General features: G+C 71.8%; 164 protein-coding genes, 1 tRNA gene, 3 rRNA genes, 1 other RNA gene and 14 pseudogenes (2 of these 183 only partly in view). 111 read left to right on the top strand and 72 right to left on the bottom strand.

Going from position 1 to position 230,686, the window contains the following annotated elements; translation table 11 throughout:
- From Q3Y56_RS13200 to Q3Y56_RS13180, 5 genes are all read left to right on the top strand, one after another.
- Positions 1-926 carry the 3' portion of an acyl-CoA synthetase gene (locus tag Q3Y56_RS13200; protein WP_304462126.1) on the top strand. Its footprint begins 541 nt before the window's first position, so 926 of the gene's 1,467 nt are visible here — the last part of the coding sequence; the start codon falls outside the window, past its left edge; the stop codon is at positions 924-926.
- Positions 927-1,104: 178 nt separating this feature from the next.
- Complete coding sequence (locus Q3Y56_RS13195; RefSeq protein WP_304462125.1) at positions 1,105-1,449, top strand: hypothetical protein; 345 nt, start codon at positions 1,105-1,107, stop codon at positions 1,447-1,449.
- Between the two features lie 298 nt (positions 1,450-1,747).
- On the top strand, positions 1,748-2,605 hold the full coding sequence (locus tag Q3Y56_RS13190; RefSeq protein ID WP_304462124.1) for a MurR/RpiR family transcriptional regulator: 858 nt from the start codon (positions 1,748-1,750) through the stop codon (positions 2,603-2,605).
- Positions 2,606-2,683: 78 nt separating this feature from the next.
- Complete coding sequence (locus Q3Y56_RS13185; protein WP_304462123.1) at positions 2,684-2,935, top strand: hypothetical protein; 252 nt, start codon at positions 2,684-2,686, stop codon at positions 2,933-2,935.
- Complete coding sequence (locus Q3Y56_RS13180) at positions 2,932-3,348, top strand: type II toxin-antitoxin system VapC family toxin (protein WP_304462122.1); 417 nt, start codon at positions 2,932-2,934, stop codon at positions 3,346-3,348. Before Q3Y56_RS13185 ends, Q3Y56_RS13180 begins: the two co-directional genes overlap by 4 nt.
- A gap of 6 nt (positions 3,349-3,354) precedes the next feature.
- Here the strand turns inward: Q3Y56_RS13180 and Q3Y56_RS13175 are convergent, their stop codons facing one another.
- On the bottom strand, positions 3,355-4,788 hold the full coding sequence (locus tag Q3Y56_RS13175; RefSeq protein ID WP_304462121.1) for a diaminopimelate decarboxylase: 1,434 nt from the start codon (positions 4,786-4,788) through the stop codon (positions 3,355-3,357).
- 133 nt (positions 4,789-4,921) lie between these two features.
- Here Q3Y56_RS13175 and hutU point away from each other — a divergent pair, with 133 nt between their 5' ends.
- The 4 genes from hutU to hutI all read left to right on the top strand — a co-directional run bounded on the left by hutU (position 4,922) and on the right by hutI (position 10,660).
- A complete protein-coding gene (hutU, locus tag Q3Y56_RS13170) occupies positions 4,922-6,586 on the top strand; it encodes a urocanate hydratase (RefSeq protein ID WP_304462120.1) in 1,665 nt (554 codons plus the stop codon).
- A 32-nt stretch (positions 6,587-6,618) separates the two neighbouring features.
- Positions 6,619-7,806, top strand: a complete 1,188-nt coding sequence (locus Q3Y56_RS13165) for an allantoate amidohydrolase (RefSeq protein WP_304465586.1) — start codon at positions 6,619-6,621, stop codon at positions 7,804-7,806.
- A gap of 149 nt (positions 7,807-7,955) precedes the next feature.
- Entirely contained in the window at positions 7,956-9,374 is a 1,419-nt protein-coding gene (locus tag Q3Y56_RS13160) for a formimidoylglutamate deiminase (protein ID WP_304465585.1), read from the top strand.
- Between the two features lie 44 nt (positions 9,375-9,418).
- Complete coding sequence (hutI, locus tag Q3Y56_RS13155) at positions 9,419-10,660, top strand: imidazolonepropionase (protein ID WP_304462119.1); 1,242 nt, start codon at positions 9,419-9,421, stop codon at positions 10,658-10,660.
- Between the two features lie 94 nt (positions 10,661-10,754).
- Here the strand turns inward: hutI and Q3Y56_RS13150 are convergent, their stop codons facing one another.
- The gene (locus Q3Y56_RS13150; protein WP_304462118.1) at positions 10,755-11,657 is read right to left on the bottom strand and encodes an RNA polymerase sigma factor SigF; all 903 of its coding nucleotides are present in this window, start codon (positions 11,655-11,657) and stop codon (positions 10,755-10,757) included.
- Positions 11,658-11,912: 255 nt separating this feature from the next.
- Here Q3Y56_RS13150 and Q3Y56_RS13145 point away from each other — a divergent pair, with 255 nt between their 5' ends.
- From Q3Y56_RS13145 to Q3Y56_RS13120, 6 genes are all read left to right on the top strand, one after another.
- Positions 11,913-12,284: an STAS domain-containing protein gene (locus Q3Y56_RS13145; RefSeq protein WP_304462117.1), complete on the top strand. Its 372-nt coding sequence runs from the start codon at positions 11,913-11,915 to the stop codon at positions 12,282-12,284.
- 165 nt (positions 12,285-12,449) lie between these two features.
- A complete protein-coding gene (locus Q3Y56_RS13140; protein ID WP_304462116.1) occupies positions 12,450-12,941 on the top strand; it encodes an ATP-binding protein in 492 nt (163 codons plus the stop codon).
- 223 nt (positions 12,942-13,164) lie between these two features.
- The gene (locus tag Q3Y56_RS13135; protein WP_304462115.1) at positions 13,165-13,869 is read left to right on the top strand and encodes an LPXTG cell wall anchor domain-containing protein; all 705 of its coding nucleotides are present in this window, start codon (positions 13,165-13,167) and stop codon (positions 13,867-13,869) included.
- A 13-nt stretch (positions 13,870-13,882) separates the two neighbouring features.
- Positions 13,883-14,791 (top strand): hypothetical protein, encoded by a 909-nt coding sequence (locus tag Q3Y56_RS13130; RefSeq protein WP_304462114.1) that lies wholly within the window; start codon positions 13,883-13,885, stop codon positions 14,789-14,791.
- 377 nt (positions 14,792-15,168) lie between these two features.
- On the top strand, positions 15,169-16,086 hold the full coding sequence (locus Q3Y56_RS13125) for a neocarzinostatin apoprotein domain-containing protein (protein ID WP_304465584.1): 918 nt from the start codon (positions 15,169-15,171) through the stop codon (positions 16,084-16,086).
- A 71-nt stretch (positions 16,087-16,157) separates the two neighbouring features.
- Positions 16,158-17,501, top strand: coding sequence for a hypothetical protein (locus Q3Y56_RS13120; protein ID WP_304465583.1), 1,344 nt, complete (start codon positions 16,158-16,160; stop codon positions 17,499-17,501).
- A 79-nt stretch (positions 17,502-17,580) separates the two neighbouring features.
- On the opposite strand, the gene Q3Y56_RS13115 is transcribed toward Q3Y56_RS13120, so the two are convergent.
- Both Q3Y56_RS13115 and Q3Y56_RS13110 read right to left on the bottom strand, forming a co-directional pair.
- Positions 17,581-18,489, bottom strand: coding sequence for an alpha/beta hydrolase (locus Q3Y56_RS13115; protein ID WP_304462113.1), 909 nt, complete (start codon positions 18,487-18,489; stop codon positions 17,581-17,583).
- Between the two features lie 194 nt (positions 18,490-18,683).
- Positions 18,684-20,207, bottom strand: coding sequence for a peptide MFS transporter (locus Q3Y56_RS13110; RefSeq protein ID WP_304462112.1), 1,524 nt, complete (start codon positions 20,205-20,207; stop codon positions 18,684-18,686).
- Between the two features lie 324 nt (positions 20,208-20,531).
- Between Q3Y56_RS13110 and Q3Y56_RS13105 the strand changes: the two genes are divergently transcribed.
- Both Q3Y56_RS13105 and Q3Y56_RS13100 read left to right on the top strand, forming a co-directional pair.
- The gene (locus tag Q3Y56_RS13105) at positions 20,532-21,212 is read left to right on the top strand and encodes a response regulator transcription factor (RefSeq protein WP_304462111.1); all 681 of its coding nucleotides are present in this window, start codon (positions 20,532-20,534) and stop codon (positions 21,210-21,212) included.
- A gap of 22 nt (positions 21,213-21,234) precedes the next feature.
- On the top strand, positions 21,235-22,491 hold the full coding sequence (locus tag Q3Y56_RS13100) for an ATP-binding protein (RefSeq protein WP_304462110.1): 1,257 nt from the start codon (positions 21,235-21,237) through the stop codon (positions 22,489-22,491).
- Between the two features lie 40 nt (positions 22,492-22,531).
- Here the strand turns inward: Q3Y56_RS13100 and Q3Y56_RS13095 are convergent, their stop codons facing one another.
- Positions 22,532-23,032 (bottom strand): GtrA family protein, encoded by a 501-nt coding sequence (locus Q3Y56_RS13095; protein WP_304462109.1) that lies wholly within the window; start codon positions 23,030-23,032, stop codon positions 22,532-22,534.
- Positions 23,033-23,212: 180 nt separating this feature from the next.
- On the opposite strand from Q3Y56_RS13095, the gene Q3Y56_RS13090 reads away from it, so the two are divergent.
- The 3 genes from Q3Y56_RS13090 (at position 23,213) to Q3Y56_RS13080 (ending at position 26,181) form a co-directional block, all read left to right on the top strand.
- Positions 23,213-24,352, top strand: coding sequence for a 5-(carboxyamino)imidazole ribonucleotide synthase (locus Q3Y56_RS13090; RefSeq protein ID WP_304462108.1), 1,140 nt, complete (start codon positions 23,213-23,215; stop codon positions 24,350-24,352).
- Positions 24,349-24,885: a 5-(carboxyamino)imidazole ribonucleotide mutase gene (purE, locus tag Q3Y56_RS13085; RefSeq protein WP_304462107.1), complete on the top strand. Its 537-nt coding sequence runs from the start codon at positions 24,349-24,351 to the stop codon at positions 24,883-24,885. The genes Q3Y56_RS13090 and purE overlap by 4 nt, the downstream gene beginning before the upstream one ends.
- A 108-nt stretch (positions 24,886-24,993) precedes the next feature.
- Positions 24,994-26,181, top strand: coding sequence for a dipeptidase (locus Q3Y56_RS13080; protein ID WP_304462106.1), 1,188 nt, complete (start codon positions 24,994-24,996; stop codon positions 26,179-26,181).
- Between the two features lie 97 nt (positions 26,182-26,278).
- Here Q3Y56_RS13080 and Q3Y56_RS13075 read toward each other — a convergent pair whose 3' ends face one another.
- Complete coding sequence (locus tag Q3Y56_RS13075; RefSeq protein WP_304462105.1) at positions 26,279-27,619, bottom strand: UDP-glucose/GDP-mannose dehydrogenase family protein; 1,341 nt, start codon at positions 27,617-27,619, stop codon at positions 26,279-26,281.
- Between the two features lie 178 nt (positions 27,620-27,797).
- Here Q3Y56_RS13075 and Q3Y56_RS13070 point away from each other — a divergent pair, with 178 nt between their 5' ends.
- The gene (locus Q3Y56_RS13070; protein ID WP_304462104.1) at positions 27,798-28,955 is read left to right on the top strand and encodes an acyl-CoA dehydrogenase; all 1,158 of its coding nucleotides are present in this window, start codon (positions 27,798-27,800) and stop codon (positions 28,953-28,955) included.
- Between the two features lie 63 nt (positions 28,956-29,018).
- Here the strand turns inward: Q3Y56_RS13070 and Q3Y56_RS13065 are convergent, their stop codons facing one another.
- Positions 29,019-30,380, bottom strand: coding sequence for an LCP family protein (locus Q3Y56_RS13065; protein WP_304462103.1), 1,362 nt, complete (start codon positions 30,378-30,380; stop codon positions 29,019-29,021).
- 159 nt (positions 30,381-30,539) lie between these two features.
- Between Q3Y56_RS13065 and Q3Y56_RS13060 the strand changes: the two genes are divergently transcribed.
- From Q3Y56_RS13060 to Q3Y56_RS13045, 4 genes are all read left to right on the top strand, one after another.
- Positions 30,540-30,893, top strand: coding sequence for a zinc ribbon domain-containing protein YjdM (locus Q3Y56_RS13060; RefSeq protein ID WP_304462102.1), 354 nt, complete (start codon positions 30,540-30,542; stop codon positions 30,891-30,893).
- 71 nt (positions 30,894-30,964) lie between these two features.
- Positions 30,965-31,507, top strand: a complete 543-nt coding sequence (locus Q3Y56_RS13055) for an acyl-CoA thioesterase (protein ID WP_304462101.1) — start codon at positions 30,965-30,967, stop codon at positions 31,505-31,507.
- 325 nt (positions 31,508-31,832) lie between these two features.
- Complete coding sequence (locus tag Q3Y56_RS13050; protein ID WP_304462100.1) at positions 31,833-33,389, top strand: serine/threonine-protein kinase; 1,557 nt, start codon at positions 31,833-31,835, stop codon at positions 33,387-33,389.
- Positions 33,386-33,676, top strand: coding sequence for a fibronectin type III domain-containing protein (locus Q3Y56_RS13045; protein WP_304462099.1), 291 nt, complete (start codon positions 33,386-33,388; stop codon positions 33,674-33,676). The genes Q3Y56_RS13050 and Q3Y56_RS13045 overlap by 4 nt, the downstream gene beginning before the upstream one ends.
- 181 nt (positions 33,677-33,857) lie before the next feature.
- On the opposite strand, the gene Q3Y56_RS13040 is transcribed toward Q3Y56_RS13045, so the two are convergent.
- The gene (locus Q3Y56_RS13040) at positions 33,858-34,964 is read right to left on the bottom strand and encodes a sulfotransferase (RefSeq protein ID WP_304462098.1); all 1,107 of its coding nucleotides are present in this window, start codon (positions 34,962-34,964) and stop codon (positions 33,858-33,860) included.
- Between the two features lie 563 nt (positions 34,965-35,527).
- Entirely contained in the window at positions 35,528-36,958 is a 1,431-nt protein-coding gene (locus Q3Y56_RS13035; protein ID WP_304462097.1) for an LCP family protein, read from the bottom strand.
- Between the two features lie 287 nt (positions 36,959-37,245).
- On the opposite strand from Q3Y56_RS13035, the gene Q3Y56_RS13030 reads away from it, so the two are divergent.
- Positions 37,246-38,262: a glycosyltransferase family 2 protein gene (locus Q3Y56_RS13030; protein WP_304462096.1), complete on the top strand. Its 1,017-nt coding sequence runs from the start codon at positions 37,246-37,248 to the stop codon at positions 38,260-38,262.
- 99 nt (positions 38,263-38,361) lie between these two features.
- Here the strand turns inward: Q3Y56_RS13030 and Q3Y56_RS13025 are convergent, their stop codons facing one another.
- The 4 genes from Q3Y56_RS13025 to Q3Y56_RS13010 all read right to left on the bottom strand — a co-directional run bounded on the left by Q3Y56_RS13025 (position 38,362) and on the right by Q3Y56_RS13010 (position 44,367).
- The gene (locus tag Q3Y56_RS13025) at positions 38,362-40,104 is read right to left on the bottom strand and encodes an LCP family protein (RefSeq protein ID WP_304462095.1); all 1,743 of its coding nucleotides are present in this window, start codon (positions 40,102-40,104) and stop codon (positions 38,362-38,364) included.
- A 101-nt stretch (positions 40,105-40,205) separates the two neighbouring features.
- Positions 40,206-41,963 (bottom strand): LCP family protein, encoded by a 1,758-nt coding sequence (locus tag Q3Y56_RS13020; protein ID WP_304462094.1) that lies wholly within the window; start codon positions 41,961-41,963, stop codon positions 40,206-40,208.
- 240 nt (positions 41,964-42,203) lie between these two features.
- Positions 42,204-43,334, bottom strand: a complete 1,131-nt coding sequence (locus tag Q3Y56_RS13015) for an LCP family protein (RefSeq protein WP_304465582.1) — start codon at positions 43,332-43,334, stop codon at positions 42,204-42,206.
- A 280-nt stretch (positions 43,335-43,614) separates the two neighbouring features.
- Complete coding sequence (locus Q3Y56_RS13010; RefSeq protein ID WP_304462093.1) at positions 43,615-44,367, bottom strand: TIGR03089 family protein; 753 nt, start codon at positions 44,365-44,367, stop codon at positions 43,615-43,617.
- A gap of 128 nt (positions 44,368-44,495) precedes the next feature.
- Between Q3Y56_RS13010 and Q3Y56_RS13005 the strand changes: the two genes are divergently transcribed.
- Positions 44,496-46,067, top strand: coding sequence for an N-acetylmuramoyl-L-alanine amidase (locus tag Q3Y56_RS13005; RefSeq protein WP_304462092.1), 1,572 nt, complete (start codon positions 44,496-44,498; stop codon positions 46,065-46,067).
- Positions 46,068-46,140: 73 nt separating this feature from the next.
- Positions 46,141-47,241, top strand: a complete 1,101-nt coding sequence (locus Q3Y56_RS13000; protein ID WP_304462091.1) for an NDP-sugar synthase — start codon at positions 46,141-46,143, stop codon at positions 47,239-47,241.
- Positions 47,242-47,369: 128 nt separating this feature from the next.
- Here Q3Y56_RS13000 and Q3Y56_RS12995 read toward each other — a convergent pair whose 3' ends face one another.
- The gene (locus Q3Y56_RS12995; protein ID WP_304465581.1) at positions 47,370-48,326 is read right to left on the bottom strand and encodes a DNA-3-methyladenine glycosylase; all 957 of its coding nucleotides are present in this window, start codon (positions 48,324-48,326) and stop codon (positions 47,370-47,372) included.
- Positions 48,327-48,554: 228 nt separating this feature from the next.
- Between Q3Y56_RS12995 and Q3Y56_RS12990 the strand changes: the two genes are divergently transcribed.
- From Q3Y56_RS12990 to Q3Y56_RS12965, 6 genes are all read left to right on the top strand, one after another.
- The gene (locus tag Q3Y56_RS12990; protein WP_304462090.1) at positions 48,555-49,286 is read left to right on the top strand and encodes a GntR family transcriptional regulator; all 732 of its coding nucleotides are present in this window, start codon (positions 48,555-48,557) and stop codon (positions 49,284-49,286) included.
- Positions 49,287-49,622: 336 nt separating this feature from the next.
- On the top strand, positions 49,623-49,871 hold the full coding sequence (locus Q3Y56_RS12985) for a hypothetical protein (protein WP_304462089.1): 249 nt from the start codon (positions 49,623-49,625) through the stop codon (positions 49,869-49,871).
- Positions 49,868-50,185, top strand: coding sequence for a hypothetical protein (locus Q3Y56_RS12980; RefSeq protein WP_304462088.1), 318 nt, complete (start codon positions 49,868-49,870; stop codon positions 50,183-50,185). Before Q3Y56_RS12985 ends, Q3Y56_RS12980 begins: the two co-directional genes overlap by 4 nt.
- Complete coding sequence (locus tag Q3Y56_RS12975) at positions 50,182-50,436, top strand: hypothetical protein (protein WP_304462087.1); 255 nt, start codon at positions 50,182-50,184, stop codon at positions 50,434-50,436. The genes Q3Y56_RS12980 and Q3Y56_RS12975 overlap by 4 nt, the downstream gene beginning before the upstream one ends.
- Positions 50,437-50,525: 89 nt before the next feature.
- Positions 50,526-51,455, top strand: coding sequence for a radical SAM protein (locus Q3Y56_RS12970; RefSeq protein WP_304462086.1), 930 nt, complete (start codon positions 50,526-50,528; stop codon positions 51,453-51,455).
- A gap of 23 nt (positions 51,456-51,478) precedes the next feature.
- On the top strand, positions 51,479-51,823 hold the full coding sequence (locus Q3Y56_RS12965) for a hypothetical protein (RefSeq protein ID WP_304462085.1): 345 nt from the start codon (positions 51,479-51,481) through the stop codon (positions 51,821-51,823).
- Positions 51,824-51,973: 150 nt separating this feature from the next.
- Here Q3Y56_RS12965 and Q3Y56_RS12960 read toward each other — a convergent pair whose 3' ends face one another.
- From Q3Y56_RS12960 to Q3Y56_RS12950, 3 genes are read right to left on the bottom strand one after another with little or no spacing between them, the layout of a single operon-like run.
- A complete protein-coding gene (locus tag Q3Y56_RS12960; protein WP_304462084.1) occupies positions 51,974-53,359 on the bottom strand; it encodes a coenzyme F420-0:L-glutamate ligase in 1,386 nt (461 codons plus the stop codon).
- Positions 53,356-54,321 (bottom strand): 2-phospho-L-lactate transferase, encoded by a 966-nt coding sequence (gene cofD, locus Q3Y56_RS12955; RefSeq protein ID WP_304462083.1) that lies wholly within the window; start codon positions 54,319-54,321, stop codon positions 53,356-53,358. Before cofD ends, Q3Y56_RS12960 begins: the two co-directional genes overlap by 4 nt.
- A 13-nt stretch (positions 54,322-54,334) precedes the next feature.
- Positions 54,335-54,916: a cysteine dioxygenase family protein gene (locus tag Q3Y56_RS12950; protein WP_304462082.1), complete on the bottom strand. Its 582-nt coding sequence runs from the start codon at positions 54,914-54,916 to the stop codon at positions 54,335-54,337.
- 626 nt (positions 54,917-55,542) lie between these two features.
- On the opposite strand from Q3Y56_RS12950, the pseudogene Q3Y56_RS12945 reads away from it, so the two are divergent.
- From Q3Y56_RS12945 to Q3Y56_RS12935, 3 genes and pseudogenes are all read left to right on the top strand, one after another.
- A pseudogene (locus Q3Y56_RS12945) lies at positions 55,543-55,807 on the top strand (WhiB family transcriptional regulator).
- Positions 55,808-56,103: 296 nt separating this feature from the next.
- Positions 56,104-59,454: pseudogene (locus Q3Y56_RS12940) on the top strand (glycosyltransferase); the annotation flags it as partial.
- 55 nt (positions 59,455-59,509) lie between these two features.
- A complete protein-coding gene (locus Q3Y56_RS12935; RefSeq protein WP_369696856.1) occupies positions 59,510-61,708 on the top strand; it encodes a DUF5719 family protein in 2,199 nt (732 codons plus the stop codon).
- A 114-nt stretch (positions 61,709-61,822) separates the two neighbouring features.
- On the opposite strand, the gene Q3Y56_RS12930 is transcribed toward Q3Y56_RS12935, so the two are convergent.
- On the bottom strand, positions 61,823-62,293 hold the full coding sequence (locus Q3Y56_RS12930) for a metallopeptidase family protein (protein WP_304462081.1): 471 nt from the start codon (positions 62,291-62,293) through the stop codon (positions 61,823-61,825).
- 284 nt (positions 62,294-62,577) lie between these two features.
- On the opposite strand from Q3Y56_RS12930, the gene Q3Y56_RS12925 reads away from it, so the two are divergent.
- The 6 genes from Q3Y56_RS12925 (at position 62,578) to Q3Y56_RS12900 (ending at position 69,454) form a co-directional block, all read left to right on the top strand.
- Positions 62,578-63,015, top strand: a complete 438-nt coding sequence (locus Q3Y56_RS12925; protein WP_304462080.1) for a DUF3499 domain-containing protein — start codon at positions 62,578-62,580, stop codon at positions 63,013-63,015.
- Between the two features lie 187 nt (positions 63,016-63,202).
- Positions 63,203-64,561, top strand: coding sequence for a phosphomannomutase/phosphoglucomutase (locus tag Q3Y56_RS12920; protein WP_304462079.1), 1,359 nt, complete (start codon positions 63,203-63,205; stop codon positions 64,559-64,561).
- Between the two features lie 390 nt (positions 64,562-64,951).
- A complete protein-coding gene (locus tag Q3Y56_RS12915; protein WP_304462078.1) occupies positions 64,952-65,143 on the top strand; it encodes a Trm112 family protein in 192 nt (63 codons plus the stop codon).
- 330 nt (positions 65,144-65,473) lie between these two features.
- Positions 65,474-66,907, top strand: a complete 1,434-nt coding sequence (locus Q3Y56_RS12910; protein WP_304462077.1) for an SIS domain-containing protein — start codon at positions 65,474-65,476, stop codon at positions 66,905-66,907.
- A gap of 262 nt (positions 66,908-67,169) precedes the next feature.
- Complete coding sequence (gene manA, locus Q3Y56_RS12905) at positions 67,170-68,372, top strand: mannose-6-phosphate isomerase, class I (RefSeq protein WP_304462076.1); 1,203 nt, start codon at positions 67,170-67,172, stop codon at positions 68,370-68,372.
- A 134-nt stretch (positions 68,373-68,506) separates the two neighbouring features.
- Positions 68,507-69,454, top strand: a complete 948-nt coding sequence (locus Q3Y56_RS12900; RefSeq protein ID WP_304462075.1) for a cation diffusion facilitator family transporter — start codon at positions 68,507-68,509, stop codon at positions 69,452-69,454.
- A 163-nt stretch (positions 69,455-69,617) separates the two neighbouring features.
- On the opposite strand, the gene Q3Y56_RS12895 is transcribed toward Q3Y56_RS12900, so the two are convergent.
- The gene (locus Q3Y56_RS12895) at positions 69,618-71,717 is read right to left on the bottom strand and encodes a fructose-specific PTS transporter subunit EIIC (protein ID WP_304462074.1); all 2,100 of its coding nucleotides are present in this window, start codon (positions 71,715-71,717) and stop codon (positions 69,618-69,620) included.
- A 404-nt stretch (positions 71,718-72,121) separates the two neighbouring features.
- On the opposite strand from Q3Y56_RS12895, the gene ahcY reads away from it, so the two are divergent.
- From ahcY to rrf, 5 genes are all read left to right on the top strand, one after another.
- Positions 72,122-73,579 (top strand): adenosylhomocysteinase, encoded by a 1,458-nt coding sequence (ahcY, locus tag Q3Y56_RS12890; protein ID WP_304462073.1) that lies wholly within the window; start codon positions 72,122-72,124, stop codon positions 73,577-73,579.
- Between the two features lie 120 nt (positions 73,580-73,699).
- Positions 73,700-74,359 (top strand): hypothetical protein, encoded by a 660-nt coding sequence (locus tag Q3Y56_RS12885; protein ID WP_304462072.1) that lies wholly within the window; start codon positions 73,700-73,702, stop codon positions 74,357-74,359.
- 580 nt (positions 74,360-74,939) lie between these two features.
- Positions 74,940-76,468: ribosomal RNA gene (locus Q3Y56_RS12880) — 16S ribosomal RNA — on the top strand.
- Between the two features lie 282 nt (positions 76,469-76,750).
- Positions 76,751-79,874, top strand: a 23S ribosomal RNA gene (locus Q3Y56_RS12875).
- 87 nt (positions 79,875-79,961) lie between these two features.
- Positions 79,962-80,078, top strand: a 5S ribosomal RNA gene (gene rrf / locus Q3Y56_RS12870).
- Together the 16S, 23S and 5S rRNA genes form the textbook arrangement of a ribosomal RNA operon.
- 311 nt (positions 80,079-80,389) lie before the next feature.
- Here the strand turns inward: rrf and Q3Y56_RS12865 are convergent.
- Positions 80,390-81,658 carry a glycerophosphoryl diester phosphodiesterase membrane domain-containing protein gene (locus Q3Y56_RS12865; protein ID WP_304462071.1) on the bottom strand — a complete coding sequence of 423 codons (1,269 nt, stop codon included), beginning with the start codon at positions 81,656-81,658 and terminating at the stop codon, positions 80,390-80,392.
- A gap of 421 nt (positions 81,659-82,079) precedes the next feature.
- Between Q3Y56_RS12865 and mtrA the strand changes: the two genes are divergently transcribed.
- The 6 genes from mtrA (at position 82,080) to Q3Y56_RS12835 (ending at position 89,645) form a co-directional block, all read left to right on the top strand.
- Positions 82,080-82,757: a two-component system response regulator MtrA gene (gene mtrA, locus Q3Y56_RS12860; RefSeq protein ID WP_030250475.1), complete on the top strand. Its 678-nt coding sequence runs from the start codon at positions 82,080-82,082 to the stop codon at positions 82,755-82,757.
- A gap of 1 nt (position 82,758) precedes the next feature.
- A complete protein-coding gene (gene mtrB, locus Q3Y56_RS12855; RefSeq protein ID WP_304462070.1) occupies positions 82,759-84,873 on the top strand; it encodes an MtrAB system histidine kinase MtrB in 2,115 nt (704 codons plus the stop codon).
- Positions 84,863-86,707: an LpqB family beta-propeller domain-containing protein gene (locus Q3Y56_RS12850; RefSeq protein WP_304462069.1), complete on the top strand. Its 1,845-nt coding sequence runs from the start codon at positions 84,863-84,865 to the stop codon at positions 86,705-86,707. The genes mtrB and Q3Y56_RS12850 overlap by 11 nt, the downstream gene beginning before the upstream one ends.
- Before the next feature lie 237 nt (positions 86,708-86,944).
- Positions 86,945-87,682: a ComF family protein gene (locus Q3Y56_RS12845; protein WP_304465579.1), complete on the top strand. Its 738-nt coding sequence runs from the start codon at positions 86,945-86,947 to the stop codon at positions 87,680-87,682.
- Positions 87,683-87,988: 306 nt separating this feature from the next.
- Positions 87,989-88,678: a ribosome hibernation-promoting factor, HPF/YfiA family gene (gene raiA / locus Q3Y56_RS12840; RefSeq protein ID WP_304462068.1), complete on the top strand. Its 690-nt coding sequence runs from the start codon at positions 87,989-87,991 to the stop codon at positions 88,676-88,678.
- A gap of 223 nt (positions 88,679-88,901) precedes the next feature.
- Positions 88,902-89,645 carry a response regulator transcription factor gene (locus tag Q3Y56_RS12835; protein WP_304462067.1) on the top strand — a complete coding sequence of 248 codons (744 nt, stop codon included), beginning with the start codon at positions 88,902-88,904 and terminating at the stop codon, positions 89,643-89,645.
- A gap of 99 nt (positions 89,646-89,744) precedes the next feature.
- Here Q3Y56_RS12835 and Q3Y56_RS12830 read toward each other — a convergent pair.
- Together Q3Y56_RS12830 and Q3Y56_RS12825 are read right to left on the bottom strand one after the other, a co-directional pair.
- Positions 89,745-90,964: pseudogene (locus Q3Y56_RS12830) on the bottom strand (winged helix-turn-helix domain-containing protein).
- A gap of 128 nt (positions 90,965-91,092) precedes the next feature.
- Complete coding sequence (locus Q3Y56_RS12825) at positions 91,093-91,683, bottom strand: GNAT family N-acetyltransferase (protein ID WP_304462066.1); 591 nt, start codon at positions 91,681-91,683, stop codon at positions 91,093-91,095.
- A 253-nt stretch (positions 91,684-91,936) separates the two neighbouring features.
- Between Q3Y56_RS12825 and secA the strand changes: the two genes are divergently transcribed.
- Positions 91,937-94,774 (top strand): preprotein translocase subunit SecA, encoded by a 2,838-nt coding sequence (gene secA, locus Q3Y56_RS12820; protein ID WP_304462065.1) that lies wholly within the window; start codon positions 91,937-91,939, stop codon positions 94,772-94,774.
- Positions 94,775-94,885: 111 nt separating this feature from the next.
- Here secA and Q3Y56_RS12815 read toward each other — a convergent pair whose 3' ends face one another.
- Positions 94,886-95,800, bottom strand: a complete 915-nt coding sequence (locus Q3Y56_RS12815; protein ID WP_304462064.1) for an Rv3235 family protein — start codon at positions 95,798-95,800, stop codon at positions 94,886-94,888.
- A 272-nt stretch (positions 95,801-96,072) separates the two neighbouring features.
- Between Q3Y56_RS12815 and Q3Y56_RS12810 the strand changes: the two genes are divergently transcribed.
- Both Q3Y56_RS12810 and Q3Y56_RS12805 read left to right on the top strand, forming a co-directional pair.
- Positions 96,073-96,579: a hypothetical protein gene (locus tag Q3Y56_RS12810; protein ID WP_304462063.1), complete on the top strand. Its 507-nt coding sequence runs from the start codon at positions 96,073-96,075 to the stop codon at positions 96,577-96,579.
- A gap of 82 nt (positions 96,580-96,661) precedes the next feature.
- A complete protein-coding gene (locus Q3Y56_RS12805) occupies positions 96,662-97,351 on the top strand; it encodes an HAD family hydrolase (protein WP_304462062.1) in 690 nt (229 codons plus the stop codon).
- A gap of 113 nt (positions 97,352-97,464) precedes the next feature.
- Here Q3Y56_RS12805 and Q3Y56_RS12800 read toward each other — a convergent pair.
- Positions 97,465-98,033 (bottom strand): annotated as a pseudogene (locus tag Q3Y56_RS12800) (DJ-1/PfpI family protein).
- 434 nt (positions 98,034-98,467) lie between these two features.
- On the opposite strand from Q3Y56_RS12800, the gene Q3Y56_RS12795 reads away from it, so the two are divergent.
- A complete protein-coding gene (locus Q3Y56_RS12795) occupies positions 98,468-103,459 on the top strand; it encodes an NAD-glutamate dehydrogenase (RefSeq protein ID WP_304462061.1) in 4,992 nt (1,663 codons plus the stop codon).
- A 74-nt stretch (positions 103,460-103,533) separates the two neighbouring features.
- Here Q3Y56_RS12795 and Q3Y56_RS12790 read toward each other — a convergent pair whose 3' ends face one another.
- From Q3Y56_RS12790 to Q3Y56_RS12780, 3 genes and pseudogenes are all read right to left on the bottom strand, one after another.
- Complete coding sequence (locus Q3Y56_RS12790) at positions 103,534-105,228, bottom strand: serine/threonine-protein kinase (protein ID WP_304462060.1); 1,695 nt, start codon at positions 105,226-105,228, stop codon at positions 103,534-103,536.
- A 162-nt stretch (positions 105,229-105,390) separates the two neighbouring features.
- Positions 105,391-107,493, bottom strand: a pseudogene (locus Q3Y56_RS12785) (glycosyltransferase family 2 protein); the annotation flags it as partial.
- A 206-nt stretch (positions 107,494-107,699) separates the two neighbouring features.
- Positions 107,700-109,949, bottom strand: a complete 2,250-nt coding sequence (locus Q3Y56_RS12780; protein ID WP_304462059.1) for a bifunctional glycosyltransferase family 2 protein/CDP-glycerol:glycerophosphate glycerophosphotransferase — start codon at positions 109,947-109,949, stop codon at positions 107,700-107,702.
- Positions 109,950-110,237: 288 nt separating this feature from the next.
- Between Q3Y56_RS12780 and Q3Y56_RS12775 the strand changes: the two genes are divergently transcribed.
- Together Q3Y56_RS12775 and Q3Y56_RS12770 are read left to right on the top strand one after the other, a co-directional pair.
- Entirely contained in the window at positions 110,238-111,812 is a 1,575-nt protein-coding gene (locus Q3Y56_RS12775; protein ID WP_304462058.1) for a glycosyltransferase family 39 protein, read from the top strand.
- A gap of 89 nt (positions 111,813-111,901) precedes the next feature.
- Positions 111,902-112,414, top strand: coding sequence for a GNAT family N-acetyltransferase (locus tag Q3Y56_RS12770; protein WP_304462057.1), 513 nt, complete (start codon positions 111,902-111,904; stop codon positions 112,412-112,414).
- Here the strand turns inward: Q3Y56_RS12770 and Q3Y56_RS12765 are convergent, their stop codons facing one another.
- From Q3Y56_RS12765 to Q3Y56_RS12730, 8 genes and pseudogenes are all read right to left on the bottom strand, one after another.
- Positions 112,415-113,491, bottom strand: coding sequence for a hypothetical protein (locus Q3Y56_RS12765; RefSeq protein ID WP_304462056.1), 1,077 nt, complete (start codon positions 113,489-113,491; stop codon positions 112,415-112,417).
- Positions 113,492-113,782: 291 nt separating this feature from the next.
- Positions 113,783-116,104, bottom strand: a complete 2,322-nt coding sequence (locus Q3Y56_RS12760; protein WP_304462055.1) for a bifunctional glycosyltransferase/CDP-glycerol:glycerophosphate glycerophosphotransferase — start codon at positions 116,102-116,104, stop codon at positions 113,783-113,785.
- A 107-nt stretch (positions 116,105-116,211) separates the two neighbouring features.
- Positions 116,212-118,484, bottom strand: a pseudogene (locus tag Q3Y56_RS12755) (CDP-glycerol glycerophosphotransferase family protein).
- A gap of 122 nt (positions 118,485-118,606) precedes the next feature.
- Positions 118,607-119,515: a carbohydrate ABC transporter permease gene (locus tag Q3Y56_RS12750; protein ID WP_304462054.1), complete on the bottom strand. Its 909-nt coding sequence runs from the start codon at positions 119,513-119,515 to the stop codon at positions 118,607-118,609.
- Positions 119,512-120,789 (bottom strand): carbohydrate ABC transporter permease, encoded by a 1,278-nt coding sequence (locus Q3Y56_RS12745; protein ID WP_304462053.1) that lies wholly within the window; start codon positions 120,787-120,789, stop codon positions 119,512-119,514. Before Q3Y56_RS12745 ends, Q3Y56_RS12750 begins: the two co-directional genes overlap by 4 nt.
- Positions 120,790-120,950: 161 nt before the next feature.
- Positions 120,951-122,309 (bottom strand): ABC transporter substrate-binding protein, encoded by a 1,359-nt coding sequence (locus Q3Y56_RS12740; protein ID WP_304462052.1) that lies wholly within the window; start codon positions 122,307-122,309, stop codon positions 120,951-120,953.
- A 247-nt stretch (positions 122,310-122,556) separates the two neighbouring features.
- A pseudogene (locus Q3Y56_RS12735) lies at positions 122,557-124,086 on the bottom strand (FtsK/SpoIIIE domain-containing protein); the annotation flags it as partial.
- Between the two features lie 3,492 nt (positions 124,087-127,578).
- Positions 127,579-128,340, bottom strand: a pseudogene (locus Q3Y56_RS12730) (FHA domain-containing protein); the annotation flags it as partial.
- 588 nt (positions 128,341-128,928) lie between these two features.
- On the opposite strand from Q3Y56_RS12730, the gene Q3Y56_RS12725 reads away from it, so the two are divergent.
- The 4 genes from Q3Y56_RS12725 (at position 128,929) to Q3Y56_RS12710 (ending at position 134,413) form a co-directional block, all read left to right on the top strand.
- Complete coding sequence (locus tag Q3Y56_RS12725) at positions 128,929-130,644, top strand: serine/threonine-protein kinase (RefSeq protein ID WP_304462051.1); 1,716 nt, start codon at positions 128,929-128,931, stop codon at positions 130,642-130,644.
- Between the two features lie 198 nt (positions 130,645-130,842).
- Positions 130,843-132,198 carry a serine/threonine-protein kinase gene (locus Q3Y56_RS12720; RefSeq protein WP_304462050.1) on the top strand — a complete coding sequence of 452 codons (1,356 nt, stop codon included), beginning with the start codon at positions 130,843-130,845 and terminating at the stop codon, positions 132,196-132,198.
- Between the two features lie 67 nt (positions 132,199-132,265).
- Positions 132,266-133,372 (top strand): peptide chain release factor 2, encoded by a 1,107-nt coding sequence (prfB, locus tag Q3Y56_RS12715; RefSeq protein ID WP_304462049.1) that lies wholly within the window; start codon positions 132,266-132,268, stop codon positions 133,370-133,372.
- A gap of 309 nt (positions 133,373-133,681) precedes the next feature.
- Positions 133,682-134,413, top strand: coding sequence for a hypothetical protein (locus tag Q3Y56_RS12710; protein WP_304462048.1), 732 nt, complete (start codon positions 133,682-133,684; stop codon positions 134,411-134,413).
- A gap of 192 nt (positions 134,414-134,605) precedes the next feature.
- Here the strand turns inward: Q3Y56_RS12710 and Q3Y56_RS12705 are convergent, their stop codons facing one another.
- A complete protein-coding gene (locus Q3Y56_RS12705; RefSeq protein WP_304462047.1) occupies positions 134,606-134,794 on the bottom strand; it encodes a hypothetical protein in 189 nt (62 codons plus the stop codon).
- A 362-nt stretch (positions 134,795-135,156) separates the two neighbouring features.
- On the opposite strand from Q3Y56_RS12705, the gene ftsE reads away from it, so the two are divergent.
- The 7 genes from ftsE to dacB all read left to right on the top strand — a co-directional run bounded on the left by ftsE (position 135,157) and on the right by dacB (position 142,315).
- A complete protein-coding gene (ftsE, locus tag Q3Y56_RS12700; RefSeq protein ID WP_304462046.1) occupies positions 135,157-135,846 on the top strand; it encodes a cell division ATP-binding protein FtsE in 690 nt (229 codons plus the stop codon).
- Between the two features lie 9 nt (positions 135,847-135,855).
- Entirely contained in the window at positions 135,856-136,767 is a 912-nt protein-coding gene (ftsX, locus tag Q3Y56_RS12695) for a permease-like cell division protein FtsX (protein ID WP_304462045.1), read from the top strand.
- Positions 136,768-136,834: 67 nt separating this feature from the next.
- The gene (locus tag Q3Y56_RS12690) at positions 136,835-138,061 is read left to right on the top strand and encodes a S41 family peptidase (protein ID WP_304462044.1); all 1,227 of its coding nucleotides are present in this window, start codon (positions 136,835-136,837) and stop codon (positions 138,059-138,061) included.
- 18 nt (positions 138,062-138,079) lie between these two features.
- Positions 138,080-138,559 (top strand): SsrA-binding protein SmpB, encoded by a 480-nt coding sequence (gene smpB / locus Q3Y56_RS12685; protein WP_304462043.1) that lies wholly within the window; start codon positions 138,080-138,082, stop codon positions 138,557-138,559.
- A gap of 147 nt (positions 138,560-138,706) precedes the next feature.
- Positions 138,707-139,076, top strand: a transfer-messenger RNA (tmRNA) gene (gene ssrA / locus Q3Y56_RS12680).
- Between the two features lie 112 nt (positions 139,077-139,188).
- Positions 139,189-140,415, top strand: a complete 1,227-nt coding sequence (locus Q3Y56_RS12675; protein ID WP_304462042.1) for a hypothetical protein — start codon at positions 139,189-139,191, stop codon at positions 140,413-140,415.
- A 223-nt stretch (positions 140,416-140,638) separates the two neighbouring features.
- Positions 140,639-142,315, top strand: coding sequence for a D-alanyl-D-alanine carboxypeptidase/D-alanyl-D-alanine-endopeptidase (gene dacB / locus Q3Y56_RS12670; RefSeq protein ID WP_304462041.1), 1,677 nt, complete (start codon positions 140,639-140,641; stop codon positions 142,313-142,315).
- A 58-nt stretch (positions 142,316-142,373) separates the two neighbouring features.
- On the opposite strand, the gene Q3Y56_RS12665 is transcribed toward dacB, so the two are convergent.
- The gene (locus Q3Y56_RS12665; RefSeq protein WP_304462040.1) at positions 142,374-143,645 is read right to left on the bottom strand and encodes an MFS transporter; all 1,272 of its coding nucleotides are present in this window, start codon (positions 143,643-143,645) and stop codon (positions 142,374-142,376) included.
- A 99-nt stretch (positions 143,646-143,744) separates the two neighbouring features.
- Between Q3Y56_RS12665 and Q3Y56_RS12660 the strand changes: the two genes are divergently transcribed.
- On the top strand, positions 143,745-144,713 hold the full coding sequence (locus Q3Y56_RS12660; RefSeq protein ID WP_304462039.1) for a LysR family transcriptional regulator: 969 nt from the start codon (positions 143,745-143,747) through the stop codon (positions 144,711-144,713).
- Here the strand turns inward: Q3Y56_RS12660 and Q3Y56_RS12655 are convergent.
- The 9 genes from Q3Y56_RS12655 to Q3Y56_RS12625 form a co-directional block, all read right to left on the bottom strand.
- The gene (locus Q3Y56_RS12655; RefSeq protein WP_304465578.1) at positions 144,710-145,303 is read right to left on the bottom strand and encodes a DUF4291 domain-containing protein; all 594 of its coding nucleotides are present in this window, start codon (positions 145,301-145,303) and stop codon (positions 144,710-144,712) included. The genes Q3Y56_RS12660 and Q3Y56_RS12655 overlap by 4 nt on opposite strands.
- Positions 145,304-145,311: 8 nt before the next feature.
- Entirely contained in the window at positions 145,312-145,869 is a 558-nt protein-coding gene (locus tag Q3Y56_RS12650) for a hypothetical protein (protein WP_304462038.1), read from the bottom strand.
- A gap of 16 nt (positions 145,870-145,885) precedes the next feature.
- Entirely contained in the window at positions 145,886-148,831 is a 2,946-nt protein-coding gene (locus Q3Y56_RS12645) for an RHS repeat-associated core domain-containing protein (protein ID WP_369696741.1), read from the bottom strand.
- 163 nt (positions 148,832-148,994) lie between these two features.
- On the bottom strand, positions 148,995-149,699 hold the full coding sequence (locus Q3Y56_RS33500; protein WP_369696740.1) for a DUF6531 domain-containing protein: 705 nt from the start codon (positions 149,697-149,699) through the stop codon (positions 148,995-148,997).
- On the bottom strand, positions 149,696-150,571 hold the full coding sequence (locus Q3Y56_RS12640) for a hypothetical protein (RefSeq protein WP_304462037.1): 876 nt from the start codon (positions 150,569-150,571) through the stop codon (positions 149,696-149,698). Before Q3Y56_RS12640 ends, Q3Y56_RS33500 begins: the two co-directional genes overlap by 4 nt.
- Positions 150,572-150,973: 402 nt before the next feature.
- The gene (locus Q3Y56_RS12635; protein ID WP_304465577.1) at positions 150,974-151,207 is read right to left on the bottom strand and encodes a hypothetical protein; all 234 of its coding nucleotides are present in this window, start codon (positions 151,205-151,207) and stop codon (positions 150,974-150,976) included.
- A 247-nt stretch (positions 151,208-151,454) separates the two neighbouring features.
- Entirely contained in the window at positions 151,455-152,690 is a 1,236-nt protein-coding gene (locus Q3Y56_RS12630) for an IS110 family transposase (protein ID WP_304462036.1), read from the bottom strand.
- A gap of 472 nt (positions 152,691-153,162) precedes the next feature.
- Positions 153,163-153,390, bottom strand: coding sequence for an RHS repeat domain-containing protein (locus tag Q3Y56_RS33495; RefSeq protein WP_369696855.1), 228 nt, complete (start codon positions 153,388-153,390; stop codon positions 153,163-153,165).
- 122 nt (positions 153,391-153,512) lie between these two features.
- Positions 153,513-154,025 (bottom strand): hypothetical protein, encoded by a 513-nt coding sequence (locus Q3Y56_RS12625; RefSeq protein WP_304462035.1) that lies wholly within the window; start codon positions 154,023-154,025, stop codon positions 153,513-153,515.
- A 197-nt stretch (positions 154,026-154,222) separates the two neighbouring features.
- Between Q3Y56_RS12625 and Q3Y56_RS12620 the strand changes: the two genes are divergently transcribed.
- The gene (locus Q3Y56_RS12620) at positions 154,223-155,002 is read left to right on the top strand and encodes a transposase (protein WP_304461596.1); all 780 of its coding nucleotides are present in this window, start codon (positions 154,223-154,225) and stop codon (positions 155,000-155,002) included.
- Between the two features lie 26 nt (positions 155,003-155,028).
- Here the strand turns inward: Q3Y56_RS12620 and Q3Y56_RS12615 are convergent.
- From Q3Y56_RS12615 to Q3Y56_RS12575, 10 genes and pseudogenes are all read right to left on the bottom strand, one after another.
- A pseudogene (locus tag Q3Y56_RS12615) lies at positions 155,029-155,556 on the bottom strand (RHS repeat-associated core domain-containing protein); the annotation flags it as partial.
- Between the two features lie 842 nt (positions 155,557-156,398).
- Complete coding sequence (locus Q3Y56_RS33490) at positions 156,399-156,593, bottom strand: hypothetical protein (protein ID WP_369696739.1); 195 nt, start codon at positions 156,591-156,593, stop codon at positions 156,399-156,401.
- Between the two features lie 8 nt (positions 156,594-156,601).
- A complete protein-coding gene (locus Q3Y56_RS12610; RefSeq protein ID WP_304462034.1) occupies positions 156,602-156,913 on the bottom strand; it encodes a hypothetical protein in 312 nt (103 codons plus the stop codon).
- Between the two features lie 349 nt (positions 156,914-157,262).
- Positions 157,263-157,757 (bottom strand): annotated as a pseudogene (locus Q3Y56_RS12605) (RHS repeat-associated core domain-containing protein); the annotation flags it as partial.
- Positions 157,758-158,303: 546 nt separating this feature from the next.
- On the bottom strand, positions 158,304-163,103 hold the full coding sequence (locus tag Q3Y56_RS12600; protein ID WP_304462033.1) for a putative T7SS-secreted protein: 4,800 nt from the start codon (positions 163,101-163,103) through the stop codon (positions 158,304-158,306).
- Entirely contained in the window at positions 163,103-163,666 is a 564-nt protein-coding gene (locus Q3Y56_RS12595) for a hypothetical protein (RefSeq protein WP_304462032.1), read from the bottom strand. Before Q3Y56_RS12595 ends, Q3Y56_RS12600 begins: the two co-directional genes overlap by 1 nt.
- A complete protein-coding gene (locus tag Q3Y56_RS12590) occupies positions 163,663-164,109 on the bottom strand; it encodes a hypothetical protein (RefSeq protein ID WP_304462031.1) in 447 nt (148 codons plus the stop codon). Before Q3Y56_RS12590 ends, Q3Y56_RS12595 begins: the two co-directional genes overlap by 4 nt.
- Positions 164,110-164,250: 141 nt before the next feature.
- The gene (locus Q3Y56_RS12585; RefSeq protein WP_304462030.1) at positions 164,251-164,622 is read right to left on the bottom strand and encodes a DUF6193 family natural product biosynthesis protein; all 372 of its coding nucleotides are present in this window, start codon (positions 164,620-164,622) and stop codon (positions 164,251-164,253) included.
- 19 nt (positions 164,623-164,641) lie between these two features.
- Complete coding sequence (locus Q3Y56_RS12580) at positions 164,642-169,093, bottom strand: RHS repeat-associated core domain-containing protein (protein ID WP_304462029.1); 4,452 nt, start codon at positions 169,091-169,093, stop codon at positions 164,642-164,644.
- 260 nt (positions 169,094-169,353) lie between these two features.
- Positions 169,354-169,512 (bottom strand): hypothetical protein, encoded by a 159-nt coding sequence (locus Q3Y56_RS12575; RefSeq protein WP_304462028.1) that lies wholly within the window; start codon positions 169,510-169,512, stop codon positions 169,354-169,356.
- Between the two features lie 261 nt (positions 169,513-169,773).
- On the opposite strand from Q3Y56_RS12575, the gene Q3Y56_RS12570 reads away from it, so the two are divergent.
- The 8 genes from Q3Y56_RS12570 to Q3Y56_RS12535 all read left to right on the top strand — a co-directional run bounded on the left by Q3Y56_RS12570 (position 169,774) and on the right by Q3Y56_RS12535 (position 180,164).
- Positions 169,774-171,174, top strand: a complete 1,401-nt coding sequence (locus tag Q3Y56_RS12570) for a NarK/NasA family nitrate transporter (protein ID WP_304462027.1) — start codon at positions 169,774-169,776, stop codon at positions 171,172-171,174.
- Positions 171,175-171,402: 228 nt separating this feature from the next.
- A complete protein-coding gene (locus Q3Y56_RS12565; protein ID WP_304462026.1) occupies positions 171,403-172,671 on the top strand; it encodes a uroporphyrinogen-III synthase in 1,269 nt (422 codons plus the stop codon).
- A 387-nt stretch (positions 172,672-173,058) separates the two neighbouring features.
- Positions 173,059-173,658, top strand: a complete 600-nt coding sequence (locus Q3Y56_RS12560) for an ABATE domain-containing protein (protein WP_304462025.1) — start codon at positions 173,059-173,061, stop codon at positions 173,656-173,658.
- Positions 173,659-173,841: 183 nt separating this feature from the next.
- On the top strand, positions 173,842-174,363 hold the full coding sequence (locus Q3Y56_RS12555; protein WP_304462024.1) for a sigma-70 family RNA polymerase sigma factor: 522 nt from the start codon (positions 173,842-173,844) through the stop codon (positions 174,361-174,363).
- Positions 174,360-175,181, top strand: coding sequence for an anti-sigma factor (locus Q3Y56_RS12550; protein WP_304462023.1), 822 nt, complete (start codon positions 174,360-174,362; stop codon positions 175,179-175,181). Before Q3Y56_RS12555 ends, Q3Y56_RS12550 begins: the two co-directional genes overlap by 4 nt.
- Before the next feature lie 150 nt (positions 175,182-175,331).
- A complete protein-coding gene (locus Q3Y56_RS12545) occupies positions 175,332-177,746 on the top strand; it encodes a UvrD-helicase domain-containing protein (protein ID WP_304462022.1) in 2,415 nt (804 codons plus the stop codon).
- A 346-nt stretch (positions 177,747-178,092) separates the two neighbouring features.
- Positions 178,093-179,517 carry an NAD-dependent malic enzyme gene (locus Q3Y56_RS12540; RefSeq protein ID WP_304462021.1) on the top strand — a complete coding sequence of 475 codons (1,425 nt, stop codon included), beginning with the start codon at positions 178,093-178,095 and terminating at the stop codon, positions 179,515-179,517.
- Between the two features lie 365 nt (positions 179,518-179,882).
- The gene (locus Q3Y56_RS12535; RefSeq protein WP_016645140.1) at positions 179,883-180,164 is read left to right on the top strand and encodes an HU family DNA-binding protein; all 282 of its coding nucleotides are present in this window, start codon (positions 179,883-179,885) and stop codon (positions 180,162-180,164) included.
- Between the two features lie 164 nt (positions 180,165-180,328).
- Here Q3Y56_RS12535 and murA read toward each other — a convergent pair whose 3' ends face one another.
- A complete protein-coding gene (gene murA, locus Q3Y56_RS12530; protein ID WP_304462020.1) occupies positions 180,329-181,663 on the bottom strand; it encodes a UDP-N-acetylglucosamine 1-carboxyvinyltransferase in 1,335 nt (444 codons plus the stop codon).
- 250 nt (positions 181,664-181,913) lie between these two features.
- On the opposite strand from murA, the gene Q3Y56_RS12525 reads away from it, so the two are divergent.
- The 10 genes from Q3Y56_RS12525 (at position 181,914) to Q3Y56_RS12480 (ending at position 191,140) form a co-directional block, all read left to right on the top strand.
- The gene (locus Q3Y56_RS12525) at positions 181,914-182,519 is read left to right on the top strand and encodes a YqgE/AlgH family protein (protein ID WP_304462019.1); all 606 of its coding nucleotides are present in this window, start codon (positions 181,914-181,916) and stop codon (positions 182,517-182,519) included.
- 57 nt (positions 182,520-182,576) lie between these two features.
- Positions 182,577-182,870: a DUF3039 domain-containing protein gene (locus Q3Y56_RS12520; RefSeq protein WP_304462018.1), complete on the top strand. Its 294-nt coding sequence runs from the start codon at positions 182,577-182,579 to the stop codon at positions 182,868-182,870.
- 154 nt (positions 182,871-183,024) lie between these two features.
- Positions 183,025-183,423, top strand: coding sequence for a hypothetical protein (locus Q3Y56_RS12515; protein WP_304462017.1), 399 nt, complete (start codon positions 183,025-183,027; stop codon positions 183,421-183,423).
- A 114-nt stretch (positions 183,424-183,537) separates the two neighbouring features.
- On the top strand, positions 183,538-184,092 hold the full coding sequence (locus Q3Y56_RS12510; protein ID WP_304462016.1) for a hypothetical protein: 555 nt from the start codon (positions 183,538-183,540) through the stop codon (positions 184,090-184,092).
- A 21-nt stretch (positions 184,093-184,113) separates the two neighbouring features.
- Positions 184,114-184,770, top strand: a complete 657-nt coding sequence (locus Q3Y56_RS12505) for a hypothetical protein (protein ID WP_304462015.1) — start codon at positions 184,114-184,116, stop codon at positions 184,768-184,770.
- 96 nt (positions 184,771-184,866) lie between these two features.
- Entirely contained in the window at positions 184,867-185,328 is a 462-nt protein-coding gene (locus Q3Y56_RS12500; protein ID WP_304462014.1) for a MarR family transcriptional regulator, read from the top strand.
- 73 nt (positions 185,329-185,401) lie between these two features.
- Positions 185,402-186,139: a response regulator transcription factor gene (locus Q3Y56_RS12495; protein ID WP_304462013.1), complete on the top strand. Its 738-nt coding sequence runs from the start codon at positions 185,402-185,404 to the stop codon at positions 186,137-186,139.
- Positions 186,140-186,245: 106 nt separating this feature from the next.
- Entirely contained in the window at positions 186,246-187,757 is a 1,512-nt protein-coding gene (locus Q3Y56_RS12490; protein WP_304465576.1) for a cell wall metabolism sensor histidine kinase WalK, read from the top strand.
- 25 nt (positions 187,758-187,782) lie between these two features.
- The gene (locus Q3Y56_RS12485) at positions 187,783-189,093 is read left to right on the top strand and encodes a glycosyltransferase (RefSeq protein ID WP_304462012.1); all 1,311 of its coding nucleotides are present in this window, start codon (positions 187,783-187,785) and stop codon (positions 189,091-189,093) included.
- Positions 189,094-189,103: 10 nt separating this feature from the next.
- A complete protein-coding gene (locus Q3Y56_RS12480) occupies positions 189,104-191,140 on the top strand; it encodes a glycosyltransferase family 39 protein (RefSeq protein ID WP_304462011.1) in 2,037 nt (678 codons plus the stop codon).
- A gap of 52 nt (positions 191,141-191,192) precedes the next feature.
- Here Q3Y56_RS12480 and Q3Y56_RS12475 read toward each other — a convergent pair whose 3' ends face one another.
- The 4 genes from Q3Y56_RS12475 to Q3Y56_RS12460 all read right to left on the bottom strand — a co-directional run bounded on the left by Q3Y56_RS12475 (position 191,193) and on the right by Q3Y56_RS12460 (position 194,871).
- On the bottom strand, positions 191,193-191,993 hold the full coding sequence (locus Q3Y56_RS12475) for a sterol desaturase family protein (RefSeq protein WP_304465575.1): 801 nt from the start codon (positions 191,991-191,993) through the stop codon (positions 191,193-191,195).
- Between the two features lie 521 nt (positions 191,994-192,514).
- Positions 192,515-192,871, bottom strand: a complete 357-nt coding sequence (locus Q3Y56_RS12470) for a GntR family transcriptional regulator (protein WP_304462010.1) — start codon at positions 192,869-192,871, stop codon at positions 192,515-192,517.
- A 1-nt stretch (position 192,872) separates the two neighbouring features.
- A complete protein-coding gene (locus Q3Y56_RS12465; RefSeq protein WP_304462009.1) occupies positions 192,873-193,949 on the bottom strand; it encodes a DUF1648 domain-containing protein in 1,077 nt (358 codons plus the stop codon).
- A gap of 4 nt (positions 193,950-193,953) precedes the next feature.
- Complete coding sequence (locus Q3Y56_RS12460) at positions 193,954-194,871, bottom strand: LysR family transcriptional regulator (RefSeq protein WP_304462008.1); 918 nt, start codon at positions 194,869-194,871, stop codon at positions 193,954-193,956.
- 58 nt (positions 194,872-194,929) lie between these two features.
- Here Q3Y56_RS12460 and Q3Y56_RS12455 point away from each other — a divergent pair, with 58 nt between their 5' ends.
- The gene (locus Q3Y56_RS12455; RefSeq protein ID WP_304462007.1) at positions 194,930-195,745 is read left to right on the top strand and encodes an NAD(P)-dependent oxidoreductase; all 816 of its coding nucleotides are present in this window, start codon (positions 194,930-194,932) and stop codon (positions 195,743-195,745) included.
- A 20-nt stretch (positions 195,746-195,765) separates the two neighbouring features.
- On the opposite strand, the gene Q3Y56_RS12450 is transcribed toward Q3Y56_RS12455, so the two are convergent.
- A complete protein-coding gene (locus tag Q3Y56_RS12450) occupies positions 195,766-196,770 on the bottom strand; it encodes a helix-turn-helix transcriptional regulator (protein WP_304462006.1) in 1,005 nt (334 codons plus the stop codon).
- A gap of 55 nt (positions 196,771-196,825) precedes the next feature.
- Here Q3Y56_RS12450 and Q3Y56_RS12445 point away from each other — a divergent pair, with 55 nt between their 5' ends.
- The 4 genes from Q3Y56_RS12445 (at position 196,826) to Q3Y56_RS12430 (ending at position 201,793) form a co-directional block, all read left to right on the top strand.
- A complete protein-coding gene (locus tag Q3Y56_RS12445; RefSeq protein WP_304462005.1) occupies positions 196,826-198,142 on the top strand; it encodes an MFS transporter in 1,317 nt (438 codons plus the stop codon).
- 17 nt (positions 198,143-198,159) lie between these two features.
- Positions 198,160-198,606, top strand: coding sequence for a hypothetical protein (locus tag Q3Y56_RS12440; protein ID WP_304462004.1), 447 nt, complete (start codon positions 198,160-198,162; stop codon positions 198,604-198,606).
- Positions 198,607-198,766: 160 nt separating this feature from the next.
- Positions 198,767-200,431: a beta-N-acetylhexosaminidase gene (locus Q3Y56_RS12435; RefSeq protein ID WP_304462003.1), complete on the top strand. Its 1,665-nt coding sequence runs from the start codon at positions 198,767-198,769 to the stop codon at positions 200,429-200,431.
- A 315-nt stretch (positions 200,432-200,746) separates the two neighbouring features.
- Entirely contained in the window at positions 200,747-201,793 is a 1,047-nt protein-coding gene (locus Q3Y56_RS12430) for a xanthine dehydrogenase family protein subunit M (RefSeq protein WP_304462002.1), read from the top strand.
- 230 nt (positions 201,794-202,023) lie between these two features.
- On the opposite strand, the gene Q3Y56_RS12425 is transcribed toward Q3Y56_RS12430, so the two are convergent.
- Positions 202,024-203,064: a hypothetical protein gene (locus tag Q3Y56_RS12425; RefSeq protein WP_304462001.1), complete on the bottom strand. Its 1,041-nt coding sequence runs from the start codon at positions 203,062-203,064 to the stop codon at positions 202,024-202,026.
- A 1,679-nt stretch (positions 203,065-204,743) separates the two neighbouring features.
- Between Q3Y56_RS12425 and Q3Y56_RS12420 the strand changes: the two are divergent.
- Positions 204,744-205,637 (top strand): annotated as a pseudogene (locus Q3Y56_RS12420) ((2Fe-2S)-binding protein); the annotation flags it as partial.
- The gene (locus Q3Y56_RS12415) at positions 205,634-207,970 is read left to right on the top strand and encodes a xanthine dehydrogenase family protein molybdopterin-binding subunit (RefSeq protein ID WP_304462000.1); all 2,337 of its coding nucleotides are present in this window, start codon (positions 205,634-205,636) and stop codon (positions 207,968-207,970) included. The pseudogene Q3Y56_RS12420 and the gene Q3Y56_RS12415, both read left to right, overlap by 4 nt.
- A gap of 31 nt (positions 207,971-208,001) precedes the next feature.
- Here the strand turns inward: Q3Y56_RS12415 and Q3Y56_RS12410 are convergent, their stop codons facing one another.
- The 3 genes and pseudogenes from Q3Y56_RS12410 to Q3Y56_RS12400 form a co-directional block, all read right to left on the bottom strand.
- Positions 208,002-208,997 (bottom strand): thioesterase domain-containing protein, encoded by a 996-nt coding sequence (locus Q3Y56_RS12410; RefSeq protein ID WP_304461999.1) that lies wholly within the window; start codon positions 208,995-208,997, stop codon positions 208,002-208,004.
- A 170-nt stretch (positions 208,998-209,167) separates the two neighbouring features.
- Positions 209,168-212,068 (bottom strand): annotated as a pseudogene (locus tag Q3Y56_RS12405) (amino acid adenylation domain-containing protein); the annotation flags it as partial.
- Positions 212,069-212,302: 234 nt separating this feature from the next.
- Positions 212,303-212,377, bottom strand: a tRNA-Cys gene (locus Q3Y56_RS12400).
- A 181-nt stretch (positions 212,378-212,558) separates the two neighbouring features.
- On the opposite strand from Q3Y56_RS12400, the gene Q3Y56_RS12395 reads away from it, so the two are divergent.
- The 3 genes from Q3Y56_RS12395 to Q3Y56_RS12385 all read left to right on the top strand — a co-directional run bounded on the left by Q3Y56_RS12395 (position 212,559) and on the right by Q3Y56_RS12385 (position 215,537).
- Entirely contained in the window at positions 212,559-213,464 is a 906-nt protein-coding gene (locus Q3Y56_RS12395) for a LysR family transcriptional regulator (protein WP_304465574.1), read from the top strand.
- Between the two features lie 124 nt (positions 213,465-213,588).
- A complete protein-coding gene (locus Q3Y56_RS12390) occupies positions 213,589-214,161 on the top strand; it encodes a cysteine dioxygenase family protein (protein WP_304461998.1) in 573 nt (190 codons plus the stop codon).
- A gap of 344 nt (positions 214,162-214,505) precedes the next feature.
- Positions 214,506-215,537, top strand: a complete 1,032-nt coding sequence (locus Q3Y56_RS12385) for a YeiH family protein (RefSeq protein ID WP_304465573.1) — start codon at positions 214,506-214,508, stop codon at positions 215,535-215,537.
- A 155-nt stretch (positions 215,538-215,692) separates the two neighbouring features.
- Here Q3Y56_RS12385 and Q3Y56_RS12380 read toward each other — a convergent pair whose 3' ends face one another.
- The gene (locus Q3Y56_RS12380; RefSeq protein ID WP_304461997.1) at positions 215,693-216,592 is read right to left on the bottom strand and encodes an alpha/beta hydrolase; all 900 of its coding nucleotides are present in this window, start codon (positions 216,590-216,592) and stop codon (positions 215,693-215,695) included.
- 117 nt (positions 216,593-216,709) lie between these two features.
- Between Q3Y56_RS12380 and Q3Y56_RS12375 the strand changes: the two genes are divergently transcribed.
- The 5 genes and pseudogenes from Q3Y56_RS12375 to Q3Y56_RS12355 all read left to right on the top strand — a co-directional run bounded on the left by Q3Y56_RS12375 (position 216,710) and on the right by Q3Y56_RS12355 (position 222,006).
- A complete protein-coding gene (locus tag Q3Y56_RS12375; protein ID WP_304461996.1) occupies positions 216,710-217,744 on the top strand; it encodes a CdaR family transcriptional regulator in 1,035 nt (344 codons plus the stop codon).
- 125 nt (positions 217,745-217,869) lie between these two features.
- The gene (locus tag Q3Y56_RS12370) at positions 217,870-218,070 is read left to right on the top strand and encodes a hypothetical protein (RefSeq protein WP_304461995.1); all 201 of its coding nucleotides are present in this window, start codon (positions 217,870-217,872) and stop codon (positions 218,068-218,070) included.
- Between the two features lie 144 nt (positions 218,071-218,214).
- A pseudogene (locus Q3Y56_RS12365) lies at positions 218,215-220,010 on the top strand (DEAD/DEAH box helicase).
- Positions 220,011-220,451: 441 nt separating this feature from the next.
- Positions 220,452-221,093 carry an IclR family transcriptional regulator gene (locus tag Q3Y56_RS12360; protein WP_304461994.1) on the top strand — a complete coding sequence of 214 codons (642 nt, stop codon included), beginning with the start codon at positions 220,452-220,454 and terminating at the stop codon, positions 221,091-221,093.
- 124 nt (positions 221,094-221,217) lie between these two features.
- Positions 221,218-222,006 carry a PDZ domain-containing protein gene (locus tag Q3Y56_RS12355; protein ID WP_304461993.1) on the top strand — a complete coding sequence of 263 codons (789 nt, stop codon included), beginning with the start codon at positions 221,218-221,220 and terminating at the stop codon, positions 222,004-222,006.
- A 19-nt stretch (positions 222,007-222,025) separates the two neighbouring features.
- Here the strand turns inward: Q3Y56_RS12355 and Q3Y56_RS12350 are convergent, their stop codons facing one another.
- The 3 genes and pseudogenes from Q3Y56_RS12350 to Q3Y56_RS12340 form a co-directional block, all read right to left on the bottom strand.
- Positions 222,026-222,253 carry a hypothetical protein gene (locus Q3Y56_RS12350; RefSeq protein ID WP_304461992.1) on the bottom strand — a complete coding sequence of 76 codons (228 nt, stop codon included), beginning with the start codon at positions 222,251-222,253 and terminating at the stop codon, positions 222,026-222,028.
- 1 nt (position 222,254) lies between these two features.
- Positions 222,255-222,874, bottom strand: a pseudogene (locus tag Q3Y56_RS12345) (winged helix-turn-helix domain-containing protein).
- Between the two features lie 68 nt (positions 222,875-222,942).
- On the bottom strand, positions 222,943-223,410 hold the full coding sequence (locus Q3Y56_RS12340; protein WP_304461991.1) for an Lrp/AsnC family transcriptional regulator: 468 nt from the start codon (positions 223,408-223,410) through the stop codon (positions 222,943-222,945).
- A gap of 135 nt (positions 223,411-223,545) precedes the next feature.
- On the opposite strand from Q3Y56_RS12340, the gene hppD reads away from it, so the two are divergent.
- Positions 223,546-224,688, top strand: coding sequence for a 4-hydroxyphenylpyruvate dioxygenase (gene hppD / locus Q3Y56_RS12335; protein WP_304461990.1), 1,143 nt, complete (start codon positions 223,546-223,548; stop codon positions 224,686-224,688).
- A gap of 118 nt (positions 224,689-224,806) precedes the next feature.
- Complete coding sequence (locus Q3Y56_RS12330) at positions 224,807-226,174, top strand: FAD-binding oxidoreductase (RefSeq protein WP_304461989.1); 1,368 nt, start codon at positions 224,807-224,809, stop codon at positions 226,172-226,174.
- A gap of 120 nt (positions 226,175-226,294) precedes the next feature.
- Here the strand turns inward: Q3Y56_RS12330 and Q3Y56_RS12325 are convergent, their stop codons facing one another.
- Positions 226,295-226,777 carry an SsgA family sporulation/cell division regulator gene (locus tag Q3Y56_RS12325; RefSeq protein ID WP_304461988.1) on the bottom strand — a complete coding sequence of 161 codons (483 nt, stop codon included), beginning with the start codon at positions 226,775-226,777 and terminating at the stop codon, positions 226,295-226,297.
- Between the two features lie 318 nt (positions 226,778-227,095).
- Between Q3Y56_RS12325 and Q3Y56_RS12320 the strand changes: the two genes are divergently transcribed.
- The 3 genes from Q3Y56_RS12320 to Q3Y56_RS12310 all read left to right on the top strand — a co-directional run bounded on the left by Q3Y56_RS12320 (position 227,096) and on the right by Q3Y56_RS12310 (position 230,396).
- Positions 227,096-228,988, top strand: a complete 1,893-nt coding sequence (locus Q3Y56_RS12320; RefSeq protein WP_304461987.1) for an RDD family protein — start codon at positions 227,096-227,098, stop codon at positions 228,986-228,988.
- 380 nt (positions 228,989-229,368) lie between these two features.
- Entirely contained in the window at positions 229,369-229,806 is a 438-nt protein-coding gene (locus Q3Y56_RS33485; protein ID WP_369696738.1) for an RDD family protein, read from the top strand.
- A gap of 38 nt (positions 229,807-229,844) precedes the next feature.
- Positions 229,845-230,396 (top strand): RDD family protein, encoded by a 552-nt coding sequence (locus tag Q3Y56_RS12310; protein WP_304461986.1) that lies wholly within the window; start codon positions 229,845-229,847, stop codon positions 230,394-230,396.
- Between the two features lie 3 nt (positions 230,397-230,399).
- Here Q3Y56_RS12310 and Q3Y56_RS12305 read toward each other — a convergent pair whose 3' ends face one another.
- On the bottom strand, positions 230,400-230,686 hold the 3' portion of the coding sequence (locus tag Q3Y56_RS12305) for a hypothetical protein (RefSeq protein WP_304461985.1). The gene runs 25 nt beyond the window's last position; only the last 287 of its 312 coding nucleotides appear in the window; its start codon lies off the right edge, out of view; its stop codon occupies positions 230,400-230,402.

Below are 230,686 nucleotides of genomic sequence, written 5' to 3'. Positions count from 1 at the left end.
CGGTCGCCGCCGGCCTGGACGCGCTCGCCGACGCGTGGGCGTGGACGGCGGAGGACACCCTCGTCCACGGGCTGCCGCTGTTCCATGTGCACGGCCTGGTGCTCGGCGTCCTGGGCGCGCTGCGCACCGGCAGCCGCCTGGTGCACACCGGCCGGCCGACGCCGGAGGCGTACGCGGCGGCGGGCGGCAGCCTGTACTTCGGCGTACCGACGGTGTGGGGCCGGGTGGTACGGGACCAGACCGCCGCGCGGGAGCTCAGCGGGGCCCGGCTGCTGGTCTCGGGCAGCGCCCCGCTGCCCGCGCCGGTCTTCCGCGACCTCGCGCGGCTGACCGGGCAGCGCCCGGTGGAGCGGTACGGCATGACGGAGACCCTGATCACCGTCTCCGCGCGCGCGGACGGCGAGCGGCGGCCCGGCTACGTGGGCACCCCGCTCTCCGGGGTGCGGACGCGGGTGGTGGCCGAGGATGGCGCCGACATCGGCGAGTTGGAGGTGTCCGGGCCGACGCTCTTCGACGGGTATCTGAACCGGCCGGAAGCGACCGCCGGGGCGTACACCGCCGACGGCTGGTTCCGCACCGGCGACATCGCCGCGATCGAGGACGACGGTTCGCACCGGATCGTCGGCCGCGCCTCGATCGACATGATCAAGTCCGGTGGCTACCGGATCGGCGCGGGCGAGGTGGAGAACGCGCTGCTGGACCACCCGGCGGTGCGCGAGGCGGCGGTCGTCGGCGCCCCGCACGAGGACCTGGGCCAGGAGATCGTGGCGTACGTGGTCGCCGACGGGGTGACGGAGCGGGAGCTGACCGACTTCGTGGCCGGGCAGCTTTCCGTACACAAGCGGCCGCGCAAGGTCCGCTTCCTTGCGGAGCTGCCGCGCAACGCGATGGGCAAGCCGCAGAAGAAGCTGCTGCCGCCGCTCTGACGTGCGGGGTCCACGCTTCCTCCCCGCTCCCGCCCCCGCCCATAGGACGCCCCCACCCATGGGAGGGGTGCGGAAACGGTCTGGCGGCTGATGCCCGGGAGGTGCGGACGGGCATACGGTGCGCGAGACCGGATCTCCGGATGGTGGGGATCCCCATGTGCGGGCGACAAGGAGTGGCATGCTCGGCTTCGGTAACCAGGGCCTCAATGTGCTGGTGCTGCGTGACGCGGAGGAGCTGGGCCATGTCCTGAGGCGGGCGCTGGCCACCGCCGACGAGGTCGAGCGCCCGGGCCTGGAGCGCGCGGTCGCCCTCGTCAACGAGCAGGCCGCGCTGACGGAGGCCGAACTGCGGGTGCGCTGGGTGCGGCGCGCGCTGGCCGGGTCGGGCGTCGACGAGCAGACCGACCAGGTCTCGGTGGTCCGGGCGCTGCGCAAGGCGGAACCGGAACTGGGGCTGGCCGCGGCGGTGCGGCTCGCGAACGAGGCGTACGGCCGGGCGGAGGAGAGCGTCTGCGGGCACTGAGCCGCGTCGGCGTCTGCGCGCGGCCGCCCGGCCTCAGCGCCCGCCAGCGGACAGCCGCCCCCGGCGCCCGCCAGCGGACCGCCGTCTCCGGCGCCCCGCAGACCGTCGACTCCGGCACCCGCCCGCGGACCGTCGGCCCCAGCGTCCCCCGGCGGACCGCCGGTCTATAGCCGGGCGCCCACGCGCGTGCCCCGCCGTTCCCGCACCGCGCCCTCGTGGCTTCCGCATATAGTCATGCACGGCCCCGGGTGCGTGAATATCCGCGCCGGGGCGGGGCACGCTGGGGCAGGAGGACGCCATGGGTACGGAGTACGAGCCGACTGCCGCCGCGGACAGCGCCGCACGCCTCCAGAAGCTGTTCGAGGGGCACCGGCTCACCCCGACGCAGCGGCGCATCGCGCACTGCATGGTGCGGCGCGCGGCGGACGCGCCGTTCCTGTCCAGCGTCGAACTCGCGGAGCTGGCGGGTGTCAGCCAGCCCTCCGTGACCCGGTTCGCGGTCGCCCTCGGCTTCGACGGCTACCCCGCGCTGCGCAAGCACCTGCGGGACGTCACGCCCGCCTCGCCCGCCCCAGGTGGTGCGTACAACGAGTACCAGCAGGCGGTGCACGCGGAGATCGACAACCTGCGCCATCTGGCCGCGTTGCTGGCCGACCCCGCTCCCGTGGTCCGGGCCGGACGGCTCCTCGCCGCGTCCCGGCCGCTGCCCGTCCTGGGCCTGCGCGCGGCGACGGCCCAGGCGAGCGGGTTCACGTACTTCGCGCGCAAGGTGCACCCCGACGTCCGGTTGCTGGACGAGGGTGGCACCCTGCTGGCCGACCGCGTCGACGCGGCACTCCACGCGGGTGCCACGGCCCTGCTCTGCTTCGCGCTCCCGCGCCACCCGCGCGAGGTGGTCGAGGCGCTGGAGTACGCCAAGGGCGCGGGCCTGACCGTGGTGACGGTCGCCGACAGCGCCTTCGCCCCGGTGGCCCGGCACAGCGACCTGCTGCTGCCCGCCGCGGTCGGCACGGGCCTGGCCTTCGACACGGCGTGCGCGCCGATGCTGCTGGGGCGGGTCCTGCTGGAGGCGATGTGCGACGCGCTGCCGGACGCGCAGGCGCGCCTGGAGGAGTTCGACGCGAAGGCGGCGGCGCGGGGGCTGTTCGCGGAGTGACCACGGAGCGTCACCCGTATGGGGCAACCTTCCTAGAGGGAAGGCTCCTGTCTGGCCCCGCGGGCTACGCTCGGACGCATGACCGCTGCCGAGGACTACGACCACCTTCGCCACCTGCTGGACAAGCTTTCGCCGGCGAAGCTCCGGCACCTGCGTGCGATCGCGGACGCGGATCCGGAGCTCGCCGACTTCACGGAGGAGGACGAGCTGCCACCGGTGATGGAGCGTCCGGGCTTCGCAGCCTTCGTTGGCATGGGCAGATCCGGCCACTCCGACACCGCGCGCAGGCACCGTGAACTGATCCAGGAGTGGAGCGACGAGGGTCGATGAGGAGCCTCTTACTGGACACGGGCGTCCTCTACGCGATCGCTGACGACGGCGATGACGATCACCGGCGGTGTTGGGACTTCGTTGCAGCCTGGCGGGGGCGACTACTCGTGCCCGCTCCCGTCGTGGCCGAGACCGCGTGGTTGATCGAGCGCCGTTTGGGCCCGGAGCACGAAGGCATCTTCGTTGATCTCATCGCTGGCGGCCAGCTAGGGGCGGTCGATCTCGAAGTGCAGGACTACGTCCGCATCGCCGAACTCATCCGCAAGTACGCCGACTTTCCCCTCGGCACGGTGGACGCCTCCGTTGTCGCCGTCGCGGAGCGGCTTCGCCTGACCGAGATCGCCACCATCGATCACCGGCACTTCTCGGCCGTCCAGCCGAACCACGTCGGGTCCTTCACCCTCCTGCCCTGAGGGCCCTCAGGTCCCTCCGCCCAGCCCCGTCAGCGCGCCCGCGTGCGCGCCCGCGCTCTCCGCCACGATCTCCTCCACCGTCTGCGGGCTGCGCACCGTCGCGAAGCGCACGCTCCCGTCATCCGCCGTGGCGAAGCCGTAGACCCCCGGGCGCGGCAGGCTGTTGTACGAGAAGTGGTGCGAGAAGTAGTACGCGCCCGTGTCCAGCAGGGCTGCCAGGTCGCCCGCCGCCAGCCGGGGGAGTCGGCGGCCGACCGCGATCAGGTCGCCCGCGAAGCAGCACGGGCCCGCGATGTCCTGCACGGTCTCCGTGGCCGGCGGCTTCGGGCGGCCCTCGGCGTCGTACGCCGCCACCCGCAGCGGCCAGGACTCCGGGGCGAACACCGTCCGTACGGCCAGTTGGGCGCCCGCGTGTGTGATCGCGATCGCGCGGCCGCCCGCCGACTTGGCGTACTCCACGCGGGCCAGCACCGTGCCGGACTTGGCGACCAGGGAGCGGCCGAACTCCGTCACCAGGGCGTAGCGGCCGTCGAAGAGCCCGGGGACGGCGGCGCGCAGGGCGCGGGCGTAGTCGCGGTAGGCCGGGGTCACCTCGTCCGAGGCGAAGTTGACGGGGAGTCCGCCGCCGATGTCGAGGGTGTCGACCTGGCGGCGGCCGACCGCCCGGTTGATCTCCTCCGCCAGCTCGTACGTGGCCCGTACCCCCGCGGCCATCAGCTCCAGCGAACACCCCTGGGAGCCGACGTGGGCGTGCAGCCGGGTCAGCCACGGCCGGTCGGCGAAGGCGCGCACGACCCAGTCCCGCGCTCCTTCGTCGCGTACCCCGACCCCGAACTTCGAGGTCGCGGTGGCGGTGCTCATGGCGTCGATGGCCCCGCCGCCGAGCTGCGGATTGACACGGAGGCCGATCGGGGAGCGGGGCACGTGGCCCGGGGCGGTGGCGACCAGCGCGTCGAGCCGGGCCAGCTCCTGGGGGTTGTCGGCGTTGACGGCGATGCCGAGCGCGAGGGCCTCGGCGAGTTCGCCGGGGGTCTTGGCGGGTGAGTCCAGCACGATGCGGTCCGCGCCCACCCCCGCCGCGCGGGCCAGCGCCAGCTCCCCCGGGCTCGCGACCTCGCAGCCCAGCCCCTCGTCCGCGAGGAGTCGGAGGACCGGGACGAGGGCGGCGGCCTTGACGGCGAACGCGTGCAGTACGGCGCTGCCGGGCGCGGTGACCTCGGCGAACGCGGTGCGCAGGGCGCCCGCGGCGGCCCGGATGCCCGTGACGTCCAGCAGGCCGATGACCGGCCGGTCGGGCCCGATCAGCCCGTGCGCCACGGCGGCGCGGATGGCGCGCTCGCGCCGCGCGGCCGCGGCGAGGCTCCCCGCCGCGTCGGCTGCCCCGGCCGCCTCCGGCCGTACAACTGCCCCCGCCGGTTCCCACTGCGGATCGGTGGTCATGACCCCAGACAACCACCCGAACCCGTTCCGGCGCGCCCGTTCCGGCCCTGTTGACTAGAGGTATTCACGAGCGACAAGATGTGAATAACTTGATCCAGGTCGAATCAGTCGAATCAGCAGGGAGGCACGTCCCATGTCAGGACCGCGACCCGTGCGGGCGCCGCGCGGTACGGAGCTGAGCACTCAGGGGTGGCAGCAGGAAGCCGCCCTGCGGATGCTGCAGAACAACCTCGACCCGGAGGTCGCCGAGCACCCCGACAAGCTCGTCGTCTACGGCGGCACCGGCAAGGCGGCCCGGGACTGGCGCTCCTTCGACGCGATGGTGCGCACCCTGAAGACCCTCAAGCAGGACGAGACGATGCTCGTCCAGTCGGGTCGTCCGGTCGGCGTGATGCAGACCCACGAGTGGGCGCCGCGCGTGCTCATCGCCAACTCCAACCTCGTCGGCGACTGGGCCAACTGGGAGGAGTTCCGCCGTCTGGAGCAGCTGGGCCTGACCATGTACGGCCAGATGACCGCGGGCTCGTGGATCTACATCGGCACCCAGGGCATCCTCCAGGGCACGTACGAGACCTTCGCCGCCGTCGCCGCGAAGAAGTTCAACGGCACCCTGGCCGGGACCATCACCCTGACCGCCGGCCTCGGCGGCATGGGCGGCGCCCAGCCGCTCGCGGTCACCATGAACGACGGCGTGGCGATCTGCATCGACTGCGACCCGCGCGCCATCGAGCGCCGTATCGAGCACCGCTACCTGGACGTGCGGGCGGACTCGCTGGACCACGCCCTGCGGCTGGCCGTCGAGGCGCGCGACGCCCGCCGCCCGCTGTCCATCGGCGTCCTCGGCAACGCCGCCGACCTCGTCCCGCAGCTGCTCGCGATGGGCGCGCCGATCGACATCGTGACGGACCAGACCAGCGCCCACGACCCGCTGTCCTACCTGCCGCTCGGCATGGCCTTCGAGGACATGGCCTCGTACGCGGCCGAGAAGCCGGCCGATTTCACCCAGCGGGCCCGCGAGTCCATGGCCCGCCATGTGGCGGCGATGGTCGGGTTCATGGACGCCGGTGCCGAGGTCTTCGACTACGGCAACTCCATCCGCGGCGAGGCCAAGCTCGCGGGCTACGAGCGCGCCTTCGCCTTCCCCGGTTTCGTCCCCGCCTACATCCGGCCGCTGTTCTGCGAGGGCAAGGGCCCGTTCCGCTGGGCGGCCCTCTCCGGCGACCCGCAGGACATCGCGAAGACCGACCGCGCGATCCTCGACCTCTTCCCGGAGAACGAGTCCCTGGCCCGCTGGATCAAGCTGGCGGGGGAGCGGGTGCACTTCCAGGGCCTGCCCGCCCGCATCTGCTGGCTCGGCTACGGGGAGCGGGACCGCGCGGGCGAGCGCTTCAACGACATGGTGGCGAGCGGCGAGCTGGCCGCCCCGCTGGCCATCGGCCGCGACCACCTCGACTGCGGCTCCGTGGCGTCCCCGTACCGGGAGACCGAGGCGATGCTCGACGGCTCCGACGCGATCGCCGACTGGCCGCTGCTCAACGCCATGGTCAACGTCGCCTCCGGCGCGTCGTGGGTCTCCCTCCACCACGGCGGCGGTGTGGGCATGGGCCGCTCCATCCACGCGGGGCAGGTCACGGTCGCGGACGGGACGAAGCTGGGGGGCGAGAAGATCCGCCGCGTGCTGACGAACGACCCGGGGATGGGCGTGATCCGGCATGTCGATGCCGGGTACGACATCGCGGAGTCCGTCGCGGACGAGCGAGGCGTCCGCATCCCCATGCGCGAGGGTGACGATTCGTGACCGAGGAGTCTGTCCCACCGTCCTTCCACGAGATGTGGGCCGACCTGCTGCCCATCGGGCGGAGCCCGGAAAGCGGGGGGTACCGCCGGTACGCGTGGACGGCGGCCGACGCCGACTGCCGCGAGTGGTTCAAGGCGCACGCCGAAGCCCGCGGGCTCGCCTACGAGGTCGACCGCAACGGCAACCAGTGGGCCTGGCTCGGTGACCCCGCCGCCGGGGACGCCGTCGTCACCGGCTCGCACCTGGACTCCGTCCCGGACGGCGGTGCCTTCGACGGCCCCCTCGGCGTCGTGTCGTCCTTCGCCGCGCTCGACGAACTCCGCGCCCGCCAGGCCCGGCCGACCCGGCCGCTGGCCGTCGTCAACTTCGGCGACGAGGAAGGCGCCCGCTTCGGCCTGGCCTGCGTCGGCTCCCGGCTCGCCGCCGGGCAGCTGACCGTCGAGGCCGCCCACCGGCTGCGGGACGCCGACGGGACCAGCCTTCCCCAGGCGATGGAGCGCGCCGGGTACGACCCCGAGGCCATCGGCCCCGACCCCGAACGGCTCGCCCGCATCGGCGCGTTCGTCGAGCTCCACGTGGAGCAGGGCCGGGCCCTCGACCTGTCCGGCGACCCGGTCGGTATCGCCTCCGCCATCTGGCCGCACGGCCGCTGGCGGTTCGATTTCCACGGTGAGGCCAACCACGCGGGCACCACCCGCCTGGAGGACCGCCGCGACCCGATGCTGACCTACGCCAACACCGTGCTCGCCGCGCGCAAGAAGGCCCGGCTCGCCGGCGCCCTGGCGACCTTCGGCAAGGTCAGCGTCGAACCGAACGGCGTCAACGCCATCCCCTCCCTGGTCCGCGGCTGGCTGGATTCCCGCGCCGCCGACCAGGAGACCCTGGACGCCGTCGTCGCCGAGATCGAACGGGCGGCGGCCGAGCGCGGCGAGCGCGACGGCGTGGACGTGACCGTCACCCGGGAGTCGTTCACTCCCGTGGTCGAGTTCGGGCACGCCCTGCGCGACCGGCTCTCCGGCCTGCTGGGCGACGTCCCCGTGCTGCCCACCGGCGCGGGACACGACGCCGGAATCCTGTCCGGTTCCGTGCCCACTGCCATGCTGTTCGTACGGAACCCCACGGGCGTCTCGCACTCGCCCGCCGAGACGGCGGCCGAGGACGACTGCCTCGCCGGGGTGACCGCACTCGCCGACGTACTGGAGGGCCTCGCGTGTCGCTGACACCGCAGACCTACTGGTTGGAGCACGCCCTCCTCGGCCCCTCCCGGGCGGGCGGGGCCGGGGCCGCGGTCGCCCCGCCCGGCCCGGGCGGCGCCGACCGCGGCCCCGGCCACGCCGAGCCCGGCGGCCTGAGCCGTGTCGAGGCCGGCGTGGTCGTCGAGACCGGCGCCGACGGCCGCATCGCGGCCGTGCAGACCGGGGTGGCCGCCCCGCCCACCGGCGCCGTCAGCCTCCCCGGCCTCACCGTCCCCGGCCTGGCCAACGCCCACTCGCACGCCTTCCACCGGGCCCTGCGCGGCACCGTCCAGGCCGATGCCGCCCAGGCCCTCACCGGCGTCGGCGCCCCCTCGCGGGCAGGGGGCGGGACGGCTACAGGCGGGGCGACGACAGGCGTGGCGACCGCAGACGCGGCGGCCACCGGCGGGACGGCACCCGACGGCGGCGGGCGGGCGCCGGACTCGTTCTGGACCTGGCGCGAGGTGATGTACGCGGTCGCCGACCGGCTCACCCCCGAGAACTACTTCTTCCTGGCCCGCGCGGTGTACGCCGAGATGGCCCTGGCGGGCATCACCTGCGTCGGCGAGTTCCACTACGTCCACCACGCCCCCGGTGGCATCCGCTACGACGACCCCAACGCCATGGGCGAGGCCCTGATCGAGGCCGCCGCCGAGGCCGGCATCCGCATCACCCTCCTCGACACCGCCTACCTCTCCGCCGGCTTCGGCCGACCGCCCACCGTCCCCCAGCTCCGCTTCAGCGACGGCACCGCGGACCGCTGGGCGGAGCGCGCCGCCGCGCTCGCCGACCGCCCGCACGCCCGGATCGGCGCGGCCATCCACTCCGTGCGCGCCGTGCCCGCGGCCCAGCTGTCCACCGTCGCCCGGTGGGCCGCCGACCGGGGCGCCCCGCTGCACGTCCACCTCTCCGAGCAGACCGCGGAGAACGAGGCGTGCCTCGCCGCGCACGGCCGCACCCCGACGCGCCTCCTGGCCGACCACGGGGTGCTCGGCCCCCGTACCACCGCCGTCCACGCCACCCACCTCACCGCGGAGGACATCGAGCTCCTGGGCGGCAGCGGCACCGGTGTGTGCATGTGCCCGACCACCGAGCGCGACCTGGCCGACGGCATAGGCCCGGCCGTCCGGGTGCAGGCCGCCGGCAGCCCGCTGAGCCTGGGCAGCGACAGCCACGCGGTCATCGACCTGTTTGAAGAGGCCCGCGCCATGGAACTCGACGAGCGTCTGCGGACCCGCACGCGCGGCCACTGGACGGCGACCCAGCTGCTGCGCGCCGCCACCGCCGACGGGCACGCCGCGCTCGGCTGGGACGCCGCCGGGCGGCTGGAGACCGGCGCCCTCGCCGACTTCACCACCATCACGCTGAGCTCGGTACGCACCGCGGGCCCGCCGCCCCGGCTGGGCGCCGAGACGGCCGTATTCGCGGCGACCGGCGCCGATGTGCGGCACACGGTGGTCGGTGGCCGCCACATCGTGCGCGACGGCCGCCATCAGCTTGTGCCGGATGTCCCGAAAGCCCTGTCCGAGACCATCGACGCGCTGCGCGGTTGACCGGCGCGCGGCAGGCCCGGCCGAACAAGGAGAGCACCCCCGCGATGACCCCCCAGCCCCATCCGCACACGCACACCCCCCTGGCCGCGCCCGCCGCGCCCACCGGCCCCGCGCCCACGCAGACGACCGCCATCACCCACATCGCCGGACTCGTCACCAACGACCCCTCCCTCGGTGAAGGCCCCCTCGGTCTGATCCAGGACGCCGCGGTCGTCATCGACGGCGGCCGCATCGCCTGGGTCGGTCCGTCAAGCAAAGCACCCAGTACTGACAACCGGGTCGACGCGGCGGGCCGGACCGTGCTCCCCGGCTTCGTCGACTCCCACTCCCACCTGGTCTTCGCGGGCGACCGCACCGAGGAGTTCAACGCCCGCATGTCGGGCCTCCCGTACAGCGCGGGCGGCATCCGCACGACCGTCGCCGCCACCCGCGCCGCCTCCCGCAACACCCTGCACGCGGGCGTCGGCCGGTACGTCGCCGAGGCGCGCCGCCAGGGCACCACCACCATCGAGATCAAGTCCGGCTACGGCCTCACCGTCGAGGACGAGGCCCGCGCCCTGGAGATCGCCGCCGCCCACACCGACGAGGTCACCTTCCTCGGCGCGCACATCGTCGCGCCCGAGTTCGCCGACCGCCCGGACGCCTACGTCGAGCTGGTCACCGGCCCGATGCTCGATGCCTGCGCCCCGTACGCCCGTTGGATCGACGTCTTCTGCGAACAGGGCGCCTTCGACGGCGACCAGGCCCGCACGGTCCTCACGGCGGGCGCGGCCCGCGGCCTGACCCCGCGGGTCCACGCCAACCAGCTCTCCCAGGGCCCCGGCGTCCAGCTCGCCGTCGAACTCGGCGCCGCCTCCGCCGACCACTGCACGCATCTCTCCGACGCCGACGTCGACGCCCTGGCGAACGGCGACACGGTCGCCACGCTGCTGCCCGGCGCCGAGTTCTCCACCCGCTCCCCGTACCCCGACGCGCGCCGCCTGCTGGACGCGGGCGCCACCGTCGCGCTCTCGCCCGACTGCAACCCCGGCTCGTCCTTCACCAGTTCCATGCCGTTCTGCATCGCCCTGGCCGTCCGCGACATGGGGATGACCCCGGACGAGGCGGTGTGGGCGGCCACGGCGGGCGGTGCCGCGGCCCTGCGCCGCACCGACGTCGGCCGGATCACCCCGGGCGCCCGCGCCGACCTCACCCTCCTCGACGCCCCCTCCCACGTCCACCTCGCCTACCGCCCCGGCGTCCCGCTGGCCTCCGCCGTCTGGAAGGACGGCGAACTGGCCGAATAGCGGCGGCACATACGGATAAGGGCCCGTCCCAGAACACCCGGGGCGGGCCCTTACACGTCTGCCACGGCAGCGAACAGCAGCGACCGAGCAGCGACTACTCCTCGACCATCAGCCCCTTGCGGAGCCGTCCGAGCGTGCGGGAGAGCAGCCGGGAGACATGCATCTGCGAAATGCCCAGCTCCTCACCGATCTCCGACTGGGTCATGTTCGCCACGAACCGAAGCGAGAGGATCCTGCGGTCGCGTGACGGTAGCTCAGCGATCAGCGGCTTGAGGGACTCGACGTACTCGATGCCCTCCAGGCCGTGGTCCTCGTAACCGATACGGTCCGCCAGCGCGCCCTCGGTCTCGTCCTCCTCGGGCTGGGCGTCCAGCGAGCTCGCGGTGTACGCGTTGCTCGCGGCCATGCCCTCCACCACCTCGTCGCGGGTGATGCCGAGGCGCTCGGACAGTTCGCCGACGGTCGGCGCGCGGTCCAGCCGCTGGGCCAGCTCGTCACCGGCCTTGGCCAGGTCCAGCCGCAGCTCCTGCAGCCGCCTGGGTACCCGCACGGACCAACTGGTGTCGCGGAAGAACCGCTTGATCTCGCCGACGATGGTCGGCATCGCGAAGGTGGGGAACTCGACGCCTCGGCTCAGTTCGAAGCGGTCGATGGCCTTGATCAGGCCGATGGTGCCGACCTGGACGATGTCCTCCATCGGCTCGCTGCGGGAGCGGAACCGGGACGCGGCGAACTTCACCAGCGCCAGATTGAGTTCGACCAGGGTGTTGCGGACGTACGCGTATTCGTGCGTCCCCTCCTCCAGCGACTCCAGCCGCTCGAAGAGTGTTTTGGACAGGGCCCTCGCATCCACCGGGCCCACCTCTTCGAAGGGCGGGATCTCGGGCAGGTCCTCGAACAGCTCGGGGCGCCCGGACAGGGTGGGTTCCTCGTGCGAGGGGGTCGACGATCCGGTGTCCTGGGGATAGGAGCGGGCTTCGTCGAGCTGGGGTGACATGGGTGTCTCCTCCATCATTCTCGGCATATGGCTGCCGAAGCCATGACGTCTTTCCTGCGGTGAGCGGCGCCTCCAAAGCCGGCCGTGGTCGGATGTGTCTCTACTACGCCTACCGGGTTCGCGTGCGACGTGGCAAGTGCCAGATGTCCGTATTTGGTGATGGATGTGAATTGTTCGGCTACCGCACGGCGTACGGAAGGCGTAATGTTCGAAGCGCGCGATCGAAAGCCACGAGACGCCAGAAGAGGTGCGCACATGGACCGCGGGATGGTCGGCAGCACAAGCAAAGGCCGGCTCCAGGTCGAGGTTCGGCACCACGGAGCGAGCGCGGTCGTGACCCCGGTGGGTGAGCTCGATCACCACACCGCCGAGCTGCTGCGCGAACCGCTGGAGAAGAGCGTCGAGGACGGGCTGGTGCGCCTGGTCGTCGACTGCTCACGGCTCGATTTCTGCGATTCCACCGGCCTCAATGTCCTGCTCGGGGCCCGCCTGAAGGCGGAGGCCGAGGGTGGCGGCGTGCATCTGGCCGGGATGCGGCCCGTAGTGGCCCGGGTGTTCGAGATCACGGGAGCCGAAGCCGTTTTCACCGTGCATGACACTCTCGACGCGGCGCTGTCCGCCGACTGAGATGTGACTGGGCGCACGCGTTGCCTCCGTCACATGACCCAGACCGAAGAAGTGGGTGTTCTCACGCTTTGGCCGGGCAGGAGACAGCTGAATCTGTTGATACGCGTCAGATGTTCCTTGTCCCTGAATGTCTTTGAATCGGTGAATCGGTGAGGTGAAGCGCTGATGAGCACCACCCGGCCGTACCCACCGGGCGAGCGTGGCCCGGAGTCGGATGGCGCTGCCGCCAGGCCGGTCGCGCCGCAGGCCGGCCAGGTCCGCAGGCTCCAGCTGACCGACGCCAGCGGCGCGGTGCCGCGCGCCCGCGACTTCGCCCGCCAGGCGCTGCGGGACTGGGGCTGGCTGCCCGCCGCGACCGCCGATCAGCGCGCCGCCGCCGAGGACGTCCTGCTGGTCGTCTCCGAGCTGGTCACCAACGCGTGCCTGCACGCGGACGGCCCGGAGGAGCTCCGGGTCGGCTGCCACGGCAAGGTGCTGCGCCTGGAGGTCGTCGACCACGGCTCCGGTACGCCCGCGCCCCGCAACCCGCACCGCGCCGGCCGCCCCGGCGGGCACGGCATGTTCATCGTGCAGCGGCTCTGCCTCGACTGGGGCGTCGTACGGAGCGCCGACGGCAGGGGCAAGACGGTCTGGGCGGAGCTGGCCGGCCCGTCCTGACGCCGGGCCCGTCCTGACGCCGGGCCGCTCTGAGCCGGCCCATCCGGCGCCGGCCCGTCCTGACGCCGGGGTGTTCTGACTCCGTACCGCCCCCCTTTCCGTTCCGTTCCCCTCCGCCATTCCCGCGCCGATCCGGCGTGTTGTGTGTCTTCCCCTGTCAAGGTCCCCGGCGTACGGTCACCGTCAAATCTGATGTGTCGTCAGTAACGGGAGGGGATCCGAGGTGTCCCACTCTGCACGCCGCGCACTCGCCGCCGCCGCGACCGGGGCGGTGGTGCTCCTCGCCGCCGCCCCGGCCGCGCACGCCGACACGGTTGACGTGGACTACCAGTGCAAGACCCCCATCGGTGAGAAGGGCGCCGTCTCGCCCATCGACATCTCGAGCGTGCCGAGCGGCGGGTCGTACAAGCTCACCATGTCCTTTAAGAAGGGCGTCTCTTCGAGCCCGGTGGAGCTCGGCAAGGGCGCGATGAAGCCGAGCGCGCTGATCAGTCTGGGCGGTGCGGAGAGAGGCACGGTCGCGGTGTCGGGCCCCGCCAACGCCGAGGCCATCCCCGCCAACACGCCCATCAAGATCAGCGACTTGTCGGGTACGTACACCCCCAAGAAGAGCGGCAAGGTGACGTTCACCGCCTCGACTCTGACGATCAAGGCGCTGGGTACGACGACGACCTGTACGCCGAAGAAGCCCCCCGGTCCGTCGCTGACGCTGGAGGTGAAGGGGGCGGGCGGCTCGGGCCCGGGCGCCTCCGGTGGCTCGGCTGATTCCGGCGCCTCCGGTGGCTCGGGTGCCACGGGCGGCGGTGGGCTGCCGCAGACGGGACCGGCTGACTCGGCGGTCGCGCTGGGCACGCTCGGTGGCACGGTGCTGCTCGTCGGGGCGGCCGGGACGCTGTGGCTCAGCCGCCGCCACCGGCCCGCGCGCTGACGGGACGTACCGCGTGGCACTCGTCATCCGCGCGGCCGGCACCGTGGCCACGGTGCTGCTCGCGTCCCCGAGCCTGGCCCCAAGCCTGGCCCCAAGCCCGTCCCCAAGCCCGTCCCCGAACCTGTCACCGGTGCCGTCGGCCGCTCCGCAACCGGCCGCGGCCGCGCCCCGGGACTGGTCCTTGGCGCCCTCGGGCGACGGCCGGGGTTACGTGCATCTGGAGGGGCGCCCCGGAGCCGTGCTCAAGGACAGGCTGTCGGTCAGCAACCCCGGCGGCCGGGCTCGTACGGTCCTGCTGCGCGGCACCGGCGCACCGGCGCGATGGCTGGCGTTCGCCGAGCGCGAGGTGACGGTGCCGCCGCGCACCCGCGCGGAGGTCCCCTTCACCGTGACCGTTCCCCTGGACACCCCGCCCGGCGACCAGTCCGGTGCGATCGCCGCGCAGGGCGGCGGCCGGACGGCGACGGTCCGGGTGCGGCTGCGGGTGGCCGGTACGCCCCTGGCGGCGCTCTCCGTCGAGGACCTGAAGGTCGTGGCCCGCGCGGGCGGCGGCGCGTCCATCCACTACACGCTGGTCAACCGCGGCAACACCGTCCTGCGGCCCCGGCTCGCGGTCCGCGCGGACGGGCTGTTCGGGGAGGTGCTGCGCCGCCGCGCCCGGCTGCTCCCCGTCGCCCTGCCGCCGGGACGGCGTACCGGCCTCACCGAGGACTGGGCGGGCGCGCCGAACCTCGACGCGGTGGAGGTGCGGCTCACGGTGACGGCGGCGGGCGGTGCCCGCGACAGCGCGACCGCCTCGTACCGGGCCGCTCCCGGTTGGGCGGTCGCGTCCGCCGCGGGCGCGCTCGTCCTTGCGGTGGTGGGCGCGGGCGCCGCGTACGGACGACTACGACGACGGGGAAGGTCAGGAGCGCGGACGTGAGCAGCCGGGGCAGCGGGCGTGGCGGGCGTGGCGGGCGGGGCGGGTACGGCGGACACGAAGGGTGCGGCGGGCGCGGCCGAGGGTGGGCGACCTGGGCGACCTGGGGGTGGGGCGGGGCGCGCGGCGGCGGGCGCGGGCCTGGTTGTCCGGCCGGGCCGCGGGCCGGCCGGAGAGCCGGACCGTGGCGGGCGGTGTCGGCGGCGGTGGCCCTGGCCCTCGCGCTGCCTGCGCTGCTGGCGGTGCCCGCGTCCCCTGCGCGTGCCGACGAGTCGACGGCGGCGTCCTCTGCGCGTGCCGACGAGTCGACGGCGGCGTCCTCTGCGCGTGCCGACGAGTCGGTGGCCGGGTCCTCCGCGCATGCCGACGAGTCGACGACCGTGTCCTCCGCGCGTGCCGACGAAGGGCCGACCGCCGAGGTCTCCGTACCCGAGGCGGGCGCGGGCGGGACGGTTACCGTACGGGGCAGCGGATGGCGGCCCGGCGCCCTGCTCACCCTGCTGATCTGCGGCCAGAACATGATCGGCGGCACCAACTCCTGTGCCAACGCCCACGGCCGCGCCGTCACCACCGACGCCGACGGCTCCTTCTCCCGGAGGCTGCCGGTCGCCGATCCCCCCAAGCCCTGTCCGTGCGTCGTCCACGTGGCCACCGCCACCGGCGAGCCGACGAGCGCCGACGCCCCGTTCAAGGTCGCCGGGCACCCGGTGGCGCCGCTGCCGGAGGACAGCGGCGGGGAGCGGCTGAGCGTGCTGTCCGCGCGGCTCGACGGGTCGAGCGGGCCGCTCACCTGGTTCGGGGCGCCGCCGCGCCGGAAGCTCGTCGTCACGGTCGGCAACCTCGGCTCGTCCCCCGCGCGGAACCCGCTCTTCCAGATCGGTGTCTCGCACGGCGTCCTGGCTCCCGAATGGGCGGACCAGCGATGGCGGGGGACCATCCCGGCGGGCAGGAAGGTGCAGGTCAAGCTCGACGTCGAGCTGTCGGCCGGGGCGCACGGCGACTACCGGATCTCGCTGCGCTACGGCAAGAAGACGCTGGTCGAGCAGCCCTGGTCGGTCGGTCGGCCCTGGGGCGTGACGCTCTTCTGGGTGCTGCTGTGCGTGGTGGTCCCGGCGGCGGTCTTCCGGATCGGGATGGCGGTGGTGGACCGCGTGCGGCCGCGTACGGCGGCCGGGTCAGCGCGTACGACGCCCGACGCACCACCGGCACCCCTGGCACCACCGGCACCACCGGCACCACCAGAAACCAGGCAGTCCGCACCGTCCGATGACCGAACGACCCGGAAGGGGACGACGTGAGTCACGTGAGTACGGAACGGAGAGCGGGTGCGGCGGCCGTCGCGCTGCTGCTCGGTGGCGCGGGTGTGCTGATGGGCGCGGGTGCCGCGCGGGCCGCCGAGGTCGCGTACGAGACCGAGTGCCTGCCGCCCCCCATTTCCGGCCTGCCACCGATCCAGGGCACCACCAAGGTGGACATCCAGGCCCCGGCCACGGCCAAGGTGGGGGACGAGGTCGAGGTGGTGTGGAAGACGGTCGCGGCGGCGTCCAAGAACCCGGACATCCTGGATCTGGAGAAGGACACGGTCAAACCGACCGGCACGATCACGCTGGGCGGCGCCCAGACCGGCGAGCTGCGGCTCGAAGGCCCGCGGCAGAACCCGCCGGTCCCCAAGAACAGCCCGATGCCGCTGTCGGACATGAAGGCCAAGGTGAAGCTGACGGCGGCCGGGGAGGTCACGCTGACGCCCGGCTTCTACAACATCAACGTCAGCAAGCCGGTCTCCACCGACACCAAGTGTTCGCCCAAGGAGACGGTGAAGCCCGCCGCCACCATCAAGGTGACGGCCGACGGCGGTACGACGGGCGGCAGCACCGGCGGGACGAGCGGCGGGACCACGGGCGGAACCACCGGCGGTACGACGGGTGGCACCACCGGAGGGACGACGGGCGGGACCACCGGTGGCACCACCGGCGGGACCACGGGCGGCAGTACGACCGGCGGTGGCGATCCCGGCGGCGGTACCCACACCGGAAAGGAGATCGACGTCGACTACCTGTGCAAGACGCCCATCGGCGACAAGCGCGCGGTCTCCCCGGTCCGGATCGACGCCAAGGAGAAGAGCGGGGCGTTCGACCTGACCGTGAAGTTCGGCAAGTCCGTCATGGACAGCCCGGCCGACATCCCCGCGGGCTCGGTCAAGCCGTCGATGGCCGTGGCGGTCGGCGGCGCGGACAAGGGCTCCGTCGCGGTCGAGGGCCCGGTCAACAAGGACCCGATCAAGTCCGGCGACCCGATCGCGATCCCGGACCTCACGGGGACGTACAAGCCGGGCGCCAGCGGCAAGTCGACCCTCAGCCCCGGCGTCCTGACCGTCAAGGCGCTCGGTACGACCACCACCTGCACCCCCGTCAAGGACCCCGGTGCCTCGCTGGAGCTGGACACCACGGGCCAGCCGGGCGGCGTCGCGGGCGGAGCCAGCACGGGTGGCACCGGCGGGACGAGCGGCGGGAGCACGGGCGGGACGAGCGGCGGGACCGGCGGTACGTCCGGCTCCGGCGCCACGTCCGGCACCAGCGGCGGGGGCCTCGCCGAGACCGGCGCGGGCGACCACGGCGGGCTCCTGGCGTTCGGCCTGATCGGCGGCACGGTCGCCCTCATCGGCGGGGGCCTGCTGACGGCCACGCCGTGGCGGCGTGCCTCGCGCGGCCGCTGAGCCCGGCACCGGGTGGTCGTCTCCTCTGGCCTCCCCCTACGCCCTGCGTGCGTAGAGGGAGGCCAGAAGGCAATGCGACCTAACCCATCCGCGCCCGCGCCCAATCCGCCACCCGCGCCGGAATCCCCGGCACCTTCAGCAGGCCCGCCCCGTGCGCACCGCCCGGGACCACCGCGACCGTGACGTCCGCCGCCGCCATCCCCGCCGACCGCTCCGCCGCAGCGAGGTCCCACGCGTGCCCGGCGGGCACGAAGTCGGCCGCCGAGTGCAGCAGGTACATCGGCGCGTCGTCGGCTCCCGAGGCGTGGCCGCGCGCCGCCATGTCCCGCCACACCCTCCGGCAGGCCCCCTCGGCCCGTACCGGCTCGCAGCCGGCCAGCCGCGCGGCCTCGTGGCGCAGCCTCCGCTGCTCGGGGGCCGCTTCCGCCCTGCCGCCGTCCAGCCACGCCTGGTACGGGGATGCCACCGGGGACAGCGCGATCACCCCGGCGACCCGCGTTCCACCCGCCCCGTAAGCGCCGATGTTCGTGGCGATCTGCCCGCCTGCCGAGGAGCCGAGCAGCACCAGCCGGTCCCCGGTCAGCGCGAGCCGTGCCGCGTTGCGCCGGACCCAGCCCAGCGCCGCCAGCACGTCGTCCCGCTGGGCGGGCCAGCGCGCGTCGGAGTTCAGGCGGTAGTCGACGTCGAAGACGGTGAAGCCCCGGGCGGCGAACGTACGGGCCCAGCCGCTCCAGTCCGTGTCGTACGCCCAGTAGCCGCCGTGCACGATCATCAGGCCCGGCCCCGGCGTCCCGCCCGGCGGCCGGTGGACGGTGAGCGCCTGCCGGGCGTGGGCCCCGTAGGCGTAGGTCTCCACGGCCGCACCCGCGGGGCGGCCGGCCGTCGCCGCGGGCGGCAGGGCCGCGCAGCAGCCCAGCAGCAGCGCCCCGCACAGGGCGAGGCGGGCCACTCCACGGCCGAGCCGTACGCGACGACGTAGGGGCGTCACGGCCACAGCGTGCGGGCCGGTCGCCCGCCCCGCATCCTGTACGGGGCCGTACGGGTGAAGGCGCGGCGGCCCACGCCCCGCGAAGGCCCCACGCACACGAAGGCCCCACGCACACGAAGGGCCCGGCGCGTACCCCGCGCCGGGCCCTTCCCGTAAGTCAGCCGGTCAGCCGGTCACCCGGCCCCCGCCGTCCGTCAGCTCGCGTCCGCCAGCTCGGCGATCCGCTTGCGGTACAACCACACCGCGATGCCGGCCAGCACCGCCAGCCCGGCCTGCAGCGCGATGATGCCCCGACCGCTCAGGTCGACCTCCGCGATGGACAGCAGGCCCGTGGTGCAGTCACCGGCGGTGACGGCCAGGAACCACACGCCCATCATCTGGCTGGCGTACTTCGCCGGGGCCATCTTGGTCGTCACCGAGAGGCCGACCGGGGAGAGGCACAGCTCACCGATGGTCTGGACCATGTAGATCGAGATCAGCCAGGCCGGGGTGACCGGGCCCTTCTCGGCGATGCCCATCGGGATCACGAAGATGAAGAACGAGGCGCCGATGAGGACCAGCGCCATGGCGAACTTCACCGTGGTGTTGGGCTCGCGGTTGCGCCGGGCCAGGGACAGCCACATCCAGGAGAAGACCGGAGCGAGCGCCATCACCCACAGCGGGTTCACCGACTGGAACCAGGTGGTGGAGAAGTGGATGCCGAAGACGTCGTCCGTGGTCTTGTTCTCGGCGAAGGTGGACATCGTCGAGCCGCCCTGGTCGAAGATCATCCAGAAGACGGCCGCGGCGACGAAGAACCAGATGTAGCCGTTCATCTTGCGCTGCTCGACCGCCGAGAGCTCCTTGTCCCGCTTGATGCGGAAGAGCACGCCGGCCGGGATGATCAGACCCGCGACGGTGATCGGGATCAGCGCCCAGTTCAGCGTCCAGTGGCCGGACGCCACGACGATCGTGTAGAAGACCGCGGCGATGGCGAGCCAGGTCAGGCCCTTGCGCAGCCAGGAGTTGCGCTCCTCGACCGTCAGCGGGGTCGGCACGACGCTGGAGCGCGGCGACAGGTGGCGGGTGCCGATCAGGAACGAGATCAGACCGATCGCCATGCCCACCGCGGCGAGCGCGAAGCCCAGGTGCCAGTTGTATTCCTCACCGACGGTGCCGATGACCAGCGGGGCGGCGAAGGCACCGATGTTGATGCCCATGTAGAAGACGGTGAACCCGCCGTCGCGACGCGGGTCGTCCGGGCCGTCGTAGAGGTGGCCGACCATCGTGGAGATGTTGGCCTTCAGCAGACCGGAGCCGAGCGCCACCAGCGCCAGGCCGACGAAGAACATCGCCTCGCCGGGCACGGCCAGGCACAGGTGGCCGGCCATGATGATGCTCGCCGCGACGGTGACCGTCTTGCGCGGCCCCCAGACCCGGTCGCCGATCCAGCCGCCGGGCATGGCGAGCAGGTACACCAGGGCGACATAGACCGAGTAGATGGCCGTGGCGCCTGCCTCGTCCATCCCCAGGCCGCCGCCCTGGCTGTCCTTGCCTGCGTCGGGCCCACCAGAGAGCAGGTACAGGACGAGCAGGGCGCGCATGCCGTAGTAGCTGAAGCGCTCCCACATCTCGGTCATGAAGAGAGTGGCCAGTCCGCGGGGGTGGCCGAAGAAGGTCTTGCCGCCGACCGTGGGGTTTCCCGGGTCCGCGGCGTCCTTCGTCAGGCTGGACGCCATGGTGATTCCTTCGGTGAGGGGGGTTCGCTGTGTCGGCGACTGGGGGTTCCAGCCGGGCACAAAGAAGACCCTCGGCCGCGTCGTGCGGCCAAAGGTCCTCAAGGTCGTGCTACAGACGTCCCGTCACGATAAGCCACGTCCTGGCGGAGATTGGGCTGGATGAGAGAAAAGTCACGAGTGTGAGGCGCAACTTCTCACCAGCCTAAGATCATGCGTTCGCCGGCCGTTCGCCGACCCGTGGTTCGACCGTGTCAGGGCTGGTCACGGCGGGCGGTGCCGCCGTCCCGCCCCGATCGCATACCCCGTCGGACTACCATCACTCCCATGACCCGTGTACTGCTCGCCGAGGATGACGCGTCCATCTCGGAGCCGCTCGCACGCGCGCTGCGCCGCGAGGGATACGAGGTAGAGGTGCGGGAGGACGGCCCCAGCGCGCTGGACGCCGGGTTGCAAGGGGGCGTCGATCTGCTCGTCCTCGATCTGGGTCTGCCGGGTATGGACGGGCTGGAAGTGTGCCGTCGGCTGCGCACCGAGGGGCACGGCTTCCCGGTCCTGGTGCTGACCGCCCGGGCCGACGAGGTCGACACCGTCGTCGGACTGGACGCCGGCGCCGACGACTACGTCACCAAGCCCTTCCGCCTCGCCGAACTCCTCGCCCGCGTACGGGCCCTGCTGCGGCGCGGCGCCGGCGAGCAGCAGGCGCAGGCCCCCGCCACCCACGGGGTGCGGATCGACGTCGAGTCGCACCGGGCCTGGATGGGGGAGGAGGAGCTCCAGCTCACCGCCAAGGAGTTCGACCTGCTGCGGGTGCTGGTGCGGGACGCGGGCCGGGTCGTCACCCGCGACCAGCTGATGCGCGAGGTCTGGGACACCACCTGGTGGTCCTCCACCAAGACCCTCGACATGCACATCTCCTGGCTGCGCAAGAAGCTCGGCGACGACGCCGCCAACCCCCGCTACATCGCCACGGTGCGTGGCGTCGGTTTCCGGTTCGAGAAAAGCTGATCCGAGCTGACACGGTAGGGACATGCGCCGTCGTCTGATCAACTCCACGCTCGCCGTGGTGCTCGTCGTCATCGCCGTCTTCGGCGTCTCCCTGGTGATCGTGGAGACCCGCACCATCGAGAACAGCGCCCAGGAGAGCGTGGACTCCGACGCGGTGCGGCTGGTGAGCATCGTCGACAGCCGGCTCATCGGCGGCGAGCGCATCACCCCTGAAGTGCTGCGCGAGCAGGTCGGCAGCGGACGCTACGCGCGGATCAAGATCCCCGGCCGGGACCCGGTCGAGGTCGGCAAGCGCCCCAGCGGCAGCGTCATCTCCGCCGCGAAGGTGGGCGACCACCACGAGACCGTGCTGGTCGAGGCGGACCGCTCGACGGTCAGCAAGGAGGTCGGCCGCACCCTGACGATCATCCTCGGGGTGGCGCTGCTGGCCGTGATCGCCGCCGTCCTGCTGGCCGTACGGCAGGCGCATCGGCTCTCCGCCCCGCTCACCGACCTGGCCGAGACCGCCGAGCGGCTGGGCTCCGGCGACCCGCGGCCGCGCCACCGCCGCTACGGGGTGCCCGAGCTGGACCGGGTCGCCGACGTACTGGACAGCAGCGCGGAGCGGATCGCGCGGATGCTGACGGCCGAACGGCGGCTGGCGGCCGACGCCTCCCATCAGCTGCGGACGCCCCTGACCGCGCTGTCCATGCGGTTGGAGGAGATCACGGTCACCGACGACCTGGCGACGGTCAAGGAGGAGGCGACGATCGCGCTGGGCCAGGTCGAGCGGCTCACGGACGTGGTGCAGCGGCTGCTGACCAACTCCCGCGACCCGCGCACCGGCTCCGCCATCGCGTTCGACGTGGACGAGGTCGTCAAGCAGCAGATCGAGGAGTGGCGGCCGGCGGTGCGCAGCGAGGGCCGGGCCATCGTGCGCTCCGGCAAGCAGGGGCTGCGGGCGGTCGGCACACCGGGGGCGGTCGCCCAGGTGCTCGCCACGCTGATCGAGAACTCGCTGATGCACGGTGACGGTACGGTCGCCATCCGTACCCGGGTCACCGGGAACCAGGCGGTGGTCGAGGTCACCGACGAGGGGCCGGGGGTGCCGCCGGACCTGGGCGCCCGGGTCTTCGAGCGGACGGTCAGCGGCCAGAACTCCACCGGCCTGGGGCTCGCGGTCGCCCGCGACCTGGCGGAGGCGGACGGCGGCCGACTGGAGCTGCTCCAGCAACGGCCGCCGATCTTCGCGCTCTTCTTGAGCCGCGAGGCCGAGCATCAGGCGACGGAGGGCGTCTGAAGCGTCTGAAGGCGTCTGAGTCGCGGAGGCCCGGGGGCGGCTACTTCTTGACGCGCTGCGCCTGGTCCTCGGCGAGGATGGACTCCGCGGCCTCCACGGCCTCCCGCGCGGGCAGCGCACGGAACACCCACGTCCGGTACGACCAGAAGCGGAAGAGCGTGGCGATGCCGATGCCGACGAACTTGAACACGTTGCTCTGCAACGACGTGTCCATGTCGAAGCCGTACGTCGCCGTGTAGAGCACGCCGTTCTCGATCACCAGGCCGACCGCGCTGAACAGCAGGAAGAGCGTGAGCTCCCTGGTGCGGCGGCTCTTGTCGCGGTCCCGGTAGGCGAAGTAGCGGAAGCCCACGTAGTTGAAGGCGATCGCGACCACCGTCGCGATGATGCTGGCCCTGACGACGGGCAGGTCGGTGTGGTGCCGTACCAGGTTGAAGACGCCGAGGTTGACGAAGACGCCGACGCCGCCGACCGCACCGAATTTCGCGATCTCGCGGGCGAGTTGCTCCACCTGCGTGCGCAGTGTGCGCCGTTCACTCATGGTGATCGTTCAGCCCCGTCCGATCGGCGTTGACAACGATTCATGCTAACCAGCCCGCTCAGGCCGCCGCCCACAGGTGTCGGCAATTGGGTGCCGGGCCGGGCCCGGCGCGCTCCTTCCCCTATTCGGGTGATCCTCCAAGTCGTCGGGGTCAGCCCTGCGGGCGTTTACCCTGGGTGCGTGACATTTCCGGTAGTCGGCATGGTCGGCGGTGGCCAGCTCGCCCGTATGACCCACGAGGCAGGCATCCCGCTCGGCATCAGGTTCAAACTGCTCAGCGACACCCCGCAGGACTCTGCGGCCCAGGTGGTGAACGACGTCGTCATCGGCGACTACCGCGACCTGGAAACCCTTCGTGCTTTCGCACAAGGCTGTGACGTGGTCACCTTCGATCACGAACATGTCCCGGCCGAGCATCTGCGGACGCTCGAAGCGGAAGGCGTCGTCATCCGCCCCGGCATCGAGGCCCTGCGTCATGCCCAGGACAAGGGCGTCATGCGCGCCAGGCTCGACGAGATCGGCGTCCCGTGCCCACGGCACCGGATCGTGGCCGACCCGGCCGACGTCACCCGCTTCGCCGAGGAGGGCGAGGGCTACCCGGTCGTCCTCAAGACCGTTCGCGGCGGCTACGACGGCAAGGGCGTCTGGGTGGTCCGGGACGAGGCGGCGGCCGCCGAGCCGTTCCGCGCCGGGGTGCCCGTCCTCGCCGAGGAGAAGGTCGACTTCGCGCGCGAGCTGGCGGCCAACGTCGTACGGTCCCCGCACGGCCAGGCCGTCGCCTACCCCGTCGTGGAGTCCATCCAGACCGACGGCGTCTGCGACACCGTGATCGCCCCCGCCCCCGAGCTCTCCGCCGAGCTGTCCGCCCAGGCCCAGCGGCTGGCGCTGCGGGTCGCCGAGGAACTGGACGTCGTGGGCCACCTCGCCGTCGAGCTGTTCGAGACCCGCGACGGCCGGATCCTGGTCAACGAGCTGGCGATGCGCCCGCACAACTCCGGCCACTGGACCCAGGACGGCGCGATCACCTCGCAGTTCGCCAACCATGTGCGCGCCGTCCTCGACCTGCCGCTGGGCGACCCGCGCCCGCGCGCGAAGTGGACCGTCATGGTGAACGTGCTGGGCGGCGACTACCCGGACATGTACCCGGCGTACCTGCACTGCATGGCCCGCGACCCGGGGTTGAAGATCCACATGTATGGCAAGGACGTGAAGCCGGGCCGTAAGGTCGGCCATGTCAACACCTACGGCGACGAGCTGGCCGACGTCATCGCTCGCGCCCGGCACGCCGCCGACTACCTCCGAGGGACCATCACCGAATGACCAGCACTGCCACCGGCCCCGTCGTCGGCATCGTCATGGGCTCCGACTCCGACTGGCCCGTCATGGAGGCCGCGGCCAAGGCCCTCGACGAGTTCGAGATCCCGTACGAGGTCGATGTGGTCTCGGCGCACCGGATGCCGCACGAGATGGTCGCCTACGGCGAGAACGCCGCCTCCCGCGGCCTGAAGGCGATCATCGCGGGCGCGGGCGGCGCCGCCCACCTGCCGGGCATGCTCGCCTCCGTCACCCCGCTGCCGGTCATCGGCGTCCCGGTCCCGCTCAAGTACCTCGACGGCATGGACTCGCTGCTGTCGATCGTGCAGATGCCCGCGGGCGTGCCCGTCGCCACGGTCTCCGTCGGCGGCGCCCGCAACGCCGGGCTGCTGGCCGCCCGGATGCTCGCCGCGCACGACCCCGAACTGCTGGAGCGCATGCGGCACTTCCAGGTCGAGCTGAACGAACAGGCCACCGAGAAGGGCAAGCGGCTGCGCGCGAAGGTGGAGGGCGCGGCGCGCTTCGGCTTCAACAAGTGACCCCCGCCGCGCCCTGTGGCCTCGCCGACGCCGTGACACGGGCCGGCCGGGGCGTGACCGGGGCGACCGAGGCGTGACTTCGGGCGCGGGCCGTACGAGGATGGGATCATGACCGACCTCCTCGCACAGGCGCGCGAACTGCTGGCCGTCCACCCGGTCGTCGACGGCCACAACGACCTCCCCTGGGCACTGCGCGCGCAGGTCCGATACGACCTCGGCCGCCGCGACCTCGCCACCGACCAGCGCGCGCACCTGCACACCGACATCCCCCGGCTGCGGGCGGGCGGCGTCGGCGCGCAGTTCTGGTCGGTCTTCGTCCGCTCGGACTTCAGTGGCGACACCGCCGTCAGCGCCACCCTCGAACAGATCGACGTGGTACGGCGGTTGGCCGACCGCTACCCCGAAGACCTGCGGCTCGCGTTCACCGCCGACGACATGGAGGCGGCGCGGGCGGAGGGCCGGATCGCGTCCCTCATGGGCGCCGAGGGCGGCCACAGCATCAACTGCTCGCTGGCCACCCTCCGCGCCCTGTACGACCTGGGCGTCCGCTATATGACGCTCACCCACAACGACAACGTCCCCTGGGCGGACTCGGCCACCGACGAGCCCGAGGCGAACGGCCTGACCCGCTTCGGCGAGGAGGTCGTACGGGAGATGAACCGGCTCGGCATGCTGGTCGACCTCTCGCACGTCTCGGCCGACACCATGCGGGACGCCCTGCGGGTGTCCGCCGCGCCCGTGGTCTTCTCGCACTCCTCGGCCCGCGCCGTCTGCGACCACCCGCGCAACGTCCCGGACGACGTCCTGGCGGCGCTGCCCGCCAACGGCGGCATCGCGATGGCGACTTTCGTACCGAAGTTCATCCTGCCCGAGGCCATCGCCTGGACGAAGGCCGCCGACGAGAACATGCGCGCCCACGGGTTCCACCCGCTCGACACCACCGCCGAGGCCATGGCCGTGCACCGGGCCTTCGAGGAGACCGCCCCGCGCCCCCTCGCGACCGCCGCCACCGTCGCCGACCACCTCGACCACATGCGCGAGGTCGCGGGCGTCGACCACATCGGCATCGGCGGCGACTTCGACGGCACCGCCTTCACCCCGGCCGACCTGGCCGACGTGGCGGGCTACCCGAACCTCGTCGCCGAGCTCCTGGCCCGCAAGTGGTCCACCGCCGACCTGGCGAAGCTCACCTGGCAGAACGCGGTCCGCACGCTGCGCGCCGCCGAGGACACCGCCCGCGAGCTGCGCGCCACCAGGAGCCCGTCGATCGCCACGATCGACGAGCTCGACGGCTGACGCGGCGGCCCCGGCGCCAGGTACCGGCGGCACGGAACAGGCAGTTCCGGATCATCGGGATCGGCGGTCCCGGATCACAGGGATCGGCGGTTCCGGATCAGGCGTGCGGGCGACCCATCGCCCGGAAGTCCCAGCCCGCGTCGCGCCACCGCGCCGGGTCCAGGGCGTTGCGCCCGTCCAGGATGCGCCGTTCCGCGACGACCTCGCCCAGCTGGGCCGGGTCCAGCTCGCGGAACTCCGCCCACTCGGTCAGGTGCAGCACCGCGTGGGCGCCGCGCACCGCCTCCGGCGCGTTCGGCGCGTAGGCGAGGGTCGGGAAGACGGCGCGCGCGTTGTCCATGCCCTTGGGGTCGAAGACGGTCACCTGGCCGCCCTGGAGGTGGATCTGCCCGGCGACGTTGAGCGCGGGGGAGTCCCGTACGTCGTCGGAGTCCGGCTTGAACGTCGCGCCGAGCACCGCGACCCGCTTGCCGAGGAAGCTGCCGCCCACGGCGTCGCGGGCCAGCTCCACCATGTGGCCGCGGCGCCGCATGTTGATCGAGTCGATCTCGCGGAGGAAGGTCAGCGCCTGGCTCGCGCCCAGCTCGCCGGCGCGCGCCATGAAGGCCCTCAGGTCCTTGGGCAGGCAGCCGCCGCCGAAGCCGATCCCGGCGCGCAGGAACTTCCGCCCGATCCGGTCGTCGTGCCCGATGGCCTCGGCGAGCTTCACGACATCGCCGTCGGACGCCTCGCAGATCTCCGCCATCGCGTTGATGAACGAGATCTTGGTGGCCAGGAAGGAGTTGGCGGCGGTCTTGACCAGCTCGGCGGTCGGGAAGTCGGTGACGACGAACGGCGAGCCCTCCCCGACCGGTGTGGCGTACACCTCACGCAGCAGCTTCTCCGCGCGGTCGCTGGTGACGCCCACGACGATCCGGTCCGGGTGCAGGGTGTCCTGCACGGCGAACCCCTCGCGCAGGAACTCCGGGTTCCAGGCCAGCTCGGCGTCCCCGCCCACCGGCGCCAGCTCCGCCAGCCGGGCGGCGAGCCGGGCCGCGCTGCCCACCGGCACGGTCGACTTGCCCACCACCAGCGCCGGGCGGCGCAGATGCGGGGCGAGCGACTCGAAGGCGCTGTCCACGAAGCTCATGTCGCACGCGTACTCGCCGTGCTTCTGCGGAGTGTTCACGCAGACGAAGTGGACGTCGCCGAACTCGCCCACCTCCTCGTAGGAGGTGGTGAAGCGCAGCCTGCCGGTCGAGCCCTCGATGCCCGCCACGTGCCGGTGCAGCAGCTCCTCCAGCCCCGGCTCGTACATCGGCACCCGGCCCGCCGCGAGCATCGCGATCTTCTCCGGGACGACGTCCATCCCCAGCACCTCGAAGCCGAGCTCGGCCATGGCCGCGGCGTGCGTGGCGCCGAGGTATCCGGTGCCGATCACGGTGATCTTGAGGGCCATGCGGGGCTCCAACAGCAGGTATGGGCGGACGGGGCGGCGGGCAGATGCGCACCTGAGCATAGTCGGGGCCGTCGGCGGGCTCGGTGGGCGCTGTCGGCAAGCTCACCTGTACCCGGCCGAATCACGCCCATAGAATTCTGTTACTTAACGGTAGTTAGCACTCAGAGGAGTGAGGACCTTGGCGGGATCCGCGGACTTCGACCTGTACCGGCCGTTGGAGGAGCACGAGATGCTCCGGGAGTCGGTGCGTGGGCTCGCCGAGGCGAAGATCGCGCCGTTCGCGGCGGCGGTGGATGAGGAGGCGCGGTTCCCGCAGGAGGCGTTGGACGCGTTGGTGGCCAATGATCTGCATGCGGTGCATGTGCCGGAGTCGTACGGGGGTGCGGGGGCGGACGCGCTGGCGACGGTGATCGTGATCGAGGAGGTCGCGCGGGTGTGCGCGTCCTCGTCGCTGATCCCGGCGGTGAACAAGCTGGGGTCGCTTCCGGTGATCCTGTCGGGTTCGGAGGAGCTGAAGGCGAAGTACCTGGGGCCGCTGGCCAAGGGTGATGCGATGTTCTCGTACTGCCTGTCGGAGCCGGACGCGGGTTCGGACGCGGCGGGGATGAAGACCCGCGCGGTACGCGACGGCGACCACTACGTCCTCAACGGTGTGAAGCGGTGGATCACCAACGCGGGTGTGAGCGAGTTCTACACGGTGATGGCGGTCACCGACCCGGAGAAGCGCAGCAAGGGCATCAGCGCGTTCGTGGTGGAGAAGGGCGACGAGGGGGTGTCCTTCGGGGCGCCGGAGAAGAAGCTGGGCATCAAGGGCTCCCCGACCCGCGAGGTCTACCTCGACAACGTCCGTATCCCCGCCGACCGCATGATCGGCGCGGAGGGCACCGGCTTCGCCACGGCGATGAAGACCCTCGACCACACCCGGATCACGATCGCGGCGCAGGCGCTGGGGATCGCGCAGGGTGCGCTGGACTACGCGAAGGGCTATGTGCGGGAGCGGAAGCAGTTCGGGAAGGCGATCGCGGACTTCCAGGGGATCCAGTTCATGCTCGCCGACATGGCGATGAAGATCGAGGCGGCTCGTCAGCTGACGTATGCGGCGGCGGCGAAGTCGGAGCGTGGGGATGCGGATCTGACGTTCCAGGGCGCGGCGGCGAAGTGCTTCGCGTCGGATGTGGCGATGGAGGTCACCACGGACGCGGTCCAGCTCCTCGGTGGCTACGGCTACACCCGTGACTATCCGGTGGAGCGGATGATGCGGGACGCGAAGATCACGCAGATCTACGAGGGCACCAACCAGGTCCAGCGCATCGTCATGGCCCGCAACCTCCCGTAACCGAGGTTCCGAGAACGCGAAAGGCGCCGGACGGGCTCAGCCCGTCCGGCGCCTCGCGTTCGGTCAGCTGCCGGTGACCGTGACCTTCTCGTCGTTCTTGAGCTGCTCGACCAGCTGCTTGACCTTGGCCTTGTCCCACAGCACGGCGCTGCCCTTGGGTGTGGAGTAGCCCGGGTTCGCGACCGGCATGTTCATCTGCTTGCCGTCGCCGCCGGAGACGCCCTTCATCGCGAAGAACATCTCCTTCAGGTCCCACAGGCTCATGTCCTTGTCGACGATCAGGTTGTCCAGACCGGCGCCCATGGTCGGGTAGAGCTTGAACGGGTTGATGATCGTGCTCGGCGTCGCGGCCTTGTTGGCCAGCGCGGACAGGAACTTCTGCTGGTTCTTCGCGCGGTCCAGGTCGCCGCCCGCCAGGCCGTAGCGCTGCCGGACGAAGGCGAGCGCCTCGCGGCCGTCCAGCGTCTGCTTGCCCTTCTTGAAGTTCGTCCCGGCGTGCTTCTCCTTCATGTCCTGCGGGATGTCGATCTCCACGCCGCCGACCGCGTCCACGATCTTCGCGAAGCCGTCGAAGCCGATCTCCGCGTAGTGGTCGATCCGCAGGCCCGTGTTGTACTCGACCGTACGGACCAGCAGCCCGGGGCCGTCGGAGGAGAAGGACGCGTTCAGCTTGTTCGGGCCGCCGCTGAACCGCTTGCCGGACTCCGAGCCGGTGAACGGCGGGATCGTCACCCACGAGTCGCGCGGCAGGCTGATCATGGTGTTCCCGTTGTCACCGACGTGCAGCAGGATCATCGAGTCCGTGCGGCGGCCGGTGGCGGAGCCCGTGTGCAGCTTCTTCTTGTCCTCGTCGGACAGGCCCTCGCGGCTGTCCGAACCCACGATCAGGTAATTGGTGCCCGAGCCGCCGGACGGGCGGTCCTCGACCTTGCTCAGGTCGACCTCGCGGCGCAGCTTGGAGTCGGCCCAGAAGTACGTGACGATGCCGTCCACCAGCAGCAGCGCCAGGACGGACGCCACGCCGATGGTGATGCGCTTCTTCCAGTTCTTCGGACGGCCGGGCGCCTGCCGGGGCGGGCGCGGGCCGCCGGGGCCGCCGCCCCGGCCCTGGTCCGGACCGGCGCCGCCGGGACCGTTCGGGCTGCCGTGCCCGTAGACCTGGCCGGTGTTGTAGCCGTCGTCGTACGGGTCGTAGCCGTCGGCACCGGCCGCGCCCTCGGGCGACTGGTAGCGCTGCTGCGGTACCGGGCCGCGCGGCGACAGCTCGGGCGGCAGCGGCGGCTCCGCGGGCTGCCGCTGCGGGCCCGGCATGCCGCCGCGCCGCACCTGCGGCATGGCGCGGGCGCCCTCCGGCTGCGCGCCGTGGCTGCCGCGCCCGTAGCTCTCCCTGCCGTCGCTGGTCCGCCCCTCGGGCCAATCGTTCATGGGAGGAGTGTGCCCGGTCCCTCCAAGGGCCTTACAGGCCGGGTGCCGGATCGGATCGGGGCTGTTGCAGAGCTGATGCAATGGTGTCGGTTGTGCGGCATTTGCGCGGCGGCGGTACGAGCCGCCCGGGGCCCCGTACCGCTCACATACACTCCCTGGGTGACCGAGAACCTGCCGTCGTGCCCCGAATGCTCCAGTGCGTACACCTACGAGATGGGTGCGCTCCTGATCTGCCCGGAATGCGGCCATGAGTGGACGCCGGCGTCCGCCGAACCCGCGGGCGACACCGAGGGCGGCGTGATCAGGGACTCGGTCGGCAACGTACTCGCCGACGGCGACACCGTGACGGTGGTCAAGAGCCTGAAGGTCAAGGGCAGCCCGACCGGAATCAAGGCCGGCACCAAGGTGCGCAACATCCGCCTCGTCGACGGCGTGGACGGCCACGACATCGACTGCAAGATCGACGGGTTCGGCTCCATGCAGCTCAAGTCGAGCGTGGTCAAGAAGGTCTGACCCGGGACTCGCGTGGACACCCGCCCCGGCGCGGTGCTCGCCGCGGATCCCGGCACGCATACAGTGGACGCATGATCGAGCAGCCCGCCCCTGAGCCCCTGCCGGGGAAGCCCACGTCGGCGTCCCGCACCACGCTCAGCCACATCATGACCGCGAGTGACACCAACCTCCTCGGCACGGTCCACGGCGGCGTGATCATGAAACTCGTGGACGACGCGGCGGGCGCGGTCGCCGGACGGCACTCGGGCGGACCGGCGGTCACCGCCTCCATGGACGAGATGGCCTTCCTGGAGCCCGTCCACGTCGGCGACCTCGTTCATGTGAAAGCGCAGGTCAACTGGGTCGGACGGTCCTCCATGGAGGTTGGCGTCCGGGTGCTCGCCGAGCGCTGGAACGAGTCCACGCCCCCCACCCAGGTCGGCAGCGCCTACCTGGTCTTCGCCGCCGTCGACGCCGAGGGCAAGCCCCGGCCGGTGCCGCCGGTGATCCCGGAGACCGAGCGGGACAAGCGGCGCTTCCAGGAGGCCCAGATCCGCCGCACGCACCGGCTCGCCCGCCGTCGCGCGATCATGGAGCTCCGCGCCAAGCGCGCCGCCGAGGGCATCGAGGACTGACAGACCCGTCATCCACAGGCGCGCCCGATGCCGCGATACGCGGTCCGTGCCGCGGTACCCGGTTACGGGGCAGCCGTCGCGGGGGTCGGGGTGGTACCGGTCGCCCTCCCGCACCAGGGGTCCAGCCCGGGGTGCCCGAGGAGGCCGTGGGACCGGCCTGGGGCTCGTCGCCGCCGTCCTGCGCCGCGCGGAAAACAGGACCCGAGTCCACACACCCCACGGCGTCCCGCTCGCGTGACGCGCTCACCACGTGCGTCAACAACGTCTATTCTCATCCGAGTTACGCCGTTGATCAGGCGCAGAGGGCCGGGGGAGTCACACCATCATGAGCGGCACGAACGGGGACGGACCCGATGAGCGGGATAACTATGTCGATGGGGGTATCAAGCCGCTCGCGGTGAGCGACCCGGCGCGCATTGGCCCGTATCTGCTGCTTGGGCGGCTTGGCGCCGGCGGCATGGGGCGGGTGTTCCTCGCGCGGTCGGACAGCGGTCGGACCGTAGCCGTGAAGGTGGTGCACGAAGAGCACGTGTCCGACGAGCAGTTCAGGGCGCGGTTCCGGCGGGAGATCAAGGCGGCGCGGAGGGTCGGGGAGCGGCACACGGCGCCGGTGCTCGACGCGGGTCCGGACGATGAACCGCCGTGGGTCGCCACGGGGTACGTTCCCGGTCTCTCGCTTGATCAAGTCGTGCGACAGTACGGGCCGTTGCCGGCCGCGTCCCTGCACGCCCTCGCCGACGGGCTGCTGAAGGCGCTCAAGGACATTCACGGCGCCGGGATCGTGCACCGCGATCTGAAGCCGTCCAACGTGATGCTCACCGTGGACGGCACGAAGGTCATCGACTTCGGGATCGCGCGGGCGCTGGAAACGTCCGTCGAGTCCCTGTTGACCAGTACGGGGATGGTCGTCGGGTCTCCCGGGTTCATGTCGCCGGAGCAGGTGCTCGGGCAGCGCGCGGGGGTCAAGAGCGACGTGTTCACCCTCGGGTGCGTGCTGACGTATGCGGCGACCGCGCGACTGCCGTTCGGGCAGGCGGCAAGCAATCAGCACGCGGTGATGTTCCAGATCGTGGAGGGCGAGCCCGATCTGACAGGTGTCGAGGACGCGTCGCTGCGGGCGCTCATCGCCCGCTGTCTGGCGAAGGACGTCGATCAACGGCCGGACGTCGACGCGCTGTTGGAGGACCCCGAGCGGGTGCGTCCCCGCACCGCGCGCGGCGCCTGGCTGCCTGCCGGTGTCGTCGCGCACCTCGCGCGGCAGTCCGCACGGCTGCTCGACGCCGAGGCGGCGCCGCTGCGGGAGGAGCCCGTGGACCTGGCGACCGTCGGGCTGCGGCCGAAGGACGGGCCTCCCGAAGTCGTCCCGGCCGTCCAGGGCGTCGCAGCCACGAAGCGGGAGCGCGAGCCTCGCCGGCGCCGCACGCTCATCGTGCTGCCCATCGTCGTCGTCATCACGGTCGGCGGCGGCACGGTCGCCCTGCTTCAGCCCTTCGGGGTGGCGGCGGGGACGGAACACGTGCCCAGTCACCAGGCACCAGCGCGAGTGCCGCTCCTGGTGGCAGCACCTCGCCGAGCGCGCCCAGCAGTTCACCTTCCAAGGGAGGAAAGGGAGGCAAGGGCGGGGACGACGACAAGGGCGATGACCGCAAGAAGGGGAAGGGCGAGGCGGACGCGACGGATGAGCCGAACGTCCGGGAGAGCAGCAGCCGTGGTTCCGGGTCGTCGGGTGTTGACGGCGGCGGCAGTTCATCCGGTGACGACACCGGTTCCGACAGCGGCAGGTCCGGCTCTTCGGGCTCGGACAGCGGAGATTCGTCCACGGACGACGGAGGTTCATCCGACTCCGGAGGCTCGTCCTCCGGCTCGCCGCCGCCCGCCATGAAGGGCTACAAGCTTGAGTACACCAACTCCTGTGTCGGCGCGTGCGACATGCCCATCAAGGTGAGCTGGTCGGCAATCTCCCGAGCGACCAGATACGACATCCACTACACCAACAAGGGCAGCAACTTCACCGAGAAGAACGTCGACACGGTCTACTCCACCGGGAGCACCAGCTACACGATCAAGGGTCCGTTCTCCGGTGACGAGATCTGCGTCACGGTGCGCGCGGCCAACACATACGGCGCCTCCGCCTGGGCGGAGACCTGGTGCGACACAGTGCCCTACTAACGGTGACCCGGCAGGACTGCGGCGGCGCCGCGCCGAAGCCCACCAGCGCGTCGGACGCTGCCCCGCGTGCCGCGCACGACCAGCCGCCCGGACCGCGGTCCCGCGCCCGACCGCGCCACGCCCGGCGCATCGTGGACGTCGTCCGGCGGACCATGGCCCGCCTGGGCAGACGCGCGAGCGGTCAGGACTTCTCCGGCGTCAGGTCGAAGAAGTCGTAGTAGAACGCGAAGCGCTCGCGCAGCTCCGGCACGCTCAGCGCGAAGTCCTCGGCCGCGTAGCGGTGGCGGCCCGCCCGGCGCCCCTGCGCCTCGGCGAAGCCGCGCATCGCCCGTTCGGTGCCGGCGTCCAGCTCGCGGTCCGCCACCTCGTACACCCGGCGCAGCTCGCGGACCGGGTCGGAGATCAGCTCGCGGAAGAAGACGTCCACCAGGCGGTCGCCGGCGACCTTGCGGTCGCGGATCGCGGCACGCAGCAGGCGCTCGGTGAAGTCCGCGGCGCACCGGCCGATCAGGTGCGGGTCCGGGTGGTCGAAGTAGGTGCGCGCGTCGTAGCTGAGCATGTTGCTGAGGGAGACCACGGAGGTCACCGGGTCGCGGTGGGTGTGCACCACGGTGGCGTCCTCGAAGGTGTCCAGGAGCGGGACGAGCATCTCCAGGTGGCCTGGGGTCTTCAGCGCCCACCGCTCGCCCTGCGGGCGGCTCCACTGCATGAACTGCAGATAGCGGCGGAAGAGCCGGTAGCCGCCGCGGTGGTCGGCGCCGGTGAACCACCGGGTGTACGCCGGGACGAGCACCGCGTTCTCGTACATCGACGAGCAGTGCCCGCCGGCCAGGAGCGGATACTCCTCCTCGGGCTCGTCGTGCACCAGCTCGTGCATCGCGGCCTGCTCGGGCAGCAGCCGGTGGACCATGCGCAGCTCCCTGCGGCTGCGGTCGATCCGCGGGTCCGGGTCGGGCGGCGGCGCGGTCAGGTCGCCGTCCGGGAGCGGATGGCGGGTCTCCCACAGCGGCAGCGTCCGCCAGTGCGGGTCCTGGCTCAGCAGCTTCTGGACGAAGGTGGTGCCGGTGCGCGGTATCCCGGCGACGAACAGCGGCCGGGCGACCGGGGCCCGGAAGACCTCCGGGCGGCGGGCCATGAGGTCCACCAGTCGCAGCCGGTTGGCCAGGCTTCCGGCCAGCTGGCTCTGGAGGACGAAGCGGCCGTTGGGGCTCAGGCGCAGCTCGTGGTTCAGCGACTCGCACAGGACGGCCAGCGGCTCGTCCAGCGGGGCCTCGTCCCCGAAGTCCACTAGCCCCGTCCCGGCCCGGGCCCCGCTCTTGAGTCGCTCCGCGTCGAGCGGCCACAGGCGGGGCGCGAAGGGGCGGAACGCCGTGTTGAAGGATCTCTGGAGCCAGGGCAGTCGAGGGTGGGCCAGTTGCGCCCCGCGCGAAGTGAACGCTCGGCGGGGCGGGGGACACGCCTGATGCAGCATCGGACCTTCCAGCGCAGACGAGGAGGTGCGAGGGAGCCGCGCCCTCGGTGCTTGGTGACCCGGCCAAGCTAGCGAGCCCGCCCGCCACCGTCCAGCAATCCCGTCGGCCTGTGGATAACCCGGCCGAGCCGCCAAGAGGGTGACAAAGTGCCTGGTCAGAGCGTTGTGGCGGAGCTACTCCGGGTGGTCGGTCGACCGCCGGACGGGGGTGCCGACAGGGGGTACGGCAGGGGTGCGCAGGGGGTACGGAGAGGGGACGCGGCAGGGTATGGAACGGGTGTTCGGAAGTGCGTGACGGGCGAACACGGCGGCGCGTGCCGAACGGCGGCAGGGGCCTGTGGACGCCGTCCTGCCGGCGCCCCGGCTCGGCAGGGACGGCTTCAGCCGCAGTCGACCTTGTCGCCGGTGACCGCCCCGTAGCCGCTGCCGCCGCGGCCCGGCCGCTGGGCCCGCACCGGGTGCACGCCCCGGTGGTCCGTGCCGAGCGTCACCCGCAGCACCGGTCCCTGCCCGGGCGCCGCCCGCAGCTTCGCCCCGGGCAGCGCGGCCAGCAGCGAGCGCGCCGAGCGGTCCCAGCCCGGGTCGTACGAGATCACCGTGCGCCGCACGGGCGTGGGCGCCGCCACGGCCGAGCCGGTGGTGGCGAACCCGTATCGGCGCAGCTGCCGCTCGACCTCGGTGCCCAGATCCCGGTCCGGGGTCCCGTCGACCACCTCGACCCGGATCCGGGACGGGGCCACCTCCACCGCGGCGGGTGAGCCGTCCTTGCGGGCCGGGCGCCGCACGGCCAGCGGCCGGTCCTGGCGGATGGCCTTGAACAGCCGGGCGGCCCCGGCCTTGTCCCAGCGCACCGTGGAGCCGACCCCCGGCACGTGGTGGGCGGCGTCCCGGATCGGCACCGAGGCGAACTCCGAGGAGGAGGGGGTGAAGCCCCGCATGGCGCGGCCGAGGGCCACCAGCTCAAGCGTCCCGAAGCCGCGGTCGGCGCGGACGGAGCCCAGCATGGTGGTGGCGACCTTGTTGAACTTCACCGGGTTCAGCAGCACCCCGCTGTCCGTGGCCTTGCGCAGCAGCGCGGCCAGGAACCGCTGCTGGCGGCCCATCCGGCTCAGGTCGGCGTTGCCGTCGAGATGCCGGGACCGTACGTACTGGAGTGCCTGGCCGCCGTCCAGGGTGTGCTTGCCCGCCGCCAGGTCGAGACCGGTGTACGAGTCCCGCAGCGGCCGCCGGGTGCAGACGTCCACGCCGCCCACCACGTCGACCGTCCTGATGAAGCTGGTGAAGTCCAGCTCCACGTAGTGGTCGACGTGCACCCCGGTCATGTGCTCGACGGTACGCACGGTCAGGCTGGGGCCGCCCTCGGCGTACGCGGCGTTGATCTTCTGCGGGTGCGCGGGGTGCCGTTCGCCGGTCCTGCGGTCGGTGTACGCCGGGATCCGGGCGTAGGAGTCGCGCGGCAGGCTCACCACGCTGGCCCGCTCCCGGTCCCCGGACAGATGCACCAGCATCATCGTGTCGGTGCAGTGGCAGGGGGCGCCGCCCAGCTGGTAGCGCCTCCGGTCCGCCGGGCTGATCTTGTCGCGGCCGTCGGTGCCCACGAGCAGGACGTTCATCCCGTCACTGCCCTTGGGGCGGTCGTTGAGCCCTTCGAAGGCGTCGACGCGCTGGATGTTCGACTCCAGCCCGGTGACCAGGGCGTGCCCGATGCCGCCGGCGGCCAGGACCAGGACGGCGGCCCCGATGCCCAGCCGCCGGCCCCAGCGGGGGCGGCGGGCCGGGTCGGGGCGCGGGGAACGGGCGGGACCGGTCACGTGACAAGACCTCCGCGACGAGGAGAGGGACGAGGCAAGGGGGGAGGGGCGAGACGAGGGGAGGGGCGAAACGGGGTGAGTGGGTGCGAATGGGACGGCGGCGCCCAGCGACCGTAGGCCCATACGATGAGCACCCGAGGCGCTCCACGCCGCCCGTACCGCCGCTGCCACTCGCCCGGGGCGATGCGGTGTCCCCCATTAGCGGTAACGTGGCCTCGATACTTGCAGTCACCCGGGGGCGCTGCCGCGACGCGGCTGCCGCCACGGGGCCGTACCCCCGAGGAACGATGTCTGAGCAGCAGCCTCCGGCCGTCTCCGTGATCATGCCGGTGCTCAATGAGGAACGCCACCTGCGCAATTCCGTGCGGCACATCCTGGCGCAGGAGTACGCCGGCGAGATGGAAGTGGTGATCGCGCTCGGCCCGTCCACGGACCGGACCGACGAGATCGCCGCCGAGCTGGTGCGGGAGGACCCACGGGTGCACACCGTGCCCAACCCCACCGGCCGCACCCCCGCCGCGCTGAACGCCGCGATCAAGGCGTCCCGGCACCCGATCGTGGTCCGCGTCGACGGCCACGGCATGCTCTCGCCGAACTACATCGCCACCGCCGTGCGGCTGCTGGAGGAGACCGGCGCCCAGAACGTCGGCGGGATCATGCACGCCGAGGGCGAGAACGACTGGGAGCACGCGGTCGCCGCCGCCATGACCTCCAAGATCGGCGTCGGCAACGCCGCCTTCCACACCGGTGGCGAGGCGGCCCCGGCGGAGACCGTGTACCTGGGCGTCTTCCGGCGCGAGGCGCTGGAGCAGCAGGGCGGCTACAACGAGGAGTTCATCCGCGCCCAGGACTGGGAGCTGAACTTCCGGATCCGCGAGGCGGGCGGCCTGATCTGGTTCTCGCCGGAGCTGAAGGTCTCCTACCGGCCGCGGCCCAGCGTGAAGGCGCTGGCCAAGCAGTACAAGGACTACGGCCGCTGGCGGCATGTCGTCGCCCGCTACCACCAGGGCTCGATCAACCTGCGCTACCTGGCGCCGCCGACCGCGGTCTGCGCCATCGCCGCCGGAGTGGTGGTCGGTGCCGCGCTCACGCCCTGGGGCTTCGCCGTCCCGGCGGGCTACCTGGCGGCGATCGCAGCGGGCTCGGTTCCGGCGGGCAAGGGGCTGCCGTTGAAGGCCCGGCTCCGGATCCCGGTGGCCCTGGCGACGATGCACATGTCGTGGGGCTGGGGCTTCCTGACCAGCCCGCGCTCACTGGCGAAGAAGGTCATCGCGAGCCGCCGGGAGGCGGTCGTGACGCGCTGACCCACGCGCACGACGGCGAACGCCGGACCAGCCCCAGGGGGCCGGTCCGGCGTTCGCCGTCGTACAGCCTGACCGTCAGAACCGCCTACGGCCTGACCGTCAGAACCGGTTGAGCGGGTTGACCTTCATGCAGGCGTCCTTGTCGTCGCCGTTGAGCGCCTCCGACATGCTCGGCGCCTTGCCGTCGTCCTTCGACGCGTCGCCGCCGCCGTCCGCGGGCTTCGGATAGGCCGTGCCCTCGCGCCAGTCCGCGCCCACGACCAGGGTCACCTGCGTGACCGAGGTGGACATGCGCACCGCGCTCGCGGGCAGCCCCAGCGCCTTGGCCACCGCCAGCGCGTCACCCTGGAGTTCCGCCTTCGGATACGTGACCGTCGTGTCCGCCTGCGACGTGGGCGTGGTGTCGGCGGTGGCCTTCGCGAAGCCGTTCTGCACCAGCGTGTCGGCGATGGTCCGCGCGCGCTGGGGCACCGGGCCCAGCGCGGTGGTGCCGGTGCCGTTCTGCACCGTCACCGCGATCTCGTCCTTGGGCGCCGACGGCTTGGGCGTGGCCGCCTTGGTGCTCTTCGGCTTCTTCTTGTCCTTGCCGTCCAGCGCGATGTCGTCGCGCACCAGCGAGAAGACCTTGTCGGCGTCGCCCGGCTTGGGGATCACGTGGTCGTCGTCCTGCGGGTCGGGAATCCACGGCATGGTGGTCATGGTGATCCGCTTGGTTGGCACCCGCTTGAGGTCGTTGCCCAGGTCGTAGAGCTTCTTGACGGTGCCGAGGCCGGGGTCGACGGTGAGCGCCTTGGTCGCCGCCTCCGCCAGGTCCATCAGCTTGCCCGGGTCGGTCAGCTTGGTGCCCGACTTCAACTGGCGGACCATCGCGCTCATGTACATGTGCTGGGCCTTGGCCCGGCCGATGTCGCTGCCGTCCTCGAAGCCGTGCCGGGTGCGCAGCCACTGCAGGGCCTGCTCGCCCTTCACCTCGTGGTCGCCCTTCTCCATGCGCAGACCGGAGTCCTTGTCGTAGACGTTGTCCTTGACGCAGACCGGGACGCCGCCGACGGCGTCGGCCATGTCCACCACGCCGGAGAACTCGATCTTCATGAAGTGGTCGATGTAGATGCCGGTCAGCTCCTGCCAGGCGGCGACCGTGCAGCCCGGACCGCCGTTCTGCATGCTGTTGTTGATGGTCTGGGACGTGGTCTCCGGGTAGACCGTGCCGTCCTTCGCCGTGCACTTGGGGATCTTCACGCGGGTGTCGCGCGGAATGCTGATCACCGACATGTTGCTGCGGTCGGCCGAGACGTGCAGCAGCATCTGGACGTCGGCGCGCGGGGCGTCGCCCTGCATGTGGCGGGCGCCGCCGAGCTTCACGTTGTCCTTGGAGTTACGGCTGTCGGAACCCAGCAGCAGGATGTTCAGCGGCCGCTGGCCGTCCGCGTTCGGCGCGCTCCTCTCCAGGTCGCTGTCGCCGAGGTTGCGGTCCTCTTTCCTGATGTTGCCGTTCAGGTGCTGGTAGTAGAGATAGCCCGCACCGGCCGCGGCCAGGATCAGGACCGCCAGGCTCAGCGCGGTCCACTTGAGTATTCGTACGCCCTTGCTGCGCTGCTTGCGCGGGCCGCGGCGCCGGCGGCGGCCACCGGGGCCCGAGCCACCGGTGCGCGGTCCGGGCACGGCCGTGCGGTCCGGGCCGGGACCGCCGTCGACCGGGCGGCGGACGGGCTCGCCGGAGCCGCCGCCGGGCGGCTCCTCGTACCCGTCCGAGCCCGCCCCGGCGCCGGACGGGCCCGCCTCCTGGGCCACGGGCGTCCGCCGACGACGGCCCTGCCCGTGCAGCCTGCTCTCCTGCCCCATCGGGCCTCCCCCGTTATCGAGTGCGGTGCGCCCTGTCCGGCCCGATGGGCTGTCGTGCTCCGGCCGGTGCTCGTCGCGTCGTCGTCGCGTTGGTCGCCTTGTCAGCCGGCGCAGAGCTTGTCGTCGCCGTTGACCCGCTGGATGTCCTTCGGCGCCTTGCGCGGCGCGGTGATGGGCGTGCCCGCGCCCTTGAAGTCCCCGCCGAGCGTCAGCGTCATCTCGGCCATGGGGTCGGCGTCCTTGGTGCCTTCCTTCAGTGCGGAGCCCGGCAGGCCCATGCTGGCGGCCAACCGGCGAGCCTGGTCGGCCTGGTTGGGCGCGTACTCCAGCGTCGTCTTCTTCAACTCCGACGGTGCGTTACCGCCGTTGCTGGAGCGGATCATGCCTTCGTCGTTCTGCATCCATTCGACCGTGTCCTGGGCGGCGCCGAACTGACCGCTACCGTTCAGTACCCTCACTCGGACGTCGGCCGGATCGGCCTTGGTTCCCTTGAGGCGGGCGGCCTCCTTGGCCTTCTGCGCCTTCTGCTGCTTCTTCACCTCGGTCAGCGACACGTCGTCCCTGACCATGGAGAACAGCGGCTCGGCCTTCTCCTTGTTCAGCAGCACGGTGGCGCCGTCGGTGTTGTCCACCACCGGGACGGTGGTGAACGTGACGTGCTTGAGGTCGACCTGGCTCAGGTCCTGCGCCAGGTCCTTGAGCTTACCGATACTGCCTATGCCGGGGTCCACGGTGAGCGCCTTGGTCGCGGCGTTGGACAGCTTCCACAGCTTCTTCGGACTGGTGAGCGTGCCGCCGGACTTCACCTTGCGCATCATCGCGCTGAGGAACTGCTGCTGCATCTGGATCCGGTCGAGGTCGCTGCCGTAGCCGACGGCGTGCCGGGTCCGGACGAACGCCAGCGCCTCCTCGCCCTCGATCGTGTGCTTCCCCTTGCTGAGCTTCAGGTGCGACTTGGGGTCGTCGATGTCGCGCTTCACGCACACGTCGACGCCGCCGACCGCCGAGGAGATCGTCTTGACCGCGTTGAAGTCGGCCATCATAAAGTGACTGATGTTCAGGCCGGTGATCTTCTCCACCGTCCGCCAGGTGCAGCCGGGGTCGCGACCGGACTGGCCCAGGCTGGTGTTGAAGCGGACGCCCGTGCTGCCGGGGATGACCTTCTTCGTCCCGTCCGGCTGCTTGGTCTCGCACTCCGGGATATCGGTGATCATGTCGCGCGGGATGGACAGCGCGGTGGCGTTGGAGCGGTCCTCGGAGACATGGAAGAGGATCGTGGTGTCGGCGTGGCCCACGCTGCCCTCGTCGCCGTAGCCCTTGTTGCCCTTGCCGTCGCGCTTGTCGGTGCCGATGACCAGGATGTTGACGGGGCCGTCGATGACCGCGGGGTTCTTCTCGCCGACATCGACCGTGGTGATGTTGCCGTTGAGGTGCAGGTAGATCAGGTATGCCGCGACGGAGGTGCCGACCAGCAGGAAGGCCAGGACACCGCCGGTCCAGTAAAGGATCTTCCGCTTCTTGGACCTCTTCGGCTTGGGCTTGCGGCGCCCGGCCCGGCCGGGCGGCCCACCGGGCCCGCCGGGTCCACCCGGTCCGCTCGGCCCGCCGGCGTCCTCGGAGGGGCTTTTTCCGGCCGCCCGGCGGCGACCGCCGCGCGGCTCGGGCACCCGGGTGTGCTCGGGTGCGCGGGCACGCCGCCGGCCGGTGCCGGCCGGTCTCCCGGCGTCCTGATTCCCGGAGGCGGGCGCCGGGTCCCCAGCGGGGTCCAGCCGCAGCTCATAGCTGCCGGTGTTCGGGTCGAACACCCACTGATCGGCGGGATCGATGTCACCCGCTCGCCCATGGCCTTGCGCGTCCACGGTCGCCTGTGTCCTCCGTCGGTGCCACGCGGCGCCTCCCCCTCAAGGCGCCAGGTCAGTCGTTCATTGGTGCGCGATCGGCCAGGTCTTGCGCACCGGAGCGCTCACACTATCCGCCCAGTTCAGCGTCAAGCGACGTCGGTGACAAATTCCACTCCCCTACAACTGGGCAATCTGCCCAATCCTTTCGAGATCTTTTCGAGATCCGCACGGTAGACCGATGCTCGCTTTTGCCCCGCTTTACCCGCACTTGGTGTCCATCGCGCGGGTGCCGACATGACTCGGTGTCCGGTTGCCCGCGGTGTCGTCGACCCGCGTGGCCGCCGTTTCGGGCGCCGGTACGGGTTCATCCAGTCGCAGCTGCCGGAAGAGCCGGTCCGCGTCCGGCCGCACCAGCTCGTCGCGGTTGGCGTCCTGCGTGTACGGCCGGCGCGGCACGGTCAGGAAGCGGAACCGGTCCTCCGGGATCTCCCGCACCTCGCTGACCAGACCGTACAGCTTGCGCAGCGATCCGAGGCCGGGGTCGGTGGTCAGCGAGGACGTCGCCGCGTCGAGCACCGGGTACAGCCGCCGCGGGTTGAGCAGCACGCCGTTGCCGCTCACCTTCTTCACCAGCGCGCCCAGGAACTCCTGCTGGCGGCCGATCCGCGCGGTGTCGCTGCCGTCGCCGATGCTGTACCGGGCCCGTACGTAGCCGAGGGCGTCCTCGCCGTCCAGGGTCTGCCGGCCCGCGGGCAGCCGCAGATGGGCCTCGGCGTCGTCGACGGGCTCCTTCAGGCACAGCTCGACGCCGCCCACCGCGTCCACCATCCTCGTGAAGCCGCGGAAGTCGACGATCATGTGGTGGTCGACGCGGATGCCGGTCAGCTTCTCGACCGTACGGATCGTGCAGGCCGCGCCGCCGGTCTCGAAGGCCCAGTTGAACTGGGCGAACCGGGCGGCGTGCGAGGCTCCGTCCGCCGACTCGCAGGCGGGGATGTCCACCATCAGATCGCGCGGGACGCTGACGGCGGTCGCGCTGCGCCGGTCGGCGGCCAGGTGCAGCAGGATGGTGGTGTCCGAGCGCTGGGTGCCGGAGTCCCGGCCGTACTTGCCGTTGCCCGCGCCGCCGCGGGTGTCGGAGCCGATCAGCAGGATGTTCCGCGCGTCGCGCACCACGGCCACCGGGCGCTCGGCCGCGTGCCGCTCCAGTTGCCGCGCGGTGCGGGTGTCGGTGGTGATGTTGCGGTCGAGCCGCTCGTACAGCCACCAGCCGACTCCGGCGGCGGACAGCACCAGCACCGCGGTGCCCAGCGCCACCCAGCGCGGCCAGCGGCGGCGGCGCCGCGGTGCCGGCGGTGCCGAGGGGCCCGAGGGGGCCGGGGGCGCCACCGGGTCAGGGCTGTCAGTCGTCACGTCCGCGTCCGTCCTCCCGCCCGTCGGCCCCGCAGCCCTCGGTCGAGGGCCGGGAGCCGTGCAGGGCTCGCCGGTTTAAGGAGCAGACGGACGAACGCGGTACAAGGTTGTACGTGGCGGCGTTGTACGGGAGGCGATCGGCATGCGGTGACGATCGGTGCGCAATTCGGTGCGCAATGACGATCAGTGCGCGGTGGCGATCAGCGTGCGGCGGCGGTCGGCGCCGGGGCCTCACGGGGCGCCCGGCGCCCGGACGTCACAGGGCGACGGCGGTGACCCGCTCGTCCTCCCGCCGCTTGGCCAGCCCGTCCTCGCCCAGCCGGTCGAGGTTGCGGCACAGCACCACCGAGCCACCCGCGGCCAGAGGCGCGAACAGCCCGGCGGACAGCCCGTCCCAGCCGTCGTACGGCAGGCCGGACAGCAGCCGCGAACCGGCGCCGAGCCCCCGCGCGTCCGCGTCGGCCCGTGCCCGCTCCACGACCTGCGCCCCGGTCAGCTCCAGGCCGTCCAGCGCGAGTGCGGTCGCGTCCGGGTCCACCGGGGCGTACGGGGTGAACCGGTCGCCCTGCCCCGGCACCTCCACCGCGTAGTCGACGAAGCCCTCCGGCGGCTGCGGGAACCGCCCGCCCAGCGGGCGCAGCGCCAGGGCCACCCGCTCCCCGGAGCAGGCGCGCGCCGCGTCCAGCGTCTCCGGCCCGCTCACCACGAGATCGGCCGCCGCCGGGTCGCCGCCCGGCTCCGCGACGACGCCGGTGGCGGAACAGGCCAGCAGCCAGACCGCGGTCTGCCAGTGCGCGGGCAGCAGCAGCGCCAGCCGGTCGCCGGGCTCGGCGGCCAGGTCGCCCTGGAGCAGGTTGGCGGTCTTCGCCACCCAATTGGCGAAGGTGGCCACGGACAGTTCCACGCGTTCGCCGGTGGCGTCGTCGTAGAAGGTGACAAGCGGACGGCCGGGATCCGCGGCGAGGGCGGATCGCAGCAGGTCGGCGGGGGTGCGGTCGGTGGCGTTCATCGCCGTCAGGGTACGCGGCGGCGGTCCTCGCGGTGCGGCATGGGGACGACCGGGCCACCTGATCGGCGGGACCGGCGACAATCGTTATAAATAGACAGAGTTGTGACGTGATGTCCACGATGCACTACATGCGTGCATTCCTGGCATCCTCGATCGGCGTCGCCTGTACGACCGCCCTCGTCATCCCGCTCACGGCGCTCGCCGGGGCGGCCCCCGCGAGCGCCCCGGCGGCCGCCCCCGCGGGGGCCGAACTGCCCGGCAGCACCCAGTCGCTGCCGCTGACCGCGCTTGGCGGCAACTCCGACCGCGCGGCCCCCGAGGCCGCGGCGGGCACCGCGCCCCAGGGGCTCGCGGCCCGTGACGTACGGCCGTTCTCCCTCGTCGGGGTCGTCTGGCGCGACGCGGGTAGGGAGCTGCACGGCCAGGTACAGGTCCGTACCCGCTCCTCCGCCACCGGCCGGTGGTCCGCGTGGCAGCAGCTCCAGGCGCACTCCGACGACGCCCCCGACCTCGGCTCGCCCGAGCGGGGCGGGGGTCGGACCCGCGGCGCCACCGCGCCCCTGTGGGTCGGCGCCTCGGACGGGGTGCAGGTGCGGGTCAGCCCCCAGCGCGCCGCCGGACCGCTCCCGGCCGGGCTGCGGCTGGAACTCGTCGACCCGGGCGGGGAACCGGCCACGGACCGGGTGGGCGCCACGGACCGGGTGGGCGCCACGGACCGGGCGGGCACCGGGACTCAGGCGGGCGCCGACACCCAGGCGGGATCTGGCACCCAGGCGCGCGCCGCCGGACGTGCGGCCGTCACCGGCCCGGCGGCCGCGACCAGCCCGGCGGGCGCCACGAGCCCCGAGGCCGCCACCGACCCGCGGGCCGTCGACCCGGAGGCGGACGCCGACGACTCGCGGGTTCGCGACCCGGAGCCGGACGCCATCTTCGGCGACGTACCGGCCCTCCCGCCCGACGACAGCTCCGGCTCCGGCTCCGGCCAGGACCCGACGCCCGACAAGGACCAGAGCACCGAAGGCGCGGCCGAACCGGAGATCGACCCCTCCCACATCCTTCCGGAGGAGCCCGCGGAACGGACCTCCGCCCGCCCCTTCGCGGCCCCGCGGCCGCGCATCATCACCCGCGCGGGCTGGCGCGCCGACGAGAGCCTGCGGGAGCGCGGCTACGTCTACACCAAGAAGGTCAAGGCCGCGTTCATCCACCACAGCGCCACCGGCAACGGCTACGCCTGCTCCCAGGCCCCCGCCATGCTGCGCGGCATCTACCGCTACCACGTCAAGAGCAGCGGCTGGCGCGACTTCGGCTACAACTTCGCCGTCGACAAGTGCGGAAACATCTACGAGGGCCGGGCCGGGGGAGTGACCAAGGCCGTCATGGGCGCGCACACCATGGGCTTCAACAGCAACACCATGGGCATCGCCGTGCTGGGCAGCTACACCTCCACCGCCCCGTCCAAGGCCGCCATCTCGGCCATCGCCCGACTGACGGCCTGGAAGCTCGGCCTGTTCGGGGCCGACCCGCAGGGCACCACCACCCTGGTCTCCGGCGGCAGCAACAAGTACCGCAAGGGCGCCCGGGTCCAGCTCAAGGTGATCTCCGGGCACCGGGACGGCTTCGTCACCGAATGCCCCGGCGCCGCGCTGTACAGCAGGCTCGGCAGCGCCCGCAACAACGCCGCCGACCTCCAGGGGCGCTGACCCGACCCCGGTGGACGGCTGCATACACTGGCCGCCGACCCGGCGAGCCCCAGCAGGAAGCAGAGACCAAGACGTGGCAAGTGCGTCGAACGCGCCAGAAGCGATCCTCCTGGTCGGCGGCAAAGGCACCCGGCTGCGCCCGATGACGGTGCACACCCCCAAACCGATGGTCCCGGCGGCGGGCGTCCCGTTCCTCACCCACCAGCTGGCGCGGATCCGCGCCGCCGGCGTGGAGCACGTCGTCCTCGCCACGTCCTACCTCGCGGAGGTCTTCGAACCCCACTTCGGCGACGGCTCCGCCCTCGGGCTGCACCTGGAGTACGTCACCGAGACCGCGCCGCTGGGCACCGGCGGCGCGATCCGCAACGTCGCCTCCCGGCTGCGCTCCGGACCCGACGACCCGGTCCTGATCTTCAACGGCGACATCCTCACCGGCCTCGACATCCCCGCCCTGGTCGACACCCACCGCACCAGCGGCGCCGACGTCTCCCTCCACCTGACGCGGGTCACCGACCCGCGCGCGTACGGGCTGGTCCCCACCGACCCGACGGGCCGCGTGACCGCCTTCCTGGAGAAGCCCCAGACGCCCGAGGAGATCGTCACCGACCAGATCAACGCGGGCGCCTACGTCTTCACCCGGTCCGTCATCGACACCATCCCGGCCGACCGCCCGGTCTCCGTCGAACGCGAGACCTTCCCCGGCCTCCTCGCCGCAGGCAGACACCTCCAGGGCCTGGTCGACTCCACGTACTGGCTGGACCTGGGCACCCCGCAGGCGTTCGTCCGCGGCTCCGCCGACCTGGTCCTGGGCCGCGCCCCGTCCCCGGCGGTGCCCGGCCGCTGCGGCGACCGGCTGGTCCTGTCCAGCGCCACGGTCGCGCGCGACGCGAAGCTGACCGGCGGCACCGTCATCGGCCCGCACGCGAAGGTCGGCTCGGGCGCCCGGATCGAGGGCAGCACGGTGCTGGCCGGCGCGGTCGTGGAGGAGGGCGCGCAGGTACGCGACTCCCTGGTCGGCGCGGGCGCCCGGATCGGTGCCCGTACGGTGCTGGACGGCGCGGTGGTCGGCGACGGCGCGCTGGTGGGCCCGGACAACGAACTGCGCGACGGCGTACGGGTGTGGTGCGACGCGTCGATCCCGGCGGGCGCGGTGCGCTTCTCGTCGGACCAGTAGCCGCTCTTCGGGCCTCCGCCCCGGGCCCGGCTACGGGGCGCTCTCTGAGCCCGCGGGCCCTGGCTACCGGGCGCTGATTCGGCCCCGCGGCGGGCTTGCGTCGGCTCTCCCCGGTCGCCCGGACGGCACTACATCGCGCGGAAGTCGCGTACGGAGAACCGGGGCGCGCGGCGCGGCGGGACGCGGCCGGACAGCAGGATCAGCCGCGTGGCCCGGTGCCGCTGCCCGGCGTACGGCGCGAGCAGCTCCAGCATCCCGTCGTCGTCCACGCCGCGCTGCCCGGTGAGTGCGTAACCCACGATCCGTGGCAGATGCAGATCACCGACGGTGACCGCGTCAGGGCAGCCGTTGCTGCGTTGCAGGGTCTCGGCGGCGGTCCAGGGCCCGATGCCGGGGATGAGCTGGAGGCGGGCGGCGGCGTCGTCAGGCTCCATGGCCGCGGCCTCCTCCAGCCGCCGGGCGGCCCGTACCGCGCGCAGGATGGTCGCGGCGCGCTTGCCGTCGACGCCTGCCTTGTGCCACTCCCACGAGGGAATCAGCGCCCACGTACGCGCATCGGGCATGACCCGCAGCCGCCCGGACGGCTCGGGCCCCGGCGCGGGCTCCCCGAACCGCTGGAGCAGCAGCCGCCAGGCCCGGTACGCCTCGTCGCTGGTCACCTTCTGCTCCAGCACCGACGGGATCAGCGACTCCAGCACGAGCCCGGTACGGCAGAGCCGGAGCCCGGGGTGCCGCCGGTGGGCCTCGTGCACCAGCCGGTGCCGCGGCACGAACCCGGAGGGATCATCCCCGGCCCCCAACAGCGCCGGAACCCGCTCCAGCAACCACTCCGCGCCCGGCCCCCACGCGTCGGCGACGACCCCGTCCCCGTCGACAGCGATGCGCAGCGTGCCGGCCCCGGCAGGCGTCCGACTGGCCCGCCACACGGCCCCGTCCTCACCGACCCGGAACGCCGGATCCCCGGGCCCACGCCGCAGCGGCCCGAGCGTGAGCCCGACATCGAGCGCCCCGCCCGGCACCCAGCGCCGCGCGCGTCCCGTGTCGACTCCCCGCGCGGGGGGCACGACGACCCGGCCGCCGCGCACGGCGGCGCGGGTGAGCGGGGAGTCGTCCACGGTGGGCCTCTCTGACGGGAACGTCTCCTACGAGCCTAGATGCCGGAGCCTTGGGGGTGCTCCGCACCGTTCACCTTGCTCAGCGCCATGTGAGCCACGTCAACCGGGGCTATCTATGCGCATCACGGGCTTGACCCGCCGAGTGGGCGCCGACAGCATGACTACTGGATCAGTCCAGTAGTCGAGGAGCTATCGAGCATGGCACTTCCGAAGTACGAGCAGATCGCGGCCGACATCCGAGGTCGCATCGTCCGGGGCGAGTTGAAGCCCGGCGACACCGTGGAGTCCGAACGAGAGCTCCAGGATCGTTGGAGTGTCGCCCGCGCTACGGTCGTCAGGGCTCTCGATGTCCTCCGCCGGGAGGATCTGATCGAGACGAAGCAGGGAACAGGCTCAACGGTGAAGGTCCGTATCCCGCTCGCGCGAACTGCTGGAGAGCGGTACGACACCTCCGTGAAGACCGGCTTCATCTACACCGCCGGTGAGCACGCCGACATCCTGTCTGCCGAGTGGGTACCCGCTTCCGAGGACGTGGCCTCCGCTCTGGGCGTGGAGCCAGGCGCAGAGGTCGTGCGGCGCCACCGTGTCACGTACGAGGGCGAGAGGCCCATCGCCACGTCGTATTCGTACTTCTCCGCAGAGGTGGCCGCGGCTGCGCCCCGCCTGCTCCAGCGTGAGCGCATCCGTCAGGGCACCACGCGATACGTGGAGATGGAGACCGGCCGGAAGCCGCACACCGGGCGCGACGTGTGGACGGCCCGCCTGGCGACGGAGGAGGAGCTGCGGCTGCTCCAGCTTGATGGCCCGCAGGCTGTCTCCGAGACCCGTCACATCGCCTACGACGCCGAGGGCAAGCCGCTGACCTATGAGGTGGGGATCAGTCCGGCCGGGCACTGGGCGCGCACTACGGAGTATCAGATGAACGTCTGATCTACGGTCAACTCTCCACAGACCCCCGCCCTTTGGCGGGGGTTTTTGCTTCCCCGGGACTTGACTGGACTAGTCGACTGCTGGACTATTCCAGTGTGCGCAGCGCATCGAAACGGGTGCTGAACGTGACCAGGGGGACCATCATGCCTCAACCCGGTTTGCCCGTAGTGGCGTTCATCTACGACCGGCACGTGACCGTAACCAGAAGGCGCTCGAAGGACGCTTCGAAGCCTGCCGCGCCTTCGCCGACCGGTAGCCCGCGCTGAAGTACCTGAAAGACCCCGGCGGCCGCTGCATGGCCCCGGGGCGTGGTCAACGCTGCTAAGGAGCGTCAACATGGCGAACTCTATCGCCCAATTCGTGGAGTGGCTGCTGCGGCGGTTACCGCTCGCGCCCAGCCGCCACCGAACCGCCCGCCTCTCGCCCACCATCCGCTGGCAGGACACACCCACGGCTGCCCTTCCGCCCGTGCCTGCCTCGACGGCCCAGCCCGTCCGCGACGCGTACATCGCACGCGTCCTCGCCGTGCACGGCGTCGCCGTCAGCCCCCGTTGTACCCACGGCGTGAAGGCGGAGGCCCGGTGAGCACGAACCCCCGACTGCTGCCGTGGGCCGGTCCGGCCGGGCAGCCCGCGTACCTCGTCACGGACGGCGGACGTGACAGCCACCTGTGGCGGCTCGCCGACGAGATGGAGGCGGTACAGCTCCGCATGGGCACCGAGATGGTCCGGCACGCGCGGGCCATGGTTGAAGACCGGAAGGCAGGCCCCGGCGAGCTGCGATTCCTAGCGAACCGGCTGACCGAGGCTCTGACCGACGCGCTGCGTGTCGCTGAGAGCCGAGGGATGCGGCTGGCCATGCCGGACGCCTCGAGCGGCGAGGAGGGGCAGGCGTCATGACCGACTGGCGTATTTGCCGACGCCCGGGCCATCCGCTCCGCCGCGAGAAGGACGACCACGTGGCGCTGCCGTTGTCGATCACTCAGGACGGGGAGGTGGTCGGCCTCGCGGAGCTGGTGATGACCACCACGGAGGCCGAGCAGTTGCACGCCGCGCTCTGTTACGCGCTGGACGGCAAGCCCATCCCCGACTTCGCCCCGGACTGCCGGTACTCCATCCAGCAGGGCCCAGCGTTCATGCCCCGCCGTTGATCGGCGGCCTCGTGCGCCGGGTGAGGAAGTGGCCTCTTCCCCACCCGGCCAACCACCCATGGCTCCCAGAGAGAAGAGAGAGGATCACCATGAGCAATCACAGGTTACGCACGCGTGCCAACCCCGGGGAACTCCGGTTCGCGTGGCTGGAGGTGACCGGATTCTGCAACGAGTCCTGCCATCACTGCTACGCCGACTCGTCTCCCAAGGGGACGCACGGGACCATGACCGTGCCCGACTGGAAGCGAACGATCGACCAGCTGGCGGACCTGGGCACGCGTGATGTCCAGTTCATCGGGGGAGAGCCGACCCTCTTCCCGCACCTGTCGGAACTCATCTCCCATGCGCACGAGGCGGGGCTGGGCATTGAGGTGTTCTCCAACCTCACCTACATTCGGCCCCTGCTGTGGGACACGTTCACGCGCTGCGGCGTCAAGCTGGCCACGTCGTACTACTCCGACGACCCGCAGGACCACGACAAGGTCACGAACCTGCGGGGCTCCCACCGACGCACCCGGGCGAACATCGAGAAGGCACTGAGCCTGAACATCCCGCTCCGGGGCGGTGTCATCGCAGTGCACCGAGGACAGCGTGTCCACGAGGCAGCCAACGACCTCACGACCCTGGGGGTAGGACAGGTCGGAGGCGACCGGACGCGCGCCTTCGGAAGGGCGAGCAAGGGAGCGGCGCCCACGATCAGGGACCTGTGCGGGCACTGCGCGCACGAGAAGTGCGCCATCGGCCCGAACGGGGACGTCTGGCCGTGCGTGCTCGGCCGGTTCCTCACCATCGGTAACGCGCGGACCACGTCCATGGCTCAGATCTGGGGCAGTGTCCGCATGCACCAGGTACTCGCCGACATCACGGCCGTACACGGCAAGGGAGCCCAGGCGTGCACGCCTCCGCAGTTTCTCCCCATGTGTGGTCCGTGCGGCCCGTGTGTTCCCTCCGTGGGGCACTGCGATCCAGAGGAAGCGGACAGTGTGTCGGATCCCACTACGATCGGCGAACTCACATGAGCCGCTGAGGAAGGAAGGTCACCGTGGACCACGGCGAGGACTTCGGCGCATGGATGGGAGACGAGGGGGCTGAGGCGGACCATCGGTCCGAGGAACAGTGGGCCCTCATCGCCGGTTACGTGCGGCACGCAGCAAACAAGATCGGTCCGGACCTCCCGCTGTGCCTCCCCGGGGAGCCGCAGGAATGCGGGCGGGGCGCGCGACAACACGCACTCGTCTGGGCAGCGGCTCTCAAGGCAGCGGCACAGCACATGATCGAACAGGTTGCTCCGGCCCCCGCCCACGCCGCCTACGCGTCGGGCCCCCTCTACGAACGCCGTCTGGCCGAGCTGCGCGCCACGGAATCCCGGAGTGACGCGGGCGGGTGATCCATCTCTTGACGAGTGGGCTCGTGACTTCGCCCTGATCGGGATCCGCCTCGCGGGGTACGCGGTGGGTCGGCGATGCCCCCGGTGTTCGCACCGGGGGCATCGCCGCACGCGGGCCCGGGGCCGAGCCCGAGCCCCGCACGAATCCGGCTACCGCACCTCGACGAACGCGTCAGCCGCCCGCGCCGGACGCGGCCGTGGCGGGGCCGCCGCGTGGCCGACCGCCACCGCGCCCATCGGGTCCCAGTCCCCGGGCAGCTCCAGCACCTCGCGGACCACGTCGCGGCAGAACATCGTCGAGGACACCCACGCCGACCCCAGGTCCTCACCGGCCAGCGCGACCAGCAGGTTCTGCACCCCGGCGCCCGCCGCCACGACGAACATCTCGCGCTCCGCCGCGCTGCGCCGCGCGTCCGGGTACGTGTGCGAGCCGTCCATCACCAGGCACGGCACCACGAGATACGGCGCGTTCCGCAGCACGTCCCCGCGCCGCACCCGCTTGGCGATGCTCTCCTCGCCGAACCCGTCGCCCCGCAGATCCGCGATCCACGCGTCCCGCATCGCGTCGAGCAGCCGGGTCCGCGCCTGCGCCGACTCCAGCAGGACGAACCGCCACGGCGTCGTGTGGTGGGGTGCGGGCGCGGTCACCGCCGCCGCGACGGCCCGCCGCACGGCGGCCCCGTCCACCGGCTCGTCCGTGAACTCCCGGACCGTGCGCCGCTGGGTGACCGCTTCCCGTACCGCCTCGGAGGTGCCCAGCCGGAAGATGTCCTCGGCCGCGCCGCGCGCCAGCGCCCGCGCGCCCTGGCCGTCCCAGGTGCCCGCCCCGTCCTCCATGACCTGCGGCAGCCCGCGCACGACCGCGACCGGCAGCCCGGCGGTCTTGCCCTTCACCAGGTCGCCGGCGGCGGCCAGTTCGTCGGCGGTGGCGACGACGGTGGCGTGCAGCGGATTCCCGTAGGCGTCGGTGCCGCCGCGCAGGTCGTCCAGGACCCGCACCCCCGCCGCGCCGATCGCGACATCGGTCAGGCCCTTGCGCCACGGCCGCCCGAAGGTGTCGGTGACCACGACCCCGACGTCCACGCCGAGGGCCTCGCGCAGCCCTTCGCGGATCCGCCGCGCGGAGGCGTCCGGGTCCTCGGGGAGCAGCAGTACGGTCCCGGCGGCGGTGTTGGAGGCGTCGACGCCTGCGGCGGCCATGACGAAGCCGTGCCGGGACTCGACGATCCGCAGCGTCCCGCGCCGGGCCACCACCCGCACCGTCTCGGCGTCGATGGCGGCCTCGCGGTCCTCCGCCTCGACGATCCGGCCCTCGGCCTTGCTGACGATCTTGGAGGTGACGATCACCACGTCGCCGTCGGCGAGTCCCGGGAGGCCCTCGGCGGTGGCGGCGCCCGCGATGAGCTTGGCCAGGTCGTCCCCGTCCCGTACCTCAGGCATCCCCGGCAGCGCCCAGACCCGGTACGAGGGGACCGCGGGGGGGCGCGGGGCGGGAGCCGGCGTCGGAGCCGGATCCCGGGTCGGGTTCTGCGTCACGCCCGGACCTCCTCGGCCAGCGCCAGCGCCTCGGCGGCCATCCGCGCGGTGGCCTCGACGTCGGTCATCATCAGCGGTACGGCCCGGCAGCGGATGCCCGCGGCCTCGATGTCCGCCACCGTCCCGGCGTCGACCGTGTCGACCAGCCAGCCGTCGAGCAGCCCCGAGCCGTAGTGCCGGGCCACGGCGGCCGCCGTGGACTCGACGCCGACCGCGGCCAGGACCTTGTCGGCCATGCCGCGCACGGGCGCGTCGCCGACGATGGGGGAGAGCCCGACGACAGGGACGCCCGCGTCGGCGATGGCCTCCCGGACACCCGGCACGGCCAGGATCGTGCCCACGCTGACGACGGGGTTGGACGGCGGGAAGAGGACGACGTCGGCCGCGGCGATGGCCTCCAGCACACCCGGCGCGGGCTTGGCCTGCTCGGCGCCGACGGGGATCACGGCGTGGGCGGGGACCGACGCGCGCAGCCGCACCCAGTACTCCTGGAAGTGCACGGCCTTGCGGCCGCCCTCGCTGTCCGGGGCGTCGATGAGTACGTGCGTCTCGACGCGGTCGTCGGACATGGGCAGCAGCCGCACGCCCGGCTGCCACCGCGCGCACAGCGCCTCGGTGACGGCGCTGAGCGGGTAGCCCGCGGCGAGCATCTGCGTACGGACGATGTGGGTGGCGAAGTCCCGGTCGCCGAGCCCGAACCAGTCGGGGCCGACCCCGTAGGCCGCCAGTTCCTCCTTGACCGCGAAGGACTCGTCGGCGCGGCCCCACCCCTGCTCCTCGTGGATGCCGCCGCCGAGCGTGTACATCACGGTGTCGAGATCGGGGCAGACCTTGAGCCCGAAGAGGTGGATGTCATCGCCGGTGTTCCCGATCACGGTGATGTCGGCGTCCGGAGCCGCCGCCTTCAGACCGCGCAGGAATCGGGCGCCGCCGATACCGCCTGCCAGAACCACAATGCGCATGGCGGACAGTCTGTCAGCCGCGGACGGTGCCCAGGGTCGTCGGGGCGGACTCGGCCACCTGGGTGTGATGCATCGGCATGTCGGTCAGGCCGGGGAAGTAGATGTGGAGACTGACCGCCGGTTCGAGGGAGTCGTTGGCGATGTCGTGGACGTACCCGGGCGCGAAGACCCGCTGGGCGCCGGCGGCCAGGGTGCGCTGCGCCGGCAGCGCGGGGTCGGCGGGAGCGGTCCCGGCGGGAGCGGTCCCGGCGCGCTCGGTGAGCTCGCCCTGGAGCACGGTCAGCACGCCGGAGGACGCGCCGTGGTCGTGCGCCCCCGTGCTCTGGCCCGGCACCCAGCTCAGCAGCCAGACCTCGTAGCCGATTGGGGTCTCCCCTGCTCGAGCGGAGCCGAGAGCTTGGGGAACCGTGCGCAGCCGGTGGTACCAGCGGCTGGTGGCGTCGTACTGGACGAGGTGCTCCCAGCCGGCGCGGTCGGCGGCGATGGACCGGGCGAGCCCCGCGAAGGCGGAGACGGTGGTCGGGTGGGCGGGTACGGGCGGCAGCAGATGCGGGATGGCGAGCGGGTCACCGGCGATCTGGACGTCGCTGTTCATGTGCGGGGGTTCCTCGGCAGACAAGCGGGGAGTGCTGGGCGGCGCGGCCACGGAGCACGCGGAGAGGGGTCACGCGGGGATGGAGCACGGAGAAAAGCTGGAGCTCTGGGGCATCAACAGCTGGAACAGCGACAGCGAGCCTGCACAGCGCAGCGGAACCCGTGGGTACGGGTCGGCTGAGGCGCGTGGGTCACTGGCATGACGCCTAGGAGAACGGGTATAGGGAGCCGCTGTCAACCTGGCGACCGTTTTGCCGCCAATGTTTCACCTCATCCGGTTACAGGGGACGGAGAAAGGTTTGTGCAGCGGCGTGGCCGGAGAGGTGGCGCAACAACCGTCCGCCGACTGCAACGGGATCGCGGTCCATGGCGTCCTTCCCCGGAGGAGGCGCCGTGCGGGGCGGCCGCTGGAGAGTGTCGGCTTTATGCGTATTTGAACACTTTCCGCATACCCTTGGTTCCGCAGAGTGAATAAGGGGCTCAATAGCAGATCTCGGCTTGACTGGCCCGGATCGGCGCACTTGTAATTTCACTCGTGTCGTTCACCTGGGACTCTTCCCCGGCCACCGCCGGGAGGTGCCTCCTTCGGCGGCGGCGCGGGGACGTAAAAACAGACGAGGGGCGCACATGACCGAGTTGTTCCAGCAACTGCTGGTCGAAGAGGCGGATGAAGAGCTCGGTTGGCAGGAGCGCGCACTGTGCGCCCAGACCGATCCCGAGTCGTTCTTCCCGGAAAAGGGCGGTTCTACGCGTGAGGCGAAAAAAAGTCTGTCTCGCCTGCGAAGTCCGTTCCGAATGCCTTGAGTACGCCCTCGCCAACGACGAACGCTTCGGTATCTGGGGCGGCCTGTCGGAGCGTGAGCGCCGCCGCCTGAAGAAGGCCGCCGTCTGAGGTGGGCCGCGGTCCGCGACGAACCGGCCCCCGGCCGGCACCACCGTCCGACAGATCCACACAGCTCGTCACAGCTCGCCCTATACCGCACGATCCGCCTCCCGCGCCCGGCGCGCAGGGAGGCGGACCGCTGTGTACGAGCCGTTGAGGCGGACCGCTGGGTACGCAGCCGTTAGTGTGGGGGACCCCAGCAGCGCGCGGGCGTCCCGCACCACGCGCGTCCACCGCAGTCCAGCACCGCAGTCTTGAGGGGGACCGCCCCCCGTACCCGGCGGAGGGCCCGTAGCTCGATGTCCGTGCACAGCCAACCTGCAGCCCCCTACCCGGCCGCCGCACCCGCACCCGCTCCCGGCGCCGCGTCCGCCCCCGACCAGGCGCCCGAGTTCCCGCGCCACGTCGTGACCGCCGTGCTCGTCGCCCACGACGGAGCCCGCTGGCTGCCCGACGCGCTGGCCGGCCTGGTCGGCCAGGACCGCCCCGTACAGAGCGCCGTCGCCGCCGACACCGGCAGCGCCGACGACTCCGCGCGGCTGCTCGCCGACGCCCTCGGCCCCGACCGCGTGGCTCACCTCGCCCGCCGCAGCGGCTTCGGCACCGCCGTGGAGGAGGCCGTCCGCACCGCCCCCGTCCTCGGCCCCGACCAGCTGCCGTACCTCAAGCGCCCCAGCAGCTGGGACCCCGCCACCCGCACCTGGCGCGACGACACCTACGACATGCCGGAGCTCCCGCACGGCGAACCCGTCCAGTGGCTGTGGCTGCTGCACGACGACTGCGCGCCGGCCCCCGACGCGCTCGCCGAACTCCTGCGGGTCGCCGACGCCAGCCCCCGCGCCGCGATCATCGGCCCCAAACTGCGCGGCTGGTACGACCGCCGGCAGCTCCTCGAAACGGGCGTCAGCATCGCCCGCAGCGGCCGCCGCTGGACCGGCCTGGAGCGCCGCGAACAGGACCAGGGACAGCACGACCAGGTCCGCCAGGTGCTCTCCGTCTCCAGCGCCGGGATGCTCATCCGGCGCGACGTATGGGACCAGCTCGGCGGCTTCGACCAGCGCCTGCCCCTGATGCGCGACGACGTCGACCTGTGCTGGCGCGCCCAGGCCGCGGGCCACCAGGTCCTCGTCGCGCCCGACGCCGTCCTGCGGCACGCCGAGGCGTCCGCCCGCGAGCGCCGCCCCATCGACTGCGTGGGCCGCTCGGTAGCGAACCCCCACCGCGTCGACAAGGCCGGCGCCGTCTACACCCTGCTCGCCAACACCCGCGGCCCGCTGCTCCCGTACGTCCTGCTGCGGATCATCCTGAGCACCCTGCTGCGCACCCTCGCCTACCTCGTCGGCAAGGTGCCGGGGCAGGCGCTGGACGAGATCGCCGGGCTCTTCGGCACCCTGCTGCGCCCCGAGAAGATCCTCGCCGCCCGCAGACGGCGCGGAAAACCGCAGGTGGAGGCGGCCGAGCTGCGGCCGCTCTTCCCGCCGCCGGGCGCCACCGTACGCGCCACCGTCGAGCAGGTCGCCGGCAGCGTCGGCGGCCGCTCCGAACCCGAACTCTCCGCCGCCGGACGGCATGGCGCCGTCGAGTCCGGCCCCGGCGGCGACGACGCCGACTTCCTCGAGGTCGAGCAGTTCGCCCGGCTCAAGGCCATCGCCCGCAAGCCGGGACCGGTGCTCTTCGCCGTCCTGCTGCTGGTCTCGTTCGTCGCCTGCCGCGCCCTGATCGGCGGCGGCGCGCTGGCCGGCGGCGCCCTGCTGCCCGCACCCGCCGACGTGACCGACCTGTGGGCCCGCTACACCGACGGGTGGCACCCGGTGGGCACCGGCGGCACCCAGACCGCGCCGCCGTACCTGGCCGTGCTGGCCGGGCTGGCCACGGTCTTCCTGGGCAGCATGGGCTTCACCCTCACCCTGCTGCTCGTCTGCTCCGTGCCGCTGGCGGGCATCGCCGCGTACTTCGCCTCCCGCCCGCTGGTGGAGTCCCGGCTGCTGCGCGCCTGGGGCGCGGTCGCGTACGCGTTCCTGCCCGCCGCCACCGGGGCGCTCGCCGACGGCCGGCTGGGCACCGCCGTCCTGGCCGTCCTGCTGCCGCTGATGGCGCGCGCCGCCGTCGCGGCCAGCGGGCTGACGCTCGCCAAGGGCACCCCGAGCTGGCGCGCGGCCTGGGCGTACGCGCTGCTGCTGACCTTCACCACGTCCTTCACCCCCGTGGTCTGGCCGCTCGCGGTGGCGCTCGGCCTCGGCGGACTCGGCCTGTCCTTCTTCCGCACCCGCACCGCGCACCTGACCGCCTACGGGCTGCGCTTCCTGGCCGTCGTCGGCACCCCGCTGCTGATCCTCGCCCCGTGGTCGCTGTCCCTGCTCGCCCACCCCGGCCGCTTCTTCGACGAGGCCGGGCTCGGCGGCACGGTCGGGGCGGCGTCCGCCCTGGACCTGCTGGCGCTGAGCCCCGGCGGCCCGGGCGGTGGCGGCTCGCTGCTGCTCCTCGGTTTCGTGCTGGCCGCCCTGGGCGCCCTGCTGCGCGGCGAGCGGCAGACGGCGGTCCGCGCGGCCTGGGTGGTGGCGCTGGCCGGACTGCTGTTCGCGGCCCTCACCAACCGCGTCGGCTGGGCCGGGCCCGCGACCCTCGTCTACGGACTGGCCCTGCTGAGCGCCGCCGTGGTCGGCGCCGAGGGCGCCCGCGAGCGGGTCGCCGCACGGAGCTTCGGCTGGCGGCAGCCCACCGCGCTGCTGATCGCGGCCGCCGCGGCCGTCGCCCCGCTGCTCGCCGCCCTCGGATGGATGGCGAACGGGGCGGACGGCCCGATGGAGCGCCGCGACCCGGTGCAGGTCCCGGCGTTCGTCGCCGAGGAGGCCACCACCCGCGACCAGGCCCGCACCCTGGTGCTGGACGGCGACCGGGCGCACACCGACTACGTCCTCGTACGCGGCTCCGGCGCCCGCCTGGGCGACGCCGAACTCGCCGCCGAGGCGGGCAGCGACCCCCGGCTCGACGGCATCGTGGCCAACCTCATCGCGGGCTCCGGCGCCGACCAGACCAGCCAGCTCGGCGGCTACGCCGTCCGCTACATCCAGGCCCGGGACGGCGCCCCGCGCGAGGTCGCCCGGGTGCTGGACCAGACGCCTGGCCTGACCCGGCTCAGTCAGCAGGACGGCACGCTGTGGCGCGTCGACCAGCAGGTCTCGCGCGTGTCCATCGTCCCGGGCGAGCGCGGTACGGGCACGGGTGCCGGCGCCGCGGCCGCCCCGGTGCCGGTGGGCTCCGGCCCCGTCGAGGCGCACACCGACATCCCGTCGGGACCCGACGGCCGGGTGCTGCGGATCGCCGACCGCGCCGCGCCCGGCTGGCAGGCCACGCTCGACGGCAAGGCACTGAAGGCGACCAAGGTCGACGGCTGGGCCCAGGGCTTCGAACTCCCGGCGTCCGGCGGACGGCTCGACCTCACCTACGAGACCCCGCTCACCCACACCGCGTGGGTCTGGACCCAGGGCCTGCTCGCGGTCGTCCTGCTGGTGCTGGCGCTGCCGGGCCGCCGCCGGGACATCGACGACGACCTGCCGGGGGCGGAGGCGCCCGTGGCCGCCGCGGCGATCCCCGCGCAGGCGGCGGACGGCGAGGGGCGCCGGGCCAGGCGGCTGCGCGCCGCGGCCGAGGCGGCGCAGACCGCGGAGGCGGCCCAGGCGGGGGAGGCGACGCCGGGCGGCGGCACGGCCCATGGCACGTCGGGCGCCGCTCCGAGTGCCGCTCCGAGTGCCGGGCCGGGTATCCCGGTGGGCGATGCGTCAGGCGCCCCGTCCGGTGGTGCGGTGCCCGAGGGCGACGGTGGCCGGGCGGCGAGCCCGCCCCTGCCCCCGCTCCCGCCCAAGCCGCCCATGGACCCGCCGATGCCCATGGACCCGCCGGTGCCGGTGGACCAGACCGGGGCCGCGCCGTACGAGGCGTACGACGGCTTCCCGCAGCAGCCGGCGCAGTCGGCGCCGTACGGGGAGTGGCAGGCGCAGCCGTACCCGCCCGCCGACTACGACGCGTACCAGGGCGACCAGAGCGGAGCGGCCCCGTACGCCGACGGCACGTACGCCGACGGCGGGTACGCCCAAGCCCCGTACGGCGAGGGCCAGTACGGGCAGTACGCCGCCGGCGGATACGCGGAAGGCCGATACGAGGACGGCGGATACGGCGAGGGCGGCTACGGTGACGGCGGCTACCCGGCGCAAGCGCCGTACCAGGCCGCCCCGTACCCCGACCCGGCCGCCGGCTACGGCGGTTACCCCCGGACAGCGACCCGCCCTTCGACGGCGGGGGCGAGTCAGGGAACCACCGCGACGGGAGCGAGCAGCAGCGATGAACCGCACCACCCTGTCCCTGATCGCCGCCGCCGCGGCGCTCGCCGCGGTCACCGGCGTCGCGACCCTCACCGAGCCGTTGGAGCAGACGGACACCTCCGCGGCCACGGCCGCGCGGCTGCCCGTGGAGCGCTCCAGCCTGGTGTGCCCGGCGCCCACGTCCTCGGACGTCGGCGAGACGACGTACACCGCGTTCACTCCGGCGCGGAAGGACGCGAACGAGGCGAAGGGCACGGCGCAGTCGGCCGACAAGAGCACCGCCCAGCTCCTGCCCGCCGCAAACGGGGCCCAGGACGACCTGGCCGCCGGAAAGGACGAGAAGGACGGCAAGGACGGCAAGGACGGCGAGCGGCGGGGCGGCCCGGGCGGCGACCCGGTCGTCCCGCTGAAGGAGCCCGGAGTCCCGGTCGCCGCCACGGCGGACGGCGGCGACGCCCCCGCCCTCACCGGCACCGCCGACGGCCGCCTGGCCCCCGGCTGGACCGTGCAGCAGACCACCGTCGTGGACGCCGGCATCGGACGCGGCCTGCAGGGCGCGTCCTGCACGGCCCCCGACACGGAGTTCTGGTTCCCGGCCGCCAGCACCGCCGCCGACCGGCAGGACTACGTCCACCTGACCAACCCGGACGACACCGCCGCCGAGGTGGACCTGGAGCTGTACGGCCCCGAGGGCCGGGTGGACGAGGCGCAGGCCGGCGAGGCGATCGCGGTGCCGCCGCACACCACCGTCCCGGTGCTGCTCTCCACCCTCTCCAGCCGCCCGGAGATCAACCTGACGCTGCATGTCGCGGCCCGATCCGGCCGGGTCGGCGCCATGGTGCAGGCGGCCGACACCAACCTCGGCGGCGACTGGCTGCCCGCCTCCGCCGACCCGGCGCCGACCGTCGTCCTCCCCGGCATTCCGAAGGACGCCACGGCGGTGCGCCTGGTCGCCTTCGCCACCGGGGACGACGACGCCGACCTCACGGTGCGGCTGGCCGGGGCCTCCGGCACGATCACCCCCGCCGGAAACGCGACACTGCACGTCAAGAGCAAGATGACGGCCGCGATGGACCTGGGCGACGTCACCAAGGGGGAGGCCGGCTCGCTGGTCCTCAGCGCCGAGGGCGGCGGCCCGAAGGCCGCGGTGGTGGCCGCGCTGCGCGTCACCCGCGGCAAGGGGAGCAAGCAGGAGACGGCGTACATCCCGGCCACCGGCCCGATCGAGGAGCGCGGCACCGTCGCGGACAACCGCGCGAAGGGCACCACGCTCTCCCTGGTGGCACCCGGCGAGACCGCGAAGGTACGGGTCACGTCCTCGGCCGGGACCGGCGGCGGCAGCGCCGTGAGCGAGGAGTACACCGTCAACGGCGGAACGACGAAGGAGATCAGCCCGCCGGTCCCCAAGGGGGGCAAGGGCGCGTACGCGGTGACCGTCGAACGGATCTCGGGCGGGCCGGTGCACGCGGCGCGGACGCTGGCACTGCCCCGGGACGGCGTCCCGATGTTCACGGTCCAGACGATCCCGGACGACGGCGGGACGGTGGAGGTCCCGGAGGCGGAACAGGACCTGTCGCTGCTCAACAGGTGAGCCGCGGGCAGGCGAGCCGTCGGCGCGGTCGGCAAGCGGGCCGTGAGCGCGGTCGTGGGGCCGCGGCGGATCAGGCGGTCAGCGCACGGCCCGCCCATCCCGCCGCACGACGGCCTACTCCTGCCCGTACCGCGGATCCACCGACTCCGGGGCGAGCCCCAGCAGTTCGGCGACCTGCTCCACGACCACCTCGTGGATGAGCAGCGCGCGCTCGTCCCGGTTCTTGGCGCGGATCTCGACCGGCCGCCGGTAGACCACGATCTGGTCCGGGGTGTCACCCCGGGCCGCGACGAACCGGCCCAGCGGCACCGAGCCCCCGTCCCACAGCAGCCCGCCGCCGTCCGGGCCCAGCCCGTCACCGCCCGTCGTCGGCACGTCGACGACCCGGAACTCCACCGCGGCGAGCTGCGGCCACCGTCGCTCCAGCCGCTCCACCGAGTCGTGCACCAGGTCGACGAAGGACTCCGCACGGCTCACCGACAGGGGCACCTGCGGTGGCGCGACGGGGCCGCGCATGCCGCGCCCGTGCCGGTCGCGGCGGCGCGGGCGCGGTTCGGACGAATGGGGTGGTACGGGCCTGGTCATCACTCACGAGAGTAGCCCTCGGGGCCCCGCCAGGATGCGCTTATTCGGCCACCCCGTGGCACACCGGGCGCCAGGTCCCGTCATGAGCATTCCAGCCATCGTGAGGTGCAAAAACAGCCGTCTCCGGGGTCGGCGCCGATGGCGCTCCGGGCCTCCGCCCGGGCGCCCCGCCCGCGCCCCGGTCCGCGCCCTCGTCGGTCGCGCGGAGGCTCGGCGCAGGTCAGACGCGATGTTCACGTACGGGATGGGACGGGCGAACCGGGACGACACGGCGGAGTGAGCTGGTGGGGAGTCGTCGCGGCCCGCTCAAGAGTGCGGTACCGTCCAACGTCGTGAGCCCTGTACGTCGCTGTTCGCGCACCGCGTGCGGCCGCCCCGCCGTCGCGACGCTGACGTACGTCTACGCGGATTCGACCGCCGTCCTCGGACCGCTCGCCACCTACGCCGAGCCCCACTGCTACGACCTGTGCTCCGAGCACTCGGAGCGGCTGACCGCGCCGCGCGGCTGGGAGGTCGTACGCCTTGCCGTGGACAGCGGCCCGGCCCGGCCCAGCGGCGACGACCTGGAAGCCCTTGCCAACGCCGTACGGGAAGCCGCCCGCCCGCAGGAGCGCGCGGCCGGAGGCGGCCCCGGGGGCCCCGGCCCGGGCGGCCGGGAGGGCGACCCGGTGGAGGGCCTACGCCGCGGCCATCTGCGGGTGCTGCGCTCACCCGACTCCTGAGCGGCGGCCCCGACTCCTGAGCGGCCCCTCCTGAGCGGCCCCGACTCCTGGGCAGCGGCGCGGCACGCGTCGGCCACTGGCGTGGCGCACGTCGGCCGCACAGTTCCGGCACAGCCCCTGCGGGTAGGTTTGGGTGACCGTGGAGACCTCTCCAGGTGACCTCGAGAACCTCCAGAAGGGGTGGGCTGTGCCCGACTTGTCGCAGATCGTGAAGGCGTACGACGTGCGGGGAGTGGTCCCGGACCAGTGGGACGAGCCACTCGCCGAACTCTTCGGTGCCGCGTTCGCGCGGGTCACGGGCGCGGCGGCGATCGTCGTGGGCCATGACATGCGCCCCTCGTCCCCCGGTCTCTCGCGGGCCTTCGCACGCGGCGCCGCCACCCTCGGCGTCGATGTGACCGAGATCGGCCTGTGCTCCACCGACCAGCTCTACTTCGCCAGCGGCCAGCTGGACCTGCCCGGCGCGATGTTCACCGCCAGCCACAACCCGGCCCAGTACAACGGCATCAAGATGTGCCGGGCCGGCGCCGCCCCCGTGGGCCAGGACACCGGGCTCGCCGAGATCCGCGCCCTGGTGGAGGAGTGGTCCACCACCGGCACACCGGCGCCCGCCGCCACCCCCGGCGAGATCACCCGGCGCGACGTCCTGGCCGACTACGCGGCCCACCTGCGGAAGCTGGTCGACCTCACCGCCATCCGGCCGCTGAAGGTCGTCGTGGACGCGGGCAACGGCATGGGCGGCCACACCGTCCCCACCGTCTTCGAGGGCCTGCCGCTCGAGCTGGTGCCGATGTACTTCGAGCTCGACGGCACCTTCCCCAACCACGAGGCGAACCCGCTCGACCCGGCGAACCTCGTCGACCTCCAGGCCCGTGTCCGTGAGACCGGCGCGGACCTGGGCCTGGCGTTCGACGGCGACGCCGACCGCTGCTTCGTCGTCGACGAGCGCGGCGAGCCCGTGTCCCCGTCCGCGATCACCGCGCTGGTCGCCGCCCGCGAACTGGCCAAGCACCCCGGCGGCACGGTCATCCACAACTGCATCACCTCGTGGTCGGTCCCCGAGGTGGTCAAGGAGCAGGGCGGCAAGCCGGTCCGCACGCGCGTGGGCCACTCGTTCATCAAGGCGGAGATGGCCCGTACGGGCGCGATCTTCGGCGGCGAGCACTCCGCCCACTACTACTTCCGCGACTTCTGGAACGCCGACACCGGCATGCTCGCGGCCCTCCACGTCCTGGCGGCGCTGGGCGGCCAGGAGGGACCCCTTTCCCGCCTGGTGGCGCAGTACGACCGCTACGCCGCCTCCGGCGAGATCAACAGCACGGTCGAGGACCAGGCCGGCCGGGCGGCGGCGGTGAGGTCCGCGTACGCCGACCGCCCCGACGCCGACCTGGACGACCTGGACGGCCTGACGGTGACCACCCCCGACTGGTGGTTCAATCTCCGCGCCTCCAACACGGAACCGCTGCTGCGCCTGAACGTGGAGGCCCGCGACGCGCAGACGGTAACCAAGATCCGAGACGAGGTCCTGGCCATCGTCCGCGCCTGACACGCGCGCCGGGGGACCGCCTTCGACCGGGGGCTCGGCCGCCCTTGGCCCTGACGGCCCCTCGGCGCTGGCCGGTCCCCGCGCCGGCAGCCCTCTGGGCCCGGGGCTCCGCCCCCGGACCTCGGGGCCGCCGGGAAACCTTCACGGGGAACGCGCCTCCGGGCCCGGCGCCCGGCCTCGAGCTTTGCCCCGCCCCTCGGGCACCTCGGGTCCACCGGGGGGCCGGGGGCCGGGGGCGCAGCCCCGGCTACGGGAAGGGGCGGGGCTGGGGGAACACCCCCACGCGCCCGTCCCCGCGCCACCGGCCCGTATGCCCCGGTCGGGCCGCGCCCCACCCGCCTCAGCGGTACGCTGACGACGCCGAAACCACTCCCGAAGGGAACAGCGCCGATGCCGCTCGAAGCCGGTCTTCTGCAGATCCTCGCCTGCCCGGCGTGCCACGCCCCGCTGCGTGAGGAGCCGGCGCCGGAGGCGGAGGAGACCTCCGAGCTGGTGTGCACCGGCCAGGGCTGCGGCCTCGCCTACCCGGTGCGGGACGGGATCCCCGTACTGCTCGTGGACGAGGCCCGCCGCCCGGCCTGACCGCCGACGCGTTCCGGCGGCCTCCGTAACCGGCCCGCACGCAAACGGCCGGACGCGGACCGGCCGGACGCGAAGCAGCCGCGGCGAACCTGCCGGACGCCGACCGTCGGCCGCATGCGCACCAGCCGGATACGCACCGACCGGATGCGACCAGCGGATATGCGCCAGCCGGTACAGACCGCCGGACGCACCAGCCAGAACGCACCCGCCGGAACGCACCCGCCGGAACCTCCCGCCGGGGCCCGCCCCGCCCCGGCAGCCCCCGGCGGCACCAGCCCCCGCGATCGGACATCGGAAAGCCGAGCCACGGCGATCGGAGGCCGAAGCACGATGCTTGACGAATCCCTCCTCGACGCCCCCGACGCCCTCGCCCGCGCCGACACGCGCGGGCTCCTGCGCGGAGCCGCCGAATCAGGAGCCCGGGTCCGTGCCGCCGCCCGGCACGCCGCGGAGGCCGGGATCCCGGGCCTCCAGCCGGACGGCCGACCACGTGCCGTCCACGTCGCCGGGCCCGGCGCCGCCGGGAGCTGCACCGCCGATCTGCTCGCGGCGCTCACCGGCGGCAGCTGCCCCGTCAGCCTGATCGCCCCCACGGGCGTGGCCCCCGCGCCCGGCGCGCTGCGCTGGACGCTGCCGGGCTGGGCCGGGCCGATGGACCTGCTGCTGATCGCGACACCGGACGGTACGGAACCCGGGCTTCCGCTGCTCGTCGAGCAGGCGTACCGCCGAGGCTGCAACATCGTGGCGGTGGCCCCGGCCCGCTCGCCGCTGGCGGAGGCCGTGGGGCAGGCGCGCGGCCTGGCGGTCCCGCTGGCCGTGTCGCCGTACACCACGACGTACGCGACCGCACCGTACGACGACGAGGCGGCGGCCGCCTCCGCCGAACCCGTCGCAGGCGCCCTCGACCCGCGGGGCCCCGGCTGGCCCGGCGGCACCGGCACCGGTCCGAGCACCCGAACCGGCCCCGAAACCGGCTCCCAAACCGGCCCAGAGCCCGCCCCCGAAACCGCCCCCGAAACCGCCCCCGAAACCGCCCCCGGAGCCGGCCCCGAGCCACCGCCCGGCGGCCCCCACCCGCCCCACACCCTCCACCACGGCACCGGCCACGCGGAGGACCCCCTGGGCACCGCGCCCGGTGAGACGACCGGGCCCGCCCTCCCCGGCACCCTGTGGGCGCTGCTCACCCCGCTGCTGGTCCTGGTCGACCGCATCGGCCTGGTCGCCGCGCCGCCCTCCGCTCTGGAGCAGGTCGCCGACCGCCTGGACCGGGTCGCCGAACGGTGCGGCCCGGCCATCGCCACCTACAGCAACCCGGCCAAGACGCTCGCCGCCGAGCTCGCCGGCGCGCTGCCCCTGATCTGGACGGAGGGGTTGGTCGCGGGCGCCGCCGGGCGCCGCTGCGCGGGGCTGCTCGCCGCCCTGGCCGGGCGCCCGGCACTGGTCGCCGAGCTGCCCGGGGCGCTGGCCGCGCACGGCATGCTGCTGACCGGGGCGTTCGCGGGCGGAGCCAACCCCGAGGACTTCTTCCGGGACCGCGTCGAGGAGCCGGAGGCCCTGCACGCCCGGGTCGTCCTCTTCCGCGACCAGCCGGTGACGGAGTTCTCCGCCGCGCCGACCGCCCGCGAGCTCGCGCTCGCCCACGACACGCCCGTCAGCGAGCTGGAACCCGCCGAAGGCAGTCCGCTGGAAGCCGCCGCTGAACTCCTCGCCATCGCGGATTTCGCCGCCGTTTACCTGTCGCTCGCCTCGCCAGAGGGATCATAGGGATCACGAGAGGGAGGGCGCGGCCGGTCCGTCCGTCGGCCGCCTCCGCACCCCGGGTACGTCGCCGGTAGGGGACCCGAGCCCCGTACCGAGCACGCACCCGAGCCCCCGTACCGAGCACGCACCCGAGCCCCCGTACCGAGCACGCACCTGATCCCCGTACTGAGCACGTACCTGATCCCCGTAACAAGCACTCAAGCGCCCCCGCGCACGCCCCACGAGCACGCCGCAAGAGCCCGTAAGAGTCAGGAACCCACACGTCATGGACCGCCTCGCGAACACCGTGCGCCCCTACGCCTGGGGCTCCACCACCGCCATCCCCGAACTCCTCGGCATCCGGCCGACCGGCGAGCCGCAGGCAGAGCTGTGGATGGGCGCACACCCGGGCGCGCCCTCCCGCGTCGACCGCGGTGCGGGCCCGGTCGCGCTCAGCGACGTGATCGCGGCCGACCCCGAAGGGGAACTCGGCCCGGAGGCGGTGCGGCGTTTCGGACCGCGGCTGCCGTTCCTGTTCAAGGTGCTCGCGGCGGCCTCCCCCCTCTCCCTCCAGGTGCACCCCGATCTCGCCCAGGCCGCCGCGGGTTACGCGGACGAGGAGGCGCGCGGCGTGCCCGTCGACGCGCCGCACCGCAACTACAAGGACGCCAACCACAAGCCGGAACTGATCTGCGCCCTCACGCCCTTCACCGGCCTGTGCGGATTCCGCGACCCGGACGAGACCGCCGAGCTGCTGGCCGCCCTCGACGTCGACTCGCTCAAGCCGTACGTCGACATCCTGCACGCCCACCCCGAGTCGGACGCGCTGCGCGAACTCCTCACCGCCGTCCTCACCGCCGACCACGACGCGATGGCCGAGACGGTGGAGGAGGCGGCGCACGCCGCGGAGCGGCTCAGCGCGCTCGGCGGTCCGTACGCCGACGCCTACGCCGCCTACGCCTCGCTCGCCCGGCACTTCCCCGGCGACCCCGGCGTCATCGCCGCCATGCTGCTCAACCACGTACGCCTCCAGCCCGGCGAGGCGCTCTACCTCGGAGCGGGCGTGCCGCACGCCTACATCGACGGCCTCGGCGTGGAGATCATGGCCAACTCCGACAACGTGCTGCGCTGCGGGCTGACCCCGAAACACGTCGACGTCCCCGAACTCCTCCGCGTCGTCCGCTTCGAACCCGGCGTCCCCGCCGTGCTGCGACCCGAGGCCGACGCGGACGGCGAGGAACTGTACGCCACGCCGATCGACGAGTTCCGGATCTCCCGTTACGTCCTGGTCGCGGGCGCGGCCGGACACCCGCTGCCGTCCGGCGCCCCGCAGATCCTGCTGTGCACGTCGGGGACGGTGCGCGTGCGTACGACGCACGTCCCCGGCGAGCTCACCCTCGCGCGCGGCGAATCGGCGTACGTCCCGGCGGGCGAGCAGGTCGAGGCGGCCGGTGACGGCACGCTCTTCCGGGCCACCGTGGCCCTGTGACGCCGACCCCCGCACCGAGGCTGCAACAATGTCCCGCCGTGAAGCGGTAAAGCGGCGGCAAAGCCGGCGGCACAGCTGCCGCGAGCCGCGTGAGCCGCGCGAGCTGTAAGAGGCGGAAGGGATATCCGGCACATATGAGTGCATCAGGCGGAACCAAGGCGATCGTTGCCGCACTAGGCGCCAATCTGGCCATCGCGGTGGGCAAGTTCGTGGCCTTCGCGTTCAGCGGCTCGTCGTCGATGCTCGCCGAGGGCGTGCACTCGGTCGCCGACTCGGGCAACCAGGCGCTGCTCCTCCTCGGCGGCAAGAAGGCGCAGAAGGAGGCGACGAAGGAGCACCCCTTCGGCTACGGCCGCGAGCGCTACATCTACGGCTTCCTCGTCTCCATCGTCCTGTTCACCATCGGCGGCGTCTTCGCGCTGTACGAGGGCTACGAGAAGATCAAGCACCCGCACGAGATCGACGACTGGTACTGGCCGGTCGGCGTCCTCGTCTTCGCGATCATCGCCGAGAGCTTCTCCTTCCGCACAGCCATCAAGGAGTCCAACGAGATCCGCGGTGGCCTCACCTGGACCCAGTTCGTACGCCGCGCGAAGGCGCCCGAGCTGCCGGTCGTCCTCCTGGAGGACCTGGGCGCCCTGGTCGGCCTGATCCTCGCTCTCGGCGGCGTCGGCCTGGCGCTGCTGACCGGGGACGGCGTGTGGGACGGCATCGGCACGATGTGCATCGGCGTGCTGCTCGTACTGATCGCCCTGGTGCTCGCGGCGGAGACGAAGTCCCTGCTGCTGGGCGAGGCGGCCGATGTCGACCAGGTCGCGAAGATCCGCGAGGCGATGGTGGACGGCGAGACCGTCACCGGCCTCATCCACATGCGCACGCTCCACCTGGGACCGGAGGAACTGCTCGTCGCCGCGAAGATCGCGGTGGCGCACGACCACACGGCGGAGATGGTGGCCCGGGCGATCGACGAGGCCGAGGCCCGCATCCGCGAGGCGGTGCCGATCGCGCGGGTGATCTACCTGGAGCCGGACATCTTCAGCGCCGAGGCCGCCCCGGCGTCCCCGCCCGCCTCCACGACCTGACGCCTGACCGCAGGCGGCGGACACCAGAGGGCCCCGAGCGGGACCGGACCACCGGCCACGCTCGGGGCCTTCTGCCGTTCTGCGGCCGGCCGCTACCAAGACCGGCTGCCGCCAGGGGAAGACACCGGCACCAGCACCAGCACCCGCACGCGTACCGGCACCCCTACCGAATCTCTCCCAACACCCCCAAGATCTCCGGCACCCCCGCCGCCCCCCGCAGCCGCTCCCGGAACCCGTCATCCATCAGCTTCCGCGACAGCAACGCCAGAATCCGCAGGTGCTCGTCACCCGCCGCGGCCTCCGGAACCGCGATCATGAAGATGAGCCGCGCCTTCGTGCCGTCCAGCGAACCCCACTCGATGCCCTCGGCGGACCGCGCGAACCCGACGACCGGCGCGGTCACCGCGTCCGTCTTCGCGTGCGGAATGGCGATCTCCTCGCCGAGCCCGGTGCTGCCCTGCTCCTCGCGCGCGAACGCGACCCGGACCAGCTCCTCGACATCCGCGACCTTGCCGTCCGCGGCCAGGAGCTCGGCCATCTCACGTATGGCGGAGTCCTTGTCCTCGGCAGCCAACTCCTCCTTGACGGTCCGTGCGCTGAGATGACCGCACAGCACCTCACCGGCCGACTCACCGACCGCACTCTCCGCCCGCCGCGCCGCCGGGGCGTCCGCATGCACATGCGTGTCGGCCTGTACAGGCGTGTCCGCACGCACAGGCGTGTCCCCCTGCACAAGCGTGTCCCCCTGCACAGGCGTCTCGGCCCCCACCGCATCCCGCCGCCCCCACGACATCAGCGCGACCGTCGTCACGGCCGTCACCCCCGTACCGGCCGCCACCGCGACGAAGAACATCGGCACGCCGCCGACCGCGCCCAGCAGCGCGACGATCGGCCCGCCGTGCGGCACGCTGTCCTCGACAGCCGCGATACCCGCCACGGCCCCCGCGGCCGCCCCACCGAGCATGTTCGCCGGGATGACCCGGGCCGGACGCGCGGCCGCGAACGGAATCGCCCCCTCGGTGATCCCGAAGAAGCCCATGAACAGCGCGGCCAGCCCCGTCTCCCGCTCCTGCTCGTCGAAGAACCTGCGCCGGATCAGCGTCGCCAGCCCCTGCCCCAGCGGCGGAACCGGAATCGCCGCCGCGCACATCCCCATCACCTCGGGGTTCTTGGAGACGAGCCCCGCCCCGAAGAGGAACGCGGTCTTGTTGACCGGTCCCCCCATGTCGAACGCGATCATCAACCCGAGGACGATGCCGAGCAGCGCCGCGCTCGTCCCCGTCAGCCCGCCCAACCAGTCGGTGAGGTGCTCGAAGAGCCACGAGATCGGCTCGCCGATCACATACACGAAGAACAGGCCCAGCGCCGTCGTCGCCACGATCGGGATCACGATGATCGGCATGATCGGCTGGACGAACCGGGGAACCCTGGCCTTCTTGATCCACAGCACCAGATAGCCGGCCAGGAAGCCGGTCACGATCGCGCCGATGAAGCCCGCGCCCGCCTCGCTGTCGTACAGCTCGCCGTGCGCCGCTATCCAGCCGCCGACCATGCCCGGTACGAGCGCCGGCCGGTCCGCGATCGCGTACGCGATATAGCCGGACAGGATCGGGATCATGAGCGCGAAGCCGACGGCCCCGATGTCGTTGACGCTCTTCCACACCGAGTCCTCGGGGATGACGATGCCCTCGGACGTCGTGTGGCCGCCGAGCGCCAGCGAGACCGCGATCAGCAGTCCGCCGACCACCACGAACGGGATCATGTACGAGACACCGTTCATCAGCGCCTTGTAGGTGGCGCCGCGCTGCCCACCGCCACCATCCCCCGCACGCCCGCCCAGCCCGCCGATCCGCGCACGGCCGCCCCGCTCGGCACCGCCCCCACTCGGCCCCGCGTCCTCACCCTCGTACACCGGCGCGCTGCGCGCCCGCTCGATGAGCCGGTCCGGATGGTGAACACCTTCGGCGACGCCCACCACGAGCACCCGCTTCCCGACGAACCGGCTCCTGTCGACGTCCTTGTCGGCGGCGACAATCACGGCGTCAGCGCATCTGACATCGTTGTCAGACAAGACGTTCTCAGCCCCGATCGAGCCTTGCGTCTCCACCTTGATGCTGTGGCCGAGCGACTCCGCCGCCTGGGCCAGCTTCTCCGCGGCCATATACGTATGGGCGATGCCCGTAGGGCAGGCCGTCACCGCCACCAACTTCAAGCCTGACCTGCTGGTCCCCGCGCTCGCAGGGGGATCGGCCGGACTGGTCACGTCGTTCTCCTTACGCCTCAACAGGCGCCGGGCTGCGACGTCCGCCCCGGCGCTAGGCGGCATCCTGCAGCACCGCGGCGCTCGGCGCCGCATCCCGGCCGAACAACGTCCCACGGGCTGGGGTTCACCAGACCGACCGGTGTAGATTCGTGACCAGAGCCAGACGTCGCTGCTGATGGCGGTCGGGCGGTCCGTTCATGGACCGGCCGAGGGAGAGAGGGCCTCCGACGGACTGCGCCTGCGAAAGCGACCCGCACGCGTCGCGCGTGCGTACCTGTACGTCCGCAGGACGGCTTGTACGCCCCGTACGTCGACGAGCCACACGACGGGCGAACGGGTCAGGTTTTCGCATGCCCAGCCGAGACCACTCTCGCTCGAACCCGATGACCATGGAGGACAACCCCATGACCACCGCCGCCACCGGCCAGGACTTCAAGGTCGCCGACCTTTCCCTGGCCGCCTTCGGCCGCAAGGAGATCACCCTCGCCGAGCACGAGATGCCCGGCCTGATGGCGATCCGCCGCGAGTACGCCGACGCGCAGCCGCTCGCGGGCGCCCGGGTCACCGGCTCGCTGCACATGACCGTCCAGACCGCCGTCCTCATCGAGACGCTGGTCGCGCTCGGCGCGCAGGTGCGCTGGGCCTCCTGCAACATCTTCTCCACCCAGGACCACGCGGCGGCCGCCATCGCGGTCGGCCCGAACGGTACGCCGGACGACCCGCAGGGCGTCCCGGTCTTCGCCTGGAAGGGCGAGACCCTGGAGGAGTACTGGTGGTGCACCGAGCAGGCGCTGACCTGGCCGGGCACCGAGACCGGTGGCCCGAACATGATCCTGGACGACGGCGGTGACGCCACCCTGCTCGTCCACAAGGGCGTCGAGTACGAGAAGGACGGCGCCGCCCCGGCGGTCGAGACCGCCGAGAACGACGAGCACCGCGTCATCCTGGAGCTCCTCAACCGCACCCTCGCCGAGAGCCCCCAGAAGTGGACGCGTCTCGCCTCCGAGGTCCGCGGCGTGACCGAGGAGACCACGACCGGCGTGCACCGTCTCTACGAGATGCACCGCGACGGCTCGCTGCTCTTCCCGGCGATCAACGTCAACGACGCCGTCACCAAGTCGAAGTTCGACAACAAGTACGGCTGCCGGCACTCCCTGGTGGACGGCATCAACCGCGCCACCGACGTCCTCATCGGCGGCAAGGTCGCGGTCATCTGCGGCTACGGCGACGTGGGCAAGGGCTGCGCGGAGTCCCTCCGCGGCCAGGGCGCCCGCGTCATCGTCACCGAGATCGACCCGATCTGCGCCCTCCAGGCGGCGATGGACGGCTACCAGGTCGCCACCCTCCAGGACGTGGTCGAGACCGCCGACATCTTCATCACGACCACCGGCAACAAGGACGTCATCATGGCCGCCGACATGGCCAAGATGAAGCACCAGGCCATCGTCGGGAACATCGGCCACTTCGACAACGAGATCGACATGGCCGGCCTCGCCGCCATCCCGGGCATCGTGAAGGACGAGGTCAAGCCGCAGGTCCACACCTGGACCTTCCCCGACGGCAAGGCGATCATCGTCCTGTCCGAGGGCCGCCTGCTGAACCTGGGCAACGCCACCGGCCACCCGTCGTTCGTGATGTCCAACTCGTTCGCGAACCAGACCATCGCCCAGATCGAGCTCTTCACCAAGCCCGAGGCGTACCCGACCGATGTCTACGTGCTGCCGAAGCACCTGGACGAGAAGGTCGCCCGCCTCCACCTGGACGCGCTCGGCGTCAAGCTGACCACGCTCCGCCCGGAGCAGGCCGCCTACATCGGCGTCCCGGTCGAGGGCCCGTACAAGTCCGAGCACTACCGCTACTGAGCCCACCGCGCCTCGACGCCCGACGCCCGACGGCGCACGTCAGGCGCGATGAGCAGCCGGTATCAGGCCCCCGCCCCACCAGCGGGGGCCTGTCCCGTCTGTACCGTCAAGGACCCCACCATGCCCCGCGGCCGCTACTCGCTCCACGACCCGCACGATCACACCTCCCTCGGAGAAGAGCACTTCCACTGCGCCATCGGCCCCTCCGGCTGGCGCTACGTCTCCCAGCTCACCGCCCCCTCTCCCGCCACTCCCCCCGGCGCGGGAGCCGGCGGCCCCGCCGTCCCGCACGACACCCCCGTCGGCTCCGTCGACCTCACCCTCGACGAGCTCGGCCGCCCCATCCGCCTCGAGCTCCACGCCGGGGGCTGGCAGGTCCGCGGCGCCGCACTCGACGGGGTCACCTGGGTCCGCACCGACCCGACCGGCGAACACGCCACCGAGGGCAACGTCCCCGCCCACGCCTTCACCGGCGCCTCTCCGGCCTTCCTCATCGCGACATCCCGCCTGCTGCGGCTGGAACCCGGCGCCCCCGCTACCCGTGTCCGCCTCGTCGCCTTCACTGCCCCGGTACTGGCACCCCGCACCCTTGACCAGTCCTGGTCCCTGCTCGCCAGGACACCACATCCCACTGACAGCGGCCCGCTGATGGTGGAGGAATACCAGGTCAGCGAGCTGGACACGGGGGAGCAGTACAGCGTTCACCTCGCCGGCGACGTGGTCCTGTCCGCGCCCGGTATCGAACTCGAAGACCTCGACGTCCCGCCCTCGGCCTTCTGAGACGCAGGATGTGCGTCGACCCCGGCTGACCTGCTAGTCTGCTCTTCGCCCCCGAAACCTGTTGACACAGGTAGACTGGGGAGGTAGATTCAAACGGTTGCGAGGAACTGGACAGGTCCCGTCGCAACGGCTAGTGTCTACAGCGCTCCGCCCAGGAACGACGTTCCCGGCGAGGCATCTTCGAATCAGTTGGGAAAGCGAAGCCGATTAGATCGGCCGGAGCGATTCTGATAAAGTCGAGAAAGCCGAAAGGCAAAGGCCCTCCAACGGCCACCGGAAATGAAATTCCGACCGGAAACGGAACGGAAAACGGATCTGGTAAGGTTGGAAACGCAAGACCGAAGGGAAGCGCCCGGAGGAAGCCCGAAAGGGAAGCCGAAGGAAGCGTCCGTTCCTTGAGAACTCAACAGCGTGCCAAAAGTCAACGCCAGATATGTTGATACCCCGTCTCCGGGCCTGATGGTCTGGGACGAGGTTCCTTTGAAGAAACAAAACACAGCGAGGACGCTGTGAACTGTCGGGATTATTCCTCCCGATGGTTCCGCTCAACGCGAGTGTGCATCCCGATTACGGGAAAACATTCACGGAGAGTTTGATCCTGGCTCAGGACGAACGCTGGCGGCGTGCTTAACACATGCAAGTCGAACGATGAACCCGCTTCGGTGGGGGATTAGTGGCGAACGGGTGAGTAACACGTGGGCAATCTGCCCTGCACTCTGGGACAAGCCCTGGAAACGGGGTCTAATACCGGATACGACCACTTGAGGCATCTCATGGTGGTGGAAAGCTCCGGCGGTGCAGGATGAGCCCGCGGCCTATCAGCTTGTTGGTGGGGTGATGGCCTACCAAGGCGACGACGGGTAGCCGGCCTGAGAGGGCGACCGGCCACACTGGGACTGAGACACGGCCCAGACTCCTACGGGAGGCAGCAGTGGGGAATATTGCACAATGGGCGAAAGCCTGATGCAGCGACGCCGCGTGAGGGATGACGGCCTTCGGGTTGTAAACCTCTTTCAGCAGGGAAGAAGCGAGAGTGACGGTACCTGCAGAAGAAGCGCCGGCTAACTACGTGCCAGCAGCCGCGGTAATACGTAGGGCGCGAGCGTTGTCCGGAATTATTGGGCGTAAAGAGCTCGTAGGCGGCTTGTTGCGTCGGATGTGAAAGCCCGGGGCTTAACCCCGGGTCTGCATTCGATACGGGCAGGCTAGAGTTCGGTAGGGGAGATCGGAATTCCTGGTGTAGCGGTGAAATGCGCAGATATCAGGAGGAACACCGGTGGCGAAGGCGGATCTCTGGGCCGATACTGACGCTGAGGAGCGAAAGCGTGGGGAGCGAACAGGATTAGATACCCTGGTAGTCCACGCCGTAAACGTTGGGAACTAGGTGTGGGCGACATTCCACGTTGTCCGTGCCGCAGCTAACGCATTAAGTTCCCCGCCTGGGGAGTACGGCCGCAAGGCTAAAACTCAAAGGAATTGACGGGGGCCCGCACAAGCGGCGGAGCATGTGGCTTAATTCGACGCAACGCGAAGAACCTTACCAAGGCTTGACATACACCGGAAACGGCCAGAGATGGTCGCCCCCTTGTGGTCGGTGTACAGGTGGTGCATGGCTGTCGTCAGCTCGTGTCGTGAGATGTTGGGTTAAGTCCCGCAACGAGCGCAACCCTTGTTCTGTGTTGCCAGCATGCCTTTCGGGGTGATGGGGACTCACAGGAGACTGCCGGGGTCAACTCGGAGGAAGGTGGGGACGACGTCAAGTCATCATGCCCCTTATGTCTTGGGCTGCACACGTGCTACAATGGCCGGTACAATGAGCTGCGATACCGTGAGGTGGAGCGAATCTCAAAAAGCCGGTCTCAGTTCGGATTGGGGTCTGCAACTCGACCCCATGAAGTCGGAGTCGCTAGTAATCGCAGATCAGCATTGCTGCGGTGAATACGTTCCCGGGCCTTGTACACACCGCCCGTCACGTCACGAAAGTCGGTAACACCCGAAGCCGGTGGCCCAACCCCTTGTGGGAGGGAGTCGTCGAAGGTGGGACTGGCGATTGGGACGAAGTCGTAACAAGGTAGCCGTACCGGAAGGTGCGGCTGGATCACCTCCTTTCTAAGGAGCACATGGCCGACTGCGAGCGAATGTCTCGCACGGTTAGCTCATGGGTGGAACGTTGACTACTCGGCACACTCGGTTGTTGTGACTGTTAGTACTGCTTCGGCGTGGAACACAGGACGGAACGCTGGGGGTGTCGGGCACGCTGTTGGGTGTCTGAGGGTGCGAGCGTTGCTCGTCCCTTTGCGATGCCGGCCTCGGTGAACTCTGCACGTTGGTGTGGGGGTGACGGGGGACGGGTCGTTGCTTGAGAACTGCACAGTGGACGCGAGCATCTGTGGCCAAGTTTTTAAGGGCGCACGGTGGATGCCTTGGCACCAGGAACCGATGAAGGACGTGGGAGGCCGCGATAGGCCCCGGGGAGCTGTCAACCGAGCTTTGATCCGGGGGTGTCCGAATGGGGAAACCCGGCAGTCGTCATGGGCTGTCACCCGCTGCTGAACACATAGGCAGTGTGGAGGGAACGCGGGGAAGTGAAACATCTCAGTACCCGCAGGAAGAGAAAACAACCGTGATTCCGGGAGTAGTGGCGAGCGAAACTGGATGAGGCTAAACCGTATGTGTGTGATACCCGGCAGGGGTTGCGCATGCGGGGTTGTGGGATCGCACTTCAGCAGTCTGCCGGCTGTTGGGTGAGTCAGAAACCGTTGATGTAGGCGAAGGGCATGCGAAAGGCCCGGCGTAGAGGGTAAGACCCCCGTAGCTGAAACATTAGCGGCTTGCTTGTGCGACACCCAAGTAGCACGGGGCCCGAGAAATCCCGTGTGAATCTGGCGGGACCACCCGCTAAGCCTAAATATTCCCTGGTGACCGATAGCGGATAGTACCGTGAGGGAATGGTGAAAAGTACCGCGGGAGCGGAGTGAAATAGTACCTGAAACCGTGTGCCTACAAGCCGTGGGAGCGTCGCGCAAGGACTTGTCCTTGCGTCGTGACTGCGTGCCTTTTGAAGAATGAGCCTGCGAGTTTGCGGTGTGTTGCGAGGTTAACCCGTGTGGGGAAGCCGTAGCGAAAGCGAGTCCGAATAGGGCGGTTTAGTAGCGCGCTCAAGACCCGAAGCGGAGTGATCTAGCCATGGGCAGGTTGAAGCGGAGGTAAGACTTCGTGGAGGACCGAACCCACCAGGGTTGAAAACCTGGGGGATGACCTGTGGTTAGGGGTGAAAGGCCAATCAAACTCCGTGATAGCTGGTTCTCCCCGAAATGCATTTAGGTGCAGCGTCGTGTGTTTCTTGCCGGAGGTAGAGCACTGGATAGGCGATGGGCCCTACCGGGTTACTGACCTTAGCCAAACTCCGAATGCCGGTAAGTGAGAGCGCGGCAGTGAGACTGTGGGGGATAAGCTCCATGGTCGAGAGGGAAACAGCCCAGAGCATCGACTAAGGCCCCTAAGCGTACGCTAAGTGGGAAAGGATGTGGAGTCGCAGAGACAACCAGGAGGTTGGCTTAGAAGCAGCCACCCTTGAAAGAGTGCGTAATAGCTCACTGGTCAAGTGATTCCGCGCCGACAATGTAGCGGGGCTCAAGCGTACCGCCGAAGTCGTGTCATTGCAGTACATACCCCCAACGGGGACTGTGATGGGTAGGGGAGCGTCGTGTGCCGGGTGAAGCAGCGCCGGAAGGTAGTTGTGGACGGTTCACGAGTGAGAATGCAGGCATGAGTAGCGATACAAACGTGAGAAACGTTTGCGCCGATTGACTAAGGGTTCCTGGGTCAAGCTGATCTGCCCAGGGTAAGTCGGGACCTAAGGCGAGGCCGACAGGCGTAGTCGATGGACAACCGGTTGATATTCCGGTACCCGCTTTGAAGCGCCAAACATCGAATCAGGCGATGCTAAGTCCGTGAAGCCGCCTTTGATCTCTTCGGAGTGATGGGGAGTGGTGGAGCCGACGGACCAGACTTGTAGTAGGTGAGTGATGGGGTGACGCAGGAAGGTAGTCCAGCCCGGGCGGTGGTTGTCCCGGGGTAAGGGTGTAGCCCGAGAGATAGGCAAATCCGTCTCTCACACAGGGTGAGACCTGATGCCGAGCCGATTGTGGTGAAGTGGATGATCCTATGCTGTCGAGAAAAGCCTCTAGCGAGTTTCATGGCGGCCCGTACCCTAAACCGACTCAGGTGGTCAGGTAGAGAATACCGAGGCGTTCGGGTGAACTATGGTTAAGGAACTCGGCAAAATGCCCCCGTAACTTCGGGAGAAGGGGGGCCATTTCCGGTGATGAGTCTTGCACTCTGAGCTGGGGGTGGCCGCAGAGACCAGCGAGAAGCGACTGTTTACTAAAAACACAGGTCCGTGCGAAGCCGTAAGGCGATGTATACGGACTGACGCCTGCCCGGTGCTGGAACGTTAAGGGGACCGGTTAGCTCCATTTCGGTGGGGCGAAGCTGAGAACTTAAGCGCCAGTAAACGGCGGTGGTAACTATAACCATCCTAAGGTAGCGAAATTCCTTGTCGGGTAAGTTCCGACCTGCACGAATGGCGTAACGACTTCTCGACTGTCTCAACCATAGGCCCGGTGAAATTGCATTACGAGTAAAGATGCTCGTTTCGCGCAGCAGGACGGAAAGACCCCGGGACCTTTACTATAGCTTGATATTGGTGTTCGGTTCGGCTTGTGTAGGATAGGTGGGAGACTGTGAAGCATGCACGCCAGTGTGTGTGGAGTCGTCGTTGAAATACCACTCTGGTCGTGCTGGATGTCTAACCTGGGTCCGTGATCCGGATCAGGGACAGTGTCTGGTGGGTAGTTTAACTGGGGCGGTTGCCTCCTAAAGGGTAACGGAGGCGCCCAAAGGTTCCCTCAGCCTGGTTGGCAATCAGGTGTTGAGTGTAAGTGCACAAGGGAGCTTGACTGTGAGACCGACGGGTCGAGCAGGGACGAAAGTCGGGACTAGTGATCCGGCGGTGGCTTGTGGAAGCGCCGTCGCTCAACGGATAAAAGGTACCCCGGGGATAACAGGCTGATCTTCCCCAAGAGTCCATATCGACGGGATGGTTTGGCACCTCGATGTCGGCTCGTCGCATCCTGGGGCTGGAGTCGGTCCCAAGGGTTGGGCTGTTCGCCCATTAAAGCGGTACGCGAGCTGGGTTTAGAACGTCGTGAGACAGTTCGGTCCCTATCCGCTGTGCGCGTAGGAATATTGAGAAGGGCTGTCCCTAGTACGAGAGGACCGGGACGGACGAACCTCTGGTGTGCCAGTTGTTCTGCCAAGGGCATGGCTGGTTGGCTACGTTCGGGAGGGATAACCGCTGAAAGCATCTAAGCGGGAAGCCTGCTTCGAGATGAGTATTCCCACCTCCTTGAGAGGGTAAGGCTCCCAGTAGACGACTGGGTTGATAGGCCAGATATGGAAGCCGGGTAACCGGTGGAGTTGACTGGTACTAATAGGCCGAGGGCTTGTCCTCAGTTGCTCGCGTCCACTGTGTTGGTTCTGAAGTTGCGAACCGTTTTGAGCCCCTGTTGGGGTTCCGGTTGTGTCATCTTCATAGTGTTTCGGTGGTTATTGCGTTAGGGAAACGCCCGGTTACATTCCGAACCCGGAAGCTAAGCCTTTCAGCGCCGATGGTACTGCAGGGGGGACCCTGTGGGAGAGTAGGACGCCGCCGAACAATTTTTAGAGGCCCTGGTGGGGAACTTCGGTTCCCCACCAGGGCCTTTTTGCGTTCCCTCCTCCACTCCCAAACGGACTTCCCGTCAGGCGAGGGTTGGGGCATCCGCACTTCCGGTCCTTCGAAGTTCCCGGGCACGGACGTCTGCTGTTGCTCCGTCAGCCGCTCTTCTGCGGTGACCAGGAGCCGTGGGGGCGCCGCGGGCGGCCGTCAGTGGGCAGGTGCCGTCCCGTCACCAGTGCGTCGTCCGCGGTGGCCTGCAATGAGCGGGCCACCGCGGACGTATGCGGAGGTATTTCAGTCGGAGGCGGTCAGTCGCCGGGGGCGGTGTCGACGGCGGGCGCGGAGGGGTTGTCTGCGCTGCTGTTGCCGTCTACGCCGGCGGCGCGGGCCAGTTCGAGGTCGAGTGCCTCGCGGCGAATCCTCTGGTCCATGTACAGAAGGGCAGTGATGCCCGCTGTGATCGGAAGAGTGACCGTGGCGCCGATGACCCCGCCGATGCCGATCACGACTAGGAACGTCCAGCCGACCGTGGCGGTCTCACCGGACAGCCAGTCCGACGCGCTGTCCCCGCCGATGACCATGGCGACCATGCTGGTCGGGATCTCGACGATCGCCTCGACCACGAGGACGATCAGGAGCGCGAGGAGCTGTATACCGAAGACACGCCACCAGGCGCCGCGCACCAGCTTCGCCGAGCGACGCAGGGCGGCGGTCACCGAGGCCTTCTCCAGCATCAGCGCGGGTGCGGCCAGACTGAAGCGGATCCACAGCCAGATGGCGGCGCCGAAGGCCGCCAGCCCGCCCAGGAGCGCGAGGGCGGCCCCGCCGCTCTCCGCCCCCGCCAAGGCGAGCAGGACTCCAGGAGCGACGCCCGCCGCGGCGACGCCGACGACGATCAGTGGCAGCAGGAAGAGCAGTCCGCACAGCCGGGCCAGCTGGGGCCGGGCGCTGTGCCAGGCCTCCGCGGTGGTCACCGGACGCCCCAGGACGGCCCGGCTGGTGACGACGGTCAGCAGGGCGGTCGCGACGACGGTGCCGAGCATGCCCAGCAGCAAGGCGACGCTATTGGAGGCGAGCGAGCCGCCGATGGCGTCCAGCGTCTCGCGGAGCGTCGGGTCCGAGGTGTCGTCGAGGGCGTCCAGCCCCGACACGTCCCGGAACCACAGGCCCGTGGCGGTGGTCACCAGGATCTGTGTGACGACGGCGACGGCGAGCGAGATGCCGAGGGCGGTGCGCCAGTGGGCCCGCATCGTGGAGACCGCGCCGTCGAGGATCTCGCCGACGCCGAGCGGCCGCAGCGGGATGACGCCGGGACGAGCCACCGGCGGCGGTTGGGTCCAGCCGGCTCCCCAGGCTCCCCGGTCCACCGGGCCGGGCGGCCGCGGGAACGGCGGGGGCGGGCCGCCCGGCGCCGACCAGCGCCCCGCCGGCGGCTGCCGCTCGGCCCACTTGGCACCCCATACGGGCTGTTCCGGGACCACGGGCCGGTCGGACCCCTCGCCCGTGCCGCGCGTATCGCGGTCAGGGTCCTCGGAAGGGGGCGGTCCGGGCGGCGCCCAGCCCGGAGAGTCGTTCATCTTCACTCCTTCTCGCTGCCCGCCGCGGGTGCGGCGCGGGCCGGTCGGCTGCCATCGTGTCACGGAGGCCTGGCTTCGAACCGGGCCCAGCACGTCGGGGTTCACGGCGGCCCGCTTGCGCGGGCGGATGCCGCCAGTACCGGCACGACCAGGCCGGCGCACGACGCCGACCAGCTTGGTACAGCCGACTGTGGAACGGGAGGTGGGCTGCGAACTCGGTTACGGCACTGGGGTACGCTCTGCCCGCTCAGTGGGGCCGTGGGCCTGCAGCGAGAAGATCCGCTGAGGTGACATCCACGGCTGACATGAACAGCGCGAGATCGCGCAGGACAGAGACGGACATCGACGGACAACGTGGGCCCAATCGTGACCTGGATCACCGACGTCTATCGACTGGATGCGTAAATGGGATGATGTCGATATGAAGGGACGCGTCCTTGTCGTCGACGACGACACCGCACTGGCAGAGATGCTCGGCATCGTGCTGCGCGGCGAAGGCTTTGAACCATCGTTCGTCTCGGACGGTGACAAGGCTCTCGCAGCCTTCCGCGAGGCCAAGCCCGACCTGGTGCTGCTCGATCTCATGCTCCCCGGGCGGGACGGCATCGAGGTATGCCGGCTGATCCGGGCCGAGTCCGGAGTGCCGATCGTCATGCTCACCGCCAAGAGCGACACGGTCGATGTCGTGGTGGGCCTCGAATCGGGAGCGGACGACTACATCGTCAAGCCGTTCAAGCCGAAGGAGCTGGTGGCCCGGATCAGGGCCCGGCTGCGGCGTTCCGAGGAGCCCGCGCCCGAGCAGCTCGCCATCGGCGACCTGGTCATCGATGTCGCCGGGCACTCGGTGAAGCGGGACGGGCAGTCGATAGCGCTGACCCCGCTGGAGTTCGACCTGCTGGTCGCGCTGGCCCGTAAGCCGTGGCAGGTGTTCACCCGAGAGGTGCTCCTGGAGCAGGTGTGGGGCTACCGCCACGCCGCCGACACGCGGCTGGTCAACGTGCACGTACAGCGGCTGCGCTCGAAGGTCGAGAAGGACCCGGAGCGGCCCGAGATCGTGGTGACCGTGCGCGGCGTGGGTTACAAGGCCGGGCCGAGCTGACATGTCCGGGACCGGCTCCGCTCCGCAGTCCGGGAAGCCGGACGGCAGCGCCGCGGGAGGCACTCGTACGGGTCGTCCTGTCGACCCGTCGGGTGACATTCCGCTCTTCCGGCGGCTGTGGAGCGGCGGCCATCTGCTGCCCGACGGCGCGACCGGGGGACCGGCGCACCCGCTGATCCGGTTGTTCGGCCGGTGGATACGCCGTCCACTGGTGCCCGCCGCGCGGTTGTGGCGGCGCAACATCCAGCTGCGCGTGGTCGCCACCACGCTGCTGATGTCGCTGGGTGTGGTGCTGCTGCTCGGCCTCGTCGTGATCGGCCAGGTCCGTAACGGCCTGCTGGACGCCAAGCGGCACGCGGCGCAGTCCCAGGCCGCGGGCGGGTTCGAGGTGGCCGAGCAGATGGCCGACGCCGCTCGCGGCAGAAGCGGCCAGGACGAGGGCGGCGCGGGAAGCCGGGGCACGCAGAACTCCGGGACGTGGCTGACGGATCTGGTGCACCAGCTGGCCAGCGGCGGCAAGGGCTCGTACTCCGTGGTGGCGCTCAGCTCCGAATCCCCCGGGGATCCGTCCGTCGCCCACCGCGGCCCGCGGGCCTCGGGCGACATCAGCCCCGAAAGCGTGCCCGCGGACCTGCGGAAACGGGTCGGCGAGGGCACGGACACGTACGAGCAGTACGCCAAGATCGTGTACAACGGCTCCAACGATGACGAGCCGGCGCTGGTCATCGGCAAGCAGCGCAACGACAACAGCGGCAAGCCCTACCAGCTGTACTACGTCTTCCCCTTCACCCAGGAAGAGAAGTCCCTGAGCCTGGTCAAGGGGACGCTGGCCACGGCCGGGGTGTTCGTCGTCGTGCTGCTCGGCGCCATCGCCTGGGTCGTGGTGCGGCAGGTGGTCACGCCCGTACGGATGGCGGCGGGGATCTCCGAGCGGCTGGCCGCCGGTCTGCTGCAGGAGCGGATGAAGGTCACCGGAGAGGACGACATCGCCCGCCTCGGCGAGGCCTTCAACAAGATGGGGCAGAACCTCCAGGGCAAGATCCAGCAGTTGGAGGAGCTGTCCCGGATGCAGCGCCGTTTCGTCTCGGACGTGTCGCATGAGCTGCGCACCCCGCTGACGACCGTGCGGATGGCCGCGGACGTCATCCACGAGGCCCGCGACGACTTCGACCCCGTCACGGCACGGTCGGCGGAGTTGCTGATCGGGCAGCTGGACCGGTTCGAGTCGCTGCTCTCGGACCTGCTGGAGATCAGCCGCTTCGACGCGGGCGCGGCCGCGCTGGAAGCGGACTCGATCGATCTGCGCGATGTGGTCCACCGGGTCGTCGACGGGGCCGAGCCGCTCGCCGAGCGGAAGGGCAGCCGGATACTCGTGCGCGGCGCCGAGTACCCGGTGGTCGCCGAGGCCGACGCCCGGCGAGTCGAGCGGGTCCTGCGCAATCTCGTGGTCAACGCCGTCGAGCACGGCGAGGGCCGGGACGTGGTGGTGCGGCTCGCCGCGTCGCACAGCGCCGTCGCCGTCGCCGTACGGGACTACGGTGTCGGGCTCAAGCCGGGCGAGGCCACGCGCGTGTTCGACCGCTTCTGGCGGGCCGACCCGGCGCGGGCCCGGACGACCGGCGGTACCGGGCTCGGCCTGTCCATCGCCGAGGAGGACGCGCGGCTGCACGGGGGCTGGCTCCAGGCGTGGGGCGAGCCGGGCGGCGGCTCGCAGTTCCGGCTGACCCTGCCGCGCACCGCGGGGGACGCGCTGCGGGCCTCCCCGATCGCCCTGGAGCCGGAGGACTCGCGCCGCAATCGCGGTCTGCGGGCCTCCGGGCTGCCGCAGGGGCCGGGACGGCGCAGGGTGACGGCCCTGCCCACCCAGGTGCGCCCGGCGCTCCCTCCGGGCCGTCCGCAGCCCTCTACGGACCCCACTGGCCCCGTAGGCCCCACTGGCCCGGTAGGCCCCGCTGACCCCACCGATCCCGCCGCGCCGCGCGACGACGCGCGGACGTCCTCCGCGCCGCGCGACGACACCCAGTCCGCCGCATCGCGCGACGATGCCCGGTCGCCCGCGCGTGGTGGCGGGCAGCCGAACCGGACCGAATCGGGAGGCCCGACCCGTGGCCGCTGATCGCCAACGCCGCCCGCGGGGTCTCCGCCTCCGCCGTTCCCTGGGCGCCCCCGCGCTGCTGACCTGCGGCGCGCTGGTGCTGGCGGGGTGCGCCTCGATGCCCAGCAGCGGCGACGTGAGCCGCGTGGACTCCACCCCGCCCGGCGAGATCGACTCTCAGGTACGGGTCTACGGCGTGCGCCCGGGCGCGGGTGAGCAGCCCTCCGAGCTGGTCTCCGGCTTCCTGGAGGCGACCACGAGCGACGAGGAGAACTTCGGCACCGCGAAGATGTACCTCACCGGCGGCGCGGCCGAGAACTGGGACCCGTTCGCGGCCGTCACCGTCCTCGCGCAGGCCCCGAAGATCACGGTGACGGGGGACCGGGACGGCGACGGCGTGACCGTTGAGCTGTCCGGCACCCAGCTGGCCGAGGTGGACGCCCACCACGCGTACGAGCCGCGGGAGAAGCAGTACAAGAAGCGCATCCATGTGGCGAAGTCGGGTTCGGAGTGGCGGATCGACAGCCTCCCGCCCGGCGTGATCATGGTCGAGTCGGACTTCCAGCGCATTTACCACTCGGTCAACAAGTACTACTTCGCCCAGCTCGGCCCCGACGCCGATGCCTCGGGGGTCGGCGAGGACGTCCTGGTGGCCGACCCGGTCTATGTGCGCGAGCGCATAGATCCGATCACCTGGACGGTGAAGGCCCTGCTCGACGGCCCGACCAACTGGCTCGACCCGGTGGTCCGTACGGCCTTCCCGACCGGCACGGCGCTGCACGACGCCAAGAAGAAGCTCAGCCTCGACGGATCCAACGGGCTGGATATCCGGCTCAACGAGAAGGCGTCGGGTGCGGGTGAGGTGGGCTGCCGCCAGATGGCGGCGCAGGTGCTGTTCACTGTGCAGGACCAGGCGTCGGCGCACGTGAGCAACGTGCGGCTGGAGGGGCCCGACGGTTCGGAGCTGTGCTCGCTGTCGCGTGACGGTGCGCTCCGGTATGCCCCGGACTCCATCAACGGGCGCGCGGAGCACCAGTACTTCGTCGACAAGCGGCACCGCGTGATGCGCCTGTCGGACTCGGACCGGGAGGCGGCTCCCGCGCCGGGGCCGTTCGGCGAGGACACCGCCCAACTGGGTGCCGTAGCGGTGGCGCGGGACGAGCAGTTCGCCGCGGGCGTCTCCCGCGATGGCCGGAACCTGTACATCGCGGGGCTGGAACCCGGCGCGGAGCGTGGTGACGTCCAGCTCCACAGCCGGGCGGGGAGCGCGCGGAACGGGCTGTCGGCGCCCAGTTGGGACGGGCTCGGAGGGCTGTGGGTGGCCGACCGGGACCCCGAGCGGCCGCGGCTGCTGCGCCTGCACCGCAGCACCGAAGGCCCTGAGGAGGTCCGGATCCCGCAGCTGGACGGGCGGCGGATCGAGATGCTCCGTGTCTCGGCGGACGGCATGCGGATCGTGCTGCTGGTGGAGCGCGACGGCCATACGGAGCTGCTGATCGGGCGGGTCGAGCGGCGCGGTACCGCCGACGAGCCGGAGCTGTCGGTGGAGGGCCTGCGTCCGGTCGCGCCGAGGCTGGAGGAGGTCGACGCCGTCTCGTGGGCGGGCGGTAGCCGCCTGGTGGTCGCGGGCCGCGAGTCCCAGGGCGTGCAGCAGTTGCAGTACGTGGAGACGGACGGCTCGCCCGCGAACCTGCCGGCGCCGCCCAGTCCGAACCGGGTGGAGATGCTGGCCGCCTCGGAGGTGCCCGGTCGGCCGCTGGTCGCCGAGTCGATGGACGGCATCGTCAGGCTGCCGCAGAGCGGGAGCTGGAAGACGGTGGCCGGGGAGGGCTCCTCTCCGGTCTACCCGGGCTGAGTGCCGCCCTGACCTGCCTTGACCCGACCTCGGCCTTGGTCCGTTCTGGCCGTCCTGTGTCCCTCCTGACCCGGCTCTGACCTGGGCTTATGAGGGTTGTGGATAACTCTTCGGCCCGCTCGGCGAGCGGTTGTCCACAGGGGTGGCGGCTCTTCCCGCCTCGGGGGACAGTGGTGCCTGCGGGGACGATCGCCATGGGGCGGTGATCGCCAGGGGGAACGGCAGGCGGGGGTGGCCATGCGGGGGTGGTGGCAGGAGATCAGCGGTCTGGTGCTGCCGGTCGGCTGCGCCGGGTGCGGACGGCCGCGTACGGCGCTGTGCGGGCGGTGCCATGCGGCGGTGTGCGGGCAGGGAGCGCGGCGCGTGTGTCCGGAGCCGGTGCCGCCGGGGCTCCCGGCTGTTCATGCGTCAGGGGCGTACGGGGACGAGATACGGGCGGTGCTGCTCGCCCACAAGGAGCGCGGCGGACTGCGGCTGGCCGAACCCCTCGGGGCGGCCTTGGCGGGCGCGGTACGGGCTGCCGTCGGCGGTGGCGAGGCGGCGGGGCCGCGCCGCTGTCCCGGCGGGCCGCTGCTGCTCGTGCCGGTGCCGTCCGCGCGGCGTGCGGTGGCCGCGCGGGGCCACGATCCGGTCCGCCGCATCGCCTGCGCCGCGGCGGGCGCGCTGCGGCGCCGTGGAGTGCCGGCCAGGGTGCTGCCGGTGCTGCGGCAGCACCGGGGGGTGCGGGATCAGTCCGGGCTGGACGCGCGGCAGCGCAGGGCGAATCTCCGCGGGGCCTTGGGCGTGGCGGCGGGTGCCGGGGCGCTGCTGGCGGCGGGGCCGGTGGTCCTGGTGGACGACCTGATGACGACCGGGGCATCGCTGGCGGAGGCGGCGCGTGCGGTCACGGACGCCGGGGGTCCGGTCGCGGGTGCCGCCGTGGTCGCCGCACCACCGGTTGCGTTCGAAATGAACCGGAACTCAAATAGAACATAGATCGTTGCAGGTAGTGGGGGAAACCGAACACTCGACTGGAGGTACGGGCGGGTAAGGGGTGCCGACTTCCGCGTAGGAGGGCTATGTTCGGTTGTGAGGGATGGCAGGCGCTATGCCTCGGATAGCCGCTTGGTGGCAAATTGTGCTGCTCCTTTCGGACAGTGGCAGAGGTGGGTGGCGATCTTGTTCATGGGGGAGGAAGGGGTGAAAGCCGCCAAGCCGGTGGCTCCGGGAAACCTCGGAGCCTAGTGCAGCAAGGGACGCGCTCCGCGCTCGCCGTGGAGCGACCCGGGAACGGAGTTCTGCGTGGACATCGTCGTCAAAGGCCGCAAAACAGAGGTGCCCGAGCGGTTCCGGAAGCACGTGGCGGAAAAGCTGAAGCTGGAGAAAATCCAGAAGCTCGACGGCAAGGTGATCAGCCTGGACGTCGAGGTGTCCAAGGAACACAACCCCCGGCAGTCGGACCGCTCCGACCGAGTCGAGATCACCCTGCGGTCCCGTGGGCCGGTGATCCGGGCGGAAGCCGCGGCCGCAGATCCGTACGCAGCGCTGGACCTGGCAGCGAGCAAGCTGGAGGCGCGCATGCGAAAGCAGCACGACAAGCGCCACACACGTCGTGGCAACGGCAGGATCCCGGCCAGTGACGTGGCCATCGCGGTCCCCGAGGCCGCCCGTATCAACGGCACCGGGGAGATCGCCGCGCAGCGCACGGTCGAGGGCGTGCCGACCACCCGGATGGGCCCCCTGGAGGTCAAGGGAGAAGGGCCGCTGGTCGTGCGCGAGAAGACGCACGCCGCGGCGCCGATGACGCTGGGCCAGGCGCTCTACGAGATGGAGCTGGTCGGACATGACTTCTATCTGTTCGTCGACTCCGACACCAAGCAGCCGAGTGTGGTCTACCGGCGGCACGCCTACGACTACGGCGTGATCCACCTGGAGCCCGAGGCGTTCGTGGGAGAGGAAGCCGGAGGGGCGGGCGGCTCGCTCGGCGGCTGACCGGTCCGGCGCCGGGCCGCGCGATGTGATGTCACGGTGGTGCCCCGGGGTGACTGTGCGCCCCCGGGGCACCAGTGTGCCGTCCTTGCGGCACCACCCCACCGCCCGGGCATGAAATCATGACCGAGCGCGCAACCGGCGTAGGGACCCGACCGGTTGACGGCGCAAAGCCGCGCGCAGAGAGCGCGCGCAGCAAGGGCCATGGCCTTCAGGGGGAGGAACGATGGCGGACAGCTTCGGGCCGGTATCCGAGGGAGACCACGATCGCGGCGTCGAGGCCGGTGCCGACAGGGGTGGGGCGCGTGAGGAGCCGATCCGGGTGCTCGTGGTGGACGATCACGCGCTCTTCCGGCGCGGACTGGAGATCGTCCTCAAGCAGGAGGAGGACATCGAGGTCGTCGGTGAGGCGGCGGACGGCGCGGAGGCCGTGGACAAGGCGGCCGACCTGCTGCCCGACATCGTGCTGATGGACGTCCGGATGCCCAAGCGCGGCGGGATCGAGGCGTGCACCTCCATCAAGGAGGTGGCACCCAGCGCCAAGATCATCATGCTGACGATCAGTGACGAGGAGGCCGACCTCTACGACGCGATCAAGGCGGGCGCCACGGGTTACCTCCTCAAGGAGATCTCCACCGACGAGGTCTCCACCGCCATCCGGGCGGTCGCCGACGGCCAGTCCCAGATCAGCCCCTCGATGGCCTCCAAACTCCTCACCGAGTTCAAGTCGATGATCCAGCGCACGGACGAGCGCCGACTGGTGCCCGCGCCCCGGCTGACCGACCGGGAGCTGGAGGTTCTCAAGCTCGTCGCGACCGGAATGAACAACCGCGACATCGCCAAGGAGCTCTTCATCAGCGAGAACACGGTGAAGAACCATGTGCGCAACATCCTGGAGAAGCTCCAGCTGCACTCGCGGATGGAGGCCGTGGTGTACGCGATGCGGGAGAAGATCCTCGAGATCCGCTAAGCGGCGAGAAACCCCGTCGGACTCGGAACTCCTCCGGGATTCTCGCCCCCGTCGGACGCGGACTCCTCCGGGATGTCCCGCCGCTGCCCGGTACCGCGGCTAGCCCAGTGCCGCGGCCAGCGGCGCCGCCAGCTCCGGCTGGTCCACCCGCTCGATCCGGACGTCGTCGCAGCCCACCCATTCGGCGGCCTCCCTCAGCGCCCGGGCCATCGGCCCGACGGCCTTCGGCGTCTCCAGCGCCACCTGACGCGCCACCAGCGTCCGCCCTCCCTCGCCGGGTCGACCCGGCCCAGCAGCCTGCCGCCGGACAGCAGCGGCATCGCGAAGTAGCCGTACACCCGCTTGGCCTTGGGGACGTACGCCTCCAGCCGGTGGGTGAAGCCGAAGATCCGCTCCGTGCGCGCCCGGTCCCATATCAGGGAGTCGAAGGGGGACAGCAGCGTCGTGCGGTGCCGGCCGCCGTTCACCGATGCCGCCGCGAGCGCCTCGGGATGGGCCCAGGCGGGCTTCCCCCAGCCCGCCACCTCCACCGGCACCAGCCCCGAGTCGGCGATCACGCTGTCCACCTGCTCGCCCCTGAGACGGTGGTAGTCGGCCAGGTCCGCGCGGGTGGCCACGCCCAGCGACTGCCCGGCCAGCCGCACCAGCCGCCGCAGGCACTCCGCGTCGTCCAGGTCGTCGTGGAGCAGCGCGCCCGGCACCGCACGCTCCGCCAGGTCGTACACCCGCTTCCAGCCACGGCGCTCGGTGCAGACCACCTCGCCGTGCATCAGCGCCCGCTCGACGGCGACCTTCGCCTCCGACCAGTCCCACCACGGGCCGCCGTTCTTGGCGCCGCCCAGTTCCGTGGCGGTCAGCGGGCCCTGGGCGCGCAGCTGCTTGATGACCGCCTCGTACGCCCCGTCCGCCAGCTCGTGACCCCAGTGCGGGCGGGCCCGGTAGGCCCGCCGCCGGAAGGCGAAGTGCGGCCACTCCTCGATGGGCAGGATGCAGGCCGCGTGCGACCAGTACTCGAAGCCGGCCGGGGCGCCGGTCGGGGAGCCCGACACGCCCGCCGCGGCGGGCGTCCAGTACGCGTCCTCCACCGTCCGGCGGCCGATCGCGCCGAGGCGCGCGTACGGCACGAGCTCATGGGAGCGGGCCAGCACGGAGATCGTGTCCAGCTGCACCGCGCCCAGGTGGCGCAGCACCCCCCGGACCCCGCCTCTGCGATCCGGTGCGCCCAGGAAACCTTGGGCACGCAGCGCGATCCGGCGCGCCTCGTCGGCGGACAGACTGACCTCGGGCACAGGGGCCGCAATGGAGACAGCACTCGTCATGCGGACACCGTAGAGGTCACCCCTGACAATCGGCCCTGACCAGGCACGATGCCCATGCTGTGCAGACAGCTCCCGGCCGCCCTCGGGCCGTGCCGGCCGGGGGCCGCGGTCAGGGATTCAGGAGGGATTCAGGACTGCGGGCCGGGCAGGTACGGCGCGGCCGAGGGAAGGCCCCAGTCCGAGGGCAGGAGCGATCCGGTCCAGGCGTCCCGCCGCGTGCCTTCGTACGGGATCTTCGCCCGCAGCGTGCCCTCCATCCGGAAGCCGATCTTCAACGCGACCGCCCGGGAGCCCACGTTCCCGGCCTCCGCGTACCACTCCATGCGCTCCACGCCCAGCTCCGTGAAGGCCCAGTCGACCAGGGTCCGTCCCGCCTCGGAGGTGTAGCCGCGGCCGCGGTGCTCCTTCGCGGTCCAGTAGCCCAGCTCGGCCTGCCGCTCCGGGCCGCGCAGGTCGGCCAGCCGGACCAGGCCCACGGCGCCGACCAGCGCCCCGCCGTCCTTGGTGACCGCCGCGAGGTTGTACGTCATGTCGTCCCGCCAGCCGTCCGGGCAGATCCGCCCGACGAAGTCCGCCGCGTGGTCGCGCGTGTAGGGAGAGGGCACGTTGGTCCATCGCGGAATGTCGGGGTCCTGGCACGCCGCGTACACGGCCGGAGCGTCGGAGGGCTCGAAGGGGCGCAGGACCAGGCGCTCGCTGGTGAGGGTGATGGGCTCCATGGCCCGAGTCTGGTGCCCGGGGCCAGGGGCGCGCGAGCGAAATCCCGCGGCATCACCGGGGGCGGCACGGGCACCTTGGGCGTCCTCCGTACGTTGGGTCTGACAGGTGACACCTGGTCTTCGTAAGGACGGACCTCCCGGTGCGGCGGGGTCCTGTCTTACGATGGCCGTTGCGGCGGGGCCAGCGCCGCTTGATAATGCCGCGCCAGCGCACCCGACCGTGCCACGCCCGACCGGCAAGGAGCCAGCCTACGTGTCCGTCCTCAACAAGCTCATGCGTGCAGGCGAAGGAAAGATCCTGCGCAAGCTGCACCGCATCGCGGACCAGGTCAATTCCATCGAAGAGGACTTCCTGAGCCTCTCCGACGCCGAGCTGCGCGCCCTCACGGACGAGTACAAGGAGCGGTACGCCGACGGCGAGAGCCTCGACGACCTGATGCCCGAGGCGTTCGCCACCGTCCGCGAAGCCGCCAAGCGCGTCCTCGGCCAGCGTCACTACGACGTCCAGATGATGGGTGGCGCGGCCCTCCACCTCGGTTATGTGGCCGAGATGAAGACCGGTGAGGGCAAGACCCTCGTCGGCACGCTGCCCGCCTACCTCAACGCGCTGTCCGGCAAGGGCGTCCACCTGATCACGGTGAACGACTACCTGGCCGAGCGCGACTCCGAGATGATGGGCCGGGTGCACAAGTTCCTCGGTCTCGAGGTCGGCTGCATCCTCGCCAACATGACGCCCGCGCAGCGCCGCGAGCAGTACGCGTGCGACATCACCTACGGCACCAACAACGAGTTCGGCTTCGACTACCTGCGCGACAACATGGCGTGGTCGAAGGACGAACTGGTCCAGCGCGGGCACAACTTCGCGATCGTCGACGAGGTCGACTCCATCCTGGTCGACGAGGCCCGTACGCCGCTGATCATCTCCGGCCCGGCCGACCAGGCGACCAAGTGGTACGGCGACTTCGCCAAGCTGGTCACCCGGCTGACCAAGGGCGAGGCCGCCAACCCGCAGAAGGGCCTGGAGGAGACCGGGGACTACGAGGTCGACGAGAAGAAGCGCACCGTCGGCATCCACGAGAGCGGTGTCAGCAAGGTCGAGGACTGGCTGGGCATCGACAACCTCTACGAGTCGGTCAACACCCCGCTCGTCGGCTACCTGAACAACGCCATCAAGGCCAAGGAACTGTTCAAGAAGGACAAGGACTACGTCGTCATCGACGGCGAAGTCATGATCGTCGACGAGCACACCGGCCGTATCCTCGCCGGCCGCCGCTACAACGAGGGCATGCATCAGGCGATCGAGGCGAAGGAAGGGGTGGAGATCAAGGACGAGAACCAGACGCTCGCCACGATCACCCTCCAGAACTTCTTCCGCCTCTACGACAAGCTCTCCGGCATGACCGGTACGGCCATGACCGAGGCGGCCGAGTTCCACCAGATCTACAAGCTGGGCGTCGTGCCGATCCCGACGAACCGGCCGATGATCCGGATGGACCAGTCCGACCTGATCTACCGCACCGAGGTCGCCAAGTTCGACGCCGTCGTCGAGGACATCGTCGAGAAGCACGAGAAGGGCCAGCCGGTCCTGGTCGGCACCACCTCCGTCGAGAAGTCCGAGTACCTCTCCCAGCAGCTCAACAAGCGCGGGGTGCGGCACGAGGTGCTCAACGCCAAGCAGCACGACCGAGAGGCGATCATCGTCGCCGAGGCCGGCCGCAAGGGCGCGGTCACGGTCGCGACCAACATGGCCGGCCGCGGTACGGACATCAAGCTCGGCGGCAACCCCGACGACATCGCCGAGCGGGAGCTGCGCGGCCAGGGCCTGGACCCGGTGGAGCACGTCGAGGAGTGGGCGGCCGCGCTGCCCACCGCCCTGGAGCGCGCCGAGGCCGCGGTCAAGGCCGAGTTCGAGGAGGTCAAGGAGCTCGGCGGGCTGTATGTGCTGGGCACCGAGCGGCACGAGTCGCGGCGTATCGACAACCAGCTGCGCGGTCGTTCCGGCCGTCAGGGCGACCCCGGCGAGTCCCGGTTCTACCTGTCGCTCGGCGACGACCTGATGCGGCTGTTCAAGGCGCAGATGGTCGAGCGCGTGATGGCCATGGCCAACGTCCCCGACGACGTTCCGATCGAGAACAAGATGGTCACCCGCGCCATCGCCTCCGCCCAGTCGCAGGTCGAGCAGCAGAACTTCGAGACCCGCAAGAACGTCCTGAAGTACGACGAGGTCCTCAACCGGCAGCGCGAGGTCATCTACGGTGAGCGCCGCCGGGTCTTGGAGGGCGAGGACCTGCACGAGCAGATCCGCCACTTCATGGACGACACGATCGACGCCTACATCCAGGCCGAGACCGTGGAGGGCTTCGCCGAGGAGTGGGACCTGGACCGCCTGTGGGGTGCGTTCAAGCAGCTCTACCCGGTGCAGGTGACCATCGAGGAACTGGAGGAGGATGCCGGCGACCGTGCCGGGATCACCGCCGAGTTCATCGCCGAGGAAGTCAAGGCGGACATCCACGCGCAGTACGACGCGCGCGAGAAGGAGCTCGGCTCGGAGATCATGCGCGAGCTGGAGCGTCGCGTGGTGCTGTCGGTGCTGGACCGCAAGTGGCGTGAGCACCTCTACGAGATGGACTACCTCCAGGAGGGCATCGGCCTGCGCGCGATGGCCCAGAAGGACCCGCTGGTCGAGTACCAGCGCGAGGGCTTCGACATGTTCACCGCCATGATGGAGGGCATCAAGGAGGAGTCCGTCGGCTACCTGTTCAACCTGGAGGTCCAGGTCGAGCAGCAGGTCGAGGAGGTCCCGGTGCAGGACGCGGAGGACAAGGCGTCGCTGCGGAAGGACAAGGAGGCCGCGGTTCCGGCGGCCGCGGGCGGCCGGCCGGAGATCCGCGCCAAGGGCCTGGAGGCCCCGCAGCGCCCGGACAAGCTGCACTTCACCGCGCCGAAGGTGGACGGCGAGGGCGACATCGTCGAGGGCGACTTCGCCACCAGCGACCAGCCGCCGGCGCCGCGTGCGTCGGAGTCGGACGGCCTGACGCGCGCGGAGCGCCGCAAGGCGGCCGCGAAGGGCGGACGGCGCCGCAAGAAGTGAGTGCGTGACCGGTGACGGGTTACGGGCCGGGGCACGGCGGCGCAGGCCGCGGTGCCCCGGCCCGTCCGTTGTCCGGGCCTTGGGCTCGGGCTCGGACTTCGGGCTGGTCGATCAGCGGGGGTGTTGCGTCGGGCCCACCTCCACGGCCGCGCAGCGCCAGCGGTCGTCCGGCCCGCGCTCCAGCCGGAACGCGAACGCCCGCAGCCGGTCGCCGGAGGCGATGCGCGCGAAGGCCTCGATGACGCCGTCCCGCGGCTGGTACTCGCCGCAGCGCTCGAGGTAGGGGGCGGTCGCCGCCCCGTCGGAGACGGTACGTAAAGGAGCCTGCGGCGCGAGGGCCACCAGCTGGTCGTACGCCTCGGGGAGGGCGTGGCCCAGCAGGATGTGCACGGGGCGCTGCCCGCTGAGGGTGAGCAGCAGCCGGTGCGCGAACCAGTAGCGCGGCAGGTGTTCCCGTGCCTGGCGCCGCGCGGCGGCGGTCGCCTGCGCCGACACCAGCCGGGTGCCGCCGGGCCGCCGGGCATCGCGGCGGCCGGGCGGCCCGGTGCGGGCCGAGGGGCGCGTGCGGGACTGCGCGGGTACGCGCGGAGGCGCGGCGCGGTGCGCGGTCCGGCTCGCCGCGCGGGACGGGGTCGTGCCCGCGATGGTCTCCGCGCCGGTGCCCGCGATGGTCGCCGCGGCGGTTCCCGCGTTGGGATGAGCCGCGCGGTTGACGGCGCGAGCCGCGAGATCTGCGGCGGCCGCCGCCTGTGCGCCGGCGAGCGGAGGCCCCGGGTCCGATCCATGCGCGGTGCCCGCGGGCTGCACGGCCGGCGGGCTGTCGACCGCCTCGGCGCCGCAGCGCGGCGGTGTGGCGCCCTCGCCGGACGCCGTGGCCGCCGAGTCCGCCCCAGGGACGGCCTCCGGCGAGCTCGGGGCGCGGTCTGCCGTCGGTACGTCCTCGGTTCGGCCCGTCCCCGGGCGTGCCGTCGCGTCAGCCGGTGCCCTGTGTGCTGTCGCGATGGTGCTTCCGTTCCTGTTCATCATCGGTCCCCCCACTCCAGGCCGTCGGCCCGGTGGATACCAGTGAGTAACTTCGGTGGTGTGCTCTTCTACCGAGGTGTTTCCGGCAGCGGCAAGAGGGACTGCCCCATGCCGGGGCGGCAGGGGAGGTTTCCCCTATCAGGGGGGTGAGGCAGTGCGCGGCCAACTGCCCCTACCGGGCGCTCGGCTGCGCCGGGCGGGGACGCGCGCCCGTATGCTGGCTCCACATCCGTCCATCCGCACGCTCGAAGAGGGCTTTCACGAAAGCGGCAGCCATGCGCGTCTATGTCCCCCTGACTCTCCCCGGGCTCGCCGAGGCGCACAAGGCGGGCGAGCTGGGTCCGGCGCCGCTGGACGCGTACGCCGTGACGCCCGCGCTGCGCGAGTGGTACGTCTCCGACGACGTCGAGGAGCTGGAGTACGCGGCGCTGAGCCGCGCCGCGCAGGCGTCGCTGCGCCGCCTCGCCGTGGACCCCCAGGCGCCGCGCCGCCGGGTCGTCGTGGCGGTGGACGTCGCCGAGGGGGCGGCGGTCGCCGATCCCGACCGGGGCCTGGACCAGTCCGCGCTCGGCGAGGTGCGGATCACCTCCGCCGTGCCGCTGGCCAAGGCCGCCGCGGTGCACGTGGACGCCGGCGACGCGGAGGCGGACGTCGCCGCGGCCGCCGAGGCGCTGGGCGCCGCCGACCTCGGTGACGACGACGCGCAGTTCGTCGTGGACGGGGCGGAGGACCACGAGCTGCTGTGGTACGCCACGCAGGAGATCCCCAACCTCATCGGCTGAGCCGCCCCGGTATCCACCCCCGCATCCACCTCGTATCCACAAGCCGTCCCGTCTGTCAGACCCGGTCGGTACCGTCTTGGGCATGGGGAAGAACGCGGCACATATTGTCTGGGACTGGAACGGCACGCTCCTGCACGACATCGACGCCGTCATCGCGGCGACGAACGCCTCCTTCGAGGAGATCGGCCTGCCGCCGATCACGCTGGAGCGCTACCGGGAGCTGTACTGCGTCCCGGTGCCGCGGTTCTACGAGCGGCTGATAGGCAGACTGCCCACCGAGGAGGAGTGGCAGGTCATGGACGCCACCTTCCACCGCTACTACTGGGTCATGGCGGAGAACGCCGGGCTGGCTCTGGGGGCCAAGCAGCTGCTGGCCGACTGGCAGGCCGCGGGGTTCACGCAGTCCCTGTGCTCGCTGGCCCCGCACGACCTGTTGGTTCCGCTGGTGCGCACGCACGGCATCGAGCAGCACTTCGTGCGGGTGGACGGCCGGATCGGTGAAAGCAACACCGGCAAGGCCGCGCAGATGGTGAGCCATCTCGCGGCGCTGGAGGGCGTGCCGCCGGAGCAGGTCGTGGTGATCGGGGACGCGGCGGACGACGCGATAGCCGCCGCGCACGCGGGCGCTCACGCCGTGCTCTACACCGGTGGCTCGCACAGCCGGGCGAGCCTTGAGGCCGCCGGGGTGCCGGTGGTCGACACCTTGACCGAGGCCGCGGAGTTGGCGGGTCGGATGGCCGGAGCCCGCCCGTCCAACGGCTCGGTTGTATAAGGCCGATCGCCTGGCGCGATCACGTATGCGCTGACACAGGCGCCGGGCGGGCCGGAAATCCCGTCCGGAGCCTGCGAGTCCGGCGCGCACCTCGCCGGGGTCTTTGGTGTTTGTCAGCCCACCTTCGTACTGGCCCGCAGGACCTTCAGGAACTCGCGCATCCACGCCGGGTTGTCCGGCCACGCCCGTGCCGACACCAGCGGGCCGTCCACCACGACCTCCTTGTCCTGGAATCCCGCCCCGGCGGCCTGCATGTCCGGCTCCAGTGCCGGATACGCGGTCACCCTGCGCCCCGTGAGACCGTCGATGGCCGCCGTCAGCAGGGGGCCGTGGCAGGTCTGGGCGACCGGCTTGTCCGCGTCGAAGAACGCCTTGAGGATCTTGCGCAGTTCCGGGTCGTTGCGCAGGTACTCGGGGCCCGGCCGCCCGGAATCACGAGGGCGGCGTACTGTCCCGGGTCGACTTCCGCGAAGGCGAGATCCGCCGGCCAGGTGTACCCTGCCTTCTCGGTGTACGTGTCGAAGCCCTCCTCGAAGTCGTGCACGACGAAGCGCAGCTTCTTGCGGCTCGGGGCGGCGATGTGGACCTCGTACCCCTCCTCGCGCAACCGCTGGTACGGGTAGAAGACCTCCAGTGACTCCGCCGCGTCACCGGTAACGATCAGGACCTTCGCAGCCGTCATGCTGCCCACCTCTGCCTCGTCACGTGATTCCACGCTACTCGCCGTCCCGCTCACCCTGCATCCGCAAGCGCCGAGTGCCAAGAGGGTGAAGAGGGGATCAGGTGTTCGCGTCACTGTCCGCACCGTCAAACTTCCGGGCCGGGTTTTGTACACATACGGCTCATGACGGCGTCGGGGGTAAGAGCGATAGCCTTACGGCGTGATCGGCGCGATATCCACCAGGGGCGACGAAGCCCCTGCCCTGCGCCCGGGCCATCGTCGTGCTCGGGCCGCCGCTGATCCGTGCCGCCAGGGATCTTGGCCAATTCCGGACAAGAACGGCCCTGCCTTCTCCCATTCGGGCATACCGTCGTATCAGAGCGGACATTCCGCGTCGCGAGGTATGGCCTTCACCAACGATGTCTCGCAACGGCGCGCGACAGGAGCCAGAGGACATGCAGACCAAGCTGGACGAAGCCAAGGCCGAGCTGCTCGCACGGGCTGCCCGGATCGCTGAGAACGGCCCCGCCGGGGGGCCCGCGCACGGCCTGGGTGAGGAGTCCCGCGCCGCGTACCTCCAGCGCTACTACCTGCACACCGCCCCCGAAGACCTCGCCGGACGCGACCCGGACGACGTCCTGGGCGCGGCGTTGTCCCACTACCGGCTGGCGGAAAACCGCCCCCAGGGCACCGCGAACGTCCGGGTCCACACCCCCACCGTCGAGGAGAACGGGTGGACCTGCCCGCACTCGGTGGTCGAGGTCGTCACCGACGACATGCCCTTCCTGGTCGACTCCGTCACCAACGAGCTGTCCCGCCAGGGCCGCGGCATCCACGTGGTGATCCACCCGCAGGTGATCGTCCGCCGCGACCTGACCGGCAAGCTCATCGAGATCCTCGACAACGGCTCCGACCGGCACGATGCCGCGGCCGCCGCCGGCCTGCCGCACGACGCCCTCACCGAGTCCTGGATCCACGTCGAGATCGACCGGGAGACCGACCGCGGCGACCTCAAGCAGATCACCGCCGACCTGCTGCGCGTGCTCTCCGACGTCCGTGAGGCCGTCGAGGACTGGGAGAAGATGCGCGACTCCGCGCTGCGTATCGCCGAGGAGCTGCCCTCCGAGCCCATCGCCGGCGACCTGCGCGACCAGGAGGTGGACGAGGCCCGCGAGCTGCTGCGCTGGCTGGCCGACGACCACTTCACCTTCCTGGGCTACCGCGAGTACGAGCTGATCCAGGCGCCCACCGAGAGCGGTGGCGAGGAGGACGTGCTGGCCGTCGTCCCCGGCACCGGGCTCGGCATCCTGCGCTCCGACCCGCACCACCACGACGGCCACGGCGGCCAGGAGTACGCGCCCAACACGCGGATCGGCGCCTCCCCGTCGTTCAGCCGGCTGCCCGCCGACGCCCGCGCCAAGGCCCGCGAGCACAAGCTGCTGGTCCTCACCAAGGCCAACAGCCGCGCCACCGTGCACCGGCCCTCGTACCTCGACTACATCGGCGTCAAGAAGTTCGACTCCGACGGCAACGTGATCGGCGAGCGCCGCTTCCTGGGCCTGTTCTCCTCGGCCGCGTACACCGAGTCGGTGCGCCGCGTGCCCGTCATCCGGCGCAAGGTCCAGGAGGTCCTCGAGGGCACGGGCTTCTCGTCCAACAGCCACGACGGCCGCGACCTGCTCCAGATCCTGGAGACCTACCCGCGCGACGAGCTGTTCCAGACCCCGGCCGACCAGCTGCGGTCGATCGTCACCTCCGTGCTGTACCTCCAGGAGCGCCGCAAGCTGCGGCTGTTCCTGCGCCAGGACGAGTACGGGCGCTACTACTCCGCGCTGGTCTACCTGCCGCGCGACCGCTTCACCACCGACGTCCGGCTGCGGCTCACCGACATCCTGCTGGAGGAGCTGAACGGCCGCACCCCGGTCGACTTCACCGCTCTGCACACCGAGTCCGTGCTCTCCCGGCTGCACTTCGTCGTCCGCGTCCAGCCCGGCACCGAGCTGCCCGACCTCACCGACGCCGACATCGAGCGCATCGAGCACCGGCTCGTCGAGGCCGCCCGCTCCTGGGCCGACGGCTTCGCCGAGGCGCTGGGCGCCGAGGTCGGCGAGGAGCGCGCGGCGGAGCTGATGCGCCGCTACGCCAACGCCTTCCCCGAGGGCTACAAGGCCGACCACTCGCCGCGCGCCGCCGTCGCCGACCTCCAGCACCTGGACCGGCTGGCCGCCGCGGGCCGCGAGGGGGACTTCGCGCTCAGCCTGTACGAGCCGGTCGGCGCGGCCCACGGCGAGCGCCGCTTCAAGATCTTCCGTACGGGCGAGCAGGTCTCGCTCTCCGCGGTGCTGCCGGTCCTGAACCGGCTCGGCGTCGAGGTCGTCGACGAGCGCCCGTACGAGCTGCGCTGCTCGGACCGGACCACCGCCTGGATCTACGACTTCGGGCTGCGGCTGCCGGCCACCCGCGCCAACGGCGAAGCGCTCGCCGACGACGCCCGCGAGCGCTTCCAGAACGCGTTCGCCGCCGTGTGGACCGGCCAGGCCGAGAACGACAACTTCAACCAGCTCGTGCTGGGAGCCGGCCTCGACTGGCGGCAGGCGATGGTGCTGCGCGCCTACGCCAAGTACCTGCGGCAGGCAGGGGCGACTTTCAGCCAGGCGTATATGGAGGACACCCTCCGCAACAACGTCCACACCACCCGGCTGCTGGTCTCCCTCTTCGAGGCCCGGATGTCGCCGGAGCGGCAGCGGGCGGGCACCGAGCTGACCGACGCCCTGCTGGAGGAGCTGGAAGCGGCCCTGGACCAGGTCGCCTCGCTGGACGAGGACCGCATCCTGCGCTCCTTCCTCACGCTCATCAAGGCGACGCTGCGCACCAACCACTTCCAGAAGAACAAGGGCGGCGAGCCGCACTCCTACCTGTCGATCAAGCTGGACCCGCAGGCCATCCCGGACCTGCCCGCGCCCCGCCCGGCGTACGAGATCTGGGTGTACTCCCCGCGGGTCGAGGGCGTCCACCTGCGCTTCGGCAAGGTCGCGCGCGGCGGCCTGCGCTGGTCCGACCGGCGCGAGGACTTCCGTACCGAGATCCTGGGCCTGGTCAAGGCGCAGATGGTGAAGAACACCGTCATCGTGCCGGTGGGCGCCAAGGGCGGCTTCGTCGGCAAGCGGCTGCCCGACCCGTCCGTGGACCGCGACGCGTGGCTGGCCGAGGGCGTCGCCTGCTACAAGACGTTCATCTCCGGCCTGCTGGACATCACCGACAACATGGTCGGCGGGCAGGTCGTGCCTCCGAAGGACGTCGTCCGCCACGACGGCGACGACACCTACCTTGTCGTCGCCGCCGACAAGGGCACGGCCACCTTCTCCGACATCGCCAACGAGGTCGCCCAGGCGTACGGGTTCTGGCTCGGCGACGCGTTCGCCTCCGGCGGCTCCGCCGGATACGACCACAAGGGCATGGGCATCACCGCCCGCGGCGCCTGGGAGTCGGTCAAGCGGCACTTCCGCGAGCTGGGGCACGACACCCAGACGCAGGACTTCACCGTCGTCGGCGTCGGTGACATGTCCGGTGACGTGTTCGGCAACGGCATGCTGCTGAGCGAGAACATCCGCCTGGTCGCCGCCTTCGACCACCGGCACATCTTCCTCGACCCGAACCCGGACGCGGCGACCTCCTACGCCGAGCGCCGCCGCCTGTTCGAACTGCCGCGCTCCTCGTGGGCGGACTACGACACCTCGCTGCTCTCCGCGGGCGGCGGCGTCCACGCGCGCAGCGCCAAGTCCATCACCATCACCCCGCAGGTCCGCGCGGCCCTGGGCATCGAGGGCGGCAGCGCCAAGATGACCCCGGCCGAGCTGATGAAGGCCATCCTCAAGGCACCGGTCGACCTGCTGTGGAACGGCGGCATCGGCACGTACGTCAAGGCGCACACCGAGACGCACGCCGACGTCGGCGACAAGGCGAACGACGCGATCCGGGTCGACGGCCAGGACCTGCGGGTCAAGGTCGTCGGCGAGGGCGGCAACCTCGGTCTGACCCAGCTCGGCCGCATCGAGTTCGCCATCGCCGGCGGCCGGATCAACACCGACGCGATCGACAACAGCGCGGGCGTGGACACCTCCGACCACGAGGTGAACATCAAGATCCTGCTCAACGCGGTCGTCACCGACGGCGACATGACCGTCAAGCAGCGCAACAAGCTGCTCGCGGAGATGACCGACGAGGTCGGCGCGCTGGTGCTGCGCAACAACTACGCCCAGAACGTCGCCCTGGCCAACGCCGTCGTCCAGGCCCCCAGCCTGCTCCACGCCCACCAGCGGTCCATGCGCCGCCTGGTGCGCGACGGAGCCCTGGACCGCGCGCTGGAGTTCCTGCCCACCGACCGGCAGATCCGCGAGCGGCTCACCTCCGGGCGCGGGCTGACCCAGCCCGAACTGGCCGTGCTGCTCGCCTACACCAAGATCACGGTGGCGGAGGAGCTGATCGGCACCAGCCTGCCCGACGACCTCTACCTCCAGCGCCTGCTGCACGCGTACTTCCCCAGCGCGCTGAACGAACGGTTCGGCGAGCAGATCGACGCCCACGCGCTGCGCCGCGAGATCGTCACCACGGTGCTGGTCAACGACACGGTCAACACCGGTGGTTCGACCTTCCTGCACCGCCTGCGGGAGGAGACCGGCGCGTCCGTCGAGGAGATCGTCCGTGCCCACACCGCCGCCCGCGCCATCTTCGGGCTCGGCGAGGTGTGGGACGCCGTCGAGGCACTGGACAATGTCGTCGCCGCCGACGTCCAGACCCGTATCCGGCTGCACTCGCGCCGGCTGGTCGAGCGCGGCGCCCGCTGGCTGCTCAACAACCGCCCGCAGCCGCTGGAGCTGGCCGAGACCATCGACTTCTTCCACGACGGCGTGGCGACGGTCTGGAGCGAGCTGCCGAAGCTGCTGCGCGGCGCGGACCTGGACTGGTACCAGCAGATCCACGACGGGCTGACCGGCGCCGGTGTGCCGGACGAGCTGGCGACCCGGGTGGCGGGCTTCTCCTCCGTCTTCCCGGCGCTGGACGTGGTCGCCATCGCCGACCGCACGGACAAGGACCCGCTGGCCGTCGCCGAGGTCTACTACGACCTGGCCGACCGGCTGCGGATCACCCAGCTCATGGACCGCATCATCGAGCTGCCGCGCGCGGACCGGTGGCAGTCGATGGCCCGCGCCTCCATCCGCGAGGACCTGTACGCGGCGCACGCCGCCCTCACCGCCGACGTGCTGGCGGCCGGGAACGGCGCGGCCTCGCCGGAGCAGCGGTTCACGACGTGGGAGGGCCAGAACGCGGCGATCCTGCAGCGGGCGCGCACCACGCTGGACGAGATCCAGGGCTCGGAGACCTTCGACCTGGCGAACCTGTCGGTGGCGATGCGGACGATGCGGACGCTGCTGCGGTCGCGGGCGTAGGCGGTAGGCGCTGAGGGGCGGTACGGGGTTTCCGTACCGCCCCTCGGGCGTTTGTCACGGCGGAGCTCAAGGCTCTACGGCTCGAAGCGCGTCCACTCCGCGTCGAACATCGGGATATCAGCCGCTGGGTTTCTCTGCTCGCCCGGGAGGACCTTGGTGATCTTCAGCATGGCGAGGTTCTTGTCGGTCGTGACGGTGCACAGCACATCGCCCTGGCGGATCAGGGGGTTGGCCCCGGTCAACTGTTCCTTCTCCAGGACGTCCGGCAGCGTCTGCTGGCCGCGTGCGGCGGCCGCGCAGTCCTTGACGGAATCGCTCTTCGCCTTGCCGAACTTGGTGCGGAAGATGATCCTGTGGCCGTCGATGTTCATTTCCTCGGTGCCCACTTTGACCACGTCCCGGTCGTTGCTCCGCTCGAAGCCGAAGTCGGCGTCGAGGTCGTAGAACGTCTCCATGTTCACGGAACTCCCCTCATCGGGGATGGCCCACATGTAGACCGTTTCGTCCTTGACGTCGCTCGCCGTGTACGTGCTGGGGTCGCTGTTCCTGGGCTTGTCGTCGCCTCCGCTGCTCATGATCACGGCTCCGGCGACCGCCAGCGCCACCACGCCGCCCCCGATCAGGAGCGGTTTGCGGTTGCGGCGCGCGGGCACGGGCACGGGCACAGCGGGCGGCTGCGGAGCGGGGGCGGCGGCCTGAGTGGGGGCGTACGCCTGGTAGGCCGGTGCTACGGGGCCAGGGGGCGCCGCCTGGGTGGGGACGTACGTGGCTGGGGGCACCGGCGCGGTCGGCGGCGCGGTCGGCGGCGCTGCCTGGGGCTGGGGTTGGGGCGTGGGTTGCGGCTGCGGCGGCTGGAGGGCGGCCTGTTCCCGGCGGGCGATCTCTCCGGCGAGCTGGGGCGGCAGCCAGCCGGTGAAGTCGGACAGCTGCCGTCCGGAGACCTGCTGGCACCAGTCGGCGAGGGCCGCGGGGGTGGGGCGGGCGGCCGGGTCCGCGGCGAGGCAGACCTCCAGGAGCGGCCGGAGCTGGTCCGGGTAGCCGCTCAGGTCCGGGGGCTGCACCTGCGTGTTGGCGATCTGGGCCGCGACGGAGAGGCCCGATCCGTCGCCGTAGGGGTGGCGGCCGGTCGCCACGACGGCGGCGATCAGGCCGAGGGCGAAGACGTCCGTGGCCGGGGTGACCTTCCGGCCCAGGGCGTGCTCCGGGGACATGTACTGCGGGGTGCCGATGAAGCCGCCGGTCCGGGTCAGCTGGGTGGTGTCGGTGGCGCGGGCGATGCCGAAGTCGATGACCCACGGGCCCTGGGAGCTGAGCAGGATGTTGCTGGGCTTGAGGTCGCGGTGGATGACGGAGACGGCGTGGACCGACACCAGGGCCCGGGCGGTGCAGCCGACGACCTGGAGGGCCGCGGGCAGCGGCAGCGGGCCGAAGGCGGCCATGGCGTCGTCCAGGGCGAGGCCGGCGACGTAGGAGGTGGCGATCCAGGGCTGGTCGCCGTTCATGTTGTGGTCCAGCACCGGCACGATGTGGTAGCCGGAGACCCGGCGGGCGGCCTGGACCTCGGCCTCGAAGCGGGCGCGGAAGTCCGGGTTCTGGGCGAATCCGCGCCGGATCAGCTTCAGGGCCACGGGCTGGTCGCCTCGGGTGCGGGTGAGGTAGACCGAGCCCATGCCGCCCTCGCCGATCTTGGCGAGCAACTGGTAGCCGGAGACCTCCCGTGGGTCGTCCGGCCCCAGCGGCTTCAGGACGGGCTGATGGGCGTGCGGCATCGGGTCCCCCAAGGTGGCGCGGCAATGGCCTGATGTTATCGATGGCATGCCCAGGCCATCCGGCGACCAGCGGCCCTGGGGGACACGATCCGGCATCGCGGGCGCCGCCGGTGTCGGCGACGCGGTCGAGGCCGCGGTTGAGCACGCGGTCAAGGACCGTGGTCACGTACGCGGCCGGTCCCGAAGCGGTCGCAGCCGTCGTCGCAGGGCCATGCCCAGCTTGACCGGGGCCACCTCGAACACCAGCGTCGACTCCGGCCCGCGGACCAGGGGCTTGGCGTAGTGCGGGCGGCCGAGGCGGAACCAGTGGGTGCCGGGGAGGCCGCCCAGGCGGGGCACGGCCGCGGTGCTGCCCGGCCCGTCGCCCAGGACCAGCACCACCGTCCAGCGGCCGGGGCGCAGGGCTCTGACGGGCAGCCGGGCGGTGAACGCGTCGCGGTTCCCGTCCCGCTCGTAGTGGACGGGGGCCTCCAGGGGGTCGTGCGGCGCGCGCGAGCCGTTGGCTCCGGTGGCGCGCAGCCGCAGTGCGCCGCCGCCCTCCGCCGCCCGGCCGCCGCCGCGCGCCGCGTCGCCGGTCAGCCGTCCGGCGACGACCAGGGTGCCCGGGGCTGCGGGGTCCCAGCGGACGTCGGTGACCCGGCAGGGGGCGGTGTGCTCGGTGGGCCCCTGCGCCCCGACGCCGAGCGAGAAGTTGCCGTACGGGGTGAAGAAGGGCGTCACGACGGTGGGCGGGGCGTCGGGGGCGCCCACCGTCGGCGCGGCGTCGGGCGCACCCACCGTCGGCGCGGCGTCGGGCGCGCGCGCCGGCAGGGGCCGCGGTGGCGGCGGCGTACGCGTCCCGTCGTCCTCCGTACGGGCCCGCCGGAGCCGGACGGTGCGGCTGACGTCCTGCGCCGTCACGTCCAGGAACAGGTCCCAGATCCCCTGGCCCAGCGGGGCGCCGCCGTCCGCGGTGGCCAGGTCGATGTCGACGGCGAAGCCCGCGTTCTCGTGGATGCCGTCGCCGGGCACGTCGGGCGGCGCGGTGCGCGGCGCGGTCGGCAGCCGTACGTCGGGCCGGTGGCTGTCCCGCTTGCGCAGCACCACCTCGGTGCGCGGATCGAGGGTGGCGACGTGCTCGATGCAGGCGTGGCCGGTCAGCCGCAGGACGCCGTCGGAGCGCCACCGCGCGGTGTCGAGGGCGTGGTGCACCGGCAGCCGGTCGGTGACGTCGAAACACACGTCGGGGACGCCTGCCGCCGGGTCGCGGAAGAACGGGTGGAGCCAGTACACCCGGCCCTTGTCGACCAGGTGGCCGCGCCGCGCGTCCTCCTTGGCGTTCCGGGCGACGGTCAGCACGTCCTCGAAGCGGTCGGCGCGCAGCAGATGGACCAGCAACCGGTCGGGCGCGTCGATCAGCCGGCGCACCCCGTCGGTCGCCCAGCGCTCCGCCCAGCGCCGGAACTCGGGGAAGAAGACCTCCCGCGCGTCCTGCTCGCTCTCGCGCGGCAGCAGCGCCCGCAGCGGCCCGCACAGCTCCCACTCGACGTGGCGGCGCATGATCCGGTCGCGGCGCGGCCCCGGTTCGAGGTGGCGGGCCACGGTCTCGAAGCACAGCCGGGTGCCGTCCATGCGGTGGACGAGGTCGGAGGCGACGCGGGTGAGGTTGTTGCCGTTCTCGCGGTTGCGGACGTAGTAGCAGTCGTAGTCGGCGACCACGGAGATGCCGTCCGCGTTGAGGTAGGCGGCGGCGGTGAAGGGCTTGTCCTCGCAGTTGCGGTAGGGCGGGAAGCGCAGCCCCAACCGCTCGATGAGGGCGCGGCGGAAGAGCTTCCAGCAGCCCAGGGTCCGGTAGGCGGCGGAGGAGAAGATGTCGGTGCGGGGCTGGTTGTGCCGGAAGACGGCCGTGGGGACGGCGCGCCCGCCCAGGCCGACCATCTTGCCGAGGACGATGTCCGTGGCGTTCTCGTCGGCCATGGCCACCATGCGGCGCAGCGCGTCGGGCCCCAGGTAGTCGTCGGAGTCGAGGAAGAAGACGAAGTCGCCGCGGGCCAGGTCGAGGCCGGTGTTGCGGGGGCCGCCCGCGCACCCGGAGTTCTTCTGGTGGACGACGCGCAGTGCGGGGCAGGCGCTGGCGAGCCGGTCCAGTTCCGCCCCGGTGCCGTCGGTGGAGCCGTCGTCGACCGCGATGATCTCGATCCGGTCCAGGCCGAGGGTCTGCTCCATCGCGGAGGTGACGCAGTGGGTCAGCTCGGGCATGGCGTTGTAGGCGGGGATGATCACGCTGACGCGCGGCGGGGCGGTGGCGGGGCGGCAGGCATGGCGGGCGTCGGACCTCCGGTGTCGTGGCGGCGGCGGTGCCGTGGCGGGTGGCGGGTGGCGGCGGTGTCGTGGCCGGGCCCGGTGGGGTTGTGTCCTGGCCGGGCCCGGTGGGGCTGTGTCCTGGCCGGGCCCGGTGGCGGGGCGGGTGTCGTGGCGGGGTTGGCGGAGCGCTACAGCGCAACGGGTTCTCGGCCGTCGCGTTCCCGGCCGTCGCGCCGCGGTGCGGACGCGGACGGGCGGGTCGGCCGCGCGGTGTCGGGGGCCAGCATGAGCGTCCGTACGACGCGCTCGGCGGCGTGGCCGTCGTCGAACCGGCAGAAGCGTTCCCGGAAGGCGGTGCGCAGGGCGGTGGCCTCGGCGTCGCGCCAGCGGCCGTCCCGGAAGACGGCGATCAGCTCGTCCTCGGTGCGGGCGACGGCGCCCGGGGTGTCGCCGGGCCGCCCGGACAGCAGGTCGAAGTAGACGCCGCGGGTGGCCTGGTAGGTCTCCCAGTCGTCGGCGTAGACGACGATCGGCCGGTCGAGCAGCGCGTAGTCGAACATGATCGACGAATAGTCGGTGATCAGCGCGTCGGCGGCCAGGCAGAGCTCTTCCACGGACGGGTGGGCGGAGACGTCGATCACCGGTCCCGCCTCCTGGATCCGCTCCAGGCCGGCCCGTTTGCCGTACGAGTAGTGGGTCCGTACGAGGAGGACGGTCTGCGGGCCCAGGGCGCGGCTGAGGCGCGCCACGTCCAGGCGGGGGGTGAAGCCCTTCTGGTAGTCGCGGATGGTGGGGGTGTAGAGGATCGCGGTGTGCCCGGCGGGGATTCCCAGGCCGGCGCGGATCTCCGCGACGCGGTCGGGGGGCGCGGAGAAGAACACGTCGTTGCGCGGATATCCGTATTCCAGGATCCGGTACGAGCCGGGATACACCCGCTCCCACACCTCGCTGGAGTGCTGGTTGGCGGACAGGACGTAGTCCCAGCGGTCGACGCGTTTGAGGAGGTTGCGGAAACTCATTCCGCCGCTCGCGGCGGGATGGCGCTGCTGGTCGAGTCCCATGCACTTGAGCGGCGTCCCGTGGAGGGTCTGCAGATGGACGGTGCCCGGCCGTTTGACCACGTCGTTGGGGAAGTTCGCGTTGTTGACGAGGTATTTGGCGCGGGCCACCGCCCGATAGAACTTCCGGGTGCCCGGGACGACGTATTCCACGCCGTCCGGGAGCGAGGCGAGTTCGGACTTGCGGACCACCCATACGCCGCGGATGTGCGGCGCCAGTTCCTTCGCCTTGTGGTAGATCGCCGCGGGGTTGCACAGCACGCCGCGGTCCCAGTACGCGGAGTAGACGGCCAGGTTCGGGTCGACGGGCCGCCGCAGATGGAGCTTGTACAGCGCCCGCTTGGCCCGCACGGCCAGGGGCCGCCGGACGATCCGCCGGAGCTTGCGGGCCGCGTCGCCCGACCGCGCGAACAGCGCCCGTACCCGGTAGTGGACGTAGGAGCCGCACGCGAGCGCGTTGAAGCGCCATTTGGTGTCGGCGGGCGGGGTGAAGTCCGCGGGCAGGTGCGCGCGGTACCACGCGGCGGCCCGGCGGAAATAGCGGCGCCGGTCCGCCGCGGCGACCCGGGTGCGGCGGTCGAGGCAGAAGAGGAAGTGGGACACGGCCCGTTCGAACAGCAGCGGGCGCAGCGTGTGCTTCGGGTCGAGGTGCGGTTGGTCGTCGAGGAAGGCGAAGAGCCGCGCGTACTGGTCGAAGATGACGAAATGCTTCTCGCCGGGGCTGCCGGTGCTGGCACCGGTCCGCCGCTGCCGGTATTCGAGCCCCACCAGGTCGACGCAGGCTATTCGCCGCGCCGTCAGCATGGTCTTGTAGGAGAGCAGGGCGTCTTCGTAGATTCCCTCGCTGAACGCGAAGGCGTGCCGGGTGTAGAAGCCGCGGTGGTAGACGCGGTTGGACGACATCGCGAAGAGCCGCAGGAATTCGGGCCGGTCGCGGACGGAGAACACGTCGGTACCGGCGGAGGCGAGGAGTTCACCGAAGAGGCTGGGCTCGGCCTGGTCCCACCAGTAGGTGCGGACGTGGTCGAAGTAGAGGATGTCGGGGTCTTCGTTGAGGGTGAGGCGGTCGGCGAGCCCCTGGAGGGTGCCGGGGGCGAGGGTGTCGTCGCCGTCGAGGAAGAGCAGGTAGTCGCCGGTGGCCCGCTCCACACCGGCGTTGCGGGCCCGGCCGGGGCCGGAGTTGACGGGCAGGTGGACGGGGACGACGCGCGGGTCGCGGGCCGCGTACTCGTCGATGATGGCGCCGCAGTGGTCGGGGGAGCGGTCGTCGACGGCCACCACCTCGATGTCGTGGAACGACTGGGTCAGCGCGGAGTCCAGGCAGGCGCGGAGGTAGCCCTGCACGCGGTAGGCGGCGATGACGATGCTGAATCGAGGCATGGCGCTCCTCGGGTGTGACGCGCGTCGGGAACGAGGTGGGGGCCGTCCAGTGCTTGTTCACGTGCTTGCTTCGCGTTCGTGCTCACGTTCTTGCTCGCGTGTTTGCTCACTATAGGGTGATATAGGCGAATCGTCCCGATGGGGAGGGGGCGCGATGGCGTACGGCAGTCGGCGGGCAGGGCGCACCAAGGCGATGGGCGTTGCGGGTGCGGCGGCCGACCGGGTGAGTGGTTGAGCCATCCGGCTGCCTGACATGCCCGGAACCCACCCCCTACCGAAGATCGGCGTATGCGGTCTCCTTCGCGGCGCACGGCCTTCCCGGCCGGTGCGGGCGTCGTCGCCCTGGTGCCGATGGGTGTCATGCTCGCGCTCGGGCTGTGGGGACTCGACCGACGCGCGATGTGGCGTGACGAGGCGGCGACGTACGTGGCGGCACGGCGCACGGTGCCGCAGCTGTGGGAGCTGCTGGGCACGGTGGACGCCGTCCATGGCCTCTACTACGTGTTGATGCACGCCGTACTCGCCGTCCGCGCCGACGAGATCGCACTGCGGCTCCCGTCCGTGGCGGCCGCCGTGTGCACGGCCGGCCTGGTCGCCGCGACGGGCCACCGGCTGACGGGCCGCCGCCGGGCGGGCATATGGGCGGGGCTGCTGTACGCGGCGACGCCGATGGTCGGCCACTACGCCCAGGAGGGCCGCTCGTACGCCCTGGTGGCGCTGGGCGCGGCCTTGGCGACGTGGCTGCTGATCGACGCGGTCGAGCGGGAGGTGGGGGACGGCGGCGACGTGGAGGGGGCGTGCGGGGGCGCGGGCGCGGGAGTCGCTGAGGGCGCGGGTAAGGCAGACGGCGCGGGTACGGGAGACGCCGCGGGCAGGGGTGCGAGGGATGCGGCCGGCGCGGGTCGATGGATCGCGTACGGAGCCGTCACCTCCCTCACCGCGCTGACGCACGTCTGCGCGGTGCTGCTCCTGGCCGCCCATGCCGCGACGCTGCTGGCGGCGCGCGTACCCGGCGCGGTGTGGCGCCGCTGGGCCCCGGCGGCGGGCGCGGCGCTCGCCGCGCTGCTGCCGCTGCTGCTGGTCTCCCATGGCCAGGCGGCACAGGTCTCGTGGATACCCGTTCCCGGCCTCCCGCAGGCGCGGGCGCTGCTCCACGGCTTCGCGGGCCCGAGTGGCCTGGTGCTGACGGTGAATCTGCTGCTGGCGGCGGTGGCCCTGGCCCGTCCGCCCCGGCCGGTCGGCCGGCTGTCCGTACCGGCCGTCGCGCTTCCGCTCGCGCTCGTACCGCCCGTGACGCTGTTCGCCGCCTCCCAGCGCGAGGCCCTGTTCCTCGACCGCTACCTGTTCTTCGCGCTGGCGGGTGTACCTCTGCTCGCGGCGGCGGGCGCGGAACGCATCGCCTCCGCGCTGCCGTCGCGGCGGGGGACGGCGGCGGTGGGCTGCGTCGCGATCGCCGCCGCGTTCCTCTGGCAGCTGCCCCTCCACGCCCGCGAACGCGGCCCGGCGGCCCGCGCGGACGACCTCGCGCTCGCGGCCGCCGAACTGGGCCGCGCCACCCGCCCCGGCGACGCGGTGCTGTACGCCCCGCCGTACGCTCGCCGCGCCGCGCTGGCGTACCCGCACCAGGTCGCGGGCCTGCGCGACATCGCCCTCGACGCGGACGGCCCCTCCTCCGGCACGCTGTACGGCCGCGAAGCGGCCCGGGGCGACCTGGCGGCACGACTGGCGGGCGAGCCGCGCGTATGGGTGCTCTCGGAGCCGGGCGGCGTGCGGGGCCCGAAGGCACGGGCGCTACGCGAGGGGTTCCGGCCGGTGTTCGCACTGTGCCTGGCGGCCGGGACGCTGACGCTGTACGCGCGTTGATGGCCCGCCGGACGGCAGCCGGAGAGCATGCACGCTGGGTGCGGAAAGCCGATTGCCGGGCGGGTGCGGCCTGGGTAGCGTCGTCGCCCGTGGTCCCGACCCCGACTCTCCGTACCGACCGCCTCCTTCTGGAGCCGTACACCCCGGAAGACGAAGAGGCTTTCGTCGCGCTGTTCCAGGACACGCGCGTGTCCCGCTGGATGGGCGACGGCCCCGTTTCCGAAGCGGCGGACCGGGCCCTGTTCGGGCGGATCTTCACGAAGGTCTATGCCCGGAACCTCTTCGATGTCTGGGCCGTCCGCAGGGACGGTGCGCTCGTCGGGCACGCCGAGATCAAGCGGACCGACGCCGTCGACGGCCACGAGATCGTCTACGCACTGGCTCCCGAGGCGTGGGGCTCCGGGTTGGGGACGGAGCTGGCGGGGGCGATCGCGGCCTACGGCTTCGAGACCCTCGGACTGACCGAGGTCCACGCCACCGTGGCCGCGCAGAACACCCCCTCGCTGGCGCTGCTCGCCAAGATCGGCTTCGAGCGCGCCCGGGACATCACCGAGGACGACGGCAGCACCACGCGTGTCCTGACGCTCCGTCGCACAGCCTGATCATGTGGCGCTCGTCGCCGCGTCCGGCTGCCACGAGACCGTCTTCCCTCGTGGTCTCGTGTACTTGTCGTACGGAGTGGTGGACACCCGGTCTTCGATCCGCGGGGAGCGGCGGACGTTCCGCACGCCGCTCCGGTCGTATCGCCTGGAGAACCGACCCCAGTCGTAGTTGCCGCGCATAACGGTCCGGTTGGCGGCGATGAAACGCGCGACACCGCGGCGCTGCCGCCGGTTGAGTGGGAGGAGGTCGGATATCTGCTCGGCTGCTCGGGCCTGTGCCGCGAAGCGCGCCATCCGTTCTCGGACCATGTTCCGAAGGCACTCGATCGCCTTGTCCCTGGAGATCCGGCGTTCCAGGGACAGGAGCAGGACCGTGTTGTTCGGCTCCTGGTTCGCTTCGTCCTTTTCCAGTGAAGCGAGGTCGTTGGTGAGGATGACGATCTCGGCGGTCAGGTCCCGCATTTCCCGGACGCAGGAACTCTCGTGTACCTCGGCGGGCGCCTCGAAATGGCCGCAGCGCTCCGTGAGATCGAGGACCCCTTGCGCCCCTATCGAGATCCGCCGCAGTTTCATGTAGACCTCCAGACCGAGCACCGCGCCGGACCTGCGGTTCGCCGCCTCCGCCGCATAACTCAGGAAGAACTGCTCCCAGTTGCGTGCCGCGCGTTCCCGCCAGGCATGGGACATGCCTTCGCAGCTGCGGGCCCACAGGTCGAGAAAGACCTCCGCCAGCGGGAACGTGGGACGTGTGGACCTCTGCCGAGCCAGGCTCGCCAGCTCGTGGCATAACGAGTAGGCACTGTGGGGGTCGTCCCCCAGGTAGCTGTCGAACAGGTCGTCGACGAAGAAATAGAAGGTCTGCTGTTGCAGTCCCAGGACCAGGTCGTCGCCGACGGCATCCGGGTGGAACCGGCCCGCCAGGTCCGACAGATTCCAGCTGAGATACCTGTCCACGTTCTCCTGGCTGGTCAGCAGCCGTTCCGAGGTCAGCCATTCCAGATTGAGCGCACGGGCCCTCGGCGCATCGGAACTGATACGCGAGGGGAAGGGGATGTCGAGCGCGATGTCCTGCGGCATGGTCTCCTCCAGTTCAGCTGTTGCCGGGTGCTGTCGTTACCGCGTGCACGCATGACGGACTGGGGCGCATGGGATCGGCAAGACGCCGCCGCAAGGCAGTGGGGGAACCCGAAGGGCCATTCACAGGCCGGTGGCCGGGCGGCGCAATGCCGCTCTTGACGATAGGAAGGAGAGAGGAATCACGCCAGGGCGCACACGCACACCACCTCGTGCCCTATTGAGCCCCCGACAAGCCCCGCAATAGCGGCACACTCCCTTGCCATCGGCCCGCTGCCCCTGCCCGCTTCCGGCTCACCCGTTCAGGGGCTGCGGGGCCTGGGTCGGGGCGGCGGCCTGGGGCGGCGGAGCCGTTGTCTCCCACGGTGTCTGGCCCTGGCCCTCGTGGCCGCCCTGGTAGCCGACCTGGCCGCCGCCCCGCCCCTCGTCCGGCCCTTCCGGTCCGTCCGGCTCCTCCGGGAGTTCGCACGGCATCAGCGCCCGTACCACCCGTTCCGCCGCGCGGCCGTCGTCGAACCGGCAGAAGCGCTCCCGGAACGCGGCGCGCAGCGCGGCGGCCTCGGCGTCGTTCCAGCGGCCCTCGTGGAAGACGGCGATCAGTTCGTCCTCGGTGCGGGCCACCGCGCCCGGGGTCTCGCCGGGCTTGCCCGACAGCAGGTCGAAGTAGACGCCGCGGGTGGCCCGGTAGACGTCCCAGTCGTCGGCGTGGATGACGATGGGGCGGTTCAGGATGGCGTAGTCGAACATGATCGACGAGTAGTCCGTGATCAGTGCGTCGGAGGCCAGGAGGAGTTCCTCCACCGAGGGGTGGCGGGACACGTCGATCACCACGCCTGCCTCCTGGAGCTCCGCCAGCTCGGGGCGGATCCCGTACGAGTAGTGGGCGCGGACGAGGAGCACCGAATCGGGGCTGAGGGCTCGGGCCAGCCGGGCGAGGTTCAGGCGGGGGGTGAACCCCGGCTCGTAGTCGCGCAGCGTCGGGGCGTAGAGGATCGCGGCGCGGTGCGGGGGGATGCCCAGTTCGGCGCGGATGCGGGCCACGTCGTCCGTGGTGGACGTGAAGAGCACGTCGTTGCGCGGGTAACCCGTCTCCAGCAGCGTGTACGACGACGGGTAGACGCGCTCCCAGATCTCGCTGGAGTGCTGGTTGGAGGAGAGCACGATGTCCCAGCGGTCGACGCGCCGCAGCAGGTTGCGGAAGCTCATGCCGCCGCCCGAGGCCGGATAGTGCTGCTGGTCCAGGCCCATGGACTTCAAAGGGGTGCCGTGCAGCGTCTGGACGTGGAACGTGCCCGGGCGCTTGACCAGGTCGTTGGGGAAGTTGACGTTGTTGATCAGGTACTTGGCGCGGGCCACGACGCGGTAGTAGGCGCGCGTGCCGGGCACCACGTACGGCACGTCCTCGGGCAGGTTGGCGACCTCGGACTGGCGTACCACCCACACCCCCTGCACGTGCGGGGCCAGTTCCCGCGCCTTGTAGTAGATCGCCGCCGGGTTGCACAGGACGCCGCGGTTCCAGTACGCGGAGTAGACGGCCAGGTCCTCGTCGATCGGCAGCCGCAGATGGAACTGGTACAGCAGGCGCTTGGCGCGGGCGGCCAGCGGGCGGCGGACGGTGCGCTTGAGGCGGCGGAGCGCCTTGCCGTACCGGACGGGGAATTCGCGCGCCCGGTACAGGGCGAAGTAGCCGCGGGCGAGCGCGTTGAACCGGGCGCTGTCCTCCGGGGGCGGGGTGAATCGCGCGGGCAGGTGGTCCTGGTACCAGTCGACGGCCTGCCGGAAGTAGCGGGCCCGGTCCCGCTTGGCGACCCGCGCCGGGTTGCCGAGGCAGAACAGGAAGTGGGAGACGGCGCGTTCGAAGAGGGCCGGGCGCAGCGGCTCCAGGTGCGGGTTGCCGTCGAGGAAGGCGAACAACCGGGCGTACTGCCGGAAGATGGCGAAGTGCTCCTCGCCCGGGCTGCGCGTGCTGGCGCCGGTGCGCCGCTGCCGGTACTCCAGGCCGACCAGGTCCACGCAGGCGATCCGGCGCGCCGTCAGCATCGTGATGTACGACAGCAGCGCGTCCTCGTAGATGCCCTCGCTGAACGCGAAGCCGTGCCGGGTGTAGAAGCCCCGGTGGTAGACGCGGTTGGACGACATGGCGAACAGCCGCAGGAACTCGGGCCGTTCCAGGATGCTGAACACGTCCGTGCCCGCCGAGGCCAGCAGGTCGCCGAAGAGGCTGCGGTCGCGGCGGCCCGTCCAGTAGGTGCGGACGTGGTCGAAGTAGAGGATGTCGGGGTCCTCGGTGAGCTGGAGCCGGTTCGCGAGCCCCTGGAGGGTGCCGGGTGCGAGCGTGTCGTCGCCGTCGAGGAAGAGCAGGTAGTCGCCGGTGGCCCGCTCCACGCCGGCGTTGCGGGCGTGCCCGGGGCCGGAGTTGACCGGCTGGTGGACCGTGACGACGCGGCTGTCGCGGGCCGCGTACTCGTCGATGATGGCTCCGCAGAAGTCCGGTGAGCAGTCGTCGACCGCCACCACCTCGATGTCGCGGAACGACTGGTTCAGAGCGGAGTCCAGGCACGCTCGCAGATAGCCCTGCACACGGTAGGCGGCGATGACGATGCTGAATCTGGGCATGGCGCTCCTCAGACGTCGGGTGTGTACGGGCGGGTTCACGTCCGCGCCGCGAGGCGGGTCTGCGTCCGCACGGCGAGGCGGGTCCGCGTCCGCGCCGCGAGGCGGGTTCACGTCCGCGCCGCGACCGTGAGCCGCGGGGCCCCGGCCTCCGGCCAGCGGCAGGCGGACGGGGCGGGGGCCGGGCGCCGGTCCGCCGGCGGGACGACGGGCGGCAGCAGGGCGGGGTCCTCGCCGAGGAAGACCCGCCGTACGACGCGCTCGGCGGCCCGCCCGTCGTCGTACGGGCAGAACCGGGCGCGGAACGCGGCGCGCAGCCCGTCGGCGTGCGGGCCGTACCAGGCGCCGGTGGTGAGCAGGTCGATCAGCTCGTCCTCGGTGCGGGAGACCGGTCCCGGCGGGCGGGCGGGCAGGTCGAGGTAGACGCCGCGGGCGGCGCGGTAGGCGTCCCAGTCGTCGGCGTGGATGACGATGGGCCGGTCGAGGACGGCGTAGTCGAACATGATCGACGAATAGTCCGTCAGCAGCAGGTCGGCGGCCAGGCACAGGTCCTCGACGCGCGGGTGCGCCGAGACGTCGATGACGCGCCCGTCGCGGGAGGGCCCGGCCAGCGCGTCCGGGTGGAAGTAGTGGGCGCGGGCGAGGAGGACGTAGCCGGGTCCGAGCGCGTGGGCGAGCCGGGCCAGATCGAGCCGCGGGGTGAAGCCGCGCTGGTAGTCGCGGTGCGTGGGGGCGTACAGGATCGCGGTGACCTCGGGCGCGAGGCCCAGCTCCGCGCGGACGCGCTGTACGTCCTCGGCGGTGGCCGTGAGGAAGACGTCGTTGCGCGGCGAGCCGAGCTCGAGCGAGGTGTAGCCCGACGGATAGACCCGCTCCCAGGTGAGGGTGGAGTGCCGGTTGGCCGAGAGGCTGAGGTCCCACCGGTCCACGCGCTCCAGCAGCCGGTCGAAGTCCATGCCGCGGGCGGCCGCCGGGCGGTCCTGAAGGTCCAGGCCCATGTGCTTGAGCGGGGTGCCGTGGTGGGTCTGGAGGTGGATCTGGCCGCGCCGCTTGCGCAGCCGGTCGGTGAAGTTGACGTTGTTGACCAGATACGTGGCGCGGGCCAGGGCCGTCCAGTACGCGGGCGAGCCGGGGTACAGCCGGGTCACTCCCATCGGCACGGTGTGCGCGTACTCGGGGTGGTGATCCACGCGGTGCGCACCCACGGGGCCAGCTCGCGGACCTTGGCCTCGATGGCGGCGGGATGGCAGGCGTAACCGCGGTGCCAGTAGGCGGCGAAGACGGCCAGGTCCGGGTCGAGGGGGCGCAGCCGCTGGAGCCGGTAGTGGGCGCGCAGCGCCGCCGCGCGCAGCACGCGGTAGGCGGCGCCGCGCATCTCGACCGCCCGGTGCCAGGCCTGGCGTACGCGCCGCAGGGCGCCGAACGCGCGGCACGCGCCGAGCCGCAGCAGCAGCGAGCGCAGCCTGATGCGGGGCGGCATGGGCGGGCCGTCGGCGCCGCCGGGGTGGTGGCGGCGGTGGTGGTCGCGGGTACGGCGGGCGAACTCGGGGCGGGTGCCGCGGGGCAGCCGCCCCGGGCAGGCGTAGATCGCGGCCAGGTGGTCGAGCATCCGCTGGAACACCGCCGGGCGCCAGCGGGCCAGCTCCGGGCGGCTGTCGAGGAACGCGAACACCCGGTCGTACTGGTCGAAGACGTCGAAGTGCCCGCGGCTGGCGGTACTGAGGAGGGAGCCGCGCCGCCGCTGCCGGTAGTGCACGCAGACCCGGTCCAGGGTGGTGAGGGTGCGGGCGGTCAGCAGCACGGGGAAGGTCCAGGGTGTGTCCTCGTAGAGTCCGGACGGGAAGGCGAAGCCTTCGCGGGTCAGGAAGTCGCGGCGGTAGGCCTTGTTCCAGACGACCATCAGCAGGCGCAGCAGCTCGGGCCGGTCGGCGAGCGCGAAGACGTCGGAGGCCGTTTCGGCGGAGGGGGCGAGCAGCCCCGAGCGGATGTTCCGGACGGTGGTGCCGGTCCAGTACAGCCGCGCGTAGTCGTAGACCAGCACCTCGGGATCGCCGGTCGCCGACAGCCGCTCGGCGATGGCGCGCAGCGCGCCGGGGGCCAGGACGTCGTCGCTGTCCAGGAAGAGCACGTAGTCGCCGGTGGCGTGGCGCAGACCCGTGTTGCGCGCCTGCCCGAGGCCGACGTTCTCCGGCAGGTGTACGGCCCGCACCCGCGGGTCCTGGGCTGCCGCCTCGTCGATGATCGCGCCGCACGCGTCGGGTGACCGGTCGTCGACGGCGATCAGCTCGACGTCGGTGAAGTCCTGGGTCAGCACCGAGCGCAGGCAGTCGTGCAGGTACGCCTGGACCTTGAAGACGGGGACGATGACGCTGAACCGGGGCACGGCGGATCCCAGGGGTCGGCAACGATCGAGCAGGTTGTCCCACTATCATCTGATCAACGCCGAAATGGTGGCATCTGGGTGGTGATCGCCGGGGAAGATGCCCCGTTCGGACCAGCGCGCCGCTACTTGACCGCCCCCGCCATCACCCCCGACACGAACTGCCGCTGGAAGGCGAAGAAGACCGCCAACGGCACCACCATCGACACGAACGCGCCCGGCCCGAGGATGTCGATGTTGTTGCCGAACTGCCGCACCTGCTGCTGGAGCGCCACCGTGATCGGCGGGTTGCCGCTGTCCGCGAAGATCAGTGCGACCAGCATGTCGTTCCACACCCACAGGAACTGGAAGATGCCGAGCGAGGCGATGGCCGGGCCGCCCAGGGGCAGGACGACGCGGAAGAACAGCCGCAGCTCGCCCGCGCCGTCCAGCCGCGCCGCCTCCAGCAGCTCGCGCGGGATCTCCGCGAAGAAGTTCCGCAGCAGGAAGATCGCGAACGGCAGGCCGAAGGCGGTGTGGAACAGCACCACGCCCGTCGTCGTCTCGAAGACGCCGATCTCGCCGAAGAGCTTGGCGACGGGGATCAGCGCTACCTGCACCGGCACCACCAGCAGCCCGACGACCAGCAGGAACCACCAGTCGCGCCCGGGGAAGTCCATCCACGCGAACGCGTACCCCGCCAGCGCGCCGATCAGCACCACCAGCACTGTCGCCGGCACCGTGATCGCCGCCGTGGTCCACAGCGAGTCGGTGATCTTCTCGTTGCTCAGCAGGTCGTCGTAGCCGTCGAAGGTGAGCTGGCCGGGATCCCCGAAGACCTGCCACCAGCCGGAGAGGTCCACGTCGGCCGGATCGCGCAGCGAGGAGAGCAGCAGCCCCATCGTCGGGGTCAGCCACAGCAACGCGACCACGACGAGGAAGACCCGCATCGCCCCGCCGCCCGCGCGTGCCGCGATCCGCGCGGCGAGCGACCGCTTCGCCCGTACGGCCGTGTCGGTGCGGGCCGCGGGCGCGGCCGTGTCCGCACTGGTCATCGGCGGCTCTCCCTTCGGATCCGGCGGATATTGAAGAACATCACCGGCAGCACGAGCACCAGCAGGAACACCGAGATCGCACTGCCGACGCCCTGGTTGACGTCCGTGCCGAACGACGACTGGTACAGCTGGAGCGCCAGCACGTTCGCGTCGTCCTGGGTGGTGCCGGGCGCGATGATGTACACGAGGTCGAAGATCTTCAGTACGTTGATCATCAGCGTGACGACGACGACCGCCAGCACCGGCGCCAGCAGCGGCACCGTCACCCGGCGGAAGACCTGCCACTCGTTGGCCCCGTCCACCCGCGCGGCCTCCAGCAGCTCCCGCGGCACGCTCGCCAGACCGGCCGCGATCAGCACCATCGCGAAGCCCGCCCACATCCATACGTAGCTGCCGATGATGGCCGGGGTGACCAGCGACGGGCCCAGCCAGTCGACCCCGTTGTACGGCTCGTCGAAGTTCGCGGCGGGCAGCCGCAGCCGGGCCCCCTCGGCCTTCGCGGGCAGGGTGTACGTGCCGTCGGCGCGGGTCGTCGTCGAGGCGACGACCGTGCCGTCCCTGACCGCCTCGATTTTCACGTCGGCGAGCGCCTTCTCGCCCTTGTCCAGCGCGCCGTGCCGCCCGCCGCCGCCCCGGGTGAAGTCGAACCACACCGTGCCGGTGACCTTCCCCGGCTCCGGCCGCGCCGCCTGGGCCTCGGCCGCCCCGGACACGTCGCCGCGCTTGGCCCCGACCAGCGGAACCAGTTGCGGGCTGCCCGCGCGGGCAGCCGCCGGCACGCTGTACGAACCGTCCCGGTCCGCCGTCAGACCGGCGTCGGCACGCGGATGCGCCCCGGGAAACGGCGGCCGGTCGGCGAACGTGTCGTGCACGGTCGTCCACATCGCGTTGGCCACGCCCCGGTCCGGGTCCTGCTCGTACACCAGCCGGAAGATGATGCCCGCCGCCAGCATCGAGATCGCCATCGGCATGAAGACGACCAGCTTGAACGCCGTACCCCAGCGGACCCGCTCGGTCAGCACGGCGAAGATCAGGCCCAGCGCGGTGGCCACCGACGGGGCGACCAGCACCCAGATGACGTTGTTCTTGACGGCGGTCAGGATGGCGTCGTCCGAGAACACCTCCCGGTAGTTGTCCATCCCGACGAAGCCGTCGCCCGACGCGTCGAAGAGGCTGCGCCAGACCGAGTAGCCGATGGGGTAGACGACGAGCGCGCCGAGCAGCGCCAGCGCGGGCAGCAGGAACAGCGCCGCCACCCACGGCGGGGTGCCCATGATGGTTCTCCGCCCGCGCCCCGCGGGGGCTTGCGTCCCTTGGCGGGCGGCGGCGAGCCAGGTGCGGCCGCGCCGCCCGCTGTCACGGTCGACATGATGAGGGTCTCCCGGTCGCGTGATGTCGTGATCGGTTTCCTGGGTCGGTTCCGGCCGGTTCCTGATCAGTTCTGGTACGCCTTGGCGGCGTCGGCTTCCAACTGGCGCTGTGTGCCCGCCACGTCCTTCGGGTTCTTCAGGAAGTCCTGGAGCGCCTTCCACTCGCCCTGCGCAGGCTTGCCGCCGAAGGACGCAGGGGCCTGGTCGGACATGTCGAAACGGAAGTCGTCGCCCGCCGCGATCAACGCCTTGGCGATGCCGCGCAACGGGGCGTTGGGGTAGGCGTCCACGTCCAGGGACCGGTTCGCCGAGATGAAACCCCCGGCCTGGGCCCAGATGTGGGCGGCGTCGGGCGAGGCGAGGAACGTCAGCAGCGCCTGCGCCGCCCTGCTGTCCTTGAGCGCCACGGCGACGTCCCCGCCGGTGACCACCGGCGCCTTGTCCCCGACGGCCGGGAAGGGGAACACCTTCGCCTGCGTACCGAGGTCCGCGCCCGCGTCGGCGATGTTGCCCGCGACGAAGTCGCCCTCGAAGACCATCCCGGCCTCGGGCTCGGCGGCGTTGCCGAAGGCCTTGGTGACCGAGTCCGGGAACGCGGTCCGCAGCGCGCCGTCCCTGCCGCCCGCCAGCAGCCCCTTGCCGCCCCACAGCTCGGCGAGCGTGGTGAGCGCCTCCGTCACCGACGGGTCCGTCCACTTGATCTTGTGCTGGGCGAGCTGGTCGTACTTCTCGGGGCCCGCGAGGGAGAGGTAGACGTTCTCGAACCAGTCGGTGAGCGTCCAGCCGTCCGCGCCGCCGACGGACACCGGGTCGGTGCCGGAGTCGGAGAGCAGCTGTGCCTGGGCGAGGAAGTCCCGCCAGGTTCTGGGCTCCTTGGCTCCCGCGTATGCGAAGGCGGAGGTGTTGTACCAGACCAGGGACTTGTTGCTGACCTTGAAGTACACGCCGTACTGCTTGCCCTTGTGGGCGCCGAGGTCCTGCCAGCCCTGGGAGAAGTTCTTGGCGAGCTGCGCTCTGGTGTCCGCGCCGACGGGCTTGGCCCAGCCCTTGTCGGCGAACTCCCGCAGGACCCCGACCTGCTGGAGCATCGCGACGTCCGGCGGGTCGCCGCCCGCGATCTTCGAGCCGACGAAGGCGGACATGTCGTCGCCGCTGGGGACGAAGGCCACGTCGGCGCCGGTGCGCTTCTCGAACTCGTCCAGCACCTTGGTGAAGTTCTCCTGCTCGGAGCCCGTCCACACGGCGGTGACCTGGAGTTTCTGCCCTTTCAGCGAGGGCAGTTCGACGGTGGTTGGCGGCGGGCTGCCGGTGCTGCCGGCCCCGTCGTCACTGCCGCATCCGGCGGCGGTGAGGGTGAGCGCGGCGACGGATAACAGCCCCACTGCCCGGCGTGCGGCGCGCTTCGTACGAAGCCGTGTGCGCATCCCCGTTGTCCTTCCCGTGACGGCCGTCCCCACGCGCGGCCAGGTCCCGTTCGCACAGTCCTACGCCCGGTCATCGGGCGCCGCAATACCGTGATCAAGGTCAACTCGGGGATTGTGACCTGGATGTGATGCGACGTCATGGCTGCGGATGCGGGCCGGGTCGGCGCGGGTGGCGGCGTGAACGGTGGGCGTGGGCGGTGAACGGTGAGCGAGGGCGGTGGGCGGTGGGCGTGGGTGGTGGGCCGGGTCACACCAGCGCGGGGACGGTCGGCGCCTCGGCGGACTGCGCGGCGCGCTGCAACGCGCTGGCGAGCAGGGCCAGGTCGGTGGGCCCGTTGCCGAGTTCGCGCAGCGGGCGCCGGGTCGGCGGATCTCCCTGCCGCTCCCAGTCCAGCGGTACGACGGTCGGCCGCTGCGTCGCCGTACGCGGGATACGGCCCGTGACGCGCCCCGCCTGGAAGGGGATGACGGCGTGGTCGTCGGGCCGGCGCAGACGGCCACGGCCCGGGGCGGGCTCACCCGGTCCCGGTGGCACGTGTGACGCCGGACTGCTCCCCTTGCCGGCTGCACCAGTTGCACCGGCTGCACCAGTTGCACCGGCTGCACCAGCTGCACCGGCCGGACCACCCGCGCCGGTGGCCGGGTCCGGGGTGGTGTGCCGCGTTGTCGGCTCCAGGGTGATCCAGAGCCCGGCGCGTTCCACCGCCGCGGTGTCCGCCGTACGGTCGGGACGGCCGGACGCCGCGATCAGATGCACCCCGAGCCGGGCCCCGTCCCGGGCGACGGCCTCCAGGGCGCGCACGACGGATCCGGCCGCAGGGCGGCCGGGGCTCCCGAGGGCGGGGGCCACGAGGGCGTCGAAGTCGTCCACGAGGACGACGAGCCGGGGCAGCGCGGCCTGCGCGGCGTGTGCGTCGTGCGTGGCTTGTGCGGCCGCGTCGCCGCCACCCTGCGGCTTCTGTGTACGCAGCTTGAGCGTGGCGCTGGGGGCGGATTCGACGTCCCGCGTGGCGCCGCCGGGGGCGAAGGCGTTGCCGGCGTCGGCGGCAGCGGTGTCTTTGCCGCCTCCGTGGGCCTGAGCTTGGGCGTGGTGGGGGTCGGTACTGCCCTCGCTGTCGCCGCCGTTCGCCGCCCCGGGCGCGGAACGGACGTCGGCGGGCTGCCGGGGGGCGATCACGCGAGGCTCCGCGGCCTGCCGCGCGTGCCAGGCGACGAAGTCCAGTTGGCCGAGGAGTTCGGCGCGGCGCTTGAGTTCCGAGGTGAGCGCCTGCGCGAACGCGCGCATCCGCAGCGGGTCCGAGGCGGCCAGATACGTGGAGACGTGCGGCAGTTCCGTGCAGACCCGCAGCCCCGCACCGCGCTCGGTGCCGCCGCCGTCGACCAGGACCAGCCCGAGCCGGTCCGGCCGTTCGGCGGCCGCGAGCGAGGCGGCCACCGAACGCAGAAGCTCCGTCTTGCCGGTGCCGGGGGCGCCGTCGATCAGCAGATGCGGCCCGTCGGCGGCGAGATCGACGGTGATGGGTCCGTCCGCGCCGGCACCCAGGACGGCCAGGGTCCGGCCGCCGGCGGGCACCTCGTCAGCGGCGGCGGCCCACCGTGCCAGCAGCGAGGCCGGTGTGGCGCGAGCCAGGCCCAGCTCGTCCAGCAGCCGGGCGGAGTCGGGCAGCGCGGCGGCGGACCGCCCGGCGCCGCCGCCGGTCGGCGGGACACCGGCAGGCCGCAGCGGCGCCAGCGCGCGGGCGAACCGCTCGGCCCACGCCGGCGACACCGCGTCCACGATGACGGCTGTGCCGCCCGCGACGGGTACGGGTACGGGTACGGGCACGGAACGGTCGCCGTACGCACTTCCGCGCGGCCGCGGCGATCCGCCCGCGGCACCGGTGAGGTGCATGGTGCCGGTGCCGCTCGTGGTCGTTCCGCCGACTCGCGGCTCGTTGGGGCCGCCGGGTTCGCCGCGTTCGCCGGAGCCGCCGGGGGCGGCGCGCCGCGGGTCGGCGTACGGCTGCGCCGATCCGGCCACTGCGCCGACTCCGTCGCCGACGCGTGGGTCCCGGCTCGCCGGCACGGTCGCGCGTCCGGCGCCGTGGCTAGGACTAGGGCTATGGCCGTGGCCGTGGTCGCCGGTGCCCGGCGCGCTGGCGTACGGGTCGTGGGCGCGGGCATCGCCTCCGCCGCCGGAGGCGCTGGCGCGCGGGTGCGCCGGTCCGGCCGGTGCCCCGGAGGCACCGACGGGCTGCCCGTACGCGTCGGCGGCGTGCGCGCCGGGTGCGTTGCCGTACCGGAAGCGGGCGGAGGCGTCGTGTGTGTCGCCGGTGCGCGGGCGCGGCGGTCCGGCCGGGGCGCTGTACGCGCCGTGGTGCGGGTGCGCCATTGCGGCCGGGGCGGCGGGTGCGCCGCCGCGCTGCTCGTATGCGGTGGCGTACGGGTCCGTGTGCCCGCCGGGTGGGGTGCCGTTCGGGGAGGGGGCACGGGCGATGTCGCCGCCCCCGAGCGGGGCGCGGGGGGCGGCGGGGGTGTCTTGGCCGGTCGGCTCGACGGGGCCGGTCGCGCCGGGGCGTGGCGGTGCGGACGAGGTGCCGGACGCGTCGCCGGTCTGGCCGTACGCGTCGCTCATGTCGCTGCCGCTCCCGCGGCCGCCGGGAGCGGCGCCCGCCGGCGAGGCGGCCCCGGGGTGGGCGGTCGCGCGCTCGGTCGACGCGGTGGGGCGCGGGTACGGGGTGCCGGCGGCCTGGCCGTACGCGTTGGTCCCGTGGCCGCCGGGGGTGGTGCCTGGGTTGTGGTGCGCCGGTTGCGCGGGCCCAGGGCGATGTATTCCGCTTGCGGTGGATGCGTGGGGTTGCGGGTGCGCGGGGCCGGGCTGGCTGTGGGCGTCGGTCCCTCGGCCGCCGGGGGTGGCGTGTGGACTGTGCGGGGCTGGTTGTGCGGGTCCGGGGCGAGTCGTCCCGCTTGCGGTGGATGCGTGGGGTTGCGGGTGCGCGGGGCCGGGCTGGCTGTGGGCGTCGGTCCCTCGGCCGCCGGGGGTGGCGTGTGGACTGTGCGGGGCTGGTTGTGCGGGTCCGGGGCGAGTCGTCCCGCTTGCGGTGGATGCGTGGGGGTGCGGGTGCGCGGGGCCGGGCCGGCCGTGGACGTCGGTTTCGTGGCCGCCGGGGGTGGTGCCTGGGTTGTGGTGCGCCGGTTGTGCGGGTCCGGGGTGGGCGGTCCCACCTGCCGCCGATGTGCCGGGGCGCGGGGATGGGGCGCCGGATCGGCCGTAGGCGTCCGTGGTGCGCGGGCTCTGGGCCGCCGGATGCGCGGTCGGTTGGGCGGTCCCGCCGCCAGCCGGTGCGCTGGGGCGCGGGTGCGGGGTGCCCGGCGCGTTGCCGGGTGTGCTGCCGCTGTGTGGGGCCTGGATCGCCGGATCGGCTGGCGCCTCCGCACCGCGCGGGGCGGCCCCGTGAGCCTGCCGCGCCGGTCGCCCGTACCCGGAGCACCCGGCGCCCCCGGCGCCCTCGGCGCCCCCCGCGTCGGAGCCGACGGGCGCCTGGCCGTGTTCCGCCGCGGGCGTGCCCGCGTTCGTGCCCGTGCCGATGCCCCGACCCTGCGCGTCGGCCTGGCCGCCGGTCCCGGCGGAGCCCGTGCCGCCCTGCTCGTACGCGTACGAGCCCGCGTGCGGGGCGCGGTCGGCGCGGTCCGGGCGGGCCACGTGCAGGCTGGTCGCCACGTCGCCGCTGAGCAGGGCGACGACACCGCACTCCGCGAAGACCGGGGACGCCGCGCACGCCGTCCCGTACGCCGCCGGGAAGGGGGTGGGCACCTCCACCGCGGGCGCCTCGGCCAGGCAGATCACATGGACGCCCGCCGCCGCGCCCCCCGCCGCGAGGCGGGCCAGCGTGTCGCGCAGCGCCGGCGAACCCGGATCGCCGTCCACGACCACCAGCGTGTACGGGCCGCCGTGGTCGTCCGCCGCTGCCGCCACCGCCGCCGGCGGCGCGGTCACCCACGCGGGGCCGAGTCGGCTGTCGTCCAGCCGCCGGACCAGCTCCGCGGTCCGCGCCGCGGCCTGCTCCCGGTCGTACGCGAGCAGCAGTCGGCAGTCCTGGCCGTGGGCCGGGTGCACCTGCGGCAGCCAGCCCAGCCAGGACCACTCCGCCAGCCGCTCCCGCACGTCGCGCGCACGATCCGTGCTGATCAGGACGATCTCCAGCGAGGCGGGTGAGTGCAGCGCCGCCAGCTGCGCGATGACGGAACGGGCAAGTCCGCTCAGTCGGCCGCGCGGTCCGGCCAGACCCAGACTCCCGTCCTGCCGGAGGTCGACGGTGACCGGGGCGGCCGGGATCGGCATGCCGTCGGCCGTCCTCCGGTCGGCCACGCCCAGCCGTACGGTCAGCGTGTCCGGGTGCCCGGGGCCGCGCTCCCACAGCCGGGGGCCGGGGCCCAGCACGGTCATCAGGACGTCGGCGAGGTCCGGCGACCGCTGGTGCAGCGCGGCAGCCTCGGCGGCGGCCCTGGCCCGTGCCGCGTCGGCGTCGTCCGCGAGTCGGCCGTCCGCCGTGTCCGTGCGCCGGTCCGTCGCCCGGCCTCCCGCGAGCCGCCGGGCCCAGGCCCCTATGCCGCGGCGGCGCGGCGGTGCGGGGGCGTGGTCGGGGCGGCCGCCGGGACCGGTGTGGCCGGTGCCCTCCGGATGCCCGGACGGCGGCGGCCCGGCGATCGCGCCGCCGTCTCCGCCCTGATCGGCCCCGTAGGCAGGCCCGGGCACGTATCCCGCCTCGCCGGTCCCGTACGCGGGCTGCCCCGTTCCGTAACCGGCCGGGGTCCCGTATCCGGCCTGTCCCGTCCCGTACGCGGGCTGCCCCGTGCCGTGACCGGACGTCGTGGCTCCGTACCCCGCGGCGGCGTGGTGCCCGTCCGCCGCCGCCGTGATGTCGGGAGGAACCGGCGTCCCTCGCAGCGGTGTGCCCCGCCCGTCGGCCGCGTGCCCCGCCCGGGCGGAACCGCCGCCGTGCCGCGCGTCCGGCTGCCCCGACGCGTACGGGGCGTGGGGGGTGCGGCCAGAGCCGGCACCCTGCGCATACGCCGCGCCCGTGGCCGTACCCGTACCCGCTCCGTACGCGGACACCGCGCCGTACGGCCCTTCGTACGCACCGCCAGCGCTCGGACCCTCGTACGCGCCACCAGTGCCCGGTGCGGCCGGACCCCCGGCGTACGGCCCCACCCGCAGGTGCCCCTCGCCGTCCGGGGCCGTGGCCAGGCCGCCCGGCACGGGCTCCGTCGCCGGGACACGCAGCCGCAGCGCGGACTCGCCGATGCGCAGCAGGGCGCCCGGAGCCAGCGGTATCGGGGTGCCGCCGACCCGCTCTCCGTTCACGGACGTGCCGTTTGTCGAGTCCAGGTCGGCGAGGCTGACCCGGCCGTCCTCCGCGACCGTGACGGCGCAGTGCAGCCGGGACACGTCCGGATCGTCCAGGGTGACGTCCGCCTCGCCCGAGCGGCCGATGCGGATCTGGCCGCCGTGCAGCAGATGGACACCGCCGGCGTCGGGGCCGGCGACCACGTCCAGCCGCGCGGGCGCGCCGACCGCAGCGGCCGCCGGGTCGCCGGCGTGGGCGTCGGGGTCGGCCGGGGCGTTGAGGGACAGCACCGCGCCGTCCACCAGCGGCGGCTCACCGAGCGCGCAGCGCTGCGGGTCCAGCCGGACCGAGCCCGCGTACAGCACGGTGGGACCGCCACCGACGTCGGCGCCCGCCGCGGCCGCGGCGGCGGTGATGCCGCTGGTGACGGACGCGAGAGGGGTGCCGACGGGGGCGGTCACGAGGACGTCGACGGCGCAGCCGGGCGCGCCGGGACGGCCCTGCTCCCGCGACCCGGCGCCTGAGCCCGCGCCGGACCCGGAGTCCGCGCCCGGCCCGGAGCCCGCGCCGGAATCCGAAGCAAAACCGGAGCCCGAGCCCGAGCTGGAGGTTGAGCCCCCGCCGGACCGGGACCGGGGCACCGGGCCGGAGTGCGGGCCGGGGTGGGCGCTGCGCGGCCCGAGGACGGTCAGCCGAATCTGCATAGCCGTCAACGGTCCCTTCTGCCCCGGGGACCGGCAGGGGGTGCCGTCTCCCCCGCCGACCTCAGGCGCGTCGGCACGTACAGGTCGTACGTCGTACCCGGCACGGGGCCGGGTCGTACGGCGCACGGCGCGCGCCCCCCGCTTCGCTCCGTCACGACATCCGTGCTGCGTGCATCCTCGCACCTGCCACTGACAGTTCGCCCGGCGACCACCGGTACATGATCTTGATTGGTCGGTCGGCTGGCCGAAATTGGACGCTTGAGACCGCGCCGTTTCCCCTTGTGCCAGCCCGCGGCCCGGATGGCCGCCGTTTCCCGAGCAACCATCTGTCCGGATCGCACGTCTTCCCATGAGTCCCCGCGGGGTCCGCCCGGCCACCACCCGGACAGCGGGCCGCCACGGGTGCCGTATACCGGCACTAGAGTGGGGCGACCGGCCGGATCCGGCCGGTCGGAAGCATCGGAATCAGCGACACCGCATCACAGCGAGACAGCAACACCGCATCGCAGCGACACCGCGATTACAGCGAGACAGCAACCCGCATCACACGGAATCACCCGACATGACCACGATCAGGGAGCGCATGACGTGCGGCCGGTAGGGAGCAAGTACCTCCTGGAGGAGCCGCTGGGGCGCGGCGCCACGGGAACCGTCTGGCGGGCCCGCCAGCGGGAGGCGGCGGGCGCCGAGGCCGCCGTGACCGGTCAGCCGGGCGAGACCGTCGCGATCAAGGTCCTCAAGGAGGAGCTCGCGAACGACGCCGAGATCGTCATGCGCTTCCTGCGCGAGCGCTCGGTGCTCCTCCGGCTCACCCACGCCAACATCGTCCGCACCCGCGACCTGGTCGTCGAGGGCGATCTCCTCGCCCTGGTCATGGACCTGGTCGACGGCCCGGACCTGCACAAATACCTGCGCGACAACGGGCCCTTCACGCCCGTCGCCGCCGCCCTGCTCACCGCGCAGATCGCCGACGCGCTCGCCGCCAGCCACGCCGACGGCGTCGTGCACCGCGACCTCAAGCCCGCCAACGTGCTGGTCGCGGGCACCGGCGAGGGCGAGCAGATGCACCCGATGCTCACCGACTTCGGCATCGCGCGCCTCGCCGACTCCCCGGGGCTGACCCGGACCCACGAGTTCGTCGGTACCCCGGCCTACGTGGCGCCGGAGTCCGCCGAGGGCCGGCCGCAGACCTCCGCCGTCGACATCTACGGCGCGGGCATCCTGCTGTACGAGCTGGTCACCGGGCGTCCGCCGTTCGCGGGCAGCACCGCCCTCGAAGTCCTGCACCGGCACCTCAGCGAGGAGCCGCGCCGCCCCACCACCGTGCCCGAGCCGCTGTGGACGGTCATCGAGCGCTGCCTGCGCAAGCGGCCCGAGGAGCGGCCGAGCGCCGAGAACCTGGCCCGTGCGCTGCGCGTGGTCGCCGAGGGCATCGGCGTGCACGCCTCGGCCGCGCAGGCCGAGGCCGCGCTCGGCGTCGGCGCGCTGCTCGCGCCGGACCCGTCGCCCGCCGTGGTGCCGGACGCCGGTCCGGCGGGCGCCGCGGACCCGACCCAGGTGCTGCCGTCGAACGCCCCCTCGTACGACCCCGCCGCGGCGACCAGCGTGCTGCCGCAGACGGGCGGGCCGGGCGGTGGGCCCGATGGTGGGCCGGGCGCCGACCCGACGCGCGTCATGCCGCCCGTACCGCCGGGCCCCGGCTCGGGCTCGGGCTCCGGCGACGACGATCCGCACCCCTGGCAGAACCAGATGCGCGCGGCCCGGGACCGCAACGACCAGACCCAGGTCCAGTACCTCGACCCGAGCGAGGACCCGCTGCGCCGCCGGCCGCAGCGGCGCCAGCAGCAGCCGCAGCCCCAGCCGTACCAGCAGCAGCCGCCGCAGCGCCCGCAGCAGCGGCGCCAGCAGCCGCCGCCGTACCAGCCGTACCCGCCGCAGCAGCAGTACCAGCCGCAGCCGCCGCCGTACCAGCAGCAGCGCCCCGCTCCGGCCCCGGCGCCCGCGCCGTACGCGCCGCCGCCCCAGCACCACCAGCCGTACGCGCCCCCGCAGCAGCCGCAGGCGCCGCAGCAGCCCGCACCGCGCCGCGAGCCGCGCCGGCGCGGCGCCAACCCGATGCGCATCCCGGGCCTGGGCTGCCTCAAGGGCTGCCTGTTCATCCTGGTGCTGATGATCGTCGGTCTCTTCCTGGTCTGGGAGCTGACTCCGGTCAAGGACTGGGTCGCGGACGGCAAGAACCTCTGGGACACGGCCACCGACGTGCTCTCCCGCGTGGAGGACCTGCTCTCCAAGGCCGGCGGCTGACTCGGTCGGCGGCTGACTCTCCGGGACCGGCGGCTGACGGCCCAGGTGTCGTAGCCACCGACTTTGGGGATTTATCGACATCCGAAGGGTGTTTTCCACCCCAGAAGGGGACAGTTGTCACCGGCCGGGGCCCTCACAGGGCCTCGGCCGCGTAGTTTTGCCTCCGACGTGGCCCCTGTCGGAGGAGTCGAAGCAGTCTTGTCACGGAAGATCGGCAGCCGGTACACCGCCAACCAGGTCCTGGGCCGCGGCAGCGCCGGCACGGTGTGGCTGGGCGACGGACCCGAGGGCCCGGTCGCCATCAAGCTTCTGCGCGAGGACCTCGCCTCCGACCAGGAGCTCGTCGGTCGGTTCGTCCAGGAGCGCGCCGCGCTGCTCGGCCTCGACCACCCGAACGTCGTCGGCGTGCGCGATCTGGTCGTCGACGGCAACGACCTCGCGCTGGTCATGGACCTGGTGCGGGGCACCGACCTGCGCTCCCGGCTCGACCGCGAGCGCCGCCTCGCCCCCGAGGCCGCCGTCGCCATCGCCGCGGACGTCGCCGACGCGCTGGCCGCGGCCCACTCCGCCGGGATCGTGCACCGCGACGTCAAGCCGGAGAACGTCCTGCTGGACATGCAGGGACCGCTCGGCCCCGGCGGCTCCCATCCGGCCCTCCTCACCGACTTCGGCATCGCGCGCCTCGTCGACTCGCCCAACCGGGCCCTGCCGCCACCGCCGGCGGGCAGGCAGCACACCGCCCGGGTGATCGGCACCCCCGACTACCTCGCCCCCGAGATCATCGAGGGCCTGCCGCCGCGCGCCAGCGTGGACGTCTATGCCCTGGCCACGGTGCTGTACGAGCTGCTGGCGGGCTTCACCCCGTTCGGCGGCGGCCACCCCGGCGCGGTGCTGCGGCGGCACGTCACCGAGACCGTCGCCCCGCTCCCCGGCATCCCCGACGAGCTGTGGCAGCTCCTGCTCCAGTGCCTGGCCAAGGCCCCCGCCTCCCGGCTGCGCGCCTCCGAGCTGGCGGCGCGGCTGCGCGAGCTGCAGCCCGGCCTGCGGGGCATCCCGCCGCTGGACATCGACGAACCGGAGGACGAGGCTCCGGACGCGTCCCCGGCCCCTCGCGGCGGCCCGTACGACGGCTCGTACGACCCCGGCGCGGGCGGTGCGACCGGTGCGGCGCGGCCCGGCGGCGCCCTGGGGACACCCACCGGACCGAGCCCGGGGGAGCGGCGGCGCGGCGCGGTGCCCCTGGTCCCGGGCGCGGTCTCGGACTCCAACCGCGACACGCACACCAGCATGCGGGTACCCGGCCCGGACGAGCTGGCGGGCGGCGCGCACGGCACGGCCCGCGCACCGCGCGCCGCCGGGCAGCGCCGGGCGGGCTCGGCCCGCAACCGGCAGGTGTCCGACGCGGTGCGCCGCCGCCGGGTCCGGCTCGGGCTCGCGGCCGCGCTGATCGCCGTCGCGGGCATCGGCGGCTGGCTGGCGCTCGGCGACGACGGCGGGTCGGACGGCCCCAAGGGCGGAACGGAACACTCCGCGCCGGCCGAACCGGGCCGCTGACCGCACCCGAAAGAGCTCGGCCGACTGGGCGGGACAAGATCACCCCGTCAGCCGTTACGCTGGGGGCGTGGCAGTCGTCGATGTATCCGAAGAGCTGAAGTCCCTCTCCTCCACCATGGGGTCGATCGAGGCGGTCCTCGATCTGGACAAGATGAGGGCCGACATCGCCGTGCTCGAGGAGCAGGCGGCGGCCCCGTCCCTGTGGGACGACCCGGACAACGCGCAGAAGATCACCAGCAAGCTCTCCTACCTCCAGGGGCACCTGCGCCGGACCGAGGAGCTGCGCGGCCGGATCGACGACGTCGAGGTGCTCTTCGAGCTCGCCGAGGCCGAGGGCGACGAGGACACGCGCGCCGAGGCCCTCGCCGAGCTGGACTCGGTGCGCAAGGCCGTCGACGAGATGGAGGTGCGCACCCTCCTGTCCGGCGAGTACGACGCGCGTGAGGCCCTGGTCAACATCCGCGCGGAGGCCGGTGGCGTCGACGCCGCCGACTTCGCCGAGCAGCTCCAGCGCATGTACCTGCGCTGGGCCGAGCGGCACGGGTACAAGACCGAGGTGTACGAGACCTCGTACGCGGAAGAGGCCGGCATCAAGTCGACCACCTTCGCCGTCCAGTCCCCGTACGCGTACGGCACGCTCTCGGTGGAGCAGGGCACGCACCGGCTGGTGCGCATCTCGCCGTTCGACAACCAGGGCCGCCGTCAGACGTCCTTCGCGGGTGTCGAGGTGCTGCCCGTGGTGGAGCAGACCGACCACATCGAGATCGACGAGTCCGAGCTGCGGGTGGACGTGTACCGCTCCTCCGGCCCGGGCGGTCAGGGCGTCAACACCACCGACTCCGCGGTGCGGCTGACCCACATCCCGACCGGCATCGTGGTCTCCTGCCAGAACGAGCGGTCGCAGATCCAGAACAAGGCCACCGCCATGAACGTCCTCCAGGCCAAGCTCCTTGAGCGCCGCCGCCAGGAGGAGCAGGCCAAGATGGACGCGCTCAAGGGCGACGGCGGCAACTCCTGGGGCAACCAGATGCGTTCGTACGTCCTGCACCCGTACCAGATGGTCAAGGACCTGCGCACCGAGTTCGAGGTCGGCAACCCGCAGGCCGTGCTGGACGGCGAGATCGACGGCTTCCTGGAAGCGGGCATCCGCTGGCGCAAGCAGCAGGAGAAGTAGGCCTGTTCGCGGGCTCGTCCGCGAGCCCGCCCGACACCTCCCCAAACCTGCTGACCACCTGTTTCGTCACAGTCGCGTACCCGTAGAGCCGTCAAGAGCCCGTATAACGGGCATTCCGTGCGCAATGCCCTTGACGGGCCTCGGGGAACGGGGAAAGCTGACGCGCGGCATGCGTATGACTGGGGCGCGTGTGATGGGGGGCAGGCGGGCCGCGCTTCGACGTCGGCGCCGCAACTCGGTACCCCCCTCGAATCCGTTGCCCCGGACGCTGCTCCATGGACGAGAACAGCTACTGGGGGTAGCAGGCAGATGACCAACAAGACGCGGCTGCGCGTCGTGCGGATCGTGGCCGGTGCGGTGATCGCGGCCGGTGCGTCGCTCACCGCCGCCGGCGCGGCCTCGGCCGTCGGCATCGATGTCAACGTCGGCGGTGTCGGCGTCAAGGCCAACGCGGACGAGAGCGGTGTCGAGGTCGGGCTGAAGGCGCCGGTCGACGACCCGACGACGATCCCGACGGACCCGCCCACGGACCCGACGGACCCGCCGACCATTCCGACGGACCCGCCGACGATCCCGACGGACCCGCCGACCATTCCGACGGACCCGCCGACGGTTCCCACGGACCCGCCGACCGTCCCGACGGACCCGCCGACGGTTCCGACGGACCCGCCGACCGTTCCCACGGACCCGCCGACGGACCCGACGGACCCGCCGACCGACAAGCCGACGGACCCGCCCACGGGCAAGCCGACGGACCCGCCGACCGGCACGCCGACCACCCCGCCGGACAACGGCGGTAACGGTGGTGGCACCGGCGGTGACAACGGTGGCGACGACAACACCGACACCGACAGCATCGGCAGCAAGCCGGTGCAGCAGGGCAAGGCCAAGGAAGAGGTGGCCCACACCGGCGACGGCGAGCTGGCCGAGACCGGTGCCTCCGGCACCACGTTCCTGCTGGTCGGCGCCGCGACGATGATCGCGGGCGGCATCGGCTTCCGCCTCATGCCGCGGCTGATCAACCGCAACACCGTCGCCTGATCCACCGGCGACAGGCAGTGACAAGGGCCCGGAGCGCTACGGCGCTCCGGGCCCTTGACGTATGCGCGGGGCCGTATACGTCACGCCAGGCGGGACAACGGCGTGCGTCACGGCGACACGCATCACGACGGCATGCGGACGCGACGATCGTGCGGGCAATATTCGTTACGGACGGTATCCGTTACGGGCAGTTCAGATGATCTGGTGGGCGAACAGCGCCACCGCGACCAGGGCCAACAGCAGCACGGCCAGCGTCGCCGGGGTCACGCCCGCGAACAGCCCCTCGTGCTGCAGCCGCTCCCTGCTGGCCCGGCAGACCGGGCAGCGGCCCTCGCTGACGGGGCTCGCGCAGTTGGCGCAGACGAGCCTGTCATACGTCATGCGCACTCCTCCTCCCGCGCGGCGCTGCCGCTGGATCGACACGGTGTCAACGCCTTGGGGCCGGGGATGGTTCCCCCTTCGGGGGCGGTTCCCCCCATCTACTGTGCCAGCTTCCGACCGGTTCGGCGCGCCCCGTACGATTCCGCGCCCGGACCGTACCGGGGCTGTAGCATCCTCAGGCCGGTCAGCAGGCGTTTTCTCCCCGGTTGTCCTCGGTTTGTCCGCGATGCGCCGTGAATAAACGCACCAACCGGGAGTGACGACTGCGCGCCCGCACGCGGTTCGCGTATGGTCACGCTCACCGACGGGAGCCGCGCCAGTGGCAGCCCGTACCCCTACCCAGGTCGACCGTGGTGCTTTAAGTGATCCGATTCGACAACGTTTCCAAGTCCTACCCCAAGCAGAACCACCCCGCCCTGAGGGATGTCTCGCTCGAGATCGAGAAGGGCGAGTTCGTCTTCCTGGTGGGGTCCTCGGGGTCGGGCAAATCCACCTTCCTGCGACTGATCCTCCGCGAGGAACGCGCCAGTCACGGCGCGGTCCATGTGCTGGGCAAGGACCTCGCGCGGCTCTCCAACTGGAAGGTGCCGCAGATGCGCCGCCAGTTGGGGACGGTGTTCCAGGACTTCCGGCTGCTCCCCAACAAGACGGTGGGGGAGAACGTGGCCTTCGCCCTGGAAGTGATCGGCAAGCCGCGCGGCGCCATCCGCAAGACCGTTCCCGAGGTGCTGGAACTCGTGGGGCTCGGCGGCAAGGAAGCCCGCATGCCCGGCGAGCTCTCCGGCGGTGAGCAGCAGCGGGTCGCCATCGCGCGGGCGTTCGTCAACCGCCCGATGCTGCTGATCGCGGACGAGCCGACGGGCAACCTCGACCCGCAGACGTCCGTCGGGATCATGAAGCTGCTGGACCGGATCAACCGGACCGGGACCACGGTGGTCATGGCCACCCACGACCAGCAGATCGTGGACCAGATGCGCAAGCGCGTGATCGAACTTGAGAAGGGCCGTCTCGTCCGCGACCAGTCCCGCGGCGTCTACGGCTACCAGCACTGAAAGGACGCCATGCGCGCCCAGTTCGTCCTGTCGGAGATCGGCGTCGGTCTCCGCCGCAATCTCACGATGACCTTCGCGGTGATCGTCTCCGTCGCCCTCTCGCTCGCCCTGTTCGGCGGGTCGCTGCTGATGCGCGAGCAGGTCAGCACGATGAAGGGCTACTGGTACGACAAGGTCAACGTCTCGATCTTCCTGTGCAACAAGAACGACAAGGAGACCTCGCCCAACTGTGAGAAGGGCGCGGCCACCGAGGAGCAGAAGAAGGAGATCCGCGCCGAACTGGACAAGATGAAGATCGTCGAGTCCGTCCAGTTCGAGACCAGCGAAGAGGCGTACAAGCACTACAAGGAGCAGTTTGGCGACTCCCCGCTGGCCAGCTCCCTCACCCCGGACCAGATGCAGGAGTCGTACCGGGTCAAGCTCAAGGACCCCGAACGGTTCCGGGTCATCTCCAGCGCGTTCGCCGCACGTCCGGGTGTCCAGGAGGTCACGGACCAGCGGGCCACCCTGGAGAACCTGTTCAATCTGCTCAACGGCATGAACTACGCCGCGCTCGGGGTGATGGCGCTGATGCTCGTCGTCGCACTGATGCTGATCGTCAACACCGTGCGCGTGTCGGCGTTCAGCCGCCGCAGGGAGACCGGGATCATGCGGCTGGTCGGCGCCTCCAGCTTCTACATCCAGATGCCGTTCATCATGGAGGCCGCCATCGCGGGCCTGATGGGCGCGGCCTTCGCCTGCGTACTCCTGGTCAGCGGGCAGAAGTTCCTGGTCGAGGGATGGCTGGCGGAGCGCATAGACGTCATCAACTTCATCGGCTGGGACGCGGTGCTCGCCAAGTTGCCGCTGGTCCTGGCGATCGGCCTGTTGATGCCGGCGCTCGCGGCGTTCTTCGCGCTCCGCAAGTACCTCAAGGTGTGAGTTTCGCCCCGGGCGCCGTGCGGTCAACACCCGTTGCGGCGCCCGGTGGTGGCCTAGACTCACCGCCATGTCGGGCCCGTGTCTGTTCGTCCCACCCCCTGCCTCCGGCGGCGGGCCCCCTCGCCGTACCCGCCGCGCGGCAGCCCTGACACTGGTCTTCGCGAGCGTGCTGGCGACCGGCGCCGCCGCCGGGTCGTGGGGCGACACCCCCTCCGGAGGCCGCCACCAGACCGCGAGCCGGATCCCGTCCCGCCCGGTGGCCGCGGCGGCCGACGCGGACGCGGTCGAGGCCGCGGCCGTGGCCGCCGAGCAGGACGGCAAGTCGGCCTCCGCCGCCGCCCGGGACGTGGTCAGCCGCAGCGGAGACCGCTGGGGCGCGGTCTACAGCGCCAGTGAGTACGAGGGCTTCCGGCGGCACCTGGACGGCGCGTACGTGGGCGTGGGCGTGGCCGCCCGGCGCGCGTCCGGCGGCCGGATCGCGGTGGACCGCGTACAGCCCGGCAGCCCCGCCGCCCGGGCCGGACTCCGGCCCGGCGACCGGATCCGTACCGTCGACGGCGCCTCGGCCACCGGCCGCCCCGTCACCGAGGTCGTCTCCTGGCTGCGCGGCGGGCGCGACGGCATCCCGGGCTCGCCGGTGGTGCTGGGGTTGCAGCGCGGCGAGCGGCGCTGGAGCCAGACGCTGCGCCGAGCGCGGCTGGCGACCGAGCCGGTGACCGTCGACCGGCTCACCGACCGGGAGCCCGACACCACCCGGGTCAGGGTCGAGTCCTTCACCAGGGGCACGGGCGAGCGGGTCCGCGCGGCGGTACGCCGGGCCCCCGCGGGCGACGGCATCCTGCTCGACCTGCGCGGCAACTCCGGCGGGCTGGTCACCGAGGCCGTCACCGCCGCCTCCGCCTTCCTCGACGGCGGCCTGGTGGCCACCTACGACGACCGGGGCGAGCAGCGCGTCCTGGAGGCGGCGCCCGGCGGCGACACCAGGACCCCGGTGGTGGTGCTCGTCGACAGCGGCACCATGAGCGCCGCCGAGCTGCTGACCGGCGCGCTCCAGGACCGCGGCCGCGCGGTCGTCGTCGGCTCCCGCACCTTCGGCAAGGGCTCGGTGCAGATGCCCAGCGAGCTGCCGGACGGTTCCGTCGCCGAGCTGACCGTGGGCCACTACAAGACCCCGTCCGGGCGGGGCGTGGACGGCACCGGCATCGTCCCGGACCTGCGCGTCGACGGCGCGGACGGCGGCAAGGCGGAGGACCGGGCCCGTACGGTATTAAGTGGCCTCGGAGGCGGGTCCTAGTGCGACAATGGCCCCGTTATGGCTAAGGAAACGGGTCGCAAACTCATCGCGCAGAACAAGAAGGCGCGGCACGACTATCACATTCTGGACACGTACGAGTGCGGACTGGTGCTCACCGGCACCGAGGTGAAGTCGCTGCGCCAGGGTCGCGCGTCGCTGGTCGACGGCTTCGTGCAGATCGACGGCCATGAGGCCTGGCTGCACAACGTGCACGTCCCCGAGTACAGCCAGGGGACCTGGACGAACCACTCCGCACGGCGGAAGCGGAAGCTCCTGCTGCACCGTGCGGAGATCGACAAGCTGGAGCAGAAGACGCAGGAGACCGGGCACACCATCGTGCCGCTGTCGCTGTACTTCAAGGACGGCCGGGCGAAGGCCGAGATCGCGCTCGCCAAGGGCAAGAAGGAGTACGACAAGCGGCAGACGCTGCGGGAGAAGCAGGACCGGCGCGAGGCGGACCGGGCGATCTCTGCGGCGCGGCGCAGGCAGCGGGCCTGACGCTGCACGGGACGGGCGGGCGGCACGCTCAGCCCGACCGGCGGTTCGCCCGACCGGCGGGAATAAGCTGGCCTGCTCCGGCGTTGATCCCGTACGATGACTCCTGCACCCCGAGCGGGTGTGGAGCACCTTTTGAAAAATCAACATGGGGATGATCGGTTTCGACAGCGGCTGTCGAAGCAGGGGAAGCGTGTCGAGGAAGCGGCAATGATCTCGTAAACCATATGTCGCAACCAATAATCGCCAACACCAAGCGCGATTCCTTCGCCCTCGCTGCCTAAGTAGCGACTTGCGAAGTGTCAGCCCGGGGCTGTTCCCGACCCGGATCCTGGCATCAGCTAGGGGACTAAACTTCTAGACCCGGTCACGGGGCCTGGAAGGAAATCAAACAGTGACTGAGCCCGTCGGAGACTTGTCCGCGTGATCTCCGGGGCCGAGAAAATCGCAGCGGACTGCACACGGAGAAGCCCTGGTTCTGCACCGTTGGACGCGGGTTCGATTCCCGCCATCTCCACCATTCCGGGGGCCTGCCCCCGGATGTCATCCCATGTGAGGCGAAGGCCCCGCTGTCAGACGACAGCGGGGCCTTCGTCGTGTGACTGAAGGTCGTGTGGCTGAAGGGGGAAGCGATGGGCTGGACGCGGGCATGGGCCGCCGCGGTGTGTGGTGGGGTGCTGGGCTGCGCGGTCACGGCGGGCCCGGCGGCAGCCGACGGGGCGGGCCCGGCCGATGCGGGGGACCCGTCGGTGTCCCTGATCCTCAACGGCGCCATGGACGCCCGCCCCGGGGAGATCGTCGATCTGCGGTTGGAGGGCATCAGCCCCGAGCGGGGGCAGGCGAAGGTGGTGGCCTCCTCGCCGGCCTTTGGCGACAAGGTCCACCTGGTGCACAAGAAGGACGTGGTCTCCGAGGGGACCGAGGGCGACGTCGTGGTGTCGTACTACGCGGCACAGGAGCCGCTCGCGATGACGGCCGGACCCGGCACGTATCCGGTCGTGGTCAAGGTCGGTGGCAGGGAGGTGGCCCGGGACGAGGTCAAGGTCGTCGCGTCGCAGCGGCCGGTTTTCGACGTGTCCGCGTTCCACGAGGAGGCCCGGCCGGGGGAGCGGATGTATCTGGAGTTCGACGACCTCTACCCGGGCGAGACCGGCACGGACTTCACCGTCCGGTCCAAGGCGTTCGCCGCGCCCGTCCGACTCACGCACGACGAGGAGCGCGACTGGTACAACCCTCGCCTGTTCACGGCGCGGCCGGACCTGCCGCCTGACGTACGGGACGGCACGTACGCGGTGACGCTCACCGGTCCCGGTGGGAAGCGGATCACCGAGCGCAAGCTGAAGGTCCGCGCGGCCCGGTCCGGCGACAGGGATTACGTGGGCGAGGTCGGGCCGCTCCGGTTCTTCGGGAGGAACGGGTCCCCGGACCGGCCCCGCGCCAAGGACTTCCGCGTCGCCTCCGGGGGTGTGGTGAACGTGCTCCTGCGCGACACCGCCCCGGACGTCGGCGAGGAACACCGGCTCACGGCGACCTCCCCGGCGTTCGAGTCCCCCGCGAGGCTGAGGCTCGACGACAGCAAGGCGGCCGACGGCGATGACCACAGGCGCTTCTACGGGCCGGCGAGGGTGCGCCGAGGGCTGGAGCCGGGGACGTATCCGGTCACCGTCGTCAGCCACCACGGGCGGGTGAAGAAGACCGCTGAGATCGTCGTCACCAAGGGCGCTGCACGGGACGAGGAAGGCGGGGACGAGAGCGGCTGGCCGACCGGCATGTGGATGGCCGCGCGCATCGGCGCCGTGGTCCTGGTCGCCGGTGCCGTGTTCCTGATGCGCAAGCGCAGGCGGTCGTCGGGCGACTGACGTTCCGAGGCGGTCGTCGGGCGACTGACGTTCCGTCGGAGCAGGCGAGGAGGGTCCGTACGGGGCAGGCGCTGAGGCGAGGCGAAGGCTCCGTACGACAGCAGGCGCGGGTCGGCGAGCCGAGCGGACCGGCGGGTGCCGACAGGCGTCGCCCGCCGCTCGGTTCCGAAGTCGCCGCCCGCCCCCTGTCCTCCGCGCCCCTCCTGCGGGATCCTCACATGGCATGACGAGACGTGTGCGTAGTGTGAGGCGCGGGCCCGCCCGTGCCTGGATTCTGTCGCTGGTCCTCGGACTGGCCGCCGCCACCCTCAGCTGGAGCTCACCGGCCGGTGCGGACGCCTTCCGCCGGACCGGTGACGACCTCGAGAAGGCCATCGACGCCGTCCTCGCCGATCCCCGCCTGGCGGGCGGGGCGGCGAGCGTGGTGGTGGCCGACGCCGCCACCGGTGACACCCTCTACGAGCACCGGCCCGCCGACCGGCTGATGCCCGCGTCCAACACCAAGCTGCCGACCTCCGCCGCCGCCATGGAACTGCTCGGCCCCGGCTACCGCTTCACCACCGACGTTCTCACCGACGGGCGCCGCAGCGGCTCCGTCCTCACCGGTGACCTCTACCTGCGCGGCACCGGCGACCCGACCATGCTCGCCAAGGACTACGACCGGCTGGCCGCCGACCTCGCGCGGTCCGGCGTCAAGCGGATCACCGGGCGGCTGATCGCCGACGACACCCGGTTCGACAACCAGCGGCTCGGCCGCTCGTGGGCGGCCGACGACGAGTCCTCGTACTACTCCGCGCAGATCTCGCCGCTCACCGTCGCACCCGACACCGACTACGACGCGGGCACCGTGATCGTCGAGGCGGCTCCCGGCGCCCGCGCGGGTGCCAAGCCGAGGGTGAAGGTCACCCCCGCGAACGGCTACGTACGGATCGACAACCGGGCCACCACCCTGGCCGAGGGCGGCCGCCGCACCCTGACCGTCGAGCGGGAGCACGGCCGCAACACGATCACCGTCACCGGCGGCATCCCGGTCGGCGGCGCCACCGCCAAGGAGTGGGTGAGCGTCTGGGAGCCCACCGGCTATGCCGCCGCCGTCTTCGCCGACGCGCTCGCCGACCACGGCGTACGGATCGAAGGACCGACCCGGCTCGGGCTGCCCACCCCGGCCGACGCCGAGCGGCTCGCCGCGCACCGCTCCATGCCCCTCAAGAAGCTCCTCGTCCCGTTCATGAAGCTGTCCAACAACAACCACGCCGAGGTGCTGACGAAGACCATCGGCTACAAGACGACGGGCAAGGGCACCTGGAGCGCGGGCCTCACCGCGATCGGCGGCTATCTCAAGCGGCTGGGCGTCGACCCCGGCACGCTGCGCCAGGTGGACGGTTCGGGGCTGTCGCGGATGAACACCGTCCCGGCGCGGGCGTTCGCCGAGCTGCTGCTGTCCGTACGGGACGAGCCGTGGTACGCCGACTGGTACGCGGCGCTGCCGGTGGCCTGCGACCCGGACCGGCTCACCGGCGGCACGCTGCGCGGCCGCATGTGCGGCACGGCGGCGGAGCGCAACGCGCGCGCCAAGACCGGCTCCCTGACCGGGGCGTCGGCGCTCTCCGGGTACGTGACCGACGCGGACGGGCGCGAGCTGGTGTACGCGATCGTCCTCAACAACCATCTCGCGGCGTCGGTCAAGAGCGTCGAGGACGCGATCGTGGTGACGCTGGCGTCGTGGGGCGAGGACGGTGGCGCTGACGGTAGGTCTGGCGGTACGGCCCCGGCCCGGCCACGCGGTGAGCGTGGCGCGGACCGGGCCGGGGCTCCCGGCACGGAGCCGGGCGCGGAATCGGGCGCGGAGTCGGGCGCGGAGGAACTGGAGTGCGCGTGGCGCAAGCCGGTGCTCTGCTGAGAGCCTGCTGAGCGCGGCCGGCGCCTGCTGAACGCGCTGAGCCGGCGAACGTGCCCGCTCAACGCGGCCGCCGCGCCCCCACCAGCGCCCCCGTGAGGGCGATGGCCAGGGCGAGTGCGGCGGCCGCGGCCGGGGCGGCGTACGCGGTGCCTGTCCCCAACTGTTCGACCGCCCAGCCGCCGGTCGCCGCCCCCGCCGAGATGCCGACGAGCAGACCGGTGTACACGGTGGTCATGCCCTCGTTCAACTGCCCGGTGGGTACCAGCCGCTGAACGAGCGTCATGCCCGTGATCATCGTGGGGGCGGTGGCCATGCCCGCGACGAACAGCAGCGCGGCCAGCGGGCCGAGCCCGTCCGCCGCGAGCAGCGGCAGCATCGCCACCGCCATCGCGGCGACCCCCGCCACGAACCGCCCCATCGCCGACCCGCGCACCGGCAGCGCGCCGAAGACCAGCCCGGCCACGCAGGACCCGCCGGCCTGGAGGGCCAGCACCGCGCCGCTCGCCGAGCCGTCCCCGTACGACTCCACGGTGGCGACCGTCGCGACCTCCATCGAGCCGAAGACCGCGCCGGTGGCCAGGAAGGTGGCCAGCACGACCCGTACCCCGCCGGCGCGCAGCGGGGAGGCCGCGCGCCCGGAGCCGTCCCGCGGGTGGGGCGGCGGCTCCGTGGCGCGCTGGGCGGCGAAGGCGAGCGTGCCCGCGGTCAGCAGCACCGCGCCCGTGAGCAGCCCGGCCTCGGGGAAGACGGCCGTGCACAGCACCATCGCCAGGGCGGGCCCGACCATGAAGCAGACCTCGTCGACGACCTGCTCGAAGGAGTTGGCCGTGTGCCGGAGGGCGGTGTCATCCCGGTGGATGACGGCCCAGCGGGCGCGGGTCATGGCCCCGATGCCCGGCACGCCCGAAGAACCGGCGGCGCACAGGAACAGCGCCCAGTCGGGCGCCCGGTAGTGCACGCACAGCAGCATCGCCGCCGCCCCCAGGACGAACACCCCGGCGGCGGGAACGGCCACCTTCGCCTGCCCGTACCGGTCGACCAGCCGCCCGAGCAGCGGCGAGCAGACGGCCGTCACCGCGACGCCGGTCGCGGAGACCGCCCCGGCGAGCGCGTACGAGTCGCGGCTCAGGGCGATCATCAACACTGTGCTGACACCGAGCATCGATCCCGGCAGCCGGGCGACGAGGGCGGCGAGGGTGAAGGAGAGCGCGCCGGGCGCGGCGAAGAGCTGCCGGTAGGGCCGCAGGAGCGACCGCCGGCGGACGGGGGCAGCGGGCCGCACAACAGGCGGAGCGGCGACAACAGGCCGGGAAGCAAGGAAAAGAATCATGGAACAACGGTCGTGCCGGGCCGACCCCCGGGTCCAACACCTGCTCAGCGCCGATTAACGCGCTGGCGTTGTCAACGCGGTGGGGTGAAGGATGGCGGGGTGCCCCAGGACATAGCCCCGCGCCTCCTCCGCGCGTTCACCGTGGTCGCCGAGGAGCTCCACTTCACCCGGGCCGCGGCCCGCCTCTTCGTGGCCCAGCAGGCCCTCAGCCGCGACATCCGCCGCCTGGAACGCGACCTGGGCGCGGACCTGTTCGTCCGCACCACCCGCCAGGTCACGCTCACGCCCGCGGGCGAACGCCTGCTGCCGCACGCCCGCCGGGTCCTGGCGGCCCACGACGACCTGACGGCGGCCTTCGTACGCGACGAGCGCCCGCTGCTGGTGGACGTCGGCGCGAAGGTGGGCACGGCGTACCGGATCCTCACCCGCACCCGCGAGACGGCTCCCGACCTGGAACTGGTGGCCCGCTTCCACAGCGGCCTGACCGGCGCGGCGGCCGAGATCCTCGCGGGCCGCCTGGACGTCTCCTTCGGCCGGGTGGCGGGCCTCGACCCGTCGGCCCTGTCCCGCCTGGACCACCGCCCGGTCCGCTACGAACCGATGACGGTCCTGCTCCCGGACGACCACCGCCTGGCGGCCCGCACGGAAATCCCTCTCGCCGCCCTGGCGGGCGAAACCCTCTACGCGGCCGCGGGCAACCCGCACACGGCGGAATGGACCGACCTCGCGACCCGCCTCTTCGCGGGCCGCGGCATCCACATCGCCGAGCCGTTCCCGGAGATCGACGGCGAGGAGGAGTTCATCCGCGTCGTCCGCAAACACCGCTGGTCGGTCCTGGCCAGCGTGGAGTTCATCGAACTCCCTGGCATGGTGCTCCGCCCCATCGTGGACCCGGTCCCGCTGTCGCCGATCTCGATGGTGTGGAGGAGGGGGTTGCGCCACCCGGCCCTGGAGGCACTTCACGCGACGGCGGGAAGGCTGGTGGCGTCGGAGCGGTGGCTGGATCGGCCGCGGGACTCCTGGCTCCCGGAGCCGGACCTGCGGCTCACTGGACCGGCCGTTGATTAAGCGCCCAGATGGGCCAGCAGGCCGTCTTCGCCAGGGTAGGGACGTTCCGGTGGCAGCCGGCGCGCGGCGGCGGCCAGGTCGCCCTCGCGGACCAGTGCGTGGATCTCGTGTGACAGGGGGGTCACATCGGTGACGGACACCATCCACTCGTCTGCGTAGCGTTGTGCGGCTTCGCCGGTGAGGCCGAGTTGCAGCGAGCGATACGGCAGCGGCCTCAGCCGCAGGTCGCGTTCGGGGTCCCATTGGACGCGGGCAGGAGCCTGCCTCAGCTGACGCTTCCATGCGGAGCGGTCGGTGTGCAGGCCGCGCTCATAGTGGGAGAGGCAGGCGTGTCGCAGCGCCCACTCGAAACCCCGGCGGGAGATTTCGACGGCGAGAACGGTCTCCTGACCCGCCTCGGTGGCCCAGCCGGAGCGGTACATCATCCACAGGAACGACGGCTTGATCCACGTCATCCGGTCGCGCTTCCAGATCGCGGGGAAGCGACCCTGCCGCGCCGCGGGCAGACCGATCTCCGGAGGGTACGCCTGATACACGGTGATCGTGGTGTCCGTGTACTGCGCGCGAATCCCGCGCTTCGGTTCTTCCATGGCCGACATCAGCTCTCTTCGGACAGGCTCTGCTGTTCCTGCCATGCCGATGCGTACTCCAGCGTGAAGGTCCGCACTTCGGAAGCGCCGGCCACATAAACGGCCCACCAGAGCTCTTCGCAGGGAATGTGCCCCTCACCCTTGGTGTCCACCCAGACGCGGACATGGCCGTCTTTGTCGGCTGTCACATCCCACCAGGACCAGGACCGCAGGTCGGGATCGAAGCAGTAAAGCCACTCCTCGGCGGTCCAGGGCCTTTCTCCGCGATTCCGCTCGTAGCTGGCTTTGCCCTCACTGCCGGCCCGATCGTCGTTTTCCGCGCTCGTTTCCCCTGTGCTGTGCGAGAGGAACCAGGCGGGAAGGCTGTCCGGTGAAACGTCGTCCTGGTCGAAGTCGGCAGACCGGGCAATGCTTACTGCCGCGAGGAGTAGTTCCCTGATACGTGCGGCATAGGTGAAACCGTTCGCGGCGGGAACAACGGTGAACACGCCCAGCAGCGGGACGGGCTGCCCTGAAGGGCGGTGCTTGAGACGCGAGAGCTCCGCGTCCAGGTGAGAGCGTTCCATGGGTTCTCGGCCTTGGCTAGAAGTCATCGACGATGCGGCCCGATCCGGGAATGATCGCGTCCATGAGCATCTGGTGGTAGTTCGTTCCGAACTTCTTGTTGTCCGGGAGGCCGAACAGGCCTGGGCCGTCGGACTGGTCGGGTGCGATCTTACGCGCTCTGTTCCAGTCTCGTTCACTCCCTTCCCAGCCGGGCGGCTTGCGCTGGGGAAGGGAGTCGGCGGCAATCTCGTCCACGAATGACTTGGGAACCTCGAAGGCGATCAGTTGATCGCCCTTGAAGGTGAGCGAATGAGAGATGTCTCCCGTCATATTGACATAGAGGGATCCGCTTCCGGTCAGGGTGACGTTCCCGTCTCCATCGACGTGAAGTCGCATGGTCTGCGGGTACGCCGTGTCCTGCTTCCGGTACACCGTCACGGTTTCGCACTCGGGAGCGAGGCCGAGTGAGTCGTACCAGATGTGGGGGTTGGAGACGTACGTCGCCGGGTTGCGAGCAGGCGCGAGCCCCAGCGGGTCCGCCGACAGGTAGCGGGCCGTCTCCGGGTCGTAGTAGCGCTGGACGTTGTAGTGCAGACCCGTTTCCGGATCGAAGTACTGGCCCGGGAAGCGCAGTGGTGTGTAGGCCGTGCTGCCTGCCGCCCACGTCGTCGTGCCCCACAGCGTGCTGCGGGTGCGCCAGGCGATGCCGCCCGTCTCGTCCACGAGCTCCGTCGGCGCACCGACCAGGTCGGTGACGATCGCGAAGAAGCGGGCGTCGACCTCCTGCCGCGTCGTGGCGTCGGTGATGCGTTCCGTTTGCGCCACGGGGCGGACGCCCGCGTGGTCCCACGTCAGCGTGACCGGGTTCGGGAGGCCGGGGGAGGTGGTGGTCTCCTCCACCAGGGTGGGGCCGTCCCAGGTGAAGGTGACCTCCTCGACGACCCTGTCGTCCGCGTCCAGGCGCTGCTTGGCGACGCGGCGGCCGAAGGGGTCGTACAGGTAGCGCCACCGGCTGCCGTCCGGGGTGGTGACCTGACGGAGGCGGTCCTCGGCGTCCCATGCGTAGTGCCAGGTGTCCGGCTTCTTCGACAGGCGGGTCTTCTGGCGGAGCACGAGGCGGCCCGCGGCGTCGTGTTCGTAGCGGTATGCGCCTGCGCGGGTGAGGCGGGTGGCCGTGTAGACGCGGGCGCCCGTCGCGTCCTGGGACGGGTGGGCGGCGGGCCAGGCGGCCTGGGTCTGGTTTCCCGCCTCGTCATAGGCGTATGTCTCACTCCAGCCCGCCGCGTGGACCGCCGTGACGCGGCCCGCCGTGTCCAGGCCGAAGGTACGTGGTCCGCTCAGCTGGTCGGCAAGGCCGGTGAGGTGGCCGTCCTCGCGGTAGGTGTAGGACCGGTGTTGGACGCTCGCGTCGTCCGCGCCCGTCAGCGTCTGCGCCGTGAGACGGCCCAACGGGTCCCAGGTGTTGGTCAGGGAGAGGGCGTCGCCGATGCCCCGGATCGTTTCGCGGCCCGCCGCGTCGTAGGCGGATGTGACTGTGTGGCCCGACGACGTCAGTGTCTTGCGGTTGCCCGCCGCGTCGTAGGCGTAGGTGCTGACCGCGCCTGTGGGGGTCACGCGCTGTGTACGGCGGCCCAGTGCGTCGTACGTGTGCCGGAGCTCGCGGCCTGCCACCGATTCGGACGTGATGCGGCCGAGACGGTCTCGCTGGTAGACCACCTCGGCGTCCGGGCTCGCGGCCGACAGCAGGCGTCCCGCGGCGTCGTACACGAAGGTGGTGACGCTGCCCTCGGCGTCCTTGCTGACCGTGCGCCCCGCGGCGTCGCGTTCGTACGTCACCGTCTGGCGGAGCGGGTTGGTGCGGGCCACGAGACGCCCCGCCGCGTCGTAGGCGTAGGTCACGTGACGGTCGTCGAAGTCCGTCTCGGACACGAGCTGGCCGGCGGCGTCGTAGGTGTAACGCCACCTCAGGCCCTGAGGGTTGGCCACCTCCGTCAGGCGTAGCGATGCGTCGTGGGCGAACTCGTAGCGCACGCCGTCCGGATCGGTGCGGGCCGTCATCAGGTCGAAGTGGGTGTATTCGAAGGTCGTGACGCCGCCGACCGCGTCCGTGTGGGCGATGCAGTTGCCCTCGCCGTCGTACGTCCACTGCTCCTGTGAGCCGTCCGGCGCCGTGCGGCTGGTCAGCTTGGCCTCCACCGACCAGGTCAGCCGCGTCGTCGCGCCCATCGGATCGGTGATCGCGACGGGGCGGCCGAACGCGTCGCGGTGATAGGTCGTCGTTCCGCCCAGTGGGTCGGTGATCTCGACGGGCAGGCCCGCCGTGTCGCAGCGGATGCGGGTGGTGGCGCCCAGTGCGTCGGTGACGGCTGTCAGGTGGCCGTTCTCGTCGTAGGTGTAGTGGGTGGTGTTGCCCGTCGGGTCCGTGACGGAGGTGCGGCGACCCACGTCGTCGTATGTCTGGTGCCAGGTGGCGCCGTCGGGACCGGTCAGGGTCACGGGGAGGCCGAGGTTGTTGTACTCGGCGGTGGAGTGGCTGCCGTCGGGGCTTGTGACCGCCGTGAGGTTTCCGGCCTGGTCGTACTCGTACCGCGCCAGGTGGCCGAGCGGGTCGGTGCGGGAGACCAGGCGGTCGTAGGGGTCCCATTCCTGGGTCGTGGTGTTGCCGAGGGGGTCGGTTTCGGCGGTGACCTGGAGGTGTTCGTTGAGGTGGAGGACGGTGGTGCCGGTGGAGTCGGTGTAGCGGGTGACCCGGTCGCCGGTCTCGGGGTGGGTGTCGTAGGTGAAGGTGGAGGAGAGGTAGCCGTCGGGGCCGACGGTGCGTACGACTCGGCCGTTGGTGTCGTAGACGTAGCGGAAGGTGGACTCGTTGCGGTCGGTCCAGGAGATGATGCGGCCGTCGGCGTCGTACGTGAAACGCATCGGGAGGCCGGAGGAGTTGGTGACCGCGTCGAGGTTGCCGTCCGCGTCGTAGCCGTAGGCCATGGCGGTGACCGTGCCATCGGGAGTGCACAGGGCCAGCTTGTGTACGCGGCCGTCTTCGGTGGTGAGCCGGACGGTGTAGCCGCCGTCGTGGACGACGGCGGTGGGGAGCCGTCGCCTCGGCGAGCGAACTCGACGCGGTTGTTGTTGCGGTCGTGGAGCTCGGTCAGCCAGTACGCGGCCGACTCGCGGTAGGGACTCCCGGTGAAGGAGCGGGTGACCCCGGTGTCCGGGTCGGTGATCTGGTAGGTGGTCTCCGGACCGTCGTGACCGCCGTGGACGAGGGGGAGGCGGGGGCCTTCCAGGGGAGGACTGTTTCGCCGCCGGGTCGTGGCAGGTGCGGGTAGGTCAGGAGTGATCCGTCTTCGCGTGCCCAGACCGCGCCCACGCCCATGGGGTCGAGTTCGAGGCGCTCGTCCAGGGTGGAGGCCCAGCTGCGACCGAACCACTGCCCAAAGCGGTACTCGGACAGGTGGGTGCGCCGCAGGACGAGCGGGAGCGCCCCGGGGAGGGTCAGGTCGGTCTGCTGCAGAGTCATCTCGCCGGTGGCGACGTCCACCGGGTCGTTCTTGCACGTCTTTTTGTTCAGAGAGATCCCGTTGCGGCGCGGGTCGGACTTCGCATCCCGCAGCGAGTCCGGCTTGACGTGCTGCTTCCCGCCCTTCGAACCACCACTGTTGGACGGCTTACCCCCGCCCCCGCCCTTACCCCCGGCAGGGGCATCACCCACGTCCGGCTTCTTGACGCCTTTGAAGTCGTCGCGGACTTTCTCGTTGTGCCGCTTGTGGCCGCCGCCGGCCTTGACCAGACCGTCGCCGACGTCGGTCAGGTGCGTCTTCAGCTTGCCGTGGGCGCCGCCGAGCGACTTCATCGCCTTCTCGACGGCCGTCTCGATGGTCTGCGCCAGGTCACCCCTGCCCTTGGTGCGGCCGAAGTGGTTGCGGCTGAGGGAGAGGTGGTGGCCGCCCTTCTCGTGCAGGTGCGTGGAGTGGTCGTGGACCCGTGAAGCGAACGTGTTGTGCTCGTGCTCGTCAAAGGCGAGATCACCGGGGCCCCGCCCGGGCCGACGCTGGCCAGCACCAGGCCCCCGCCTCCGTCGACGCTGGCCAGTTGCAGTCCGTCCTTGCCGGCCTTGGCGGTCTGGTCGAGGTCGACGCCGTCCCGGATCCCCAACTCGTCTTCGACCACCTGGACGATCAGGTCGGTCGCCATGTTCTCCAGGGCCAAGAAGACCGGGCCGGTCACGACGGCCATGATCTCCTGGACGGCGTACTCGGCGGCCTCCTTCAGCAGCCGTTTCACGACGGTGCGGGTGACGGCCACCCCGCCCAGGGCCGCGAGTTCGGAGAGCCCGAGGGTGAAGATCGCCGTCGCCTGGGCGGTGGCGATCTCAGCGGCGAGAATCCCCAACTGAATGATCGCCGCGTCCTTGGCCCACGCCACAAGCGTCGCGGCCGAGTCCAGCCCGCCGGCCAACAGCCGCGAGCCTTCCGCCAGGTTGTGCAGATGCTTCCCGTTGAGCTTGCTCACATGGGTGTTGATGGCGTCGGCCGTCTCACCACGGTTGGTCGAGATGAGCCGGTTCAGCGCCGTCTGCGTGTCACCACGACCGGTGTCGATCTCGGTGGCGAAATCGCGGAGTGAGGTGGCCATGTCGCGGTAGTCCTGCTCATCGACGTTCGGCCAGCTCACGCCGATCAAGTTGAGCACCATGCTCAATTCATCGGGCAGAACGACGCCCATCCCCACTCCCCCGTGAATCGGCGAAAAACAACGGATCAGCGATCATGGACGCACGAGCCGACCGTCCGGTTCCCGCCACCCCGTCGAGATCGTCCAGACGATACGGCAAGCGTCATCCCAGGGGCGCTGCCGGATACCGCCGCCTGCACCGTTGACCCAGCTCAGCGGGCTGGCGGACCGACGTCCGGCACTCCCTGGACAACGCCGGGCAGCGCCGGCGGCGGGGAGATCACGATGCGTCCGGTAGACGAGTCCCAGCCATCGGCGCCCAAGCTGCCGCTCGTTCGGCTGACCGGCGCGGGTCTTGCCATGCGTGGCTGCGTGCCGATCTGCGCTCGTGTTGCGGGTGTGCCGGGTGATGTCGCCTGCCTCTTCGACCAGTTCGGTCGGGGGCCCAGCAGGTCAGTGACGATCGGGAAGAAGCGGGCGTCGATCTCGCCCTGTGTGGTGGCGCCGGCCGAACGGGTCGTACAGGTAGCGCCACCGGGTGCCCGTGTAGGCGCGATCGCCCGCCGCGCCTTGGGGCGGATGGCCGGTGGGCCGGGTCGCCTGGGTCTGGTTGCCCGCTTCGTCGTAGGCGTAGGTCTCGTTCCAGCCCCGCGCACGAACCGCCGTGACCCTGCCCGCATTGTCCAGGTCGAAGGTGCGGGGGCCGGTCTGGTGGTCGGCCAGGCCGGTCAGGCGACCGTCTTCGCGGTGGGTGTACGTGTAGTGGGTGATGAGGGTGTCCGGTGTGCCGCCCAGCCACTGCTCCGTGAGGTGGCCCAGCGGGTCCCAAGTGTCGGAGAGGAGCCGCAGGTGGACTACTCAAGGGCCGCTGACTGGACCCTGGCCGCGGAGACTGGCGAAGGGGCACCGCAGACTCTTAATGGGTTTAGTCAAGCTACCTGGACCTCTTCGGCTGCCCTTTCGCGGGGTTGTACTCCCTCTCGTAGAGCCGGCCGTCGCGGAGCATGGCCCACAGGATGGAGACTCGCTGGCGGGCGACCGCGATCACGGCCTTCTTGTGGCGGCCTTTGTCGTGTGTGTAGCCCTTGTACTTGCGTAGGTACATCTCGTTCTCCCACGTCCCCACGGTTCCGCACGCGATCTGACTCGACAGGAAGAATGCCCGCTGGAGGGGGCGACTGTACTGGGTCGGGCGCAGACGGTTTCCCGTGTTCGATCCGGAGTCACGAGAGACAGGGGCCATCCCTGACGCGACAGCGAGCCGCCCAGCGGTCGGGAACCGTGAGATGTCGCCGATCGCCGCGAGAAGTTCGGCCGCGAGAACTCCGCCGAAGCCGGGCATGGAAAGGACAATGGGCGCCTGGGGGTGCTGGGAGAGAAGTTCCTTGACCTTCTTCTCCAGCTCCTTCAGTCGGCTGTTCATCTCCGTGATTTTTTGGGCGAGTTCGGCCACCAGCTCGGCCGCCAGGTCTTCTTCACTGGCCGCTGACTCCTGGGCCTTGGCGGCTGTTACGGCCTTCTCTGCGATGGCTGCTGCCTTCCTTACGCCACGCTTGGCGAGCCAGGCAGTCAACCTGCTCTCGCCCATGCGCCGGATGGCCGCCGGCGTCTGGTATCCGGACAGCAGGACCAGCGGCCCTGCGGACTGGGCGAAGTCAAAGGACCGTTCCAGCCCCGGGAAGATGCTGGTGAGCAGGGCTCTCATGCGGTTGATGGTCCTGGTGCGTTCGGTTGAGAGGCCGTTGCGGTGGGCCAGGATGAGCGTGAGTTCCTTGGTGAGCCTGGGGGGCGCCGGCACAGGGACTGTCTGCCGTCGGAGGCAGCGGGCGAACTCGGCAATGATGTAGGAGTCCTTCAGGTCGGTCTTGCCCTGGCCACTGAAGCTTTTCTTGAAGGCCGCGAACTTCGAGCCGGTGACGTACCGCGGGTTCTGACCATGGTTAGCCAGGACGCCCAAGAGCAGAGATGCCGGACCGTCAATGAGATCGAGAGCCCAGGTCACGTGGTCCGACATGCCCATGGCCTCACCGAATGCGGCCAGGATGTCGGACTCGGAATTGATTACCTTGCGGTTCCACAGAGGGTCGCCGTCGCTGTCGACCACCGTGATCCAGTGGTGTCCCTTTCCTACATCGATCCCGGCCCACACCTGTGGTGGCCGCTGCGTCATCTCGTCTCTCCAGGTCGATCACGGACGGGGAGCGCCAGGCCACCCCAGAGCAAGTCCGTACGAGCGATCGAATCGCAGCTCTTAATCAGTTAGCGAGGGTGACCTGAAGGCCGGCCGACGCAGTCTCCGGGAGCCCCTTGACGGGCAGGCGATCTAAAGTCGCATCCAGCCTTCCAGGCTGTAGATATAACGATCATCAGACAGCAGGGACACCCACCGGCAAGTCCGTACAAGCGATCGAGTCGCCACTCTTAATGAGCAGTCATGGGGCGCCCCGGAAGGCCGGCCGACGAAGTCAGTTGGAGCCCCTTGATGGGCAGGCCTACAGGAGTCGCATCCGGCCTTCCTGGCTGGACGCGGAGTTTACAGCCCGACCGGGTGCCCACCTGCACGCCCGTACTGTAGCGATCCTGATCGCAGCTCTTAATTAGCAGCGAGGGCGAGCGGCGGCCCCGGTATCCGGGGCCGCCGCTCATGCCCGATCGAGCCTGCTTGAAGGGTACGGGCGATCTACGGCCTCGACCCGTCGGTCCTGTCCCGCCTGGACCACCGCCCGGTCCGCTCCCCCTCTCCGTTCGGTGACCTCGTCGTCCGTGTTGAGGCGCTGTTTCGCCACTCGGCGGCCGAACGGGTCACACAGGTAGCGCCACTGTGTGCCGTCCGGGGTCGTCACCTGGTGGAGGCGGTCCTCGGCGTCAATCTCTTCACACGAGGCTCTGCCAACCGACCCGCGACGCGGCGAGTCAAAAGGCGGACCGAATTAATACCATTCTCCAATGGAGAGCGAGATGCTGCCGACCCTCAAATTCACCCTACGGCCATTCATGGAGTCCCCAAGAGTTCCATGATCCGTTCGCGAATGCGGTCGACTGCATTGGTAAGCCCTCTCTCGTCCGCACCGGCTTCGCGTGTGCGTTCGACTTGCCATTCCATGAAGATTGGGGCGAACCAGATCAGTCTGACGAAATCCTGATGAAAGGCTTCACCTTCATCGATTTCAATCGAATTGAGAAGCGACAGGTAGTCCTCGGCCAGCGATTGTGAGAAATTTCCGGCCCTCAGGAGGCCAAGGAAGCCGGACTCGTCGTCCCAGGCTAGATCTAGGGCTTCCAGTACTTCCGGACTCGAATGCTTCATTCCCAATATCCTATAATGATACGCCTTCTGTTCCCCTGGAATCTTTTCTAGGTTGATGGTGGCGACCCCATTTCCCTCATTGTACTTACCGAAGGTGATCTCGGGAAGCTTGGTTGTCGATATCCGTGGGCTTTGTCTCTTTTTGGCAACGTGCGACAGTGGGGTTACTTCGACTGCATCAGGATTACGTGCAGTCAACCCCAACGCCGGATCTTTCCCCGGCGCGAGTGCCCGGTAAACGATCCCAGGTGCTGCCTCTTCGGGACAGTCTGGCGCCAGACCAAGGAAGTCGGTCCAAGTCAGGGGATTGTGGGCATAGGTTGCTGGGTTGGGTGCCGGTTCGAGTCCTAAAGCCTGTCTCGTAACTCGCGGTCGGGTGCGGCGTTGAGCTAGTCGTGCAGGTTGTCACGGCTCAACGACGTGAGCTCATAGAGGTGTTCACCGGGCTCCGCCCGCGTCAGTTCCAGCGTCTGGTGCGGGCTGTCCACCGCAACGGTGGCCGGGCTCTGGACCCGGACCGGCCGGGCCGCCCGTGGGCACTGCCCCTGGAGGACCGGGTCCTGCTCGTGGCGATGTACTGCCGTACGAACCTCACCATGCGCCAGCTCGCCCCGCTCTTCGGGATCTCCCCCGCGGCCGTCGGCCGGATGATCGGCCGGCACGGGCCCCTGCTGGCCCTGGCCCCGGGCAAGCACAAGCCCGGACGGCACCACATCCTCATCGTGGACGGCACACTGGTGCCCACGAGAGACCGGACGGTGTCGGCCTCGTCGAAGAACTACCGGTACTCGGCGAACCTCCAGGTCCTGATCAAAGCGGACACCCGGGTGGTGCTGGCCGTCGGCCGCCCGCTGCCCGGCAACCGCAACGACTGCACCGCCTTCGCCGAGTCCGGCATCAAGGGGGCATGCGGCACCGCGACCGTCCTCGCCGACGGCGGCTACCAGGGCACCGGCGTCCTGATGCCCCACCGTCGCCAGGCCGGGCAGGACCGGCTGCCCGACTGGAAGGAACAGCACAACACCTCCCACCGGCGGGTACGCGCCCGCGTCGAGCACGCCTTCGCCCGCATGAAGAACTGGAAGATCCTGCGCGACTGCCGCCTGAAAGGCGACGGCGTCTGGTGGGCCACCAGCGGCGTCGCCCACATGCACAACCTCGCCCTCAGCCACTGATCACAGCGTCACGAGACAAACTTTTGCGGGTCCGCTGAGAGGTAGCGGGCTGATTCTGGATCGTAGTAGCGCTGGACGTTGTAGTGCAGGCCCGTTTCTGGGTCGAAGTATTGGCCGGGGAAGCGCAGTGGGGTGTACGCCGTGCTGTTTGATGCCCACGTCGTGGTGCCCCACAGGGTGCTGCGGGTGCGCCATGCGATGTCGCCCGTTTCGTCGGCCAGTTCTGTGGGGGCGCCCACCAGGTCCGTGACGATGGCGAAGAAGCGGGTGTCGATCTCGCGTTGCGTCGTGGCGTCGGTGATGCGTTCCGTTTGGGAGATCGGGCGGAGGCCGGCGTGGTCCCAGGTCAGCGTCAATCCCGGAGCGGTGGTGGTCTCCTCCACCAATGTGGGGCCGTCCCAGGTGAAGGTGATCTCTTCGCCCACCTTCTCGTCCGCGTCCAGGCGCTGCTTCGCCACGCGGCGGCCGAACGGGTCGTACAGGTAGCGCCACCTCGTGCCGTCCGGGGTGGTCACCTGGCGGAGGCGGTCCTCGGCGTCCCATTCGTAGCGCCAGGGGCCGAATCTGGGGGGGCGATGCTGTCTTACCGGGGCTTCGCTTATGCGTAGCCGATCACCAACTTCCTCCTGTGGAGTTCCTATCATTCGTGGGATCAAACGAAGTGAGAGTGTTCTGCGGTCGCAGATGTTCGCTCCCTGTGCCAGTTAGCGTGACCCTGCCGGAATGGACAGTGTCGAGTTGCTCGACCTGCTTGCCATACCACTCGATTCGCGTGAGCGTCAACGGAACGGATCGACCATCTGCGCCCTGTGATTCTTTAACGTGGAAGTTCATGCCGACGGTGGCGGTTCCCTCGATGCATCGCACGACGCAGACCGCCGTCCACTCGGTGGCTGCGGCCTCAAGGGACACGATGCGCAGGACTACGGGATCAGGCACGCCTGTGGGCCTCCTCGGCGGGGACATCGAAGTATGCCGCCCAGTCCTCCCGGATCGGAATTTCAGGAGTGCTGGGTGGACAACGATCCGCGCCCGGTCGGGGTGTGGGCCATCGACCACGCACGGGCCGATCCAACGCACTGCCAGTTCCTTATGACGACACATAAGCACTGGCGTGTCGACCCCAACCCAACTGGGCGGGGAGGCTGCCCCGGGCCGTGGAGCGGAGGGGTAACGGCGGCGTTCTCCGCCTCCGCTCCTGACCAGCCGCAGGGATGCGGGGAGGGGCATGTGCGGCCACGTGCGTCGTCCCTGTGGTTGAGGACCATCAGGCATTTTGCGGCCGAGCTGGGTCAGTGCGCGGGACTGGCTTTCGTTGTTGCGATGTCCGCCGCCTGCGGATTCGCGATCTGGGTAATCCTTGCCACGAGCTGACCGGACTCCTGCTCGGCTGGTCCTATCCCTGGTGAGGTGGACCAGCCGAAGCTGACTGTATTGCCTCGAGATCGCGCCGACCAGGACACTGGCTCCACAACTCTTCAAATTCGGTGCGCGAGATAACGAACGCCGAGAAGTCCGGCTGAGCCTTAACGTCCTCGATTGAGTTGACAAGGATTTTTCCGAGTCCGGCCGGGATTCGCGTGCACTGCACGTCGCAGGTCACCGTGCGCCGACCCAAGCAGTAAGGCGATCGATGATCGGAATTATCCGATCAGGATTCACCAGGGTGAAGTGAAGTGGCTTGATCTCGCCGGTCTCCAGGTCTGCTAGCTCTAGCTCTACTTCTCCTCCGCGCCAAAGAGAAATCCGCCCCCATCGCAGGTCTCGGGAGAAATCAACCCACATGATGGGGTCGTTGCCAGCGCTCTCGGGATTTTCTCCCGCTGATACGTCGACTTGCTGGCTGTTGAGGGCCGGTCGGCGGCGGATGATCAGCTGGCGAAGGGCGGCTTCGTTGCTGTCTTCGGTCACTTTGTCTGGAGCCATTCTATATTCAATGCGTCAGGAACCGGTGGCACGGGTCTGCCGATCTTGGCGAGTCTTTCGGCTAGTGAGTGATTCGGGCTTCGGATTTGAGCCCACCCCGGTTCACCTCCGGGACTCAAAGAACTCCTGGGGACATCGAATTCGACGTACCGATTCCAGGCGCAGTCTGTCGATAGTATGCGGCAGGATCTGCTGGGTGCGCAACGTAGGTTGATCCTCCATTTCCTTCCTGTACTTTTCCTGTGGATACCATTGCCTCATGTTCGGCCGGTGACATCCATCGTCCCACACGCGTCAGATCGTCGTGTGTTGTTGTAGGTCCGTCGTCATCGCAGTCGGGCGCAAGGCCGAGAGAGTCAGTCCATGTGTGCGGATTGTCGACGTATGTCGCCGGGTTGCGGGCAGGCATGAAGCCAAGAGGGTCCGCCGAGATATAGCGAGCCGTCTTCGGGTCGTAATAGCGCTGGACGTTGTAGTGCAGGCCCGATTCCGGGTCGAAGTGCTGGCCCGGGAAGCGGAGCGGAGTGTAGGCCGTGCTGTCCCTCGTCCACGTCGTGGTGCCCCACAGGGTGCTGCGGGTGCGCCATGCGATGTCGCCCGTCTCGTCGATCAGCTCCGTCGGAGTGCCCACCAGGTCTGTGACGATGGCGAAGAAGCGAGTGTTGATCTCGCGTTGGGTCGTGGCATCAGTGATGCGTTCTGTTTGGGATATCGGGCGCAAGCCTGCGTGGTCCCAGGTCAGCGTGACAGGGTTCGGCAATCCCGGAGTGGTGGTGGTTTCCTCCACCGAAGTCGGGCCATCCCAGGTGAAGGTGTTCTCTTCGGTGACTTCGTCATCCGCGCCTTAGGGGGAAACGAGCGCTTATTTGCTACTGCCCTCAGAGGTCTTGTGCTACTTGTGGCTGAAGTCCTTTTGCTGCAACGAGGATCGGTGCCATGCGCTAGCGAGACCGGCATGTATGGAATCTCTTGCCGTAGGTCGACATCAGTGGCCATCGAGTTCGCGCGATGCCGCCTTGGAATATGTATCAGATTCCTATTCGAAGGCGCGTCGTGTTACTCGAAACCTTTATGTGAAACCCGAGCGGCACTCAAGCCAGATTGAGCGAGGAATTCCGACAATATATCGGACGGGTTTTTGCGTCCGATTGCCGTCAGGATATAGCCGGGGCTAGGTGCATTGTGTACCTCCCTCACCAGTGCGGTCAACGTTCCGCTTCTGAGCGCGAAGGCGAATGTTAGCCACTCTCCGAGGTCATCTCGCGTCACGTCGGGACGACCCCACAGTGACTGGACAATCTCCGTGGTCACCTCTAGCTGCGCAATGTACCGCTGTGGTGACCCTTGGAAGCTGGATGATTCAATCCGGCGCATGTTACCTCGTTTCCGTGACGAAGACAGGGATAGAGGCGAAATCCTCGCCGCCGCTCCTGACTCTATTCACGCCTGCTTCGCTTCCTAGCTCCCATGCTACGTAGCCAGGAGGCGTGTTTCTTGCCGGCTTCGGCTCGACTGATGTGTAAAATTCGAAACTTCCAGGTGGTGCACTGCTCGGAATGGGTCCGTTGTGGGCCTGGACCATCTCGTCTCCTCCCCAGCGAGAGGCCCGACCCCACAGTTCTCCGGATTGAAGGACCTGCTGGGTAACCTCAGGGGTTTGAGTGGGTGACCCTAGTCTGTGGTACGGGCCGTAAAGGTGGCTGACGCTGTCGATGCCCGGGTTTGGCGGTTCCAGCATGCGTGGCGGTTGGGAGTTCGGTGTTCCTGGCGTTGGGGATGGCGAGTCCTCGCGGCTGAAGAGAGACTTAAGCCGGCCGATGAGCGATCGCTTGCACGGTGCCAGGCCGAGCGGATCTGCCCAGGTGTGGGGATTAGGGACGTAGGTCGCCGGGTTAGGGGCCGGGGTGAGGCCAAGCGGATCCGCTGAGAGGTAGCGGGCTGATTCTGGATCGTAGTAGCGCTGTACGTTGTAGTGCAGGCCCGTTTCTGGGTCGAAGTATTGGCCGGGGAAACGGAGGGGGGTGTACGCCGTGCTGTTCGATGCCCACGTCGTGGTGCCCCACAGGGTGCTGCGGGTGCGCCAGGCGATGTCGCCCGTCTCGGCTACGAGTTCCGTCGGGGTGCCCACCAGGTCCGTGACGATCGCGAAGAAGCGGGCGTCGATCTCGCGTTGCGTCGTGGCGTCGGTGATGCGCTCTGACTGGGTTATCGGGCGCAGGCCCGCGTGGTCCCACGTCAGCGTCACCGGGTTCGGCAATCCCGGAGCGGTGGTGGTCTCCTCCACCAGGGTGGGGCCGTCCCAGGTGAAGGTGACCTCCTCGGTCACCTCGTCGTCCGCGTCCAGGCGCTGCTTCGCCACTCGGCGGCCGAAGGGGTCGTATAGATAGCGCCACCGGGTGCCGTCCGGGGTGGTCACCTGGCGGAGGCGGTCCTCGGCGTCCCATTCGTAGCGCCAGGTGTCCGGTTTCTTCGACAGGCGTGTCTTCTGGCGGAGCATGAGGCGGCCCGCGGCGTCGTGTTCGTAGCGGTAGCTGCCCGCGCGGGTGAGGCGGGTGCCGGTGTAGGCGCGGGTGCCCGTCGCGTCCTGGGACGGGTGGTCGGCGGGCCAAGCTGCCTGGGTCTGGTTGCCTGCCTCGTCGTAGGCGTAGGTCTCCGTCCAGCCTGCTGCGTGGACCGCCGTGACCCGTCCCGCCGTGTCCAGGTCGAAAGTGCGGGGGCCGTTCAGGTGGTCGGCCATCCCGGTGAGGTGGCCGTCCTCGCGGTACGTGTATGCCCGGTGCTGGATCCTGGCCTCGGACGCACCGGTCAGTTCTTGTGCTGTGAGGCGGCCCAGCGGGTCCCAGGTGTTCGTCAGGGTCAGGGTGTCGCCTACGCGGCGAATCGTTTCGCGGCCCGTCGCGTCGTGGTCAGAGGCCAGGGTGTGGCCCTGCGCCGTCAGCGTCGTGCGGTTGCCCGCCGCGTCGTACGCGTACGTGCTGATCGCGCCGGTCGGCGTCACGCGGCGCGTGCGGCGGCCCAGCGCGTCGTACGTGTGCGTGAGGACTCGGCCCGCGACCATCTCGGCCTTCACCCGGCCCAAGCGGTCGCGTTGGTACACCACCTCCGCGTCCGGCCCCGACGCCGACATCAGGCGGCCCGCCGCGTCGTACGCGAAGGTGGTGACCCTGCCGTCGGCGTCCTTGCTGACCGTGCGGCCCGCCGCGTCCCGCTCGTACGTGACCGTCTGGCCCAGGGGGTTGGTTCGGGTCGCCAGGCGGCCCGCAACGTCGTACGTGTACGCCACCCTGCGGTCGTCGAAATCCTTCTCCGCCAGAAGGCGGCTGGCCGCGTCGTATTCGTACCGCCACGTCAGGCCCTGCGGGTTGGCGACCTCTGTCAGGCGCAGCGACGCGTCGTGGGTGAACTCGTACCGCACGCCGTCCGGGCCCGTGCGGGCCGCCATCAGGTCGAAGTGCGTGTATTCGTAACGTGTGACGCCGCCGATCGCGTCCGTGTGCGTGACGCAGTTGCCCTCGCCGTCGTACGTCCACCGCTCCTGCGAGCCGTCCGGCGCTGTGCGGCTGGTCAGCTTGGACTCCACCGACCACGTCAGGCGCGTCGTCGCGCCCGTCGGGTCCACGATCGTCGTCGGGCGGCCGAAGCCGTCCCGGTGGTACGTGGTCGTCCCGCCCAGCGGGTCCGTGATCTCGACCGGCAGGCCCGCCTTGTTGCAGCGGACTCGGGTCGTCGCGCCCAGCGCGTCGGTGACGGCGGCCAAGTGGCCCATCTCGTCGTACGCATGGTGGGTGGTGTGGCCCGCCGGGTCCGTCGCCGACGTGCGGCGGCCCGCCTCGTCGTACGTCTGGTACCAGGTGGCGCCGTCCGGGCCGGTCAGCGCCACCGGGAGGCCGAGCTCGTTGTACTCGGCAGTGGAGCGGCTGCCGGCAGGGCTGGTGATCGCCGTGAGGTGACCGGCCTCGTCGTATTCGTAGCCGGTGGTCTGCCCCAGGGCGTCGGTGCGGGACACGACCCGGTCGAAGCGGTCGTACTCGGTGCGGATGGTGTTGCCTAGTGGGTCCGTTTCGGCGACGACCTTGCATCGCTCATTGACCACATAGCGGCTGACCGCGCCTTCTGTGGTCGTGACCGTCGTGACGCGGTGCCCGGGGTGCTCCGCCGCCCCGTTGTAGTCGAACCGCAGCGCGACGTGGCCCGCCTCGCCGCCCTGGGCGATGCACCGGTCCAGGTTGTCGTAGACGTAGTCGTAGCGTGAGCCGTTGGTGTCGATCCAGGCGATGACGCGGCGCTCGTCGTCGTACTCGAAACTCATCGGCAAGCCGCTGGAGTTGACGACCTCCGTGAGGCTTCCGTCGGTGTAGCCGTAACGGACCAGCTCTTGGTCTGTCCCGTCAGCACCGGCGCCCGCCAGGTGGAGAGCGGTGATCCGGCGGTCCGCCGTCGTGAGCTTCAGCGTGTATCCGCCGCTGTGGACAACGGCGGTCGGCGCACCCACGGAGTCGTACTCGAAGGTGATCCGGTGGCCGCCACGGTCGGATATCTGCTCCAGGCGCGCCTCTCCGTCACCGCCGTTCTCCTCCCCTCGCGGGCCCGTGAAGTGGCGCACCCGCCCGGTCTCCGGCTCGGTCAGGGTGTAGTCGCCGTGTGCGTCCCGTTCCAATGGCCACCGTGGGCCCGCCTCGGGGAGGGTGGGCACCCCGGGGGCCGGGTGGGGGTACGCCAGGATCAGGCCGTCCTCGCTGATGAAGATGACACCTTCGGCGTCGATCTCCAGCCGCTGGTCCACCGTGCTCGTCCAGGAAGGGCCGAACCAGCGGCCCACTGCGAAGCCGGACTCTGTCTGACGTTTGAACTCCAGCGGCAGTGCCCCAGGAAGCGTCACATCCGTCTGGGGCAGGAACATCTTCCCGGTGGCCACGTCGACCGGGTCGCCGCACTCCTTCCGGCTCTGGGGCGGTTCCGTGTTCTCGTTGGGGCGTTCACTATGGGACTTGCGGCCCGGCCCCTTTGCCCCCGGCAGATGCCGCGCCGCCTTGCCCGCGTTCACCCCCGCCTTCACGCCGCCCAGCCCCTTCGCCCCGAAGATCTCGGGGATCGCCCGGCCGAACCCCTCGCTCGGGTCCTTGGCGAAGGCGTGGGCCAGGTTCTTGGCGGTGCCGACCGGGTCGCTGGCCGCCGTGTACAGGCCGGCCGCGGTGTTGTTCAGGCTGGTCGCGTACTCGGCCGGGTGCGTGAGGTTGTACGGGTCGGTCGGGTTCACGCTCCGGGCGAAGCCGATCACACCGGCCGTGCCCTTGATGATGCCGCCGGCGAAGTGCTCCGCGTCCAGGGCGATGCCATGCTTGCGGTCTTCGGTCCGCTCGTGCAGTGACGGCTTGGGCGGCGCCGCGTCGTGGGCTTCCTTGATCTTCTTACGGGCCTCCGCCGCGGCGGTGTTGCGCTGCGTGCGGGCCCCGTCCAGCTTGTCCTGGGCCGCCTCGGCCTTGGCCTTGCCGGGGTCCTTGAACGGGCCTGGCTTCTCGCCGGGGTCCTCGCCCTTTTTCACGGCCTCGTTGTAGGCATCGATCTTGGCGTTGTGCGCCTTGACGGCCGCCGCGGATTCCTTCAGGGCCTTGTTGTACGCCTCGAGGGCCTGCTGGGCCTGCCCCTGCGCCCACTTCACGGTCTTGGCGAACGACTCCAGCGCCTTGGCGGCCTTCTCGCAGGCGTCGGCGGCCTTGTACCACGCCTTGGGCTTGACCGAGACCTCCTCCCGGAAGGCATTCGCGGTCTTGCCCTTCCAGTGTTCCGAGTCCAGGCCCTTAAGGCCGTCGCCCACCTTGTCGAAGGCCTTTTGGAAGTCCCTCAGATGGCGGGCCGTGGAGTTGATCTTCGAGACGCTGCCGTAGACCAGCTTCTTGGGGTCCTCGGTCTGGCCCAGCTCCAGCTCGGAGACGTCCGCGCCGAGGTAGTTGGCCGCCGACCTGGACTTGTCGCGGACCCAGTCGGCGGCGCCGTCCGCACCGACCTTCTCCAGGCCGTCGGCGACCTTGTCGCCGACGTATTCGGTCGCTTCGCCGGTCTTCTCAGCCGCGTACTCGGCCCCTTCTTCGACCTTCTCGACACCGTACTCGATGCCGTCCTCGATGCCGTTCTTGACGGAACTGGCGCCGTCCTTGATGTCATCAAGGAGACCCATCAGTGCTCACCCCCCGAGTGCTGCTGCAGATCCGCGGGGAGGCTCAGCTTCGTCTTGTGGCCGGCCTGGTCGGCGGTGGTCTTCCAGGTCTCCTTGATGTCCGACCCGGCCTTCTTGAAGGACTCCGCGCTGTAGTCGGGCTTGTAGGTGTCGGCCGAGAACAGTTCCTCCACGGACTTGTTCGCGACTTCCTCCTCGCTGAGGTGCGGGTTGCCCGCCACCGCGTTGGCCGCCACCTTGAAGGTGGTCGCGCGGTACTTCTCCTCCTCCCAGTGCTCTCCGGCTGCCAGGTCCAGCCTCTCCGCCAGATCGTTGGCGTCCTGGACCAACCCGCGTACGCCCCATTCCCACAGCTCGACGAAGCTCTCGAAGTCCTTGGCGAGTCCGTTGTGGCCGGCCTCCATCGAGGTGAGCGACAGCTCCTCGAATCCAGCTCCCATGACCGCGTCGGTCTCCGAGCCGATCTCCCTGAGCTCGCCGATCGCGCCCTTGATTCCCTGGGTCAGCTTCTTCAGGTACGCCGGGTCGATCGCCAGATCCGCGTTGCCCTTGCCGCCGCTCATCGCGTGCCCTCCCCCTGGCTATCCACGTCCACATCCGCGTCCATGGCGGCGTCCACGTCCACCGCGACCGCGTCCGGCACGATCCCCCGCACCGGCGGGAACAGCATCGAGCCGTCCTGATCCGCCACGTTCACCGCGACCCCCGTCGGGCCGTCCACCGCCGGGATCACCTCGTCCAGCAGCCGTGCGCCCAGGAGGCTCAGGTACGGCAGGCCGTCGTCGCCGACGTTGTCGGCGGTGGTTCCTCGGCCCTCGGCGAAACGCACCAGCGCCGGTTCGTCGGTGAAGGCGTAGATCCAGCGGATCCCCCCGCGGGCCGCCGTCATCAAGCCGCCGTCGTCCAGGGCCGGCACCAGCACCGCCGTACGCCGGAACTCCCCGATCAGTGCGGCCGGGTCGCCGTCCCCCGCCCGTATCGCCGCTATCTCTTCCGACAGTCCCACGTCGGCTCCCGCCCCTCACCGCCCTGTTGATCGCTCAGACGATATGACAAATGGTCTTGGTTCCCCGGCGAGGGGTGACCTCGGGTTTCGGGGGCTGTGCCGGGCGGCTGCCCGCGGCCGCCGCAGTGTTCCTGCCCCGAGTCAGAAGCCGTCCGCCGTGCCGTCGATGGCCGGGCTGCAGTCCTCGGGGAGGCTGGCCACGACCAGTGCGAAAGCCTCCTCAAGGGTGTCAACATCACCGAGGGTGCCCTTGCCGCCCGGGCCGCGGACCCAGTAGCCGCCTTCGACCTTGCGGTACACGTAGCCCCCGACGGGGGCGGCATCCGGTCCGGTGCCGCGGCGAAAGAACAGGACGCCGTGGCTGACTCCGGGGTACAACTCCCGCAGCCGCGGCTGTGCGTACGCGGCACGGACCATGGCCGGGTCGACCAGGTCCCCTCCCTCCTCAAGGAGGCTCTGCCATTGGGCGGCCACGATTTCTGCTTCGTTCTGGAAATTCTCCTGGCCCGTCATGGGGCACCATCACCTCTTGTCATCGCACACGGCGGGGCTGAATCTCGGGGAGGTCCGGCTTGGGAACCTTGATCTCCTTGAATCCCCCGTTTTCATCCTGGGTGTACCAGCGGATCGACTCCCACGGGCGTCCGCCGCGCATGTCCTCCGGCTCGTCCATCAGGGTATCGATCTCGTATTTGCGCACGTAGTACGCGACCTGGCTCATCTCCCAGGCGGTACCCCCGACACCGGGCGGGGGATAGTTCTCGCGGCGCTCCATGTTGAAGTCAGCCCCGAAAACGGCGGCCTTGTGGAAGGCCTCCACGATGCTCTCCGGCGTGTCCCAGTTGCGTTTGTCGCCCGCTTCGTTCGGCATGCCGTCGAGGGTGATCGACAAGGTGGTCCCTCGCTCGCTCACCGCGGCCACGACGTTCGTCATCCAGTCAGGCGGCTCGCCATAGGAGTAGTCCTGGCCGTTGTAGGTGTGCGCGCCCGGATCCTGAGGGCGATTCGGGTCGTGTTGCACGTCGTTGGGATCGTTGCGTAGCCACCTTGCCAGCCTGTTCGAGGGGCCGTTGGGCGACCCCGGGTTGTTCGGGCCCAGAACCACACTGTGCGGATGCTCGCCGCTGGCCCGGTGCGGGCAGCCCGCCAGACCCAGCGGGTCGATCCACCTCGTCGGGTTCTCGACGTACGTGACCGGGTTGGGCGCCGGGACCAGGCCGAGCGGGTCAGGGGAGACGTAGCGGCCGGAGGCCGGGTCGTAGTGGCGGTGGCGGTTGTAGTGGAGCCCGGACTCCGGGTCGAAGTACTGGCCCGGGAAGCGGAGCGGGGTGTACGCCGTCGCGTCGCGGTTCCAGGTCGTGGTGCCCCACAGCATGGCGCGGGTGCGCCAGGCCACCTCGCCCTGTTCGTCCACGAGCTCCCGCGGGGCGCCGACCAGGTCGGTGACGATCGCGAAGAAGCGACGATCGATCTCCGACTGGTCCAGGAGCCTGCGCTCCACCTGGGTGACGGGCTTCACGCCGTCGTGGTCCCAGGTGAGGACGGTGGCCTGCGGCGAGCCAGGGGTATGGCTGGTCTGCTCGACCAGGGTGTCGCCATCCCAGGTGAAGTCCACCTGCTCGGCGACCCCGGCGCCGTCCGGCGTCAGGCGCTGCTTGGCGATGCGGCGGCCCAGCGGGTCGTACAGGTAGCGCCAGCGGGTGCCGTCCGGAGTGGTGACCGACACCAGGCGGTCCTCCGCGTCCCAGCCGTAGCGCCAGGTGTCCGGCTTGCGGGAGACACGCCGCTTCTGGCGCAGGACGACCCGGCCCTGGGCGTCGTGCTCATAGCGGACCGAGCCGGCGCGGGTGATCCGGGTCCCGGCGTACTCACGGGGGCCGGCGGCGCCGCCGTCCTCCGGCCAGGTCGCCTCCGTCTGGTTGCCCGCCTCGTCGTAGGCGTACCGCTCGCTCCAGTTCTCCGCGGTGACACCCGTGACCCTCCCCTCCCGGGTCAGGTCGAGCTGTCGCCGGCCGCCGAGGTGCTCGTCGATCGAGGTGAGGTGGCCGTCCGGACGGTAGGTGTACGAGCGGTGCTGGACGGTTCGGTCGCCGGTACCCCGAACCCGCTGGTCGGTGAGGCGCCCCAGAGTGTCGTAGGTATGGTCGATCGTCAGCGTCTCGCCGATGCGACGGGTGGTCTCCCGGCCCGCCTCGTCGAACTCGAAGACCACGTTGTGGCCTGAGGAGTCCAGCAGCGCGCCGCGGCCCGTCGAGGGGTACGTCCACGAACTGACCGCCCCCGTGGGAGTCGTACGGCGGATGCGGCGGCCCGCCTCGTCGTAGGCGTGGGACAGCTCGCGGCCGTTGCATATCTCCCGCAGGACGCGGCCCGCGTCGTCCCGGATATACGACAGCTCGGCGTCCGGGCCGACCGCGCCGGTGAGGCGGCCGAGGCCGTCGTAGGTGAGGCGGGTGAGCGCTCCGTCGACGTCCTTGGCGAGCACGCGGCCCGCAGTGTCGCGCTCGAAGCGGACCGTCTGGCCGGCTCCGTTGGTCCGGGTGGCCAGCCGGCCGAGTGCGTCATGGGTGTAGGAGAGGGTACGGCCGTCGAAGTCCGTCTCGGACGTCAGGCGGCCGGCTTGGCCGTAGGCGTAGCTCCAGGTCAGACCCTGCGGGTTGGTGACACGGGAGAGGCGCAATTCGGTGTCATAGGCGAACTCGTGGCGCGCCCCGCCGGGGGTGGTACGGGCCGAGACCAGATCGAAGTGGGTGTACTCGTAGCGCGTCTCGCCGCCCATCGCGTCCCTGTGGACCAGGCAGTTGCCCTCGCCGTCGTACGTCCAGGACTGCTGCGAGCCGTCCGGCTCGACCCTGCGGGCGAGCTTGCCCTCGACGGTCCACTCCAGCTCGGTGGTGCGGCCGTGCGGGTCGGTGATCCGGGTCGGGCGGCCGAAGGCGTCGCGCTCGTAGTGAGTGACGGTACCCAGCGGGCCGCGGACGGCCAGGGGGAGGCCGGCCCCGTCGCAGCGCAGCCGGTCCAGCGCGCCCAAGGAGTCGTCCACGCCGGTGAGGTGGCCATGGGCATTGTGGGTGAGGCGGGTCGCGGTCCCGTCCGGGCGGGTGAAGACGGTCGGGTTGCCGTGCTCGTCATACCCCTGGCGCCAGGTGGAGCCGTCCGGCCCGGTAACAGAGGCGAGCTGGTGCAACTCGTTGTAGGTGATGGCGGCCGAGGTGCCGTCCGGGTGCGCGACGCCGGTGAGGTTGCCGTGGCCGTCGTAGGTGTACGTGGTGGTGTGGCCCAGTGGATCGGTGCGGGAGAGCAGGCGGTCGTACTGGTCCCATTCCTGGAGTGTGGTGTGGCCTGCCGGGTCGGTCTCTGCGATGACCTGGAGGTGTTCGTTGAGTTGGAAGGCGGTGGTGGCGCCGGTGGAGTCGGTGTAGCGGGTGATCCGGTTCTCGGTGTCGTAGGCGAAGGTGGAGGAGAGGTAGCCGTCGGGGCCGACGGTGCGCACGACTCGGCCGCTGGTGTCGTAGAGGTAGCGGAAGGTGGAGTCGTTGCGGTCGGTCCAGGAGGTGATGCGCGCATCCGCGTCGTAGGTGAAGCGCAGAGGCAGGCCGGAGGAGTTGGTGACCGCGTCGAGGTTGCCGTCGGTGTCGTAGCCGTAGGCCATGACGGTGACCGGGCCGTCGGGGGTGCGCAGGGCCAGCTCGTGTATTCGGCCGTCCTCGCAGGTGAGGTGGGCGGTGTAGCCGCCGTCGTGGAGGACGGCGGTGGGGGAGCCGTCGCCGCGGCGGGCGAACTCGATGCGGTTGTTGTTGCGGTCGTGGATTTCGGTGAGCCAGTAGGCGGTGGATTCGCGGTAGGGGCTACCGGTGAAGGAGCGGGTCAGGCCGGTGTGCGGGTCGATGACCTGGTAGGTGGTCTCCGGACCGTCATGGCCGCCGTGGACCAGCGGCAGGCGAGGGCCCTCCATGGGGAGAACCGTTTCCCCACCGGGCCGTGGCAGGTGGGGGTAGACCAGGATCGAGCCGTCCTCGCGAGCCCAGACCGCCCCCACGCCCATCGTGTCGAGTTCGAGGCGCTCGTCCAGGGTGGAGGCCCAGCTGCGGCCGAACCAGTGCCCGAAGCGGTACTCGGACAGATGGGTGCGCCGCAGGACCAGCGGGAGTACCCCCGGCAGGGACAGGTCGGTCTGCTGGAGGGTCATCTCGCCGGTCGCCACGTCCACCGGGTCGTTCTTGCACGTCTTCTTGTTCAGGGAGATGCCGTTGCGGCGCGGGTCGGACTTCGCATCCCGCAGCGAGTCCGGCTTGACGTGCTGCTTGTTGCCCTTGGAGCCGCCACCGGCGGTTGACCTGCTCCCGCCGCCCCCGCCCCCGCCTTTGCCGTCGGCCGGCGGGCCGTCCACATCCGGTTTCTTGACGCCCTTGAAGTCGTCGCGGACCTTCTCGTTGCGGGCCTTGTGCCCGCCACCCGCCTTGACCAGCCCGTCGCCGACATCGTTCAGATGCTTCTTCAGCTTGCCGTGGGCCCCACCGAGCGAGGTCATCGCCTTCTCGACGGCGTTCTCGATGGTCTGCGCGAGATCGCCCTTGCCCTTGGTGCGGCCGAAGTGGCCACGGCTGCGGGTGAGGTGGGGGCCACCCTTCTCGTCCAAGTGCTTGGAATGGTCATAGGTCCGCGAGGCGAAGGTGTTGTGCTCGTGCTCGTCGAAGACCAGATCGCCGCTGCCCCCGCCCGAACCCACACTGGCCAGCACCAGGCCCCCGCCGCCGTCGACGCTGGCGAGCTGCAGCCCGTCCTTGCCGGCCTGCTTGGTCTGGTTCAGGTCGACGCCGTCCCGCAGTCCCACCTCGTCCTCGACGACCTGGACGATCAGATCCGTCGCCATGTTCTCCAGCGCCGCGAACGCCGGCGCGGTGACGACGGCCAGAATCTCCTCGGCGGCGAACTTGGCGGCCTCCTTGAACGCCTTCTTCACCAGGGTGCGGGTGATCGCCACGCCGCCCAGGGCCGCCAGTTCCGACAGCCCGAGGGTGATGACCGCCGTCGCCTGGGCGGTGGCGACCTCGGCCGCCAGAACACCCAGATACCCGACCGCCGCTATCTTGGCGCCCGCGACAAGGGTCGCGGCCCCGTCCAGGCCACCGGCGAGCAGCCGCGAGGCCTCCGCCAGGTTGTGCAGATGCTTCCCGTTGAGCTTGCCGATATGGGCGTTGATGGCATTGGTCGTCTCGCCGCGGTTGGTCGAGATGAGCCGGTTCAGCGCCGTCTGCGTATCCCCCGCCCGGTATCGATCTCGGTCGCGAAATCCCGGAGCGCGTCGGCCATGTCGCGGTAGTCGTCCTCATCGACATTCGGCCAACTCACGCCGATGAGATTGAGCACCATGCTCAACTCATCAGGCAGAACGACGCTCATCCCCCCACCCCCCATGTGGCTTCCAAGATCATTCAGACCATACGGCAGGCGTCATCGTCGAGTGATGCTGGACGCCCTCCCCGCGTCTCGGTCCCCACGTGTCGTACGTGCGGTCGGCGGCTCACCGCGCCCGCCCCCGCCCCGTGAGAGCAAGGTTTCGTCCGTGTCACCTGCCGCCACAGCCCCGGAAACGCGCCGTTCCTAGCGTCGGACGTCGACACCCCCCCCACGAACGAGCTGCGACAGCCCTCTGGAGGCGCGATGACCGGGTCGAGTATCACCGCCGTACGCACGAGGGGACGCTGGATCGAGCGGTGGGATCCGGAGGACGAGGGGTTCTGGCGGGAGGAGGGAGAGCGGGTCGCCAGGCGGAATCTGGTGTTCTCGATCCTCTCCGAGCACATCGGGTTCTCCATCTGGAGCCTGTGGTCGGTGATGGTGCTGTTCATGGGGCCCGAGTACGGGGTCGACCCGGCCGGGAAGTTCTTCCTGGTGGCCGTGCCCACCCTGGTCGGGGCCGTGCTGCGGGTGCCGTACACCTTCGCCGTCGCCCGGTTCGGCGGCCGGAACTGGACGGTCGTCAGCGCCGTGCTGCTGCTCCTGCCCGCCGGCGCCGCCGCGTTCGTGATGGAGCCGGGGACCTCGTACACCACGTTCATGGTGGTCGCGGCGCTCACGGGCGTCGGCGGGGGCAACTTCGCCTCGTCCATGACGAACATCAACTCGTTCTATCCGCTGCGGAAGAAGGGGTGGGCCCTCGGGCTCAACGCGGGCGGCGGGAACATCGGGGTGCCGGTGATCCAGCTGGTGGGGCTGCTGGTCATCGGCACGGCCGGGGCCGCGCACCCGCGGATCGTGCTCGGCTGCTACATCCCGCTCATCGTCGTCGCCGCCGTACTCGCCGCGCTGTACATGGACAACCTCGCGCCGGTGCGGAACGACTCGGGGGCGGTGAAGGACGCGGCCAGGGACCCGCACACCTGGATCATGTCCTTCCTCTACATCGGCACCTTCGGGTCGTTCATCGGGTACAGCTTCGCCTTCGGGCTCGTCCTGCAGAACCAGTTCGACCGCACCCCGCTGCAGGCCGCCTCGCTCACCTTCATCGGGCCGCTGCTGGGCTCGCTGATCCGGCCGGTCGGCGGGCGGCTGGCCGACGCGTACGGAGGCGCCCGGATCACCCTCGGCAACTTCGCCGCGATGGCCGCCGCGACGCTCGTGGTCGTCTACGCCTCCGCCGAGCGGTCCCTGCCCGTCTTCCTGGTCGGGTTCATCGCGCTGTTCGTCCTCTCCGGCCTCGGCAACGGCTCCACGTACAAGATGATCCCCGCCATCTTCCAGGCCAAGGCCGTCGCTCGCGGCATGGCGGGCGAGGAGGCCGCGGTCTACGGGCGGCGGCTGTCCGGCGCGGCCATGGGGCTGATCGGCGCGGTCGGCGCGCTCGGCGGGCTCGGCATCAACCTCGCCTTCCGCCAGTCCTTCCTCACCGCCCACTCCGGCACCCCCGCCTTCGTCTCCTTCCTCGCCTTCTACGCGGTGTGCTCGGTGCTGACCTGGGCCGTATACCTGCGGCGGGCCGCGGTCCCGGCCGCGCCGCCGGTCGCCGACGTCACCGCCGAAGCCGCCGCGGCGCCCCGGCAGCCCGCCTACGCGGACGTGTGAGCCGCCACACGGGGGAGGGGGCGTACGGTCCGGCCGCTCGGTCGGACCGTACGTCCGTAACACCGGGGAAACCGCGCGGAACCGCGTCCGACACGCCCCGTCGGCAGGATTGCGGACTCCACCCGGGTTCCACCAGGCCAACCAGGGTCGCGGACTCCGCCCAGGATCTCCGCGGGAAACGCGGACCCCGTCAGGACGCGCTGACCACAGCGGATCGGGACGAGAACCATGCACGGACAGCAGGACACGCGACAGGACACGCGACAAGACACGCGACAACAGGACACCGAGCTGGGAACCGAGCCGGACACCGGGCGGCGGACGCCCCCGGAGAGCCGACTCGGCACGCGGCCCGGTGACACCGCCGGGCCCGGGCCGCTCGCCGGGTTCACCGTGGGGGTCACGGCCGCCCGCCGCGCCGACGAGCTCGGCGCCCTGCTGCGGCGGCGCGGTGCCGCCGTGCTGCACGCGCCCGCCCTCCGTATCGTCCCGCTCCCCGACGACGCCGAACTTCTGACCGCCACCAAGCAGCTCATCGACGACGCCCCCGACGTCGTCGTCGCCACCACCGCCATCGGCTTCCGCGGCTGGATCGAGGCCGCCGACGGCTGGGGCGTGGGCGACGCGCTGCTGGAACGGCTGCGCGGCGTACGGCTGCTCGCCCGCGGCCCCAAGGTGCGCGGTGCGATCCGGGCCGCCGGGCTGACCGAGGAGTGGTCGCCCGCCTCCGAGTCGATGGCCGAGGTGCTGGACCGGCTGCTGGAGGACGGCGTCAGAGGCCGCCGGGTCGCCATCCAACTGCACGGCGAACCGCTGCCCGGCTTCGTCGAAGCGCTCCGGGCCGGTGGCGCCGAGGTCGTCGGCGTCCCCGTGTACCGCTGGATGCCGCCGGAGGACATCGGCCCCGTCGACCGGCTGCTGGACGCGACCGTGGCCCGCGCCCTGGACGCTGTCACCTTCACCAGCGCGCCCGCCGCCGCCAGCCTGCTGGACCGGGCCCAGCGGCGCGGCATGCTCGGCGAACTCCTCGACGCGCTGCGCCACGACGTCCTGCCCGCCTGCGTCGGCCCCGTCACCGCGCTGCCGCTCGAAGCCCACGACATCCCGACCAGCCAGCCCGAACGGTTCCGGCTCGGCCCCCTCGTCCAGCTGCTGACCGCCGAACTGCCCGCTCGCGTCCGGCCGTTGCCCGTCGCCGGGCGGCGGCTGGAGATCCGCGGCCACGCGGTCGTGGTGGACGGGGAACTGCGCACCGTGCCCCCGGCGGGGATGGCCCTGCTGCGGACCCTGGCCCGCCGCCCGGGCTGGGTGGTCGCGCGCGCCGACCTGCTGCGCGCGCTGCCCGGCGGGGGGCGCGACGAGCACGCCGTGGAGACGGCGATGGCCCGGCTGCGGAGCGCGCTCGGCGCGCCGAAGCTCATCCAGACGGTGGTCAAGCGCGGGTACCGGCTGGCGCTGGACCCGGCGGCGGAGAGCAAGTACGCGGACTACGCGTAGGGGGATTGCCCGGACCGCTGCCTGCCGCTGCCTGCCGCTGCCTGCCGCTGCCTGCAGCGGGCGGCGCCCGGCTCGCCCGCTCCGGGGCGTCGCCCCCGGACCGGGTCCACGCCTCCTGTCCCCCCCGGACCGGGTCCGCGCCTCCCGCCCCCCGGACCGTGCCCGCGCCTCCCGCCCCCCGACTCCGAGGGGGCGCCACCGGCGCGCCGCTCCCGAGTGGGGGCGCCGCGACCGGGCGCGGCCGGGAAGCGGGGCGGGGGCGCGCGCCCGCGTACAGCCCGGCGCCGACACGGGGTTCCCGTGCCCGCGCCCCAAGGGCACCCTGTAGTGGCACGGAACGGTGGCACATACGCGCCCGGCATCGCGTACCGAAGGGGTGACGGCAGCATGACGGCGGCGGCCTCCCACGCGCTGCGGTTCGACACCGGGCGGATCTGCCTGGATCTGGTCGCCACGCTCGGCGGACGGCTCAGCGAGGAACCCGTCGAGCATCTCGACGGGCCCGAGCGGCTCAAGGACTGGCTGTTCGGCGCGGGTCTGGTGCCCCACGGGACTCCGCTGGACGCGGTCGACGGCGGCTGGCTCGCCCGGTTCCGCGCGACGCGCGACCTGCTGCACCGCGTCGTGCACACGGAGGTGGACGGCCAGGCCACCGGCGCCGACCTGGAACGCGTCAACGCCCTCGCCGCCACGGCCCCACCCGCCCCGCGCGCCGTACGGGACGCGGACGGCGCCCTCGTCCGCTCCCTCGCCGCTGCGCCCGACTGCGGGGCGCTGCTCGCCCAGGTCGCGCGGGACGCCGTGGAACTGCTCACCGACCCCGCCGCGCGCGGCCGGCTGCGCCGGTGCGAGGGGGAGACCTGCTCGCTCGTCTACCTGGACACCTCGCGCGGGCGGCGCAGACGCTGGTGCTCCAGCGAGGTGTGCGGCAACCGCGAACGGGTGGCCCGGCACCGCAGGCGCGCCAGCGCCGAGCCGCGGGCCTGACGCCGGGCCGAGCGCCCGGGCGCAGGCCGAGCCGGGGGGGGAGAGAGGCCCTCGCCCGCGCGGGGGGAGGGACATGAGAAAGCCCGCCTCGCCGTTGAACGGACCGCGTACCCGATCCGTACCCACGACGACGATGGCAACGCCCTATCGACCCAGGAGGGCCGGGTGCGCCAGGATGCCACGGTGACCGAGAGGACATCGCCCGACGACGAGCTGATGCGGGCGCTCTACCACGAGCACGCCGGTCCGCTCCTCGCGTTCGTCCTCCGGCTGGTGGCGGGCGACCGCCACCGCGCGGAGGACGTGGTCCAGGAGACCCTGCTGCGCGCCTGGCGCAATGCCGGCCAGTTGCAGCAGGCGACCGGTTCGGTGCGGCCCTGGCTGGTGACCGTGGCCCGCCGGATCGTGATCGACGGGCACCGCAGCCGGCAGGCCAGGCCCCAGGAGGTCGACCCGGCGCCGCTGGAACTGCTGCCCGCGGCCGACGAGATCGACCGCGCGCTGCGCCTGATGACCATCTCCGACGCGCTCGGCGACCTCACCGAGGCGCACCGGGAGGCCCTTGTCGAGACGTACTTCAAAGGACGCACGGTGAGCGAGGCCGCGGAGGTGCTGGGGGTACCGGCGGGGACCGTGCGGTCCCGCGTCTTCTACGCCCTGCGCTCCCTGAGGCTCTCGCTCGAAGAACGAGGAGTGACGGCATGACGCCGCCCGCAGAGTACTCGGGGAACTCGGCGAACCCGCCGAACCAGGGGCAGCCGCCGCACTCGCCGAACTCGGCGAGCCCGCCGGACTCGCCGCACACCGACGTCGGTGCCTACGCGCTCGGCATCCTCGACGACGCCGACGCCATCCGCTTCGAGGCGCACCTCGCCGGGTGCGACCGCTGCGCCGCCGAACTCGACGGGCTCATGGGCCTGCCCCCGCTGCTCGCCGACTTCGCCGCGTCCGCGCCCGACCCTCAGGCGATCACCGCCCGGCCCGGACCCGAGATGCTCGACCGGCTCCTGGCCGAGGCGGCCGCCGGCCGCCGTACGTCGCGCAGGCGGCGCCTGTACCTGGTCGGCGCGGCCGCCGCGCTGATCATCGCGGGGCCGCTGGCCACCGCCGCGCTCACCTCCGCCTCCGACTCCTCCGGCGCGGACCGCCATCCGTCCGTCCAGAGCCTCGCCGAGGAGATGTACCGGCACGGGGAGAAGACCGGGGCCACCGACCCCCGTACCAAGGTGTCCGCCACCGTCGCGCTCGAACAGAAGCCCTGGGGCACGCACGTCGTGCTCCGGCTGGCCAACGTCAGGGGCCCCGAGCGGTGCGATCTGGTCGCCGTCGGCAAGAACGGCGAGCGGCAGACGGTCACCACCTGGAGCGTGCCCCCGCCCGGGTACGGCCTGCCGGACGGCGGCAGCGAGTGGAGCAGGAAACCGCTGTACGCCCACGGCGGCGCGGCCCTGAACCGCGACGAGATCGACCGGTTCGAGGTCCGTACGCTCGGCGGCGTGCGGCTGGCCACCGTCAAGCTCTGACGATCCCGACCGATCTCCGACCGATCCCTGAGCGTTTCCCCGACCGATTCCCTGGCCACTACGTTCAGGTCAGGTCGTCCGGACAGGTGCGCACATGCCCTGGTTCGCGTACGGTTGACGGCTGCCCTATGCACAGGAGAAGGGGGCCTGGTGGCTGCGCAGAACGCCACGCACACCGCACCGACGGCGGCGACGCGGGATGGGGACGGACTCCGCGACCGTGAGATCCGGATCGAGCAGAGGCATCTGGACCGGGTGTACCGGCGCCTCGAAGAGAAGATCCACGAGGCGGAGTTCCTGATGGACGACGCCGCGAAACGGGGCCAGGTGGGGACCCCGGGCGCGCTCGCCGAGCGCGACGCCCAGGTGTTCCGGGCCGGAGTCCATCTCAACCGGCTGAACAGCGAGTTCGAGGACTTCCTCTTCGGCCGCATCGACCTGCTGCTCGGCAAGGACGGCGAGCGCGGGCCGGACGGCGCGTACACCTCCGTGGAGCCCGCCGACGACGCCGTACGGGACAACCGGGCGGAGATCGCCGAGACGCTGCACATCGGCCGCCTCGGCGTGCTCGACGCCGACTACGCCCCGCTCGTCATCGACTGGCGCGCGCCCGCCGCCGCGCCCTTCTACCGCTCCACCCCCGTCGCCCCGGGCCGGGTCGTACGGCGCCGGGTCATCCGCAGCAAGGGGCGCAGGGTGCTGGGCGTCGAGGACGACCTGCTGCGCCCGGAGCTGACCGCCACCCTGGACGGGGCGCCGCTGCCGGTCGTCGGCGACGGTGCGCTGATGGCCGCGCTCGGCCAGGCCCGCAGCCACACCATGCGGGACATCGTCGCCTCCATCCAGGCCGAGCAGGACCTGGTGATCCGCGCGCCCGCCGCCTCCGTCACCGAGGTCGAGGGCGGCCCGGGCACCGGCAAGACGGCGGTCGCGCTGCACCGCGCCGCGTATCTGCTGTACCAGGACCGGCGGCGGTACGCGGGCGGCATCCTCGTGGTGAGCCCGACCCCGCTGCTCGTCGCGTACACCGAGGGCGTGCTGCCGTCGCTGGGCGAGGAGGGGCAGGTCGCGATCCGCGCCGTCGGCTCGCTGGTGGACGGCGCCGAGGCGACGGCGTACGACGAACCGGCCGTGGCCCGGGTCAAGGGCTCGGCACGCATGGCGAAACTGCTGCGGAGGGCGGCTCGCGGAGCCCTGGAGACGCTGCCCGGCGGTGGCAGCTCCGCCCGTGGTGGCGGTTCCGCCGGTGGTGGCGGTTCCGCCGACGGGGGCGCCGCGGGCGGTACGCCCGACCGGCTGCGCGTCGTCGCGTTCGGGCAGCGCGTCGAGCTGGACGCCGACGAGTTGCACCGCATCCGCCAGACGGCGCTGGGCGGCACCGCGCCGGTGAACCTGCTGCGGCCGCGGGCCCGGCGGCTGCTGCTGGACGCCCTGTGGCGCAGATCCGGTGGCGACCGCCGTTATACGGATCCCGAGCTGGCCGCCGAGGCCCGTGCCGCGTTCGACGAGGACATCTCCACCGAGACGGAGTTCACCGACTTCCTCGCCGCCTGGTGGCCCGAGCTGACCCCGCGCGCCGTACTGGCCGTCATGGCCGACGAGAAGCGGCTGGGGCGCTGGGCCCGCCGGGTGCTCACGCCGCGCGAGACCCGGCTGCTGGCCCGTTCCCTCAGACGGCTGGGGCCCGAAGGGCACGGCCCGCTGTCGGTGCACGACGTGGCGCTGCTGGACGAATTGCACACCGTACTCGGCGCCCCGGCCCGTCCCAAGCGCCGCCAGGCCGACCCGCTGGACCAGCTCACCGGCCTGGACGAGCTGACCACCTACGCCGAGCGGCTGGAGGGCGGGCGGCGCTCGCGCGAGGAGCGGCTGGAGCGGCTGCGCGACGAGGCCCGTACGGACTACGCGCACGTCATCGTCGACGAGGCGCAGGACCTGACGCCGATGCAGTGGCGCATGGTGGGGCGGCGCGGCCGCCAGGCCACGTGGACGGTCGTCGGCGACCCGGCGCAGAGCTCCTGGTCCGACCCGGACGAGGCGGCCGAGGCGCGCGCCGAGGCGCTGGGCAACCGCCCGCGCCGCCGCTTCACCCTGACCGTCAACTACCGCAACCCGGCCGAGATCGCCGAGCTGGCCGCGAAGGTGCTGGCGCTGGCGATGCCCGGGATGACCTCGCCTGAGGCGGTTCGCTCGACCGGCCTGGTGCCGCGCTTCTCGGTCGCCGACGGGGCCCTGGGGGACCGGGTACGCGCCGAGGCGCAGCGGCTGCTGGACGACGTGGACGGCACCGTCGGCGTGGTCGTCGCGATGGGCCGCCGGGAGCAGGCCCGCCGGTGGCTGGCCGGGCTGGGCGACCGGGTGGTGCCGCTGGGCAGCCTGGAGGCCAAGGGCCTGGAGTACGACGCGACGGTCGTGGTCTCGCCCGCCGAGATCGCCGACGAGTCCCCGGCGGGGCTGCGGGTGCTGTACGTGGCCCTCACCCGGGCGACGCAGCGGCTGACGGTCGTCTCGGGCGAGCGGGACGAGCCGGACGAGGCCGGGGTGCCGGACCTGCTCCGCGACTGACGGGGTGCCGGACCCGCTCCGCGACTGACGACCCGGACGGACCACCACGACGGGGAATCGCATCCGGCGATCCTTTGTTAGCCTGAGTACGGCACCGGCCCGATCCAAGCCCCCGGGCCCAACCTTCGTCGCTTCGAGCGACCACTTGCCGCGAGGCGAGCATGGCGGGTCGGTGCCACTCATCGTGATGCGGGAGGTCCGCGCCAGTCCCTGGCGCGGACCTCCCGCGTTTTTCGCTTCGTGGAAACTTTATTTCCGAAACTAACCCCTGGTTACCTCGTACCGGCAGGTAGGTGCGACCATCTGAGAACAGCACTCGGAACAGGGAAAGTAGAGGAAGTCGGCCATGGCAACGGCGCCCAGCGTCTCCTACTCGATGACCGTTCGGCTTGAGGTCCCGGCCAGCGGCACCGCCGTCAGCCAGCTCACCACCGCGGTGGAGTCCTCGGGCGGCTCGGTCACCGGCCTGGACGTGACCGCCTCCGGCCACGAGAAGCTCCGTATCGACGTCACCATCGCCGCGACCTCCACCGCGCACGCCGACGAGATCGTCGAGAAACTCCGCGGCATCGAGGGCGTCACGCTCGGCAAGGTCTCCGACCGTACGTTCCTGATGCACCTCGGCGGCAAGATCGAGATGTCCTCCAAGCACCCGATCCGCAACCGCGACGACCTGTCCATGGTCTACACCCCCGGCGTTGCGCGGGTGTGCCAGGCGATCGCGGAGAACCCCGAGGACGCCCGCCGGCTGACGATCAAGCGCAACAGCGTCGCGGTGGTCACCGACGGCTCCGCCGTCCTGGGCCTGGGCAACATCGGCCCCATGGCCGCCCTGCCGGTCATGGAGGGCAAGGCGGCGCTGTTCAAGCGGTTCGCGGGCATCGACGCCTGGCCGCTGTGCCTGGACACCCAGGACTCCGACGAGATCGTCGCCATCGTCAAGGCCATCGCACCCGGCTTCGCGGGCATCAACCTCGAGGACATCTCCGCCCCCCGCTGCTTCGAGATCGAGGCCCGCCTGCGCGAGGCGCTGGACATCCCGGTCTTCCACGACGACCAGCACGGCACCGCCATCGTGGTCCTGGCCGCCCTGACCAACGCCCTGCGCGTGGTCGGCAAGAAGATCGGCGACGTCCGCGTGGTCATGTCCGGTGCCGGCGCGGCCGGTACCGCGATCCTCAAGCTCCTGATCGCCGCCGGGGTCAGCCACGCGGTGGTCGCCGACATCCACGGCGTCGTCCACGCCGGACGCACCGACCTGGTCGACGCCGACCCCGACTCCCCACTGCGCTGGATCGCGGACAACACCAACCCCGAGCGGGTCACCGGCACCCTGAAGGAGGCCGTGCGCGGCGCGGACGTCTTCATCGGCGTCTCGGCACCCAACGTGCTGGGCGGCGAGGACGTGGCCGGGATGGCGGACGACGCGATCGTCTTCGCGCTGGCCAACCCGGACCCGGAGGTCGACCCGGCCATCGCCCGCCAGACCGCCGCAGTCGTCGCCACCGGCCGTTCGGACTTCCCCAACCAGATCAACAACGTGCTGGTCTTCCCCGGCGTCTTCCGCGGCCTGCTGGACGCCCAGTCACGCACCGTCGACACCGGCATGATGCTCGCCGCCGCCGGAGCCCTGGCCGACGTCGTCCACGACGACGAACTCAACGCCAACTACATCATCCCCAGCGTCTTCAACGACAAGGTGGCCGGCGCGGTCGCCGGCGCCGTCCGGAACGCCGCCAAGGCCGTCACCGCGATCAACAACGAGCTCTGAGCCGACTCCGTACCGATCCGGTCCGGGCACGCCGGGGAGGCATATGCCTCCCCGGTCCGGCCGTGGAGCCGAGCCCGTACCCGGTCGGCACGGCGCGTCGCGCGGTGTGCGCCCGAGGCCGTCCCCATAGGGTGACGGGCAGAAAAAACCCGCCCTCACGGCGCTCTTCGTGTGACCTTCCCGGGCGCCGGATTGGCTTTCCCGCCACAGGTGGGGGCAGGATGCGTCTTCGGGCGCGAGGGTTCTGACGGAGGACCCAGGTCCGGGGACCGCAGTAGAACCTGGCAGCATCGGCTTCGCTGTGTCCGATATGCGGCTTCGCCGCGTGGCACGCCTCATTGGCAAGAAGAACACGGGAGTACAACATGAACCGCAGTGAGTTGGTGGCCGCGCTGGCCGACCGCGCCGAGGTGACGCGTAAGGACGCCGACGCCGTGCTGGCCGCGTTCGCCGAGACCGTCGGCGAGATCGTCGCCAAGGGCGACGAGAAGGTCACCATCCCCGGCTTCCTCACCTTCGAGCGCACCCACCGTGCCGCTCGCACCGCGCGCAACCCGCAGACCGGTGAGCCGATCAACATCCCGGCCGGCTACAGCGTGAAGGTCTCCGCGGGCTCCAAGCTCAAGGAAGCCGCCAAGGGCAAGTAAGCCCCGAAGCGTGAAGGGCGGTCACCCACGGGAGGGTGACCGCCCTTTGGCGTACACGGCCGGCGCACATGGCCCGCCACGGGCGTGCACGGGGGCGTGGAAGCCCGTACGCGCCCCCTGGGTGTTCAGGGAGCGCGTACGGGACCAAAACCGCTGTACGGGCCTTACGAGGCGTTCGGGAGCTCCACCTTCGCGCCCAGGTCCACCAGCTTGCTCATGAAGTTCTCGTAGCCGCGGTTGATCAGGTCGATGCCGTGCACCCGCGAGGTGCCCTGCGCCGCCAGTGCCGCGATGAGGTACGAGAAGCCGCCGCGCAGGTCGGGGATGACCAGGTCGGCGCCCTGGAGCTTGGTCGGTCCCGACACGACCGCCGAGTGCAGGAAGTTCCGCTGGCCGAAGCGGCAGGCCGAGCCGCCCAGGCACTCGCGGTAGAGCTGGATGTGCGCGCCCATCTGGTTGAGCGCGGAGGTGAAGCCCAGCCGCGACTCGTACACCGTCTCGTGGACGATCGACAGGCCCGCCGCCTGGGTGAGCGCCACCACCAGCGGCTGCTGCCAGTCGGTCTGGAAGCCGGGGTGCACGTCGGTCTCCAGGGCGATGGCGTTCAGGGGGCCGCCCGGGTGGAAGAAGCGGATGCCCTCGTCGTCTATCTCGAAGGCGCCGCCGACCTTGCGGTAGGTGTTCAGGAAGGTCATCATCGACCGCTGCTGCGCGCCGCGGACGTAGATGTTGCCCTCGGTCGCCAGCGCGGCCGAGGCCCAGGAGGCCGCCTCCAGGCGGTCCGGGAGGGCGCGGTGGTTGTAGCCGCCGAGCTTGTCGACACCGGTGATCCGGATCGTCCGGTCGGTGTCCATGGAGATGATCGCGCCCATCTTCTGCAGGACGCAGATGAGGTCCTCGATCTCCGGCTCCACCGCGGCGTTGGAGAGTTCCGTCACACCCTCGGCGAGCACCGCCGTCAGCAGCACCTGCTCGGTGGAGCCGACGGACGGGTACGGCAGCCGGATCTTGCAGCCGCGCAGCCGCTGCGGGGCCTCCAGGTACTGGCCGTCGTCGCGCTTCTCGATCGTCGCGCCGAACTGCCGCAGCACGTCGAAGTGGAAGTCGATCGGCCGACCGCCGATGTCGCAGCCGCCCAGGCCCGGGATGAACGCGTGGCCGAGGCGGTGCAGCAGCGGGCCGCAGAACAGGATCGGGATCCGGGAGGAGCCCGCGTGCGCGTCGATGTCGGCGACGTTCGCGCTCTCCACGCGCGTGGGGTCCAGCACCAGCTCACCGGGCTCGTCCCCGGGACGTACGGTCACGCCGTGCAGCTGCAGCAGCCCCCGCACCACGCGCACGTCGCGGATGTCGGGCACATTGCGCAGCCGGCTCGGCTCGCTGCCGAGCAGCGCGGCGACCATGGCCTTGGGCACGAGGTTCTTCGCGCCGCGGACCCGGATCTCGCCTTCCAGCGGGGTGCCGCCGTGGACGAGGAGTACGTCATCGATGCCGGTCATCTGGTCTCGCGTTCCTGGGATGGGCAGGGGCAGAAGAAAAGGGTAATGGCCGCGAAGCCCCCCTCCGCCAGGACCGATGGCCGAAATGGTGCCGCAGGTTGCCTGAAACCTCCCCTTCGATACGGTGTGTACGCGGCCGGAGGCGAGCGGTGACGTGCGCCGCCGCTGCTGTCGTACGCCCCCGCCGCGCTGACGGGCCTCATCCGGGTTCCACTCCCCGCGGGGGCGGGATATGGGGGATCATGTGGCCATGACCGAGGTGTCCTCGCTCACAGGACGGCTGCTTGTCGCGACCCCCGCGCTGGCGGACCCGAACTTCGACCGCGCGGTGGTGCTCCTCCTCGACCATGACGAGGAGGGCTCGCTCGGGGTTGTTCTCAACCGCCCGACCCCGGTGGGAGTCGGCGACATCCTGGAGTCCTGGGCGGCGCTGACCGGCGAACCCGGAGTCGTCTTCCAGGGCGGCCCGGTGTCCATGGACTCCGCGCTGGGCGTGGCCGTCGTCCCGGGTGAGGCCGGTCGCGAGGACCGCGCGGGCCAGGCGTCGGCGGTCCTGGGCGACGGGCCGCTGGGCTGGCGGCGCGTCTACGGCGCGATCGGCCTGGTGGACCTGGAGGCCCCACCGGAACTCCTGGCCGCGGCGCTCGGCAGCCTGCGGATCTTCGCGGGGTACGCCGGGTGGGGCCCGGGCCAGCTGGAGGAGGAGCTGTCCGAGGGCGCGTGGTACGTGGTCGAGTCCGAGCCCGGCGACGTCTCCTCCCCAGACCCCGAGCACCTGTGGCGCTCGGTCCTGCGCCGCCAGCGCAGCGACCTGGCGATGGTGGCGACGTACCCGGACGACCCGTCGCTGAACTGAACCCGGGGCGCGGCGGTCGCTCCCCGCGTACCGCGGGCGTGAGTACCCTTGGTCCGTATGAGCACTCTTGAGCCCGAGCGCGGGGCAGGTACGGGGACCCTCGTTGAGCCGACACCCCAGGTGTCGCACGGTGACGGCGACCACGAGCGCTTCGCCCACTACGTACAGAAGGACAAGATCATGGAGAGCGCGCTCTCCGGATCTCCGGTCGTCGCCCTCTGTGGCAAGGTCTGGGTCCCGGGCCGCGACCCGAAGAAGTATCCCGTGTGCCCCATGTGCAAGGAGATCTTCGAGGGCATGGGCGTCGGCGGCGGCAACGACAAGGACGGCAAGGGCGGCGGCAAGAAGTAGCCCTGCGCGCGCCCGGGCCTCCCGGCCCGGCGTTGACCGCGTACCGCGACGACCGCGTACCGACCGCGTACCGCGCCCGGTCCGTACCCCTCAGGGGTGCGGACCGGGCGCGGCTTGTGTTCCGGCGCCCGGCGGCGGCAGTAGGGTTCGCGGCATGAGCGGGGACGCCGGCAAGCGGGTGACCTATCTGGTCTTCGGGGCGCGGGAAGTCGATGAGGCCGACGACCGGATCACGGCCTACTGCCAGTTCGAGAAGGACTGGGACGCGCAGTTGGGCAGATGCGCGCGGCTGGCGGAGGAGCGGGGGTACGAGCCGGTCGGCAGCAGCGTCTTCTCGGTGACGCAGCCGACGCTCCCCAGGGTGCTGGAGTGGGCCGGCGAGCCGGGGTGCGAGGTGGTGCTCGTCGCGAGCGCCCGGATCCTGCGCCGGTTCCGGGAGGGCTGGCCCGACTGGGGCCAGGTGGAGGCGCGGCTGGCCGCGGCGGGCGCGGTGGTGGAGGCGGTGCCGTATCCCGAACCGGCCTATCCCGGTGAGGACTTCCCCCGGGACTAGCCCGCGGTCCCGCGCACATCGCGACTGTGTACCCTTCGCTCAGCCCGGGGGATCGTGACACGCGAGGCGTGCGTCCCCCTGTGCCTGAACTGAGGTATCTCGGGGGAGAACCCAATGAAACGTCCCATACGCACGTTTGCCGTTCTCGGCGCCGCCGTCGGCCTGGCGCTGACGACGGTGCAGCCGGCATCGGCCACCAACTTCGGCCCGAAGGTCGCCGACAACAAGGCGCACTCGTTCTACTACGGCAGGGACCTGACGTCGGCGCAGAAGTCGGCGTTCGAGTTCGCGCGCACCAAGGCGCTGGCGCCCACCGACATGACGACCAGCGTGACCAACCGGTACGACCCGAAGGTCGACGTGTGGACCGTCGGCACCTTCAACCCCACCGGGGACCAGGTCCGCTATTACGCCTGGACCACCTGCGTCAAGCGGGTCACGCCGGGCTCGGACAAGTGCGAGCAGCACGCCATCGTCATCAACCGCAAGAAGCCGCACGACAACTACAAGGCCGTCGGGTGCCACGAGATCGGGCACAGCGTGGGCCTGCACCACCTCTCCGGCAAGAACAGCGACTACTCGTTCGCCAACCGCTCCTGCGAGCGGGCCCAGCCGGACCACCTGTACTACTCGAAGCACGACAAGAACCACATCAACGGTCACTACTGAGCCGGAGAGGGAGAGCATCTGATGCGTATCCGTACGCGAATCGCTCCGGTCGCCGGCGCGGTGGCCACCGCCGCCGCCGTCATGCTGGGCGCGGCCGCCTGCTCGTCGAACACGCAGGAGGCCAAGCAGGAGACGAAGGCCGGCGGCGAAACGGGGTTCTGGGCGGCGCACGCGAGCGCCGCCGGGCTCGAGGCCGCACCGCCCGCGAGCGTCACCGACGTCGCGGCGCGTTCGGACCTCGTCGTCCTCGGCACGGTCTCGGGGGCCACGGAGGGCCGGGACTACAGCGAGAAGGACAAGCCGCCGAACCGCACGTCCAACGTCGCCATCAAGGTCGAGCGGTCGAGCGACCCGGGGGTCGAGCGGGCCGTGGTGGAGTTCACCCGGCACCCCGGTGACGAGCTGTCCGACGTCGTGGGCGGCCTGCCCAAGGGGAGTTACGTCTTCTACCTCAGCGCCTGGTACGAGGGCCCGGACGGGCCGGTCTACCGCTGCGCCTCGGCCGGCAGCTGCGTCGTCGGCGTGGAGAACGGCGCCCTGAAGACGCCCCGCGACCCGGAGGCGGCCCGGGAACTCGGCCCGGCCGCCAAGGCGCGCCCCCGGACGGCCGCCGCGGACAAGCCGCTGACGGTGGAGGACGTCTTCGCCAAGAGCGCGGGAGCGGTCCCGGGCTCCTAGTGTGCCCGCGCCGGGCGGGCTTCCCGGGCGTCCCCGAGCCCGTCCGGCGCTCTCGCACCTTGACCTCAACCTTGGTTGAACTTCTACGGTCTTCGCATGGACATCAAGGAGTACACCCAGGAGGAACTGGCCGCGCAGCCCGTCGGCTACTGGAGCGGCGCGGCCTCCCAGGCCGTGGTGGGGAGCCTGCGCGCGCAGCTGGCCGTGGAGCAGCTGACCCAGCCGCACTGGTGGACGCTCAACCACGTCGCGGGCGCACCCGGTACGTGGACCCGCCCCGCGCTCGCCGAGAAGCTGGTCCGGTTCGACGACCTCGGCATCGACTTCGGCGAGGTCTTCGACGACCTGGTCGCGCGCGGATGGATGACGGAGGACGGCGGAACCCTCACGCTCACTCTGACCGAGGCCGGAGAGGCGGGGCGGCTGCGCGCCAGGGAGCGCAACGCGCGGGTGCACGAGCAGATGCACCAGGGCATCGCCACGGAGGAGTACGTGGCGGCACTCAACGTCCTGCGTCGCATGATCGCCAACCTGGGCGGGGACAGCGACCTCCCGTAGTCGCACGGGATTCTCAGGAGATTCACAGACAAGGCAAAGGAGCCTCTCAGGTCGCCGCCCGAGGGTGAGGAGCATGAAGGCGACCTCGCCCCGTGGGCATTCCGAGCTGCTGCGACCCGACGGGAGCCCCGTCCGCGTCCTGGTGGTGGACGACGAGTCGGCACTGGCCGACCTGCTGTCGATGGCGTTGCGCTACGAGGGCTGGGACGCCCGCGCCGCGGGCGACGGAGCCGAGGCCGTCCGGACCGCCCGCGACTTCCGCCCGGACGCCGTCGTCCTGGACATCATGCTGCCCGACATGGACGGACTGGCCGTCCTGGGGCGGCTGCGCGCCGAGCTGCCGGACATCCCGGTGCTCTTCCTCACCGCGAAAGACGCCGTCGAGGACCGGATCGCCGGGCTGACGGCGGGCGGCGACGACTACGTCACCAAGCCGTTCAGCCTGGAGGAGGTCGTGGCCCGGCTGCGCGGTCTGCTGCGCCGCTCGGGCGCCGCGGCCGCGCGCGGCGCGTCGCTGCTGACCGTCGGCGACCTGGTCCTGGACGAGGACAGCCACGAAGTGTCGCGGGCCGGCCAGGAGGTCCATCTCACCGCGACCGAGTTCGAGCTGCTGCGCTATCTGATGCGCAACCCGCGCCGCGTGCTCAGCAAGGCGCAGATCCTCGACCGGGTCTGGAGTTACGACTTCGGCGGCCAGGCCAACGTCGTCGAGCTCTACATCTCCTACCTGCGCCGGAAGATCGACGCCGGGCGCAGCCCCATGATCCACACCCGGCGCGGAGCCGGGTACCTGATCAAGCCGGGGGAGTAGGCGCGTGGTGCACCCGCCCGCGAGCGCGCCGGGCGCCGCCGCGCCGCCCGCCCACCTCCCCCCGGCCCGCCCGCCCCGCCCGCCGCGCGCGAAGCGCGCCGCGCGGCTGCGCTGGTCGCTGCGCACCCGCCTCGTCGTCTCGTCCGTCGTGCTGATCGGAGTCGTCTGCGCCGTGATCGGCTGGGTCACGGCCATCGCCCTGCACTCCTACCTCCAGGGGCAGGTGGACGACGACCTGCGGACGGCCGTCGTCGGCGCCCAGGGCGGGCCGAACCGCGACGGGGCGAACCGCAGCGACATGAACTTCGTCGCCCGGCCCGGGCAGCTCGTGAACACGGTCGGCGCCCGCCTGTCGCCCGGCGGCGGGATCACCGACGCCAGGAAGCTCAACGACACGGCCCCCGGCCCCACCTTCAACCCCTCGGAACAGCTGGACGACCTGACCGGCGCCCAACGGGAGGCGCTCGGATCGGTCCCGCTGGACGGCGGGGTGCACACCCTGGACCTGCCCGGCCTCGGGAGCTACCGCGCCCAGGCGAGCCAGGACGGCAGGCTCCTTCTCGCCTATCCGCTGTACGAGGTGGAGGACACCGTCAACGCCCTGGTCCTCGTGGAGGTCTGCGTCGCCGGCGCCGGGCTGGTCGCCGCGGCGATCGCGGGTGCCGCGACGGTCACCGTCGCACTGCGCCCCCTGCGCCGGGTCGCCGCGACCGCCGCCCGCGTCTCCGAACTCCCCCTGCACAGCGGCGAGGTGGCCCTCCACGAGCGCGTACCGGAGTCGGAGGCCGACCCGCGCACCGAGGTCGGGCAGGTCGGCTCGGCCCTCAACCGCATGCTCGGACACGTCGGTTCGGCGCTCGCCGCCCGCCAGGAGAGCGAGACGCGGGTGCGCCAGTTCGTCGCCGACGCCAGCCATGAGCTGCGTACGCCGCTCGCCTCCATCCGCGGATACGCCGAACTGACCCGGCGCGGGCGCGAGGAGATCGGCCCGGAGACTCAGTACGCCCTGGGCCGGGTCGAGTCCGAGGCGGCCAGGATGACCGGCCTGGTCGAGGACCTGCTGCTGCTCGCCCGGCTGGACGCCGGCCGCCCGCTCGCGCGCGCGGAGGTCGACCTCTCGCCCCTGGTGGTGGACGCCGTCAGCGACGCGCGGGCCGCCGGGCCCGACCACACGTGGTGGCTGGAGCTGCCCGACGAGCCCGCGGCGGTGTACGGCGACGACGCCCGGCTGCGCCAGGTCCTGGTCAACCTCCTCGCCAACGCCCGTACGCACACCCCGCCCGGGACGACGGTCACCGCGCGCGTACGGCGGAAGGCCCCGTACACCCCGTACGTCTCGCTGGAGGTCCAGGACGACGGCCCCGGCATCCCGCCCGACCTCCTCCCGCACGTCTTCGAGCGCTTCGCCCGCGGCGACGCCTCCCGCTCGCGGGCCGCCGGGTCCACCGGTCTGGGCCTGGCGATCGTGGCCGCGGTGGTGGCGGCGCATGGTGGCCAGGTGACCGTGGACAGCGTGCCGGGCCGCACCGTCTTCGCTGTTCACCTGCCCGGTCAACTGCCCGCTCACCTGCCTGCGACGCACTCACAGCCAGGGCACAGGCTGACCACACGGCCGTGACAGCGCCGCCGCCGAGTCTCGGCCCATGCGAACCCAGACCCCTCTCGCGGCACCGCCCGAGACACCACCGCAGACCCTGCCCGCACGGGAGCACGTGAGGGTCGGCCGGCGCGAGCCGGTGCTCGATGTCGTGATCCCCGTCCACAACGAGGAAACCGACCTCGAACGGTGCGTGCGCCGCCTGCACGACCACCTCGTGCGCACCTTCCCGTACCCCTTCCGGATCACCATCGCGGACAACGCGAGCACGGACCGCACCCCCCAGGTTGCGGCCCGGCTGGACGACCAGGTCGCGGAGGTCACGGCAGTCCGGCTGGAGCAGAAGGGCCGCGGGCGCGCGCTGCGCACCGTGTGGTCGCTGTCGGACGCGCCCGTCCTCGCCTACATGGACGTCGACTTGTCGACCGACCTGAACGCGCTGCTGCCGCTGGTCGCCCCGCTCATCTCCGGCCACTCCGACCTGGCGATCGGCTCTCGGCTGTCGCGCGGTTCGCGGGTCGTGCGCGGGCCGAAGCGGGAGTTCATCTCGCGTGCGTACAACCTGATCCTGCGCGGCTCGCTCGCCGCCCGCTTCTCCGACGCGCAGTGCGGGTTCAAGGCGATCCGGAAGGACGTCGCGGAGCGGCTGCTGCCGATGATCGAGGACACCGGCTGGTTCTTCGACACCGAGATGCTGGTGCTCGCCGAGCGGGCCGGGCTGCGCATCCACGAGGTGCCCGTCGACTGGGTCGACGACCCGAACAGCGCCGTCCACATCGTCAGGACGGCGACCGACGACCTGAAGGGAGTGTGGCGGGTGGGGCGCGCGCTGGTCACCGGCGCGCTGCCGCTGGACCGGCTGCGCCGTCCCTTCGGCGACGACCCGCGGGACCGCGACCTGTCCGGTGTGCCGGGCGGACTGCCCCGCCAACTGGTCGGCTTCTGCGTGGTCGGCGCCCTGAGCACCCTGTGCTACCTGCTGCTGTACTCCCTCCTCCGGACGGGTACGGGCCCGCAGACCGCCAACGCGCTGGCGCTGCTGCTGTCGGCGCTCGGCAACACCGCCGCCAACCGGAGGCTCACCTTCGGGGTACGTGGCCGCGACCGCGCCGTCCGCCACCAGGCCCAGGGCCTGGTCGTGTTCGGCATCGGCCTCGCGCTGACCAGCGGCTCCCTCGCCGCGCTCGACGCGGCCGGGGGAGCCCCGGGCCACGGCACCGAACTGGCCGTCCTGATCGCGGCCAACCTCGCCGCGACCGTCCTGCGCTTCCTGCTCTTCCGGGCGTGGGTCTTCCCCGCGGAGACGCATTCCCGCAGCGCCGCCTCCCACCGCCCCGCCGCCCATGACAACCACTGAGGATCACCCGATGACCACGTACGACATCGCGGACGTGCGCCCGCCGAGAGACCCGGCGCGGGACCCGGCCTGGGCGCGCCCGGCCCTGTGGGTGCTGCTGGCCGCCACCGCCGTGCTCTACCTGTGGAGCCTGGGGGCGTCCGGCTACGCGAACCAGTTCTACTCGGCCGCCGTCCAGGCGGGCGGCGAGAGCTGGAAGGCGTTCTTCTTCGGCTCGTCGGACGCCGCGAACTCCATCACCGTCGACAAGCCTCCGGCCGCGCTGTGGCCGATGGCCCTGTCGGTACGGATCTTCGGGCTCGGCTCGTGGGCGATCCTGGTCCCCGAGGCGCTGATGGGCGTGGCCACGGTGGCCGTGCTGTACGCGGCCGTCCGGCGCCGGTTCGGCCCGGCCGCCGGGCTGATCGCGGGCGCCACGCTCGCGGTCACGCCGGTCGCGGCGCTGATGTTCCGCTTCAACAACCCCGACGCGCTGCTGTGCCTGCTCATGGTCACCGCCGCCTCCTTCGTGCTGCGCGCCCTGGAGGACGGCCGTACGACGTGGCTGGTGCTGGCGGGCGTCGCGTTCGGCCTCGGCTTCCTGACGAAGACGCTCCAGGCCTGGCTGATCCTGCCGCCGCTCGCGCTCGTGTACGCGGTGTGCGGCCCGCCCAAGTTGGGCAGGCGGATCGGGCAACTGCTGCTGGGCGGCCTGGCGATGGTCGTCTCCGGCGGCTGGTGGGTCGCGATCGTGGAACTGTGGCCGGAGTCCTCGCGCCCGTACATCGGCGGCTCGCAGAACAACAGCTTCCTTGAGCTGACCTTCGGCTACAACGGCCTCGGCCGCCTCAACGGCGAGGAGACCGGCAGCGGCGGCGGCGGTGGCGGCGGCCAGGGCGGCGGCCGATGGGGCGAGACCGGCATCACCCGGCTGTTCGACGGCACCATCGGCGGTCAGATCGCCTGGCTGCTGCCCGCCGCACTCGTCCTGCTGCTGGCCGGGCTGTGGCTGACCCGGCGGGCGAAGCGTACGGACGCGCGGCGCGGGGCGTTCCTGGTGTGGGGCGGCGCGCTGCTGGTCACCCTCGTGACGTTCAGCTTCATGTCCGGGATCTTCCACGAGTACTACACCATCGCGCTCGCGCCCTATGTCGCGGCGCTCGTGGGCATGGGCGCGACGGCGCTGTGGGAGCGGCGTGCGGAGGGCGGCAACGCGGGCGTCGCGGCGTCGGTGCTCCTCGCCGCCACGGTCGCGGGCACCGCGTGGTGGTCGTACGAGCTGCTGGGCCGCGCCGCCGACTGGCACCCGTGGCTGCGCCAGGCGGTGCTGGCCGGCGGTCTGGTGGCCGCGGCCGGACTGCTGGCGGCGGCGAAGGCGGGCCGCGCGGCGGCGCTGACCGCGGCCGGCCTGGGGCTGGCGACCGCGCTGGCCGGGCCGGTCGCGTACACGGTCAACACGGTCGACACCCCGCACGGCGGCTCGATCGTCACGGCGGGCCCGGCGGTGGCGGGCGGCATGGGCGGCCCGGGTGGGGGACGGCCGGGCGGGGGACCGGGTGGCGGTCCGGGGGGTGGCCCGGGCGGTCCGGGCGGGTTTCCGGGGGGCGGCAACGGGGCTCCCAACGGTGCCCCGAACCGCGCCCCGAACGGCGGTCCGCAGGGCGGCACCCAGCAGGGCAACCGCCCAGGCGGCATGGGCGGCATGGGCGGTCTGCTCAACGGCCAGCAGGTGAGCGACGAGGTGAAGGCGAAGCTGGAGCGGAACTCCGGCGACTACGCCTGGGTCGCCGCGGCCATCGGCTCGCAGAACGCCGCCGGCTACCAACTGGCCACGGAGGACCCGGTGATGGCCATCGGCGGCTTCAACGGCAGCGACCCGTCCCCGACACTCGCCCAGTTCAAGGAGTACGTGAAGGAAGGCAAGATCCACTACTTCATCGCGTCCGGCGGCGGCCCCGGTGGCGGCAACGGCACCTCCTCCCCGATCTCGTCCTGGATCGAGGAGAACTTCACGAAGGTCACCGTGGACGGCACGACCCTCTACGACCTGACTCGGTCGGCGTCGTAACCGCTGACGTCGGAGACGGTGCCGCGCCCGGCCGGAGCCGGGCGCGGCAGCCTTAACCCCGGCCCCTGCCGGAACCGCGCCAGGGATGCAGGAGGCTGGCGCCGATGGCGCCGGTCTCCGGGAACGTCGCGGGGTCGTGCAGTCCGACCGCGACCGGCGCGCGGTCGGGGTGCCAGGTGAAGCTCCCGAAGGCGCGGTCCCAGACCGACAGGTCACCGCCGAAGTGACCGGCCTCGGAGAGGTCGACGCTGTGGTGCAGCCGGTGCTGTTCGGGTCCGGCGAGGACGTGGTTGAGCACGCCGATGCGCACGTCGATGTTGGCGTGGCAGAAATAGCCCTGCGCGACGGCGAAGAGGCCGGCCGTGAGCACGGTGTCCGCGGAGAACCCGACCAGCGCCAGGGACAGCTGCACGCACCCCTGCGTGAGGACGACGTCCAGGATGTGGTTGACGCCGTTGTTGCCGACGTTGACCTTGTCCGGCACGTGGTGCACGCCGTGCAGGCGCCACAGCCACGGATTGCTGTGGGAGAGCCGGTGCACCAGGTAGTTGGCCAGCGAGGCGAGCAGCAGGGCCGCCGGTATCTCCCACCACAGCGGGAGCGCCGCCTCCGGCCGCGCCACCAGGCCGACGGCCGCCACCACGGCGGCCTGCCCCAGGCCGCCGCCGGCCGCGGTCAGCAGGAAATAGGCGCCGTACCAGCGCCATTCGCGGGAACTCGGCTGCCAGGCACGCTCGTACGGGATCAGGCGCTCCAGCAGCGCGAGGTAGCCGATCGTGCCGACGACGAAGAGCGGGTTCACCCAGGCGGGGTCCCAGTCGTAGCGCATGCTCCCCGCCGACACCGAGACCATCGCCAGGAGCAGCACCGGATAGGCGATGTGGCACAGCGGCGAACGGGCCGTCCCGGCCGGTGCCCCCTGCGGCCGGGACCGCCGCGCCCGCCGCCGCCGTCTGCGCGGCCGCGGCGGCGGCGTCAAGGCGTCGATTCCGAACAAGATGCTCATGCCATCCCCCTGTTTCACTGGCCCGTGATCGGCGCGTCAAGAGGCGCGCGTTTCCCAAGTCGTCTGACGCGCCGCCGACTTGGGCCCGTCCGTACCCGGCCGCTGGTCGGCGTTCACGCGCGGCCGCGCACGGGTGGTTGCGTACGGGGGGACGTACGGCGCGCGCGGACGGCCCGTCTGCGCCGGGGTGCGGGGCGGGGGTGGCCGAGTGGTCCTCCCGTGGTCAGCGGGCGGGCGGTTCCGCGAGAGTCGCGTCCCAAGCCTCGCGGGAGGCGGCGATGGCCTGACGGTGCGCAGGCCGCCCGGCGGCGCGTCGACTACGACGATCCGGCATCGCTCGACGTCAACCGGCGGGCGCTGCGGGGCCGCTAGCCGGAGAGGCAGGTCCGCAGGAGGGCCACCACGTCCTCGTCGGACATGCCCAGCGCACGGGCGTCCGCGACCAGCCGCCGGGCGTCTTCGACGAGCCGCGCGCGGCCGGGAGACGGGCCGCCCGTGACGACGGCACCCCGGCCGCGGCGCAGTTCGATCAGTCCTTCCTCGCGGAGCCGCTGGTAGCCCCGCAGCACGGTGTGGACGTTGACGCCGAGCGATTCGGCGACCTGGCGGGCGGGCGGCAGCCGGTCCCCGGCGTGCACCAGCCCGTCGGCGATGGCCGCCCGCACGTTGGCCGCGATCTGGTCGCCCAGCGGGAGCGCGGAACCGGGATCCACACGGAACAGCACCTCAGCCCCCCAGCCCGCGGCCGAGCCCGCCGCCCTCGTCGAGCCCGCCGCCCTCGTCGAGCCGCCCACCGCCTTCGTCGAGCCCACCGCCCTCGTTGAGCCGCCCACCGCCCTCGTCGAGCCCGCCGCGCTCGCGGTCCGCGAGGGTGTTCAGCAACGCCGCGGCCGTGGCCGCGTCATCCACCGTGACGACGAACTCGCTGCCGTTCGACAGCCGCGCCGAGACCGCGTCGCCGGAGCGGAGTATCACGCCGCTGGCGCCACGGCGCATCCGGTAGCCCCAACCGCCGAAGTCACGGAAGGCGTTGACCTCGCGGTGCGAGGCTTCCGCGATGCGCTCCAGCGACACGGTCAGGCGCGGTCGCGGAACCAGCAGGGACGCGACGGTGATCCCGCGCCGGTCCACGGTCACCCGCGCACCGGTCAGCATCGCCGTCAGCGCCCCGACGACCAGCAGCGCGAGCCCGGACCCCCAGCCCACCGCGAAGGCGATCACCGCGCCGAGCGCCACCGTGGCAAGCCCGGCGGCGGGGAGCACGCGTGAACCCACGGTGTTCGTCCAGCTCGCCAACTCGCCGTCCGCCAGCTCCAGACGCGCCACCTGCGCGGCCGGCGCCTCGGCGGCGGGTCCGGAGTCCGCGACGGCCCCCGCCGCCAGCCACCCCAGCGCACCGGCGGCGGCCGCGGCACCGAGCGCGGCCGCCACGTGCCACCCGGTGAACGTCACCGCCCCGGCGTCCCCGCTGTCCGCGTTGGCGAAGAGCAGGGCGGTGAGCAGGTAGCCCAGCGGCACCGCCGTCGCGCACCCGCAGGCGGCGAGCACGCGCTGCGCGGCGGGTGCGGAACGGGCCAGGTACGTGACGGCGCCGAACACGACGCCGCCGCCGAGGAGCAGGGCGAGGGTCGTCCCGACGAACGCCCCGCGCCCGGTGAAGCCGTCGGCCCGGCCGTTCGGGCCGATATGCGTCGCCAGCGGGTCGGGCAGCCGCCCCCGCAGGGAGGCGAAGACGGCCAGCGCGACGGCGCAGGCGAGGAGGAACGGCAATGCGGCGACGAGCACACGCCTAGTTGTTCGCATGCAACTAGAATAAGTGCCGCGGGGCGTTCCCGGCCTCCTTCGCGGTGGTCCGGAGCAGTGCGAGGAAGGCGCCGACCGCGGGTGAGTGGCCGAGCCCGCGGGGTGTGCCCGCGTACACCTTCCGATGGGGCAGGTCCGCTCGGTCGACGGGTACGAGGGCGATGTCGGGGCGGACCGCCCCGGCCGCCAGGCCGGGCAGCACGGTGATGCCCAGGCCCGCGGCGACGAACCCCTGCTTCGCGGTCCAGTCGTTGGCCCGGAAGGCCACGCGCGGCCGGAACCCGGAGGCCAGCGCGGGCGCCAGCAGGGTCTGTTCCGGGCGCACGGTGCCCTCGATCCAGTCCTCGTCCGCGAGTTCGGCCAGGCGCAGGGCCGGGCGGTCCGCGTAGCGGTGGGTCCGGGGGAGGGCCAGGTACATGGGCTCGTCCAGCAGGTGGTGCAGTTCCGGGCCGGACAGCGGCACTCCGGCGGGGGTGCTCAACAGGGCCAGGTCGAGGCCGCCCTCCGCGAGCAGGCCCACGTGCTTGGCCGTCGGGCCTTCGGTGTGGACGACGGTGACGGCCGGATGCCGGTCCCGGAACGCGGCCATGGTGCGCGGGACCAGCGACGCGTTGGCGGCGGCGAAGGCCCCGATCCGCAGCGTGCCGCCGTCGAGCGTGCGCAGCGCGTCCAGTTCGGCGCGGGCCGCGCGCAGCCGGTCCCGCATGCCCTCGGCGTGCGGGAGCAGTGCCCGCCCGGCCTCGGTCAGCCGTACCCCGCGCGGCAGCCGGTCGAACAGGGCGGTGCCCCACTCCTCCTCCAGCGTCTGGATCTGCCGGGAGACCGCGGACTGGGTGTAGCCGAGGGTGCGGGCGGCGGCGGTGAAGGAGCCGTCCTGGGCGACGCGCAGGAAGACCTCGTACAAGCTATGCGGAGCAGGCATGGCAGCCATGTTAGACATTCGCTTGTCGCATGGATGGTGGGCGCCTAGCGTCGAGGCCATGGAGAAGATCGCGTTTCTCGGCCTCGGCAGCATGGGCGCCCCGATGGCCCGTCGCCTGCTCGCCGCCGGACACCCGCTGACCGTCTGGAACCGCACCGCGCACAAGGCCGACCCGCTCGTCTCGGCCGGTGCCCGGCTCGCCGCCGACCCCGCCGAGGCCGTCGGCGACGCCGATGTCGTCATCACGATGCTCGCCGACCCGGCCGCCGCGTACGCCGTGGCCGAGGCCGTGGTCCCGGCCCTGCGGCCGGGCACCCACTGGGTCGACACCTCGACCGTGGGCCCGGACACCGTGCGGGAGCTCGCCGCCCGCCTCCCGGACGGGGTGACGCTGACCGACGCGCCGGTGATGGGCAGCGTGGACCGGGCCGCCGCCGGGGAGTTGTGGGTGCTGGCGGGCGGGCCGCTGCCCGGGCCCGTACGCGCGATCCTCGGGCGGCTCGGGGAGGTCACCGAGTGCGGCGAGCCCGGCTCCGGGGCCGCCCTGAAACTGGTCCTGATCAACGCGGTGATCGGCGGAGTGGCCCTGGTGGCGGAGACGCTCAGGCTGGGACAGGCCCTCGGGCTGCCCGCGGACCTGGTCCGCGGCGAACTGGCCAGGGGGCCGCTCGCGGGAGCGGTCGCCCGTACCTTCGCCGACGGCTCCTACTTCCCGGTGGCCCTGGCCGCCAAGGATGTCGCCCTGGCCACCGCCCAGGCCACCGACCACGCCCCGCTCCCGCTGCTGCGGGCGGTGCATGACGAGCTCACCGCCCGCCCGGAGCTGGCGGACCAGGACCTGGGCCGGATCCGGCCGCGGACCCCGGCCTCCTGACCCCGCATGCGCCCCGGCCGTCAGGCCGCCGCGGCGGCCACCAGTGCCTCGCCCACGCCCGTCCGCGCGTACAGCACCACCCGCCCCGTCCGGTGCGCGTTCACCAGGCCCGCCGCGCGGAGCGCCGTCAGGTGCTGGGAAACCCCGCCCGGCGAGAGGGCCAGGCGGCGGGCCAGGTCCGTCGTGGTCGCGGGGGCGGCGAGTTCGGCCAGGAGGATGGCGCGGGTGCGGCCGAGTACGCGGGCCAAGGCGCTGGAGCACGGCTGGGGGCGCTGTTCCCACAGCGTGCCGACGCCGCGCGGCGGATAGCGGAGCGTGGGCTGCGCGTCCGGGCTGCCCAGGGTGGAGAAGATCCTGGGCCACACGAAGGCTGAGGGGCACAGGAGCAGGCCCTGGCCGGTCAGCCGCCGCACCCCGCGGTTGCAGCGGCGGTCGGTGAGTTGGAGCGTGCCGGAGTCCCATGTGACCTGCGGATCGAGGTCGTGGAAGAGGTGCCGGGCGCCGCCCTCCGCGATGCGCCGGGCCCGGTGCAGAATGTCGCCCTCGTACAGAGTGAGCAGGCGCGGCCAGTACGGGGCCAGCGCCACCTCCCAGTACGCGGCGATCAGCTCCGCCAGCCGCGCGAGACCACGTTCCGGGTCCTCGCGCAGCGCGTCGACCCCCGCCCGCGCCTCGGGTGTCTTCGTACGGAGCAGGTCGGGCGGCGTGGCGCGCAGCGCCGCCAGCTCGACCTCCAGCGAGGGCTGCGGGGTGGTGGGCGGGGGCACCAGGAACCCGGGAATGCCGGTGGTGGGCACGGGGATCAGGCGGGACAGGGGCGTGAGGTCCAGCTTCGCCGCCGCGAGGAGCGGGCGCACCTGCTCCGCCCACCGGCGGTGCATGCCCTGCGGGTCGGCGCCTTTCAGCACCCGGACGCTGGCCACGACCTCCCACAGCGGGGAGACGGCGAAGCGCGTACGGGCCACGTCCTCCGCCGAGAACTCGATCTCCAGCGTGCTGTCTTCGACCCGTCTCGCGTGCACCATTCAGCCGAGGCTAAATCATTGGTCCTGGAGCCGGGTGATCGGCAGCGTAGTGGGCATGTCCACCGAAAATCCGTGGCGGACGGCCGACTTCCGCACGCTGTTCACGGCCACCGCGCTCAGCCAGCTCGGCACCAACATCGGCTATGTCGCCGTCCCGCTGATCGCGGTGACCGCGCTCGACGCGAGTCCCGGCCAGGTCGGCCTGCTGGCCACGTTGAGCACCGCCGCCTTCCTCCTCATCGGCCTGCCCGCCGGGGCCTGGGTGGACCGGGCGCACCAGCGGCGGGTGCTGGTCGCCGCGGATCTGGCGCGGGCCGTGCTCTTCGCGTCGATACCGGTGGCGTGGGCGCTGGACGCGCTCACCCTCGGCCAGCTGTACGCCGTCGCCCTGCTGGGCGGCTGCGCCACCGTGTTCTTCGACGTGGGCTCGCAGAGCTTCCTGCCGCGACTGGTCGGCCGCGAGGGGCTGGTGCGGGCGAACGCCGCGGTGGTGAGCCTCCAGGCCGCGGGCAACGTCGCGGGCCGGGGCGCGGGCGGCGGGATCGTCCAACTGGCCACGGCGCCGGTGGCGATGGTCGGCGCGGCGGTGTTCTCTCTCGCCTCGGCGCTCCGCCTCACCGGCATCCGCCGTACGCCGGTGCCCGACGCTCCTCCCGCCGTCGAGCAGCCGCCCGCCTCGCTCCGGGCCCAGATCGCCGAGGGGCTGCGCCACGTGCTCGGCAACCGCGAACTCCGCGCGCTGGCCCTCACCGCCTCCCTCACCAATCTCGGCGCACAGCTCATCAACACCCTGCTCCCCGTGCTGTTCACCCGCGAGCTCGGCCTGTCCGCAGGCGTCCTGGGCCTGTACTGGGCGGTCGGCGGAGTCGGCATCTTCCTCGGCGCACGGGTCGCCCGCCCCGTCGCCCGGCGGCTGGGCTACGGCCGCGCGCTCGGCCTCGCCGGTCTGTGCGTGGGGCCGACCGCCCTGGTCATCCCGCTCATCGACCAGGGCCTTTGGCTCTGGCTGGCCGGTGCCGGATGGCTGCTGGCCACCTTCAAGATGGGCATCGACAACGTCCTCGGCGTCAGCCTCCGCCAGCGCCTGACGCCCGATCCGCTGCTGGGCCGCATGAACGCCACCTTCCGCTTCATGCTCACCGGAGCGGTCGCCATCGGCTCCGCCGCGGCGGGCCTGATCGGCGAGTTGGCCGGCGTACGCACCGCGCTGTGGGTTGGCGGCGGCTGCCTGGCGCTCGCCTTCCTCCCCGTCTTCCTCTCTCCTGTACGCACCCGAACGGACCTGCCTCAGCAGGCCGTTACCCCGGCGGTATCCTTCGCTGGACCGCAAGATCAACATCGGAGTTCCGACGTCAACGGAACACGAAGGTGACCAATGAAGGAGATGGTGTGCGTACACGGGGGATGACTCTCGCCGCCGCGGCTCTCACGACTGCCGCGATCGCCCTTCCGGCAACCGCCGTTCCGGCGGCCGCCGCACCGGCGTCCGCGACCGCCGCGCCGCCTGTCCAGGTGGACTGCTCGGGGAGCGGCGGCAAGGGGTCCGCGGCGTGGAACTGGACGAGCAAGGACGAGTTCCGCTCGATCGTCATCCGGGGCAAGGACACCAAGGCCGAGGGACTGCACCCGGCCATCCGGATCTACTGGTACGACGGCAAGGGCAGGAAGTCGACGACTCCTTGGCTGCACGTCCGCGACGGCGTCGACAAGTGGAACACCCCGACGATCTGGGACCGGGACGGGCTCAAGTCCGCCGGCATCGAGATCGACCTGTTCCGCCGCAACACGCGCGTCGGTGACGTGTGCTCGGAGTCCAAGAAGAACCCGCGCTACTGATCTCGCGCGGTGGAGGCGGCTCGGCCCGTGTCGCGGCCGGGCCGCTTCCGCGTAAGCCGAGGGCCGCCTCCGCGTACGCCGAGAGGCCGCTTCCCCGTAAGTCGCGGCCCGCTTCCGCGTACGCGGCCCAGGACGCGGCCGGGCGCGGCAGCATGGCCGTATGACGGATACGGACCTCATCCCCGCGCCCCGCAGCGTCTCGTGGGTGCCTCCGGCTCCCGGCCACCACCCGCTCGACGCGGAGACCCTCATCGAGGCGCGGCCCGGCACCGAAGGTGTCGCTCGCTGGCTGCGGTCCACCGTCGGGGCCGCCACCGGGCTGCCCTTGGCGGAGGGCAACGCGGGGGGCAACGAAGACGGCAACGACGACGGCAACCGGATCGTGCTGGACATCTCGCCTGAGATCGCCGCCCGCCTCGGCCCCGAGGGCTACCGTATCGTCATCGACGGGTACGCCATCCGCGTGGACGGCGGCAGCGCCGCCGGGCTCTTCTGGGCGGCCCAGACGTTCCGGCAACTCCTCGGACCCGACGCCTTCCGGCGGGCGCCCGTGCGGCCACGGCGCGCGTGGCCGGTGCCCATGGTGGTCATCGAGGACGCCCCCCGGTTCCGCTGGCGCGGCCTGCTGCTCGACGTCGCACGGCACTTCATGCCCAAGGACGGCGTGCTGCGCACCATCGACCTGCTCGCCGCGCACAAGCTCAACGTGCTCCATCTGCACCTCACCGACGACCAGGGCTGGCGCATCGAGATCACGCGCTATCCGCGGCTGACGGAGGTGGGCGGCTGGCGGGCGCGGACCAAGGTCGGCCACCGCGCCTCACCGCTGTGGGACGAGCGGCCGCACGGGGGTTACTACACCCAGGACGACATCCGCGAGATCGTCGCGTACGCCGCCGAGCGGCATATCACCGTCGTACCGGAGATCGACATCCCCGGCCACTCGCAGGCCGCCATCGCCGCGTACCCGGAGCTGGGCAACACCGACGTCATCGACACCGCCTCCCTCGACGTGTGGACCACCTGGGGCGTCTCCACCAACGTACTCGCCCCCACTGACACCACCCTCCGCTTCTACGAGGGGGTGCTGGAGGACGTGCTCGGACTCTTCCCGTCCGCCTTCGTCCACATCGGCGGCGACGAGTGCCCCAAGGAGCAGTGGCGCGCCTCGCCCGCCGCGCAAGCACGCATCAAGGAGCTGGGACTGGCCGACGAGGACGAGCTCCAGAGCTGGTTCATCCGGCACTTCGACCAGTGGCTCGCCGAGCGCGGCCGCCGGCTCATCGGGTGGGACGAGATCCTCGAAGGGGGCCTGGCCGAGGGGGCCGCCGTGGCGTCCTGGCGCGGCTACTCCGGCGGTGTCGCGGCGGCGCGATCCGGCCATGACGTCGTCATGTGCCCGCAGCAACACGTCTACTTCGACCACCGGCAGGCGCCGGGCGACGACGAGCCCGTCCCCATCGGCTACGTCCGCACGCTGGAGGACGTGTACCGCTTCGAGCCGGTTCCGCCGGAGCTGACCGCCGCCCAGGCCGCCCATGTGCTCGGAGCGCAGGCCAACGTGTGGACCGAGGTGCTGGAGGACCCGCGGCGCGTGGACTACCAGACCTTCCCGCGGCTCGCCGCGTTCGCCGAGACCGTGTGGTCCCCGCTGCCCCGCCCCGCCGCGCGCGACGTCACCGGCTTCTTGGAGCGCATGGGGGCGCACTACGCGCGGTTGGAGGCGCTCGGAGTCGATTACCGGCCGCCGGGCGGCCCGCGCCCCTGGCAGCGGCGCCCTGGGGTGCTCGGACGCCCGATCGACGGATCACCTCCGATCGTGTGAGCCGGACGCGGAAGCCGCTCGCGGTGCGGCGCCGCCCTGGGACGGTTGTGCGGAGCCTTGGGACGGTTGTGCGCAGTCCGGGGGAGACCGCGCCGGGGGAAGTGACAAGCCGCGCAAGGGTCCCCGAAATGTGGCAATCGGTGCGTGACGCCGGAGGTGGGTCAATGCGGACCATCGTCCTGGTCGGGGACGGATACCTGCTGCGTGGACCCTCGCGACGGCGGCCGCCGAAGATGTGCCAGAGTTGCCACGTCCGGGCCGTCAGCACGTACCGTACGGCGGAACAGGCCGGGACAACCGGGGAAGGGGCAGCGGTTGACCACGCACGCACCGCAGGCGGAGCACACGGTGACGTTGCCGGGCTCGCTCGACGAGGCCGTGGCGGCGCTCACCGCCATGCCCGCCGCCGTGCCCGTCGCGGGCGGAACCGATCTCATGGCGGCGGTCAACTCCGGTCTGCTGCGGCCCGCGGGGCTCGTGGGCCTGGGGCGGATCAGCGAGATCAGGGGCTGGCAGTACCAGGACGGACACGCGCTGCTGGGCGCCGGTCTGACCCACGCCCGGATGGGCCGCCCGGACTTCGCCGCGCTGATCCCCGCGCTGGCGGCCGCCGCGCGCGCCGCGGGCCCGCCGCAGATCCGCAACGCGGGCACGCTCGGCGGCAACATCGTCAGCGCCGCCCCGACCGGTGACGCGCTGCCCGTACTCGCCGCGCTGGACGCCGTGCTCGTCGTCTACGGACCGAAGGGTGGAGCCGGCGGGGCCAAGGGCGGCGCCCAGGGCGGGGCCAAGGGCGCGGCCGGGGCCAGGGGCGCGGGCGCGCCCGGGGGCGGATCGGCGGGCGCGGGAGGCTCCGGGACCGCCGGGGGCTCCGGCACCGGCGGAGGCTCCGGGACCACCGAGAGCCGCGAGATCCCCGTCGGCCACCTCCTCGCCGGTGTCGAGATGCTGCGCCCCGGCGAGCTCGTCGGCTTCGTCCGCGTACCGCTGCTGCACGCCCCGCAGTCCTTCCTGAAGGCCACCGCGCGCACCGGCCCCGGCCGCGCGACCGCCTCCGTCGCCGTCGTCCTCGACCCGGCCCGGCGCCATGTGCGCTGCGCCGTGGGCGCGGTGGCGCCGATGCCGCTGCGCCCGCTGGACGCCGAGGCGTGGGTCGCCTCGCTGATCGACTGGGACGGCGACCGCGGCCTGGACCCGCAGGTGTGCACGGCCTTCGGCGAGTACGTCGCCGCGGCCTGCATCCCCGACCCGGCGCCGCCGCAGGACGGCGGGGAACCGGCCACCCTGCCGCCCGCCGCGCTCCACCTGAGGCGTACCGTGGCAGCCCTGGCCCGCCGAGCACTGGGGAGGGCACTCGCGTGAGTGACGAACAGCGGCCGCAGCAGCCCGTGTCCGGGGGCGGCTGGGAGCCGATCCCGCGTGGTCCCGAGTACGACGCGGAGGGCACGGCCTTCGTGCAGCTCCCCCCCGAGCTCATGGACCCGGCCGCCGGTCCCGGCGGTTGGGACCCGCTGGCCGCGCCCGGCACCGGGTACACCCCGCCGCCCATGACCCCCGGCGCGGCGCCGTCGGCGACCCCCGCGCACGGCGTGTCATGGCAGCAGGCGCAGGCGCAGGCGCAGGCACAAGCCCACGGCCCGTTCCCCGGCCAGCCCTACGGCAGGCAGGGCGACGTCCAGGGGTACGGCGGGCAGGATCCGTCGGCGGCGTCCGCACCGACCGCGGACCCGGCCGCCACGGGCCACTGGACCATGCCCGCGGACGCCGCCTCCGGCGCGTGGCACGTCCCCGGGGCGGGCCGGGCGTCGGCCGACGACACGGGCGAGTACGGGACGGACACCGGCGAGTACGCGACGGAAACCGGCGTCGACTACGGGACGGACACGGGCGAGTACGCGACCGGCGGCCTCGCCGGACCGCGGCACACGACCGCGCAGTGGCCGATGCCCGCCGACGGCGGCACCGTACAGACGGGGCAGTGGTCGATCCCGGCAGCCGGCGACGACGGCGTGGACGAGACGGGTGAATACGCGGTCGGTGGCGCCCCGACCACCGGGCAGTGGCCCGTCCCCGGCACGGACGGGACCGGCCAGTGGTCCGTCCCGGCCACGGGCGCGGCCACAGGTCCGGCAGCGGACGGGACTACGCAGGGCGGCACGGCCGGTTACGCGCTGGGCGACCAGCTCACCGCGCGCGGCGGCGCGTCCCGGAAGGCCGGGCAGGAACGGCGCGGCGCGCAGGCCGCCCATGACGCGCGGGCCGCTCACGATGCCCACGACGCGCACGATCCGCATGACGCCCGCGATCCACATGACGCGCACGACCCGCACCGGACCGGGCAGTGGTCGGTGCCGTTCGGGACCGCTCCGGGCGGCGGCCCGGCACAGACCGGCCAGTGGTCCATCCCGGCCGCTGGGGACGACGGCCCGGAGGAGTCCGGCGAATACGTGGTCGCCGAGCACCCCGGCCCGGCCGCCCCGCCGCCCGGCTACCGCGTGCCCGGCACCACCGGCGCGCCCGCCGGTGGCCAGGGAGACGGCTACGACGGCGGGTTCGCGGCGGACGGCCGCCCCGCCCCGTACGAGGACCAGCACACCGCGGCCCTGCCGCGTATCGCCCCCGGCCAGGCGCACGGCGCCTACGCGGGCGACGCGGGTTACGCCGACGAGGGCTATCCGGACGCCCGTTACGGGGCGGAGGGGAACCCGGCGGCGGGCCCCGGCGCCTTCGCCACCGGCACCGCGCCCGCCGGAGCGGGCGAACCGGAGACCACGGACCGTACGGACGGCCAGGACCACACCGGCGGCACGGCGCGCCCGGACCGCCCCGGCGCGCGGGGAGCGGCTGGTGCGCCGACCGGCGCGTCGGCCCCGTATGCCGCGGATGGCACGGCCCCGGGTCGGCCCACGGTCCCCGGCCCGCGCCGACCGGCCACCGCCCACGCGGGGGCCGCCAACGCGGCGGGCGCTCACGGTGACGCCCCCGACGCGGACGTCACCGCCCTCACCGACCACGCGACCCCGGCCGACGGCGTGCACGGATTCGCCGACGCCGTGCACCCGGGGGAGCGACGCCAGGCGGCGCCGGTGCGGGCACCGGCCAGGACACCCCCGCGGACGCGGACGCCCCGCGCGGCGAGCCCGCCGACGGACCACAGGACGGCAGCGACGTCCCGGCGCGCACGGAGCCCGGCACGGACGGCCCCGACGGCGCGGCCGCCACCGGCCACGCCGCCCCGGGCGCGCATCCGGCCGCGCATCCGGGCGCCATGGACGGCGGGCCGGCGCGCGGTCGCGGCTCGGGCCGCTCGCGCGGCCGGGACGCGGCGGATGCCGCCGGGCAGGCGTTCCCTGCGGACGGTGCCCCCCCGGTCGACGGCGAGACGGAGTACGGGGACGGTGCCCCCTCCGGGGCTCCCTCCCGGACGAGGCCCGGGGGAGCGGCGCCCGGCGGGTCCGCGCGCGGTCGCGGTTCGCGAAGCGCGGCCACCGCCGACGCTGCCGGGCAGGTGCCTCAGGCGAGCGGTGCCGCTGCGGCCGACGACGGCTACGGACACGCAGATGGCGCCCGCTCCGGCGGGTCTGCCGGTGGGCGCGGCCCACGCGGCCGTGGTGCCGCGGCCGCGTCCGGGCAGGTGCCCGCTGAGAACGGCGTCCACCCGGCTGACGCGGGCGGGACCGAGGACGAGCCTGCCGCGGGCGGTGCCGCCGCGACCGATGGCGGGTCCGGTTACGCGGACGGCGGTCGCGGCTCGGGCCGCTCGCGGGGCCGGGGCGCGGCGGGTGCTGCCGGGCAGGCGTTCCCCGCGGACGGCGCTCACCAGGGTGACGGTGAGGCCGAGCACGAGGACGGGGACCTCGCCGGGGCTCCCTCCCAGGCGGGGGCTGGGGAAGCGGCGCACGCTGGTACCGCGTCCGGTGCCCACCCGGGCGACGGCGAGACCGAGTACGACGACGGCGCCGCCTCCGGGCAGCCCTCCCGCACGGAGTCCGGGGAAGCCGCCCCCGCCGCCCCCGCCGCCCCCGCCGCGCGCGGCGCGCGTCGGGCCGACGGCTCCGACGAAGGCGTCGCGGCAGACACTGGCACACCCTCAGCGGACGCCCTCGACGTCAGCCAGGACACCGCAGCGAACGCCGGCGTTCCCGCCGACGGCGCCGACGGCGCGGACGCGGACGAGCCGGGGAACACCGCGGACGGCGCCCGCGCGGCCGACGGCGGCGGTCAGGATGCCGTCGCGGACCCGAGCGCCCAGCAGGGCGACGCCGGCGACGGCGCGGACACCGCCCCCGCCGAACCCGCGCCCGTCCACAGCGAGCACCCGCACGCCTCCTACGTGCTGACCGTCAACGGCACCGACCGGCCCGTCACCGACGCCTGGATCGGCGAGTCGCTGCTCTACGTGCTGCGTGAGCGGCTCGGGCTCGCCGGGGCCAAGGACGGCTGCTCGCAGGGTGAGTGCGGTGCCTGCTCCGTGCAGGTCGACGGGCGGCTCGTCGCCTCCTGCCTCGTGCCCGCCGCCACCGCCGCGGGCTGCGAGGTCCGCACCGTCGAGGGACTGGCGGCCGCCGACGGGCAGCCCTCCGACGTCCAGCGCGCGCTGGCCGCGTCCGGCGCCGTCCAGTGCGGCTTCTGCGTGCCCGGCCTCGCGATGACCGTGCACGACCTGCTCGAAGGCAACCACGCCCCGAGCGAGTTGGAGACCCGGAAGGCGATCTGCGGCAACCTGTGCCGCTGCTCCGGCTACCGGGGCGTCCTCGACGCGGTCCGTGACGTCATCGCGGAGCGGGACGCGGCGGCCCAGGCCGCGACCGAGCCCGAGGCGGGGCCCGCCTCGGCCGAGCCCGGCCCGGACGCCGACACGCCGAACCCCGCCGCGGCCCCGGACCCGGCCGCCGCGGGCATCCCGCAGCAGTCGGGCCCGTACGACGAGCAGATGGCCCCGTACGGCGGCCAGGGTGGCCATGGCGGCCACGGCGGCGACCACGGCCACGGTGGCCACCACGGTCCCGGCGCCGACAACACCCACGGCGGCCAGGGCGGCTTCGGCGGCGACGACACCCACGGCGGCCACCTCGGCCTCGGCGGCCCCTACGGCGACGACGGCAGAAGCGGCACATACGGCGGCAACGGCCACAACGCCGACCACGGCCACAACGGCAGCCACGGCACCCACGGCACCCACGGCACGGGAGGGTCGATCGCATGACCGGAATCGCGGATGGCGTCGGCGCCGCCACGGCCATCGCCGCCGCCACCAGCGCCCCCGCCGCCCCGCCGACGCCGTCCACGATGGGCCTCGGCGTGTCCCTGCCCGCCACGGACACCGCGGCCAAGGCGTCCGGCACCTTCCCGTACGCGGCCGACTTGTGGGCCGAGGGGCTGCTGTGGGCCGCCGTGCTGCGCTCTCCGCACCCGCACGCCCGCATCGTGTCCATCGACACCGCCCAGGCCGCCGCGATGCCCGGCGTGCGGGCCGTGGTGACCCACGCCGACGTACCCGGCGACGCCGCGCACGGCCGCCGGATCGCCGACCGTCCCGTCTTCGCCAAGGACCTGGTCCGGCACCACGGCGAGCCGATCGCGGCCGTCGCCGCCGACCACCCGGACACCGCCCGGCTGGCCGCCGCCGCCATCGCCGTCGAGTACGAGGTGCTGGAGCCGGTCACCGACCCCGAGCAGGCGTTCGCCGCCGAGCCGCTGCACCCCGACGGCAACCTGGTCCGGCACATCCCGCTGAGCTTCGGCGACCCCGAGGCCACCGGCGACGTCATCGTCGAGGGCCTGTACCGCATCGGGCGCCAGGACCCGGCGCCCATCGGCGCCGAGGCCGGGCTCGCCGTGCCCCGGCCCGACGGCGGCGTGGAGCTCTACACCGCCTCCACCGACCCGCACGCCGACCGCGACCTGGCCGCCGCCTGCTACGGGCTGGAGCCGGACCGGGTCAAGGTCGTCGTCACCGGCGTACCCGGCGCGATGGGCGACCGCGAGGACCCCGGGACGCAGCTGCCGCTGGGGCTGCTCGCGCTCAGGACCGGCCGCCCCGTGAAGCTCGCCGCGACCCGAGAGGAGTCCTTCCTCTCCCACCCGCACCGCCACCCCACCCTGCTGCGCTACCGGCACCACGCCGACGCCGAGGGCAAGCTCGTCAAGGTCGAGGCGCAGATCCTGCTGGACGCCGGCGCCTACGCCGACTCCTCCGCGGACGCGCTGGCCGCCGCCGTCTCCTTCGCCTGCGGCCCGTACGTCGTCCCGCACGCGTTCATCGAGGGCTGGGCCGTACGCACCAACAACCCGCCGTCGGGCCATGTGCGCGGCGAGGGCGCGATGCAGGTGTGCGCCGCCTACGAGGGCCAGATGGACAAGCTCGCCGCCAAACTCGGCCTGGACCCGGCCGAACTGCGGATGCGCAACGCCATGGCCACCGGCGACCTGCTGCCCACCGGACAGACCGTCACCTGCCCCGCGCCCGTGGCCGAACTGCTGCGCGCGGTACGGGACGAGCCGCTGCCCGCCCTGCCCAAGGACGAACCGGGCGAGGACTGGCTGCTGCCCGGCGGCCCCGAGGGCGCGGGCGACCCGGACGCGGTGCGGCGCGGCGTCGGCTACGCGCTGGGCATGGTGCACATGCTCGGCGCGGAGGGCGCCGACGAGGTCTCCACCGCCACAGTCAAGGTCAGCGGCTCGGTGGCCACCGTCATCTGCGCCGCGGTGGAGACCGGCCAGGGCTTCTCCACCCTCGCCCGGCAGATCGTGCAGGAGGTCCTCGGCATCGAGGAGGTGCACGTCGCCTCCGTCGACACCGACCAGCCCCCGGCCGGGCCCGCCGCACGCGGCCGCCACACGTGGGTCTCGGGCGGCGCGGTCGAGCGCGCCGCGAAGATGGTCCGCACCCAGCTGCTCCAGCCGCTGGCCCACAAGTTCGGCATGTCCACCGAGCTGCTGAGCATCGCCGACGGCAAGATCACGTCGTACGACGGGGTGCTCAGCACCACCGTGGACGAGGCCTTCGCGGGCAAGGAGCTGTGGGCGACGGCCCAGTGCCGGCCGCACCCGACCGAGCCGCTGGACGAGGCCGGGCAGGGCGACGCGTTCGTCGGCATGGCGTTCTGCGCGGTCCGCGCGGTCGTGGACGTCGACATCGAGCTCGGCCTGGTCCGGGTGGTCGACATGACGGTGGCCCAGGACGTGGGCCGGGTGCTCAACCCGCGCCAGCTCAACGCCCGGATCGAGGCGGGCGTGACCCAGGGCATCGGCGCGGCGCTCACCGAGAACCTGCGCACCTCGCGCGGGGTCGTCCGGCACCCGGACCTGACCAGCTACGCCCTGCCGACCGCCGTCGACGTCCCCGACATCCGGATCGTGAAGCTGGTGGAGGAGCGGGACGTCGTCGCCCCGTTCGGCGCGAAGGCCGTCAGCGCGGTGCCGGTGGTGACCTCCCCGGCGGCCGTCGCGGCAGCCGTCCGCGCGGCCACCGGACGCCCCGTCAACCGCCTGCCGATCCGCCCCCAGGCGGCGGTGGGCGCCGAGTACCGCCGCTGATCACCCGGGGCCTCGCGCCCCGGACCCGCGGTCACCCGGCACCGCGCCCGGTCAGCCGCGCCGCCACCAACGGGCCGATCCGCGCCGCGTGTTCCGTGCGCAGCATGTGGAAGTGCTGCGCCGGGACATGGTGCACCGCCACCTCCCCGTCCACGTACTCCCGCCAGGCGGCGGGCGTGTGCGCGGGGTCCCGGACGTGGCCGTGGATCCGGTTCTCGGCGGTGAACAGGAGCATGTCGCCCCGGTACCGGTCCGGGGTGTGCTTGCGCATCACCTCGATGTCGTTGCGGAAGATGTCGAGCAGCGGGAAGCTGCCCTCGCCCTCCAGCAGGTGCGGCGGCAGCCCGGTGTCCCGGCTCAGCTCCGCCACCAGATCGTCCGCGTCACGGACGTCCACCTCCGGGCTGCCGTGCCCCACGGTGTCGTCCAGCAGCAGCCGCAGCCACTCCCGCTTGCTCAGCTCCGGCATCTGGCCGAACGTACGGGAGTTGTCGGGGTAGGCGTCCAGCACCGTGAGGGAGGCGACCTCCTCGCCCGCGCGCTGGAGCTGCGTGGCCATGGCATGGGCGACCAGCCCGCCCAGCGACCAGCCGAGCAGATGGTAGGGGCCGTTCGGCCGCACGGCGCGGATCTCGGCGAGGTAGTCCGCCGCCATCGCCGCCACGCTGTGCGGCAGTACCTCGTCGGGCGCGCTGAGCACGCGTGCCTGGAGGGCGTGGACGGGCTGGTCCGGGGGCAGGTGGGGGAGCAGCCCGGCGTACCGCCAGCCGAGCCCGCCGCCCGGGTGGACGCAGAACAGCGGCGGTCTGCTGCCCTCGGCGCGCAGCGGCAGCAGCGTGTCCAGTGCGTGCGGCGCGGACACCTGGTCCAGCCGCTCCGCCAGTCCCGCGACCGTCGGCGCGGAGTACAGCGTGCGGACCTCCAGCGGTACGCCCAGGGCGGTGCGGATACGGGAGACCAGCTGGGCCGCGAGCAGCGAGTGTCCGCCCAGCTCGAAGAAGCTGTCGTCGACCCCGGCCGACGGCACCGCCAGCACCTCGGCGAACAGCGCGCACAGCGCCTTCTCGCGCGGGGTGCGCGGGGCCGCGAGGTGCCGGCGCAGGCCGGGTCGGGGGCGGGCAGCGCGCGCCGGTCCACCTTGCCGCTGCCGGTCAGCGGCAGCGCGTCGAGGACGGCGACGGCGGTGGGGACCATGTGGTCGGGCAGCCGCTGGCCCAGCCACCGCCGGACCTCGCCGGCGTCCAGCGGTCCCGCGGCTCGCGCCGGGTGGTCCCTGCCGGTCGCGGGGACGACGTAGGCGACGAGGGTCTGGTGCCCGGCGTGGTCGGCGCGGGCGACGACCACCGCCTGGGTGACGCCGGGGTGGCCGAGCAGGACGGCCTCGACCTCGCCGGGTTCGACCCGGAAGCCCCGGATCTTGACCTGGTCGTCGGTCCGTCCGAGGAAGTCCAGTTGCCCGTCGGCCCGCCAGCGCACCAGGTCGCCCGTGCGGTACATCCGGCTGCCGGGCGGGCCGTACGGGTCGGCGACGAACCGGCTCGCGCTCAGGCCGGGCCGCCGCAGATAGCCGCGGGCCAGCCCGGGACCCGCCAGATACAGCTCACCGGTGGTCCCCGGCGGCACCGGGCGCAGCCCGCTGTCCAGCACGTACACGAGCGAGTCGGCGACCGGGCGGCCGATCGGCGGGGTCCGGCCCGCGCGGAGCCCGCCGCTGACGGTGGCGTACACGGTGGCCTCGGTCGGCCCGTAGGCGTTGATCAGCTCGCGGCCGGTGACCGACCAGCGGTCCACGAGCGCGGTGGAGACCGCCTCGCCCGCCAGGATCGCGGTGCGCACCCACAGCCCGGAGGCCGAGGACGGGTCGCGCTCGCACTCCTCCAGCAGGCTGGCCAGCGCCGACGGGGTCTGGTTGAGCACCGTCACGCGCTGCTCGGTCAGCAGCCGCAGCAGCTCGGCGGGGGAGCGGCTGACGGAGCGGGGGACGACGACGAGCCGGCCGCCGTGCAGCAGCGGTGCCCACATCTCCCAGACGGAGACGTCGAAGGTGTACGAGTGGAACAGCGCGAAGGTGTCGGCCGGGCCGATGCCGAACTGCCGCGCGGCGCCCGCGAAGAGGCGGCCTACGTTCCGGTGGGTGTTCACCACGCCCTTGGGGGTGCCGGTGGAGCCGGAGGTGTAGATGACGTACGCGGGGTGCTCGGGCCGCAGCGGGGCGGTGCGCTGCGCGTCGGCAGGGTCGGTCGCGGGCCGCGCGGCGAGGTCCCGGACGGTGTCGGGGTCGTCCAGCGGCAGCGGCTCGGCGGCGGTGTCCGGCAGGGTCGCGGCGATGGCGCGGGTGGTGACGACGAGCGGCACCGCGGTCTCGGTGAGCATCAGCGCCGTGCGGTCGGGCGGGTACTCGGGGTCCAGCGGCAGGTATCCGGCGCCGGACTTGAGGACGGCGAGGACGGCGACGAGGAGGTCGGCGTTGCGGGGCAAGGCCAGCGCGACGAACCGCTCCGGGCCCGCGCCGTGCGCGATCAGCCGGTGGGCCAGCCGGTTGGCGGCCTCGTTCAGCTGGGCGTAGGTGAGCGAGCGGGAGGTGTCCACGACCGCGACGGCGCCCGGGGTGCGGGCCGCCTGCGCGGCGAACAGGTCCGGCAGCGTGGCGTCCGGCTCCGGCGCGGTGTCGGGGCCGCCGCGCCAGCCGCCGAGGACGCGGGCGCGCTCCTCGTCGCCGAGCAGGTCGATGCCGCCGACGGTGCGGTCCGGGCCCGCGGGGCCGGTGAAGGCGCGCAGCAGGTGCAGGTAGCGCCGCTGGTGGGTGGCGAGTTCGGCGTCGCTGTACAGGTCGGCGTTGGCGTTGTGGTCGATCCGGATGCCGGTGCCGTCGGATCGGTCGTACGCCATGATCGACAGGTCCTCGACCAGCCCGTTGGAGAGGTTGTGCGCGGTGACCGGATGCCCGGCGAAGTCGAAGTCGTAGCCGAAGGACATGATGTTGATGTGCGGGCCCAGCAGCCCGCGCCCACCGTCCGCCAGCCGCAGGTCCCGGGACAGGTCGATGCGGCGGTAGCGCTGGTGGCGCAGTGCTCCGCGGACCTCCTTGGAGACGTGCCGCACGAGTTCCCGCACCCGCGTGCCCGGACGCACCGGAACGCGCAGCGGCAGGATATTGGCGGCCATTCCCGGGACATCGCGCAGCGCGGCGTCCGTACGGGCCGCCACCGGCAGGCTGAGCACGATATCCGGCTTGCCGGTCATGCGGTGCAGATAGGCGGCCGTGACGGCCATCATCATGGCGGACCAGTGCGTGCCGCACTGCCGCGACGCGGCGCGTAATTGAACTGCTTCGGCCTCGCTGAGATACGCGGTCTGCCGAATGCTGCTGGTGAATAGCGTGCCCGGCTGACCGGCCAGCCGGGGCGGCTCCGGGTAATCGGCGAAGTGTTCGGTCCAGTAATCCCGGTCGGTGGTGAAGTCCCTCGATTCCCGGTATTCCGCGTCGCGTTGCAGCAGCAGCTCCAGCGGGCCGAACACGGCAGGCGGGCAGGACCGGCCAGCGACGGCGGCGCTGTACAGCTCGGCCACCCGCCGGGCGACCAGGGCGCCGCCCGACGCGTCCGTCACGATGTGGTGGTAGCCCTGGTACCAGGCGAACCGCTCCGGGCCGAGCTTGAACAGGGCGTAGCTGAACAGCGGCTCCCGCTCCAGGTCCATCGGGCGCCGCAGGTCGGCGTACATCCACCGCTCGGCGGCCGCGCGCGGCCCGTCCTCGTCGCCGGTGCCGTCGGTGCGGTCGGTGCCGTCCCTGCCGCCGGTGCCGTCCGCGCCGTGCTCGCCGCTGACGTCGAGCACCGGCAGCGCCCAGTCCCGTACGGGCTCGACGACCTGCCAGGGCACACCGCCGTCCGCACCGAAGCGCGCATGGAACGGCTCGGCCTCCGCGACGGCCTGCCGCAGTGCCTTCTCGAATATCCGCGGCTCAATCGGACCGTGAATTTCCAGATACTCGCCGATCCGGAACAGCGGGCTTTCGGGGTCGATTTGCTGGCTGAACCAGATTTCACTCTGGCCGGTCGACAGCGGCAGACGGGTACCCCGGACAACAAACTGCAAGTCTTCTCCCAGCGGGTGGGGGATCAAAACGCCACATGGTGACCACCCTAGGAGAAGAATCGCTCACACCTCGCGTCAACTGGTGTCGGCGCGCCAGTCGTTGCATCGAATGAGATGACCGCTCACGGTGTCGGGCGAACCGCGTCCATCGGACGGCGGATTTCTTTTCTGCCGATCGGATCGATCGCATTTCCATGACCGTATGGTCTTTGGAGGCCATGGATCGCATGCTGTTGGAGGCCGTGACTGGAATCGAACCAGCGTAACTCGCTTTGCAGGCGAGCCCCTGAGCCACTCGGGCACACGGCCGGGATCCGTCGTACGGATCGTCGTGCTCTCGAAGTCGACACTAGGGCGGGCTCCCGGAGCCCGCAATGACCTCGCGCGGCCCGCCATGGGACTGACACGCGGCGTTCATGGTGCGGGTGTCACCCAGAAGCCGGGCACGGGCCGCTGTTTCGGTACCCCAAATTCTGCTTATGATTCGATGGTGTTCGACTCCCGGCACATCAAGACCTTCCACGCGGTGGTGCAGGCCGGTTCCTACTCGGCGGCCGCCCGCTCGCTCGGCTACACCCAGCCCGCCATCACCCAGCAGATGAAGGCGCTCGAACGCTCCGTGGGCACCCCGCTGTTCACCCGCGTCGGGCGGACGATGCGGCTCACCGAGGCGGGCGAGGCGCTGGCCCGGCACGCCGGGGTCATCCTGGAGAGCATCTCCACCGCGCAGCAGCAGATGAACGCGATCACCCGGCTGCGGGCCGGCCGGGTCCGGCTCTGCGCATTCCCCAGCGCCACTGCCACCCTCGTCCCGGAGACCCTGGGCCGGCTCGCGGCCGGGCATCCGGGGATCCGGGTGGAGTTGCTGGAGGACGAGCCGCCGGAGTCGCTGGGGCGGCTGGTGCGCGGCGAGTGCGACATCACCCTGGCCTTCACCTACCCCGGCCTGTACGAGGACGTGCCCGAGGAGGTCGCGGAGATCCCGCTGCTGGAGGACCAGCTCACGGTGCTGCTGCCGACCGGGCACCCGCTCGCCCGGCGGCGCGCCGTCAAGCTCGCCGACCTCGCCGAGGAGCGCTGGATCGCGGGCTGCCTGCGCTGCCGCGCCAACTTCCTGCACGAGTGCGCGGAGCAGGGCTTCGCGCCGGACATCGCCTTCACCACCGATGACAACCTGGTCGTCCAGAGCCTGGTCGCGGAGGGGCTGGGCGTGGCCATGATGCCGGGCCTGGTGCTGTCGTTCCTGTGCCACCGCAAGGTCACCGGGCGCGCGCTGGACCCCGCCTCCCGGCGCCAGGTCTCGGCGTACGTGCTGCGGGAGCACCTGCGCATCCCGGCGACGGCGCTGGTGCTGGAGCAGCTCAAGGCAGTGGCCGAAAACCGGATGGGCTGCTGACGTACGGCGGGCGCGCCCCGTACGCCGTCGGGGGCGCATTCGCGCACATCCATAAGCGACCGTAGGGGTTCGGCGAAGAAACTGTCGTTGGACGTGATGGATCGGGTGGCAGGACGCTGCCGGTATGACCACTCCGACCACCCCGACCGCATTCCGAGCCCCCCGTACGACCGCCCGGCTCGACGCGCTCGTGACCGAGGTGCGCGCGGCCGTCGACCTGGGCCTGCCCCCGGACCTGACCGCGTATCAGGTCGGCGAGCGGCTGGCCCCCCACCTCTGCGCCCCCGACCTGCTCACCGAGGAGCAGCGGGTCGGCGACCCCGAGTGCTACCGGCAGCACATCCTGCACGCCGAGCACGACGGGAGCTTCTCCATCGTCGCGCTGGTCTGGCTGCCGGGGCAGCGGACGTCCATCCACGACCACGTCTCGTGGGGCGTGGCCGGAGTCCACGAGGGCCAGGAGAGCGAGACCCGCTACCGGCTCGTCGCCGACGGCGGCCGCGCCCGCCTGGAGCCGACCGGGGACGTGGTGAACCCGTGCGGCTCGGTGAGCGCGTTCGCGCCCCCCGGCGACATCCACCGGGTGTGGAACGCCTGTGACGGCAAGGCCATCTCGATCCACATCTACGGCGCGGACATCACGCGGCTGGGCTCCAGCGTGCGGCGGGTGTACGAGTGCCCGGACGACGAGCGGTGACGGCCACGGGCATACCCGACACGTCGGCACACGGGCGGACCGCACTGGGGAAGCCCCCCGCGCCGCGCGCCGAGGCGGACCCGGCGGAGGCCGCGCCACCGGGCGAGGCGGCATCGGGGACGGCCGGTCGGCCGCCCGGCGACGGGGCATCGGGGACGGCTGGTCGGCCACCCGGCGAGGCGGCATCGGGCACGGCCGGGCTGCCGTCCGGCGAGGCGGCACCGGGCACGGTCGGGCCGCCGCCCGGCGACGCCGCACCCGGCAAGGCGGCGGCGTCGGGCGGCGCGCCGGCGCGCGGGAAGGCCGCGGGTCCGCTCCCCGGGCTCGGCTTCGCCGTCCTCGGCGTGGCCGCCGCGTGGGGCGTCCACCGGCTGGTGCCCGGCGTGCCGATGCTCACCGTGGCCGTCGTCCTCGGCATCACCGCCGCGCACCTGCCCGGCGCCCGCGGCCTGATCCGCGGAACGGGCCGCCCGGGCCTCTCCCTCGCGGGCAAGCGGCTGATGCGGCTCGGCATCGTCCTGCTCGGCCTCAAGCTCAGCCTGGACGACGTGCTCGGACTCGGCTGGGCGACCGTGGCGATGGTGTTCGGCGTCGTCGCGGCCACCTTCTGCGGCACCTGGTGGCTCGGCCGCCGGATGGGGCTGCGCGGCGACCAGCCGGTGCTGATCGCCACCGGTTACGCGATCTGCGGCGCGTCCGCGATCGGCGCGGTCAGCGAGGTACGGGACAGCGAGGAGCGGGACGTGGCCACGTCGGTCGCGCTGGTGACGCTGTGCGGCACCCTCGCCATCGCCGTACTGCCGCTGCTCCAGCATCCGCTGGGGTTGGACGACGGGCAGTTCGGCCGCTGGGCCGGGGCGAGCGTGCACGACGTGGGCCAGGTCGTGGCGACCGCGCAGACCGCGGGCGAGGGCGCGCTGAGCGACGCGGTGCTGGTCAAGCTCATGCGGGTGGCGCTGCTGGCGCCGCTGGTGGCCGCGGTCGCGCTCTCGGTACGGGCCCGCCGAGCGGCGGCCCGCGACACCGCATCCGGCGGCGCGGGGGCAGCCGGCAAGGGCGACACCGCGTCCGGCGGCGCGGAGGCAGCCGGTGCGCAGGCGCACGGCGCGGCCCGCCGCCCCCCGCTCGTACCGCTGTTCGTCGTCGGCTTCCTGGCGGCGGTCGCCGTGCGCAGTACGGACGTCCTGACCTCCGGTGCGCTCGACGCGGCCGGAACGGCACAGGAACTGCTGCTCGCCGCGGCCCTGTTCGGGCTGGGCAGCGCGGTGCACCTGCCCTCGCTGGCGCGTACCGGCGGGCGCGTGGCCGCGCTGGGGCTGTGCGCGTGGGTGGTGGTCGCCGGGGTGAGCTACGGCGGCGTACTGCTCACCACCTGACGCTCCGCCGGGGGGCATTTCCTGGGGGCACCGCCCAGCGGCCGCGCTGGGGGGAGGAGTCCGGGGGAGGCCGCTCTGGGGAGGATCTCGTATGAGGGGACGGGACCCGGCCCACGTGGCCGGGCCCCGCGCGTTTCACGGCAGCGGTGGCCACCTCACTCGGCCAGGGCGCGGTGCAGCACGGCGCCGAGTTCGGCGAGCTGCCGTTGTGAGACCTCGGCGGACAGGATCGCCTGCGAGCCGTGGAAGGTGCCGGGCCACTGGTGCAACTCGACCGACACGCCCGCCTGCAGCAGGCGCTGCGCGTAGTCGATGTTCTCGTCGCGGTTCGGGCAGAGTTCCGCGGTGGCGATGTGGGCGGGTGGCAGGCCGGACAGGTCGGTGGCCCGCGCCGGGGCGGCGTACGGCGTGGCGGGCCGGGAGCCCAGGTAGTGCCGCCACGATGCGGTGATCTTGTCGCGGTTCATCCAGGGCGTGTCGGTGAAGTTCCGCGCCGACCACGTCTCCTGCCGGTCGTCGAGACCGGGCTGGTTGAGCAACTGGAAGCGGATCGGTGGCCCCTGCTGGTCACGCGCCCGCAACGCCACCGCGGCCGCGAGCCCGCCGCCCGCACTGTGCCCTGCGACCGCGATCCGCTGCGGGTCGATGCCGAGTTCGGCCGCGTGCTCGGCCGTCCAGGTCAGTACGGCGTAGGCGTCGTCGAGGGCGGCCGGAAACGGGTGCTCGGGGGCAAGGCGGTAGCCCACGGAGATCACCACCGTGTTCGAGGCGTCCGCGATCCGGGTGGCCCACGGGTGCTCGGTGTCCACATCGCCCATGACGAATCCGCCGCCGTGCAGCCAGACGATGGCGCCGCCCCGCGCCTGGTGCGGGCGGTAGATCCGTACCGGCACCTCCGGGTCGGCGGGCACGGTGCGGTCCTCGACCTCCATGCCCGTGGTGTCCGGTGGCGGCACCGCGGCGGCCAACTCGGCGAAGCTCTTGCGGTCGGCGGCGGGGTCGGTCAGGTTGGCGCGGGGGAACAGGGGGATGAACGCTTCGAGTTCGGGATCCATGGAGACCATCCTCACGGTCGGCCGCCCCGGGATCATCCGCCAACTGTCGGAGCTCGCGCCCGGATCACGCACCGAACGGCGCCCGTCCTCCTGCCATGGAGGCCCTATCCTCCTGCCATGGAGGCCCTGGCCGTACGGCTGTCGCACCTGGATTCCCAAGCCGAAGGCGCGATCCGCGTCGTCATGTTCTACGACACGCTGATGCGCCGGCGGGTGGATCTCCCGGCGCTCGCCCGGGCCTCGGCGTGCCTGGCCGAGTGCGTGGCCGGGATCCGGCTCCACGGCACGGGGCGGACGATCCGCGTCTCGCCCGACGGCAGGGAGAAGTCCGCGCCGCCGTCGCCCCCGTCCACGACGATGCCGATCACCCTCGACGAGGAGGAGATCGGCACGGTGTGGCTGGAACGCCCCGGCCCGCCGAATCCCCTCGACGAAGCGCTCCTCGACCGGCTCGCCATCGCCGCCGCGGCCGTCGCCGAGCGGTACGGCCCGGCCCGCACCACCATGGCCGACCCCGCCCTCGTCGAACTGGCGATCAGCACCGACAGCGACGAGGCGGCCCGGGCACGGGCCTTGCGGCTGCTGGGTTTCGCCGCCGACCTGCCGGTCCACGTCGTCGCCGTACGGTCGCGGCTTCCGCTCGACCGGGTCGGCGGCCTGCTCTGCCCGGCCCGCCCGGTGAAGGCGGCGCCACTCGCCGACGTGGGCGTCATCCTGGCCACCACCGTGGACCGGACCCGGTTTCCGGCAGGCGTACGCGCGGGCATCGGCTCCGCGGAAAGCCCCGACCGGTCCTGGCGCGAAGCCCGCACCGCCCTCCGCTTCACCACCCCACGCCGACCGGTGCTCCACCACGACGACCTGGGGGCGCTGGCGCTGCTCGCACAGGTACCCCAGGACACCGCGCGCGACAACACCGACGTGGCCGCGATCGCCCGCATCGCAGGCAACCCGGAAGACCTGGCGACCCTGGACGCCTACTGCGCCACCGGCTCCCTACGCCGGGCCGCCGACCTCCTCCACCTGCACCACAGCAGCGTCGCCCGCCGACTCGAACAGATCGCGAAGACCCTGGGCACCGACCTCACCGAACCCACCGGACTGATGCGCGCCCAGCTCGCCCTCACCGCATGGCGGCTGCTCGACGACTGATGCGGTGGAAGCCGTCTCTTGAAGCTGTGGCCCTGGCCAGGCTGAGCGGCGTCCTTGGACGCAGACGGGAAGGGGCAGGTCGGAAGAAGCCCGCAGCTCCGCCGACGTGCCCTAGAGTCCGCTCCGTGCCCGAGATCACGCTTCGTCTCACCGACGACGAGGCCGCCGCCCTGCGCAACCTGGCCGATATGTGGGCGTGCTCCCCGGCCGAGGCCGGGCGCCGCATCGTGCTGGAGCGCGTCGCGGACGAGCGGCAGGCCGTCTTCGACTCCATCGCCGAGCGTGTGGCCGAGCAGAGCCGGGAACTGTCGCGGCGGCTTGCCTAAGGACCACGGGGCGATACGCCGTACGGCCCGGTGTGAGTTGAATCCCACCCTCGGGGGACCCACCCCGTTCCCCAAGGCGCCCCCACCGGCCCCGGTAGGCTGACGCGGTTGCCGATCCCGCCAGCCGACCGCCCGACGGAGACCGTGACTACTACCGCCTCCCCCTCCAGCCACCACCTCTCTCCCGCCTTCCCCGGCCGCGCCCCTTGGGGCACCGCCAGCAAGCTGCGTGCCTGGCAGCAGGGCGCGATGGAGAAGTACATCCAGGAGCAGCCGCGCGACTTCCTCGCCGTCGCGACGCCCGGCGCCGGTAAGACCACCTTCGCGCTGACGCTCGCCTCCTGGCTGCTGCACCACCACGTCGTGCAGCAGGTGACCGTCGTCGCGCCCACCGAGCACCTGAAGAAGCAGTGGGCGGAGGCGGCGGCCAGGGTCGGGATCAAGCTGGACCCGGAGTACAGCGCCGGCCCGCTGGGGCGCGAGTACCACGGGGTCGCCGTGACCTACGCGGGCGTCGGCGTCCGCCCCATGCTGCACCGCAACCGCTGCGAGCAGCGCAAGACGCTCGTCATCCTCGACGAGATCCACCACGCCGGCGACTCCAAGTCGTGGGGCGAGGCGTGCCTGGAGGCGTTCGAGCCGGCGACCCGGCGGCTGGCGCTCACCGGTACCCCGTTCCGCTCCGACACCAACCCGATCCCCTTCGTCACCTACGAGGAGGGCAACGACGGCATCCGGCGGTCGGCCGCCGACTACACCTACGGATACGGCAACGCCCTCGGCGACGGCGTCGTCCGCCCGGTGATCTTCCTCTCCTACAGCGGCAACATGCGCTGGCGCACCAAGGCGGGCGACGAGCTGGAGGCCCGGCTCGGCGAGCCGATGACCAAGGACGCGGTCTCCCAGGCGTGGCGCACCGCGCTCGACCCGCGTGGCGACTGGATGCCGAACGTGCTGCGCGCCGCCGACCAGCGGCTCACCGAGGTGCGCAAGGCCATCCCCGACGCGGGCGCTCTCGTCATCGCCACCGACCAGGACTCCGCCCGCGCGTACGCCAAGCTGATCCGCGAGATCACCGGCACCAAGGCGACCGTCGTGCTGTCCGACGACTCCGGCGCCTCCCAGCGCATCGAGGACTTCAGCCACAACGACGACCGCTGGATGGTCGCGGTCCGCATGGTGTCGGAAGGCGTGGACGTGCCGCGGCTGGCGGTCGGGGTCTACGCCACCACCATCTCCACCCCGCTGTTCTTCGCGCAGGCCGTCGGCCGCTTCGTACGGTCCAGGCGGCGCGGCGAGACCGCGTCCGTCTTCCTCCCGACCATCCCCATGCTGCTCGGCTTCGCCAACGAGATGGAGGTCGAGCGCGACCACGTCCTGGACAAGCCGAAGAAGGACGGCGAGGAGGAGGACCCGTACGCCGAGTCCGAGAAGGAGATGGACGAGGCGAACAAGCAGCAGGACGAGGACACCGGCGAGCAGGACATGCTGCCCTTCGAGGCGCTGCAGTCCGACGCCGTCTTCGACCGGGTGCTCTTCGACGGCGCCGAGTTCGGCATGCAGGCCCACCCGGGCAGCGAGGAGGAGCAGGACTACCTCGGCATCCCCGGCCTGCTCGAACCCGACCAGGTGCAGCTGCTGCTCCAGAAGCGGCAGGCCCGGCAGATCGCGCACAGCCGCAAGAAGCCGGACACCGAGGCCGACCTGCTCGAACTCCCGGCGGAGCGGCGGCCGGTGGTCACCCACAAGGAGCTGCTGGAGCTGCGCAAGGAACTCAACAGCCTGGTGGGGCGTACGTCCACCAGAGCGGCAAGCCGCACGGCGTGATCCACACCGAGCTGCGGCGGGTGTGCGGCGGACCGCCGAGCGCGGAGGCGACGGCCGGGCAGATCCGGGAGCGGATCAAGAAGGTGCGGGAGTGGGCGACGCGGATGCGGTGACTCCGCCGACTACCTCCCCCGAACCCCTTCCCCAGCGAGGCCTCACCCAGACCCTGTCCGGGGGTGCCCCAGAGGCGCCCCCAGGGGTGTCCCCACGCGCGGTGCGATCGCCCGGCACGGTGCGGCCGCGGCCCGCAACCCCCTTCGGCGCTTTTCACCAAGCTGTCATGCCCGTCATCCCCACGGCGGGACGATGCGCCGCAATCCCCCGTAGAACCGGCGCCTCCGCCTGGCACAGGGTGCCAACTCCGCTCGGATTCTGGACGGACTCTTCCGCTGAGCGGACTCGCTCGCTACTTTTCCGCTACGCACACGCCCCGTGGCAGCGCCGCCGCGGAGCGCAGCCGGTGCGTGCCCGCGACCGGCGGCCTCTTCCGCGCGCCGTCGCCGGGACCGATGGAGCATCGCGGTGGAGCCGCCCTCACACGGAGAGGGGGCGTCGTGACCGCGGAGACCTCCCAGACGCTCGACCGGGGCCTGCGCGTCCTTAAGCTGCTGGCCGACACCGACCACGGACTGACCGTGACCGAGCTGTCCACCAAGCTCGGCGTCAACCGGACCGTGGTCTACCGCCTGCTGGCCACCCTGGAGCAACACGCGCTCGTACGCCGCGACATAGGCGGCCGCGCCCGCGTCGGGCTCGGGGTCCTGCAGCTGGGCCGCCAGGTGCATCCCCTCGTACGGGAGGCCGCGCTGCCCGCGCTGCGCGCCCTCGCCGAGGACATCGGCGCCACCGCGCACCTCACCCTGGTCGACGGCACCGAGGCTCTGGCGGTCGCGGTCGTCGAGCCGACCTGGACCGACTACCACGTGGCCTACCGGGCCGGGTTCCGGCATCCGCTGGACCGGGGCGCGGCGGGCCGGGCGATCCTCGCCGCGCGGACGGGCGGCGTCGACGACCCCGGCTACGCGCTGACCCACGGCGAACTGGAGGCGGGCGCGAGCGGCGCGGCCGCCCCGCTGGTCGGGGTGACCGGCATAGAGGGCAGCGTGGGCGTGGTCATGCTGGCGGACGCGGTACCGGAGCGGGTCGGCCCGCGCGTGGTGGACGCGGCCCGAGAGGTCGCCGACGCCCTCCGCTGAGGGGACCGGGCCTGTCCCGGGCCCGTGCCGCCGACCGCCCGGACCGGACCGCGGCGAGCCCTCGCCTGCCTGGCAACCGAGGACCGAAGTCCGGCGCCGCGCCCGGTTGAACTAAGGTCGCCCCATGCCCGCAGTCTCCCGCCGTGCCCGGACCCTCGCGATCTGCGCCGTCCTCGTCGCGTCCCTGCTCGCGGTCGCCGCCTTCGTGCCCCTGCCGTTCGCGGTCGCCCAGCCCGGCAGCACGGTGAACGTCCTCGGCGCCGACAAGGGCAGGCCGGTGATCACCATCTCCGGTGCCGCAACCCGCAAGACCAGCGGCCAGCTGCGGATGACCACGATCGTGGCGACCGGCCCGGACGCCACCGTACGGCTCGGCGACGTGATCGACGGCTGGTTCGACACCGACCGGGCGGTCATGCCCCGCGAGGCCGTCTACCCGGTCGGCGACACGACCGAGGAGATCGAGAAGCACAACGTCGAGGAGATGAAGGAGTCGCAGGACGACGCGACCCGCGCCGCCCTGCGCTATCTGCGCCGGTCGGACGAGGACATCGACGTCTCGCTGCGGCTCGCGGACGTGGGCGGCCCGAGCGCCGGGCTGCTGTTCTCGCTCGGGATCATCGACAAGCTGGACGGGGACGGCCGCGGCGGCGACCTGACCGGCGGCCGGGTCATCGCCGGCACCGGCACCATCGAGCCCGACGGCACGGTCGGCCGGGTGGGCGGCGTCCCGCTCAAGACGCTGGCCGCGAAGCGCGACGGCGCGACCGTCTTCCTGGTGCCCAAGGGGGAGTGCTCGGAGGCGGAGGAGGGCCTGCCGAAGGGGCTCCAGCTGATCCCGGTCACCAAGCTGAACGACGCGGTCTCCTCGCTCCGGGCCCTGGCCTCGGGCAAGAACGTCCCCAGCTGCTAGTCCCCAGAGGGTGCGGCTGCTAGGCCCCCAACTGACCCGGTACGCCCGGTCGCGGGGTGACCAGCCGCAGCCCCAGCTCCACCAGTCCCCAGCCCACCCGCCGGCGCAGCAGCCCGGGCGGGTGCGGAGGGCGAACCGGCCGCGGACGCGTTCCGGCGGCGGCACGTACGGAGCGTACGGCGCGGGCCTCCTGGTGGAGCTGCTCCGCTCGCAGGTGGTGCAGCCGCAGGTGTATGTCGCTGTGCATCTCAGCCTCCGTCGGACGGTTCGTCGGGGTGTGTGGGGCGCGGGAACGCGTGCAGATGGACCCGGACCGGCTCCGCCCGCATCTCGTCCACATCCGTACGGGCGCGATAGCGCTCGATGACGGCGTGCAGCTCGTCGGCCAGCTCTCCGGTGAGCTCCGGCGTCAGCCGCAGCGAGACGTCGCTGATGTCCCAGACCTTCTGCCACTCGCGCGACCACTCGTGCATCGTGCCGAGCGCGGTGGACAGCTCCTGGGCGTGGATGACGGCGACTTCGTGCAGGAAGGCACTCAGCGCCCCGCGCACCTCCGGGTCGGGGTGGCGCGCGAACTGTGCGGCGTCGGTGCTGGTGCCCTGCTGGGCGGCCTTCCACCAGCGCTCGCGTGCCGTGCCCCGGTCGGGGTCCTCCACGACGAAGTCGTACGCGGCCAGCTGCCGCAGGTGGTAGCTGGTGGCGCCGCTGGACTCATCCAGTCGCTGGGCCAGTTGGGACGCGGTGGCCGGGCCGTACTCCCGCAGGGCCCCAGTAGGCGGATACGCAGCGGGTGGGCGAGCGCGCGCAGGGAGCGCGGGTCGAGAGCGCGGACGTCATGGGGCGGCGGTGTCGCCGGGTTCTCGGGCACGGTTCCACCGTACGCATGCAAAGACTCCGTTGCAACAGGTTCTTTGCAATGGAATCTTTGCTTTGGACTCAGTCGTCCGCCGCCTGCTGCACCAGCGGAATGATCCGCAGCGGCACCGGGTTCTCCATCATGATCGCCGTCGAGGCCCGGACGATTCCCTCGAAGCCCACCACCCGGTCGATCACCCGCTGCAGATCCGCGTTCGAGCGGGCGACCAGGCGGCAGAGCATGTCGCCGTGGCCGGTCGTGGTGTGCAGTTCCAGCACCTCGGGGACGGTCGCCAGATGGGCCCGTACGTCGCCGCCCTGGCCCTGCTTGATCTCCAGCGTCGCGAACGCCATGACCGGATACCCCAGCGCCGCCGGGTCCACGTCCGGCCCGAAGCCGCGGATCACCCCGTTGGCCTGGAGCCGGTCCAGCCGCGCCTGTGCCGTCCCGCGCGCGACGCCGAGTCGCCGCGATGCCTCCAGGACGCCTATCCGGGGCTCCTCCGCGAGCAGGGTGATCAGGCGTGCGTCCAGAGAATCGATCCCCACGGCTTTACCCTCCGCTGTCGTTGGTGATGGTCATCATGTACAGAGAGGCCGGTGAAACGCCGGTAACCATGTACAGAATGCCTAACGAAAACCACAACTATTGCGCACCTTGTGGATCGGAGGGAACCTGCGGCCATGACTGAGACCATCGATCACACCCCGCACACCGCTCGGCAGGCCGACCCCTTCCCGGTGAAGGGGATGGACGCGGTCGTCTTCGCCGTCGGCAACGCCAAGCAGGCCGCGCACTACTACGCCACGGCCTTCGGCATGAAGCTCGTCGCGTACTCCGGACCGGAGAACGGCAGCCGCGAGACGGCGTCCTACGTCCTGGAGTCGGGCGCCGCCCGCTTCGTGCTCACCTCCGTCATCAAGGCCACCACCGAGCGTGGCCGCTTCCTCGCCCAGCATGTGGCCGACCACGGCGACGGCGTGGTGGACCTGGCCATCGAGGTGCCGGACGTCCGCGCCGCGTACGCGTACGCGGTCGAGCACGGCGCCACCGGGCTGGAGGAGCCGCACGAGGTCAAGGACGAGCACGGCACCGTCGTCCTCGCCGCCCTCGCCACGTACGGCCAGACCCGGCACACCCTGGTCGAGCGCTCCGGCTACGACGGCCCGTACCTGCCGGGGTTCGTCGCCGCCGACCCGATCGTGGAGCCGGGCCCGCGCCGCTTCCAGGCCATCGACCACTGCGTCGGCAACGTCGAGCTCGGCAAGATGGACGAGTGGGTGGCCTTCTACAACAAGGTCATGGGCTTCACGAACATGAAGGAGTTCGTCGGCGACGACATCGCCACCGAGTACTCCGCGCTCATGTCCAAGGTCGTCGCGGACGGCACGCGGAAGGTGAAGTTCCCGCTCAACGAGCCGGCCATCGCCAAGAAGAAGTCGCAGATCGACGAGTACCTGGAGTTCTACGGCGGCCCCGGCGTCCAGCACATCGCGCTGAACACCAACGACATCGTGGCGACCGTCCGCGCCATGCGGGCCGCCGGCGTCCAGTTCCTGGACGTCCCCGACTCGTACTACGACACCCTCGGCGAGTGGGTCGGCGAGACCCGCGTCCCACTGGACGAGCTGCGCGAGCTGAAGATCCTCGCCGACCGCGACGAGGACGGCTACCTGCTCCAGATCTTCACCAAGCCGGTGCAGGACCGGCCGACGGTCTTCTTCGAGATGATCGAGCGGCACGGCTCGCTCGGCTTCGGCAAGGGCAACTTCAAGGCGCTGTTCGAGGCGATCGAGCGCGAGCAGGAGAAGCGCGGAAACCTGTAACCCCCGGGAACCTTCCCGTTCCCGACCCGATCCGCCCCGAACGGCGCACGGCTCATCCCTGTGCGCCGTTCGGGGCGGTGATCTTTCGCCGACCCCCCGCGGGTGCGAGTCTGGAGCCATGACGGACCTGGCCGACCTGCTGCGCAAGGGCCTCCCCGAAGAGGCCGTGCTGACCGATCCCGACATCACGGGCAGTTACGCCAACGACATGGCCGGCTTCTGCGCGGCGGGCGCGCCCGCCGTCGTCGTACTGCCGCGCACCGTCGAACACGTGCAGCACGTCATGCGCACCGCGACCGCGCTGCGCGTGCCCGTCGTCCCGCAGGGCGCCAGGACCGGCCTGTCGGGAGCCGCCAACGCCTCCGACGGCTGCATCGTGCTCTCCCTGGTCAAGATGGACCGCATCCTGGAGATCAACCCCGTCGACCGGATCGCGGTCGTCGAACCCGGCGTCGTCAACGCCGTGCTCTCCCGTGCCGTCATGGAGCGGGGCCTGTACTACCCCCCGGACCCCTCCAGCTGGGAGCAGTGCACCATCGGCGGCAACATCGGCACCGCCTCGGGCGGCCTGTGCTGCGTGAAGTACGGGGTCACCGCCGAGTACGTGCTCGGCCTCGACGTCGTCCTCGCCGACGGCCGCCTGCTGACCACCGGCCGCCGCACCGCCAAGGGCGTCGCGGGCTACGACCTCACCCGGCTGTTCGTCGGCTCCGAGGGCAGCCTTGGCGTCATCGTCCGCGCCGTTCTCGCCCTGCGGCCCGCCCCGCCGGAGCAGCTCGTGCTCGCCGCCGAGTTCCCCTCGACCGCCGCCGCCTGCGACGCCGTATGCCGGATCATGGAGCGCGGACACACCCCGGCGCTGCTGGAGCTCATGGACCGCACCTGCGTGCGCGCCGTCAACGACATGACGCACATGGGGCTGCCGGAGACCACCGAGGCGCTGCTGCTGGCCGCCTTTGACACCCCCGACCCCGCCGCCGACCTCGCCGCCCTCGGCGAACTGTGCACGGCCGCGGGCGCCACCGAGGTCGTCCCCGCCGAGGACGCCGCCGAGTCCGACCTGCTGCTCCAGGCGCGGCGGGCCACGCTCACCGCGCTGGAGGCCGTGAAGTCCACGACGATGATCGACGACGTGTGTGTGCCGCGCTCCCGGCTCGCCGAGATGATCGACGGCACCGCCGCCATCGCCCGTAAGTACGACCTCACCATCGGGGTCGTGGCGCACGCCGGGGACGGCAACACCCATCCGACGGTCTGCTTCGACGCGGCCGACCCCGACGAGACCCGCCGCGCCCGCGCGTCCTTCGACGAGATCATGGCGCTCGGCCTCGGGCTGGGCGGCACCATCACCGGCGAACACGGCGTCGGCGTCCTCAAGAAGGAGTGGCTCGCCCGCGAACTCGGCCCGGTCGGAGTGGAGTTGCAGCGCGGCATCAAGCAGGTCTTCGACCCGCTCGGTCTGCTGAATCCGGGCAAGCTGTTCTGACGCGGGTGATGCCTCGTCTGACGCGGGTGGTGGCCCGTCTGATGTGGGTGATGTCCTGTTTGACGCGGACGGTGACCCGTACGCCCGCGGGTCACCCCCCGCGCCCCTCGTCGCACCGCCTCACGCCCCGCCCTCCGCGGACGGCGACCCGTCCGACGGCCACGGGCGGCGCAGCCACACATCGTCCCCCGGCGTCGGCGACAGCAGCGCGGTCAGCGCCTCGTCCACGTCGAGCCGCTCGCCCTCGGAACCCGGGGGCACCGCCCGCAGCGTGCGCTCCAGCCACGCCGAGACCGTCGACGCCGGCGCCTCCAGCAGCGCGTCACCATCCGGCGAACTCAGCGCCATCACCACGATGCCGCGCCCGCCCAGCCGCGTCGGCCAGACCCGGACGTCCCCCTCGCCGGTCGCCCGGAACACCCCCTCCACCAGCAGCTCGCGGGCGAAGGTCCAGTGCACCGGCACGTCCGAGCCGACGTGGAAGGTGATGTGCACGGCGTACGGGTCGTGCGCCAGGTAGGCCAGCCTGGCCGGCACGGGGATGCTGCGCTCCGGCGACAGCACCAGGTTCATCTCCAGCTCTCGCTCCACCACGGTCCTCATCAGTGCGCCCTCTTTCGCTCTGCTCAGCTCTGCCCTGCCCTGCCCTGCTTCTCGCGTCGCGGAGCCCCCGGTTGACCCCCGGTCCGCGGGCCCGCACCCGGAGAGAGCGCACTTCCCCGGTCTCATTACGCGACTTTCCGCGATCCGTCCGAAGTTTTTTCGGCTCGCACGTGAGAGTGGTGCCGGACGCGGTCGGGGCCCCTGCCGCGGGCCCGTCTGGTAGAGAGAGGCGGTGGAGCGATATACACCGCCTCGCGCTTGTGCGGCAGACTGCATACGCCCCACCGACAGCACAGCAGACACGGGACATCGGAGATCATGAGCGCCCCTACCTCAGGATCCGCGGACGGCAGCTCGATTCCAGGGTTCTATCCAGATCCGTCGATCCCCGGCTATATCCGCTACTGGAACGGCGCCGCATGGGTCCCCGGTACCAGTCGGCCCGCGCCGGCCGAGGGCGAAGCCATGCCCACGCCGCCGCCGGGCATCACCACGGCGGACCGGCCGGACGCCGAGCACGCCTCCGCGCAGACCCAGATCACGGGCGCCCTGCCGGACGAGACCGGGCCGGTGTTCCTCGACACGCCTCCGGCGAGCGGGAGCGGTGGCGGCGCCGTATCCGAGGCCCGGGCGGAGCGGGACGCCGATGCCGTGACACCGCGGCCCGCCGACGAGCACGACCCCCAGTGGTCGTCCGGCTCGCGGCCCGAACCCGCCTCCGCCTGGCAGGCGGACGCGTCCCGCCAGTCCGGGTTCGGTGCCGAACCGGGCCGCCGCGTCTCCTGGGGCGCGGGCGGGCCCGGCGGCGCCGCGGCTCCGGGCGGCGGAGCGCCGGCGGCACGCGACCCCCGGCTGGGCGTCTCCGGCGCCCCCGTACCGGGCGCGCGTACGGGCGGCGAGCCGGGGCGCGCGGACGGCTCCGGCAACGCCCCCGCACTGCCGCCCACCGGCCCGATCCCCGCGCAGGCGGGGGCGGCTCCCGGCGGTACCTCTCGGACAGACGCCGGGGGAGGCGGCGCTGAGGGAGGACCGTCCGACGGCCGCCCGGCCGCCGCGTCCGGCACCGGCCCCGGCGGCCCGGCCGCGGGGCAGGGCCCGGCAGCGCCCGGATCCGACGGCACCCTGACGATGCGCGCCACCCGGCCCGACAGCGGTGGCGCGTCCGGTGCGGGCACCCCCGACTCCGCGTCCGCGCCGTCCGCACTGGCCCAAGGTGGCGCACCGGCCCGCGACGAGGGGACCCTGACGTTCCGCGCCCAGCGTGACCTCCCCCAGACTCCTCCCCCAGCGCGGCCGCTGGGCGGTGCCCCCGGGCGGTACCCCCAGGAGGTGCCCCCAGGCGGATCCGGTGCGCGCGGCGAGGACGGCGGCACCGCCACGCCGCCCGCCTCCCCGCCACCGGCCGGCGCCGGGCAGCACCCGGGCGTCCCCGCGCAGGGCGGGCCCGTACCCGGTGGACCCGCACCCGCCGCGGCCGTCCCGCAGAGCCCGCCCGGCCCGCCGGGCTGGGCGCAGCAGCAGGCGCAGCGGTTCCCGCAGCAGCCGGGCCCGGGCGGTGCTCCGGGGCCCGGGGCCGCGCCAGGTGCCGCCGCTCCCGGGGCCGGCCCCAACGCACCGGCGCCCGCATCCGCATCCGCGCCCGCGCCGGGCCCCGATGCCGTCATCCCGTGGAAGCCGCCGGTGGACAACCCGTTCCTGCGGGCCGCCCAGGCCCCGGGGCGGCCCGCACCGCTCGGCCGCCGCTTCCTCGCGCGGCTGATCGACACCATCGTCCTGCTCGCCGCGGTCGGCGCGGCCGCCGTCCCGTTGTGGGGCAAGGCGACGGACCACATCGACGGGAAGATCGACGAAGCCAAGCGGACCGGCGAGACCGTGACGGTCTATCTGCTGGACGGCACCACCGGCGCGTACCTCGGCATCCTGCTCGGCGTCCTGATGCTGGCGGGTGTGGTCTACGAGGCGCTGCCGACCGCCAAATGGGGCCGCACCCTGGGCAAGAAGCTGTGCGGGCTGCGGACGCTGGACATCGAGGACCACGACACCCCGTCGTTCGGCGCCGCACTGCGCCGCTGGCTGGTCTACGGCGTGCTCGGGGTCCTGGTGATCGGGTTCGTCAACGTGCTGTGGTGCCTGTTCGACCGCCCCTGGCGCCAGTGCTGGCACGACAAGGCGGCCCGCACCTTCGTCGCCACGACGGCCGACCGGGCGTAGCCCGTACCCCCGGACAGGCCGCCGCGGTAGCCCGAACGGCACGTGCCGGATGCGGCGGAGCGCGCGCCGGGTTCGACTCGGGCCATGAGCACCGAGCCGCCGCCCGAGGACGACCCGTTCGCGAAGAGGCCGCCGTCCGATCCCCCGCCGGGGGAGGGCGGCGGCGGCCCCTATGGCGGCGGTCCGCCCCCGAGCGACGGTCCGCCCCCGGGCGGCGGTGTCCCGCCCGGGGGGCCGCCCCCGGCGGCGGTCCGTACGGCGGCGGTCCGCCCTACGGCGAGGGCCCGTACGGCGGCGGCCCGCCCTACGGTGGTGGCCCCTACGGCGGCGGTCCCTACGGCGGTGGTCCCTACGGCGAGCCCGACCCGCGGCTCGCGGGCATGCCCCCGCTCGCCTCCCTGCCCCGCAGGCTGCTCGCCCGCATCATCGACGCGTTGATCATCGGCATCCCGGTCTCCCTCGTCATGGCCGTGCTGCTGGGCGGCTTCGACCCGGTCAACGACAACAGCGAGGCGACCGCCGTCTCCATGGTCACCGTCCTCGTCTACTTCTTCTACGAGGGGATGATGCTCACCAACAGCGGCCAGACCGTCGGCAAGCGGCTGATGAGGATCCGGGTCGCGATGCTGCGCGACGGCTCGATCCCCGCCGGCCAGCCGGGCTGGCTGCGGGCGGCCGTCTACGCGCTGCCGGAGGTCGTGCCCATCTGCGGCTTCGTCTTCTGGCTGATCAACGTCCTGTGGTGCACGTGGGACCGGCCGTACCGGCAGTGCATCCACGACAAGGCGGCGACGACGGTCGTGGTGTCCGCCGAGTAACTACCCGCGCGCGCTGGGCGGCTGGTGTAATCGGGGCCATGAGCGCCGACCAGCCCCCTCCGTCGTTCCCGCCGCCGCCCTCCTCGCCGGACCCGGCGCCCCCGTACGGTCCGCCGGTGCCGCTGCCCGGCATGCCGCCGCTGGCCACGTGGAGTCAGCGCTACTGGGCGCGGCTGATCGACACACTCGTCCTCGGTGTCCTCTGGGTGCTGATGCTGGCGGGGACCGGCGCCCTTGAATACACCATGGACCACCCGAACAAGCAGGACACTCCCAAGGTGCTGCTCTCCGCGGTGCTCACGTTCCTGCTGTACTTCGCGTACGAGGGCGCCATGCTGGCGCGCGATGGGCAGACGCTGGGCAAGAAGGCGCTGCGGATCCGGGTCGCGATGCTCGCGGACGGCGATGTGCCGGGTGGCCAGGGGTGGGTGCGCGCGGCGGTGTACGCCCTGCCGGGGATCCTTTCGCCGGTGGTGATCGGCTGGGTGTTCTGGCTGATCAGCTCGCTGTGGCAGCTGTGGGACAAGCCGTTCGCGCAGAGCCTGCACGACAAGGCGGCCAAGACCGTGGTGGTGTCAGCCGTGCGGTGAGGGTCAGCCGTGCAGTGAGTGTTCGTCCACCCGGGGCTCGTCCGCCCGGCGCTCATCCACCTGGCACTCATCGACCTGCCGGGCCGCCGGGCCGCCGGAGGCCACGGGACAGCGGGACCGCACGCCGACCGCACGGCGGCGCGCGCCCGGCAGTGGCGCGGTGACCGCGACCAGCAGGCCCAGCGCCAGTGCGGCCACGGCGACGACGGCGACGCCCAGGCCCGAACGCGACTGCGACAGCAGCAGCATGGCGAGGGTCGACAGGATGACGGTGGCCGAACCGTAGGCGA

Origin of the sequence: Streptomyces sp. XD-27 (assembly GCF_030553055.1) — a bacterium.
GTDB lineage: Bacteria > Actinomycetota > Actinomycetes > Streptomycetales > Streptomycetaceae > Streptomyces.
The sequence above is the reverse complement of the archived record's forward strand: the minus strand, read 5'-3'. Positions and strand labels throughout refer to the sequence as shown.

Bases quoted from the DNA above. Each gene is read 5' to 3' on its own strand.
- Q3Y56_RS13195 (WP_304462125.1), top strand. From the start codon at position 1,105: ATGCTCGGCTTCGGTAACCAGGGCCTCAATGTGCTGGTGCTGCGTGAC.
- Q3Y56_RS13190 (WP_304462124.1), top strand. From the start codon at position 1,748: ATGGGTACGGAGTACGAGCCGACTGCCGCCGCGGACAGCGCCGCACGC.
- Q3Y56_RS13185 (WP_304462123.1), top strand. From the start codon at position 2,684: ATGACCGCTGCCGAGGACTACGACCACCTTCGCCACCTGCTGGACAAG.
- Q3Y56_RS13180 (WP_304462122.1), top strand. From the start codon at position 2,932: ATGAGGAGCCTCTTACTGGACACGGGCGTCCTCTACGCGATCGCTGAC.
- Q3Y56_RS13175 (WP_304462121.1), bottom strand. From the start codon at position 4,788: ATGACCACCGATCCGCAGTGGGAACCGGCGGGGGCAGTTGTACGGCCG.
- hutU (WP_304462120.1), top strand. From the start codon at position 4,922: ATGTCAGGACCGCGACCCGTGCGGGCGCCGCGCGGTACGGAGCTGAGC.
- Q3Y56_RS13165 (WP_304465586.1), top strand. From the start codon at position 6,619: ATGTGGGCCGACCTGCTGCCCATCGGGCGGAGCCCGGAAAGCGGGGGG.
- hutI (WP_304462119.1), top strand. From the start codon at position 9,419: ATGACCCCCCAGCCCCATCCGCACACGCACACCCCCCTGGCCGCGCCC.
- Q3Y56_RS13150 (WP_304462118.1), bottom strand. From the start codon at position 11,657: ATGTCACCCCAGCTCGACGAAGCCCGCTCCTATCCCCAGGACACCGGA.
- Q3Y56_RS13145 (WP_304462117.1), top strand. From the start codon at position 11,913: ATGGACCGCGGGATGGTCGGCAGCACAAGCAAAGGCCGGCTCCAGGTC.
- Q3Y56_RS13140 (WP_304462116.1), top strand. From the start codon at position 12,450: ATGAGCACCACCCGGCCGTACCCACCGGGCGAGCGTGGCCCGGAGTCG.
- Q3Y56_RS13120 (WP_304465583.1), top strand. From the start codon at position 16,158: ATGGGCGCGGGTGCCGCGCGGGCCGCCGAGGTCGCGTACGAGACCGAG.
- Q3Y56_RS13110 (WP_304462112.1), bottom strand. From the start codon at position 20,207: ATGGCGTCCAGCCTGACGAAGGACGCCGCGGACCCGGGAAACCCCACG.
- Q3Y56_RS13105 (WP_304462111.1), top strand. From the start codon at position 20,532: ATGACCCGTGTACTGCTCGCCGAGGATGACGCGTCCATCTCGGAGCCG.
- Q3Y56_RS13100 (WP_304462110.1), top strand. From the start codon at position 21,235: ATGCGCCGTCGTCTGATCAACTCCACGCTCGCCGTGGTGCTCGTCGTC.
- Q3Y56_RS13095 (WP_304462109.1), bottom strand. From the start codon at position 23,032: ATGAGTGAACGGCGCACACTGCGCACGCAGGTGGAGCAACTCGCCCGC.
- purE (WP_304462107.1), top strand. From the start codon at position 24,349: ATGACCAGCACTGCCACCGGCCCCGTCGTCGGCATCGTCATGGGCTCC.
- Q3Y56_RS13080 (WP_304462106.1), top strand. From the start codon at position 24,994: ATGACCGACCTCCTCGCACAGGCGCGCGAACTGCTGGCCGTCCACCCG.
- Q3Y56_RS13075 (WP_304462105.1), bottom strand. From the start codon at position 27,619: ATGGCCCTCAAGATCACCGTGATCGGCACCGGATACCTCGGCGCCACG.
- Q3Y56_RS13065 (WP_304462103.1), bottom strand. From the start codon at position 30,380: ATGAACGATTGGCCCGAGGGGCGGACCAGCGACGGCAGGGAGAGCTAC.
- Q3Y56_RS13055 (WP_304462101.1), top strand. From the start codon at position 30,965: ATGATCGAGCAGCCCGCCCCTGAGCCCCTGCCGGGGAAGCCCACGTCG.
- Q3Y56_RS13050 (WP_304462100.1), top strand. From the start codon at position 31,833: ATGAGCGGCACGAACGGGGACGGACCCGATGAGCGGGATAACTATGTC.
- Q3Y56_RS13045 (WP_304462099.1), top strand. From the start codon at position 33,386: ATGAAGGGCTACAAGCTTGAGTACACCAACTCCTGTGTCGGCGCGTGC.
- Q3Y56_RS13030 (WP_304462096.1), top strand. From the start codon at position 37,246: ATGTCTGAGCAGCAGCCTCCGGCCGTCTCCGTGATCATGCCGGTGCTC.
- Q3Y56_RS13025 (WP_304462095.1), bottom strand. From the start codon at position 40,104: ATGGGGCAGGAGAGCAGGCTGCACGGGCAGGGCCGTCGTCGGCGGACG.
- Q3Y56_RS13010 (WP_304462093.1), bottom strand. From the start codon at position 44,367: ATGAACGCCACCGACCGCACCCCCGCCGACCTGCTGCGATCCGCCCTC.
- Q3Y56_RS13005 (WP_304462092.1), top strand. From the start codon at position 44,496: ATGCGTGCATTCCTGGCATCCTCGATCGGCGTCGCCTGTACGACCGCC.
- Q3Y56_RS12990 (WP_304462090.1), top strand. From the start codon at position 48,555: ATGGCACTTCCGAAGTACGAGCAGATCGCGGCCGACATCCGAGGTCGC.
- Q3Y56_RS12985 (WP_304462089.1), top strand. From the start codon at position 49,623: ATGGCGAACTCTATCGCCCAATTCGTGGAGTGGCTGCTGCGGCGGTTA.
- Q3Y56_RS12975 (WP_304462087.1), top strand. From the start codon at position 50,182: ATGACCGACTGGCGTATTTGCCGACGCCCGGGCCATCCGCTCCGCCGC.
- Q3Y56_RS12970 (WP_304462086.1), top strand. From the start codon at position 50,526: ATGAGCAATCACAGGTTACGCACGCGTGCCAACCCCGGGGAACTCCGG.
- cofD (WP_304462083.1), bottom strand. From the start codon at position 54,321: ATGCGCATTGTGGTTCTGGCAGGCGGTATCGGCGGCGCCCGATTCCTG.
- Q3Y56_RS12950 (WP_304462082.1), bottom strand. From the start codon at position 54,916: ATGAACAGCGACGTCCAGATCGCCGGTGACCCGCTCGCCATCCCGCAT.
- Q3Y56_RS12935 (WP_369696856.1), top strand. From the start codon at position 59,510: ATGGCACGTCGGGCGCCGCTCCGAGTGCCGCTCCGAGTGCCGGGCCGG.
- Q3Y56_RS12930 (WP_304462081.1), bottom strand. From the start codon at position 62,293: ATGACCAGGCCCGTACCACCCCATTCGTCCGAACCGCGCCCGCGCCGC.
- Q3Y56_RS12915 (WP_304462078.1), top strand. From the start codon at position 64,952: ATGCCGCTCGAAGCCGGTCTTCTGCAGATCCTCGCCTGCCCGGCGTGC.
- Q3Y56_RS12910 (WP_304462077.1), top strand. From the start codon at position 65,474: ATGCTTGACGAATCCCTCCTCGACGCCCCCGACGCCCTCGCCCGCGCC.
- manA (WP_304462076.1), top strand. From the start codon at position 67,170: ATGGACCGCCTCGCGAACACCGTGCGCCCCTACGCCTGGGGCTCCACC.
- Q3Y56_RS12900 (WP_304462075.1), top strand. From the start codon at position 68,507: ATGAGTGCATCAGGCGGAACCAAGGCGATCGTTGCCGCACTAGGCGCC.
- ahcY (WP_304462073.1), top strand. From the start codon at position 72,122: ATGACCACCGCCGCCACCGGCCAGGACTTCAAGGTCGCCGACCTTTCC.
- Q3Y56_RS12885 (WP_304462072.1), top strand. From the start codon at position 73,700: ATGCCCCGCGGCCGCTACTCGCTCCACGACCCGCACGATCACACCTCC.
- Q3Y56_RS12865 (WP_304462071.1), bottom strand. From the start codon at position 81,658: ATGAACGACTCTCCGGGCTGGGCGCCGCCCGGACCGCCCCCTTCCGAG.
- mtrA (WP_030250475.1), top strand. From the start codon at position 82,080: ATGAAGGGACGCGTCCTTGTCGTCGACGACGACACCGCACTGGCAGAG.
- mtrB (WP_304462070.1), top strand. From the start codon at position 82,759: ATGTCCGGGACCGGCTCCGCTCCGCAGTCCGGGAAGCCGGACGGCAGC.
- Q3Y56_RS12845 (WP_304465579.1), top strand. From the start codon at position 86,945: ATGCGGGGGTGGTGGCAGGAGATCAGCGGTCTGGTGCTGCCGGTCGGC.
- Q3Y56_RS12835 (WP_304462067.1), top strand. From the start codon at position 88,902: ATGGCGGACAGCTTCGGGCCGGTATCCGAGGGAGACCACGATCGCGGC.
- Q3Y56_RS12825 (WP_304462066.1), bottom strand. From the start codon at position 91,683: ATGGAGCCCATCACCCTCACCAGCGAGCGCCTGGTCCTGCGCCCCTTC.
- Q3Y56_RS12815 (WP_304462064.1), bottom strand. From the start codon at position 95,800: ATGATGAACAGGAACGGAAGCACCATCGCGACAGCACACAGGGCACCG.
- Q3Y56_RS12810 (WP_304462063.1), top strand. From the start codon at position 96,073: ATGCGCGTCTATGTCCCCCTGACTCTCCCCGGGCTCGCCGAGGCGCAC.
- Q3Y56_RS12805 (WP_304462062.1), top strand. From the start codon at position 96,662: ATGGGGAAGAACGCGGCACATATTGTCTGGGACTGGAACGGCACGCTC.
- Q3Y56_RS12795 (WP_304462061.1), top strand. From the start codon at position 98,468: ATGCAGACCAAGCTGGACGAAGCCAAGGCCGAGCTGCTCGCACGGGCT.
- Q3Y56_RS12790 (WP_304462060.1), bottom strand. From the start codon at position 105,228: ATGCCGCACGCCCATCAGCCCGTCCTGAAGCCGCTGGGGCCGGACGAC.
- Q3Y56_RS12780 (WP_304462059.1), bottom strand. From the start codon at position 109,949: ATGCCTCGATTCAGCATCGTCATCGCCGCCTACCGCGTGCAGGGCTAC.
- Q3Y56_RS12775 (WP_304462058.1), top strand. From the start codon at position 110,238: ATGCGGTCTCCTTCGCGGCGCACGGCCTTCCCGGCCGGTGCGGGCGTC.
- Q3Y56_RS12765 (WP_304462056.1), bottom strand. From the start codon at position 113,491: ATGCCGCAGGACATCGCGCTCGACATCCCCTTCCCCTCGCGTATCAGT.
- Q3Y56_RS12760 (WP_304462055.1), bottom strand. From the start codon at position 116,104: ATGCCCAGATTCAGCATCGTCATCGCCGCCTACCGTGTGCAGGGCTAT.
- Q3Y56_RS12750 (WP_304462054.1), bottom strand. From the start codon at position 119,515: ATGACCAGTGCGGACACGGCCGCGCCCGCGGCCCGCACCGACACGGCC.
- Q3Y56_RS12745 (WP_304462053.1), bottom strand. From the start codon at position 120,789: ATGGGCACCCCGCCGTGGGTGGCGGCGCTGTTCCTGCTGCCCGCGCTG.
- Q3Y56_RS12740 (WP_304462052.1), bottom strand. From the start codon at position 122,309: ATGCGCACACGGCTTCGTACGAAGCGCGCCGCACGCCGGGCAGTGGGG.
- Q3Y56_RS12710 (WP_304462048.1), top strand. From the start codon at position 133,682: ATGACCAACAAGACGCGGCTGCGCGTCGTGCGGATCGTGGCCGGTGCG.
- Q3Y56_RS12705 (WP_304462047.1), bottom strand. From the start codon at position 134,794: ATGACGTATGACAGGCTCGTCTGCGCCAACTGCGCGAGCCCCGTCAGC.
- ftsX (WP_304462045.1), top strand. From the start codon at position 135,856: ATGCGCGCCCAGTTCGTCCTGTCGGAGATCGGCGTCGGTCTCCGCCGC.
- Q3Y56_RS12690 (WP_304462044.1), top strand. From the start codon at position 136,835: ATGTCGGGCCCGTGTCTGTTCGTCCCACCCCCTGCCTCCGGCGGCGGG.
- smpB (WP_304462043.1), top strand. From the start codon at position 138,080: ATGGCTAAGGAAACGGGTCGCAAACTCATCGCGCAGAACAAGAAGGCG.
- Q3Y56_RS12675 (WP_304462042.1), top strand. From the start codon at position 139,189: ATGGGCTGGACGCGGGCATGGGCCGCCGCGGTGTGTGGTGGGGTGCTG.
- dacB (WP_304462041.1), top strand. From the start codon at position 140,639: ATGACGAGACGTGTGCGTAGTGTGAGGCGCGGGCCCGCCCGTGCCTGG.
- Q3Y56_RS12665 (WP_304462040.1), bottom strand. From the start codon at position 143,645: ATGATTCTTTTCCTTGCTTCCCGGCCTGTTGTCGCCGCTCCGCCTGTT.
- Q3Y56_RS12655 (WP_304465578.1), bottom strand. From the start codon at position 145,303: ATGGAAGAACCGAAGCGCGGGATTCGCGCGCAGTACACGGACACCACG.
- Q3Y56_RS12650 (WP_304462038.1), bottom strand. From the start codon at position 145,869: ATGGAACGCTCTCACCTGGACGCGGAGCTCTCGCGTCTCAAGCACCGC.
- Q3Y56_RS12645 (WP_369696741.1), bottom strand. From the start codon at position 148,831: ATGGCCTACGGCTACGACGCGGACGGCAACCTCGACGCGGTCACCAAC.
- Q3Y56_RS33500 (WP_369696740.1), bottom strand. From the start codon at position 149,699: ATGAAGTCGCTCGGCGGCGCCCACGGCAAGCTGAAGACGCACCTGACC.
- Q3Y56_RS12640 (WP_304462037.1), bottom strand. From the start codon at position 150,571: ATGGGCGTCGTTCTGCCCGATGAATTGAGCATGGTGCTCAACTTGATC.
- Q3Y56_RS12630 (WP_304462036.1), bottom strand. From the start codon at position 152,690: ATGACGCAGCGGCCACCACAGGTGTGGGCCGGGATCGATGTAGGAAAG.
- Q3Y56_RS12600 (WP_304462033.1), bottom strand. From the start codon at position 163,103: ATGGGTCTCCTTGATGACATCAAGGACGGCGCCAGTTCCGTCAAGAAC.
- Q3Y56_RS12595 (WP_304462032.1), bottom strand. From the start codon at position 163,666: ATGAGCGGCGGCAAGGGCAACGCGGATCTGGCGATCGACCCGGCGTAC.
- Q3Y56_RS12585 (WP_304462030.1), bottom strand. From the start codon at position 164,622: ATGACGGGCCAGGAGAATTTCCAGAACGAAGCAGAAATCGTGGCCGCC.
- Q3Y56_RS12575 (WP_304462028.1), bottom strand. From the start codon at position 169,512: ATGAGCGTCGTTCTGCCTGATGAGTTGAGCATGGTGCTCAATCTCATC.
- Q3Y56_RS12570 (WP_304462027.1), top strand. From the start codon at position 169,774: ATGACCGGGTCGAGTATCACCGCCGTACGCACGAGGGGACGCTGGATC.
- Q3Y56_RS12565 (WP_304462026.1), top strand. From the start codon at position 171,403: ATGCACGGACAGCAGGACACGCGACAGGACACGCGACAAGACACGCGA.
- Q3Y56_RS12560 (WP_304462025.1), top strand. From the start codon at position 173,059: ATGACGGCGGCGGCCTCCCACGCGCTGCGGTTCGACACCGGGCGGATC.
- Q3Y56_RS12550 (WP_304462023.1), top strand. From the start codon at position 174,360: ATGACGCCGCCCGCAGAGTACTCGGGGAACTCGGCGAACCCGCCGAAC.
- Q3Y56_RS12540 (WP_304462021.1), top strand. From the start codon at position 178,093: ATGGCAACGGCGCCCAGCGTCTCCTACTCGATGACCGTTCGGCTTGAG.
- Q3Y56_RS12535 (WP_016645140.1), top strand. From the start codon at position 179,883: ATGAACCGCAGTGAGTTGGTGGCCGCGCTGGCCGACCGCGCCGAGGTG.
- murA (WP_304462020.1), bottom strand. From the start codon at position 181,663: ATGACCGGCATCGATGACGTACTCCTCGTCCACGGCGGCACCCCGCTG.
- Q3Y56_RS12525 (WP_304462019.1), top strand. From the start codon at position 181,914: ATGACCGAGGTGTCCTCGCTCACAGGACGGCTGCTTGTCGCGACCCCC.
- Q3Y56_RS12520 (WP_304462018.1), top strand. From the start codon at position 182,577: ATGAGCACTCTTGAGCCCGAGCGCGGGGCAGGTACGGGGACCCTCGTT.
- Q3Y56_RS12515 (WP_304462017.1), top strand. From the start codon at position 183,025: ATGAGCGGGGACGCCGGCAAGCGGGTGACCTATCTGGTCTTCGGGGCG.
- Q3Y56_RS12510 (WP_304462016.1), top strand. From the start codon at position 183,538: ATGAAACGTCCCATACGCACGTTTGCCGTTCTCGGCGCCGCCGTCGGC.
- Q3Y56_RS12505 (WP_304462015.1), top strand. From the start codon at position 184,114: ATGCGTATCCGTACGCGAATCGCTCCGGTCGCCGGCGCGGTGGCCACC.
- Q3Y56_RS12500 (WP_304462014.1), top strand. From the start codon at position 184,867: ATGGACATCAAGGAGTACACCCAGGAGGAACTGGCCGCGCAGCCCGTC.
- Q3Y56_RS12495 (WP_304462013.1), top strand. From the start codon at position 185,402: ATGAAGGCGACCTCGCCCCGTGGGCATTCCGAGCTGCTGCGACCCGAC.
- Q3Y56_RS12485 (WP_304462012.1), top strand. From the start codon at position 187,783: ATGCGAACCCAGACCCCTCTCGCGGCACCGCCCGAGACACCACCGCAG.
- Q3Y56_RS12480 (WP_304462011.1), top strand. From the start codon at position 189,104: ATGACCACGTACGACATCGCGGACGTGCGCCCGCCGAGAGACCCGGCG.
- Q3Y56_RS12475 (WP_304465575.1), bottom strand. From the start codon at position 191,993: ATGGTCTCGGTGTCGGCGGGGAGCATGCGCTACGACTGGGACCCCGCC.
- Q3Y56_RS12465 (WP_304462009.1), bottom strand. From the start codon at position 193,949: ATGCGAACAACTAGGCGTGTGCTCGTCGCCGCATTGCCGTTCCTCCTC.
- Q3Y56_RS12460 (WP_304462008.1), bottom strand. From the start codon at position 194,871: ATGCCTGCTCCGCATAGCTTGTACGAGGTCTTCCTGCGCGTCGCCCAG.
- Q3Y56_RS12455 (WP_304462007.1), top strand. From the start codon at position 194,930: ATGGAGAAGATCGCGTTTCTCGGCCTCGGCAGCATGGGCGCCCCGATG.
- Q3Y56_RS12450 (WP_304462006.1), bottom strand. From the start codon at position 196,770: ATGGTGCACGCGAGACGGGTCGAAGACAGCACGCTGGAGATCGAGTTC.
- Q3Y56_RS12445 (WP_304462005.1), top strand. From the start codon at position 196,826: ATGTCCACCGAAAATCCGTGGCGGACGGCCGACTTCCGCACGCTGTTC.
- Q3Y56_RS12435 (WP_304462003.1), top strand. From the start codon at position 198,767: ATGACGGATACGGACCTCATCCCCGCGCCCCGCAGCGTCTCGTGGGTG.
- Q3Y56_RS12415 (WP_304462000.1), top strand. From the start codon at position 205,634: ATGACCGGAATCGCGGATGGCGTCGGCGCCGCCACGGCCATCGCCGCC.
- Q3Y56_RS12390 (WP_304461998.1), top strand. From the start codon at position 213,589: ATGACCACTCCGACCACCCCGACCGCATTCCGAGCCCCCCGTACGACC.
- Q3Y56_RS12380 (WP_304461997.1), bottom strand. From the start codon at position 216,592: ATGGATCCCGAACTCGAAGCGTTCATCCCCCTGTTCCCCCGCGCCAAC.
- Q3Y56_RS12375 (WP_304461996.1), top strand. From the start codon at position 216,710: ATGGAGGCCCTGGCCGTACGGCTGTCGCACCTGGATTCCCAAGCCGAA.
- Q3Y56_RS12355 (WP_304461993.1), top strand. From the start codon at position 221,218: ATGCCCGCAGTCTCCCGCCGTGCCCGGACCCTCGCGATCTGCGCCGTC.
- Q3Y56_RS12350 (WP_304461992.1), bottom strand. From the start codon at position 222,253: ATGCACAGCGACATACACCTGCGGCTGCACCACCTGCGAGCGGAGCAG.
- hppD (WP_304461990.1), top strand. From the start codon at position 223,546: ATGACTGAGACCATCGATCACACCCCGCACACCGCTCGGCAGGCCGAC.
- Q3Y56_RS12330 (WP_304461989.1), top strand. From the start codon at position 224,807: ATGACGGACCTGGCCGACCTGCTGCGCAAGGGCCTCCCCGAAGAGGCC.
- Q3Y56_RS12325 (WP_304461988.1), bottom strand. From the start codon at position 226,777: ATGAGGACCGTGGTGGAGCGAGAGCTGGAGATGAACCTGGTGCTGTCG.
- Q3Y56_RS12320 (WP_304461987.1), top strand. From the start codon at position 227,096: ATGAGCGCCCCTACCTCAGGATCCGCGGACGGCAGCTCGATTCCAGGG.
- Q3Y56_RS33485 (WP_369696738.1), top strand. From the start codon at position 229,369: ATGCCCCCGCTCGCCTCCCTGCCCCGCAGGCTGCTCGCCCGCATCATC.
- Q3Y56_RS12310 (WP_304461986.1), top strand. From the start codon at position 229,845: ATGAGCGCCGACCAGCCCCCTCCGTCGTTCCCGCCGCCGCCCTCCTCG.